This is a genomic window from Streptomyces sp. NPDC051064 (assembly GCF_044455985.1).
In the GTDB taxonomy this organism is placed as follows: Bacteria; Actinomycetota; Actinomycetes; order Streptomycetales; family Streptomycetaceae; genus Streptomyces.
In genome coordinates this window covers 1-217,099 of the sequence record NZ_JBITFK010000012.1, presented here as the reverse complement: position 1 = coordinate 217,099, position 217,099 = coordinate 1, and the positions used below count along the sequence as shown (strand labels likewise).

Genomic DNA, 217,099 nt, shown 5'->3' with positions numbered 1-217,099 from the left:
GCAGGGGGGACCCTGTGGGAGAGTAGGACGCCGCCGAACAATTATTCCGGGAAAGCCCCGTGCCCTTGTGGCACGGGGCTTTTCTGCGTTCACGGTCAGTCACAGAGCGTCACCGCACAGGTCGGCCCGAAGAAGTTTGGCCGGCGATGTCGAGAACCCGTGCCTGGCTTCGTCCCCGTAGTGAAGGCGACCACAATGGGGTCGCACCAGCATCGAGGGAGACGCAATGGCCAAGTACCTGCTGCTCAAGCACTACCGCGGTGGCCCGATTCCGGTCAACGACGTGCCGATGGACCGATGGACGCCGGAGGAGATCTCGGCTCACGTGCAGTACATGAACGACTTCGCGGCCCGGCTGGAGAAGACGGGGGAGTTTGTCGACGGTCAGGCGCTCGCCCCCGAAGGTGCGTGGGTCCGCTACGGCGGTGAGGGGCGGCCGCCGGTCACCGACGGTCCGTTCGCGGAGACCAAGGACCTCATCGCCGGCTGGATGATCATCGACGTGGACAGCTACGACCGCGCCGTCGAGCTGGCCGGGGAGCTGTCTGCCGCGCCAGGGGCGGGTGGCAAGGCGATCCACGAGTGGCTGGAGGTGCGTCCGTTCCTCACCGCGCATCCCACCATCACGGAGTGACGTCGGCGATGGACGAGGTTCTGCTCAGGAGCCTCACGCCGAGCGTGATCGCCGTCCTCGTCCGCCGCGGAGCTGATTTCGCGGCGGCCGAGGACGCCGTGCAGGACGCTCTGGTCGAGGCGCTCCGGGTCTGGGCGGCCGACCGGCCGCGCGACCCCAAGGGCTGGCTGGTCACCGTGGCCTGGCGTAAGTTCCTCGATGCGGCCCGGGCGGACACCGCCCGCCGCCGACGTGAGGACCGCGTCGAGGAGGAGCCGGCGCCCGGGCCGACGCGGGCGGTGGACGACACGCTCCAGCTCTACTTCCTCTGTGCCCACCCGTCGTTGACCCCGGCATCGGCGGTCGCGCTGACGCTGCGCGCCGTCGGTGGGCTGACCACCCGCCAGATCGCCCAGGCCTATCTGGTGCCCGAGGCGACCATGGCGCAGCGCATCAGCCGGGCCAAGCGCACCGTCTCGGGGGTGCAGTTCGACCAGCCCGGCAATGTGGCCACGGTGCTGCGCGTCCTCTATCTGGTCTTCAACGAGGGGTACTCCGGTGATGTCGACCTCGCCGCCGAGGCGATCCGGCTCACCCGGCAGCTCGCGGGCGCGATCGACCACCCCGAGGTCGCGGGGCTGCTCGCCCTCATGCTGCTCCACCATGCCCGGCGCGCGGCCCGGAGCGCTCCCGACGGCAGCCTGGTGCCGCTCGTCGAGCAGGACCGGGAGCTCTGGGACACCGAGTTGATCGCTTCAGGCGTGGAGATCCTTCAGGCGGCGCTCGCCCGTGACCAGCTGGGTGAGTACCAGGCGCAGGCCGCCATCGCGGCGCTTCACGCCGACGCGCCTGCTGCCGAGGAGACCGACTGGGTGCAGATCGTCGAGTGGTACGACGAGCTCGCGCGCCTGACGGACAGCCCGGTGGTCCTGCTGAACCGTGCGGTTGCCGTCGGCGAGGCCGACGGACCGCGCGCCGGTCTGGCGGCGCTCGACGGGCTGAACACGTCTTCCCCGAGCTCTCGGCAACTTCCCCAAGCTCTCGGCTGCGCTCAAGCAAGGGAGACCCCATTGAGCAGGGAAGACCCCATCCCCCGCTACACAGCGGTGTCGGCGTACCTCCACGAGCGGGACGGCGACCTGGCCACGGCGGCACGGCTGTACGCGGAGGCGGCCCGGAAAGCGTCCAACCTCGCCGAGCGGGACCATCTGACACGCCAGGCCGCCCGGCTCAACCGGGCCATGTCGTGAAGGCGGTGAAGGCCGGGAACGGCGGTGAAGGCCGGGTTCACCATGCGGCGGCTCGCGGGGTGTGGTCGGCGCTATGGAGCGGGTGTGGCGGTCGTCCGACCGCGGGCTGGACGTGCCGGGGTACGACGCCGAGGCGTCCCGTCGCCGGACGCCCGGCGTATCTCGTTTGCCGTGGCCGCGGCGGCGGTGCACGATCGGCGGATGGACTACGTAGTACGTGCGGTGCGGGCGGAGGAGTGGGAGCGGGCCAGGGAGATCCGGCTGGCGGCGCTACGGGACCCGGTCGCCTCGATCGCCTTCCTGGAGACGTCCGAGCAGGCCCTGGCCAAGCCAGATGTGTTCTGGCAGGAGCGGACGACGGGCGCTGCCGAGGGGACGCACGTCCGTCAGTTCGTCGCCGAGGCTCCGGACGGGCAGTGGGCGGGGACGGTATCGGTGCTCGTCGAGCGGCGGGCGGGCGAGCCGGGGTTCGGAGAGGCTGCGGAGGTCGATCAGGCCCACCTGGTCGGGGTGTTCGTACGGCCGGAGCACCGGGGGATCGGGGTGGTGGACGCGCTGTTCCGCGAGGCCATCGACTGGGCCTGGTCGTTGGCCGGGCCGCCGCTGGAACGGGTGCGGCTCTACGTCCACGAGGCCAACGCGCGTGCCGCGGCCTCCTACCGCCGGATCGGCTTCGCCCCCACGGGGCGGACGCTGCCGATGCAGGGTGATCCGGCGTCCCTGGAACTGGAGTTCGAGATCCGCCGGCCGAAGTAGGTGCGGCTGTCGTCGCGGTCAGCTCGGGCCGGGTGCCGGCAGGCGTTCCCGCCAGCGGGCACGGGCCTGTTCCTCGGAGCGGAGCAGGACCAGGGCGGGCATCCCCTGGTCCTGGCCGGCGAGAAGCAGTTCCGGCAGCTGGGGGAGCGGAGCCACGGCGGCGACGTCGTCGAGGACGAGCGTCATTGGTGGGTCGAGCCGACCGTCGGTTGACCGTGCGGCCATGCGGCGGCCGTGCTCGACCACGTGCGAGGCGAGTGCGGTGAGCAGGGGCATCGCACCGGGGTGGTGGTGAGGATCCTCGATGGGTTCACCGACCACATAGAGCGTTCCCCCTTCACGTGCAAAAGAATCCAGCACGAGCGCATCGGCTCGGTTGGGTGTGCACGCTTCCCGGATGTGGACCGAGGAGAGCGCCTCGAAGGCCCGTACGGTCAGTTCCTGGGCCATCTCCCGGCGTTCGGGGTAGGCGGTGAGCGCGGACTCCAGGAGCCCGGCGAGCCCGGACGCCGCCTTGGGATGTGTGCGGAGCACGCGGACAGGTTCGTGGCCGCCGGAGCCCGAGGCCCAGCGGTGGACCTGGCGGAAGGGGCGGCCGTCCACGGCGGCGGCGTGCAGCCAGCACCGGAGGAGGGTCCCGGCGGTGTCGGCGACGGCCGCGTCGACCCTGGCCAGGGGGCGGACCGGGGCGAGCAGGGCGGCCGCCCGGGAGCCGGCGGTGGCGGGGTCCTCGCAGCCCGCGACGGGGGACCAGTGGAGGCGGGCCGGGGTGTCGCAGAGGTGGCCCGGGTCGTAGACGAGGACCGGGCCGAGCTTGCTGCGGGCGTCCTTCGTCTCGGCCCAGACGGTGGGATCCGAGGTCACGACGAGCGCGGGGCCGTCGGCGTCCCGGATGGCCTGGACGACGGCGGGGCGGCGGGCGGCGGAGGCGCCGTAGAGGATCTGCGGGGTACGGGGCGTGGGGACCAGGGAGGGCTCTCGCGCGTACGCGGCGAGGGCGGGCTCCACTGCGTACGGGGCAGCTTCCGCAGGGGCCGCCTCCACGGGGGCCGGAGCGGGCGCCGGAGCGGGCGTCCGGGGTGCTGCTTCGGTGGTCGTCGCTTCCCGTGTGGGCTCCTGGACCGCCGGGCCTGTGGGCACGGTCTCCCGGTCGGGTTCGTACGGTGCCGGGGCCGCGCGCCTCTGGTTCCGGACCAGCCGCCAGCGGGCCACCACACCCACCGCGAACACGGTCAGGACGAGCAGCACCATCACCTCGCCGATGAACAGGCCCCAGAACAGCCCGTACCCGGAGAGCTCGCCCGGCGGGGTGTCCGGCCAGGCGCCCGGCAGGTCCGTCGGCTCGACGGCCAGGGCGCGCAGGGCCAGTGGCGTCCGCGTGAACGTGACGCCGTCCGGCCAGCCACCGTGGGCGAACAGTCCGGCGAGGCCCGTGGCCGTCCAGGCCAGGACCGTCAGCCCGAAGAGGAAGGCCAGGAGGCCGATCAGCAGCCCGTCCGGGACGCCGCCCTGGCCGTCGCCGCCGCGCCCCGAACCGGATGGTGCCTGGCGTGCCATGTCATGCCACCGTTGACTCGGACGACTCGTTCAGCCGTTGCTGGTGCTCGATCCGCGCCGCCCGCTGCTCCGCCTCCAGCTCCGCGGCCCGTACGTCCTCGGGGAGCAGGTCCGTCGTGGAACCCTCGGTCATCGCGCGGTCGGTGAAGACCAGGGGGCGTTCCGCCTCGGTGATCAGGTGCTTGACGACCTGCACGTTGCCGTTGACGTCCCATACGGCGATGCCGGGCGTCAGCGTCGGGATGATCTCGACCGCCCACCTGGGCAGGCCGATGACCTTGCCCGTCGCTCTCGCCTCGTCCGCCTTCTGGGCGTAGATCGTGCGGGTGGAGGCCATCTTCAGGATGGCCGCCGCTTCCTTCGCCGCGGCTCCGTCGACGACGTCACTGAGGTGGTGGACGACCGCGACGAAGGACAGCCCGAGGCGTCGGCCGAACTTCAGCAGGCGCTGGAAGAGCTGTGCTACGAAGGGCGAGTTGATGATGTGCCAGGCCTCCTCGACGAGGAAGATGCGCTTCTTCCGGTCGGGCCTGATCCAGGTGTGCTCCAGCCAGACACCGACGATCGCCATGAGGATCGGCATCGCGATGGAGTTCCGGTCGATGTGCGAGAGGTCGAAGACGATCAGCGGCGCGTCGAGGTCGATGCCGATCGTGGTCGGTCCGTCGAACATGCCGCGGAGGTCACCGTCCACGAGCCGGTCCAGGACGAGGGCGACGTCCAGGCCCCAGGCCCGCACGTCGTCTATGTCCACGTTCATCGCCGCGGCGGACTCGGGCTTCGGGTGGCGTAGTTGCTCCACGATGTCCATCAGGACCGGCTGGCGGTCGACGATCGTGTCGTTGACGTACGCGTGTGCGACCTTGAGTGCGAAGCCGGACCGCTCGTCGAGGCCATGGCCCATGGCGACCTCGATGATCGTACGGAGCAGGGCGAGCTGGCCCGTCGTGGTGATCGAGGGGTCGAGCGGGTTGAGCCGGATCCCGTCGTTCAGCGCGGCGGTCGGGTCGAGGCGGATGGGCGTGATGCCCAGCTCCTCGGCGATGAGGTTCCACTCGCCGACGCCGTCCTCGCCCTGGGCGTCCAGGACGACGACTTGGCGGTCGCGGAAGCGGAGCTGGCGGAGCACGTAGGTCTTCTCCAGCGCCGACTTGCCGTTGCCCGACTCGCCGAGCACCAGCCAGTGCGGGGCCGGCAGCTGCTGCCCGTACAGCTGGAACGGGTCGTAGATGTAGCCCTTGCCCGAATACACCTCACGCCCGATGATCACGCCGGAGTCGCCGAGGCCGGGCGCGGCGGTCGGCAGGTAGACGGCCTGGGCCTGGCCCGTCGACGTACGCACCGGCAGCCGGGTCGTCTCCACGTTCCCGAAGAGGAAGGCGGTGAAGGCATCCGACAACGCGGACAGCGGATCTCGCATGGCGTGACTGCCCTCTCGTTAGCGACGGATGCCGGTGGCGAACGGCAAGGTGTTCACAAACGCACGATGGTGTTCCCGGTCGCACCACTCCAGCTTGAGATACGACTTGCCGGCCGAGGCCCGGATGGTCCGCTTGTCGCGGGCGAGCGCCTCGGGGGACCGGGACGACACGGTGATGTACCCCACCAGATTCACCCCGGCCGCGCCGCTCGCCAGATCTTCACCCCGCTGGTCGAGCCTGCCGTGAGCGGCGATGTCGCGCGGGTCGACCGTGCGGTTCATCTTCGCCTGGCGGCTGGCTTCGGCGTCGTCGTTGGTCTTCTCCGTCAGCATGCGCTCGATGGCGACCTCGGTGGGTTCGAGGTCCATGGTGACCGCGACCGTACGGATCACATCGGGCGTGTGGACGAGGAGGGGGGCCAGGAAGTTGACGCCGACGGGGGTCATCGGCCATTCCTTCACCCAGGCCGTCGAGTGGCACCAGGGGGCGCGCGTCGTCGACTCGCGGGTCTTGGCCTGGAGGAAGGTCGGCTCGACCGCGTCGAGTTCGGCCGGCCAGGCGTTGCGCTTCGTCATCGCCTGGATGTGGTCGATGGGGTGGTCCGGGTCGTACATCGAGTGCACGAGGGAGGCCAGCCGGCTCTGGCCGAGCGGCTGGCGGACCCGGATGTCCGCCTCGGCGAGGCGGGCGCAGATGTCGGTCAGCTCGCGCGCCATGACGACGGCGAGCCCCGCGTCGCGGTCGATCCTGCGGCCGCCCTTGGGGCGTACGGCGCGCGCCATGGCGTTGGCCTCGGCCGCCAGATCGCGGCTGTAGTGCATGCAGGCGACGAGGTAGGCGCGGTGCTGCTCGCTGGAGGTCGACACCATCGACTGGAGCTGGTCGTAGGACTCCTGGAGCCAGCCGGGCGCCGACCTGTCGCCACGCTGGGCGACGTCCTTGGCGTGTGCGTCGGGGTCGGCGGGCAGCGTACGGGCCAGCATCTGGAGGCGGGTCACGAAGCCGTCGCCGTTGGCCACGTGCTTGAGGAGGGTGCCGAAGCGGTCGACCAGGGCCTCCTGGTCCTCGCTGTCACGCAGGCCGACGCCGGGGCCCTCGATCTCGATGGCGGCGGTGACCGTACGCCGGTCGGCGTGCAGCAGTACGGCGATCTCGTCGGGGCCGAACGGTGCGGCGAGCCAGCTGATCCGGCCGATGCCCGGCGGCGGCCCGATCTCCACCTCACGCCCGTCGGCGCTGACCCCGGCCTCCATGACGGAGGAACGGTAGGCGGTGCCGCGGCGCAGGGTGCGCTTGAAGCTGCGGTTGATCTCGAACCACTTGTAGAAGGTGCGGCCCTTGTACGGGAAGTACACGACGGCCAGGGCCAGCATGGGGAAGCCCACGAGCGTCACGATCCGGAGGGAGAGGACCGGGACGAGGAGTCCGCTCATCATGCCGAGGAACGCTCCGGCGATGATCAGCGCGATCTCGCCCGTCTCACGGTTCTTGCCGACGATCGCGTTCGGCCGGGCGCGGCCGATGAGATACGTACGGCGGGGCGCGATCGTGTGGGACTGGGTCGTCAACGCCCTCCACCTCCTGTGCTCGTGTTACCTGTGCTGCCTGAACCGCCTCGGGGGGAGCGGCTGCTGTGAGGGGTGCCGGAGGTGGGTCCGGACCCGCTGCGGGGGGAGGGCGCGGAGCCGCCTCCGCCCGGTGTACGGGAGCTGTGGGCGGCGACTCCGCCGCTGACCGGGTTGGCGGGCCTGGCGCCTCCGCCTCCCCCGCCTCCTTCACCGCCGCCGCCGCCACGGCCGCTGTGCGTCTTGATGCCCTGGGAGACGAGAGCGGCGGGCGAGCTGATCATCGCGGCGGCCTGGGAGCCGTCGGTGGCCTGCTTGCGGTTGGTGCGGGCGCCCTGGATCTCGTCGCCGAAGCCGGGGACGAAGCGGTAGATCATGGCGGAGGCGAAGATGGCCAGCAGGATGATGGCGAGGCCTGACACGACGGCCGAGAAGGCGTTGGGCCCGTCGTCGGCGGAGAGCGCCCCGGCGAGCCCCAGCACGATGACGATGACGGGCTTCACCATGATCACGGCGATCATGATGCCCGCCCAGCGGCGCACGTGGCCCCACATGTTCTTGTCCACGAGCCCGGAGTACACGACGACACCCAGCAGTGCGCCCACGTAGAGCAGGGCGGCCCGGATCACGAGCTCCAGCCACAGGATGCCGGCGGCGAGGATCGACACGAGCGATACGACGATCAGCATGATCGGGCCGCCGCCGATGTCGGTGCCCTTCTTGAGCGCCTCGGCGAACGAGCCGAAGAAGACATCGGTCTGCCCGCCCGTCGCGGCGGAGATGACCTCGGTGACGCCGTCGGTGGCCGAGACGACCACGTACAGGATGAGCGGGGTGAAGGCCGAGGCCAGGACCGTCAGCCAGAGGAATCCGATGGCCTCGGAGATCGCGGTGGTGAACGGCACGCCCCTGATGGCGCGCTTGGCCACGGCGAAGAGCCAGAGGACCAGAGTGAGGATGGTGGACGCGGCGAAGACGACGGCGTACTGGGTGCGGAAGGTCGAGTTGGTGAAGTCGACGGTCGCGGTGCTCTCCACGGCCTCGCTCAGCTTGCCCACGAGGTAGGCGGCGGCGTCGGCGCAGCCGCGGGCGAGGGAGGTGAGGGGGTCCAGGGCGTCGTCGGTGATGGGGGGCGTGCTGCGGGGGGCGCTCCCGCCGCCGTCGCAGTAGTCGCGCGCCGGGCCTGCGATCAACTCGCACGGGTCGCTGCTGCCCGACGGGGACGGGGTTGGGCTGGGCGCTGCCACCGCTCGGGGTGCCAGCAGAATCAATGAGGCCTGCACGGCTGCGAACGCGCCGACGATGGAACGCATACGGTTCCGAGGGCTACCGGGCATAGGTGAACCCTCCGAATTGTTCAACTGCATCGGCGATCTCGTCGGAGCCCGAAACGGGGTTGTCGCCCGTCACCGGCGTCGGCCCTTCCTTCTGGCCGGTCTCCAAAACCTTCCAGTCAGTCCCGTCCCACTTCAGGGTCATGGAGACGGTGAACCACCCGTTCGTCACAGGCTTCGTGGATTGGTCACCTGTCAAGCCGAACAACCCGGAGCACCAGACATCAACCTGGGCAGTGCCCGCTGAATAGCTCTTGACCTTCGTGCCTGCCGGGAGAGTGCGGTTGACGAACGTCGCTCCCGGTGGGGCGCTTCCGTCCGCGCTGAGGCCGATCTGTGCCGCGAACTGCTCGGAGTAGTCGGCATCGAACCCCGCCTGGAGATCGTTGACTCTGCTTGTGTCGGCGATCGACTGGACAATGTCGTGTCGCTGCGCCTTGTTGAACATGCCGTCAGACCCCAGCGCCACCGCGTAATTCGCCGCCGCGCTCTGCGCCCCCTGCTCGTCATGCGCGAAGCCCGAGGCGATCGTGCCGTTCTTGCCCTGGACCGGCTTCGTGCCCGTCGCGGCGGTGGGGCCCGCTCCCGCCGCTTCCGGCTTCTTCTCGCTGCCGCCGCCCGAGGCCCCGCCCCCGCCCTGGTTCGCGAACGCGATCGCCGCGACCAGCAGGACCACCACGCCCACCACCATGATCAGCGAGCGGGAGTTCCGGGCGGGCCGGCGGCCGTAGCCGTCGCCCTCGTCGCCGTCGGGCAGGCGCGTGCGTGTCTGGCGTGTCCCGCCGAGGGTGCTGTACGCGTCGTCCGGGTGCCCCCCCGGCTCGTTGCCGCCGTAGCCGCGCTCGTCGCCCTGGCTCATGCCGCGTACGCCCCCTCAGCCGTGAACAGTTCCGCGTAGTACGACCGTAGCGGTGCTGGTTTCCGCGTGGGCGCGGTGTGGTGACTCGACATCAGGGGACGCAACCTCTGCCGGTGGGCACGACGGACGGATGGTGTGGGGTGGACGGGAACGGGTGGCCCTGGGGCAGGACTGCGGCCTGACAGGCGGTCAGACAGCCATGCCGTACACAATGGTGAACAGTGTGCCCAGCGATCCGATGATGAAGACGCCGGTCAGCCCCGCCACGATCAGACCCTTGCCCTGTTCCGCGCTGAAGGTGTCGCGCAGCGCCGTCGCGCCGATGCGCTGTTTCGCCGCACCCCAGATCGCGATGCCGAGACAGAGCAGGATGGCTACCGCCATCACCACCTCGATCATGATGCGCGCCTCGTTGCCCAGGGTCCCGAACGGCCCCCAGTTCGGGGCGATTCCGCCGATGATGGTGGTGATATCGCCCTTTTCAGCTGCCAGGATCATGTAAGTCACCGCCCCTGTTGGGTAGTTCGCAGCCCGTGCCGTGCGACACGGGTCGGCCTCTATCTTCGCTGATGAAACCGGCATCGCACGACGCCTTCCCGGGTCTCTTTACCCGGATCTCGCACGTTTGACCGGAGAAGCCGCCCTGACCTGCGGCTCACGTAGGGTTCTGCCTGCATATGCATGGTTACTCTGTGTATCACGCGGTGTGACGGCTAGCAACGACGGTGGCCATGGTTCCGGATGCGGTCGATGCGTTCACGGGCCGACGGGCATTCGTACGCGCTGTTCGAGAGCCGTGTGTGCGCCGGGGGCTTCCGGCCGACGCGTCATCAGGTGCCGTGCGGGGAAGGACTCACGGGCTTCCCTCTCGGAGCACGGTGCGTACGGGCGCCGGTCCCCGGGCCGGGGTCTTCCAGCGGGACGGTGGCTTGAAGTCGCACCAGGAGCCGTCGAACGGGAACGCCCCCGACGCGGCGAGACGGGCCACGCGCTCCCCCTCGGCACGGATCGCCGCCGCCTCCTCCGTCGACCAGTACGCGGGGTGCCCGGTCTTCTCGGCGAACGACCGCTCGTCCTTCCATCGCCAGCTGCGGTCCGCCGCCACGGTGATGTCCAACTCGTGGTCGGCCACGTCGATGTCCTCGCCGTGATGGGTCCGGTGCTCCAGATTCACGTACCAGCCGGCGAACTTCTGCCTCCGCCCGAAGAACCAGAACACCGCGTGGCCGGCCCCGGCCGGCTGGTGGATGAGCGCGCTGCCCATGGGCCACCGGCCGGCCCTCGCCGGATAGCCCTGGGCCGGCCGGTGCTCGGGCGCGATGTCCCGGAGGTGGGCCCCACGGGGCAGGTCCGTACGCCACATCGGGGTGCCGGTCTCCAGCCACACCAACTGGGCCTCGTCCGTGCGTTCGACCAGGCGTACGGGTACGGAGGAACTCAGATGCCCACCGATGAAGAGGTTCCAGCGCAGGACCTGCCCGGCCTCCGCCCCGCCCCCGGTGTCGCTCATGACGCGAGGAGGCTCAGGTCTTCCGGCGTGAGCCGCAGCGCCCCGGCGGCCACGTTCTCGGCGAGGTGGTCCGGGTTGCCGGTGCCGGGGATGGCGAGCACGTGCGGCCCCTGGTGGAGCGTCCAGGACAGGTGTACCTGCGCGGCTGTCGCCCCGTGGCGGCCGGCGACGGTCAGCACCGCCTCGCTCCGGTCGTCGTTCGAGCCCTCCTCGCGCCCCGCTCCGGCGATGGCGAAGAACGGTACGAAGGCGATGCCCTGCTCGCCGCAGTCGCGGAGGAAGGCGTGGTCCTCGGCGGGGGAGCCGATGCCGTACGCGTTCTGCACGCAGACCACGGGCGCGATGCCCTGGGCCTCGGCGAGCTGGTCCGGTGTGGTGTTGGAGATGCCCAGGTGGCGGATGAGTCCGGCTGTGCGGAGTTCTGCCAGGGCGCCGAAGTGATCGGCGACGGAGGCGGTGGCCTGGCTGCGCGCGAGGCGCAGGTTGACCACGTCCAGGTGGTCACGGCCGAGCTGGCGCAGATTCTCCTCGACCTGGCCGCGCAGCTGCTCCGGAGTGGCCCACACCCATGCGCCGGAGGGGTCCCGGCCGGGGCCGACCTTGGTGGTGATGACCAGGTCGTCGGCGTACGGGGCGAGCGCGCTGTTGATGAGCTCGTTGGCGGACCGCAGCGGCGAGAAGTAGAAGGCGGCGGTGTCGATGTGGTTCACGCCGAGCTCGGCGGCGCGGCGCAGGACCTCCAGTGCCCGGGCCCGGTCGCTGGGAGTTCCGTCGCCGAACGCCGCGCCGTTCTGGGGGAGCCGCATCGAGCCGAAGCCGAGGCGGTTGACCGTCAGGTCGCCGAGCTTCCAGGTGCCGGAGGCCGATGCGTTGATCGTTTCCGATGATGAGGGCATCATCGGATTCTTTCACTCGTCGGGTGCCGGGCGCCCCTTCTCGCCCCGGCTCCCGTCAGGGCCTCTCGGTCAGAGCCGCCGTGAAGCTCCGCCCGTAGGCCTGGTGCGTCGTGATGTCGAGGCGGGTGCCGCCGGGAACGTGGCGGACGCGGACCCCGGTGTCGGCCGAGAGGCGTCGCAGCGGCCGGCCGTGGAGGGTGACCGAGACGGTGCGCCGCTTCGTGGTGGGGTCCGACACCGCGATGGCGTACGTGCCGCCTCCGGTGCGGCGCAGCAGGACCGACGCCGGGCCGTCGATCGACAGGCGCCCCGCGTGGTGCGTCCCCGGGGTGAAGGCGTTGGCGGCGGTGATGCCGAGGTGGGCGTGTACGGCGGCCTGCAGGCGGACCGTGTTGGACAGCACGGAGAGCGGGCCGTGGGCGTACGACGACAACTGCTGCGCCGAGGCGTTCGGGACGAGGGCGTGCGCCGTCGCGATGGGGCGCCCTCCGGCGGCCTGCTCGTAGGACAGTGTGAAGAGCTGCTTGGTCACCGCCGTGTCCGCGTTGGTGAGCCGTACGAGACGGCGGCTGCGCGTGACCGTGCCGAGTGCGACGACCGGGGCGGGACCGGACAGGAAGACGTAGCCGACCGCGGTTCCCTGCGCTTCGTCGGCGTACCGCAGCCAGGCCGGCGGTGCGGTCCCGGCGGCCTCCCAGGGTGATCCGTCGCGCAGGCCACCCGTGACGACGACCGGGGAGGAGGGGTCGGCGATGCGGCTGTCGACCGTCGTGGTCACCGCGCGGCCGGCCAGGCCGGTCACGCCCGCGGAGAGGACGAGGATCTCGTCGTCGAACATGAGCCACGACCTGGTGGCACCCGCCGCCCGGTAGGCGACGAAGTCCCCGGGCAGCGTGCCCGCCTGCTGGGCGGCGTACGCGGCGTCGTCGGACTGTACGAGACCGGCCACCCCGTACGCGCCGAGGCGGGCACCGCCGGAGAACGCCTGGGTGCCACGGGGGAAGTAGACGTACGTGTTCTGGGACTCGGAGGACGAGGTGAAGCCGCGCTCCGGATTGTCGTACCAGAGGGTGCCGTAGAGCTCGGGGACGCTGCGTCGCGTTTCGGCGGGGGCGGTGACGCCCGCGAGGCGGTGGGGCGGGACGGCGGTGAAGTAGTCGATGCCGAACGCCTGCCGCTGGTCCACGCCGGAGAGGTAGAGATAGTGGGCGCCGTCACCCTGGAACCACGGCATCAGGTTCTCGCCGTTCATGTACTCGTACTTGCTGACGCGTTCGGAACTGCGGGCGAGGGCGAAGGCGTAACCGGGCCGGCGGTGGACGGTGCGGTCCATCGCGTTGAACGCGCCGTGCGAGGCGGCGGGGGCGAGGTCCCGGGCGGGCGCGGAAGAGGCCAGGATGTCGGCATAGCGGGCGATGCTGACGGGGGAGACGAAGGACGTGGTGTCGAGGGCCACCTTCGAGGTCTCCCGCACGTAGGTGACGTACCCCGCGAGAGCTTCGGCGTCGCTGCCCGTGGTGTGTGCGGAGAGGTCGACGACCGCCTCCACGACGGCGGTGACGTCCGCGTATCCCGTGCCGGTCCGGGAGACCGCCCGCCCCTTGACGATCTCCATCATCCAGCCCTCGAAGATCAGCGGAGCGAAACCGTCGGCGACCCAGCCCTGTACGACGCCGACGAGGCTCTCGTCGGGGAGGTAGCCGGTGCCGTCCGTGATTTTGACGGTCTGGACGATCCGGGTGAGCAGCCCCTTGCCGTAGGAGCCGGTGTACGCGACGGACGAGTGCTGGACGAACGAGCCGTCGGCGTAGAAACCGTCGGTGACCCCGTGGCGCGGCTGGTACGGGTCGATCGTCGAGTAGACGGTCAGCTGGTCGGCGAGGGCCTTGGTGATGCGGGCCTCGTCTCCGAGCAGGGCGCCTTGCAGGATCCGGTTCGTCGTGATGTCGGCGAGATTGGCGCCGGTGTGGAAGCGGGAGTCGAGATCGACGTCGCCGTCCTTGCCGTTGCGGAGGTACGCGTCCATGGAGGCGATGTACGTCGCTGTGAGCTCCGGCCGGTATGCCGCGAGCTCCTCCCTGAGCAGGACCAGGGTCTTGGTCACATGGGTCGGGATGCCGATCTCCCAGTGGAACCAGTTGCCGTAGTAGCCCTTCGACTGGTCGCCGAACCAGTCGTCGTGGAGATGCGCCAGGCCGTCGACGACCCGGCGCCGGACGGCCGTGTCATCGTCATGCGGGTCGGAGGCGTGGGTGTCGGGGAGACAGGTGGCGAGAGCGATCTCGTAGAGGTACTGGTACGACGTGCTCAGGTTGGGGTCGCTGGTGCCGAGCGGTAGGCCCTCGAAGAGCTCGTCCGTCCCGGCGCCGTCCATCGCGGCGAGCCGGGCCTGCGCCGTCGCCCGCAGGGAAGCGAGTTTGGGGGCGACCTCGGGGCGGGCGTTGGACTCGGCGGTGCCGGCGAAGACCGCGACGGTGTTGGTGAGCAGGGCGTCCGGGACCCTGTCCGAGGAGCCGGGCGACTCCTGGGAGGCGGCGGAAACGCGCCCGGGAGCGGCCTCCGCCCGCAGTGTCCGGGACAGTGCCCAGAGCGTGGCGGCGGGGATCACGGACAGTGCGGAACGACGCGAGAACTCCACCAGTACGCTCCAAAGTCCGGCCCGTAAGCGCTTGTTCCCCCCGCCGCCCAGCCAAGCGTCGGCCTCCGGCCGATGTCAACGGCCCGGACCGTTGACAGTGCCGGGTTTCCGGGCGGCGGGTCGCGAGAACGCGGCGCCAGGGCCGGCGGCCACCGGCCCTGGCGCACAGGCCCCTCAGGCCGGCGGCGCGCGGATGTTAGCTTCCTCCCCGTGGCGGGACACCAGGACAGGACCAGGACGGCCTACGACGGGGTCGTCGAGCTCTACGCGTCGTTGTTCGCCGACCGGCTGGAGACGCAGCCGTTCGCGCGGTCCATGATCGGCACCTTCGCCGAGCTGGTGCGCGGGACGGGGAACCTCCGGACAGCCGACGTCGGCTGCGGGCCGGGGCATCTGACGGCCATGCTCAGCGACCTGGGGCTGGACGCCTTCGGGCTCGACCTCTCCCGGGGCATGATCGACCACGCCCGGCAGGCCCATCCGGCGCTGAGGTTCGACGAGGCGCGCATGGAGGCCCTCCCGGTCGAGGACGGCGCGCTCGGCGGTGTGCTGGCGCACTACTCGATGATTCACACTCCGCCCGGTGAACTGCCCGCGCTGCTCGCCGAGCAGGTCCGTGTCCTGGCCCCTGGCGGCCTGCTCATGGCCTCGTTCTTCGGGACCGAGGGGCCCGAGCCGGTCCGCTTCGACCACAAGGTGGCACCCGCCTACAGCTGGCCGGTGGAACAGTTCGCCGAGCTGCTCACCGGTGCAGGGCTCACACCCTTCGCCCGGCTGCTCTTCGACCCTGCCTCCGAGCGGGGCTACCTCGACACCCACGTGCTGGCCCGCCGCCCGTAGAGCGCGCACCGCTGCCGCTGAGCCCGGGCCCCCTTAGGGGCGAACTCCAGGGTCTTGCCGGATACCGGGCGGGACGAACGCGGACGATGCTCGAGGCCTCGGACGACGTGAGGGGCAGTTGCTGTGATGGGCAGTCATGCATGGGGCGTGCGGTGGGGCGGGCGAGGGCGGTCGCACCTTGCCTGGGGTTCTGTGCTGGCCTTAGTGGTCAGTTTCACGGGCGTGGAGATCGCGAGCGGTGCGCCAGGTCCGGGAGAGGCTGGAGCGGCGAGTGAGGGCCGGGTGCCCGGGCCGGCCGGAGCGAGCGCGCACATCAAGTGGAAGCCGTGTCGGGCCGATGCTTCGGCGGAGTGTGGCGCGCTTTCGGTGCCGGTGGACTGGAGCGATCCGGACGGGGCGCACTTCGACCTCCAGCTCGCCCGGCGCAAGGCCACGGACCCGGACGCGCGGGCCGGCTCCATGGTGTTCGGGCCGGGCGGGCCCGGGGACTCGGGTGTGAACCGGATCGTGAAGGAGGTCAACATGGGCCGGTTCAGCGACAACCTTCGCAGCCGGTTCGACATCGTCAGCTTCGATCCACGCGGAGTGGGGCTCAGCAACCCGATCCTCTGCTCGCAGGAGCTCCTGGACAGGCGTCCGTCGCCGGTCATGAAGAGCCAGGCCGAATTCGACGCCACGGCGAAGTACAACCGTGAACTGCGGGCGGACTGCCGGAGGAACACCGAGAACGGACTCTTCGACCACGTCGACACCCTCAGCATGGTGCGGGACCTCGACGCAGTCCGCGCGGCCCTCGGCGAGAAGTACCTCACGTTCCACGGCAGTTCGTACGGCACACTGCTCGGCGCGCAGTACGCGGAGGAGTACCCGAAGCGGGTCCGTGCCCTGGTCCTGGAGGCCGTGGTGGACCACAGCCTGGGCACCGGGGAGTTCCTCTCCACGCAGGCCGCCACCCTCCAGGACTCCTTCGACGAGTTCGTGGCGTGGTGCGAACGGACCGAGAGCTGTGCCCTGCACGGCTCGGACGTGCGGGCACTCTGGGCGGATCTGCTGGACCGCGCGGAGCGGGGGGAGCTGTCGGACGACGGCAGGGCGCTGACCCCGTTCGACCTCAACGTCGTGGTGATGAAGCGGCTGTACGACCCCGAGTGGAGGAGGCTGGGCACGTTCCTGCGCGGGTTGGGGGAGAGCGAGCCGGCGGCCAGGACGGGCGGGGGCAGTCCCGCACCCGCGCTCGGGGAGAATTCGTTCGAGATCTTCTGTCAGGACTGGAGCCTGCCGGTGCGCGGTTATCAGGGGTACGCACAGGAACTGCGCCGCATCGGCAGGATCGCCCCGGACATGAAGTACCCCCGCTCCCTGATGTCCGTCGCCGCCTGCCTCGGCGCACCCGAGCCGGACAACCCTCAGCACCGGCTGAAGGTGAGGGACAGCAGGCCCGTCCTGCTCACCAACTCGATTCACGACCCGGCGTCCGGCTACAACTGGGCCACCAACGTGGCGAAGCAGCTCGGCAGCAACGCGGTCCTGCACACCTACGAGGGCTGGGGCCACGGCACGTACAGCAGCAGCCCCTGTGCGCAGGAGACGATCGACGCCTACCTGATCTCGCTCAAGGTTCCGCCGCGCGGGGCGAGGTGTCCTGCCGTCGAGCCGGTGGGGTGAGGCCAGAGGGGCCGGCCAACGCGTAGAAGCGTGGCCCAGAGCGTCAGCCAGCCGCGGACGGCGCGGGGGCCAGCAGGCCGGGTCTGCACGTGGAAAGCGCCCTCCGCCTGGACCGACAGAACCCTCCGAAAGGTTCACCGTCCCAGGTCAGGGAGGCCCCCTGCATTTCTGCCCCAATAGCCCCAGCACCCAAACGAAACGGCGAGGCTAGGGCCTCTCGTTTGGATCAGGCCGGGCTCGCGTGCCCTGGCACCGCACCTCGCGGCTTGCCGTCAGTCGGCAACGCTCCGCGTTGACCCCCTCAGGTCCTTCGGGCCCGAACGCGATCTCGATCCGAGTCGGATGCTGACCCGATGCTCGATGTCCGTCCGGGGGAACTCGGCATCAGCGAGAACGCTGATTCAGCTCTTGTACTGGACGTTGCCCTGATTGATGCCCACGGCCCACGGAATCATGACCTGCGGTCGGACGTAGTCCTTGAGGAGCATGTCGACCAGTGCGTCGCCCGACATGTTCTTCATCCGAGCGACCAGCGGTTCGTTGCCGCCCGCCGCCTCCATGCGTGCGATCTCCAGGACACCCCGAGCGGCGAGGCCGGGCAGGATGTGTGGTCCGGCCAGGATGTTGCCGTGCAGGTGCTCCTTGTACCGTTGGACGGCACCCCGCATGGTCGCCTGCGTATTGCTCGTGTTCTCAGTACCGGCGCCGTGCATGTAGCGCATGGTGCCACCCAGCAGGTGAGGGTCCTGATCGAAGCGTCGGACCTGCCTGTTGAACTGTGCGGCCTTTTTGGACTGGGCTGTAATCTGCTCCGCGAGCGCGTCGTATCCGAGCTTGAACGTGTTGTTGTTCTTGAGCTGTTCCGCGAATTCCGCGCTGGCGTCCTTGCGTAGCTGGGCGAGGTCCGTGATCGCCTTGGTCTGTTCGGACCATGCCGCATTGGTCATCATGGACCGGGCAAGTCCATGGGCGAGATCATGCGCCTTCTTGTCGAGGGCAGGGGCGTTCTTCCAGTATTGCCGGATCCCGTCCCGGGCCAACTCCATCTTTGCCTCAGGGGAGTTGTGCTTGCGGTCTGCCGGGGGCACGGAGGGGTCTCTTATGTCCCGCTTGTAGGATATGGAGTTCCCGTCCTTGTCGGCACGGACAGTTGGGTTCTCCTGGTCGATGAAGTCGTTCATCATGATCCAGCCGTCCTGGAGCATGCCGGTCATCGGCAGGACGATGCGTGCGGGCTTCCCTTTCCCCGCGGCGAACCTGGTGTCGCGGAAGGGTGCGTTGTCCTTGGCGATGAAGAAGTACACGAACCCGGTGTTGGCCAGGTGATCCACGTCGATCTGCTGCGTGTTGTGGTCGTTCTTCTTCGACGGGTCCTCAGCAGTGAGCTTGTCCTTCGACTTCATCTCGCCGATCCCATCGCTGCCGAGCATCTGGCCGATCCGGTCGCTGGTGGTGTAGTGGTGGAGAACCCTGGTACTGAGTGCCTCCAGCATCCTCTGGTACATCGGTATCTGCCAGTCCCCGCCGCGTGAAACCGCCTCACCCCACGTGCTCGACACGTTCTTCCGGGACTTCTCGGCGACGAAGGCCCGACCCGTCTGGGCACTCGGCTCTCTCTGCCGTGAGTCCTTCCACAGCTGCCCCTTGTCGACCATGGCGCGATAGGCGCCCGATTGGTTCGCTTCGGTGGACCAGTTCGCGAGTTCCGGGGTCTGAAGCCGGATGAATTCGTTCTCGAAGTGGCTCTTCACCTGTTCCACGATCGCCTGGACCTGTTCCGGGCTCATGGTCGGCGTCGCGGTGTTCTGAGGATTCGGCTGGCCTGTGGGGCCGGACTGCTGAGGCTGCTGGACCGACGGGTTGCGGCTACCGGGCTGCGCGCTCGGCGGCGGTGTGGATCCACTGCCCGCACGCTGCACGGTGGCGCCCGCCTGTGGGGCCTGCGCGCGCTGGTCGGCGTGATCATGACCGGACCGCCCCGCCGCCTGCTGCCCGGGCCGCGTACCGTGTTCGTGCCGCTGCTGCTGCACCATCCGCGACGCCGCCCCGTTGCCCGCCATGGACTGCAACGCCGACATCGAGGCTGCGGATCTACTACCCGCGGCAAGCAGCAACTGCGCCGGCGGAAGCGGCTTCCCCGACTTGGGTGGCGTCTTACGGGGCCGCCCAGTATCTTTCGCCACGTCGTGATCGCGAGCCTGCATGACCGCCACGTCCCCCGTAGTTCGCTTTACCCAGGACCAGTTTGCAGCCCACGCCGACGTTGTTTCTAAGCGGACCGCCCAGGCCTCTGCAAGGGCCGAAGAGGCAGTCTGCGGTGCACCGAGTAGAGCCCGAGGGGCCGGTCCCTGCGGCACCAGGTGGCGCGGTGCCGCCTGAGTCCAGGTGAGGACCAGCCACCGGCGTCCGTCGATGATCTGGCTGCGCGGCGTGCCACGGAGGGGATCAGCCTGCGTCGGTCTCGGCGAAGTGGTCGAATTCGCCGGCCACGACACCCTTGGCGAACGCCTCCCACTTCTCCACGGTGGTGGTCACCACCGTGGAGGGGTCGCCGGTCTCACGGAGATGTACGAGTTCCCCGGGCCCGAAAGCGATCTCGATCCAGGGCCCGGGGCCCTGCGCGTCCTCGGGGGCGGCGCGGGTCCAGGTGAGGTCGGCGGGGGCGTCAGCCATGGTCGTGGGTTTCCTTGACGGTGCGGATGAGGGCGGCCCAGGCGGAGGGGCTGGTCCGGAGTATCGCGCCGGTGGGGTCGCTGCTCTCGGTGAGGGCGACGGATCCGTGGTCGGCGGCGATGTGTATGCACGAGTTGCCCTGAGCACAGTAGGACGACTTCTGCCAAGCGAGTGTGGACATCTTCGATCCCTCACAGATTCCGGGCGATGGTGTGTATGAAGTCGCGTGACTTCGCGGGTGCGAGGGCGATGGCCTCGATCCGGCCCAGCAGTACGCGGTACTTCTGCAACTGCGCCTCTGCGTCCAGGAAAACTGGACCGTGCGACTGGTCCAGGTTGACACTGTCGAGCTGCGGTACAGAGCCGTGGATGTAGTAGATCGACTGTCCTGATCCGGCAAAGGCCCCTGCGGAGAAGGGGATGACCTGAAGTACGACATGAGCGTGGTCGCTCATGTCCGCGAGGTGGTCCAGCTGTTGGCGGGCCACCTTCGGCCCGCCGAACTGCATGCGCAGGGCAGCCTCATGGATGACAACGTGCTGGGGGGTCGGCGGATCGCGGTACAGGACTGCTTGCCGCTTGATGCGGAACGAGATGCGGTGCTCGATGTCGGGCGGCGACAGTTCGGGCGCGTCCTGGCGGAAGATCTCACGGGCATGCTCCGGGGTCTGAAGAAGCCCGGGGATGTGGACGGTGACAGCGGTGCGCATGCGCCCTGCGTGGTGCTCGATCTCGGCGAGATCCAGCAGAGGTGCGGGCAGGATCTGGCGGTACTCCTCCCACCAGCCGCGTGTGCGGTCGGAGGTCATCTCGCAGAGCGCCTCGACGACCTCCCGGTCCGTGCAGCGGTAATGGTCGGCCAGCGTACGGACCCTGTCCGGGCTCACGCCTACGCGGCCGGCCTCCATGTTGCTGATCTGGTTCTGCTTCACGCCCAGAAGTCGGCCGGCCTGTGTCGCGGTGAGGCCGGCGCGCTCACGGAGCTTCCGCAGTTCACCGCCGAGGCGTAGCTGGCGGCCTGTGGGGTTCGTCCTCACCGGTCGGCTCGCCTCCTTGAACGCCTCGTCACCCGCACGGGTGGTAGTTCACTCATTACTCAGCTTTCGGTTAATACATTAGCCATGACTGGCTACCTTGGGGACCAGGCCACCCGCCCGGAAGTACCCCGCTCGACGGAGCGGCCTCGTCACCGGGCCACGCGACACGCACATTCCAACGCTCCTCCGCGAACGGAGACTTCCATGGCTCTGGCCACCGTAACGCCGCCCTGGGCGTACACCCTGCAACTTCCTCAGGATCCCCGTGGGCCCGGGATCGCCCGGGCGACTCTTCGGACTGTGCTGACGGTGCACGGGATGCGGAATCTCATCGACACCGCCGAACTGCTGGCAAGCGAACTGGTCACCAACGCCTACCGGCACTCCTCCGGCTCGTACTCGCTCCGGCTGTGCGGGGCGGGGCGGAACCGGGTGCGGGTCGGGGTGTGGGACTCCAGCCCGGAGATCCCGGATCCGTTCGGCCGGGACGACACCGCGAGCGCGCCTGGGGTTCTCGCCGAGCGCGGGCGGGGCCTCCACCTCGTGCGGGCGTATGCGGACAGCTGGGGGGCGTACCTGATCCGGGGCGGTCTGCCGGGGCAGGGCGGCAAGGTGCTGTGGGTCGAATGCGTGTGGAAACCGGAGGACCGGTGGGGTGGTCCGGCCTGACACGCGGGGTCAGAGGGGCTGGAGCCGGGTGCGCAGGAGGCAGAACTCGTTGCCTTCCGGGTCCGCCAGGACATGCCAGCTCTCGGTGCCGGTCTGGCCCACATCGGCGGGCCTCGCGCCGAGGGCGAGCAGTCGCTCCAGCTCGGCGTCCTGGTCGCGGTCGGTGGCGTTGACGTCGATGTGCAGCGGGAGCCTCCCGGCTCGCGGGTCGCTGCTGGGGCTGAGGACGAGCGTGGGCTGCGGGCCGCCGAAGCCGGCGTCGGGAGGCCCGATCTCGATGCTTCCGTCGTCCTCCCGGCCGAGCTCGACATAGCCGAGAACCTCGCTCCAGAACGCGGCGAGCCGCTCGGGGTCGGCGGCGTCGAGGATCAGCTCACTGATGCGGCATGCCATGCCGGTGAGTGTAGGCAAGCGCGGGGGTGACCGGAGTGTCAGTGGGGTGATCTACCGTGACGTTGAGTGAGGGGGCCGGGATAGCTCGATGACCGACGGGGAGCCTATGCCCAATGCCACTGGCTCGGCCGGGCAGCGCGGCGACTCGCTCTACGGTGCGATAGGTCTAGGTGCCTCGTCCGGTGCGGAAGGGGCGGGTGAAGGTGAGGTGCTGTTGCTCGGGCTAGCTGGTGGGGGAGTGTCGGCGGGGAGTGATGGGTCGCCTTGTGAGAGGAGCCGCGGCAGCACGAGGAGGACGGCTGCCAGTGCTGTGGCCAGAAGGACTACCGCAGCCTTGCGCAGTCCGGGGTGGAAGACCATCCGTGCGCGGGTCCATGGTGGGGAGGCCGGGCGGAGGGCGGTGACTTGGTTGGCCCGGGCGTGCAGTGCGGCGCGAAGGCGGTCCTCGACGGCTGTCATGGCGTCTCCCTCAGTCTTCTGGCCAGAGCCGTGAGTGCCCGGCTCGCTGTGGACTTCACTGCACCCCGAGACAGGCCCAAGGCTGCTGCGATGTCCGCTTCGGACATGTTCGACCAGTACCTGAGGACGAGGACCTCCCGCTGGCGCATGGTGAGCAGTCTCAGTGCTCGCAGCACTTCCTGGTGTTCTTCCTTGAGGAGGATCTCTTCCTCCGGTGGTGGTGCGGGGAGGATGCGCGGGGGGATGTAGGCGCGCACAGTGCGCCTCCTGCGCAGGACATCCCTGGAGGTATTGACCACGCTGCGCCGTACGTAGGCTTCGGGGTCGGCGATGCTGTCGAGCGTATTGCCGTGACGTCGGTAGAGGCTGGCAAAGGCTTCCTGGACGACGTCCTCGGCTGTGGGGATGTCGTCGACCAGGAGGGCCGCCAGGCGCACGAGGTCGAGCCTGCGGTGGCGGTACAGCATGTCGATTTCTTCCGACGCTGTGCCGGACGACCGGCCCTTGAGGTCCGGTCTCCTTCGGCCCTGGGAGAGGCGGGCCAGTAGCCATTGCCGCCAGCTGCGCGGGAAAGCACCTTCACAGGTGAAAACGGCAGCCATCAGCGCCCTTCCCTCGCGGACGGCATGGTGACGCCCTGACGGTGTGCGTGCCGGCCGTCATCCGAGCCGGGGCGCCGGGGGGACGCCGGGAAGGTACCGCAGCCGGTTCCCCGGCGGGTTATTTCTGGCATAGGGGTCAATCTGTCCGAGTGGATAGAGCGGTTCAGGGCTTTCAGGGAGCGCCCACTACTGGGAAGGACGTGTGGGGCGCCGACAGGTTGCAGTTCACCGCGCGGTGTGAGCGTGCAGCTGTGGCCTGGCCTTTCTGCCACCTCCGGAACATGAATCGTAGGTAGCGTCCTGCAACCTCGGGCAGGCCCGCACGTCTGTCAGGTCGTGAAGGGATGTTCCGTCCTGGCACGGGACGTGTGTGCCCTGCTTGTGTACGGCACACCGACGTGCAGGTGAAATCTGAGGAAGACTGTGCTGAGAGTCAGAGTCGTTGCCGCTGCTGCGCTGGGCTGTCTGGGCCTGGTATCGGGCTGTTCGGGCCCGGCTGACAAGCCGGCGCGTGACGCGGAGGCGTCGATGTCCTCCGCGCCGGCGCCGTCCAGAACGGGGAGCCGCGCTCCCGCGCCGCCGCCGGATCATGAGCCGGTCTCGTACAAGCCGAGCTGGCCCGACCGGACCGTGCGCACGGCTCGGGGACATCTCGTCAACACGTGTGTGCCGAAGGATCTGAGGAGCAAGGCCACCACGCTGACGACCAGCGACGGGGTGCATCTGTCCGCGCTGGTCCTGGGGGATGGGCCCGATGGCGTTCTGCTGGATCACGAGCAGGGGTACAACATCTGCTCCTTCGTCGGCATCGGGCGGCAGTTGGCGGAGCGTGGCTATCACGTGGTGATTCCCGAGTACCGCAATCACGGTGCATCTGAGCACTTGGCCGACAACGAGCACATCGACCGCGATGCCCGGGCTGGGCTGGCTGAACTGCGCCGTGTCGGTGCGAAGAGGGTGTTCTTGGCGGGCGCGTCGTGTGGCGGTACGACGGCGGCTGTCGCCGGCGTGGACACACCTTTGCGAGTGGTGGGCCTTCTGATGATGTCCTCGCCTGCCCGGTGCCTCGGGGCCGACGGGGTGGCGGCGGTACGGAAGCTGAAGGTTCCGACGCTGTTGGTGGTGTCGCCCGGTGACATGCAAGGCGCGGTGGAGAAGCAGGTCCGAGAGGTTTACGCGGCCTCCGCTGCCCACGAGAAGGAGCTCGTCATCGACAAGAGCGGCTTCCACGGAACAAGCATGATCAAGCGGGCCGGTGCCTCAGGGGCCGCGTTGCAGGACCGGGTCATCACGTTTGTGGTGGATTCCTACAACGCCTCCCGTTGAAGGAAGCAGTCACTTTGGCCCCTGAGGCGAGGGCGGTGAGCGGCACCGCACGCTCCGACCCAGGCGCCGTACTTACGGATGGAGACATGTTGAAGCGACACAAGCGCACGAGAGCTTCGGTTCGCCTGCTGGGCCTGTCGGTGGGGGCGCTGTCCGTGGCCGCAGCCGCCTTCACGTATATGTCCACGGCGGGCGCCGTGGGAGTGAACGAGGCGACGGGACGGAGCCCGGTGTCTTCCTCAGGGACCACGAAGACGGTCCGCTACGACAGGGGGGACGCGGCCTGGCATCTGCCGCAGACGGGTGAACCGGTCGAGTTGACCGGTGTGGTGCACTACCCCGCCGACCTGGGCACAGGGCGGCATCCGCTGATCGTGATGATGCACGGGTTGCACGAGACCTGCGCCGACCGAAAAGCCGACGCCGCGCGCACGGCTGCCGAGCACAATGGTGACGACGCCGCGTATGAAGCCGCCACTGCGAAGCTGTTCGCCTGGCCGTGCGCACCGGGAACACCCGCCTTGCCCAGTGAGCTCGGGTACGACTACCTGGCCCGGACGTTGGCCGGACAGGGGTTTGTCGTGGTCTCGGTCGGCGCCAACGGCATCAACGCCTCCTCCCTGTCGGGCGATGACAACGCTGCCGCGCGGGCGGATCTCATCAACCGGCATCTGCGCATGTGGCAGGAGCTCAGCTCCAAGGACCAGGGCGAGCTCGCCGGAAAGTTCACCGACCCGGCCACCGGAGCGGCGCGACGCGTCGGCTTCGCCCACCACGTGGACATGGGCAACGTGGGGATCATGGGGCATTCCAGGGCAGGGGCCGGGGTCACCTGGCAGGCGGCTGACAGGCATAGGGGGCAGTGGCCCAAGGGCGTCGACGTCAAGGCGGTGGCGGCGGTGGCGCCCGCCTACAACGTGATGACGGAGGACATGTCCAACTACACGATCACCAAAACCCCCTTCGCCACCTTCCGGGGAACATGCGACGGACAGGTCGGCGGTGAGGCGCTCTGGTTCGCGGCCGACGCGGCGAACGGGAACCGGAGTGGCTTCTACCGGTTCGCGGTACACGGGGCGAACCACAACTACTTCAACACGCAGTGGTCGCCTCAGAGCCGTCAGGTCGCAGCCGCCGACGATGCCAGGCCGGTGGAAGGACACCCCGGGCAGTGCACTGACCGTGAGGGTGCGGCGCCGGCCAGGCAGCTGACCGAGCCGCAGCAGCGCCATGTCGCCGCCACGTACCTAGGTGCCTTCTTCCGCCGCCACCTCCTCGGCGACACCGGGCAGGACCAGGTACTGACGGGGGCGCGGCATCCCGACGCGGCCATTACGGAGGTGGACGTCACCACCGGTGCTCCCTGAACGGCAGCCGTCTGCGCAGAGGAACGCGCGCGGGGTGCAGCGGGGTTCGGACGCTTACGTGGTTGCCGCCCCGTACGGACGGTCGTGGCTGCGGGGGCGCGGGCCCGCTTTCGGGCTGGGCCCGCGCCCTCTCCGGAGGATCAGCCGGCGTAGCGGGCCTCGAAGGCGCGGAAGGACCGCTCCTGGCGCAGTTCCAGGCCGGCCTTCGGGTTCCGGTCGGTGAAGCGGGCGCAGCGCGCCGACTCCAGGACCCGGCACTCCTCGATCGGGCGGAAGCCCTGGCGTACGGGGTCGGGGCGCCACAGGCTGCGGCCCGGCAGGAAGCTGTACTCCAGGGAGGCCCGGGCCAGGTCCTTCAGCTCCGGGTAGCCGAGTGCGTACGTACGGGCCGCACGGCGGTACTCCTGGCCGATGTCACCGCGTGAGACCCCGGGGTCGTCGGTGGACAGCACCACGGGGACCCCGTACTTCCGGTAGACGGGGAACGGGTGCTCGTCGCCCTCGACCTGGAGGATCTGCGCGTTGCTGGTGAGGGGGACTTCGACGGCGATCTGGCGGCGCGCCATGTCGCGGGCCAGGCGCTGCCAGTCGTCCTCCTGTACGAGGTCGACGCCGTGGCCGATGCGTTCGGCCTGGCCGGTGCGTACGGCGTCGTCGATGTGGAAGGTGAGGTCCTCGGGCTTCACCAGTCCGGGGACGAGCTCGCCGGCGTGCAGGGTGATGTGGGCGCGGGGGTAGACGCCGTGCAGGTAGTTCAGCATGCGCATGTGCAGGCGGTAGTCCCGGAGGGAGATCTCACCGTCCTCCGGCTGGACCAGGTTGACGGCGACGAACCGCTGGTCGCGTTCGGCCAGGCGGAGCCCCAGGGCGATCTGGGTGAAGACGCGCTCCGGGGCGCTGTTGCGTGACACCTGGGAGATCCAGCGCACCGTGATCCGGCATGCGGGGCCGGGATTGGCGGTCGCGCACTTCGCGGTCTCGCGGAACTCGGCGTCGGCGGTGTCGGCTTCCTGCTTCGCCGTCGTCACGAGCTGGTCGAGCCGGCCACCGGCGAGCAGCTTGCGGTGCAGGGCTGCCAGGTCGGCGTCCCAGCCGACATCCGTCGCCAGCTGCTTGGCGCCCGCCGAGGCGGGGCTGACCATGGTCTCCAGATACGTCTGGTTCTGCGCGGCGGCGGTGCCCGCCACGTCGGCCAGCATCTTTCCCCGGTGCGACGTCGCGGCGCCGAACTTCCCGAACGTGGCGAAGAAGTGGTCGTGGCCCGACTCGCCCTGCGGGAAGTCCTGCATGGACCAGGCCCGGACGATCTCCTGGCGGAACCGGCTGTCGGTGAGGGCGTCGGCGGCCGGCCGGGTGCCGGCACCGCACGGTGCTGCGACGGCGGTCATCGTGGAATCGATGCAGAGGCCGTCGTCGGCCGCGAGCTGGATGAGGTACTCGGTCCGTACCGCTCCGGACAGATGATTGTGCAGGTCACCGCCCTTGGGCAGGTCCCGGAAGAAGAGGGCGGCCTCCTTCGGGTGGGTGTTCAGCCAGGCGGTGGTGCGGGCCTCGGCGGGGGTGGCGGTCCGGGGCGGAGGTACGGGTGCGGAGGCGGCGGCCCGCGCGGGCGGTCCGGCGGGCAGTGATGCGGCCAGGGCGGCTGCGGCGAGGCCTGCGGCCGTCAACAGCCGTCGGGCGCGGGATGAGTTGCGGTGTACGGAGATCACGCCTTGCATGATCACGAAGAGTGGCTCGCGTCATCCCGGACAGCGAGGGCGGCGGCCCGTAAACCATCCGTCCGGGGGACATGCGGGGGACACCCGGGGGACGCATGAGCCGCCCGGCGCGGCTTACGCGCGGAGCTCCGGCGGGAATCCTGTCCAGCGGAGGGCCTCCGGGAGGTGCCCCATGTCGTTGACCATGACCAGGGCGGCGGGCCTGCCGGGGGCGTACCGGATGACGGTCAGCGCCGCGTTGGCGTGGTTGAGGCCCAGCCAGCGCCAGGCGGGGGCGTCGAGGGCGTCGCGTACCAGCCAGGCGGCCAGAAACGCGTGGGTGACGACCAGTTCGTAACGGGGGCCGTCGCCGTCCGCCGGGCCGGTGAACAGTGCCTTCGCGGAGTCGGCCAGCTCCGGACCCCGGCTGCGTTCGGCGTACGGGAACTGCTCGACGAACCCGAGGAGCCGGTCCGCCGACTCCTCGGGCAGCTCGTCCCGTCGCGGGACGTAGGGCACGTAGTCCCCGGCCGGCTCCGAGGCATGGAGGGGTATGCCCTCCCCGAGCCGCTCGTGGACCAGCCGGGCGGTCTGCGCGGCCCGGGGGAGCGGGCCGTGGTGGACGGCGGAGAACGGTATGCCCCGGAGCCGCTCGCCGAGGAGTGCCGCCTGGCGGCGGCCCCGTTCCGTCAGTTCGGTCTCGTCCGTGGACGCCTCGCCGTGCCGGGCGATGTAGAGGAGACGGGTCGCGTTCGCGGTGGCCATGGGGCCCTTTCGGCTGGTCCGGGTGGCGCAGGGAGGGACGGTGTCTCCCTCCGGCCGGTTCCGGGTCGCGCGTTCGGGTGATGTCGGTGCGGTCGCTTCCTTGCGGGGGCGGGGTTCCGGCTCACGCCGCCGGTACGCCCGGCGTGTCGGGCACGCGGCGTTTGGCACAGTGCCGCTCCGTGATCGAGGAACGGGGTGAGCGTGATGGCCGTGGCGCAGGGACTGGATGAGCCGGTGGGCCCGCCGAGCGGGGGTGACTGCGGCCCGAGGCTGAATCACAGCGACGGGCCGTGGCTGCGGGCGGCAGGGGGCGCAGCGGAGCTGGCGACCCATCTGGCGCCCGTACGGGGAGATTTGGGGCTGGCGCACCAGGGGCTCATGGCGGGGGCGGGCCGGCTGACCGCGCTGGCGGAGCTCGCGGCCGTGCGGGAGTCCTGGGAGCGGAGGTTCCAGGCGGCGCAGGGCGAGTGCGGGAGCCTGGCGGCCAAGCTGCGGGACGTCGCGCGTACGCAGGGCGCCACGAACGAGGCCGTACGGTCGTCGTTCGCCGCGGTGGCCGTTCCGTGCCAGGGCGGTGAGCGGTGATGCCGACGCTGACCTGGACGGAGTTACGGGAGCTGAAGTGCGCCGAGCTGGAAGGCGCGGCCGACGGGTGGGGCAAGTCGAGCAACCGAGCCGACGCGGCACGGGACCGCATCGAGCAGCAGCTGCTCACCGGGCTCCGCGACACGCAGGAGGGCGAGGCGGCACAGGCGGCGGTCGCGCGGCTGCGGCAGCTGGGGCGGAACTTCCAGTACGTGTACACCGAGTGCGGGCTGCTCCGTACGACTTTGAACTCCCTGGCCCACGAGATGAAGGCCCAGCAGCGGGCACTGAACGAGGCGCTGGACGATGCGGCCGCGCTGAGGTTCACGGTGCACGCGGACGGTTCGGTGACGTACCCGGCTGCGGGCGGGCCGCTCACCGACGCCGCGCCGCTGCGTGGCGGCACGGCGTCGTCGAGTGGGCTGCCGGGGCTTGCACCGCCCTCGGGCCTGGTCGCACCGAACCCCAACGCGGCCAAGGCGCAGGACATCGCGGACCGGGTGACCGGGGCGGTGCGGGCGGCGGCCGAGATCGACTGGCGGTACGCGGGAATCCTGCGCCGGCTGAAGGCGGAAGAGGGGCTGAAGGTCCCGGACTCCACATGGAAGGACGCGGCGGGCGACGCGGCAGCGGTGCGGGGGGCGGCGGGGGCGTACCTGAAGGACGCCATCCCGCACGATGCGTCTCCGGCGGAGCGGCGGGACTGGTGGGCGGGGCTGACCCAGGAACAGCGCGAGGAGTACCTCGCGGTGTACCCGGACGAGATCGGAAACCTGGACGGAATCCCGGCCCTGGCCCGGGACGCGGCCAACCGGGACAACCTGCGGTTGCTGATCGGGGAGCTGGAGGGGCGGGACGACGAGAGGTCGGTGACGCAGCTGGCGGGGCTGCGGGAGATCGACCGGCAGTTGGGGGCGGGGGCCAAGCCTGGGGAGCCGCCGATGTACCTGCTGGGTGTCAGTGGAGAGGGGAACGGACGAGCGATCGTCGCGTTCGGCAATCCTGACGCGGCGAAGAATGTGGCGGCGTATGTGCCGGGGCTGAACACATCGCTGGATGAGGACTTCGCGAAGAATGATCTGAAGCGTGCCCGTGATACTGCCATTGCGACTCGAGAAATTGACTCATCGAGTGCGACTGTTGCATGGCTTGGGTATGACGCTCCGCAGCTTCTGGACGGGCTGGACAGTTTGGACGTCATGGGAGATGAAAGGGCAGAGGTCGGAGGCCGTCAATTCGGTGGATTTATGGAAGGGTTGGCTGTCTCGAACGAAAATGACGACCCACACATGGTGGCCATTGGGCACTCCTATGGGTCGCGCACAGTCGGCGCTGCGACGCAAGAGGACGGTGGGATGTCCAACGTCGACGACATTGTCCTGGTGGGCAGTCCAGGCGTTGGCGTCGATCGAGCTGAAGAATTAGGAGTGGGGAGAGAACATGTATTTGTCGGCGCAGCCGAGAACGACATGGTGACAAGGGCGTCATCCAAGTTTCAGGCGAGTCTCGGCGGTGTTGCAGGCCCTCCCGGGTTCGCGGTGGGGGAGGTGCTGGATGGAAACGATCTGTGGTTCGGCAGAGATCCTGCGAGCGAAGGCTTTGGTGCCACGCGTTTCCGGTCCGATGAAGGACCCCCACTGGTCGGACCGGACGGATTCTCGTTTGGCGCCCACTCGCAATATTTCGAAAGAAATGGTGCGGACCCGGTGTCCGCGGACAATATTGCTCTCATCGCGGCAGGTAAGGCTCACAAGATCAAGCTGGAGGAACCACGTTGAGACTTAAGTCCTGGGGCATCGTGCTGGCCCTACTTCTGGGGTCGTTGTCGTCGGCGGTAGGTTGCGAAAGCGGGGAGGGGCACGTAGTGAATATGCAGACAGCCGCCGAACAGTCCGATGGAATTTTGGACGGCGTTTTCCGGGCGGTTCGTCCAGAGGTGAGGTGGACGCATGGCCCAACTACCTCAGGCAGCTGTGAAGTATCCCGTCGACGAACGGTCATGACGGTCATCTCGCCGGATCGGCGAGGCAGCTTCCTCGGGCTCGTCGATCGACATCTGCGAAACAGCGGGTATCGGATCAGCGCCCTGAATAAGGACGTAGAGTTTCCGGCCATTTATGCGCGGACCGAGGAGGGCTACATGGTGAGCCTGAGATTCGGTGGCGAGGGGCAGGCCTTCTTCCGCGTCGACTCCCCTTGCGTCGAGGAGTCAGAGGTCGCCGAGTCCACCACCAAGGCGACCGCGCCTACCTACGAAGGCATGGAGCACATCCCCCGCCCCAACATCCGCTCGCCGTTCTGGTCCGCCGGCGCCCCCTGATCCCCCTCGGCCGCCCCTGACGCCCCCTCATGCCCCCGTCCACCCGTACACACCAGCGAATCTCGTCGTGAACCGCGCCCGAATGGGGGATGGTTGAGGCGTGCGGAAATACTGGGTGTTCGTCGGCGGTGGGATCGGGCTGGGCCTGTGCTTCATCGCCCTGCTCGTCGTCGGTACGTACTCCGCCGCCGCCGGGATCTCCGGGGCGAGCGGAGCCGTAGGGCTGGCCAAGGGGGCCGTGCCCGCGCGGTACCAGCCGCTCGTCGAGAAGTGGGGCAACCTCTGCCCCGCCATCAACCCCGCTCTGCTGGCGGCGCAGTTGTATCAGGAAAGTGGCTGGAATCCGCGCGCCCAGAGCCATGCCGCCGCGCAGGGCATCGCGCAGTTCATCCCCGGGACCTGGGCCTCGCACGGCATCGACGGGGACAAGGACGGGGACCGGGACGTATGGGACCCCGCCGACGCGATCCCGTCCGCCGCGTCCTACGACTGCGAGCTCGCCGGGTACGTCAAGAAGGTGCCGGGCGATGCGACGGACAACATGCTCGCCGCGTACAACGCCGGTGCGTACCGTGTGATCCGGGCGGGCGGGGTGCCCGCGATCAGCGAGACGCAGAACTACGTAAAGATCATCAGGTCGCTGGAGAAGAGTTTCGCCAAGCCGGTCGGCCGGGTGCAGCCTTCGCAGCAGGCCGCCGGGGCCATCTACTTCGCGCAGAAGAAGCTGGGTACCCCCTATCTCTGGGGCGGGAACGGGACGGCCGACCAGGGGGGCCGGTTCGACTGTTCCGGGCTGACTCAGGCCGCGTACCGGACGGTCGACATCGAGCTTCCCCGAGTGGCCAACGATCAGTACAACGCCGGCCCGCACCCCTCCCGGGAGGAGCTCCTCCCCGGGGACCTGGTGTTCTTTTCGGACGATCTGAACAACTCGCGGGCCATCCGGCACGTGGGGCTCTACGTCGGTGGCGGCTACATGATCAACGCGCCGTACACCGGCGCGGTGATCCGGTTCGACAAGATCGACACCCCCGACTACTTCGGTGCGACAAGGGTCACGGAAGACGGGGCCGCGGCGCTTCCCACCGCGCTCCCGGAAAGCTGACAGGCAGTCGGCCATGGCCGGAACTCTCCGTGAAGCCCAGGCCCTGAGCTGCGACGATGAGTCACTCTTCGATAACGTCATGGTGATCATTCGGTGGAGAGCGGAACGCAGAGAGCTGACAGGCCGTTCCCTGGACTGGGACAGCATGCGCAATGACCATGCGCGGCTGTCCAGACCGGTCAGGCGTGACGGCATCATGGCGTGGCGCGGCACTGAATCCGCACCGACCACGGGGGTCAGACCAAGGCGACGCACGCCGTTGTGCGTCGCAGCAGCAGACAAGGCAAGGGGCCGCGGCAGATGGCTGGACTCGCACTCGATGGGTCGAACCCCGATGTCAGCCTGCTCTACGACATCAATGGGCTGGCGAAGGCCGCTCCGACCTGGTTCGACCGGGTCATGGAGTTCGTCGGTGAATTCGGGATCATGTTCGCCATGGTCCTGGCGGTCCTGTGGTGCTGGTGGAGCGTACGCCGACGTGGGACGACCGAGGATTCGGTGACGGCGGTTGCCGGGCTCGTGTGGGCACCGCTCGCCGCCGGGATCGCGTTGCTCGTCAACATCCCGATCAGGGGCTTCGTGGAGCGGCCCCGTCCGTTCTTCGACCACAAGGGGCTCGAAGTCCTGGTGAAGGGCAAGACGGACTTCTCCTTCGTGAGCGACCACGCGACGATGGCGATGGCGATCGCCGTGGGGCTCTTCGTGGCCAACAGGAAGTTCGGCCTGGTGGCGATCGCGCTGGCGCTCCTCGAGGGCTTCTGCCGCGTCTACATGGGCGTGCACTACCCGACCGACGTGATCGGCGGCTTCGCTCTCGGCACCGCTGTGGCGCTGCTGCTCGCCCCGCTCGCGATGATGCTGCTGACTCCTCTGGTGGGGGCCGTGGCCCGCGCCGGAGCGCTCGGCCGGCTCGTCCGCTCGGGCGGGGCGGGCGCCACCGCCGGCGGGCGTGGCGAGGCGCAGGGGATCCCCGAGCCGAGCACGGGCTCCGGCCGTGGCGGTGCGCCCGGCGAGAGGGACCTCGCCGCGTAGGCATGGCGAACTCGCCGCGTAGGCGGAGAGAACCGGCGGTTCATGAGGGGCGTCCCGTAGAGGGGCGCCCCTCACGCATGGGCCGGGCAGCCCGAGGGGCCACTTCGGTGGTTCCGATCCCGTGCCCCCGACGGCGGGGCATCATGGCCGGAGATCCGGGGGTGGTGCATGTGGCCGGTCGGCGACCGACGCGGCAGGAAGTCAATCGGCGGCACGAGCGTTCGGGTTTCGTGGGGCGCCGCGGTGAGCTCGCGGTGTTCCGGGAGACGTTCGCGCGTGATCCGGAGGAGGCCGACTTCCCGTTCCTGTTCCATGTGCGCGGCAACGGGGGTGTGGGCAAGTCCACCCTCGTACGGCAGTGGGAGTCCACCGCCCGCGAGCAGTCCACCGTCGTCACGGCGTTCGTGGGCGACGAGGTGCACGACGCCGTCGAGGCGATGGAAGCCGTCGGCGCCCGGCTGGGCCGGCAGGGGCACCCGCTGAAGAGGTTCGACAAGCAGCTGGCGACCTACCGGCAGCGCCGGCACCAGGCCGAGAGCGCTGTCCCCGCACCGCAGCCCGACCCCGCGGGCGGTCTGGCCGTGCCGCCCGCGTCGCCGTCCAGCACGGTGGCGGCGCAGGTGGGGCTGGTCGGTCTCGGCATGGTGCCCGGGGTCGGGGCCTTCGTCGGAGCGGTGGATCCGCAGCAGGTCGCGCTGGGCGCGGACCGGATCCGGGCGGCCCTGAACATGCGCCTGCGCAGCCATGACGACGTGCGGCTGGTGATGGACCCGGTCGCGGTCCTCGCCCCGGTCTTCCTGGAGGATCTGGCCGAGGTCGCGGAGCGGTGCGCGCGGGTGGTGCTGTTCTTCGACGTGTACGAGCGGACCGGGCCCGTGCTCGACGCCTGGCTGCACGACATCGTCTTCGGCGAGGAGTACGGCGGCCTGCCGGTCAACGTCCAGGTCGTGCTCTCCGGCCAGACGCGCCTGGACACCCGGGTCTGGGGCGACCGGACGGGCCAGGTCACCGAGGTGTGCCTGGAGGTGTTCACCGAGGAGGAGGCCCGCACACTGCTCGCTACCCACGGCGTCACCGACGAGCCCAGCGTCGACCTGGTCCTGCGCCTGTCGGGGCGGCTCCCGCTGCTGGTCGACATGCTGGCCCGGAGCGACGCCGGCAGCGACGACAGCTTCGGGGATCCGTCGGAGACGGCGGTCGAGCGGTTCCTGAAGTGGGTACCGGACGCCCGGCGGCGTGAGGCGGCGCTGGCCTGTGCGCTTCCGCTGCAGATCGACGAGGACGTGTACCGGGCCGCCGTGCCGGAGGCCGCCGTCGGTGACTATCCCTGGCTGCGCGGTCTCGCGTTCGTCTCCACGCAGGCGGGCCGGTGCCGCTACCACGACGTGGTGCGTGCGGCGATGCTGCGCCTCCAGCGCGGTCAGTCGCCGACCCGCTGGCAGCAGGCGCACACCCGTCTTGCCGACGCGTTCGAGCAGTGGCGCCTGGCCGCGGAGTCCGGTCTCGGTACCGCCGCCGGCGTCTCCACGTGCTGGGAGGACGCCGTCTGGCGCGAACACCGGCTCAACGAGACGTACCACCGGCTGTGCGCGAACCACCGGACCGCCTTGCCCGACGCCCTCCACCAGGCCGTCCATGCCATCGACCACGACCTCGCCACGCTGCGCCGCTGGGCCCAGATCCTCGGTCAGGCAGGACATGACACGGAGACGGAGGTCCTCAGTTCCTGGGGGCGGCGCCTGGAAGCCGCCGGTGAGCAGGACGGGGCGAACACCACCGTGCCGGGTGTGCTGCTGGCCGCGCCCGGACTCGGTGCGTCCGGGCGTGCCCTGGCCCACTCCGTCCGGGCCGAGGCGTACCGGACCGCGGGCGACCACGAGAGGGCGCTGGCGGATTACGCGCTGGCCACGGACATCGATCCGGAGGCCTCCCGCCCCCACGCGGGCCGTGGTGAGACGTACCGGCTGATGGGCCGGCACGAGGAGGCGGTGGCCGCCTGTACGCGTGCGCTGGAGCTCGATCCCCTCGACGAGCGGACCGTCGGCAGCCGTGGGGATGCCTACAGGAGCCTGGGCCGCCACGACGAGGCACTCGCGGACTTCGCCCGCGCCATCGATCTCGACCCGGGGTACGCGTGGGCGTTCGGCAGCCGCGCCCGGGTCCACGAGGCGTTGGGCTGCCCCGAGGAGGCGGTGGCCGACTACACCCGGGCCATCGAGATCAACCCTCGGTACGCGTGGGCCTTCGGGAGCCGGGCGTACGTCCATCAGGTCCAGGGCCGCCATGCCGAGGCCCTCGCCGACTACACCCGGGCCGTCGAGGTCAACCCGCGGTACGCGTGGGCCTTCGCCAGCCGGGCCCGGGTCCACCACTTCACGGGCCACTACGAGGATGCCCTCGCCGACTACGCCCGGGCCGTCGAGATCGACCCGGACTATGCGTGGGCCCTCACCGGCCGGGCTGACACCCACGAGAAGCTCGGCCGTCCCGAGGAAGCGCTGGCCGACTACACCCGGGCCGTCGAGGCCGACCCCCGGTACGAGTGGGCCCTTGCGGGCCGAGGGGAGCTGTACCGGCAGCTGGGGCGGTACGAGGAAGCGCTGGCCGACCACTCCCGGGCCGTCGAGATCAACCCCGGGTACAGCCTGGCCATCCTCAGCCGTGGGATGGTCTTCCGCCGGCTGGGCCGGTACGAAGACGCGGCCGGCGACTACTCCCTGGCCATGGAGATCGACCCCGGGTCCGGGGTGTTCATCTCCCACCGCGCGGAGATGTACCGGCGGGCGGGCCGGTACGAGGAGTCGGCCGCCGACTACCGCGTGGTCATGGCGGCCGAGGCTCCCGCCGCGTGGTCGTTCGCCGGCCGCGCGCAGCTGCATCTGCGCCTCGGCCGGTACGAGGATGCCCTCGCCGACTGCGTACGGGCTGTCGAGATCAACTCCGATGACGGTTGGTACGTGGGCCTGTACGCCCTCTCCGCACGTCTGACGGGGAACGAGCAGGAGGCGGGGACGCACTTCCGGCGCGCGATCCGCATGCTCCTCGCTGACGGCTCCGGGGACAGCACCAGGCAGGCGCTGGTGCTGGGGTGCGTCCTGTTCATGCACTGCGCGCTCCAGGAATGGGAGCGTGCCACCGCGCGGTGCGACGACCTTCTGGGCCGGACGCCGGAGGCCCACGTGATCCGGGAGGTGCTGGAAGACCTCTCACTGCTCCGGGACGTCCAGCCGTCCGTGGTGCCCGGCACCGACCCTCTCGTACGCCGGCTGGGGGACGCGCTCGCCTGACCGCTCAGCGGTCCGTGCCGGCGCGGTGTTCGGCCGCGTCCGTGCGGGCCCGGTCGCGCGAGCGCCGGGCCGGTCCCGACCAGCCGCAGCTGCAGCGGGCGATGCAGAACGAGCCTCGTTCGACCGTGGTGATGCTGTGCGGCGGGGCAAGGGCTGTGGTGGGTGCGGAGCCCGGAGCGAGCGACGGGGCCGGGGCGTGGGCTGGGGGGTCCTCATGCACGGATCCACGGTACTGCGGGCCGGCTGGTGCCGTCACCGAGTGGGCCGATCGGCTTCCCGAAGGGGCACGGTGGCGTGACGGGGCGCCCCGGCCGTCGTTAGGCGAGGCGGGCGGGAACTCGGTCAGGTGTGCGTCGTTAAGGGTTGGCAGGCGATGGTGGTGCGGCAGCGCAGGTGCGGAGGCGGGCCACTGGCTGTGTTGGCCCTGGCGGTCGCAGGCGTGGTGACGGTGGGCAGCGGATGCTCCGGTACGGGCGGTGACGGCGGCGACGTGGCCGGTGAGCGCGTCGCCCGGGCCGGCCCGGCCGGCACCCCGGCGGCCGTGGTGCGCGGGGCGGCCGAGGCGCTCGCCGGTGCGGGCAGCGCCGAGGTGCGTACGTCGATGGAGACCGCGGCCGGCGGGACCCGGGTGACGATCAGGGGCCAGGGGGCGTACGACTTCCGCAGACAGCTGGGCCGGATCAAGGTCGTCCTGCCCAAGGACGCCGCCGGGGCCGACGAGCACCGGCCGATCACGGAGCTGCTGGCACCCGGTGCGCTGTACATGAAGAACCGCGGTGCCGGGGTGCCCGACGACAAATGGGTACGGATCGACACGACGACCCTGGAGGACGGGAATCTGGTCACCGGGGGCGTGACCGATCCGACGGCCTCCGCCGAGCTGCTGCGCGGCGCGGGCGATGTGACGTACGTCGGGCGGACGGAGCTGGCCGGGGTGGCGGTCCGGCACTACCGGGGGACGGCGGATCTCGGGCGGGCGGCGCGGGAGGCGTCGCCGTCCTCGCGCGCGGCGCTGGCCGCCGCGGCGAAAGGGTTCCGCACGGACACGGTGCCCTTCGACGTCTATCTGGACGACGCGGGCCTGCTGCGGAAGGTGCGCCACCACTTCACCTTCGCGACCGAGGGCCCGGCGGTCGCGGTGGTCTCGACGATGCTGCTGTACGGCTTCGGGGCGCCGGTCTCCGTGGAGCTCCCGCACGGGGCGGACATCTACACGGGGCGGGTCCAGCAGGGCGGGAGTGGCCCGGAAACGCCGTAGGGAGGGGGCCGAAATGGTCCGTCCGTGCCATGCGCGGTGCGTGCCGCGCTCCCTACGCTAGGGAGTCGGTGCGCCAGGAGTCGGCGACAGCAGAGAGAGGTGACGCAGGTGGTGACGCTCAGCGCTCCGAACGCTCAGGACTGTGTGGCCCTCGCCGAGATCGAACTCTGCGGCGAGCTCATGATCGCCGCGGCGGACGCGCTCGAGGACCGGCTCAGTCCCGACCGTATCGACGAGGTGCTCAACGTCAGGGGCGTTTCCTCCGAGCCGGTGCCGACGATCCCCCGGCAGGGCCGCCACCGGGGATGACCTTTCCCACTCCGGGCCGCGGTCAGGTCCGCAGGAGGCGGGCGATCGCCTTGGTGGCCTCCTCGACCTTCGCGTCGATCTCCTCGCCGCCCTTGAGAGCGGCGTCCGCGACGCAGTGGCGCAAATGCTCCTCCAGCAGCTGGAGCGCGAAGGACTGCAGGGCCTTGGTGGAGGCCGAGACCTGGGTGAGTATGTCGATGCAGTAGACGTCCTCGTCCACCATCCGCTGGAGGCCGCGGATCTGGCCCTCGATGCGGCGCAGCCGCTTGAGGTGCTCATCCTTCTGGTGGTGGTACCCGTGGATGCCGCGGTCGTGGTCGGTGACGACTGCTTCCGTACCGCCTGCTCCGGTGGCCTCGGTGGTGGTCATGGGGTCCTCCCGTTGTCCTCGTGGCCTGCGGTGAGCGTGCCGTTCCGTACCCTCTGTATACCCCTGCTGGGTATATCGTACCGAATCCAGCCGAAACGTGACCGGGGGGCCGTGCTGATCACTGTGCCCGATGCGCGACACTGAAGAACGCCGGTTAGCCGTGGCCGGATGATGCGCCTAGCATCAGCCTGACCGAATCCAAAGCACCCCGAGGACCCCACGTGCGCTTTCGTCTGACCCCCAGGGAGACGAGCTTCTACGACATGTTTTCCGCATCCGCGGACAACATCGTCACAGGCTCGAAGCTCCTGATGGAACTGCTCGGGGCGGATTCTGCCTCCCGAGTCGAGATCGCGGAGCGTATGCGGGCAGCGGAGCACGCGGGGGACGATGCCACCCACGCGATCTTCCACCAGCTGAACTCCTCCTTCATCACGCCGTTCGACCGCGAGGACATCTACAACCTCGCGTCGTCGCTCGACGACATCATGGACTTCATGGAGGAGGCCGTCGACCTGGTCGTGCTCTACCAGATCGACGAGCTCCCGAAGGGTGTCGAGCAGCAGATCGAGGTCCTGGCCAGGGCGGCGGAACTCACCGCCGAGGCCATGCCGAGTCTGCGGACCATGGACAACCTCACCGAGTACTGGATCGAGGTCAACCGTCTGGAGAACCAGGCCGACCAGATCCACCGCAAGCTGCTCGCGCATCTGTTCAACGGCAAGTACGACGCCATGGACGTGCTGAAGCTCAAGCAGATCGTGGATGTGCTGGAAGAGGCGGCTGACGCGTTCGAGCACGTCGCCAACACGGTGGAGACCATCGCGGTCAAGGAGTCCTGAACCTCGTGGACACCTTTGCGCTGATCGTGACCATCGGTGTCGCGCTCGGCTTCACGTATACGAACGGCTTCCACGACTCGGCGAACGCCATCGCCACCTCGGTCTCCACCCGGGCGCTGACCCCGCGTGCGGCTCTGGCGATGGCCGCTGTGATGAACCTCGCAGGCGCCTTCCTGGGCCAGGGGGTCGCCAAGACCGTCAGCGAAGGCATCATCGCCACGCCCGAGGGCCAGAAGGGGATGGGCATCCTCTTCGCGGCGCTGGTCGGCGCGATCATATGGAACCTCGTCACCTGGTACTACGGTCTGCCGTCGTCGTCCTCGCACGCCCTGTTCGGCGGCATGGTCGGCGCGGCGCTGGCCGGCGGGACGATGGTGCACTGGGGCGGCGTGCTCGACAAGATCGTCATCCCGATGTTCCTGTCCCCGGTCATCGGCCTGGTCGCCGGCTATCTGGTGATGGTCGTGATCATGTGGATATTCCGGAAGTCCAACCCGCACAAGGCCAAGCGCGGCTTCCGTATCGCGCAGACCGTCTCGGCGGCGGCCATGGCGCTGGGCCACGGTCTGCAGGACGCCCAGAAGACGATGGGCATCGTGGTGATGGCCCTGGTCATCGCCGATGTCGAGGGTCCGAACGACGAGATCCCGGTCTGGGTGAAGCTCGTCTGCGCGCTGATGCTGTCGCTGGGTACGTACGCGGGCGGCTGGCGCATCATGCGTACGCTCGGCCGCAAGATCATCGAACTGGACCCGCCGCAGGGCTTCGCCGCGGAGACGACCGGCGCGTCGATCATGTTCGGATCGGCGTTCCTCTTCCACGCACCGATCTCCACGACTCATGTGATCACCTCGGCGATCATGGGTGTCGGCGCCACGAAGCGGGTGAACGCCGTGCGGTGGGGGGTGGCCAAGAACATCATCCTGGGGTGGTTCATCACCATGCCGGCCGCCGCGCTGGTGGCCGCGCTCAGCTACGGGATCGTCGTGCTGCTCTTCGGGTGAGCGGTTCCGCCCGGCTTGAACGTGCACGGCCGGGCTCGCCCGGTCACCCGGCTGCTCATGGGTCCGCCCCTGCTCTCCTGTGGAGAGCAGGGGCGGACCCTTCGCCTTGTGGTGGCACCGCCATGCAGCACCCCAAGGCCGTCTGTGGTTATCCGAAGCGGCCCGAGATGTAGTCCTCGGTCGCCTGGACCGACGGGTTGGAGAAGATCCGCTCCGTCTCGTCGATCTCGATCAGCCGGCCGGGCTTGCCCACCGCCGAGAGGTTGAAGAAGGCCGTACGGTCCGAGACGCGTGCCGCCTGCTGCATGTTGTGCGTCACGATGACGATCGTGAAGCGCTCCTTCAGCTCGCCGATCAGGTCCTCGATGGCGAGGGTCGAGATCGGGTCGAGCGCCGAGCACGGCTCGTCCATCAGCAGCACGTCCGGCTCGACCGCGATCGCGCGGGCGATGCACAGGCGCTGCTGCTGTCCGCCGGAGAGGCCCGAGCCCGGCTTGTTCAGGCGGTCCTTGACCTCGTTCCAGAGGTTGGCGCCCTTGAGGGACTTCTCGACGATGTCGGACAGCTCGCTCTTGCGGTACGAGCCGTTCAGCCGCAGGCCCGCCGCGACGTTGTCGAAGATCGACATGGTCGGGAAGGGGTTCGGGCGCTGGAAGACCATGCCGACCGTGCGGCGCACGGTGACGGGGTCGACGCCGGGACCGTACAGGTTCTCGTCGTCCAGCAGCACCTTGCCCTCGACGCGGCCACCGGGGGTGACCTCGTGCATGCGGTTCAGGGTGCGCAGGAAGGTGGACTTACCGCAGCCGGACGGGCCGATGAAGGCGGTCACGGAGCGGGGCTCCACCGTCATCGAGATGTCCTCGATGGCCTTGTGGGAGCCGTAGTAGGCGGTGAGGCCGCCGATGTCGATGCGCTTGGCCATGTGGAATCAACTGCTTTCTGCGTGGCCTCAGCGGCCGGTCTTCGGGGCCTTCCAGCGGGCGATGCCGCGGGCCACCAGATTGAGGATCATGACGAAGGCGATCAGCACCAGGGCTGCGGCCCAGGCGCGGTCGTAGGACGCGGCCTCGCCGACCTTGTACTGCTCGTAGATGTAGAACGGCAGCGAGGACTGGGCGCCTTCGAAGGGGTTGCTGTTGATCAGCTGGCTGCCGAAGACCAGCAGAATGATCGGTGCCGTCTCTCCCGCGATGCGCGCGATGGCGAGCATGACGCCGGTGGTGATGCCGCCGATCGCGGTGGGCAGGACCACCTTCAGGATGGTGCGCCACTTCGGGATGCCGAGCGCGAGGGAGGCCTCGCGGAGCTCGTTGGGGACGAGCTTGAGCATCTCCTCGGTGGAGCGGACCACGACGGGGACCATCAGGATCGTCAGGGCCAGGGCGCCCATCAGGCCGGACGGTTCCAGCTTCGCGATCAGCATGATCGACAGGATGAACAGACCGGCGACGATGGACGGGATGCCCGTCATGACGTCGACGAAGAAGGTGACGGCCTTGGCGAGCGTGCCCTTGCCGTACTCGACCAGGTAGACCGCGGTCAGCAGACCCAGGGGGGCGGAGATCACCGTGGCGATACCGACCTGCTCAAGGGTGCCGATCAGCGCGTGGTAGACGCCGCCGCTGGCCTCGGGACCGAGGACACCGGCCATCGAGTGGGTGAGGAAGTAGCCGTCGAGGCGCTCGACGCCGCGGCTGATCGTGGTCCAGAGCAGCGAGGCGAGAGGGACGACGGCGACGAGGAAGCAGACCCAGACGACGCTGGTGGCGAGGCGGTCCTTGGCCTGGCGCTTGTTCTCGACCGCGGTCGTCGCGACGTACGAGATGACCAGGAAGAGCAGGGCGGAGATCAGGCCCCACTGGACGCGGCTGTGCCAGCCGGCCGCCAGGGAGATCCCCACACCGAGCGCGATGGCCACGACGGCGAAGCCGGCCGGGGACCAGCGGGGAAGGCTGCGGCTGCTGAGGCCGCCCTTACCGGGTTCCGGCGAGGTCCGGGGGCGGTTGTCCTGGATGTCGGTGGTGGTGGCGTGGGTCATGCGTTGGCCCCCGAGTACTCCTTGCGGCGGGCGATGATGAGCCGGGCCGCGCCGTTGACCAGCAGGGTGAGGACGAAGAGGACGAGGCCCGAGGCGATCAGGGCGTCGCGTCCGAATTCGTCGGCCTCACCGAATTTGGCCGCGATGTTCTGGGCGAAGGTTCCGCCGCCGTGATTGAGCACGTGGAGCGAGATGAGGAAGCTCGGCGACAGGACCGTGGCGACGGCCATCGTCTCGCCGAGCGCACGGCCCAGGCCGAGCATCGAGGCCGAGATGATGCCGGAGCGGCCGAAGGGCAGCACCGAGAGGCGGATGACCTCCCAGCGGGTGGCGCCGAGGGCGAGCGCCGCCTCCTCGTTCATCTTCGGGACCTGGAGGAAGACCTCACGGCTGACACTGGTCACGATCGGCAGGATCATGATCGCGAGCAGGATCCCGACGGTGAAGAGCGAGCGGGGGACGCCGATCTCGGTCTTCTCGAAGATGTACGTCCAGCCGAAGAACTGGTCGAGCCAGAGGTTCAGGCCCTCCAGGTACGGGACGAGGACGAGAGCGCCCCAGATGCCGTAGACGATGCTGGGCACCGCGGCGAGCAGGTCGATCACGTAGGCGAGGGGGGCGGCCAGCTTGCGCGGCGCGTAGTGCGAGATGAAGAGGGCGATGCCGACAGCGATCGGAACCGCGATGATCATCGCGATGATCGAGCTGACGACCGTGCCGAAGAGCAGGACCGCGATGCCGAAGACGGGCGGGTCGCCGGCCGGGTTCCAGTCGAGGGTGGTGAGGAAGTTGCCCTCGTCCTTCGATATGGCGATGAAGGCGCGGTAGCTGAGGAACACGGCGATCGACGCCATGATCACGAGAAGCAGGATGCCTGAGCCGCGTGAGAGGCCCAGGAAGATCTTGTCGCCTGCCCGCCCGGTGGACTTGGGACGGGCGCGTGTTTCCGGCGGAGCCGGTGGGATGTCGAGCGGTGTGGTGGAAGCCATGGTCTTTCCGGTCTGTGTGGGGGAGCGGCTGCTCTCCTGGCGGCGGTGCACCGGATGGTCGGGCGGTGGGGGCCGGTCCGGAGGGGTGCGCCGGACCGGCCCGCCTGTGCGTGCGTGTCGTGCTACTTCAGGCCGGCGACCGTCTCGCGGACCTTGGTGTTGATCGCCTCGGGGATCGGGGCGTAGCCGGCGTCGGTGAGGACCTTCTGGCCGTCCGCGGAGGCGGTGTAGGTCAGGAAGGACTTGACGGTGCCGAGGGTGTCGGCCTTGTTACCGGTGTCGCAGACGACCTCGTACGTCACCAGGACCAGCGGGTAGGCGCCTTCGGCCTTGGTGGTGTAGTCGAGGTCGAGCGCCAGGTCCTTGCCGGTGCCCTTGACCTTGGCGGCGGCGATGGCCTTGGAGGCGTTCTCCGAGGTGGCCTCGACCGGGGTCGCGCCTCCCGTGTTGATGTCGACGGTGGTGATGTCCTGCGACTTGGCGTACGACAGCTCGAAGTAGCCGATGGAGCCGTTGACGGCCTTCACCTGGCTGGCGACGCCGGAGGATCCGGACGCTGCCTGGCCACCGGGGGCCGGCCACTTCTTCTCGGCCTCGTACTTCCAGTCGCTCGGGGCCGCGGCGTTCAGGTACTTGCCGAGGTTCTGCGTGGTGCCGGAGTCCTCGGAGCGGTGGAAGGCCTGGATGTCCGTGGCCGGCAGCTTGACGCCGTCGTTGAGCTTGGCGATCGCCGGGTCGTTCCACTTCGTGATCTTGTTGTCGAAGATCTTGGCGAGCGTGGAGGCGTCGAGCGTGAGGCTGTCGACACCCTCCAGGTGGAAGCCGACCGCGATCGGGCCGCCGACCATCGGGAGGTTGATCCCCTGGCCGGTCTTGCAGATCTTCTTCGACTCGGCGACCTCTTCGGGCTTCAGGGCGGAGTCCGAGCCGGCGAAGCCGACGGTGCCCTGGTTGAACGCGACGATGCCCTCGCCGGAGGAGGAGGAGCTGTAGTTGACCTCCACGCCGGAGCAGGCGGCCATGTAGTTCTTGACCCAGAGGTCCATCGCGTTCTTCTGGGCACTGGACCCGGAAGCGCGCAGCTGGCCCTCGGCGCCGTCGCACTTGATGTTCGACGCGGCGGCACTCGTGTTGCCGCCGTCCGCGCCGGCCCCGGTGTTGTCGTCCGAACCGCACGCCGTGAGGACCAGGGCGCCGGAGACGGCGAGGGCACCGAGCGCGGTGGCACGAAGCCGGTTCTTGCGCTGAAGCTTCACTTTCGGGGTGTTCCTTCCAGGAGCCGCCGCGGCTGGTGGGGACGAGGCGGCGTGCGATGCGGAGTGGTGCGGCGGCTTGGCGCCGTGCACCTCGTACGTCCGAAATTAGGCAGAACAGGTGAAGCGGCCTGCGGGGGAGAGTGAACGGCAGGTGAACCGTGTAGGGCGGGCTGGTTCCCTCGCGCGGCGGGCGTGGCCGGCGGGCCCGAAGGGGACGTACTCATGTGCCGGGCGGGCCCGGCGACGGCGCAGGGGTGCCGAGCGGCAAGGCCCTCAGACCTGCGGGCGGCTCTCCAGGAAGGCGTCCAGCTGGACGCGGTCGCCGGGGCGGCTCAGGCGGGCACGGGCCGTGCCGGGCGAGAGCCACGCCAGTCGGTCGACCTCGTCGTTGGGCTCGAAATCGCCGTCCGCCGCCTCCGCCGCCCAGTAGCTGACCTCTTTGGGGCGCCCGTTCGCCATGTAGTGGGCGGTGGGCAGGGCGGCGCCCGGCACGCAGTGGTGGCCCGTCTCCTCCAGGACCTCGCGCAGGGCGGCCTCCAGCGTCGTCTCGCCGCGCTTCAGCTTGCCCTTGGGGAACGACCAGTCGTCGTAGCGGGGCCGGTGGACCAGGCAGATCTCCAGGCCGCCGTCCGGGGCGCGGCGCCACAGCACGCACCCCGCGGCCAGGACCGGTGTGTCGCTCATGGCGCGGTCACGGCCGCCGCGTACGGCCAGGTCTCCCGGAACACGGCGCGCGCCGCCTCCACCTCGTGCCGCTGGTCGGCGTGGAGCACCCCCAGGGCGTACGCCGTCGCGGGGGCGATGCGCGGGGTGCGCGCCGCCGCCGCCGCGGCCGCCGCGGCCTCTGCCGCGTCCCGGTGCAGGTCCAGCGCGTGTCCCGGCCCGGCCAGGGCCGGATCGGGGGCGCCCCGCAGCATCTCGTGCGCGTACCGGTGGAGCCGCAGCAGCAGGCGGGCCTGGTGCCAGAGGGCGTCGTGGGCCTCGTTGTACGGCTCCACCGCCTCGTCGGGCGGGAGCGCGGCCACCGCGTCCAGCATCAGCTGTTCGGCCAGCTCGGCCGGTGCGTGCAGCACCTCCTCCGGCCGTTCCGCCGCCGAGGCCGACAGGGGGACCTCCGAGGCGAGCAGCGCGACGGCGTCCGCGACGGCGTGGAAGCGGGAGGAGCCCATGGCCTGGAGCGCCGCCGAGTGGGCGCGGGTCCGGGCGAGGGTCAGTCGGCGCTCCAGGAGTGCCCCGGCCCGGGCCGCGCCGACACCGAGCGCGGCCCGCTCCTTGTCGCCGGCGTCCGGGCCCTCGCCCGGAGCGGGCCGGGCCGCCGGGAGCGAGGCGCCGGAGAGTTGGTGCAGCGCCTCCAGGAGCCGGCCGAGCCGCGTGGCGTACGCGTGCTCGCGGGCCAGGGTGCCGGAGAGCCAGACCAGTTCGGCGCGGAGCTGGTCGGCCCAGGCCGGGTCGAGCGCAGCCCGGAAGGTGTGCAGCGTGCCGCTGATCCGGCGCGCCGCGTGGCGCAGCGCGCGGGCGGCGTCGTCGGCACTCTGCGTGCCGGCGTCCGCGGGGGCACTGTGCTCGCGGTGCAGCCGCAGGCCCCGTAGGAAGCAGGCGGCCTGTTCGCGCAGGTAGGGCGCGAGGACCGCTTCCGCGGAGAGGGTCCTCGTCTGGTGGTCAGGGCGTCGCACGCCGGCGCCTCCGGGCGTCAATGAGCATCTCTTGTACGTGCCGCAGCGGCTGCCCGTCCGCGTCCGTGGAGTGCCGGGTCCAGTTTCCGTCGGGGCCCAGGTGCCAGGAGGAGGTGGTGTCGGACATCCCTGTTTCCAGGAGCCTGCTGAGAGCGGCGCGATGCGCGGGGTCGGTGACGCGGACCAGTGCTTCGATCCGGCGGTCGAGGTTACGGTGCATCATGTCGGCGCTGCCGAACCACACTTCGGGTTCGCCGCCGTTGCCGAAGGCGAAGAGCCGGGAGTGTTCGAGGAAGCGGCCGAGTATCGAGCGGACCCGGACGTTCTCGGAGAGTCCGTTGACGCCGGGGCGGATCGCGCAGATGCCGCGCACCCAGATGTCGACCGGCACACCGGCCTGACCCGCCCGGTAGCAGGCGTCGATGACCGCTTCGTCGACCATCGAGTTGACCTTGATGCGTACATACGCGGAGCGCCCGGCGCGCTGGTGGGTGATCTCCTTGTTGATGCGGGCGATCAAACCGTCGCGCAGGGACTTCGGGGCGACCAGCAGCCGGCGGTAGGTCTCGCGGCGGGAGTAGCCGGAGAGCCGGTTGAAGAGGTCGGAGAGGTCCGCCCCGACCTGCGGGTCGGCGGTCAGCAGGCCGAGGTCCTCGTAGAGCCGTGCTGTCTTGGGGTGGTAGTTGCCGGTGCCGACGTGGGAGTAGCGGCGCAGTGTGTCGCCCTCCTGGCGGACGACGAGCGACAGCTTGCAGTGGGTTTTGAGGCCGACGAGGCCGTAGACGACGTGGCAGCCGGACTCCTCCAGCTTGCGGGCCCACTTGATGTTGGCCTGCTCGTCGAAGCGCGCCTTGATCTCGACGAGGACGAGGACCTGTTTGCCGGACTCGGCCGCGTCGATCAGGGCGTCGACTATCGGCGAGTCACCGGAGGTCCGGTACAGCGTCTGCTTGATCGCGAGGACGTCCGGGTCGCCCGCGGCCTGATCCAGGAAGGCCTGGACGGAGGTGGAGAAGGAGTCGTACGGGTGGTGCAGCAGCACATCGCGTTCGCGCAGGGCGGCGAAGATGTCGGGCGCGGACGCGGACTCGACCTCGGCCAGGTCGCGGTGGGTGCCGGCGATGAACTTGGGGTACTTCAGCTCGGGCCGGTCCAGCGACGCGATGCCGAACAGCCCGGTGAGGTCGAGGGGGCCCGGAAGCGGGTAGAGCTCGGTCTCGGAGATCTTCAGCTCGCGTACGAGCAGGTCCAGGACGTACGGGTCGATGGACTCCTCGACCTCGAGGCGGACCGGCGGGCCGAAGCGGCGCCGCATGAGCTCCTTCTCCAGGGCCTGGAGCAGATTCTCGGTGTCGTCCTCCTCGACCTCCAGGTCCTCGTTCCTGGTGACCCGGAACATGTGGTGGGCGAGGACCTCCATGCCCGGGAAGAGCTCCTCGAGGTGGGCCGCGATGATGTCCTCTATCGGGACGTAACGCTGCGGGGACGCCTCCAGGAAGCGGGTGAGCAGCGGCGGCACCTTGACGCGGGCGAAGTGCCGGTGGCCGCTGACGGGGTTGCGCACGACGACGGCGAGGTTCAGCGAGAGCCCGGAGATGTACGGGAACGGGTGCGCGGGGTCGACGGCCAGCGGGGTCAGCACGGGGAAGACCCGCTGCCGGAAGAAGGTGAACAGGCGGGCCTGTTCCTTCTCGGTCAGCTCGGGCCAGCGGACCAGCTGGATGCCCTCGTCGGACAGGGCCGGCGCGATGTCCTGCTGGTAGCAGGCGGCGTGGCGGGCCATGAGCTCGCGGGAGCGGGTCCAGATCAGGTCGAGGACCTCGCGGGGCTGCAGTCCGGACGCGGAGCGGGTGGCGACACCGGTCGCGATACGGCGCTTGAGACCGGCGACCCGCACCATGAAGAACTCGTCCAGGTTCGAGGCGAAGATCGCGAGGAAGTTAGCCCGTTCGAGTAGTGGTGTGGCGGGGTCCTCGGCGAGTTCCAGAACGCGTTCGTTGAACGCGAGCCAACTGCGCTCCCGGTCGAGGAACCGTCCCTGCGGCAGCTCGTCGCCGTCGCCCTCGGGCTCGTAGGCGTCCGGGTCGTTGTCCAGATCGGGGTCGAGGTCGGCGGCTGTGGACAGACCCGCGGGCACCGCGCCCGCGACGGCGTGGGGCCGGTGGGCGGCGAGGGAGCCGACCGACGGCTGGGCGGGCTGGACCGGGACCTCGGAGCTGGGCTGCTGGCTCATGGACCTATTCTTCCGCGCGTTCGGCTCCTGAGGCGCGTCGGAGCCCGGAAAGATCGCGGAAGGAGCGGAAGTGGCCCCTGGACCGGGGCCGCTCCCGTTGCGGGGGGCGGGCACAGCTGGCTGCATCCCGTGAGGGTCGCAAGCCCGTCTGAATGGCCGGTAACGGTGACATGACGTACAGGAAGCGGTGTGGCTGCGGGTGCCGACCCCTTCTCACCGTAGGTGAACCTCCCGCCCGGGCTCCCCCGGGGCCCGGGCGGAAGGCGGCTCTCAGACGGTGCGGCGGCGCAGGACGCGGAACGCGACGGCGACGGCCAGGGCGGCGAGGACGAGCACGATGCCCGTCTCGACGAGCTGGAGGGGCCAGAGGTGGGAGGCCGGGTGGTGGTCGACGAACATGCCCGTGACGTCGCGTTCGGCGAGGCACCGGGCCTCCTGCGCCTCGCTCGCGCGTGGCCAGCACACATCCATGGGCAGCCGGTCGCCGCTCGCGGTGACGCGGCCGACTTCGACCACCCAGGAGTCGAGGGGGACGTGCGAGGGTCCGTCGGTCGTGCTGATCGCGGTCCGCAGGGGCCAGAGGGCGCTCCGGAAGGCTCCGAGGGCCACCATCACCGTGCCGGTGACGACGGCGGCCACCGCCATCGCGGCCACGGTGCGGTGCAGGAGCAGACCCGTGAGCGCGCCCACGGCGATGCCGAGCAGCGTGTAGCCGATGATCACGGGGAGCGTCGCGCCGAAGACCTGGGCGTCGAACCAGTCGACCGAGAAGTCCGTGGCCGTCTGTGTCTGTGCCCAGGCGAGGACGGCGGACAGCACGGTCACACCGGCGACGAGGAGCACCGCGGGCACGGCGAGCTTGGCAGCCAGCCAGCGGGCGGGCGTCACGGACTGGGTCCAGGCCACGCGGTAGGTGCCGCTCTCCAGCTCCCGGGCGATCAGGGGGCCGGCGATGAAGGCGCTGATGATCCCCGGCAGGACCGTCACGACCAGGCCCGCGTACATGAGCACGGCGCTGAACAGGGACATCGACCCGTTGAAGTCCACGATCCGCTGGTCGCACGCGGGTCCGGAGACGCCCGAGGCCTTGCAGGAGCCCGCCTCGAACTCGTCGATCAGGTGGGACGCCCACAGCGCGAAGCCGATGACGACGACGAGCCCGGCCAGGGCGAGAAGTCCCGCGGCGCGCAGGGTGCTGCGGTGCTGGCGCACCACGACCCGGGCGGGGCCGCGCAGGGTGGTGAGAGTGCTCATGCGGCTGCCACCGTCCGGGCCGGTTCGTTGGACGCGCTGGGGGTGAGCAGCGGCGGTGCCTCCGGAGACCGGAGATGGGCGAGCAGCAGCTCCTCCAGGGAGGGCTGCGTGACGTCCCAGGCGGCGGGGTCCACCGGACCCTCCCTGCGTACGAGCGCGGTGAGCTGACGCCCCGTCGTGCGCGATTCGACGACGGTGTGCGGGGTGAGATCGCGGGCCTGACCGGTGACCAGGGCGTGCGCGGCGACGATGTCCTCGCTCTCGCCGCCGAGCCGGACCCGGCCGCCGTCGACGAACAGGAGGTAGTCGCAGGAGCCTTCGAGCTCGGTGAGGATGTGCGAGGACATCACGATGGTGGTGGCGTTCTCGGCCGCCTCGGCCATCAGGACGCCCATCAGCTGGTGCCGGGCGAGCGGGTCGAGATCGGCCATCGGCTCGTCCAGCAGCATCAGTTCGGGCCGCTTGCCCAGCGCGAGGGCGAGGGCGAGCCGGGTCCGCTGCCCGCCGGAGAGCGCCCGGACCTTCGCGTCCTGCGGGAGCGGTCCGGCGACCCGGTCGGCCGCCGCGCGGTCCCAGGTGGCGGGGTTGAGCTCCTGGCCCGCCCACAGGGTGTCGGCCACGGTGAGCTGCGGATACAGCGGCTTGTCCTGGGAGACGTACGCGATGCGGGGCCGCGCCTCTCCAGGACCGGTGCCGAGTACGCGCACCGAGCCCTCGGTGGGCCGGAGCAGGCCGGCGGTGAGGGCGAGCAGTGTGGACTTCCCGGCTCCGTTGGGCCCGACGAGGGCGCAGACCCGTCCTGCGGGCAGCCGGAACGAGCAGTCGCGCAGGGCCCGCCCCCGCTTCCGTCCGTACGTCATACCGAGGCCGTTCGCCTCGATCGCGGCGCCTGTCATGAGTCCTGGTCCCCCTTGAATGTGCTGTCCAGTACGTCGGTGAAGAGCGCGCTCACGTCGTCCTTGTCCAGACCCGCGGCGCGGGCCCTGCGGGTCCAGCCGGTGAGTTCGGCGCGCAGGGCCGCGTCGGTGGTGACGGCCGCGCTGCCGAGGGTGCGGCGGACGAAGGTGCCGAGGCCGCGGCGGGCCTCGACGAGGCCTTCGCGTTCCAGCTCGCGGTAGGCCTTGAGCACGGTGTTCGGATTGATCGCCGTGGCCTCGACGACCTCACGGGCCGTCGGCAGCCGGTCGCCCGGCTCCAGCACACCGAGGCGGAGCGCCTGCTTGGTCTGCTGCACGATCTGCAGATAGGTGGCGACGCCGCTGCGCCGGTCGATGCGGAACTCGACCGCTGCGGATCCTGCCATCTGCACCACCCTTTCACTAATTGAGTAGTGAAAGGGTGTCGGAAAGAAGGGGCGGCGTCAAGTGACGCCGCCCCTTTGCCTGCTGGGCGTGTTCAGGACTCCGTGCGGTACATCAGGTCGACCTCGTGTGTGGCGAAGCCCATCCGCTCGTACACCGACAGGGCGGCCGGGTTGTCGGCGTCCACGTAGAGCATCGCCGTCGGCAGCCCCCGGGAGGCCAGGTGCCGCAGTCCGATCGCGGTGAGCGCCTTGCCGAGCCCGCCGCCCTGGGCGTCGGGGAGGATGCCGACCACATAGACCTCGCCGAGCTCGTCCTCCGCGTGCACCTTCGTCCAGTGGAAGCCGATGATCTCGCCGTCGCGCTCGGCCAGGAAGAAGCCCTCCGGGTCGAACCACGGCTCGGCCTTGCGGTCGTCCAGGTCGCGCTGGGTGAGGGAGCCCTGCTCGGGGTGATGGGCGAAGGCGGCCCTGTTGACGGCGAGCCAGGCCGCGTCGTCCTGCCCCGGGACGAAGATGCGGACGGTGACGCCCGGCGGAAGCACCGGCTCGGCGATGTCGAGGTCGGTCAAGGAGCGGCGCAGCTGGCGCAGTTCGCGGAAGAGGGAGAGGCCCAGCACCTGGGCGAGGTGCCGGGCGGCCGACTTGCCGCCGTGCGCCCAGACCCGCAGCCGCTTCCCGGTCGCGGCGAGGAGCGCGGCACCCAGGGCGCGCCCGTGTCCGCGTCCGCGGTGGGAGGGGTGGACGACGAGTTCGGCGGCGGGAGCCTCGACGGGGTCCGTGTCCTCCAGCTGCGCGTATCCGGCCAGGGTGCCGTCGACGTTCAGCAGGAAATGCCGGACGCCCTCACGGTGCCCGCCCCTCAACTGCAGCCGCCCCTGCTCGGAGACGGCCTGTCGGCCGTCGGTCCCGGCCGCCTCACCGAGGAGGGCGAGGACGGCGTCGGCCTGCTCGGGGGTGAGCGCGTCGAGGGTCTCGATCTCGCGCCCGGGGGAGGGGAGGGGTGCGTCAGTCGTCATGGGGACGAGCGTACGGGGAGGGGGAGGGGCGGCGGGGGCGCAGCCGACCGGTGCGCGGTCGGGTTCGGGCACCCGCCCTGTCAGCCCTCGCGGTGCAGGACTTCACGCGCGATGCGTGAGAGGTCCTCCGAGGTGGGCATCAGCTCCCGCACGCCGGAGGGAAGGGCGGCGTACGTGCTGACCGCGAGGGGCTGGTTCTGCGACTGGAGGGCGAATTCGACGGTCGTCTCGTCCTGGCTCTCCGCGATGAGGATGCCGAGTGTCCGGTCGTCCCGCTCCGGGTCCCGGAGGAGGCGGTCCACCGCGGTGACGTAGAAGCTGAGCTGCCCGAGGTGCGAAGGATGAGCCTTGGTGGTCTTCAGCTCCACCACCACGAATCGGTGCAGCCTGAAGTGGTAGAAGAGCAGGTCGATGCGGAACTCCGTATCGCCCACGGTGAGGGGGTACTGGCGGCCGACGAAGGCGAACCCGAAGCCGAGTTCGGTGAGGAACTGGATGATCTTGGAGGTGAGCGCGTCCTCGAGGTCGCGCTCCGCTGCTGTGTCCGACAGCTGGGTGAAGTCCAGGCGGTACGGATCCTTGAAGATCTGCTTCGCGGCCTCGGACTGCTCGGGGATGGTGACGTCGAAATTGTTGGCGGCCGCGCCCTGAGCCAGGTGGAGGCCGCCGCGGATGTGTGTGCTGAGACGGTCGCGGGACCAGCCGTGGTGGACGGCGTGCTGGGCGTAGAAGTCCAGCTCGAAGCGGGTTTTGCACTGACTCATGAGGGTGATGACGTGGCCCCAGGGCAATTGGCCAACAGCTTGTTGGCTAATTGGGTCGGGCCAGGTCCGAGCCGTCTGCTGCATGTACTTGACGTTGCTGTGGCTGAACCCCCGCTGGTTCGGGAACTCGGTCCGCAGCTCTGTGGCGATGCGCTCGACGACCTTCGTCCCCCACTGCTCCTCGCCCTGGCGCTCCAGGATCGTCCGCCCGATCTCCCAGTACATCAGGAGCATCTCGGTGTTCACCTTGAGCTGTGCGCGCACATGCGCGCCGCGCACGATCGACTTGAGGTCGTCGACCATCTCGTAGAAGCCCGGAGGCAGTTCGGACCGTTGCTGAGCCGGTACCACTGCCTTGGCCGTGAGTTCGTTGTCCACGGGGCACATGCTCCCGGCATTTTCGCGTGCGGTGACGTTTCTGCTCGCATATGTACGCCCTAAGGGTGATCAACCGCTTTCTGGGCGTGCGGCAACCAGTTCGTAACCCCGTACATCTGTCGCGCTACGCGCGTTGACTCTAGGCTGCCGCACGCAGGATCCAGAGAATCGAAGGGGACCGATGTCAGCGACTCCGCATCCGCAGAAGAACCGTGCGCCCCGGCGGGTGCTCGCCGCCGCGGCCGGACTGGCCACCGTCGGCGCGCTCGTCGCCGCGATGCCGGCCGACGCCCACGACCGGGGGCACGGCCATGGCCCCGGCCACCCGTCCCGCACCGTCGACGTGCAACTGCTCTCCTTCAACGACCTGCACGGCAACCTGGAGCCGCCGGCCGGCTCCGCCGGGACGGTCAGTGAGACGCAGGCCGACGGCACGGTGAAGTCGGTCCCGGCCGGAGGTGTCGAGTACCTCGCCACCTCGCTGCGCACCGCGCGCAAGGGCAACCCGTACTCCGTCACGGCGGCCGGCGGCGACATGGTGGGAGCGAGCCCGCTGCTCTCGGGGCTCTTCCACGATGAACCCACCATCGAGGCGCTCAACGGGCTCGACCTCGATGTGACGGCCGTGGGCAACCACGAGTTCGACGAGGGGGCCACGGAACTCGCCCGTCTGCAGAACGGTGGCTGCCACCCCGTCGAGGGCTGCTACGAGAAGGGCAAGAAGTTCAAGGGGGCGGACTTCCCGTACCTCGCGGCCAATGTGACGGACGAGAAGACCGGGAAGCCGGTCCTCAAGCCGTACACGGTCTGGGAGAAGAACGGCGTCAAGATCGGCTTCATCGGGGTGACCCTGGAGGGCACGCCGAACATCGTCACGGCCAACGGCGTCAAGGGCCTGAAGTTCCACGACGAGATCGAGACGGTCAACAAGTACGCCAAGGAGCTCGACCGGCAGGGCGTCAAGTCCATCGTCGCGCTGATCCACGAGGGCGGGGCACCGGCCTCCTCCTCGTACAACTACGACTGCGACAGCCCGGGCGCCGGTGACGGCATCTCCGGACCGATCACCGACATCGCCAAGGGCATCACGCCGAGGGTCGACGCCCTGGTCACGGGCCACACCCACCAGGCGTACGTCTGCACGGTCCCGGACCCCTCGGGCAAGCCGCGCATGGTCACCTCGGCGTCGTCGTTCGGCAAGCTCTACACCGACACGACCCTCACCTACGACCGCCGCACCAAGGACATCGTGCGTACGTCGGTGGAGTCGGCCAACCACGTCGTCAGCCGGGACCAGGCCAAGGCCACCGACATGACGGCGCTGATCGCCCGCTGGAACACGCTCGCCGCGCCCGTCGCCGGCCGCCCGCAGGGCTTCATCTCCGCCGATATCAACGGCCGGGGATCCACCTCTCCCGAGAAGCCGCTGGGCAACCTGATCGCGGACGCCCAGCTGGAGGGCCTGGCCCCCGAGGACAAGGGCGGCGCGGTCGTCGCGTTCATGAACCCGGGCGGCATCCGCTCGGACCTGGTGTACGCGGCGTCGGGCAGCGAGGGCGACGGGGTGGTGACGTACGGCGAGGCGTTCACCGTCCAGCCGTTCACCAACATGATGAACGTCGTCGATCTGACCGGTGCGCAACTCGTCGCCGCGCTCCAGCAGCAGGTCAGCGGCTCCAACCAGGCGTCCCCCAAGATCCTCCAGGTCTCGAAGGGCCTCACCTACACGCTGGACATGACGAAGTCGGGCGCCGAGCGGGTGGTCGCGGACACGATCCGTCTGAACGGTGAGGCGATCGACCCGGCGAAGACGTACCGCGTCGCGATGAACGAGTTCCTCGCGGGCGGCGGCGACGGCTTCGCGGCCCTCGGCGCCGGCACGAACAAGCTGGTCGGCCCGTCCGACCTGGATCTGTTCAACACCTACCTGGCGGCGCACTCCACGGCCGCCGCACCGCTGGACCCGCCGGCCACGGACCGGATCACGGTCGTTCAGTAGCTCCGGGCGGCGAGGCGTCATCGGGAGACCAGGTTCCCGATGACGCCTCGGGACGGCCTTCCGGGGGTGATGTGTGCGCGTCATACTGCGGGGGCTGACCCCCCACGGCAGACGGAGGCACTCCCGTATGGCCACATCCCTGACCACCCGCAGAGGCTTTCTGACCGGAGCCCTCGCGCTCTCCGCCACCGCCGTCGTCGGCGGCCCCGCCCTCGCGGCCCCCGCCAGGGCACTCGGCACCCAGGACTGGATGAGCGCCGTTCCCGACGCCACCGCGCTGCGGCGCCTCACGATCCCAGGAACGCACAACGCGGGCGCGCGGTACGGCGGTCCGTGGACGGAGTGCCAGAACACCACGATCGCCGAGCAGCTCGACAGCGGCATCCGCTTCCTCGACGTACGCTGCCGGATCAGCGGTGACGCGTACGCCATCCATCACGGGGCGTCGTACCAGAACCTGAACTTCGACGATGTGCTGGGCGCCTGCCGGGACTTCCTGGCCCGGCGGCCGTCGGAGACGGTGCTGATGCGGGTCAAGCAGGAGTACTCCGAGGAGAGCGACGCCGCGTTCCGGCGGATCTTCGACCTCTACCTCGACGGCAAGGGCTGGCGCCCGCTCCTCCACCTCGATCCCGTGCTGCCGGACCTCGGCGGCGCCCGTGGCAAGGTCGTGCTGCTCGCGGACAACGGCGGCCTGCCCGGGGTCCGTTACGCCGATCCGGCGGTCTTCGACATCCAGGACGACTACATGGCGGAGCCGTTCGGCAAGTACCCCAAGATCGAGGCGCAGTTCCGCAAGGCCGCGCAGCAGCCCGGCAAGCTGTTCATGAACTACGTGAGCACCGCCGCCCTGATGCCGCCGCGCTGGAACTCCGACCGGCTCAACCCGCAGGTGCACTCGTTCCTCGACGGATCGGAGGCGGCGGGCTGGACCGGTCTCGGCATCGTCCCCCTGGACTACCCGGCGACCCGTTCCGGCCTGGTCGAGTCGCTGATCCGGCACAACCCGACGGGCTGAGCCGCACGCCGGTGTCGCCTACGAAGGCCACGTCCCCTGCTGCCGTACACGCCGCCTCATGACCACACCGGGGATGCCGACCGCGAGCAGCACCGGGATCGCGAGGACGATCCCGGCCCAGAGGACGACGGCGAGGTAGCCGTAGGCGGCGTTCCGCGTGTCCGCGTCCGCCCGCACCAGAAGGACGAGGCTCGCGACGAACGCGGCCGCCATGAGGAACGCGATGACGGCGGCGATCCGGACGAGGATGCCGGCCCACCGCCGGTAGGTGTCGCTGACGGCAGGGGCCTGCGGTGGCGCGTACGCCATGTGCGCGCCGGGCGCCCGGTCCGGGTGACGGATCGGCTGCTGGTCTGACATGGGGCCCAGTTGTACTGCGCGCAGCCCGGAAACACCAGGCCTCCCGGCTCTGCGGGGCGTTCACGCCGAGGACATGGGCTTGTCGAATATCGATATGGCCCCTAACCTCGGGCATATCGAAAAACGATGGGACGGGGCGCCATGCACACGCGAATCACCAGGATCCTGGCCACTGTGACCTTGGTGATGGCGGTGCTCTTCGGCCTCGCCTTCGTCGGCACGGCGGTCACGCACCTGCTCGACGACGGCGCGGTCTGCGTGGAGACGGACTTCTGGCACAACGCCTCGCTGGCGGACAAGATGTCGACCGGCGACGGTGTGCAGGAGTCCAGCAGTGTGACGCGGCTCTGCCAGGACGGTCCCTCCGTGGGGCAGCGCGTCGCCGACCTCGGGGGCGAACTCCCCTGGCTGCTGTTCAGCTCCCTCGCGCTGCTGCTCTTCAACCGGTTGCTGGAGGCGGTCCTGCGGCAGGGCCCGTTCACCCACGCGGTGGCGAAGCGGCTCTCCGTGCTGGGCTGGGTCGTTGCCCTGGGTACGCCGGTGGCCGGTCTCGTGGTCGGCACGTCGCAGTCCTGGCTCGTCGACAGCATGTCGCCGAACGTGGGCTTCGGGGTGGAGATCGACGGGCCGATGGTGCTCGTCCTGGCCGGCCTGGCGGCAGTGATCGTAGGATCGTTCATACGCGAGGGCGTGCGCATGCGAGAGGACCTCGAAGGGACCATCTGATGGCCGAAGAGGAACTCCACGGGATCCGGATCCACCTCGACCGGATCCTGGCCGAGCAGGACATGACGCTCACCGAACTGTCCGCACGGGTGGGCATCACCGTCGTCAACCTGTCCGTGCTCAAGAACGGGCGGGCCAAGGCCATCCGCTTCTCGACCCTGTCGAGGATCTGCGACGTCCTCGGATGCCAGCCGGGGGATCTGATCACCCACGACCCCACCGGGACAGCCCCCTAGCCGGTCCTCACACCCCCGGCGGTGGCTGCGGCGCCCCGGGGAGACGGATCGAGGCCACCGTGCCGCCGCCTTCCGCGGGGCTCAGGGTGATCTGGCCACCGGCGTGCTGGACCGTCCGGGCCACGATGGACAGGCCGAGGCCGGAGCCGGGGAGCTGGCGGGCCGAGGGGGAGCGCCAGAAGCGCTCGAAGACGTGCGGGAGATCCTCGGCCGGGATGCCGGGGCCGTGGTCCCGTACGGTCAGATCGCCGCGGTGGAGGACGACGTCGACCGTGCCGCCGGCCGGACTGAACTTCACCGCGTTGTCCAGGACGTTGACGACCGCCCGCTCCAGGGCGGCGGGCTCGGCGCGTACGTACCAGGGGGCGAGCTCGGCGGTGACGGTGAGCTCCGGTCCGCGCAGCCGGGCGCGCTGCAGGGCGTTACGGGTGATCTCGTGCAGCGCGACCACCTGGAGGGGGCCGGGCTGGGCGGCGTCGGGGCGGGAGAGCTCCTGGAGGTCGCCGATGAGCGCGGCCAGCTCCGTCATCTGTGCCTTGACCGAGGACATCAGGGCCTTGCGGTCCTCGGGCGGGATGGCCCGGCCCGTGTCGTCGCTGCGGGCGAGCAGCTCGATGTTCGTACGGAGCGAGGTGAGCGGGGTGCGCAGCTCGTGCCCGGCGTCCGCGATGAGCTGGGACTGGCGGTCGCGGGAGGTGGCCAGGGAGCTGGTCATGGCGTTGAAGGAGCGGGAGAGGCGCGCGATCTCGTCCTCGCCCTCGGCGGGGATCCGGATGGTCAGGTCCTCGGTCTCGGCCACGTGCTCGACCGCGTGGGCGAGTTCGTCGACGGGCCGCAGTCCGGTACGGGCGATCCACAATCCGGCCGCTCCGGCCCCGACGACGCCGATGCCGGCGACGAGGAACAGCACCCAGGCGAGGGTGGAGAGCGGGGCGGTGACCTCGCTCATGGGGCGGGCGGTGGAGACCGCGAGGCTACCGGACTGCGCCCCGGGGCCCCGGACTTCGAGCGGCGTGGTGTAGACCCGCATGTCCGTGCCGTTCTCGGCCGTCTCCGTGTGCAGGGCGTAGGAACGCTGCCGTTTGGCCACCTCCAGGTCTTCGGAGCCCACCGGAAGCTTCGACGTCGCGGCCTCGGAGGCGATGCAGACCGTGCCCTGGGAGTCGATGAGCTGCACCGTCACGCCGGTGAAGGGTCGGGGCTCCTGGGAGGTGCCGCCCTGGCAGTACGCGTACAGCTGCGACAGATAGAGCTGGTCGACCTTGGACCCGCGCAGCGTCTTGTCCAGCTGCTGCTCCAGCTGCTGCTGCGTCACGAACCAGCACGCCGCCGCCACCGCCGCGACCGCCACCGCGACCGCCGTGGCGACCAGCAGGGCGAGCCGTGAACGCAGCGGCAGTGCGCGGAGCCGGCGGGGCAGGCCGGTCACCCGTCACCGCCGCCGGAGCGCAGGGCGTACCCGACGCCCCGGACCGTGTGGACGAGGCGCGATTCGCCGCCCGCCTCCGTCTTGCGGCGGAGGTACATCACGTACACGTCCAGGGAGTTGGAGCTGGGCTCGAAGTCGAAGCCCCAGACCGCCTTGAGGATCTGCTCGCGGGTCAGCACCTGCCGGGGGTGGGCCAGGAACATCTCCAGGAGGGTGAACTCGGTGCGGGTCAGCTCCACCCGGCGCGTCCCCCGGGTGACCTCGCGGGTGTTCAGGTCCATGCGGAGGTCCGCGAAGGACAGCACGTCGTCGTCGGGGAGGGGCCCGCCCGCCGCGACCGCGTAGGAGCTGCGGCGCAGCAGGGCGCGGATGCGGGCGAAGAGCTCGTCCAGTTCGAAGGGCTTGACGAGGTAGTCGTCGGCGCCCGCGTCGAGTCCGGTGACACGGTCGCCGACGGTGTCGCGGGCGGTGAGCATCAGGATGGGCGTGGTCGATCCGGTGGACCGGATGCGCCGGGCGGCGGTCAGGCCGTCCATGCGGGGCATCTGGATGTCCAGGACGATCAGGTCGGGGGCGTACGACTCGGCCTTGGCGAGGGCGTCGTTGCCGTCCACGGCCACCTCGGTGCCGTACCCCTCGAAGGCGAGGCTGCGCTGCAGTGCCTCGCGCACGGCGGGCTCGTCGTCGACGATCAGGACGCGCTGGGGATCGTCTTCGGCGGGGCTCATCGCTTCTTCCTCTTCCTTCGTGCCGGGTGCTGCGTGCTGGGCTCTCAGCCTCGCACGGCCGCCGCACGACGTCGTGCGGCACGGCGCCCACGGCCGGAGCCGCTGCGGATCTCGGCCAAGCGGGGCGCGGGCGCGGTGTGCGCCGAGGCGGCCGGTCCGGCGGCCAGGGCGAGCGGGAGGGACAGGCCGGAGGGGCCGGTGTCCACGGGGGTGTCGGGGTTCATGGGACCTCCTCGTCAGGAGCCGTCGCCGGCGCGCAGGGCGTCCAGGTCGGCCTTGACCGTGTTGACCGGGATGGCGAAGCCGAGGCCCACGCTGCCCGCTGCCGAGCTGCCCGAGGTGCTGGACGAACTGGGCGCGTACATCGCGGAGTTGATGCCGATGATTTCGCCGTTCATGTTGATCAGGGCGCCGCCGGAGTTGCCGGGGTTGAGCGAGGCGTCGGTCTGTATGGCCTTGTACGTCGTCTGGGAGGAGCCGGTGTCGCCGTTGAACTGCTGGCCGCCGAACTCGAACGGCCAGTTCTGGCCGCCCTGTTGCTGCTGCTGGTTCTGCTCGTCCTCCTTGGCGACCGTGACGTCGCGGTCGAGGGCCGAGACGATGCCGCTGGTGACCGTGCCGGTGAGGCCCTCGGGCGAGCCGATCGCCACGACCTCGTCGCCGACCTTCACCGAGGAGGAGTCACCGAGCGAGGCCGTCTTCAGTCCGCTCGCGCCCTGGAGCTTGATGAGGGCCAGGTCCTTGTCGGGGTCCGTGCCGACGACATCGGCGGTGTACGACTTGCCGGTGCTGAGGGTCACCTTGATCTCGGAGGCGCCCGAGACCACGTGGTTGTTGGTGACGATCTCGCCGTCCGCCGTGATGACGACGCCGGAACCGGTGGCCTCGCCCGACGAGGACGTCGCGCCGATCTCGACGATGGCGGGGGACACGGCGGCCGCCACGCCGGAGACCGTGCCGGCGCTGCTCTGCGAGACGGTGGTGCCGCTGACGACGCCGCCGGAGCCCGAGCTGCCGGAGCCGCCGCCCGCGAGCTCTCCGATGAGGGTGGCGGTGCCGCCGCCGATCGCCGCGGCGGCGATCGCGACGGCCGCCAGCAGGGCGAGCGGCCGCTTGACCCGGCGCTCGGACGCGGGGGGCGCGGCCGGGACGGGCGCGGGCGCCGGGGCGGGCCAGGCGTAGGCGGCGGCGGGCACCTCGGCGGTCTGCCGCTCGGGCTCGTAGGCCGGCGGCGGCGGGTAGGCCGCCTCACCACCGCCGTGCGAGGCGCTGCCGTGCGTACCGTTGCCGTACGTACCGCTGCCGTACGAACCGTTGTCGTGCGAGGGGGACATCGGGTACTCGCCGCTCGGGCGGTGGCTGTCGGTCATGTCTACGAGAGTGTCCAGCGAACATGAGAGCAGCCTGAGTACGCCCTGAGAAGCCCGGCAGAACCTCGTATGCCCGATATAAGGAAGCGCCCCGCTACAGCGCGGTGACCGTCGGTTCGCCGCAGCCGCACGACCGGCGCACCACCAGCGCCGACGGGAACTGCTTCAGCCGCTCGCGCCGCGACCCCGAGACCCGCAGGGAGTCGTCGAGGACCAGGTCCACGGCCGCCCGGGCCATCGCCGGACGGTCCGAGAAGACCGTCGTGAGCGGCGGATCGGTCAGTCCCGCTTCCTTCACGTCGTCGAAGCCGGCGACCGCCAGCTCACCCGGCACGTCGATCCGCAGCTCGCGCGCGGCCCGCAGCACCCCGATGGCCTGGTCGTCCGTGGAGCAGAAGATCGCCGGGGGCCGGTCGGGCCCGGAGAGCAGCTTCAGCGCCACCTGGTAGGCGTCGTAGCGGTTGTACGGGGCGTGGAAGAGGCGGCCCCCGGTCGGCCGTCCGGCCTCCTGCATGGCCCGGCGCCAGCCCTCGATGTGGTCGGCGACCGGGTCACCGACCACCGGGGTCGACTCCATGCCGCCGAGGCACGCCACGTAGGCGTTGCCGTGCTCCAGGAGGTGGCGGGTGGCGAGCTGGGCGCCGCCGACGTCGTCGGTGACGACCGCGACGTCGTCGATCGCCTCGGGGCGTTCGTGCAGCAGGACCACGCGGGCGTCCCATGCCTCTATCTCGGCGGCCGCGCGCTCGCTGGGGCCCTGACTGACCAGGATCAGCCCGGAGACGCGCATGCCGAGGAAGGCCCGCAGATAGTGGACCTCGCGCTCGTCGCGGTAGTCCGAGTTTCCGACGAGCACCATTTTTCCGCGCTCGGCCGCCGCCTGTTCGACCGCGTGCGCCATCTCGGCGAAGAACGGCTGCCGGGCGTCCGGCACGATCATCCCTATGAGGTCGGTGCGCCGCGAGGCCATGGCCTGGGCGACCCGGTCGGGCCGGTACCCCAGCTCCTTGATCGCGGCGAGCACCCGCTCGCGCGTGGCCGGGGCGACCGGCCTGGGTCCGTTGTTGATGACGTAGCTGACGACCGCTGTCGAGGTCCCCGCCAGTCTCGCCACATCGTCCCGCGTCACCTTGGCCACGCGCGGCAGTCTACGCGGATCGACCTGTCGCTAGGCAGGCCGGACCGGGGCTTCTTCCGTGATCTCAGCCTCTACGGACTGCTCCGGACGGGTGACCACCTCCGCCGTCGGCTCCGGCGCCGCCTTGGCTCCGGCCTCCCCGGCTCCCCGGTCGCCCTTCTCGGCTCCCCTGTCACCCTTCTCGGGGGTGACGAAGCGGTAGCCGACGTTGCGGACGGTCCCGATCAGCGACTCGTGCTCGGGGCCGAGCTTGGCCCGCAGACGCCGCACGTGTACGTCGACCGTGCGGGTGCCGCCGAAGTAGTCGTAGCCCCATACCTCCTGGAGCAGCTGGGCGCGGGTGAAGACCCGGCCCGGGTGCTGCGCGAGGTACTTGAGCAGTTCGAATTCCTTGAAGGTCAGGTCGAGGACCCGGCCCTTGAGCTTGGCGCTGTACGTCGCCTCGTCGACCGACAGATCGCCGTTGCGGATCTCCATGGGGGAGTCGTCGGCGGTGATCTGCTGGCGGCCGGTGGCCAGCCGCAGCCGGGCCTCGACCTCCGCGGGACCCGCGGTGTCCAGCAGGACGTCGTCGATGCCCCAGTCGGCGGTGACGGCCGCGAGGCCGCCCTCCGTCACGACGAGTATCAGCGGACAGCCGGGCCCGGTGGACCGCAGCAGCTGACAGAGCGAGCGGACCTGCGGGAGGTCGCGCCGGCCGTCGATGAGGATGACGTCGGCACCAGGGGTGTCGACGAGAGCTGGTCCCTCGGCGGGGGCGACCCGCACGCTGTGCAGCAGAAGGCCGAGGGCGGGGAGCACCTCCGTCGACGGTTGAAGGGCATTCGTCAGAAGCAGCAGTGAACTCATCGCCGCCCACCTGCCTGGGTCGTCGGTCGATCGTGCACGTTCAGCTCGCCCATTACGTCGGTCCTCCTCGTTCCCTGCGAGAGGGGCACTCCCGGGTCGGACCCGGGGGAGTATGCGGCACTGCTTCGTACTCCCGTACGACCATTTCTCTCGACGGCCGTCATACGGTTTTTACTGTGCGGTCCCACACCCGGGGAACGCTGAGCTTGTGGAAACGCTGCCGTAACAACGCTCGGAAAGCACAAAAGGACCCGGGGGCTGCTTTGCCCGGATCCTCTTCGCAGCAGAATAGCCCACATGAGTTCTGTGTCCGAGGGTCGATTCCCGACTTCTTCTGTTCCCTCGATCACGCGGGCCCCCCGACGCACCACGTTGCTGACCGGTGACGGGGTCCGTATCGAGGCGGTGTACACCCCGTGTACGGCGGGTTCCGGGGCCGTCGGAGGCGATGGGCCCACAGGGACCGCCGTCGTCCTCGCGCACGGTTTCACCGGCTCCGTCGACCGGCCGGCCGTCCTGCGCGCAGCGGAGGTGTTCGCCCAGCGTGCGGCCGTGATCACGTTCTCCTTCCGGGGTCACGGAAAGTCCGGTGGGCGGTCCACGGTGGGTGACCGCGAGGTGCTGGACCTGGCGGCCGCGGTCGCCTGGGCACGGTCGCTGGGACACCGCCGCATCGTTACGGTCGGCTTCTCGATGGGCGGTTCCGTGGTGCTCCGCCACGCCGCTCTGTATACGGCGCCGGAAGCCGGTGAATCCGTGGACGAGGAATCGGGAACCGTCGGGGCCGAACGGGTGGACCGGCGCACTGGGGCGCACAAGGCGCAAGGGGAGCGCGCAGAGGCGCACACAGGCGCGCATACGGATGTGGTCGTCTCGGTGAGCGCGCCCGCTCGCTGGTACTACCGGGGTACGGCCCCGATGCGCCGCCTGCACTGGGTCGTCACCCGCCCCACGGGCCGGCTCGTCGGCCGCTACGGCTTCCGCACCCGGATCCACCGTGAGGACTGGAACCCCGTGCCGCTCTCGCCGGTGGAGGCCGTCCCGCTGATCACCGCGCCCCTGCTGATCGTGCACGGCGACCGGGACCCGTACTTCCCGGTCGACCACCCGAGGATGCTGGCAGGAGCCGCCGGCGACGGGGCGGAGCTCTGGCTGGAGCACGGGATGGGCCACGCGGAGAACGCCGCGGACGAGAAACTGCTGACCCGTATCGCCGACTGGACCGACTCGGCGTGATCCATGATGGACAGCCGACGTACGACGAAAGGGGTGCCGCCATGGCGGCGGGAACGATCCGCTACTGGGCCGCGGCCAAGGCCGCCGCAGGGACCGCGGAGGAGCCGTACACGGCGGACACGCTCGCCGAGGCGCTCGACGGTGTGCGCGAGCGGCACCCCGGTGAGCTGACGCGCGTGCTGCTGCGATGCTCGTTCCTGATCGACGGGAATCCTGTGGGGACCCGCGGTCATGAGACCGTACGGCTTGCCGAGGGCGGCACGGTCGAGGTGCTCCCGCCGTTCGCAGGAGGGTGAACCGCAGACCATGAGCAACAGCGATCAGCAGTATCCGTACGACCCGGGACACGGGCAGCAGCAGGGACAGCAGCCCTACGACCCGGCGTACGCGCAGCAGCCGTACGACCCGGCCTATGGGCAGCAGGACCAGCAGCCGGCGTACGGGCAGCAGCAGCCCGCCTACGGCCAGGAGCCGGCGCAGCCCGCCTACGGCCAGGAGCCCGTGCCGCCCGGGTTCGGCTCGCAGCAGCCCTACGGGCAGCAGCAGCCCTCCGCGTACCCGGAGCAGGGCGCGCCCCAGGTCCCGGCCGACCAGGGCGCGACCCAGACGTGGCAGGGGCAGACCTGGGACACCCAGTACCAGCCGACGATCCAGCGGCAGCACCAGACCGCGCCCGACCCCGCCCCCGCATCCGTGCAGGGCGCCCCGGGCGGTTACCCGCTGCCCCCCGAGGCCCCGGCGGCCCCGCCCGCCCCGTCGGCTCCGGCAGCCGCGCCCGCCGACGCCGGCTACAGCGCGCCCACCACCCTGGGCAACAGCCGGGTCACCGACGCCCAGCGGGCCCGGGCCGAGGGGCGTTCGCCGATCATCGCGCCGGGGATCCAGCCCGCCGCGATCACCGCGGGCCTCGGTCTGCTCCTCGCTCTCGGCGCCGCGATCGGTCCGTACGCCCTGCTCGTGCCCCTCGTCCTGCTCCAGGCCGTGACCGCGGCGGGGTGGTTCCGGCTCAACGGCATGTGGCCGGCCAGGCAGGGCATCGCGCTCGCGTTCGCCGGCGGTGTGGTGGCCGACGTCGTGCTGCTCGTGGCGGGCCGGAGCAACGCCCCGGCGGCCATCCTCGGCACGCTCGGCGTCTGGGTGCTGCTGACGATCGTCCTCCAGCTGCGCAGCCGGGCCGGGGCGGACGAGCGGATGTACGGCCTGACGGCCACCGTCGCGTCGGCCGCGCTCGCCGTGCTGGCCGCCGGGCACCTGGCGGCTGTCCCGGACGCGGTGACGGTGGGTGCCATCGCGGTCGCGGTGGCGGTGCTCGTCAGGGCCCTGCCACTGCCCGGACCGGTCTCGGTCGTCGTGGCGCTGCTCGCCGCGGCGGGTGCCGGCCTGGTCGCCGGAGCGTTCACGGACTTCGGCGCGCAGGCCGCGCTCCTCGGGTTCGCGGCCGGCGGCTGCGCGCTCATCGGCCTGCGGGTCGCGAGCTACGACTACCCGTCCCGTTTCGTGCACATGACGGCCGGGGTGGCGCTGCCGCTCACGGCCGCGGCTCCCGCCGTCTATCTGATCGGCCGTGCGATCGCCTGACAACCGGACGTTCCTGACGTTCCCTCACTCACACTGCCCGCGCCCGGGGAACCGGCGGGGCCGTCCGCTCGTCGATCACTCCGGGCGCGCCACACGGCGGCAGTAGGCTCACGCCCGCGGGGTCAGGCCGGTCCGAGTGGGGGAACAACAGGCATGCGAGCACTGCGAATACTGCTGATCATCGCCGTGGTGCTGGGTGGCGTCTTCGTCGCCGTGGACCGTGCCGCCGTGCATTTCGCCGAGTCGGAGGCCGAGGGGCGGATCACCTTCGCCGGCGCCGAGGCCGGTTCGACCAGGGTCTCGATCAAGGGCTTCCCCTTCCTGACCCAGGCGGCCAGGTCGGAGTTCGACCGTGTCGACGTCACGGTCAGGGACGTCCAGGCCGGAGCGGCCGGGCGGGAGATACGGATCGGAGAGATCCAGGCCCAGCTGCACCAGCTGAAGGTGGGCGACGGTTACACCAGCGCGACGGCCTCCCGCGCCACCGGGACGGCCTACCTGTCGTACAAGGCCCTCACCGAGGCGGCCGACGACGGCGTCACGGTCGCCTACGGGGGCGACGGCAAGGTCAAGGTCACCGGCTCGGTGCAGATCCCGCTGCTGGGCCGGACGGTCACGCGCAGCGTGCTCTCCACGGTCACCCTGGTCGACGGGGACACCGTCAGGGTGCACGCCGACGAGGTCCCGGGTGAGGGGATCCCCGGCCTGGAGGGCCTGGTCAGGAAGAAGACCGACTTCGAGCGCAGGATCGCCGGGCTGCCCGACGGCCTGAAGATGGAGAAGATCGAGGTGGCGCCGGGCGGCCTGGAGATCTCGATGACCGGCGCCGACATCCGGCTCGCCGGATGACGACACGGCACGGGCGCCACGGGTGACTCCCGGCCGGGCTGGGTAGGGGTCCCCGAAGGCTGCCCGGACGGCCGATCCAGATAGTGAGACATGCTCGTCCGTTCCGCAGATGACCGCCGCCCGACGGCCCGCCCGTTCCCGGCCGCCGAGGGCCTCCACCCCGCTTGCGTCTCGCATCACGGACGATCGTGTCTCATCATCCGACACGACGGTGACATCTCCGGCCGTACCTCCCTACGATCGGACGCATGAAGCGACAGGCGGACCTCACGAAGCGGCGGGCAGTAGACCTGTGCCGCGTCGCCGCCATGCTCTGTCGCACCTTCTGAGCGGGACCCTCTCCCGTTTTCCCCCGGCCCTTCGACCACGTCAGGGCCGAACCCGTGCCTTCCGTACGCGTTCCGCTCCAAGCACCTGCGCGTACACCTCGCACTCCGCACACCGCACCACCCCGCCGCAGACTGCCCCGGAGGAGAAACACATGAGCCGCGCAGACGTTCTGGTCGACGCCGACTGGGTCGAGGCCCACATCGACGACCCGCAGGTCGCCATCGTCGAGGTCGACGAGGACACCTCGGCGTACGAGAAGAACCACATCAAGAACGCGATCCGGATCGACTGGACCAAGGACCTCCAGGACCCGGTCCGCCGTGACTTCGTCGACCAGGCCGGCTTCGAGAAGCTCCTGTCCGAGAAGGGCATCGGCAACGACACGCTGGTCGTGCTCTACGGCGGCAACAACAACTGGTTCGCCTCGTACGCGTACTGGTACTTCAAGCTGTACGGCCACGAGAACGTCAAGCTGCTGGACGGCGGCCGCAAGAAGTGGGAGCTCGACTCCCGCGACCTGACCGACGCCGTCCCGACGCGCCCGGCCACCCAGTACAAGGCCAAGGCCCAGGACGAGTCGATCCGCGCCTACCGCGACGACGTCGTGAAGGCCATCGGCAGCCAGAACCTCGTCGACGTGCGTTCGCCCGACGAGTTCAGCGGCAAGCTGCTCGCCCCGGCGCACCTCCCGCAGGAGCAGTCGCAGCGTCCCGGCCACGTGCCGAGCGCCCGCAACATCCCGTGGTCGAAGAACGCCAACGACGACGGCACGTTCAAGTCGGACGACGAGCTGAAGGCCCTCTACGAGGACGAGCAGGTGGACCTGGCCAAGGACACCATCGCGTACTGCCGCATCGGTGAGCGCTCCGCGCTCACCTGGTTCGTCCTGCACGAGCTGCTCGGCCAGGAGAACGTCAAGAACTACGACGGTTCGTGGACCGAGTACGGCTCCCTCGTGGGCGTGCCGATCGAGCTCGGCGCCAACAAGTAATTCCGCAGGACCCGATCAGCAGGACCCCGACCAGAAGGACAGAACACCATGTGTGGAGCACAGGCCGGCGGCCCCGACGCTTCGACGATCAAGCCGGGCGAGACGACCATCCAGGGCAGCGTGACCCGCGACGGCGAGCCCGTCACCGGCTACGTCCGTCTGCTGGACTCGACCGGTGAGTTCACCGCCGAGGTCCCGACCTCGGCGACCGGACAGTTCCGCTTCTACGCGGCCGAGGGAACCTGGACGCTCCGCGCCCTGGTTCCGGGCGGCACCGCCGACCGCACGGTCGTGGCGCAGACCGGTGGCCTCGCCGAGGTCGCCATCGCCGTGTAGTTCACGCGCGCATACGGCCGGAGGGCCGCACCCCAGGGGGTTGGACGCCACCTGAACAGGGGTGCGGCCCTTCGTGCCGTCCGCGTTCGCATCCGCGCCGAAGAGCTCTACGCTGGAGATATGTACGCCCGGCGCAGGCGCGTCTATTTTCTGATGATGGGCGGATGCCTCTTCCTCTTCGTCTCCGCCTGGGCCTTCGTGCGTCTGTGGTCCGTCCCGGCTGCCGTCGCGATGTGCGTGGTCGCCATGGTCATACCGCCCGTCGCCGCGATCGTCGCCAACCGCAGGGGACCCGAGGACCGTTGGTGGGACGACCCCTCCCGCGCCTCCCGGCCTCCTGACCCCCCTACCCGCGGCGACCCGCCCCGTTCGCCACGGGAGCAGCGCACGGGTGACCGGGTCTCGGACGAGTGGTGGGACGAGCTGGACGGCAGGGACCACCGCCGCTAGGCCGTGTCCGCGGAGTGCCGCCCGGCCCGCCGCCCGGCGATCAGTAGACGAGGGCCTGGGTGCCGTCCGCCATGGCCTCCTGCACGAAGACCTGGGCGCCGGCGATCCGTACGCCCTCCAGGACGTCCTTCTCCGTGATGTCGCGCCGCGCCGCGCACTGCGTGCAGAGCGTGATCCCGCCGCCCGCCAGGATCGAGTCGATCAGATCGGGCAACGGCGCGGAGTGCGGCAGTTCGAATTCGGCGGCGCGCCCCGGCAGGGCGAACCAGGCGGACTCGCCGGTCAGCCACAGCGAGACCTCGACCCCGCTGGCGACGGCCACGGCCGCCACGGTGAAGGCCTGCGAGCAGCGCTCGGCGGCATCGGCTCCGGCGGTCACCTTGATCACGAGCTTCTTCGGCATGTACCGAACTGTAATCCTCGGCCGGGCAACCTCTCCTGTGACCTGTGGGTCAGTTGTGTGCGCAGGTAATGGAACCCGCGCCTCAGGTCTCTTGGGGGGGACCCTTTTGGAACCGAACGACACCATTTCCGGCCCGGCGGCCGCGGAGTCGCAGGCTGTCCCGGCCGAGTCGCCTGCCGTCCTTGCCGAGCAGCCCGCAGCCTCGCGACGGCCGCGTCCACGGGGCCGTACGGCCCTGCTGATCGCCGCGGCCGCCCTGCTCGGCATCTCCGGTGGCACGGCGGTCGGCTACGGAATCCAGGCCGAGCGGCCTCCGACGCCGCTGCCCGCGCTGTCCCAGGCGGAGCTGGCCTACCCGGCGAAGGCGCTTCCGGCGGACAAGGTCCCGGCCCCGCTGCCCGCCTCGCAGGACCGGCAGGTCAAGACGGACGGCGATCTGCGCAAGCTGCTGCTCGACCGCCCTGCGGGGTGGAGCGAGAACAAGGACGCGGACTGGCTGCACGACGAATGGATGGCCGTGGGTGAACTCGCGCGCGACTTCAAGGAGGAGGACTACATGTTCGAGTACTTCCTGGAGTCCGACATCCGCCGCATTGCCGGTGCCTCGTGGGTGAAGGGTGCGGACCGTGAGGCCGAGATCCGGCTCGTCCAGTTCTCCTCCGGGGTGGGCGCGTCCGCCGCTGATTTCGCCGGTGGCCAGCGCTCGTACATGGGGGACCCGGATGAGGGTGCGGGCAACGAGGGTGATCCGGTCAAGGGGAGCGGCGAGGGCCGCTACTACCTCTACGAGGTGGACCGGGAGCCCGGTTACGAGCCGTTCTATCGGGCCAGAGCCGTCATGAACCGCGGCGACATCATGATCGAGATCAATCTGTTCGACAGCCGGCCGATCAGCAAGAAGGACATCCGGACGCTGGCCGAGCAGCAGTTGGAGCGCCTGTGAACGACATGAACCGGCCCGGCCCGTCCGAGGCGGCCCCGCTCCCCGAACCGGCCGGCGCCCCGGAGGCGCCCGGCACGCAGGCTCCTGCCGCAGGACCCGGACGGGCCCGGCGGATCCTGCTCACCGCGCTCCCGTTCGTGCTGGTGCTCGGAGCGGTCGGCGGCGCGGCGGCGTACACGAAGATCACCGTCGACGGCGCCGACCGCAGCGTGGAGACCACCATCTGGAAGGTGTCCGACCGCAAGCCCGGCAAGGATCCCGCGCGTGACACGAGCCGGGGAAGGACGGACACCGCGCTCAGCAAGCTGATGCTGCCCGTGCCCGAGGGCTACCGGCTCGGCCCGGACGACGGGGAGAACGGCAACGACGACGAGGTGGACGGCGAGCAGGCCGTCGCCGCGATGAAGGAGTCGAACCGCGGGCTGGCGGGCAAGGAGCGCCGGGCGTACGACAAGCGGATCGACAAGCTCCGTGTGCAGGGCATCGCCTTCCGTTCGTACATCACCCAGGAGGACGACCTGGAGGTGCACGCCGCGATCGTGCGGATGAAGGACAAGAAGTCCGTACGGGACTTCTACACCTTCCAGACGGGACTGTTCGACGCCCTCGGGATCTTCCGCGAGGGCCCGAAGGTCAAGGGCCACACCCGGAAGGCGGCCTGCTACCTGCAGCCCAAGGACAGCGACAGCGACATCGAGGACATGGTGTGCGCGGCCTACGACGGTGAGCTGAGCATCAGCTACTCGGCATCGGGCATCAAGCCCGTCGACAAGGCGGCCGTCGCCGAGCTTCTGAAGGACCAGCTGGACCACATCGCGTCCCCGGGGGAGTACGTATGACCGAGCAGACGGCCGAACCCACCGAGGCGGCCGCTCCCGCACCGGCCCCCCTTCCCGGGGCGACCCTGCCCCCGGTCCCGCAGGACCCGCCGCGGATCCCCGCGGAGGACCCCGCGCCCGCGGCGCCCCGCCCGCCGCGCCGCGCCCTGCGGGCGGCCCTCCGGTGGACGGCCGCCGTGCTGGTGCTCGGCGGGCTCGGCACGGGCACGGCCGCCGGCATCACGGCGATGGACCGCACCGACGTGCCGGGTCTCGCGACCCGGGACGACGGGCGCTGGGACTACCCGGCGCTGAGCCTGCCGGCCCTGCCTGCCGGTGCGCCCCGACCCTTCACCGACTTCAACGCGGCGGAGGTCCACCACGCGGACCTGCGACGCCTGCTGCTGCCCGCGCCGGCCGGGGCCACCGTGGACAAGAAGCTCGACGGCGGCTGGGTGGACATCGCTCGTTACGTCGCCGAGTACGGCAAGGACGACCGGGCCGAGCTGACCGAGCAGCTCGAGAACTCCGCCCTGCGGCACATAGCGGCCCGTGGCTGGACCATGCCGGACGGCACCTCGTCCCGGGTCTATCTGCTCCAGTTCAACTCGGTGGCCTACTCCACCGAGTTCCAGGACGACCTCTTCGACGACGGCTCCCTGCCGCTTCCCCTCGCAGGGATGGCCGAGCCCGCCTTCGACGAGGGGTGGAGCGCCACCGACGGAGCGGAATTCACCACGGCGCACGTGTACTCCGAGCCCGAGCCCCACGGGGCCGAGCAGGTCCGCCACGCGTATGTGCTGGCCGGGGACACCGTCGCCCTTGTAGTCCACGCGCGGAAGGGAGAGGCCGGCACGGAGGCCGTTCCGTTCCACCAGACCGTCGTCCTGCAGAACCAGCTGCTGGGGTGAGCTGCCGCGCCCGGGAAACCCCGGGCCGCCGCGCCGGGCCCCCACCCATTAGGCTGGGGGCCCGGCCGCCTGCTGCCGTCATGTCGTTCGTTCCGAGGAGCTCCCGTGCTTGAGGCTTTCTTCTCCGCCCTGCTGGTCCTGGTCTGCGTCGGCGTGCTCGCCTTCGCCGCCGTGACCGTGAAGAAGCTGTACCAGGGCCAGCGCTGACCCTCGCCGAACACTTTCCGTACACCCTCACAGATCGTCTGAGCCGCTCATGATCGAGATTCCGTCCGACCTTCACCCGGACCTCGTGCCGCTGGCCTTCCTCCTCGGTAACTGGGCGGGTGCGGGCGTCTCCGACTTCCCCGGTGCCGAGAAGTGCAACTTCGGCCAGGAGGTCACCTTCAGCCACGACGGCCGTGACTTCCTCGAGTACGTCTCGCACTCCTGGGTGCTGGACGCCGAGGGCAAGCAGGTCAAGCCGCTCGAGTCCGAGTCCGGCTACTGGCGCATCGACAAGGACCGCAAGGTCGAGATCGTCATGGTCCGGGACCAGGGCGTCGTCGAGGTCTGGTACGGCGAGCTCGCGAAGCAGAAGCCGCAGATCGACATCGTCACCGACGCGGTGGCCCGCACCGCGGCCTCCGGCCCGTACAGCGGCGGCAAGCGTCTCTACGGCTATGTGAACAGCGACCTGATGTGGGTCGGCGAGAAGTCCACCCCCGATGTGGAGCTGCGGCCGTACATGTCGGCGCACCTGAAGAAGGTCGTCACCCCGGAGGAGGTCGCCGCCATGGCGAAGAGCCTCGGGGACATGCCGGACGACGGCATCGCGTTCTTCAAGTAGGCCCTGTCGGGGCCGTGGAGCGCCGGTCCGGCGGGCCGGCGCTCGCTCCGCCCTACACTGGGCACGTGGTGAGCACCGACTGGAAGACCGATCTTCGGCAGCGTGGCTACCGGCTGACGCCTCAGCGTCAGCTCGTCCTGGAGGCCGTGGACAAGCTGGAGCACGCGACGCCCGACGACATCCTCTGCGAGGTGCGCAGGACGGCGTCGGGCGTGAACATCTCCACCGTCTACCGGACCCTGGAGCTCCTCGAGGAGCTCGGGCTGGTCAGCCATGCCCACCTCGGGCACGGCTCCCCGACGTACCACCTCGCGGACCGCCACCACCACATCCACCTGGTCTGCCGCGACTGCACGGACGTCATCGAGGCCGATGTCGACGTGGTCGCCGACTTCACGGCGAAGCTGCGGGACACGTTCGGCTTCGAGACCGACATGAAGCACTTCGCGATCTTCGGACGCTGTGCCGACTGCGCGGCGAAGGCCGGTGGGCCGGAAGAACCCGGCAGCGCCCGTTAGCCAGGGGCGCGGGGGTCGTACGCTGGTCGCATGAAGAGCCCCTTGCTGTCCCTGCCCGGCGCCGTCCCCGCCGAGGGGCGCGACGAAGGCGTCGCCGCGCACTACGGCGACCTGTTCCGTGAACAACGCGCACTCGCCGACGGCAGCGGCCTCGTCGACCTCTCGCACCGCGGGGTCGTCACGGTCACCGGTGACGACCGGCTGGCCTGGCTGCACCTGCTCCTCACCCAGCACGTCAGCGACCTCGCGCCGAACCAGGCGACGGAGGCGCTGATCCTCTCCGCCAACGGGCACATCGAGCACGCCCTCTATCTGGTCGACGACGGCACGACGGTGTGGATGCACGCCGAGCCGGAGACCCAGGGCGAGCTGATCGCGTACCTGGAGTCGATGAAGTTCTTCTACCGGGTCGAGGTCGCCGACCGGACCGAGGACATCGCCGTCGTGCACCTTCCGGCCGGCTCCATCGCCGAGGTCCCGGACGGTGCCGCCGTACGGGAGACGGCGCACGGCCGCGACATCTTCCTGCCCAGGGCCGACCTGGAGGCGTACGCCGCCGAGCACGGCCCGGTGGCCGGGATCCTGGCGTACGAGGCGCTTCGCGTCGAGGCGCACCGCCCGCGCCTGAACTTCGAGACCGACCACCGCACCATCCCGCACGAGCTGGGCTGGATCGGCAGTGCCGTGCATCTGCAGAAGGGCTGCTACCGGGGCCAGGAGACGGTCGCCCGTGTCCACAACCTGGGGAAGCCGCCGCGCCGCCTCGTCTTCCTGCACCTCGACGGCAGCGAGGTCCATCTGCCGGGCCACGGGACGCCGGTCAGGCTCGCCGCCGACGGCCAGGAGGGCCGCCAGCTCGGCTTCATCACCACCTCGGCCCGCCACCACGAGCTGGGGCCGATCGCCCTGGCGCTGGTGAAGCGGAACGTCGCGGTGGACGCGGAGCTGATCGCGGGTGACACCGCGGCGGCCCAGGAGACGGTCGTCGAGCCGTAGGGCGGGCCGGAGCGCCCGCTACACCTCGACGAGCACGGTGAACGGGCCGTGGTTCGTGAGCGAGACGCGCATGTCCGCCCCGAACCGGCCCGTCTCCACCTGCGCCCCGAGGGCGCGCAGCTGTGCCACCACCTCGTCGACCAGCGGCTCGGCGACCTCGCCCGGCGCGGCGGCGTTCCACGTGGGCCGGCGGCCCTTCCTGGCGTCCCCGTAGAGAGTGAACTGCGAAATGACCAAAAGCGGTGCATTCACGTCCGAGCAGGACTTCTCGCCCTCCAGGATCCGCAGGGTCCACAGCTTGCGGGCGAGCTGCGCCGCCTTCTCCGCGGTGTCGCCGTGAGTGACCCCCACCAGCACACACAGGCCCTCGCCGACGATCTCGCCGACCGTTCCGGTCCCCGACGGATCGTCCGCGGCGCCCGCCACGGTGACGCTCGCGCCGTACACCCTCTGTATCACTGCACGCATACAGACCAACCTATCTTGGGCTGAACGGGTACAGAGCACCTGCGTGAACACCGTGCGTAGTGGCACCATGCACGGTGTCGGTGTGCCGACGCACCGGTCGAGGGGACGGAACATCATGACGACACAGGGAACCGGGCCATCACCCGGTGCCGTACCAGGGACACGTACAGCTGCCGGCCTGCGGCCGCCGGTGCAGCGGACCGGTACCGCGCCGCCCGGCCAGCTGCCCGCCCCACCGCTCGTACAGCTGCCGGGAGCGGTGTCCGTGCCCGGGCAGGCCGGGGGCGGTGCGGTCGAAGGACTGGCCTCCGTACGCCCGCAGCCCGAATTCGGGGGGCTGCGGCTGACGGAGCTGCGCTCCCTGCGCCGTGACGCCCAGCGAGACGAGGCGGACCTCAGCTACGTACGCCGTCTGGTCCAGGGCCGGATCGACATCCTGCGTGCCGAGCTCGCCCGCCGGGTGGACCCCGAGTCGCCCGTCGTGGACCGGCTCTCGGAGATCCTCGCCGACACCCCCTCCGTCCACCGCTCCTCGGCCCGGCACGTCACCCTCACCACGCCGCGCAGCGACGAGTACCGCCAGCTGGCGGCGGACACGCTCGCGGAGGTCGAGCTCTCCGACCTCGACGCCCGGACGGACGAGGAGCTCCTCACCGCCATGGGGCGGCTCGTGCGCTACGAGCAGCAGGTGTCCCGGCGCCGTCACCGGCTCCAGCGGACGGTCGACGATTGCAGCGCGGAGATCGCCCGCAGGTACCGTGACGGGGAAGCACAAGTAGAGGACCTGCTCGCCTGAGGTGACCCTTCGGGGGGCGGGTCACGCCCGTCCCCGGAAGGCCACCAGCCCCATGAGCTCCTCCATAGCCTCGTACGCGTCCTCGTCGCCCGTGCCCCCGGTCCTGGCCGAGGTGGTGCGGTCCGGCTTCACCGAGGGCCACCACAGGGGGTCGCTGGTCGTCCTGGCCGCGGACGGGAGCGTGGAGCTCGCGCTCGGCGACCCGGCGGCCCCGGTCTTCCCGCGCTCGTCCAACAAGCCGATGCAGGCCGCCGCGATCCTCCGGGCCGGTCTCGACCTCTCCGGGGAGCGGCTGGCGCTGGCGGCCGCGAGCCATTCGGGCGAGGCCTTCCACCTCGACCTGGTGCGCACGATGCTCGCCGAGCACGGGCTGAAGCCGGCCGACCTCCGGACGCCGCCCGATCTGCCCCTGGACCCCGTCGAGGCGGAGGAGTACCTCGCCGCCGGGGGTGTGCGTGAGCCGCTCACCATGAACTGCTCCGGCAAGCACGCGGCGATGCTCGCCGTCTGCGTACGCAACGGGTGGGACACCGCGACGTATCTCGACCCGGCCCACCCGCTGCAGCGGCTGGTCGGCGAGGTCGTCGCGGAGGCGGCGGGCGAGCCCGTCGCGTCGATCGGCACGGACGGCTGCGGGGCCCCGCTGATGGCGATCGGGCTGGTGGGCCTGGCCCGCGCGTTCCGGGCGTTCGTGCTGGCGGAGCCGGGCACGGCGGAGCGCCGGGTCGCGGACGCGATGCGGGCGCACCCCGAGTACGTCGCGGGCACGCGTCGGCCGGACACCTGGCTGATGCGGGAGGTGCCGGGCACGCTCTCCAAGATGGGCGCGGAGGCGGTCCAGGCGGTGGCCCTCCCGGACGGCAGGGCCCTGGCCTTCAAGATCGACGACGGCTCCACCCGCGCGCTGGGCCCGGTGCTGGCCCGCGCCCTCGGCCTGCTGGGCGTCGACGCCCCCGTGGTGTCCCGCATCGGGCGGGCACCGCTGCTGGGCGGCGGCGCCGAGGTCGGCGAGATCCGCGCGGCGTTCTGAGCGAGGGTTCCGGGTGGCGGCGGGGGCGGCCGGAAAAGCGGGCGACATCGCGAACGCGTTGTGCCTAGCGTGGGCCGCATGAGCCTTGATCCGCGTACCGTCGCCGAAGCCGAATACCCCCACTGGCTGCGCGCCGTGGGGACCGGGTTCCTCCGGGCGTCGGCCTCGGTGCCGGCGGAGGAGGAGGTCGCGGTGCGCCTGGCCCACACCGATCTCTCCCGTGTCCAGGGGGTGTTCGACGCCGGACGCTGTGTCGCCACCTTCGCCTCGTTCGCGCAGGAGCTGACCGTCGTGGGTGGCGCGAAGGTGCGGGCCGACGCGGTCACGGGCGTGACGGTGACCCCGACGCACCGCCGGCGCGGGCTGCTCAGCCGGATGATGGCCACGGACCTGGCGGCGGCGAAGGAGCGCGGCGACGTGGTCGCCTCGCTGATCGCCGCCGAGTACCCGATCTACGGGCGGTACGGATTCGGGCCGGCCTCCTGGACCGCCGAGTGGGAGATCGACGTCCCCCGCGCGGGTCTGGACCCGCGCGGCCGGGTCCCCTCCGAGGCGGACGGCGGCCGGATCGAGCTGGTGGACGGCGCGGATGTACGCAAGCTGGGCCCCGAACTCCACGGCCGTCTCGCCGGGCGGCAGCACGGCGTGGTCTCCCGGGACGAGCGCTGGTGGCAGCGCAGCACGGGCGTGGACGTCCCGGCGTCCGACAAGTGGACGGAGCCGTTCTACGCGGTGTACCGGTCGGCGGACGGGGAGACGGACGGGCTGATGGCCTACCGCGCCGACGACAGGTGGGGCGACCGGAAGCAGCCGCTCAACACGGCGACGGTGGTCGGCATGATCGCGACGACCCCGGCGGCGGAGCGCGCCCTGTGGCACTTCGTCTGCTCCATCGACTGGATCACCACGGTCCGTTCGGGCTACCGCGCGCCCGACGACCTGCTCCCGCTCCTCCTCCCGGACCCGCGCGCCGCCCGCGTCGTGACCCAGGCGGACTGGCTGTGGCTGCGCGTCCTGGACGTCCCCCGTGCCCTGGAGGCACGTACGTACGCGACCGAGGGCTCCCTGGTCCTGGACATCCGGGACGGAGCGGGCCTGACGGGCGGCCGTTTCCTGCTGGAGGCGTCACCGTACGGCGCCTTGTGCGCCCCTACGGCACGGGACGCCGACCTCACGCTGGACGTGGCGGAGCTGGCCACGCTCTACCTGGGCGACGAGTCGCCGGTGCGGCTGGCGGCGCTGGGCCGGCTCGACGAGCACCGGGCGGGCGCGGCGGCGACGGCGGACGCGGTGTTCCGGACGCCACGGCGGGCGTGGTGTCCGGACGTGTTCTGAGGCTTCACCGGGCGTCTGCGGGCGTCAGCTCCTGAGGAAAGTGACGTCCCGCAGGCCGAGCCGCGTGAGGAGGTCGTCGAGGTCGTCGGCGAAGGTGTCGAAGTCGTAGATCGGCAAGATGTACCTCTCGGGTCTGTGGCAGGCCGGATCCCTTCTCGGGTTGCAGGGCTCTCCGCCGGGAGCAGCACGGCCCGGACCTGTTTCGCGGGCGTGGACCGCCGGCGAAACAGGACTCAGTCGCCCGGCGCGAACAACAGGGCCAGGACGAGTGCTCCGGCACAGGCGAAGTTCGCGTTGCCGACCTTGAGGCCGACGCTCAGCAGCGTGACACCGACGGTGCCCATGACGCCGTACTTCCACTGAATGATCTGCTCGAGGCCCAGGGTGAACAGGGGCATGGCGGTCACTCCTTCCCAGGTGCGGGATCGGCGCGGATGCGCGCCTCTGGGTGGGGGGAGACCGGCGACTTTGCGCGACGCTGCGCATAAACCGAACAACTGCCGTACAAGTCCCCCGTTGACTTGTCGTACTTATTCCCTGGGTAAGACAGGTCGCAAACTTGTCTGGTTATTTGGTTAGTTGTGGGTTCCGTGAAGACGGAGGGCGGCTGTCGTGCGTGGCATCTGACCTTGTCAACCCGGAAGTTGTAGGGTTGCAGCGTGACAAGTCATGGTTCCGCCCCGCGTGATGCCAAGTTCCAATACCTATGGGTCGCCGACGAGTTGCGCAAGGAGATCAACAGCGGGGCCCATGAGCCCGGTGAGCGTCTCGCGACGCAGGAGGAGCTGGCTACGCGCTTCGGCGTGTCCCGGACGACGGTCAATCAGGCGCTGTCCCTGCTGCGCAAGGAAGAGCTGATCATCACCCGGCAGGGGAGCGGGTCCTTCGTGGCGCCCGAGCCCGGGGAGCCGCGGCATGTGCCCGCCCCTTCCAGGAGCCCGGAGGGGGATGTGTGGGCCGTCGTCTCGGAGCGCGTACCACCTGTCCTGCTCAAGCCGTATCTGGTGGAGGCGTTCGAGGCCAACGTGGTCAAGCTGGACGTCTTCTCGATGACGACGGAGTCGCTCGCCGCCCGGGTCGTCGACCAGAAGGACCGCATCGTCGCCGGAGAGGCGGGCCGGCCCCGCAGCATCACCGCGCGACTGCTGCTCCCGAACACCGAGTCGAAGGCGCTGGCGATCCCCAGGCAGGTGTCGGGGGAGGACGACCCCCGGGTGCGCCAGCGGCTCGGCGGGATCCTGCGCAGCCATGTGACGATGCTCCGCTCCGCGCTGTACGAACTCCGCCGGCTCAAGCTGGTGGACGAGGTCTCGGTGCAGGTGCGGATGGTCCCCTTCGCACCCCAGATGAAGCTGTACATCCTGAACAACCGTGTGGTGCTCCAGGGCTTCTACATCCCGGAGGAGGGCACCGCGACCCTGGAGGACGGCGAAGAGGTGGCGACGTACGACGCGTACGGCACCGGGGCCACGCTGTATCCCTTCCGGGCATCCGCCGACTCCACTCCCGAGCAGGCCGGGGTGGTGCGGGCGGCACGGAAGTTCTTCGACGCCACCTGGGACAACCTGGCCACGAAGGTGACGTTCTGACCGTGCACGGCATGACAACCCCTGTGACGGCCACTGCGAGCGGGGCCGACGACGTGAGTTCCGGTCGCGACGCCGATGGCACGGAAGCGGACGCGGCCGCACTCCTCTCGGCGGCGCACTGCGTCCTCTTCGACTTCGACGGCCCCCTGTGCGATCTGTTCGCCGGCCGCCCGGCCGCCGGGGTGGCGGCACGACTGGCCGAGGCCCTGCGCGTGTTCGGCTGCGACCCCGAGGTGCTGGCCGCCGGCACGGACGACCCGCTGGCCTTGTTGCAGAGAATCGCCAAGCACTACGGGGACGGCCCCGCGACGGATCACGCCGAGCGCTGCCTCACGGCGGAGGAGGCCGAGGCGGCCGACAGCGCCACACCGACGAAGCACGCCCTGGAGCTGATCGGCGCCCTGGATACCGGTGGCTGGAGGCAGGCCGTCACGACCAACAACTCGCCCGGTGCGGTGGCCCGTTTCCTCCGCCGGCACGGCTCGGCCGTCCTGGCGGACGAGCACATTCACGGCCGTACGTCCGATCCCGCGCTGCTCAAGCCCGATCCCCACTGCCTGGTCCGCGCCCTGGAATCCACCGGCACCGCCGCTGCGGCGGCCGTGATGCTCGGGGATTCCCCCGCGGACTGCCTGGCCGCGAAGGCGGTCGGTGTACCGTTCATTGGCTATGCGGTGAATGAGCGCAAGCGCCGGGCGCTCGAGGACGTAGGGGCTCGGTGCTCGGTGCGCTCGCTGTGGGGCCTCTTCGAAACGGCCCGGCAGCGCGTGCAGTTGAAGGAGCCGGGAGTGGGGCCGCTGCCGGTCGGTCTCCGCGGGTAGAAGCAGGCTCTGCCCGGACGGATTCACGGTCGGCGGTCACTCGCGGCCCTTCACGGTCGAGGGAGCATGCGGTGACAGTCGACACCACGACGGACGTGCGCGGAGATCTGAGGGACCGCCCCGGCGCGCTGTACGACGGGACGCCGATCGAGGGCCCGTACAGAGGTCACTACCGCGAGACGTACGTCTTCGCGCTGCCGGACAGGCCGCTGCGCTGCAAGGTGCACGAGCCGCGCTCGGAGCTGTTCCGCTTCGACCGCACGTGCTTCCTCTCCGAGGACAGTCTGCTGCTGGAGCTGCGGGGCCGGGTGAGCCGGATACCCGAGATCGTCGTCCTCGACGAGCACGTCCTGCTGCAGGGGTTCATCGAGGGGCGGACCCTCGGCGGCGGCCTGCCGGGTGCGCTGTCCCCGCGCCATGCCGGGCAACTCGCCGGGCTCTTCGGGGAGCTGGTGGCCCTCGACGCCGGTTCCATAGGTGCGCGGCGGCACTGCGACCCGGCCGGCCACCCGGCCGACGGGGACGCCGGGGCCTTCCTGGACAGCCTGATCACCTTCACCGAGCAGCAGGTCCACCGGCGCCACCTCGACCGCTTCGGCTCGCTGTTCCATGAACTCGGCGTGGGCGAGGGGGCGCTGGACGCCATGAGGAGCCGGGCGAGGCGCCTGACGGGCCGGCCGTTCTCACTGCTCCACGGCGACCTGCACCGGCTGAACCTCATCGTGGACGCGGCGGACGACCTCTGGACCATCGACTGGGAACTGTCCATGATCGGTGATCCTCTGTACGACCTCGCCACGCATCTGCACCTGATGCGGTACCCGGCCGGGCAGGCCCGGCGCATCGCCCGCCTCTGGGCCGCGACGGTGGAAGGTGTACGCCCCGAGTGCGCGAAGGGGTGGCGCGGCGATCTGGAGATCCTCCTGGCGTACAAGCGTCTCCAGTCCGTCTACACGGACGTGATCCGTGGTGCCATCGCGCTGGAGCAGCCGGGGCCCGCGCTGGAGCGGCTCCCCGTGACCGCGCACCGGGTCCGTGAGGTGCTGGCGCGGGCCAGGGCGCCCCTCGGTCTCGCCTCCCTGCCGTCCCTGCGCGAGGTCATGGGCGCCTACGACCGCTGGCTCCGGGGCGTCACCGCGTCCGCGCCCTGAAGAGCACCCCCGACAGGGACACGGCCACCAGCAGGATCCCCGCCGCCCACGCGAGCGCGGTCCAGGGGGCGTTGCCGACGGGCTGGTCCAGGAGGAGGCCGCGGAGGGACTCGATGGCCGGGGTGACCGGCTGGTTGTCGGCGAAGCCGTGGAGCCAGCCCGGCATGCTGTCGACCGGGACGAACGCGCTGCTCGGGTACGGGAGGAACGACATGAAGAAGGTGAAGCCGCCGGCTGCCTCCGGTGTGCGGGCGAGCAGGCCGATCGCCGCCGAGATCCAGGACAGCGCCACGATGTAGGCGAGGAGCACGGCGGCGACGGCGAGCCAGCCCGCGGCGGTGGCGGCCGGGCGGAAGCCGATGAGCAGGGCCACGGCGAACACCAGCGTGGTGGAGACCAGATTGCGTACCGTGCTCGCCACGACGTGGCCGGCCAGCACCGGCGTGCCGCCGATGTCCATGGAGCGGAAGCGGTCGATGATGCCGCCCTTCATGTCCTCGCTCACCGCCACGGCGGTGGTGGCCGAGCCGAAGCCGGCGCAGAGGAACAGGACGCCGGGGACGACGTACATGACGTACGAGTCGTAGTCCGCCCCCGTGTCGATCGCCCCGCCGAAGAAGTAGACGAAGATCAGCATCAGCATGATCGGCAGCATCATCGAGGTGATGACGGCGTCGATGTTGCGGCGGCTGATGAGCAGGCTGCGGCCGGTCATGACCGTGGCGTGGGTCAGGGCTCCGGGTGCGTCAGACATGGGCGGGTGCCTCCGTCTTCTCGGCGGTGAGGGCGAGGAACACGTCGTCGAGGGTCGCGCCGTGTACGGAGAAGCGGTCGACGTCGGTGCGGTGCGGGTCGATCTCGTCGAGCAGGGCGCGGGCGTGGGCGGCGGTGCCGTCCGTGGGGATGCCCAGCGTGAGGGTCTCGGGCGAGTGGTGGACGGCGCGGGTCGCGAGCCGCAGGTAGGCCTCACGGCTGCTGAGGACGAGGTCCAGACGGTGTCCTGCGACCCGTGACTTCAGGTCCTCCGGGCTGCCTTCGGCGACGCTGCCGCCCTGGTGGAGCACGGTGATGCGGTCGGCGAGCTGGTCCGCCTCCTCCAGGTACTGGGTGGTGAGCAGCACTGCGGCGCCCCGGCCGGCGAGGTCGCGGACCACCTGCCAGAGCTCGCGGCGGCTGCGCGGGTCGAGGCCGGTGGTGGGCTCGTCGAGGAAGAAGACGCCGGGCTCGGGCGAGCCCACCAGCCCCGCCGCCAGGTCCAGGCGGCGCCGCATCCCCCCGGAGTACGTACGGGCCTGCCGGCGGGCCGCGTCGGTGAGGTCGAAGCGTACGAGGAGTTCCTCGGCGCGGCGCCGGGCCCGGCTGCGGGGCAGACCGGACAGCCGCGCCATCATCCGCAGGTTCTCCTCGCCGGTCAGCGTCTCGTCCACGGCGGCGAACTGCCCGGTCAGGCTGATGGCGCGGCGCACCCGGGCCCGGTCGGTGACGACGTCGTGGCCGGCGACGCGCGCCGTGCCGGAGTCGGCGGTGGTGAGGGTGGCGAGGATCCGCACGGTGGTGGTCTTGCCCGCGCCGTTGGGGCCGAGCAGTGCGTGGATCCCGGCGCGGGCGACCCGGAGGCCGACGCCGTCCAGGACCCGGACCCGGGCTCCCGGTTTTCCGTAGGACTTGGTCAGGCCGTGCGCCTCGATCATGACGTCGTTCATGGCCGTGGACATGATGATCCCCCTTCTGCGTATGGCATACGCGTTACTGCGTAAGCATTACGCAAACTTAGGATGGTGGCAAGCCAGTACTGGGGAAGGCGGCTTTCGTGGTGACGGAGAACAGCAGCGCGTCGGGCGGCACGGGCCTGCCGGCCAGCATCGAGGCCGCGTGGGGGCTGCGCGACCGGCCGGTCAAGGGACCGAAGCCGGGCCTGACGCTGGACCGCATCGTCGCCGCGGCCGTGGAGGTGGCGGCGGCGGAGGGGCTCTCGGCCGTCTCCATGGGCCGGGTCGCCAAGGAACTGGGCGCCTCCACGATGTCGCTCTACCGCTACGTCTCCGCCAAGGAGGAGCTCTACGTCCTCATGCAGGAGGCGGTCATGGGCGTCCCCGAGCCGCTGCCCGCGCTGGAGGAGGGGGCGGGCTGGCGGGAGGCGATCGGCCAGTGGGCGTGGGCCCAGCGCCGGATGTTCGGGCGCAACCTGTGGTCCCTGCGCATCCCGATCTCGGGTCCGCCGGCCAGCCCCCGTTCGGTCGCCTGGTGGGAGCAGGGCCTCCAGGCGCTGGAGGACAGCGGACTGGCCGAGGGCGACAAGATCTCGGTCATCCTCCTCATCTCGGGCTTCGTGCGGAACGAGGCCCTGCTGATGAGCGAGCTCGCCGCCGCCGTCGAGGCGAAGGGTGTCTCGCCACTGGAGGTGATGGGGCAGTGGGAGCGGACGGTGCAGCGGCTCGTCGACCCCGTCCGCCATCCGGCGCTGTCCAGGCTGCTGGCCACCGACGTCCTGAGCGAACCGGACGAACCCGACTACGAGTTCGTGTTCGGTCTCGAACGGATCCTCGACGGTGTCGAGGCGCTCATCGAGAAGGGCGCACCGTCATGAGCGCCGAGAAGATCAGCCTGCGGGAGCGGAAGAAGCGGCTGACCTACGAGGCCGTCTCCGAGGCCGCGATCTCGATGTTCCTCGAACGGGGCTTCGACAAGGTCTCGGTGGCCGAGGTGGCGGCGGCGGCCGACATCTCGAAGCCGACGCTGTTCCGCTACTTCCCCGCCAAGGAGGACCTGGTCCTGCACCGGTTTTCCGACCACGAGGACGAGGCCGCCCGCGTCGTCGACGGCCGGCCGGCCGGCACCTCCCCCCTGGACGCGCTGCGCCACCACTTCCTCGACGGACTGGAACGCCGGGACCCGGTGACCGGGCTCTGCGATCACCCGAACGTGCTGGCCTTCCACCGGCTGCTCTACGGGACCCCGTCGCTCGTCGCCCGCCTGTACGCCTACCAGGGGCGCTCCGAGGCCGCGCTCGCCCGCGCCCTCGACCCCGGCACCCCGGTGGCGGCGCGGCTCGCGGCGGGCCAGATCATCGCCGTACTGCGGATCCTGGCCGAGGAGAACTGGCGGCGGATCGACGCGGGGGAGAGCACCGGCCAGGTGTACGCGGACGCGGTGGAGGCCGCCGGCCTGGCCTTCGCACAGCTGGAGAACGGGCTGCTCATGCCCCGTCCCGGAGAAGCCCTTCGGTGAACACGGCGCGGTGCGCGGCCAGCCACGCCTGGTGGCGGTCCCAGCCCTCCCAGCCGCCGCGTGCCGCCAGGGCGCGCACATATAGGGGGTCACCGTCGCGTACCCGCCGCTCGGTGAAGGCGCGGGCCGCCGCCGCGGCCTGCTCGATCGCCGGGAGGAGAGCGGCGCGGTCCTCGGCCGTCAGGCCGTAGCCGTCGGCGAGGACGCGGAGCCGGTGCGCCGTGCCGGGATCCTCCGCGGACATCGGCACCCAGTAGCGCGCGGCTGTCGCGACGTCCCAGAGCGGACGGCCGGGAGCGGCGAGGTCGAAGTCGATGAGGGCGGCGGCGCGGCCCTCGCGGAAGACCACGTTCTCCGGACAGACGTCGTTGTGGCAGAGGATCAGGACGGTGTCCGGCAACGACGCGGCTTCCGGGTCGGCCAGTCCGGCCGGCCACGGGACGGTGCGGTCCACGGGCAGAGCGGCGGACGCCCGGTGCAGCCGCCGCAGCAGTACGCCGACCGAGCGCAGCGCCTCGTCCGTGAGCGACCAGGGCGGGAAGGGCGGGAGCGGCACATCCCCGGGGACGTAGCCGAGCCGCTCGCGGAGGCCGTCACCGCTCGTCCCCAGGGGTGTGGGGGCGCCGTCGAAGCCGGCGGCGGCCAGCGCCCTCAGGTGCGTGTGGAGTGCGGGGGTGTGCGGCTGGGCCGGTCGTTCGACCGTGTCCCCCCGGCGGACGACGGCGCCCGGATGGGTCATGCCGCCGTGCAGTACTTCGCCCTCGTCCTCGCTCATGCCTCTCCCGGAGTGATGCCGAACGGCCCGTGCAGATCGGCCGGTTCGCGGAAATGTACGCCGGTCATGCCGAGCGCGACGGCCGCGTCGACGTTCTCCCGGCTGTCGTCCCCGCTCCAGTGCGGCCAGGTGCGTCACGTCGTAGAAGCGGACCACGTTGTCGAGGTCGCACAGCACGGCGTCGTACGCCAGGTCGTGCGTCACCGCTCGGCCTTCTCCGTCACGTCCAGGGCCGCTCCGTACAGCCTCGACACCCGGAGCCTGATCACCACGCGGTGCTCGGCCACGGCCTGCTCCAGGAAGGCCCGTTCGTCTGCGGGGTCGTCGAAATCCGGTGCCAGGGAGAGGAGTTCGCGTCCGACGGCGTCTCCGGCGGCCACGGTCGGCTCCGACACCTCCGCCAGCCCCTCGGCCACGGCGAACGACCAGACGTCGCCGCCCTCGACGTGCAGGGAGGCATGAGGGTCCCGCCGCAGGACGCGGGTCTTGAGGCGGCCCTCGGTGGAGGAGACGCGCAGGACGCGCTCGTCGGCGTCCCAGCGGTACAGCACGGTCGACAGGTGCGGATGACCTGTGGAACGGACCGCTGCGAGTACTCCGAACTGCTGCTCCTGGAGGATCCGGGAGAGCGCCCGGTCGGTGAGGGTGCGGGGCGCGGGTCCGCTCTTCGTCTCGTCGGTGGTGTTCACGGTGCGTACCTTTCAGGGTTCGGGGCTCGGAGTCCGGTGCTTCAGGGGCGGGTTGTCGCGGAGCCGGCGGGCCGCAGGACGAGGAACGCCACGGCGAGGGCGGCGACGAGCAGTCCGGTGCCGACGGTGAACGCGAGCTGGTAGCCGCCGGTCAGCGCCTCGGCCCGGCGGTGGCCTTCGCCGAGCAGCCGGTCGGTCCGGGACGCCGCCAGTGTGGTCAGCACCGCGACGCCGATGGCCATGCCGATCTGCTGGGTGGTGTTGAAGACGCCGGAGGCGAGCCCGGCGTCGTCCTTGCCGGCACCGGACATTCCGAGGGACGTCAGTGCGGGCAGCGCCAGGCCGAAGCCGGCCGCGAGGAGCATCACGGGGAGCACGTCGGTGACGTACCGCGCGTCCACGGGGATCCGGGTGAGGAACCCGAGAGCGCCGATCAGCAGGACGATGCCGGTCAGCAGCACGGCGCGCTCGCCGAACCGGGCGTTCAGCCGGGCCGAGACGCCGAGGGAGACGCCGCCGATGACGACGGCGGCGGGGAGCATGGCGAAACCGGTCTCGGCGGCGCCGTAGCCGAGGACGTGTCGCAGGTGCAGCGCGACGATGATCTGGAACGAGGACAGCGCGGCCACCATGAGGACCTGCACCAGATTGGCCCCGGCGACACTGCGGGAACGCAGAATCCTCAGGGGCAGGAGCGGGGTCCGGGCGGTGGCCTGGCGTACGACGAACGCTCCGAGCAGCGCGAGCGCGACCGCCCCGAGTCCGAGGGTGGGCGCGGAGATCCAGCCGTACTCCTCGGCCTTGACCACCGTGTAGATCCCCAGCATCAGGCCCGCCGTCACGAGGGCGGCCCCGATGACGTCGGCGCCGGCGGCGAGCCCGGGGCCACGGTCGGCGGGCAGGACCCGGCGGGCGACCAGGAGGGCCGCCACACCGATCGGCAGGTTGATGAAGAAGATCCAGTGCCAGCTGAGTGCATCGGTGAGAATTCCGCCGAGCACCTGCCCGATGGACGCGCCCGCGGCGCCGGTGAACGAGAACACGGCGATGGCCCTGGCCCGTTCGCGGGGTTCGCCGAACAGGGTGATGAGGATGCCCAGCCCGACGGCGGAGGCCATCGCGCTGCCGACCCCCTGGAGGAAGCGGGCGGCGATGAGCATCGCCGGGGTCGTGGCCGCACCGGCCAGCAGGGAGGCGACGGTGAAGACGGCGGTGCCGGCCAGGAACACGCGGGTGCGGCCGATCAGGTCGCCGATCCGGCCCGCGAGCAGGAGCAGGCTGCCGAAGGCGATCAGGTAGGCGTTGACCACCCAGCTGAGGCCGGCGGAGGTGAACCCCAGGTCGCGCTGGATGGTGGGCATGGCCACGGTGACGATCGAGCCGTCGAGGGTGAGCGTGAGCATCCCCGCGGCGATCACCGCGAGGGCGAGACCGCGGCGGCGGGCGGTCGCCCCGGACGCGGTGGGTTCGGCGGTGGTGGGTCCGGAAGTGGTGGCACTGGGGCGGCCTTGCGAGGCATCAACAGCCATCGGTCTTCTCCTGTCGGACGGGTCGACAAGAGAGACCGTAACAGATGGTTCCGTTGCGGACTATCTTTTACGGTCCCGCCGGGGGTGGTTACCCCTGTCCCTGGCGCGCCCGCCGGACCGGCCGGGGGTTCTCGGAGGGGGTCGCCAGATGACCCGTGGCCAGCTGGTTCAGCGCGCGCAGCAGTGCCTCGCGGTCACCGTCGGGGAGCGCCCCCAGGGCCTCCTGGTGCACCCGGTCGACGATTTCCTGGCTCCGTACGGCGACCCGGGCGCCTTCCTCGGTGACGGCGATGATCCGGGCCCGCCGGTCGCGGCTGGAGGGGCGCCGCTCGGCCAGCCCCGCGCTCTCCAGGGCGTCCACGGTCACCACCATCGTGGTCTTGTCCATGTCGCCGATCTCGGCGAGCTGGATCTGGGTGCGCTCCTCCTCCAGGGCGTGGACGAGGACGCAGTGCATGCGTGCGGTCAGCCCGATCCCGTCCAGCGCGGCCGCCATCCGGGTCCGCAGGACGTGGCTGGTGTGGTCGAGGAGGAAGGACAGGTCGGGTGCCGTGCGGGCGGTGGGGGTGAGGGCGGTCATGCGGACCAGCGTACAATTCGTACTGTGGCAGATGGTCCGCAAGAGGACGTTAGGGCCTTTGGGCGCTCCTACCGCGGCAGCTCGTACCTGAGCAGGGACTTCGCGAACGGCTCCCCGGTTCTCTCCGCGTAGGCCATGCGCTCCTTCACCTCGCGCAGCGTGCGCGGGCGGTAGCCCGGCCCGTCGCTGCAGCCCGCGTGGAAACGGACCCCGGCGTTCAGCAGCACCGAGAGCGTGCGCCACGCCGCGGTGTCCCGCCGCCTCGGTGCCGCGAAGGCGGAGCCGACGTGGACCAGCGCCCCGGCGCACCGGGGGCAGACGCGGTCCGTCCGCTCCCGGTCGTAGGGCTGCTTGTACGAGGCCCGGCACGGGAGGCAGACGTACGAGGTCTTGGACGGAGGCATGCGGCCAGGGTAGGGCGCGCGCCCCCGTCGTTCGACCGTTTTACGCGCCCCCCGCCCAACGTCCGCGCCCGCGCCACAGGCGGCCGGCCCGGCGCCGCAGCGGCCGCCGGCTCCGCGGGCGTTCGCCCGACGACGGACCGCCGCCGCGGCCGGTCTCCCAGGGGCGGTCGGGCGAGAGCAGCGGGGCCTTGCGCTCGGCCTGCGCCCGGATCTCGTGGTGGGCGTCGTGGGCGGTCACCCGGAACGCCTCGTCGTAGGACGCCAGCGCCGCGCTGATCGCCGCCCCGGCGGTCCCGCGCCGCCGGACGCGGGACGCCAGCCACCTGAAGAGGCCCATGACGGCGGCGAGCGCGCCCGCGAGTACGAGCAGCGGCAGGAGGTCGCTCATGAGGCCGACGCTACGGGACCGGCGGCCCCGCCCGGCCTCCGTCCCGCGGTGTCACGCATCCCGGTCGGCTTCACGGGCCGTGCGCTCCAGCCGGTTCCGGTGGTCCGCCCACCACGCGGCGTCGCCCGGCGGGATGCTGTCGTTGCCCTGGCCCATCCCCACGGCGCCGTCGATGAGTTCCCGGACGATGTCGGCGTGCCCGGCGTGCCGGTGCGTATCGCCGATCACGCGGACCACGGCATGGTGCAGCGTCACCTCGGCCCGGTGGCTCGGCCACCACGGGACGGTGCCGACCGCGTCCAGCGGCAGCGCGTCGAGCGTCGCGTCCGCGTGGGCCCAGGCCCGGCGGTAGAGCCCCACGATCTGCTCACGTGACTCGTCCGCGGTCGCCCACATGTCCGCGTTGGGCTCGGCCCCTTCCTCGACCCACGGCAGCGCCTCGCCGGACGGCCGCCCGAACGTGTCGCCGAGGTAGCCCAGTTCCACACTCGCCACGTGCTTGACCAGGCCCAGGATGTTGGTGCCGGTCGGTGTCAGGGGGCGTCGCGCGTCGTACTCGGAGAGCCCTTCGAGCTTCCAGAGCAGCGCGTCGCGGGCCGACTGCAGATAGAAGTGGAGGTCGGCCTTGGCGTCAGGTGCGGTCATGCGGCCCAGCTTGCCCCGCCGAAGCTTCCCCATGGAAGCCCGTTGCGGGGGCGGCCTCCTGTCGTGGGGAGGTTACGGACGAGGGGTGGCCACTTATGCCCGGTTCGGGCGTCCGTAACTTCCCGACGACCTGCGGCTCAGCCGGCCGTGGAGCTTGCGATGCGTTGTGCGGCTTCGGTGGGGGTGAGGTGCGTGGTGTCGATCACCTCGGCCTCGTCGTGCAGCCAGGTGCGCGCCGCCTCGGCGTAGGGCTCGAGGTACTGGAGGCGGAACGTGGAGGGTCCGAGAGCGAGGTCGCCCTCGATGCGGCCGCGCAGGGTGTCCTGGTCGGCGTGGAGGACGAAGTGCCGCACCGGGATCCCGTGCTGGGCGAGGCCCGCGCTGATCTCGCGCCAGTACTGCTCGACCAGGACGGTCATGGGCATCACCAGGGTGCCGCCGGCGTAGTCGAGTACGTGGCGGGCGGTCTCGACCACGAGGGGCCGCCACGGCGGCCAGTCCTGGAAGTTTCCCGTCCAGGGCAGCCCCGGCGTGATGTCCATGAGCGTCTCGCCGACCTTCTCGGCGTCGAAGACCCGCGAGTCCGGGATCAGCTGCTGCACGAGCGCACCGGTCGTCGTCTTGCCGGCGCCGTGGGTGCCGTTGAGCCATACGATCATGGGCCGACGCTAGCGCCGCGGGGGCCCCGGGAGGCGGGCGCGGCGGGGCTTCGGTACGGCGCTGTGACATGACACGGAACACTATTGCAAGCATGCGCTTGCAATAGTTAGCAAGGGTGATGCAGTATCGACCCATGGCATCACTCAACGTCGGCAATCTCGGCGAGTACCTGCGTGAGCAGCGGCGTACCGCGCAGCTCTCCCTGCGGCAGCTCGCCGACGCCGCCGGGGTGTCCAATCCGTATCTCAGCCAGATCGAGCGCGGACTGCGCAAGCCGAGCGCCGAGGTGCTGCAGCAGGTCGCCAAGGCCCTGCGGATCTCGGCCGAGACGCTCTACGTGCGGGCCGGGATCCTCGATGAGCGGGAGCGGGAGGAGCTGGAGACGCGGGCGGTCATATTGGCCGATCCGTCGATCAACGAGCGGCAGAAGAACGTGCTGCTGCAGATCTACGACTCCTTCCGCCGGGAGAACGGTTTCGATGTCGCGCCCGACACCGGCGCCGAGTTCCACGGTGCCGCCGACGCGGAGAGCAGAATCGATGCCGACGCGGAAAGCGGTGCCGACGCGGACGGCGCCGGTCCGGATGCCCGCGGCCCCCGCACGGCCGGCGGCAGTGATGCAGACCCACCAGCGAACTGACTTCTGATGATCCGGGAGGACCACAGTCATGGCCATCACCGATGACCTGCGCAAGACCCTCACCGACCCCACCCCCCTCTACTTCGCCGCCGGCACGGCCGACCTCGCCGTGGAGCAGGCGCGCAAGGTCCCCGCTCTGCTCGACCAGCTCAGGGCCGAGGCGCCCGAGCGGATCGAGGCCGTGCGCAACACCGACCCGAAGGCCGTTCAGGAGCGCGTCGCCACGCAGGCCAAGGAGGCTCAGGCCACCGTGCAGGCGAAGGTGACCGAGGTCTTCGGCGCGCTGGACACCGACCTGAAGAAGTGGGGCGAGACCGCCCAGGACCTGGCGCTGCGGAGCGTGGGTGTGGCCGCCGAGTACGCGGTCCGCGCCCGGGAGACGTACGAGAAGGTCGCCGAGCGCGGCGAGCAGAGCGTGCGGACCTGGCGCGGCGAGACGGCCGAGGAGATCGTCGAGATCGCCGCCGTCGTCGAGGCGGAGCCGAAGTCCGTGCCGAAGCAGAAGTCCGAGGCGGCGACCAAGCCGGTGACCCCTGCCAAGCCGGTGACCCCCGCGAAGCCGGTTGCCGCCAAGCCGGTGGCGCCTGCCGCGAAGAAGCCCGCGCCGAAGGCCGCCGAGTCCAAGGCCGCGCCCGCCGCGACGCCGAAGAAGACGGCGCCCGTGCGCAAGCCCGCGGCGAAGAAGACGACCCCGCCCTCCGCGAAGTAGACGGAAGCGGCGGCTCGGGGTTGCCGGAAGAACGGGCCGGGCACCTTTGGGGGTGCCCGGGTCGTTGTCCCGGTACCTTGGCCGCGAGGCGCTCATCCACTGACTAGGCGGTGCTCACCGTGTTGCTCGAAGCATTCGGCTCGTTCCTCCAGCTGCTGTACCTGGCCATGCTCGTCCTGGCCGTGGTCGCGCTGGTCTTCGCCGTGACGGCGCGGGAGGACGCCTACCGGGCCGCGGACAAGCAGAAGAAGTCCTTCTGGCTGATCATCCTCGGCGTCACGGTCTTCGTGAACCTCGTCATCCCGATCCTGTTCCTGCAGATCGCGGGCGTGATCGCGTCCATCGTCTTCATGGTGGACGTCCGGCCGGCGATCAAGGCCGTATCGGGTGGCGGCGGCCGTCGCGGAGGCTCCAGCAGTGACGGACCGTACGGCCCCTACAACGGCGGGCGCTGAGCGCCCGCCGACGAGGCGGCACCGGGGCGGGAGCGCGACGCGCTCCTGCCCCTCCGTCGTATCCGGGCCTCGTCGCGTTCCAGCAGGAGGACCGCCACGTCGTCGGTCAGCTCCCCGCCGTTCAGCTCCTGCACCTGGGTGACCGCGGCCTCCAGCAGGGCCTCGCCGCCGAGCCCCTGGTCCAGCCGGCCGTTGACCATCGCGACCATGCCGTCCTGGCCCAGCCGCTGGGTGCCCTCCTGCCCGACGCGCCCCTCGATGAGCCCGTCGGTGTACATCATCAGGCTCCAGGAGCCCCCGAGCTCGACCTGCCGGCGCGGCCACCGGGCATGCGGCAGCAGGCCGAGGGCCGGGCCGCCGTCCTCGTACGGGAGCAGGTGCGCCGCCCGCCCCTGGCGGGCGATCAGCGGTGCGGGGTGGCCCGCGATGCACAGTCCCGCGCGGCGGCCGTCGGGTGCGATGTCGAGGGTGCAGAGCGTCGCGAAGATCTCCTCGCTCTGCCGCTCGTGCTCCAGGACCTGCTGCAGCGTGGAGAGCAGGGCGTCGCCGCAGAGCCCGGCCAGCGTGAGCGCCCGCCAGGCGATACGCAGCTCGACGCCGAGCGCCGCCTCGTCCGGGCCGTGTCCGCAGACGTCGCCGATCATCGCGTGGACCGTGCCGTCCGGTGTGCGGACCGTGTCGTAGAAGTCCCCGCCGAGCAGGGCACGGCTGCGGCCCGGCCGGTAGTGGGCGGCGAAGGCGAGATCGGAGCCGTCGAGGAGCGGGGTGGGCAGCAGTCCGCGTTCCAGCCGGGCGTTCTCCTGGGCGCGCAGCCGGGACTCGGTCAGCTGGTGCTGTGCGGTGTCCGCGCGCTTGCGCTCCACGGCGTACCGGATGGCGCGGTTGAGGAGGCGGCCGTCGAGCTCGTCGCGGAAGAGATAGTCCTGGGCCCCGACCCGTACGGCCTCGGCGGCCCGCTCGGCGTCGTCCTCCGCGGTGAGGGCGAGGACGGCGTGGCGCGGCGCGATGCGCAGGACGTGCTTGAGGGTGGCGAGCCCGTCCGGCCGGCCGGCCTCCTCGTCCCGGCCCTCGGCGCGCGCGCCGGCGGGCAGCGCGGCCGCCTCCAGGTCGAGGTCGAGCAGGATGCAGTCGACGTCGTCGGTGAGCAGCCGTCCGGCCTCGGTGAGGTTACGGGCGGTACGGACGCGGACCCGAGCCCCGGTCGTGGACGACAGCTCGGGGACGGCGAAGGTGCCCGCAGGGTCGTCCTCGATCACCAGGAGTGTGAGGTCGGCGCCATGAGTGGTCTCCGCAGCGGGAACGGCACGTTGCTGCGGTACGGGTACGGGCATCGGTTCGGGTTTCCTTCCCTCCCCCCGAGGGCGCGGCGGGTTGACGATCGACGACCCGCCGACGGGGACGATAGCGGTCGGCGGCAGGGGAACGGAATGGCGCCAGCCGATCATCCTCTGTCATATGCGCGGTCATAAGCCGCTTCCCGCCACGGATCCGGCGTGATGGGCGCGCACGAAACGGACATGAGGCCATGACGAACATCACGCGCTCGACACGCACTGCGCACAGTTCGCCGGGCCGCCCCCGGAAGGCCTACTTGTCGGGCCGGACCACGCCCAGGATCTGCATGGAGCCCGCGCCCGTCAGCGTGACATCCCGGCCTGGCCGGGGGGCGTGCACGATCGAGCCGTCGCCGACGTACATCCCGACGTGGCTGGCGTCGCTGTGGTAGATGATCAGGTCGCCGGGGCGCATGTCCTCGATGTCGATGTGGGGCAGCTGCCGCCACTGCTCCTGCGACGTCCGGGGGATCGGCTGCTTCGCCGCCGCCCAGGCCTGTGAGGTCAGCCCCGAGCAGTCGTACGAACCGGGGCCCTCGGCCCCCCATACGTACGGCTTGCCGATCTGGGCGGTCGCGAAGGCCACCGCCTGCTTGCCGGCGGTGCTCGCCTCGCGGTTGATGTCCTTGAGCGCGCCGGAGGAGAGCCAGGCGGCCTGCGCCGTGGAAGCGGCGTCCTTCTCCAGCTGGAGGAGCCTGGCCCGCTCCTCCTTCGCCAGCTGCGATTCGAGCTTCTCCGCCGCCGCGATCTGCGCGTCGATGCTCTTCTTGGCCTTGGCCTGCTTGGCGCGGCCGGCCTCGATCTTCTCCAGGTTGAGGCTGGCGTCCTTGGTGTACGTCTCCAAGTCCTCCTGCGCCTGCTCCAGTTCGGTCAGCATGCCCTTGGTGGCCTGCTGGCCCTGCCTGGCCTGGTTGATGCCGTCCATGAAGAGGTCCGGATTGCCGCTCAGCATCAGCTGCGCACCCGGGGGGAGTCCACCGTTGCGGTACTGCTCGCGGGCCTGGGCGCCTGCCCTGTCCTTGAGTTCGGCGATCTTCGCCTGGCCGTCGGCGATCGACTTGGTCAGCCGGACGATCTCGCCGGACTGCTTCTTCGACTGCTCCTCCGCGAGGTTGTACGCGTCCGTCGCCGCCCCGGCCTTGCGGTAGAGGGTGTCGATCTCCTCGCGGACCTCCTCCAGGCTCTTCTTCGGCGAGGCGGAGGAGGTGGCTGTCGGGCTGGGCTCGGGTACCGGGGCGGCCATGGCCTGGACCGGCGCGGTCAGCAGCGCCAGTGCGCAGACCAGGGTGGTCGCGGCAGCGGCACAGTGGCGTCGGTTCACAAGCTCCCCCTCCGGGCGAAAGGCAACGAAAGCCGTATCGCGTACATCTGACTTACCGTCAGTAACAATACCGTGACGACGCGATCGTGCCATGGTGCCCCGTAAAGCAACAGAGGTCCGCGTCACCCTCCCCGTCACACAGGGAGACGAACGGAGATCCGCCGGTGTTCCCGGATCCGGTGCCGTCCCGTGCCGACGTGTTCCGGTCCGGTGCTGTTCACCCCGCGGCCGGCCGCAGTGCGGACCAGCGCACCGTGATCTCGCCCTGCCGCCACCGCCGTACACCGTCCGTCAGGGGCCAGTCGGCGGAGACCGCGCGGACCGCCGCGATCCAGCGCTGCCGCGCGCCCAGGGACGCGTATGGGGAGGCCGTGGCCCAGGCGCGGTCGAGGTCCCGCAGGAAGGCGTGGACGGGTTCGCCCGGCACATTGCGGTGGATCAGGGCCTTCGGGAGGCGTTCGGCCAGGTCGGAGGGGCGGTCCAGCGAGCCGAGCCGGGTCGCGAAGGTGACCGTGCGCGGGCCTTCCGGGCCGAGCGCGACCCACACGTGCCGGCGGCCGACCTCGTCGCAGGTGCCCTCGACCAGCAGCCCGTCCGGGGCGAGCCGGGCGCACAGCCGCTGCCAGACCGCGGCGACCTCACCCTCGTCGTACTGGCGCAGCACGTTCGCGGCCCGGATGAGGAGCGGCCGGCCTGCGGTGGGGATCTCGAAGCCGCCGTGCACGAAGGTGAGGCCCTCGCGCTCGTACGGCTGCGCCGCCGCGACCCGGGCGGGATCGATCTCGACGCCCACGACGGCCGTGCGCGGCTCGGCGGTGCGCAGCCGCTCCAGCAGTTCGACGGCGGTCCAGGGGGCGGCGCCGTAGCCGAGATCGACCGCGACGGGCGCGTCGCTGCGGCGGAGTGCGGGGCCGTGGGTGGCGGCGATCCAGCGGTCCATGCGGCGCAGCCGGTTGGGGTTGGTGGTCCCGCGGGTCGCGGTGCCGATGGGGCGCTGGTGCATGCAAAGGAGCGTATGCGAAGCCCCGGCAGGCAGACGCGGGAGCAGCGGGGCGCGGAAGCGGCCGTCCGGCGCGCCGGAGAGTTCGCAATGTTTTGGCAAAGCGGAAATGAAAGGCGGGGTTCCGCTGTTCTGGCACTTCGAAGGGGCCGTGTGCCCTGTACGTGTCATGCCCTGAGCGAGGAGGAGCGGACCCGTGAGCCAGTACGTCTCCCGGCTCGGCAGCAGCCGTGCGGCATCGGCACCCCGTATCCGCTTCCCGGGCACGTTCGCCGGACACCGTAAGCCGCGCCGTGTCGCGATGCTCTCCGTGCACACCTCTCCGCTGCATCAGCCCGGTACGGGCGACGCCGGCGGTATGAACGTCTACATCGTGGAGCTGGCCAGGCGCCTCGCCGCGATCGGCATCGAGGTCGAGATCTTCACCCGGGCCACCACCGGCGGGCTGCCCCCGACGGTCGAACTGGCTCCCGGAGTCCTGGTCCGGCACGTCGACGCGGGGCCCTACGAGGGCCTCGCCAAGGAAGAGCTGCCCGCACAGCTCTGTGCCTTCACCCACGGCGTGATGCAGGCGTGGGCAGGTCAGCGCCCTGGTTACTACGACCTGGTCCACTCCCACTACTGGCTCTCCGGCCAGGTCGGCTGGCTCGCCGCACAGCGCTGGGGCGTCCCGCTCGTCCACGCCATGCACACCATGGCGAAGGTCAAGAACGCCGCGCTCGCCGAGGGCGACACCCCCGAGCCTGCCGCACGCGTCATCGGTGAGACCCAGATCGTGCACGCCTCCGACCGGCTCATCGCGAACACCGCGGGTGAGGCCGACGAGCTCGTCCGCTTCTACGACGCGGACCCGGCGTCCGTCGCCGTCGTGCACCCCGGGGTGAACCTGGAGCGCTTTTGCCCCGGCGACGGCCGCGCCGCCGCGCGCGCCCGCCTCGGACTGCCGCAGGACGCGCTGATCCCGCTGTTCGCGGGGCGCATCCAGCCGCTGAAGGCCCCGGACGTGCTGCTGCGCGCCGTCGCGGTGCTCCTGGACCGTGATCCCTCGCTGCGCTCGCGCATCCTCGTACCCGTCGTCGGAGGGCCCAGCGGCAGCGGGCTCGCCAAGCCGGAGGGCCTCCAGAAGCTTGCCGCGCGTCTCGGCATCGCCGACGTCGTACGGTTCCACCCGCCGGTCGGCCAGGACCAGCTCGCCGACTGGTTCCGGGCGGCATCCGTCCTGGTCATGCCCTCGTACAACGAGTCCTTCGGGCTGGTCGCTATAGAGGCCCAGGCGGCCGGCACGCCCGTGGTCGCGGCGGCGGTGGGCGGTCTTCCGGTCGCCGTACGGGACGGAGTCAGCGGCTTCCTGATCCCCGGCCACGACCCGGAGGCGTACGCACAGGCGCTGAGCCGCTTCGCGGACAGCGCGGAGCTGGCCGGCCGGATGGGCGAGGCCGCGGCCGTGCACGCCCAGTCGTTCGGCTGGGACACGGCGGCGTCGGCCACCGCCGACGTGTACACGGCGGCCATGCACGACCACCGGCGCCGCGCCCGCGCACACCACGGCTGAGCGGAGGCGTCCGGCTGAGCGCGCGGACGCGTTGTCGTACGCTCGCACCATGGCTGACGTATCCGACGAGGCAGCAGCGGCGCAGGTCATCGAGGCGACGCTGAACGACGCGGAGCTCGAATGGGAGAGCCCCGGGCCCGGGAACTACGTCGTGAAGCTGCCCGGCACGCGCAAGCTGTCCACGACCTGTTCCCTGATCGTCGGGCAGCACTCCCTCTCCCTCAACGCGTTCGTCATCCGTCACCCCGACGAGAACGACGCGGCCGTGCACCGCTGGCTCCTGGAGCACAATCTCCGCCTCTTCGGGGTGAGTTACGCCATCGACCAGCTCGGCGACGTCTATCTCGTCGGCAAGCTCCCGCTCTCGGTCGTCACGCGCGACGAGCTCGACCGGCTGCTCGGCGCGGTCCTGGAGGCGGCGGACGGCGCGTTCAATCCGCTGCTGGAGCTGGGCTTCGCGAGCGCGATCCGCAAGGAGTACGCCTGGCGGGTGGAGCGCGGCGAATCGACGCGCAACCTGGACGCCTTCACCCATCTGACGCAGCGCCCCTCCTGAGGCCGGTTGAGGCGCTCTACTCCATGAGCTCCTCGAGCGCCGTGACGAGCCTCGGCGCCACCTCGTTCCACGTCCTCTCCACCGCGTCGGGTCCCGGGCTCCGGGGTACCGTCTCGGTGAGCATGATCAGGTAGAGGTAGCTGCGGCAGAGGCCGATCCGGCGGCGTACGGACGGGGTGAACTCGAGCGGTGCGCCCGTCGCGGCCGCGTATCCCGCGAGGAAGTCCAGGTCCGTCTCCGGGTCTCCGAAGAGCGACGTGGAGACGAGATCGGCGACCGGATCGCCCCAGAACATCCGCTCACCGTCGATGATCCCGCCGATGCGCCGGGCGCCGGGCCCCCCGGTCACCAGGAGGTTCCCCTGCCAGAGGTCGAAGTGGACCAGGGCGGGCCGGGTGACTTCGTCCAGCACGTCCGACGCCCCGGCGAGCACCTCGCGGATCCGTCCCACGGGGTACGGCAGCCTTGCCCCGTATCGCTCGGCGTCGGCGAGCACGGCGTCCGTCATCGCCGTGAACGCCTCGCGCCAGGTGGGGGAGAGCGGTCCCAGGGGCTCGGCGGGATACCCGAAACCGCCGGGACCCGTGACGCCGTGCAGCCGGCCGACGATGCTTCCGAACTCGGTACGCAGGGCCCGTGTCTCCTCGGCCGTCAGGTCACCGGCGACGGCGCTCCAGGGCCGCCCGGGGCGTGCGGTCATGACGAGGTACGCCCCGGCCCGCGCCCCGGGGTCGAGCTCGCTGTGCACGACCTGCGGGATCGTGGCACCGGTCCCGGCGGCGGCGCCGTAGAAGGTGACCTCGTTGACGAGCAGGCCCTGTTCGTAGCTCAGCCCGGTGGCGTGCGCCGGAGGGACCTTCACCACCCAGTCCCTGCCGTCGCCGAAGGTCACGCGGGTGACGGTGTTGTACGTGCCCCCGGCGAGCGACTCGACGGACGTCGGCTCGGGGGCTCCCACGGCTTCCAGTACGGCTGCTGTCGCGTCAACGGACACGGGTGGGTCCCCTCTGTGGCTCACCTGCGGAGTCGACCACCCCACAGGCGCTTCACAGAGTGATCACAGCGCAGTCACGATCACATCCCGTGACCGTTCGGGGCGATCATCGGACAGGTGTCCGATCGTAGAGTGTCCTGCACTGCCACAGCCCCCTGTAACGGCCATGAATTACTGCCCGGGGAGGGGCTGTTGCTCCTTCAGACGGAGAGATGAACGAACCATGCGCGCCACCGCCGTACGCCGTACCGCCCTCGTCGCCGCCGCGGCGTCCGTGACCTTGCTCGCGACCGCCTGCAGCGGCTCGGACTCCGACGCCAAGGGTGACGGCGGCACCTCGGGAGGCAAGGACGACGGCTCCTCCAAGCCCGCCGCGGTCAAGGCGCTGACGTCGGCCGAGCTGGAGAAGGTGTCGCTGGAACAGGGTGACGTCACGGGCCACAAGGTCTCGAAGACCGGCCCCGAGGACATCGCACAGCCCGGGGACGTCACCGTCGACAAGAAGGAGTGCGAGCCGATCGGCTTCGCCTTCTACGGGGTGAAGCGGGGGACCCCGGCCGGGAACGCGGGGCGCAAGGTCGTCCAGGAGCCCAAGAAGGACGAGTCCGCCGACCCCGAGGACCTCCTCGCCGGCATGCTCGACATGACGTCGTCGCTGGTCACCCTGGCCTCGTACGAGGGTGACGGCGCGGCGAAGAGCCTCGCCGAGCTCCGCGACTCCGCCGCCAAGTGCACCGGCGGGTTCACCCTCTCCATGAAGGGCTCGAAGCAGAAGGTCACCAAGCTGACCGAGGAGAAGGTGACGGGCGGCGAGGAGGCCCTTGCCTGGCGGGTGCAGATGGGAGAGGGCGAGGAGGCGGCACCCTTCAAGCTCGTGAGCCTGCGTCAGGGCGGCACGGTCGCCACCTTCTTCTCCTTCAACCTCGGCAAGACGGGTGCGGATGCCGACTTCGAGCAGCCGACCGCGGTGATCGACGCGCAGGTCAAGAAGCTCGGCTGAGCCTTCGGCCGCCTCTCCGGGTCACGGCAGCGGTACGAGCCTGACCACGGTGACCGTCAGCACGGACCCGGAGACGTAGTAGAGGACGATGGCGCCGTACACCGTCGCCTCGCGCCGGTCGCGTTCACGCTTCACGGCGGACGAGGCGTGTCCGTACGGATCCAGGGCCAGGGTGCGCGCCATCTCGTCCCGGAACGAGTCGCCGTCGCGCATCTTGGCCAGGGTGTCGTCGGCGGGCGGTGCGTAGGAGATGCGGAAGCTCAAGCGACGTTCCGCCTCTCGGCCTCGTCCTGCGCCAGCCGGTCCAGGATCTGTTCGGCCTCGGGATCGGGTACGGACTCGAGCATCCAGTGCCGCATGACGGCCTGGATCTCGTGCACCCCGGCCTCGTTGATCGCGTGGTCGAACTCCTCGCGTCTCTCCTCGGGCAGCGCGGCACGGATCGCCGGAATGCTGTTGGGCACCTCCACCTCGGTGCCGCCGACGAAGGTCTTCAGAGACTCGCCCATGATCGCTCTCCCCGATCTCCTTGCTCTCCGCGCCCCAGCCTGCCTCTGCCGCCGAGGCGTGCGCCTGGGTAACGGGCAGGGGTAAAGGTCACGTTAGCGGGTGCCACCCCACAGGGGTGCCCGACTGCCCGCTGAGCCGGGCGAGGTGCACGTCGAGCTGCGCGACCCGGCCGGGCAGAGGCGACCTCGGATCCCACCAACGGATGGCTCGAATCTCGCCGTTGGGCTCGAAGCCGCGCCGGTCGCGCGCAGCCCCGGCGAACAGGGCCCCGTACTCGCGACGTTGCCGGGGAGCCAGGACGAGCCCCGCATGGCCGACGAACCTCAGGGGGCCGTCCGGTTCTTGCCCGCTCTCCTCGAACAGCTCCCGGACAGCGGCCTTTCGCGCGCTCTCGCCGGGATCGATCCTGCCGCCGGGGAGCTCCCAGGCATTCCGGTGACGGTCGTGGACCATCAGCACGCTGCCCTGGTGCCAGAGAGCTGTCAGCGCCAGGGGAGCCGGGGCGTCCCCAGAGGGCGAGTCCTCGCACCCCGGTTCGAAGGAGACCAGGAGATTGCCGCGGCTGTCGACGGCGAGCGGCTCGGCGGCGTGCTCAGTCACGCCAGGAGGCCTTCCCCCGCTCACCGCCCTCGGAACAACAACCGTGGGGTGTGCGGTTGCTTACGTGACCGGCTGGCCGATGCCCAGCATGTTTCCCTCGCTGTCCCGGAACCAGGCGCCGCGTTCCCCCCTGGCGCCCTTGCTCGGATAATTGCCCTCGATCTCCGCGATGCCGCCCCGCGTGCCGAAGCCGGGCAGGTCGACCGTCTCGAACTCCACGCCGCGCCGCTGGAGCTCCGACACCACGGCCTCGATGTCGTCGACCTGCCAGCCCATCTGGGTGAAGGTGCCGGGGGAGGCGCCGGTCGACCGGAACAACGCGAACTCCGAATCACCGCACCGGTACAGCAGCCCGCCCGGCCGTTCGTCGACGGGCTCCAGGCCGAGCTTCTCGGAGTAGAAGCGCCGCGCCCGCTCCAGGTCCTGCGCCGGCAGCCTGGTCGCGGCGCTGCGTGCACCGCCCAGAAGGTTCCTGTCGTCTGCGTTCATGCCTTCACTGTGCCGTGGGCGGGACCCGATCCCGGGGAAGAGGCCCGGGCGATTCCCGCGTCCGGACAACGACGAGCCCCCTGCCTGCGGACGCACCGCAGGCAGGGGCTCGCCGGAGGGTTACTTCTTCTTGCCCTGGGTCTTACGGGAGATCCCGGCGACCAGGGTTATCGCAGGTGGGATGACTGATCAACTCCGTGCGAGTGGTCGCTAGTGGTCGTCATTGGGTGCCCTCGAGCAACCTCGGACGGCCCAGAGACGGCCCAGGAACGGCCCGGCCGATGCTCGCGGCGCGGGTCACTGCCGACCGATGGGGACCTCGTAAACGATCTCGCACAGCGCTGCGGGAAGGACGATGTCCGCCGTCTCCACCGGCCGCCCCTGATCGCTGTAGTAGGTCCGCTTGATGTGGGTGACGAGAGCGGATTTCTGGATGCCCAGGAGCGACGCTTCCTCGGCGGTCGCCAACCGCGGCTCCGGCTGCTCCACGGCGTGGCTGACCGTGATGCCGATCTCGGCCATGCGGTTCACGACGCCCGCTCCCGCGTGTGGACCTCCCTCGGGGAGGACGACGAGCGTGCCGGCGGTGAGGTCGTACGGCTCCCAGCTCGTCGACAACTGCACCGGTCTGCCGTCCGCCAGGAACTCGTACGTCGTGCGTACGCATAGCTCGCCCTCGGCGACCCCAAGTCGCGTCGCGATGGCTGCGGGGGCCGGCACCTTGGCATCCGTCCGACTCTCCCAATCGCTTTGCCTGCCCACGGCCTTCATGTCAGCTCGGAAGGGTGACCCGGTCGGCTGCTCGCGTGCCGACGACCGCACCACCCGCACGCGTGGTCGGGGCTCGGCGACGTAGGTACCCGACCCGGCGCGGCCCTCCAGCACACCTTGGGAGATCAGCAGCTCCTGCGCCCGGCGGATCACGTTCTCGCCCACGCCGTACTCCTCGCCGATCTGGGCGCGGGAGGGCAGGCGGTCTCCCGGCTCCCACACGTGCTCCGCGATCCGCTGCCGGAGTTCGTCGGCGATGCGGAGATAAGGCGGCTGCTCAGGCATATGGAAAATCTAGTCCACTAGCTCTAACCTAGTTAACTAGCTTCACTGAATGTGATCGCTGGTGACGGAGGCTGCCCTGTGCCCGCTTCGGGAGTTAGTGCGGCGGCCATCGCCGCCCGACTGTCCGCCCTCGGGCTGCCTACGCGAACGGAGGAACACCCCCGGCATACGTCGGTGGAAGCGGAGGTGCCCGATGCGCTCTCCACTGAGTCGTGGCGGGAGGTCCTGGACGTGGTGGCTGAGGCCGATCGATTCGGGCTCCTCGCCACCAGCTTGAACGGCCGCACCTTATGGGTGGTCGTACGCAAAGTGGTCCCCACGACGGGCGATGTCGGGGGACCGAGCTATCAGCGATAGGAGCTGAACAGCGTGCTCAACCGTATCCGCCGTGCCTTCCCCCTCACCAGGGCGCGGTACTCCTCAAGAGGTAGGCACCGTCGTGCGTTAACGCCCTCCTGCCCTCTGGCGTCCCCTCCCGTCTCCCACGGCTCCGTTGGCGTGCCGACTCTCTTCCTTGGCCGGGCAGTCTCCGGTGCAGCGACCCACCGAAACCCGCTCACGGGGGAGGACGTCGCACTAGTCCGCCCGTACGTGCTGGCGTCAGAAAGACGTGCCCGCGCACGCTCGATGGTCGTTGCTCCTCACCTGCCATCGGTTGCCTGGTCGTTTTTGGCTGGGGGCCACTGATGCCGGCTCGTCGACAACTGCACATCTCGGATACCTCGGCCGCCCCCTACCGCTCGACCGCTTGCAGGATCGGGACACACTCCTCCTGCACGGAATTCTCCCCGGTCCCGATACCAGCTGACCTCCCGGTGATCCGCGAAGCGTGTGACTGCCCGTGCCACTCGTCTGCCGGCCCGGCCGTGCCCATGGAGATGACGAAGTGAGCGCCTGGGTCCCCGGCGGAGCGTTGGCTTCTAGCATCGAGATCACCGCAGCCACCGTCCAATGCGGCGACGTCATCCAACTCGGCGGCCATGCTTGCCGGGTAGGAGACCTCTTCCAGCTTCCTCGGGGAGCGAAGCAATTAGTCTTCGAGTCGGGCGAGTTGCTGACCATGCACGCGCGTACCCGGTTCGTCGCCGTGCGCGTGCTGAGAAGGCGGTGACCGACTCGATGCGCTCACGTCACCACGACATCGCCGACGATCTCCGGCAGCAGATCACCGCAGGCAGTATGCAACCCGGCGAACGCCTTCTGTCCGAAGCTGGCCTTGCCGACCGATACAAGGTCAGCACGGTGACCCTGCGGAGAGCTCTCGCCGTGCTCCAGGGCGAAGGTCTCGTGGAGAAGATCCACGGTAAAGGCAACTTCGTTCGCCGACCTCACCGCTAGATTTTGTACGTCGGTGGCTGGGGCACCCTGGACCCGTGGACCACCGCCGAGCCGGCATTGCGCGTAACCGTCCGCAGCACCACCGTTCAGGCCCAAGCGCACCTCACAGCCCTGCTGAAGGTGCCCGCAGGAACCCCCATTGTGGAGACCACCTGCCTCAGCTATGGGGGCGAGTCGCCGCACGGCCTGGCTCGCACCTACATGCCGCGGGACGTGGTCCCGGCCGGAGTGCTCAAGGACGACTCCACGTGCCGAAATGCCGTTACGAGATTCGCAGTCCTCGGCCCGCCGCCGGCCGCTCTCCGAGAGACGGTGTGCGCTCGACCTCCGACGCCGGACGAAGTATCGGCCCTCCGGATCGGCTACGCGTCGGCCGTTCTCTCCATCACCCGCATCGCCACCGACTCGACTGGCCGAGTCGTCGAAGCCGCGCTCCTGGCGTTCCCGGGAGATCGCGTAGACGCCGCCTTCACCACCCACCACGTTATCGACGAGAGGCAGACCCAAGGATGACAGCACCGAACGAACTGCGGCTTCTCCCATGGTCGGGCCCGGACGGCAAGCCCTGCTACCTGAGCACCGACGACCGGGGTGGCTACGTGTCCCGCCTGGCGGACAATATCGAAGCGGTCCGACTCGGCTCGGGGACCGAGCTGCTGGAGCAGGCTCCGGAAACCCTCGACGACCAGGATGCGGCCCCGGAGGCGATGCGGCAGCTGGCGAAGGACCTGACCGGGGCACTGCGGGACGTCCTCCGCGTTGCAACTAGCCGCGGCCACCTCCTGGCGGCGAACCGCGTGAGCCCGCCCACTGATCTGCGCTCCTGCTGACCTGTACACCGCGAGGAAGTCCACGGCTTCGACCAGATCAGACGCCGTGGGCTTCTGGCGTTGGTTAGTTTGCCTTTCACCTGCGCTGATGGTCCGTATGCGTCCGCGCGCGTACGCCGGCGTGCGTCGGCGTTGTCAGGCAGTTAGGCACGCACCCACCCGGTTGGGGCCGCGTCATTTCTCCCCAGGTGGGATGAGGCAATCGTGAGCAGCGTGCAGGAAGACCAAAGCCGACAGCTCGGTTCGCGGATCAGGGCCTGAACAGCCAGCGTTCGATCTCGTCGATGCCGATGCGGCGCCCGAACCGCCTGCTCTCCTCATTGGCCCAGCGGTCCAGGAGCGCGCAATATCGAACGTAGGTGCTAGTGGGCCATCCGTTCTCACCGAGCGAGTCCCACTTGCAGGTGTCCCTGAGTGTGGCGGCCACCTGAGAGTCGAGGATCACGCACGGGTGATCGAGAGCGCCGCTGCCGGCAAAATACAGGACCTTGGTCGAGAACGACGGACCCATATATGTGATGGCACTGTGGCCTCTTGGGCGCAGAGCTTCGTAGGCCTGCGCCGGATCCTCGCGGGCTGCCTGCAGAGCATGGCGCAGAGCCGTCAAGGCTGAGGACGGGTTATCCGCCACAGCTCGGATGCGCGCACGGTTGAGGCGGAGTCTCATGCCACTGCCCCAGGCGAGGACTCGCCATAGAAATCGCAGCAGCTCCTCTTCGGAGCCCGCGTCAAGGTTGGCCGCATCCATGAACAAGTCGCCGCGACTGAGCTGTGTGACATCTGGCCCGGTAACAGGCGCACCAGGCAGGTGAGCGGCAGCTATCTCGGTGTTCCACCAGTCGGTGGCTATGGGGATGGTGTGACCGTCGATCCGCTCTGATCGCCGCTTGGCAAGAGCCTCACGGCACGCACGCGGCAACTGCAGGCGAGACAGGTTGGTGGGCGCCATGACTCCATCTTGCCCCGCCAGAAGTAGGAGGGATGGCGACTCTGGTGCTCACACTTGCCGATACTGACGAACGAAGACGTCCGGCTCGCACTGCGGCACAAAGCTCGACTGCTTCGGCAACCACGCGGCTCTGTAGGCCCGTTGGGGCTTGGGCATTTATGTAGGCCACGGGTCCCTAGTCGAGCAAAGGGCGGTTCCCTGTCCACGGATCGTCCACCTCAAGAGGACGCTCTCCTTGACCAGTTGTCGCCACCTCGAAGTGTGAAGAACACCCGTTTAAATGTGAAGTTGTTGTAATCTCCCCGCATGGTCAGCGTGGAGATACCGGCGGTGACGGTCAGGTGCTTCCTGGTCGGGATAGGGGTGGCGACGAGGGGCGGCGCGTCGGTACGCAGTGCGTTCACGCTGGCGGGGGAAGACCGGACGCGGTAGACGCGGTGTCCGTCCTGACGCGTGACCACGTTGCGGTGCTGCTGGCTTATGGCGTGGTGAACCGAGCTGCTCAGGTTGAGGTGCTCCCGGGCGCCCCTCACTCGCCCGAACTCACCTCCGCAGTGGTGTGCTGTTGAGCTGTGGTGATCGGATGAGTACCGCGCCAACGGCCCCTAGCATGAGTGAACCGCTGCTGCTTGCCTTTGAGTTGACAACGTTCTCGAGACCCATGCCGAGGAAGCGATGAACAGCAAGGATCACGATTCCCGCCTCCCGGCGGAGGCCCGCGCACGTGTTCTTATCGACCAGCAGCTGACTGCCGCTGGTTGGGCGGTACAGGACCGTAAGGTGATGAACCTGTTCGCGGGCGAGCTCGGCGTGCACGGCATCGCGGTTCGCGAGGTCGTTATGGCACCGGGCCACGGCCGGGTCGACTACCTGCTGTACGTGGAAAAGAAGGTCGTCGGGGTCATCGAGGCCAAGCCTCAGGGCTCGACCCTGTCAGGTGTGGAGTGGCAGTCGTCGATGTACGCCACAGGCCTGCCGCCGGAGCACCGCAAGCGTGCACACACGGTGGGTGATCGCATCCCGTTCGTGTTTGAGGCCTCCGGGTCGGAGACTCATTTCACCAACGGCTACGACCCTGAGCCGCGTGCCCGGAAGGTCTTCAACTTTCCCAAGCCGGCCACACTCGCACGCATAGTCCGGGAGGCCCAGGACGATGCTGACCTCCCGACCTGGCGGGCAAAGGTGCGGCGCATGCCGCCGCTGAACGTGGAACGGCTGCGGCCCGCGCAGACCGAAGCGATCTCCGAGACTGAGGCATCTCTGGCCGCCCAGCGTGCAGACCGGTCGTTGATCCAGATGGCCACTGGTGCGGGCAAGACTCACACCGCCGTGACCTTGTCCTACCGACTGCTCAAGCATGCAGGGTTCAAGCGGGTGCTGTTCCTGGTCGACCGCAACAACTTGGCCAAGCAGACCGCTGCTGAGTTCAGCAACTACGAGACGCCCGACGACGGCCGGAAGTTCACCGAGCTGTACTCGGTCCAGCGCCTGACCGGTCTGGGCATGCTGGAGTCTTCGAACGTGGTGATCTCCACGATCCAGCGCGTCTATTCCGTGCTGCGCGGCAAGGCGGTCCCCGAGGGCGACGACCCGGTGCTGGACAGATTCATACCGGACGCCCCGGTGGAGATCGCCTACACCCCTGACATGCCACCGGAGTCGTTCGACCTGGTGATCGTGGACGAAGCCCACCGCTCCATCTACGGGGTGTGGAAGGGCGTCCTGGAGTACTTCGACGCCCACATCCTGGGGCTGACGGCCACACCGGGCAAGCAGACGTTCGCGTTCTTCCGCCAGAACCTCGTCTCGCAATACACGTACACCCAATCGGTGGCCGACTGTGTGAACGTGGACTTCAATATCTACCGCATCAAGACGGAGGTCTCGGAGAACGGCGCGGAGATCGAGGCCGGCACGTTCGTACCCAAGGTCGACCGTCGCACCCGCATTCAGCGCATCGAGGCCATCGACGAGAACGTCGATTACAAGAAGAGTCAGCTGGACCGGACGGTGCAGAATCCCAACCAGATCCGCACCGTTCTGGAGGCCTTCCGTGACCGACTGTTCACTGAGATCTTCCCCGGCCGCACCACGGTCCCTAAGACACTGATCTTCTGCAAGGACGACGCGCATGCCGAGGAAGTCGTCACGCAGGTGCGGCAGGTCTTCGGCAAGGGCAACGACTTCGCCGCAAAAATCACCTACCAGGCGAAGGACCCTGAAGGCCACCTGCAGGCCTTCCGCTCCTCCGCGAGGCTACGGATCGCGGTCACGGTAGACATGATCGCCACCGGCACCGACGTCAAGCCGCTGGAGTGCGTCTTCTTCATGCGCGACGTCCGCTCGGCACAGTACTTCGAACAGATGAAGGGCCGCGGGGCACGCACGATGCCCAAGCCCGACTTCCAGGCCGTCACCCCCGACTCCCAGACGAGCCCGGTCGCGCAGGAGAAGACGAGGTTCGTCATTGTCGATGCCATCGGCGTCACTGAACACGACTTCGTGGACCCACCGCTGATGCGCAAGAAGGGCATCAGCCTGGAAAAGCTCCTGAGTAAGGCCGCAAGCCTCACGATCACCGAGGACGAGACCGCGACCCTGGCCTCCCGCCTGGCAGCCCTGGAACTCCAGGTCACCCCTGCCGAGCTGGCCGAACTCGACAAGGTCGCCGGCCAACCCCTCAAGAAGATCGTCAAGAAGCTGGTCGAGGCCTGCGATCCCGAGCAGCAGGCCGAAGCCGCCGCTGCTGTCGGCGAAGACGCGGACCCTCAACAAGGGATCGACGAACTGCTCGAGAGGGCCATCACCCCGCTGGCAGCCAACCCCGAGCTGCGTACGCGCATCATGGAGCTACGCCGCCAGCACGACCAGATCATCGACGACACCAACCCCGACACCCTGCTCGAGGCCTACGGCGTCGGAGCCGAGGACAAGGCCCGCGAGATCGTCACGGACTGGCGCGCCTACCTGGACGAGCACCGCAGCGAGATCTCCGCGATCCAGGTCCTGCAGCAGGCCGAGGAATCCGGTACCAAGCCTGCCGGAAGCACGTTTGCCCAGATCAAGGAACTGGCTGACCGGATCGCCCGCCCACCGCATCAGTGGACCCCGCAGCGGCTGTGGGAAGCCTACGAGCAGGTCGAGAAGGGACGGGTGCGACCGAACCCGAAGGCCCAGGTCACAGACCTGGTGTCCCTGCTGAGCTTTACCCTTACGGGTGACGACGAGCTGGTGCCGTACGCGGAAAAGGTCCACGAGAGGTACCAGGGCTGGCTACGGCAGCAGGCGCAGGCCGGCATCGTCTTCACCGAGACACAGAAGTGGTGGCTGGACAACATGGCGGACGTGATCGCGTCCTCGGCCGGAATCGACGTCGACCAACTCGACATTGCCCCGTTCGACGAGCGCGGCGGCATCGATGGCGCCCTGCGTGACCTGGGCGACCAGACCGGCACCCTCCTGGAGACCCTGAACAAGGAGCTGACCGCGTGACGCCTGCCTTTCAGACCGTCGGCGAGGTCGCAGCGGTCGATTCTGGCCCCGCCTTCAAGAGCGCCCACTTCGGTGGACCAGACGAAGGAATCCGGCTGCTGCGAGGTGACAACATCGAACCCGGGGCACTGCGCTGGACGCGGACGAAGACCTGGCCAGAGTCGATGCTTCCAGGTTATGAGCACCTGGCAATCCAGGAGGGGGATCTCATCCTTGGGATGGACCGTCCGCTCATCTCCGCGGGTCTCAAGCTCGCTCGGGCTCGCCCCAGTGACCTTCCCGCACTACTCGTCCAGCGAGTCGCCCGCATTCGGCCCCACTCAATCAACGGTGTATACCTCTACCACTGGCTCAGCAGTTTTGAGTTCCAACAGCACCTCAAGGGGTCAGCCACTGGAACACAGCTGCCACACGTGAACCTAAAGAGCATTAAGGAATTCAAGGTCCCCCGTTTCAGCGAAGCCGCCGAAGCGCGGATCGTCGAGGTGCTGGAGGATCACCTCTCCCGCCTCGACGCGGGCGTCGAATACCTCGACGTATCCAATCGTCGCGCTCGTGTCCTAACTAAGTCCGTGCTGATCAGCCTCATCCCCGACCGTGAGGACTACCCATCGCGCTGGGAGTCGTCAACTGTAGGGAACGCAGGCTCCGTCGGGCTTGGTCGACAACGTCATCCCGATTGGCATTCGGGCCCGAACATGAGGCCCTACCTTCGTGTCGCCAACGTTTTCGAGGACCGCATCGACACCAGCTCCTTGATGGAGATGCACTGGCCCGAAGAGACTTTCGAGCGCTTCCGCCTCCACCCCGGTGACGTCCTGCTTAACGAGGGGCAGAGCCCCGAGTGGCTCGGCCGTCCAGCCATCTACCGTGGTGTCCCAGGGGATGTTGCTTTTACTAATAGTCTCCTACGTTTCAAGGCTCGCGAAGACGTACTGCCTGAGTTTGCACTCTTGGTGTTTCGCCGTCACATGCATGCTGGGCGCTTTGCCCGGGAATCTCGGATTACGACAAACATTGCTCACCTGTCTGCGACCAGGCTGAAGAAGATCGAGTTCCCGGTGCCGCCGTTGGAAGAGCAGTTGCGAATGGTAGAGATTGCCGATATGAAGCTGACCGCGGTCAAACAACTCGAGGCGGAGATCGCGGTAGCTCAGCATAAGGCTTCGTCGTTGCGCCGTTCACTCCTGGACGCTGCTTTTAGTGGCCGTCTGACTGGGGCTGCTGCCTACGGACTTGAGGGTGTCGAAGCGATCGCCGCTGACGTCGTCGAGGCTGAGGCTCCAGAGGGTGTGCTGGTGTGATGGCGGGCAAGCAGGTGCGTTTGTTCCTGGTGGATGGCAAGGCCGGTGGTCTGACGACCGCGGAGATCATGACGTGGACCGGACAGCTCCTCAAGGGAGCCCGTAAGGACCTGGCGCGCATCCGGGAGCGTAGGGAGGCGCAGAAGACCGGCGTCTACATCCTGTTGGGTGAGGACGAGGAGACCGGGAAGACCAAGGCTTACATCGGGCAGTCGGACAACGTCGCCAAGCGGCTGAGCACGCACGACCAGAGCAAGGACTTTTGGTCGGAGGTCGTGGTCATCACCTCGAAGGACTCCAACCTGACCAGTGCGCACGTGCGCTGGCTGGAGTCGAAGCTGATCGGAATGGCCAAGGCGATCGGCCGCGTGCCGCTGGAGAACGGCAACGAGCCCACCGGCGGTGCGGACCTGCCGGAGGCGGACGCTTCGGACATGGAGGAGTTCGTCCGTCAGTTGGAGATCCTGCTGCCGGTCCTAGGCGTTGATGTGCTGCGTGGCAGGGCTACCCGCCCCGCTGCCGGCGCTCCCGCTGCCGCGCAGACTGCGCCTGCTGCGCCTGGCGGCCCACTGCCGGTCGCCGAATCAGAGCCGGATCCTGAGGCAGAGGTCTCCCCGGTGTTCCACCTGGTGCAGATGCCCGATGTTCAGGCGCAGGTTATCGACGGGGAGTTCACGGTTCTCGCCGGTTCGGAGGTGGCTGCGGAGATGCCGGACCGCTCCAACTACAAGGCTTCGTCGGCCAAGCAGTACAAGGTTCGTCAAGGCCAGCACCGAGACCTGGTCGTGGACGGGTCGATTGCCGTTGGTCCGGACGGTACCGCGCGCTTGACCCGTGACGTCGTGTTCGGCTCTCCCTCAGCTGCTGGAGCGGTCATCGCTGGACGGGTGTCCATGAACGGGCGGATCAACTGGATCACCGAGGACAACGTCACCTACGCCTCCTGGGAGTCCGGCAGCGCTCGCTGACCGGCCGAGAAATCTATTTATCTTGCAGGGCGTATGCCTTGAGTAGGGAAGGAAACAACGTGTCGGACACTCGCCGGCTGGTCGACAAGCTGTGGACGTACGCGGGAGTGCTGCGGGACGCCGGGGTCGGCGTACTGGAGTACACCGAGCAGCTGACCTACCTGCTGTTCCTGAAGATGGCGCATGAGCGTGCCCATCGGCCGCTCAAGCCCGAGCAGATTGTCCCCGAGGAGTACTCCTGGCAGCGCCTGCTGGACACCGAGGGTGTGGCCCTGGAGACCCAGTACACGCTGATCCTGCAAGGGCTGGGCCGCCAGCCGGGCATGCTGGGCACGATCTTCCGCAAGGCGCAGAACCGCGTGCAGGACCCAGCGATCCTTAAGCGGCTGATCCACGACCTGATCAACAAGGAGACCTGGTCGGGCGGCGGTGACCTCAACGGCGACGCCTACGAGTCTCTCCTGTCCAAGGGTGCCAGCGACAAGGGGTCGGGCGCGGGCCAGTACTTCACCCCGCGGTCGGTCATCTCCGCGATCGTCGATGTCGTGCGGCCCACCGTGGAGGACACGGTGGTCGACCCGGCCTGCGGCACAGGTGGTTTCCTGCTGTGCGCCCACGAGCACGCCTCCAAGGACGCCGCGCACATGAACCCCGAGCAGCGTCAGCACTTGAAGGCGTCCTTCGTGCACGGCGTGGAAATCGTGGACGGCACCGCACGCCTGGCTGCCATGAATCTGCTGCTGCACGGCATGGGCGATGCCAAGGGCGAGTCGCTGATCGAGGTCAAGGATGCCCTGATCGACGACCCGGGTAAGCGCTGGTCGGTGGTGCTGGCCAATCCGCCCTTCGGCACGAAGTCCTCGATCACGATGGTGGGCGCCGGCGGCAAGGCAGCCCGCGAGGACCGGGAGATCGAGCGCAACGACTTCGTGGTCACCACTAGCAACAAGCAGCTCAACTTCCTGCAGCACATCATGACGATCCTGGACATCAATGGCAGAGCCGCGGTGGTGTTGCCGGACAACGTGCTGTTCGAGGGCGGAGTCGGGGAGGCGCTGCGCCAACGTCTGCTGAACGATTTCGACCTGCACACGATCCTGCGCCTGCCTACCGGTGTGTTCTACGCCCAAGGCGTGAAGGCGAACGTGCTGTTCTTCGACAAGAAGCCGGCCAGCGAGACCCCGTGGACGGCCGCCACGTGGGTGTACGACCTGCGGACCAACAAACACTTCACACCCAAGAACAACCCGCTGACCCGTGGGGCCCTGGACGACTTCGTCCAATCTGCCAAGCCAGGCCAGCCCCGCGAAGAACGTGCTGAGTCCGAGCGATTCAAGTCGTTCACCTACGACCAGCTGCTCGCCCGCGATAAGGTCAATCTGGACATCACCTGGCTTCGGGACGAGTCTCTTGAGGACCTCGACAACCTTCCTGCCCCCGACGTGATCGCCCGCGAGATTATCGAAGACCTTACCGCTGCCCTGGAAGAGTTCGCGGCCGTCGTCGATGCTCTGGAAGCCAAGCAAACGAGCGAAACCTGACCCTGCAGATTGTCGGCTGGTCATCATTGAGCGCCCTTCCAGGCCCCTAGGGCGGCTCTGCAGGGCGCTCGCATATCGGTGCCGTCGATATGGGCCGACACGCGCTTTGGTAGTTCGATCGGACCGTCTCTACGCCAGGCTGATCCGCTGCCCGCGCGGCTGCGTCAGACTGCGGGGTGCCGCCGCTGTCCGTTGCTGTTGATGTCAGCCATGGATGTCACCGCACCCGCGACTGTCTCGCTTGCGACGCCTTCGTGCCTTCGTTTTACGTTCGGCTTCCTTACGCCTGTGGATGGTGTACGAGGACCAGTCGCCGCAATGGAAATTGCACCTCGATGTGTCCATCATGGCCAGTCGCCGGGTCCCTAGTCTGTTGGCGGTCCACACCTGGACTGCGTACGAGCCACTATCCCCACCCCTCGTCTTGGCTGTCGTGCGGACCAGTTCGGGCTTACGAGGCGTAAGCCGCAAACGGAAGGCGCACCGCCCCGCGAACCGTTGCTCGGGGGCGGACGCTTTCTAAACTTGTTGGTGGGGTGCTGGCGGTAGACGGTTCATCTTGTTACCGGGCGTCCGGTCAACGCTTCGCGAGTTTCATTACCTGGACACGCATGTTGTGATCGAAGTTGGCCCCGAAATCTTTGTGAACTGTTTCCTGCATCTTGTAAGCAAGTTTTCCCGTAAGTGTAGTCTTCAGTCTAACGATCGCAATTGAACAGCTGAGTATGCCCTTATCGTAGGCGGCCGCAAGGGCATTGGACGACTCAATGGGGTCAGATCGCAGAATTAGCGTCGCGGTAGAATTCGGCTCGATGGAGACGAAAGATGATCCCTGGATGGCTTCCTCGTTGCGAGTGTCCTGAATGGACTCAATCTTCAGGGGTAGAGCTTCGAGGGATGATATGGCACCACTCGTCAGGAGGGCCGCATAGGGGCTGAGTACTGCCGCTCGACTGCCCTTGTTCACGATCATTAGATCTACCCTGAATGGGCCGGAGTTCATAATTTCACCCAGCCCGCTTGTCAGTATGTCGGCGCGCGAGTGGTCCTGCCTGATGGCACTTATCGTATACTCTAGGCATTTATCGAGCGTCTCTTTATTGAAGGTTTTGATCGCCTGGGCGAGAGGCAGCATGCGCTCCTTCAGGGTGGGAGAGTCGACTGGGATGCGGTACCGGCGGTCCTGGAATTCCATGACTATGCACTCCCGGCCGTCCAGCTCGCGAGTCTCAACGCTGCAGACTTCCTGCACCTCCGGAGTGTCCTCCTTTTTAACGCTCGGCAAAACTGGCTCACTTGGTTCCGAAGTTTCCTTCCCTTTGGCGTTCGGCAAAATGAGCTCGCACTTGCGTATTCCGGCACAGATCTCTCTAAAGATGAATCCGCCGTCGCTTATGAGTTCGGTTATGAAGTCGACTCTTTCCTCGACGGTTCTGCAATGCCAGATTCTTCTTTTCAGTTCTCGCGCAAGTCTGATCTGTTCCGGCGCCCCCTCTTGGACGTCTCTTGCGTCACTGCACACGAGCGCAATATCGCTTTCAGTGGAATCATTCCCAAGGTCAACCCCCGAAAGTGTGAATGATCCCGAAATTTCCACGATCCTGTCACCTATAGGTGCTGCCTCTTTCGGGTTGCGGCCCTTACTGATGGAAATTAGGTTGAGGTCAAGACGTATGCGATCCCGAAAAGTGGATAGCCAAAATGCGGCCGTTCCGCCGATGAGTGCGGCAATGATTGGAATTATATACCGAACCATTTTCTTCACCCGAAAGGTCGCCTGGCCAAATTCGCGTTCGCGCCGATCTCGTCATGAACCCTTCACTCCAGTCGAACCCTGATGATCGGAGTGCGCAAGTTGGCACGAGCGGGCGGCGGAGCGGGTTTGGTCGGTGGCCTGCCCGGTTTGGGGTCGAGCATGATCAGGGGGCCGTACGCTGGCCGGCAACTCGGGCAGGCTGTGATCCTGCCCGGAATTTGAACGAGTGGTCCCCTGGTCTTGCTCGACGCGGGACCCGAACCGGGGAGGTGGCTAAAGCCGTGGAGCCGACCGCCCCAGCCATGGAGGGTGTCTCCCACCTTCACGCCCGCAGCCGCCGAGCGCGCCGCCGGGCGCGGCCAGCCGGGGCGAAGACAGAGGCAGGCCGCGCCGCTGAGGCGGCGCGCGCCCGCGCCGTGCGCGGGGCTTGATGAAGTAGAGAAAGTTCTACCGCACGCGTCTGGTGGACTGCTCTCGATGCATCTGATCGCACGTCGGGGAAGCGGCCAACGGCATCAGGCCCGAGCATGGAGGAGTGCCGCCCCGTGCGACTCGTGTCCGATCCAGTCTTCGGCGAGGTAGATCTCACCGCGTCAGCGGAGGAGCTGGCTGTCTTGGTAAATGCAGTGGCCGAGGGTGACAGGTTCATCGGATCCACCTCATCGCCGGAGGGAGGCGCCCTGGCCGGTATCGAAGCCAGGAAGTCTTCCAGGGCCGGGGTGCGGATCGAACTCGACGCTCAGCGGCAGGTTCTGGTGATCAGTGGCGATCTCGGTGCCAGGGCGATCCTGGCAGGCAACCTGATGGCCGTGGCTACCGCCGACGACGGCGGTCACCTCCACGTTGACTACTTCCCCGAGCACCCTTACCTCCTTGAAGGGTCTGTGCCGATCGTGGTCAACAGCCCCCACGGGGGCATGCCGACCCGGTGAGTGGAGGCACGACAGCAGTCGCGATCCATGGTGGTCCACATTGAGGGGCGGACGACCGGTGCGAAACTCCAGATCTACTCGTCTGCTGCGCTCTGTCGGCTCGATGCTCGACTCGGCTACCGTTCCACTCATGCCTTCTGCACTGGACAGGCCTCAGGGAGCGGCGGAACTCGCCGAGTCTCTGCTTCCTCCGCTCGGGAACCGCTGGTTGCGCACTCAGGCTGCGCTGCTCGCGCTGAAGAGGCTTCCGCGGCTGTGTCAGAGGATGACCGGGGCCTTCTGGTGGCTGCCGCGTGGCTGCACGACATCGGTAGGCGCCCGAGCTGCGGGGCACCGGCTTCCACCGCTTGATGGGGCTCGCCATCTGGTAGCCCCCGGCCGCTGGCCTGGGGCTTTTGCATGGAGCGAGTGACGAGAATCGAACTCGCGCTCTGAGCTTGGGAATCACGGGTGCTTGAGTGGACGGGGCGGCTCTGACCTGTGCGGTTGTCGGCAGTGCGGTGGTTGTCTGTGCCCCTGGGAGCCGTACGTGACCGCTGTTCTCCGCTCCGAAGGGCACGGATGGGGCACGTCGACGGCAGGTCATCAACCTGAGGCTTCTTGCCGGAGCGGGTGACACGAAACGGAAGCCGCCCGTGGTGCAGACGCTGCGGTGGCACAGACGTCAGGCCCAGAAGGCTTCGGTAACGACGATCTGTGGGTCGGCGTGGCGGCGCATGAATGTGTAGATGAGCCAGCCGCGTCCGCCGGCCAGGTCCACGATGTGCGGGCCGCCGGGGCTCGTGGAGGCCAGTGGCCGGACGGTCATCCAGTGCGGGAGCGAGGCATCGGCGTCGATTCCCCGGAAGTACGGGTCTTCGGCGGTGACCAGTTCCGCACGGGCACTCATGACCAGGTCGCTGCCTTCGGCGGGCATGTTCTGGAAGTCGTGCTGCGCCTGCTTCGTCCAGTCCATCTGCCAAGGCGGCCGGAGTGGTTCGTCGATCACTCTCCGGGCTTCCTCTCGGCGGCTTCGTGCCGGAGGCGGCTGTACTCCTCCAGAAGCCGGATGGACTCCTCGGGGTCCTCGGACTTGGCGGCGCGGGCTTCGAGGTCGCGAAGGTGCGAGTCGAGGACGGGATTCCGCGCGATGGCGTACTGCGTCCACCACAGGCGCATGAAGGCCGGCACGGGGGTGATGTTGAAGGCGTCACCGATGACGCGCTTCCAGTGAGCCTCAAAGTCCGGGAGGAGGTGCGGAGTGTGTTCCTGAATGGCCAACCGGAGTGCTTGAGGCGTGCGTTCGGGCATGGGTGGCAACCGCAGGGGTTCCCCCTCGTACCCGTCGAAGTGGAGTGCATGGGCGGGCATGGTTCGGGCTCCTTGGTATGGAGGGTGGGTCAGGCCGCCTCGTGCCGGTCCTCGTGCGACTGGTGCCGACTGGCCATCTGCTCGAACCACTCGGCCGGCACCAAGTAGGCGACCGTCTTCCCCTTACGGGTGATGGCGGCGGCCTCACCGGCGATCCGGGTCCGGTCCAGGATCTCGCCCATCCCCTTGCGCAGGTCGATCGTTGTGTACGTCTTCGTCTCCATGCGCTGAAGCATATAACAACTATCATAGTTGGTATATGTGCTCGTGGAGTGCTGGCGACCGGAAGAAGCCGACGGACGCGTTGGGGGCGGAACGGGGGCAGGCTACTCGATCGGGCTTGAGCAACAACAAAGAAGCCCCCGGCCGCTGGCCTGGGGCTTTTGCGTGGAGCGGGTGACGAGAATCGAACTCGCGCTCTGAGTGAGCTGAACCGGGTTTCGTAGCGGCCCTGAAGCCGGGCATGACTGATCCGGCAGATGGGAAACACAGGTCTGATGCCTGCACCCCGGAAGTATCCCGACGAGCTCCGTGAGCGAGCCGTCCCATCGGAGGCGCGGCATTGGCCGTGTGGGTTGGCGTTGAGCCCCTCGCCGTCCTCCCGTTCGCCTTCCTCGTGGCGGTTCGAGTGAGGATCCACCGCATCCAGCGCGGCGGCCCCCACGCGGCCCAAGCGCACAGAAGAGCCCCCTCCTGGTTACAAAACCGCAGGTAGGGGGCTTCTTCGTGGGTGCTTACTTCTTCTTGCCCTGGTTCTTCACGGCCTCGATCGCGGCCTTCGCCGCGTCCGGGTCGAGGTAGGTGCCGCCCGGCTTCAGGGGGCGGAAGTCGGCGTCCAGCTCGTAGGCGAGCGGGATGCCGGTCGGGATGTTGAGGCCCGAGATGGCGTCGTCGGAGATGCCGTCCAGGTGCTTCACCAGACCGCGGAGGCTGTTGCCGTGGGCGGCGACCAGGACGGTCTTGCCGTCGAGGAGGTCCGGGACGATGCCGTCGTACCAGTACGGCAGCATGCGGGTGACGACGTCCTTGAGGCACTCCGTGCGGGGGCGCAGCTCCGGCGGGATCGTCGCGTAGCGCGGGTCGGCGCTCTGCGAGAACTCGGTGCCGTCCTCGAGAGCGGGCGGCGGGGTGTCGTACGAACGGCGCCAGAGCATGAACTGCTCCTCGCCGAACTCGGCGAGCGTCTGGGCCTTGTCCTTGCCCTGGAGGGCGCCGTAGTGGCGCTCGTTCAGGCGCCAGGAGCGGTGCACGGGGATCCAGTGGCGGTCCGCGGCTTCCAGCCCGAGCTGGGCGGTGCGGATCGCGCGCTTCTGGAGGGAGGTGTGCACGACGTCGGGGAGCAGGCCGGCGTCCTTGAGCAGCTCACCGCCGCGGACCGCCTCCTTCTCGCCCTTGTCGGTGAGGTCTACGTCCACCCAGCCGGTGAACAGGTTCTTCGCGTTCCATTCGCTCTCGCCGTGGCGGAGGAGGATCAGCTTGTACGGTGCGTCGGCCATGGGTCCGAGCGTAATCGAACCCGCGCGCCCTACGCGCGCGCGGCCAAAGGGCGGACCGGAGCGCGGGGCCGGGGCGTGACTGTTGACGGGCGGCGTCAATCGAGTGGCAGCCGGGGGCTCCGCTTTCGTAATGTTCGGATTGCCATCGGGCCGCTTACACAGGCCGGCGGTTCATCCGTACACGCACGTCCCGGGGGAGTGGTCCTGTGTCTGTCGCTGGTCTGAGAAAGGCGGCACACGAGACGGTCGCCGGTCTCCCCAGGGAGTTCTGGTGGCTGTGGACCAGCACGCTGGTCAATCGCCTCGGGGCGTTCGTCGCCACGTTCATGGCGCTCTATCTGACCCTGGACCGGGGTTACTCGGCCTCGTACGCCGGTCTGGTCGCCTCCCTCCACGGGCTCGGCGGGGTCGTGTCGTCCCTGGGTGCCGGGGTGATGACGGACCGGCTGGGGCGCCGCCCGACCATGCTGATCGCGCAGCTCTCGACCGCCGTGTCCGTGGCGGTGCTCGGCTTCATGGTCCATCCGGTGGCGATCGCCGGCGTGGCCTTCGTCGTGGGTATGGCGAGCAACGCGTCCCGGCCGGCCGTGCAGGCGATGATGGCCGACATCGTCCGGCCCGAGGACCGGGTGCGGGCCTTCTCGCTCAACTACTGGGCCATCAACCTGGGGTTCGCCGTCTCGTCGGCCGGGGCGGGGTTCATCGCCGAGTACAGCTATCTGGCCGGATTCCTGGGTGAGTCGGCCCTGACCCTGCTCTGCGCGGTCGTCGTCTTCCTCAAGGTGCCGGAGTCCCGCCCCGAGGCGGCGCCCCGGGCCGCCGGGACCCGGGCACCGGACGACGTGCGGCTGGGTACGGTCCTGCGCGACGGGCGCTACATGGGTGTCGTCGGGCTGTCGTTCCTGGTCGCGCTGATCTTCCAGCAGGGGTACGTGGGCCTGCCGGTGGCCATGGGCACGGACGGGCTGTCCAGCTCCGACTTCGGCACGGCCATCGCCGTCAACGGCGTGCTGATCGTGGCCCTGCAGATCCCCGTCACCCGGTTCATCCAGCATCGCGACCCCCGCCGGCTGCTGATCCTGTCGTCCCTGATCGCGGGCTACGGCTTCGGACTGACCGCCTTCGCGGGATCGGTCGGGGTGTACGCCCTGACGGTGTGCGTCTGGACCCTGGCCGAGATCGTCAACGCGCCGACGCAGACGGGCATCGTCGTGCAGTTGTCACCGGCCCACGGCCGGGGCCGCTACCAGGGCATGTACACGATGTCCTGGTCGGTGGCGGCGCTCGTCGCCCCGCTGATGTCCGGCTTCGTGATCGACCACTACGGCGCCGCCTGGTTGTGGGGGACCTGCGCGGTCCTGGGCACGGTGGCCGCGTTCGGCTACTGGCTGCTGATGCGGAACCTGGACCTGCCGGAGCCCGTGGTCGCCGCCTCGCCGGTGCCCGAGGACCGGGCGGTAGCCGAGCCCGCGGTCTGAGGAGCAGGAGTACGCGGCGCCGGTGCCCCGCGACGGACACGTGTCCGTCGCGGGGCACCGCCGCCGGATTCGGCCGGACTCAGCCGCCGCACTGGCACGGCGCGCCGGACTGGCAGCCGCACCCGCAGCCCGAGCCGCAGCCGCAGGCTCCCAGCAACGGCAGATGCACCACTTCGGTCGGGGTCTCCTGCTGCTGGGGTTCGGTCATGGGGGAATCGGCCATGGTCCCTCCTCAGGGCGTACGACTCGACGGCGTACGGCACATGCACGGGGCACACATGCCGACGGCGGGGGCCGCAGGCATGCCGCGCCGCCCCCGCACCCCTTGTCATGCCCAGCCCGGAGGGCGCATCAACGGCGCACAGGCGCTGGAACGGATGTGCGGCCGCCGTGACGTCCGCGCCCCCTACGCCCCCTCGACCGGCGTCGCCGCCTGGATCTCGTCGGCGTGCTCACCCGTGACCAGGTAGACGACCCGCTTGGCGACCGAGACGGCGTGGTCGGCGAAGCGCTCGTAGTAGCGGCCGAGCAGGGTGACGTCGACAGCGGTCTCGATGCCGTGCTTCCAGCGGTCGTCCATCAGGTGCTGGAACAGCGTGCGGTGCAGCAGGTCCATCTCGTCGTCGTCCTGCTCCAGCTGGAGCGCCAGGTCGACGTCCTTCGTGATGATCACCTCGGCGGCCTTCGCCATCAGCCGCTGGGCGAGCTGCCCCATCTCCAGGATGGTGGCGTGCAGGTCGTGCGGCACCGCCGACGCGGGGAAGCGCAGCCGCGCCAGCTTGGCGACGTGCTGGGCGAGGTCGCCCGAGCGCTCCAGGTCGGCGCTCATCCGCAGTGAGGTGACCACTATCCGCAGATCGGTGGCGACCGGCTGCTGGCGGGCCAGCAGCGCGATGGCACGGGCCTCCAGGTCGTGCTGGAGGTCGTCGACCTTCTGGTCCGCGGCGATCACGCTCTCGGCGAGCTTGAGATCGGCGTCGAGCATGGACGTCGTGGCCCGGCCGATCGCCGAGCCGACGAGCCTGGCCATCTCGACCAGGTCCTCGCCGATCGAATCGAGTTCCTCGTGATAAGCGTCGCGCATGGAAGTCCCTCTCCAGATCCTGAGGCCGGGGTCTTGGGGCCGACCCCCACGTTGCCACGGTGCGGGGCCAACGCGTCGGGATCCGGCCCCCGAAGTGAACCGGCACTATCCCCTCGGTGAACTCTGGGCGACGAGTGTTCGAGATGGCACCCGGACGGCTGGGAGAGTGTCGGCGCGCCCGCATAACCTTGAGGCATGGACGTGAACGCGGCGGTCGCCGCAGCTGCCGCGATCGCCGGGCTCTGTACCGGTGTGATCGCGATGCTGGCGTTCCGCTGGAGCGAGCGCGAGCAGAAGCGGCCCACGCGTACGTCCCTGCGGCCCGACGGCAACGCCGCGCTGCCCCCGGGGGTGGACACGGTCCTCTCCGTGCTCAGCTCGTCGGCCGTGGTGCTCGACGAGAGCGACAGCGTCGTCAAGGCCAGCTCCGCCGCTTATGCGCTGGGCCTGGTCAGGGGCGGACGCCTGGCGGTCGAGCCGATGCTCCACATGGCCAGGGACACCCGGCGCGACGGTGAGATACGGCAGGTCGAGCTGGACCTGCCGCGTCGCGGTACGGGCAGGGGCGAGGCGCTCGCCGTGTCGGCCCGGGTCGCCCCGCTGGGCTCACGCCTGGTCCTCCTGCTGGTCGAGGACCTCACGGAGGCCCGTCGCATAGAAGCGGTGCGGCGTGACTTCGTCGCCAATGTCAGTCACGAGCTCAAGACGCCGGTCGGAGCGCTCTCCCTGCTCTCCGAGGCGGTCATGGACGCCTCCGACGACCCGGAGGCGGTGGAGCGGTTCGCCGGCCGCATGGAGATCGAGGCGACCCGGCTGACCAACCTGGTGCAGGAGCTGATCGACCTCTCCCGGGTGCAGAACGACGACCCGCTGGAGGACGCCGAACCCGTACGGGTGGAGGATCTGGTCGCCGAGGCGATCGACCGGTGCCGCCAGCAGGCCGGTTCGAAGCAGATCACCATGGCCTCGGGCGGCACCGCGGACCTCTTCGTCTGGGGCAACCGGAGCCAGCTCGCGGCCGCCCTCGGCAATCTCGTGGAGAATGCCGTCAACTACAGCCCCGCCCGCACACGCGTCGGCATCGCAGCCCGGAAGCTGGCCGCGCCCGGCGGGGATCTGATCGAGATAGCCGTGACCGACCAGGGCATCGGCATCTCCGAGAAGGACCGTGAACGCGTCTTCGAGCGGTTCTACCGCGTCGACCCGGCCCGCTCACGGGCCACCGGTGGCACCGGTCTCGGCCTCGCCATCGTCAAGCACGTGGCCGCCTCGCACGGCGGGGAGGTCACCGTATGGAGCTCGGAGGGACAGGGCTCCACGTTCACCCTGCGACTGCCCGAGTCGGGCGTCGTACGGGGTCGTACCACCGGCGGATCCCTCGTCGTCAACGGTCCTGTTGACCACGACGGGCCGTACGAGACCGATTCTTTTGAACCATTCCCTGCCCCGGAGGCCCTTCCGTGACCCGAGTGCTAGTCGTCGAGGATGAGGAATCCTTCAGCGACGCCCTGTCCTACATGCTCCGCAAGGAAGGCTTCGAGGTGGCCATCGCGGCCACCGGCCCGGACGGCCTCGACGAGTTCGAGCGCAACGGCGCCGATCTCGTGCTGCTCGACCTGATGCTGCCGGGTCTGCCCGGCACGGAGGTCTGCCGGCAGCTGCGCGTCCGGTCCAACGTCCCGGTGATCATGGTCACCGCCAAGGACAGCGAGATCGACAAGGTCGTGGGCCTCGAAATAGGAGCCGACGACTATGTGACCAAGCCCTTCTCCTCGCGGGAGCTCGTGGCCCGCATCCGCGCGGTCCTGCGCCGCCGTGGAGAGCCGGAGGAGGTCACCCCGGCGGCCCTGGAGGCCGGCCCGGTCCGGATGGACGTGGACCGCCACGTCGTCACGGTCTCGGGCGGCAAGGTCGACCTCCCGTTGAAGGAGTTCGACCTCCTCGAGATGCTCCTGCGCAACGCCGGGCGCGTGCTGACCCGTATGCAGCTGATCGACCGGGTCTGGGGCGCGGACTACGTGGGCGACACCAAGACCCTGGACGTCCACGTCAAGCGGCTGCGCGCCAAGATCGAGCCCGACCCCGGGGCGCCGCGCTACCTGGTGACGGTGCGGGGCCTGGGTTACAAGTTCGAGCCGTAAACCGAGGGCTGCGGGCTACGTGGGGGGTGTCTCCGGCGGAGACACCCCCCACGCGTGCGATCAGTGCTCGGCGGCTGCGCCGTCGGCCGGCGGGGCCGTGTCGGTCGCCTCGCCCGAGGGGCTCCCGGACTGCTCGCCGGGCGTCTCGGGCGCACCAGGCGTCCCGGACGCGGAGTCCGAGGGGGTGGGCTTCGCCGACGGCAGTGCGCTCGGGCCGAAGCCCTCGAAGAAGCTGGTCGCCGGGACGATGGCGGCGCCGAGCGAGACCTCGCCGGTCTCGCTGAACGTGAAGGCGACGTTCTGCACGCTGCCGTTCGCCCCTGCCTGGCGGCCGTTCTCGATCACGGCCGAGGCGTTGTTCTTCCCGCCGATGATGAGCCGTCCGCCGGCCGGGACCACGAGCGGTCCCTTGCCCTTGGCGGGCTTCAGCGCCACCGTCGCGTTGGTGCCCGGCAGGGCGATCGTCTCCACGACCTCACGCTTCGGGCCGTCGTTGAAGAGGGTGCCGGCGATGACGGCGGGGCCCTCGGCGTCCGGCTCGGGCTGGGTGATGATGTTCAGGTTCTGGATCTTGATGGAGTCGACAGCGGTGGCTGCGTTGTCCGGCCTGACCTGAAGCGTCTGCGCGTCGTTGCCGGCACTGCACGCGGACAGCGCGGCGATCGAGAACACGAGGGCAGTGGCGGCGAAGGCGCCGTGTCGAAGGCTGCGGCTCACGGCGGCGGCAACTCCTTGAACGTTCGGACTGCGGACTTCGGACTCTGCGGACAGGAAGGCCCGAGCGGCCGTAAAGCCGCCCTAAGTGTGTGTCAGCGGGCTCAGGTTACCGAGCCGCCGTCCTGGGCCCGCACCCGACCCGCCCCTGGGGACACCCGAGCTGTGGACCGGTGCCGCCGGCCGTTGGTTCCGACATCCCCCGGCCGTCTCCCCGGGCATGACGATTCGCAGGGTGTTCACAAAACGCGGCGAGCGGCGCGTTGATGTGCCGATGATCGATTTCCGGCGGTGGCGCATTTCCCGCGCATAATCCACCCGGTCCCAGGTCGTTGATCAATTTCAATGACCACGGACACTTAGAGCCGTACGGGTGATCGAGGGCCGAACGGAGTACGGAAAGTTCACCTTCCGGAATCCGGCAAAACGGGACGTTCGGCACCTTCTTGAGGGCTTCCGGCATCTGTGACGCGCGTGTTTCGGCTCGGTCGTATGCCCGCTCCGACCTGCGAATATCGCCTTCCGGAAGGCTCCCGCAGCACGTTCGTGTCTCAGTTGTCAAGCCCTGAGATATGCCCTGACCTGCGAAAACACCATTCAGGAGAAGCCGTTCTCGTGTTACTCTGGATAGCCACGGAAGGGGTACCTGTCACATGACGTTCAAGGTTGGCGACACCGTGGTCTATCCCCATCACGGGGCCGCGCTGATCGAGGCTATCGAAACTCGCCAGATCAAAGGCGTGGACAAGACCTACTTGGTGCTCAAGGTCGCCCAGGGCGACTTGACGGTTCGTGTACCGGCGGACAATGCGGAGTTCGTCGGTGTGCGTGACGTAGTCGGGCAGGAGGGGCTGGACCGGGTCTTCGAGGTGCTGCGCGCGCCGTACGCCGAAGAGCCGACGAACTGGTCCCGACGCTACAAGGCAAATCTCGAGAAGCTCGCCTCGGGCGATGTCATCAAGGTCGCCGAAGTGGTGCGTGACCTGTGGCGTCGCGAGCGCGAGCGTGGACTCTCCGCAGGTGAGAAGCGCATGCTTGCCAAGGCCCGCCAGATTCTGGTGAGCGAGCTCGCTCTCGCGGAGAACACGAACGAGGACAAGGCCGAGGCCCTGCTCGACGAGGTCCTCGCGTCCTGAACCGGACGACGCCGGTGACCAAGGTGACCGGACACCGGTAACCGGACTTCGCCGGTGATCGGATGACGCCGACCAGCCGGACCCGGTGTCGAGGAAGTATGCAGCGGTGCCCGCTGACCAGCCGTTTTCACGGCAGTCGTCGGGCGCTGCGGCATGTTCGGCCCCGCGCGGCATGTTCCGAGCGCCATGTTCGGACCCGAGAAGAAGATCCGTCCGGAAAGCTGCCGACGCACCCGCTGCCGGCCCTTCGGCAACCTCCACCGGGCCTGCTGCGGCTCGTCCGACCGGGGGTCACGGAAGGGGTCCCGGTCAGGTCGAGGCGTCGCGCCCGGCTCGTCCCCCGGCCTACGGTCGGGGCACGCCCAGGCCATACCCATGTCGGCCGTGGAAACAAACCTGCCGAAGCTTCGGAGTGCAACCGATGTCACCGATGTCACCGATGCCCGCTGAACCGAGCCCTTCCCGTACCGCGGCCGTGATCCCCGCGGCGGGCCGTGGAGTCCGGCTCGGCCCCGGCGCCCCGAAGGCGCTGCGCGCGCTCGGCGGCACCCCCATGCTGATCCACGCCGTACGGGCCATGGCCGCCTCCCGGGCCGTCAGCCTCGTCGTCGTGGTCGCGCCCCCGGACGGGGCGCCCGACGTCAAGAACCTCATCGACGGGCACGCGCTGCCCGAGCGCACCGACTACGTCGTCGTCCCCGGCGGTGCGACACGCCAGGAGTCGGTGAAGCTCGGCCTCGACGCCCTGCCGGACGACGTCTCCGTCGTCCTCGTCCATGACGCGGCCCGGCCCCTCGTGCCGGTCGACACCGTGGACGCCGTCATCGAGGCCGTGCGGGAAGGGGCTCCGGCCGTCGTTCCCGCGCTTCCCCTCGCCGACACCGTCAAGGAGGTCGAGCCGGGGGAGCCGGGTGTGCCGGAGCCGGTCCTCTCGACCCCCGTACGGGCGCGGCTGCGGGCCGTGCAGACGCCCCAGGGCTTCGACCGGTCCACGCTCGTCGAGGCGCACGCGAGCGTGGCCGTCGACGGTGAGGGCGCGACCGACGACGCGGGCATGGTCGAGCGGCTGGGCTCGCCGGTCGTCGTCGTACCCGGGCACGAGGAAGCGTTCAAGGTGACCCGCCCCCTGGACCTGGTCCTGGCGGAGGCCGTTCTCGCACGCCGGAGGGCGAACGATGGATTCTGAGGCAACGATGCAGCCGGCTCCCCTGATCCCGCGCGTCGGTATCGGGACCGACATCCACGCCTTCGAGGAGGGCCGCGAACTCTGGTGCGCGGGCCTGCTGTGGGAAGGGGAGGGTCCCGGCCTCGCCGGCCACTCCGACGCCGACGTGGTGGCGCACGCCGCCTGCAACGCCCTGTTCTCGGCCGCCGGACTCGGCGACCTGGGGCAGCACTTCGGGACCGGCCGCCCGGAGTGGTCGGGCGCCTCCGGTGTCACCCTGCTCACCGAGGCCGCCCGGATCGTCCGCGCCGAGGGCTTCGCCATCGGCAACGTCGCCGTGCAGGTCGTCGGTCTCCGGCCGAAGATCGGGAAGCGGCGCGACGAGGCACAGAAGGTGCTCTCCGACGCGGTCGGCGCCCCCGTCTCGCTCTCGGCCGCGACCTCCGACGGCCTCGGCTTCACCGGCCGCGGCGAGGGCATCGCGGGCATCGCGACCGCCCTGGTCTACCGCGCGGCCTGACGCGCGGTCCCGCCGACCCGGACCCGCACCCCCGCCCGCCTTGTTGCACATCGCTTGCACGTACGCTGGTGCGGCAAGTGATGTGCCGTACGGCCGAGAGCGAGGGTGAGCGTCAGTGGTGAGCGCGACCGCCGGGGCGACAAGGGTGCCGGAAGCGCCGGCCGGAGCGGACGGATACGTCCTGCGGACCGCCACCGCCCAGGACGTGGGCGGCGCCCGGGCCGTCATGCTGGACACCGTCTACCACGACCTGCGCTCGGGCTACGTGCCCCGCTGGCACGCCGACATCATCGATCTCGAGGGCGCCTACCTGCGCCCCGAACGCTGCACCCTCCTGGTCGTCGTGCGCGGCGACGAGGTCGTGGCGACCGGGGCGGTACGGGACCGGGGGCCGCAGGCGCCGCCCAATCCGCAGTGGGTCGCGGACCGCTTCCCCTCCGGGGCGACGGCGCAGCTGTGCCGGATCTACGTACGCCCCGGCCACCGCAGGCACGGCCTGGCCCGCAGGCTGGTGCGGGAGCTCGGGGCCTTCGCCGCCCGGGCGGGCGGCTACACCTCGCTCTATCTGCACACCGACCCGGCCGTGCCGGGCGCCGAGCCGTTCTGGCGGTCGCTCGCCCATGAGGTCTGTGACGAGCGCGCGCTGCCGGGTGGCGGGCAGGGCATCATCCATTTCGAGCTGCCGATGCCCGCACTCCAGGGGCCCGCGGGGGCGGTCCGGACGGCCACCCCGAATATCAGATGACAATCGTTTTCACATAGGGTCTCCGTCATGCCTACGTCCCGAAGCCGCCGCTTCCCGCTGCCGGTCATCGCCGCCGCCCTGCTGCTCCCGCTCGCCGCCTGTTCCACGTCGAGCGGCTCCGGAGCGTCCGGCGACACACAGCGACTCCGGGTCGTCATGGCGTTCCCGCCCGCCCAGGCGATGTCCCCGTACGGGGACGACGCGGTCACCCTCAGCCGGCTCGCCGTCATCGAGGGCCTCACCACCCTGGACAGGAACGGCGCCGCGAAGCCCGCCCTGGCCACGTCATGGAAGCGGGACAACCCCACCACCTGGACGTTCACCCTCCGCGACGCCGTCTTCCAGGACGGCGCGAAGGTCGACGCCGACGCGGTCGCCCGGTCCCTCACCGCCGCGAGCAAGGCGTCCCCGCTGCCCCGGGTCCTCTCCGACACCACGCTGAAGGCCACCGCCGCGGGCAAGGACACCGTACGGATCGTCACCGGTGAGGCCGACCCGCTGCTTCCGCAGCGACTCGCCAACCCGTCCCTCACGATCCTTTCCGCCGGCGCCTACAAGAACGGCAAGGTGAACCCCGCGGGGCACGCCACCGGCCCGTTCACCCTGACCGACGTGAAGGGTGCGGTCGCCGCCACTCTCGAACGCAACGCCGACTACTGGGGCGACAAGGCCGAGGCCCCGGGCGTCGACGTCACCTTCGCCGCGGACGGCACCGCCCGCGCCAACGCTCTGCGCACGAAGACCGTCGACGTGGCCGAGTACGTACCGCTCGCGCAGGCGTCCCTGCTCGGCGACGCGTACGTCCACGCATTCCCGTCCGCCCGGACCAACGGCCTCTCGCTCAACACCGAGCGCGGTGTCTTCGCCGACCCGGCCATGCGCGCCGCCGCCCGCGAGGCCATCGACTCCAAGGCCCTGGTCGACGGGGTGTACGAGGGCCGCGCCGACACCGCACAGGGGCTCCTCGGCCCCGGCATCCCCTGGGCCGCCGGGAAGCGCACCACGCCCACCGGCCGGACCCAGGCGGCGAGCCGCGCCGAGGTGGCGAAGACGAAGGAGATCGTCCTCGCCACCTACACCAACCGGCCCGAGCTCCCCGAGGTCGCGACGCTCGTCCAGCAGCAGCTGGAGAAGCGCGGGTTCACTGTCAAGCAGGTCGTCCGCGACTACGCGCAGATGGAGGCCGACGCGCTCGCCGGGAAGTACGACGCCTTCATCCAGGCCCGCAACACCCTGCTGGACACCGCCGACCCCGTCTCCTACCTGGCCTCCGACTTCACCTGCGACGGCAGCTTCAACATCTCCCAGCTGTGCGACGAGCGGGTGGACGCCGCCGTCGGCAGGGCCGCCTCGCTGACGGGTACGGACGCCCGGCACACCGCCGAGATGACCGCCGAGGCCGCCGTCCTCGGCGCCGACGCCCTCGTACCGCTCGTCCACGAGCGCTTCGTCCAGGGCTACGACGACGCCCGCGTCGAAGGCGTCGCCCTCGACCCCATGGAACGCACCCTCATCACCGCCGACACCCGCGTCGGGTGACCGCGTGAAGTACCTGGCCGGACGGCTGGGCGCGCTCCTGGCCGTCCTCGCCGTCATCGGTCTGCTGCCCAGGCTGACCCGCACCGATCCGGCGCTGACCATCCTGCACGCCCGCTACGCGGACCGTCCGCCCACACCGGCCGTGCTCGACGCCATCCGCGCCGAGACCGGCCTCGACGGCGGCCCGCTGCACGTACTCGGCGGCTGGGCGTCCGGACTGCTCCGCGGCGACCTGGGGGAGTCCTGGGTCTCCGGACAGCCGGTCGGGCCCGACGTGACCTCCGCGCTCGGCGTCTCCCTCACCCTCATGGGCGCCTCGCTCGCCGTCGCCGTACTCCTGGCGCTCGCCCTCGTCGCCGGAACGCTCCGGCGGGGCGCCCGCCGCCGGCTCGTCACCACCCGGGCGGGCGTCGGCGCGGCCGTGCTCGCCGCCCTGCCGGAGTTCCTCCTCGCCGCGGTCCTGGCCACCCTCCTCGCCGTACAGCTGGGCTGGTTCCCCGCCCTCGGCTGGGGCGGGCCCGAGCAGCTCGTCCTGCCCGCCCTCGCCATGGGCGTCCCCGCCGGCGCGCTCCTCGGGCGGCTGCTCGACGACGCGCTGCCCGCCGCGTTCGCCGAACCCTGGGCGCGCGCCGCCACCGCGCACGGGATGCCCGCCCGCCGGATCGCCGCCCACGCCCTGCGCCGCACCCTGCCCGCACTGCTGCCCCAGCTCGGCCTCGTCGTCGTCGGGCTCACCGGCGGGGCGGTCGCCGTCGAGACGCTCTACGCCGTCCCCGGCCTCGGCGGTACGGCCCTGGCCGCCGCCCTGGCCCAGGACCTGCCCGTCCTCCAGGCCTGCGTGCTCCTCCTGCTCCTCCTGGGCGTCGCGGCCGGGCTCGCGGCCCGGCTCGGCTCCAGGGCCCTGCTCGGCCCCGCACGGGCCGACGGCGCCCTCCCCCCGCTCGTCGCACCGCCCCTCCCCGCGCGCCGCACCGTGGCCTTCGGGGCGGCGGCCCTGGGAGCCCTCCTCGTCGCCGTCGTCCTCACGGGCCTGCTGCGCGACCCCCTGTACGCCGACACCGCCGCCCGCCTCGCGTCCCCCTCCGCCGCCCATCCGCTGGGCACCGACTCCCTGGGCCGCGACGTCCTCGCCCGCCTCGGCCACGGGGCGGCCCGGACCGTGCTCACCGCGATCGCCGTCGGAGCCGTCACGCTCCTGCTGGGACTGCTGGCCGGGGCGGTCCGCGCCGGAGCCCTCACCGAGACGGCCAACGCCCTGCCCGCGGTCCTGGCCGGCCTCGTCGTCGCGGGGATCGCGGGCCCCGGCCCCTGGGGCGCGGCCGCCGCCGTCGCCGCCGTCGCCTGGGCACCGCTCGCCGCCCACACCTCCGCGCTGTACGCCCAGGAACGCGCCGCCCCGCACGTCACCGTGGCACGCGCCCTCGGCGCCGGACCGTGGCACCGGCTGCGCCGCCACATCCTGCCGGGCGTCCTGCCACCCGTCGTACGCCACGCCGTCCTGCGCATCCCCGCCATCGCCCTGGCACTCGCCTCCCTCGGCTTCCTGGGCCTCGGCACCCCGGCCCCCGCGCCGGAGTGGGGCCGCATGCTCTCCGAGAACATGCCCTACGCCGAACGCGCCCCCTGGGCCGTCCTCGCCCCCGCCGCCGCCTTCGCCGCCCTCGGAGCGCTCGCGGTGCTGACCTCGGCGGCCGTACGCGGCAGGCGGCACCGATGACGACCTCCACGGCCCGCACCCGTGCCGTACGCGGCAGGCCCTTCGGATGACGGCCTCCACGACGCGCACCCGGTCCGGCGCCGCCCGGGGGCTCACGCCCTACCTCCGGCTCCTGACCGCCACCCAGTTCGCCTTCAACACCGGCTTCTACGCGGTCCTGCCCTACCTCGCCGCACACCTGGGCGACGGACTCGGCATGGCCGGGTGGCTCGTCGGCCTCGTGCTCGGTCTGCGCACCTTCAGCCAGCAGGGCCTCTTCGTCGTCGGAGGCGCCCTCACCGACCGCTACGGCCCCCGGCCCGTCGTCCTCACCGGCTGCGTCCTGCGCATCGCCGGATTCTGCTGGCTCGCCCAGGCCGGCACCACCGTCACCGTCATCGGCGCCGTCCTCCTCATCGGCTTCGCCGCCGCCCTCTTCTCACCCGCCGTCGAATCCGAGACCGCCAGGGCCGCCGTCGCCCACGAGACCGGGACAGGGACGCCCCGCGCCCAGGTGCTGGCCGTCTTCTCCGCCGCCGGCCAGGCCGGAGCATTCCTCGGGCCCCTGCTCGGCAGCCTGCTGCTGCTCCTGGGAGGAGACTTCCGGGCGGCGTGCCTGGCCGGGGCCGTCGTCTTCGTCGGCGTACTCGCCGGACACGCCCGCCTCATGCCCCGCCGGCCCCGCCGCGTCCGCACCGGCCCGACGGACTCCGTCCCCCTCCGCCAGGTCTTCGCCAACCGGCCCTTCCTCGTGCTCTGCCTCGCCCACAGCACCTATCTCGTCTCCTACAACCAGCTCTACCTCGCCCTGCCGGTGGAGGTGGAGCGGGCCACCGGCTCCCAGAACGCGCTCGGCGGACTCTTCGCGCTCTCCTCCCTGCTCGTCGTCGCCGCCCAGCTGCCCCTGACCCGCTGGTCCGCCCACCGCGTCGCACCCCGGACCGCCCTCGTCGCGGGGCTCGCCGTCGTCGCCGCCGGATTCGCCGCGGTGCCCCTCGCGCCGGACGGGCCCGCCGGACTGCTCCCCGGGGCCGTCCTCGTCGTCCTGCTCACGCTCGGCCAGATGCTGCTGGTCCCCGCCGCCCGGGGCCTCGTACCCGACCTGGTCGACGACCGGCGGCTCGGGCTCGCCACCGGGGCCCTGTCCTCCGTGTCGGGCCTCGCCGTCCTCGTGGGCAGCGCCGCCACCGGAACGCTCCTCGACGCCCCAGGACCGGTCCTCTGGACGGTGCTCGCCGCCGTCCCCCTCGCCGGCGCCGGGCTCTCCCTGACCCTGCCCACCGGGCGGCGCACGCCGGAGCCCGTCACCACCGTCACCGATTAGTTGTGACACGTTTTCCACAGGGGGCGCTGGGCACGGGTGCGGGCCCACTACCCTTGAGGGGTGACTATTCGCCTGCATGACACCAACGCCCGGCAGATTCGTGACTTCGTCCCGCTCACAGCGGGCTGTGTCTCGATCTACCTCTGTGGCGCGACTGTCCAGGCCGCCCCGCACATCGGGCACATCAGGTCCGGGCTGAACTTCGACATCATGCGCCGCTGGTTCGAATACCGCGGGTACGACGTGACGTTCATCCGGAATGTCACCGACATCGACGACAAGATCATCAAGAAGTCCGCCGAGCAGGGCCGCCCCTGGTGGGCCATCGGCTACGAGAACGAGCGCGCGTTCAACGCCGGCTACGACGCCCTGGGCTGCCTCCCGCCCACGTACGAGCCGCGGGCCACCGGCCACGTCACCGAGATGGTCGAGATGATGCGCGGCCTCATCGAGCGCGGCCACGCCTACGAGGCCGACGGCAACGTCTACTTCGACGTCCGCTCGTACGAGGGATATCTCGAGCTCTCCAACCAGGACCTCGACGACCTGCGGCAGCCCTCCGGCGACAACGAGACCGGCAAGCGGGACAAGCGCGACTTCGCCATGTGGAAGGCCGCCAAGCCCGGCGAGCCCAGCTGGGAGACGCCCTGGGGCCGCGGCCGGCCCGGGTGGCACCTGGAGTGCTCCGCCATGGCGCACAAGTACCTCGGCAGCGCCTTCGACATCCACGGCGGCGGCATGGACCTGATCTTCCCGCACCACGAGAACGAGATCGCCCAGGCCAAGGCCTTCGGCGACGAGTTCGCGAAGTACTGGGTGCACAACGGCTGGGTCACCCTGGCCGGCGAGAAGATGTCGAAGTCCCTCGGCAACTCCGTGCTGGTCAGCGAGATGGTCAAGCAGTGGCGGCCCATCGTCCTGCGGTACTACCTCGGAACCCCGCACTACCGCTCCATGATCGAGTACAGCGAGGAGTCGCTGCGCGACGCCGAGTCCGCGTTCGCGCGGATCGAGGGCTTCGTCCAGCGCGTGGTCGAGAAGGCCGGGCCCGTCGAGGCCGCCGCCGAGGTCCCGCCCGCGTTCGCCGAGGCCATGGACGACGACCTCGGTGTCCCGCAGGCACTCGCGATCGTCCACACCACCGTCCGGCAGGGCAATTCCGCCCTCGCCGCCGACGACAAGGAAGCCGCCGTCGCCCGCCTCGCAGAGGTCCGCGCGATGCTCGGCGTCCTCGGACTCGACCCCCTCGACCCCCACTGGGCCGGCGAGAGCGACCGCGGCGAGGACCTCCACGGCGTCGTCGACACGCTCGTACGCCTCGTCCTCGACCAGCGCCAGTCCGCGCGGGCACGCAAGGACTGGCCCGCCGCCGACGCCATCCGCGACCAGCTCAACCAGTCCGGCCTCGTCATCGAGGACGGCCCCAGCGGACCCCGGTGGACACTCGGACCGCGCTGAGCGGACCTTCGCACCATGCGTGAGCAGCGCAAATGTGCCGCCCGGCCGTCCGGGCGGCACACTTTCACTTGACGACGTTTTTCTGAAGCAACGAAACAGGTAGGTCATGGCCGGGAACAGCCAGCGCAGGAACCGCCGCACGTCCAACAAGAAGGGCATGCAGGTCGGCAGCGGCGGTAACCGACGCCGTGGTCTCGAAGGCAAGGGACCGACGCCGCCCGCCTCCGCCCGCAAGGGACACAAGAAGAACAGGGTGGCGAACGCCCAGGCCAAGCAGGCCGCCGCCCGCCGCCCCGCCCCGCGCCGCGGCGGCGCCAAGGGCACGTCGGAGATGGTGGTCGGCCGTAACCCGGTCTTCGAGGCGCTTCGCGACGGAGTGCCCGCGACCACCCTCTACGTCCAGCAGTACATCGACAACGACGAGCGGGTCCGCGAGGCACTCCAGCTCGCCGGTGAGCGCGGCAACATCCACCTCATGGAGGCCCCGCGCCCCGAGCTCGACCGGATGACGAACGGCCTGAACCACCAGGGCCTCGTCCTCCAGGTCCCGCCGTACGAGTACGCACACCCGGAGGACCTCACCTCCGCCGCGTACGACAACAACGAGGACCCGCTGATCGTCGCCCTCGACGGCGTCACCGACCCCCGCAACCTCGGCGCGATCGTCCGCTCCGTCTCCGCCTTCGGCGGCCACGGCGTCGTCGTCCCCGAGCGCCGGGCGGCCGGCATGACGGCCGGAGCCTGGAAGTCCTCGGCGGGTACGGCGGCCCGTACGCCCGTCTCCCGGGTCACCAACCTGACCCGCGCTCTGGAGGGCTACCAGAAGGCCGGCCTCACCGTCGTCGGTCTCGCCGCCGACGGCGAGCACACCGTCGAGGACCTGGAGGCCCTGGCCGGCCCCGTCGTCATCGTCATCGGCAGCGAGGGCAAGGGCCTCGGCCGCCTCGTCGGCGAGACCTGCGACTACCGGGTCCGGATCTCCATGCCGGGCGGCGCCGAATCCCTGAACGCCGGTGTCGCCGCGGGCATCGTGCTCTACGAGGTGGCACGCCGCCGGGCGTGACCCCCGCCGTACGGGACCGGGGCCCCGCGGCCGGCGACGACGTGCGGGGGCGCCCCGGCCGGGTGGGGTACGCCCGCTGGAGGACGTACGTCCCCGCCCCGGGGACGTACGCGAGTACGCGGACTCACGTACCGCGGAGGACTGTTGACGGGTCTCGGACACTTCGGACGCGTCAAGGCAGTGTCCTAATCACACATCACTCGGTTAGATGAGTGTGGACACCAGAACGCCTCGGTTCGACGACCAACCCGCCCTGAGCATGACGAAGGTGGACAGCGACCCCGCGCAGGTCATCGTCAGCCACGCCAGCTTCCGGGTGCAGCTCGCCCCGGGCCAGCGCACCCGTCTGCGCCCCGTGGGCCCCGCCGGACCGGCCAGGATCCCCGCCATGAGCGGCGCGGGCGGCCGCAGGCGGGCCCCCGTCGTCTGGAGCGGCAGGTCCGAACCGGGTGACCCCGGAGCGACCGGACTCCTGCAGGCCGTACGGAACTCCACCGCCGGCCGTCTCGGCTCCCGCACCGGAGGCGACTTCGGCGCGGGCCACGACGACGCGGGCGGCGGCACGCAGGTCATCCCGCGCCTCGACGAGACCCAGCCCAACCCCGTACTCCGGCCCCCTCGCCAGCCCGGGGGCCGCACCGGCCCGCTGCTGCCTCCCATGCGGCAGGCCGTCGGAGCGTACGACGCCGTCGACACCCCGGCCCGCGACGCGTACGACATCACCTACGACGACGACCCCGACACCGAGGGCCAGGGCGGCACCTCGGCCGGGGAACGGCGCCACGCCAACGACACCGTCCGGCACGCCTACTACCCCGGCCGCCGGATGAACCTCGGGGTCGTGCTCCTCCCGCTGCGCGTCATCCTCGGCTTCCTCGCCATCTACGCCGGCATGGGCAAGCTCTGCGACCCGGCCTACTTCGACGGCGGCGACCGCGGTTCCATGGTCAAGTGGCTGACCTCGCTGCACCCCTGGACCGCCGCCGAACCCCTGCGTGACTTCGCGCTCGGCCACCCCGTCGCCGCCGGACTCTCCGTCGCCTTCCTCCAGGTCGTCGTCGGAGTCCTCACCATCCTCGGGCTCTGGCAGCGGGTCGCAGCGGCCTTCGGCGCCCTGCTCTCCGCCGCCATCCTGGTGACGGTCAGCTGGCGCACCGCCGCCGCCTACGACACCCCCGACATCATCCTGCTGGCCGCCTGGAGCCCGCTGGTCATCGCCGGCGCCCCCGTCTACTCCCTCGACGGACGCCTCGCCGGGGAGGCCTGGCGCATCCTCGGGCCGCGCTCCGGCATCTGGGACCTCCGCCGCCGCGTCCTGCGCCGCGGCAGCGCGGTCGCCACCGTCGTCGTCGGCCTGACCCTGCTGGTCGGATCCATGCTCGGCGGCGCCGTCCGCTCCACCGAGGTCGTCACCGTGCCGGGCCCCGACAGCTACCCGACCAACCAGCTGCCCGGCTCCCCGCTCCCCGAGAAGTCCAAGGACAGGAAGGGCAAGCCCTCCAGGACCCCGGACAACCGCACCCCCGAGACATCCCCCTCCAGCGCCCCCGGCACCCCGTCGGCCGAGGAGTCCACCCCGGGCTCCGGCTCCGGGCGTGACTCCGGCCCGACGGCCGGGGCGAGCACCGGTCAGCCCAGCCAGACCCAGGGCACCGGCCAGGCGCCCCCGCAGGAGCCGGCCCCGCAGGAGCCCCCCACCGGCGACGCGGGCCCCAGCTCGTCGGGTTCCGACGGCTCGGGCGGCACCACCGGCGGCTCGGACGACGGCGGTTCCACCGGCGGATCCGACGGCGGCTCGTCCGGCGGCGCCGGACAGAACCCGATCGGCGGGCTGCTCGGCTGACGCGGGCACCACGCACCACGAGGACGGTCACCGGAGCCCGGTGACCGTCCTCGCCTACGTACAGGGGAGGGTCAGCCGCCCGCGTGGGCGCCCAGCTCCTTCGCCGCCTCCGTGAGGTCCTTCGCGGTGTCGATCGCCCGCCAGTACGCCCCGTGCGGCAGGGGGAACCCGGCCAGCCGGCGCTCACGGGCCAGCCGGGGGAAGGTCGTCCGCTCGTGGTCGCCGCGGTCCGGGAGCATCGCGGTGAACGCCGGCGCGAAGACGTACACGCCCGCGTTGATCAGATACGGCGACGGCGGCGACTCGATGAAGTCGGTGATGTGCCCGAACGCGTCGGTCTCCACGGCGCCCCACGGGATCCGGGGACGGGCGAGCGCGAGCGTCGCGGTGGCGTCCCGCTCGGCGTGGAAGGCGGCCATCTCCCGCAGCGAGAAGCGGGTCCAGATGTCGCCGTTCGTCGCGTACCAGGGCTCCGACGGATCGGGCAGCCGCGTCGCGGCATGCTTGAGACCGCCGCCCCGGCCCAAGGGCTCGGTCTCGACGACGGTCGTGACACGCAACGGAAGAACGGCCGAGTCCAGCCACTCCCGCAGCACATCGGCAAGATGGCCGCACGAGATCACGGCGTCCGTGACGCCCTCGGCGGCCAGCCAGGACAGCTGATGGCCGATGATCGGGGTCCCGGTCCCCGGGATCTCGACCATCGGCTTGGGGCGGTCATCGGTGTACGGGCGCAGCCGCGAGCCCTGACCACCCGCCAGGATCACGGCCTGCGTCGGATACGTATGCATGCCAGGCACGATATGCCGTGCCCGGACGCACCCGGCTCAGCTGAACTGCGCGACGCCCGAGGCGAACGAGGTGTCGCAGACCGGACGCGAGAAGCGGTGGGCGCGGGTCGGACCGTACTGGTCCACGGCGGCCTTGCCCAGCGCCTTGGCGATCGACATGCAGTGCTTGGCCAGGGAGGGCCGCCCCTCGACGGTGCGCTGGAGGCTCGTCAGCGCGACACCCGGGTCCTTCTCACGGAGCTCCAGGAGGAGCTTGTCCCGCAGAACGTCCTGAGGTGCCCGGGCCTTCGCCCGCTTGGACACGGTCTCCGAGGCGGCGGTCAGCAGCTGGGTCTCGGTGTCCTGCCCCGACCACTGCACACGGGTGACCGCGAGGGTCCCGGACAGAACCATGACGACGGGCAGTACGAGAGCTAGGGTTCGGCCGATTCGGCGCGCGGTGTGGGTCACGCAGCGAGCGTAGCGGGCAGTGATGACTTGGCGACATTTCGTCACCCTTGCGAGGGATGGTTCGAGAGGTCTTTTCGAATCACGCGTTGACGCTCGGGGCGAATTGACCGGTGTGCCAGGGTATTTGGGGCCGGCCCGGTCCGAAACCCGATCCTGCCCGCGACACGCGAACGGCCCCGCGTCCCTCGGGAGGGAGCGGGGCCGTAGCGGCTGGATCGTGAGGATCAGTCGGTCAGACGCTCACCCGTCGAGGTGGCGAAGACGTGCAGCTCGTCCGGGCGCGGCACGACGTGCAGCTCCGTGCCCTTCTCCGGAACGGCACGGCCGCCGACGCGGACGACCAGGTCCTTGTGCTCGCCGCCGACCTGCGCGGCACCGTAGACGTAACCGTCGGCACCGAGCTCCTCGACGACGTTGACGGAGACGGCCAGACCGGCCGGGGCGTCGGAGGAGGCCTTGGAGAGGCCGGTCGCGGCGGCGCCGCCGTGCTCGACGATGTCGAAGTGCTCGGGGCGGATGCCGACCGTGACGGTCGTGTCACCGCGGTTCGCGGCGGCGGTGAGCGCCTGACGCGAGACCGGGACGACGCTGTTGCCGAACTTCACGCCGCCGTCGGTGATCGGGACCTCGACGAGGTTCATCGCCGGGGAGCCGATGAAGCCGGCCACGAAGAGGTTCGCCGGGCGGTCGTACATGTTGCGCGGCGAGTCGACCTGCTGGAGCAGACCGTCCTTGAGGACCGCGACGCGGTCGCCCATGGTGAGGGCCTCGACCTGGTCGTGGGTGACGTACACGGTGGTGATGCCGAGGCGGCGCTGCAGCGAGGCGATCTGCGTACGCGTCGAGACACGGAGCTTGGCGTCGAGGTTCGACAGCGGCTCGTCCATGAGGAAGACCTGCGGCTCACGCACGATGGCACGGCCCATCGCCACACGCTGACGCTGACCACCGGAGAGCGCCTTCGGCTTGCGGTCCAGGTAGTCGACGAGGTCCAGCATCTTGGCGGCCTCTTCGACCTTCGCCCGTATCTCCGTCTTGTTGATCCCGGCGATCTTCAGTGCGAAGCCCATGTTGTCCGCGACGGACATGTGCGGGTAGAGCGCGTAGTTCTGGAACACCATGGCGATGTCCCGGTCCTTCGGCGGCAGGTGCGTGACGTCGCGGTCACCGATGCGGATCGCACCGCCGTTGACGTCCTCGAGACCCGCGAGCATGCGCAGGGAGGTCGACTTGCCACAACCGGAAGGACCGACGAGGACGAGGAACTCGCCGTCCTCGATGTCGATCTCGAGCTGGTCCACAGCCGGCTTCGTGGAGCCGGGGTAGACGCGGGACGCCTTGTCGAACGTGACACTGGCCATGACGATGCTTCTCCTCAACCGGCAGGAACGTGCCGGACGATCCGAGTAGGGAGTGGTGTGGTCCACTGGAGTGAACCTGAGGTGACGCTACCTGGCGTTTTCGAATCTGTCAGTAGTTCGACGGTCATGAAGAATTCGTCGGCGTCGGCAGAGCAACGCACTTTTGACCGTGTGCAGCGCCCAGGCAGAGCGGCTGACTTTTACCCCTGCCGCCGTCACGCGCACTTCCCGCTTCAGCGCCCGCTGCCGGCCAGGCGCACCCCTGAGGGGCGCACCCGCCCGGTCTTACATGGGCTCCACAGGCATCACGGCCGACGGCCCGTCGGTCCGTACCGCTCTTCAGTTACGCAGCCAGCAGCACGTCTGCCAGCTCCGATGCCTTGATCACGGAGGGCGGCACCCGCCCCGGCGGCAGTGCGGATGCCACCAGCCAGTACAGCCGCATTCCCTCGTCCCGCAGGTTCCGCGCCGCATTCACATCACGGTCATGCACGGCACCGCACTCCGCACACGTCCACTCCCGCACCGACACGTCGAGCGACGGCCCCTTCCCATGGCAGCCGGAGCACCGGCGCGTAGACGGGAAGAAGCGGTCGACGATCACCAGCGTCCGGCCGTACCACGCGCACTTGTAACGAAGCTGCCGCAACAGCTCGCCCCAGGCCGCATCCATGATCGACCGGCTCAGCCCCGCCTTCCGCCGGCGCCCTTTCCCCACGGCCGGCCGCAGCAGATTCATGATGGCCAGATCCTCCACCACGAGCACTTGGTTCTCGCGCACGAGGCGGGTGGTCAACTGGTCCAGCATGTCCCTGCGCACATCGCTGATCAGCGCATACAGCCGGGCGATACGCTCCCGGGCCTTCCCCCGGTTCGCCGACCCCTTCTTCTTCCGGTGCAGCTCCCGCTGCAACCGCGCCAGCTCCTTCTCGTACTTCCGCAACAGCCGCGGATGATCCACCTTCGTCCCGTCGTCCAGCGTCACCAATGCCGCCAGACCCAGGTCGATCCCCACCGCCCTCGGCTCCCGCCCGCCCGGCAGGAACATGGCAGGCAACGGCTCGATCCGCTCTTCGACGAGAACCGAGACGAAATACCGCCCAGCCCGGTCCCGCGTCACGGACAGCTTCACCGGATCCACGCCCGTCGGCAGCGGCCGCGACCACCGCACGTCGAGCGGCTCCGACTGCTTGGCCAGCGTCAACCGCCCCGTACCCGGAAGCTCCGCGTCCTCCGTCCACCGGAAGCCTGTCCGCACGTACGTCGCCGAGTCTCGCGAGCGGTGCTTTCTCTTCCGCTGCGGACACTTCGCCGACTTCTTGAAGAAGCGTGTGAACGCCCCGTCCAGATGCCGCAACGACTGTTGCAGCACCGTAGACGAGACCTCTCGCAGCCAACCCGTCTCCGACGCCTGCCGCCACCCCGTCAACGCACGGCACGACTCGGCGAACCCCACCGACACCCGATGCTGCTCCCAGGCGCCGACCCGCAGAGCCAGCCCTTCGTTGTAGACCCAACGGCAGGCCCCGAAGGTCTTCTCCAACTGCTCGGCCTGTGCCGGAGTGGGATAGAAGCGGTAGCGGTACACGCGCTGCTGCGTGCCGGGCTGCTTGGCCCGGCTCTTCATGGCAGCGGACGCGCGGCCGTGGTGTTTCTTGCGGTCGGCGATGCCCAGGGCGTCGCGCTTGATGCGCTTGGCCTCTCCGCCCCTCACCCGTACCGGCTGGTCCACCGTGTCCGTCATGCCCGCTCCCCCCGACTGTCCGATATACGGAACAGCACGTCAGTCCTCTTAACGCACGGGTGGTCGGATGGTCACGGTGGCGGCGAAACTTCGTGGAGCGGTGGGTGAGCCGCTGTGTAGAGTGAGGGCTTGCGCGCGGTTTGGCGTGCGTTGTGCCGCCTTAGCTCAATTGGCAGAGCAGCACCTTTGTAACGTGCAGGTCGTCGGTTCGATTCCGACAGGCGGCTCAAAAGACCAGGCCAGCGCCATGCTGGCCTGGTTTTTTTGTTGCCCGAGCCGCGATATCGCCCCAGATCCGCCACTCCCGGGACATGGGCGTTTCCCTCCGTGTAAGACATGTGCAGGAAACGTGGAGACGGGTGGGGGCGCGGTAGATGAGTCGTCGGTCCAATGGTCTGGTCGGTGCGTGGGCGGAGTCCCAGCGGCAGCTCCAGCGGCAGCACGAAGCGCAGCATCGGGCCGCTGTACAGGGTGCGCGTGAGCAGGAGCGGTTGCAGCGGGCCCATGAGCGCGACATGGCGCGGTTGCATCGGGAGCAGCAGGCCGAGTACCGGCGTCGGCGTGAGGCGGACGCTGCGCGGCGCACGGAGGAGCTGGAAGCTCGGGTCGGTGTGCTGGAGGGCTTGCTGGCCGCTGGTTCGCGGATGCCTGCGTTCCGGACCGCGTCGCTGGCGCGTGCGGAGAGCGTCGAGCCGTTCGCACCCGGGCCACTGGCGCAGCCCGTTCCTATACCTGACGTGAACCGCTACCAGGCGCAGGGTGGTTGGACTGCGGGGAGGCGGGCGCAGGCGCAGCATGAGGCTCAGGCGCGGTATCAGCTGGACTGGCAGGCCGCGCAGGCGGCGGAGGCGTCGCGGCAGCAGCAGCTCGCGCTGTACCGGCGTCAGTACGACGACTGGGCGCAGGGGCAGCTGGGTGAGATTCGCCGGCACAATGCCGGGGTCGCAGAGATGGCTGTGGCGCTCCGGCGGGGTGATGTGGATGCGGTGGTGGAGTATTTTTCGGCCGCGTTGTACGCGTCGTCGGTGTGGCCGGCGGACTTTCCTCGTCAGGTGACGGCTGCGTTCGATCCGGCGGGTCGGCAGTTGGTGCTGGACTGGGAGTTTCCGGGACTGGCTGTGGTTCCTGAGGCGAAGATCGTCCGGTATCTGGTGGGGTCGGACCGGGAGAAGGAGACGCCTCGGCCTGTGGGGCAGCGGAGGGCTCTGTACCGGGACGTTCTCGCTCAGTGTGTGTTGCTCGTGTTGCGGGATGTGTTCGCGGCGGATGAGTTCGGGGTGGTGGAGTCTGTCGCGTTGAACGGGTTCGTGGATGACGTGGATCCGGCGACCGGGCGGCAGGCGGTGGTCTTCCTGAGCACGGTGATGGTTTCGCGGGCTGATTTCGGTGGGCTGAACCTGGAACAGGTGAGCGCTGTGGACTGTCTGACGGAGGGGCTGCGGGGTCAGTTGTCGGCTCGCCCGGATCAGCGGGTGGCTGTGCGGCCGGGGAGGGTGCCGGCGGATCTGGGTTCCGGCGCCGTGTCGCACGGTGGCGGTGGGGAGCCGGATCTGCTGGAGATGGACCCGATCGAGTTCGAGGGACTGGTTGCCGAGTTGTTCCGGGCGCGGGGGATGCGTGCCGTGACGACGCAGCGTTCGAATGATGGTGGTGTCGACGTCGAGGCTCTGGATCCGGATCCGATCAGCGGCGGGAAGATCATTGTGCAGGTCAAGCGCTACCGGAACACGGTTCCTCCGAGTGCGGTGCGTGATCTGTACGGCACGGTGCAGGGAGCGGGTGCCAACAAGGGGGTGCTGGTGACGACCTCCGGCTTCGGGCCCGGTTCGTACGCGTTCGCCAACGGTAAGCCGTTGACGCTCGTGTCGGGTGCTGAGCTGGTCGACCTTCTGGGGCGTTGTGGTCTACGGGGGAGACTGTCGGGCGGTGCGGGTGATGCCACGGTGCCTGCTCAGCGATCGTCGCAGGACGGCGTGGACGGGCCCGGCGGGGATTACAACGTGCTGGGCATGACGTGGTCGGGTGGCGTGGCACTGGATGTGTGTGTGCTCGTGTGCCGTGGTGGCCAGGTGTTGAGTGATGACCACTTCGTGTTCTTCAACAATCCGCAGACCCCTGAGGGTGCGGTGCGGGCAGTGCCTGGGTTCGCGGGGGACCGGGCTGCAGTGCGGGTGTCGTTCGACGCGCTGCCTGGGGAGGCGGATCGGGTGGTGCTCGTGGCGGCGGTGGACCCGGAGGCTGACCCGGGTGGAGACCTCGCGGGCTTCACGGAGGCCGGTATCCGGTTGAGGGATGCGGGCGGTGTGGAGCTGGACCGGTTGGAGGTGTCCGACGGTCGGGCGGGTGAGGTGGCGCTTGTCCTGGGGTCGTTCCGGCTTCGGGGTTCCGGCGACTGGGAGTTCGTGCCTGGGGGGAAGGGGTACCCGGGCGGGCTGGAGGCTTTGGTGCAGGAGTACGGCATCGAGGTGGCGTAGCCGCGGCTGAGCGGCGGGACCTTCGGTGTCCTTACCGCTCCTGCCTGCCCGGGGCCCCCGCGCGCAGGCCGTCCATGACCAGGTCCAGGAGGCGGGTGGCGCGGGGGCGCCAGTCGCCGTGGGGGTCGAGCTGCCAGATGCCGGCGATGGCGAGGATGAAGTCGTCCGCGGTCACTCCGCGGCGAATGGTGCCGGCCTCCTCGCCGGCGCGGAGGAGCGTCTCGGCCGCTGTCGTCAGCGGGGTGTGGCCGGGCTTCGCCGGGCCGTCCGGGGTGCTGGTGGCCTGGCGGATCGCGTTCGCGAGGCCTGCCTTGGTCATGGCGAACCGGGCGAGGTGGTCCATCCACTCGCGCAGGGCCCGGTCGGGCTCGTGGGTCCTGATCAGTTCGGTCGCGGCGTCGGCGACCTGCTGCATCTCGTGGCGGTAGATCTCGAGGACGAGGGACTCGCGTCTGGGGAAGTTGCGGTAGAAGGTGCCCTGTCCGACGCCTGCCTTCCTGGCGATCACGCTGAGCGGGACGTCCGCGCAGAGCGTCAGTTCCGTCAGGGCCACTTCCAGGATGCGCTCCCGATTCCGCTGCGCGTCCGAGCGCAGAGGCGCGTCCCTCTTCTGCTGCACTCGTCCTCCTCGCGGGTTCGTGGCCGAATCCCGCCCTTGCTAAGTGGACAACTGTCCACTACGTTTTTCGGTGAACGGACAGTTGTCCACTTCACTTAGGCCCACCTTAGCGGTGGGTGGCCTGGGTGGACAGCCGATGACCGGCACAGGTCTTCCCCTCACGCGCGTCTCCGGTCCGCCGTCTCCGCAGGCCGTGCCGCCCCTACTCCGACACCTTCCCCTACGTCCTTACGTCTTCCGTCTCCCCTGCCTGCCGGACCGTCCTCGCGATGTGCTCCGGGAACGCGAAAGAAGGCTGATCATGGCCCCAGCGCCCTCGTCGACGTACAGCGCCGTCACTCTGAACATCAACGGCGAGAAGCACACGCTGACCGTCGACCACCGCACCACCCTGCTCGACGCCCTGCGTGAGCGTCTCGATCTGACCGGCACGAAGAAGGGCTGCGACCAGGGGCAGTGCGGTGCGTGCACCGTCCTGCTCGACAAACGCCGGGCCGTCGCCTGTCTGCAGCTGGCGGTGGCGGCCGAGGGCCGGGAGATCACCACCATCGAGGGCATCGCCGAGGGCGAGGAACTGCACCCCGTGCAGCAGGCGTTCCTCGACCTCGACGGCTTTCAGTGCGGTTACTGCACCCCTGGCCAGATCTGTTCGGCCGTCGCGGTGATCGAGGAACACGCCGCCGGCTGGCCGAGCGCCGTCACCGACGACCTGAGTCCCGAGACGGGGCCGCCGCCGCTGACCGCCGATGAGGTACGGGAGCGGATGAGCGGCAACCTGTGCCGCTGCGGTGCGTACGTGTCGATCGTGCAGGCGGTCGAACGCGCGGCCGGAATCCACGCGGAGGCCGTCCGGGCCGATGAGAGTACGCAGGACGGGAAGCGCGAGGGGGCTGCGGCATGAGGGAGTTCGGATATGAACGCGCGGTCGACGTCTCCGGCGCCCTGGCGCTGCTCGACGCCGACCCCGACGCCCGGTTTCTCGGCGGCGGCACCAATCTCGTCGACCTGATGAAGACCGGTGTCGAGCGGCCCGGCAGGCTCGTCGACGTACGTGAACTCCCGCTGGACCGCATCGAGGTGACCGAGGGCGGCGGGCTGCGCATCGGTGCGACCGTCACCAACAGCGACCTCGCGGCCCACCCCGACGTGCGCCGGAGCTACCCGGCGCTGACCCAGGCGGTGCTGGCCGGTGCCTCCGGGCAGCTGCGCAACATGGCCACCGTCGGCGGGAACCTGCTGCAACGGACCCGCTGCGGCTACTTCGCCGACGTGGCCAAGCCGTGCAACAAGCGCGTCCCCGGCAGTGGCTGCCCCGCGATCGAGGGCGAGCACCACAACCACGCCATCCTGGGCGCCTCCGGCCACTGCGTGGCCACCAGCCCCTCCGACCTCGGTGTGGCGCTGACGGCCTTCGACGCCGTCGTCGAGTACGAGACGGCCGACGGGCCGGGCCGGGTGCCGCTCGCCGAGTTCTACCTGCCGGTGGGGGACACCCCGCACCGGGAGACCGCCCTTCCGGCGGGAGCGCTGATCACCGGCGTGACCCTGCCGCCGGCCCCGGTGGCCGTCAACTCCCGCTACCGCAAGGTGCGCGAGCGTGCCTCGTACGCCTTCGCGATCGGCTCGATCGCCGCCGCGCTCGACGTCCGTGACGGCGTCGTGCACGAGGTGCGGCTGGCCTTCGGGGCCGTCGCCTCCCGGCCGTGGCGGGCCGTCGCGGCCGAACAGGCCCTGACCGGCGGGCCGGCCTCCGCCGCGGCCTTCGCCGCCGCGGCCGATGCCGAACTGGCGGCCGCCCGGCCGCTGCCGGGCAACGCGTACAAGGTGACGCTGATGCGCAACCTCGTCGTCGCCGTGCTCAGCGAACTCACCGAGGAGGCCACCCGATGACCACCACCACGACCGGGACCAGGGCGGCCAAGGCCGTCGGCACCGCGCACACCCGCGTGGAGGGCCGCGACAAGGTCACCGGAGCGGCCCGCTACGCGGGCGAGATCCCCTTCGCCGGGCTCGCGCACGGATGGCTGGTGCTGTCGACCATCACCCGTGGCCGTGTCCGCTCGGTGGAGGCGGACGCGGTCCTGGGGATGCCGGGCGTCCTCATGGTCCTGCACCACGGGAACGCCCCGCGGGTGGCCACGGACTACACCGGCATGCTCGGTATGCCGCCGGACCCGACCGTCGCCGTCTTCCAGCACGACCGGGTGCCGCACGCGGGCTGGCCGGTCGCGCTGGTGGTGGCCGAGACCTCCGAGCAGGCCCGGGAGGCCGCCGAGGCGCTGGAGGTGCGGTACGAGGAGGAGCCGCACGACGTCACCTTCGCCGGCGAGCACCCGGACGCGTACGCGGTGCCCGGTCCCGCGGGATCAGGGGTGGAGGAGAAGGGGGACCTGGAGGCCGAGCTCGCGGCGTCCGCCGTCGTCCTGGACGCCGAGTACTCCACGCCGGAGGAGCACCACAACTCGATGGAGCCGCATGCGGCGACCGCCCTGTGGGACGGCGGCCGGCTCGAGGTCGTGGACTCCAACCAGGGCACCATGTGGGTGGCGAGTGAGCTCGCGAGTCTCTTCTCGCTCGATCCGGCCTCGGTGCGTGTGCGTTCCGAGCACGTCGGCGGTGGCTTCGGGAGCAAGGGAGTCCGTGCGCACCAGGTGGCCGCGGTCATGGCGGCCACCGCTCTGGCGCGCCCGGTCCGGGTGGTGATGACGCGCCGTCAGATGTTCTCGCTCGCGGGCTACCGGAGCCCCACGACCCAGCGGGTCCGGCTCGGCGCCGATGCCGAGGGGCGGCTGCGCGCGCTGGAGCACCGCTGCGTGAGTCTCACCTCGACGGTGTACGAGTTCGTCGAGTCGGGGGCCGGGCCGGCCCGGGTGATGTACGACGCGCCCGCCCACCACACCGCGAACCGGGTCGTCCGGCTCGATGTGCCGAGTCCGACGTTCATGCGCGCTCCTGGTGAGGCGCCCGGGTCGTTCGCGCTGGAGTCGGCGATCGACGAGCTCGCCGAGAAGTGCGGGATCGACCCGATCGAGCTGCGTGCGCGTAACGAGCCCGAGCTGGGTCCGGTCTCCGGGCTGCCCTTCGCGACGCGTAACCTGCCCGCCTGTTTCCGGGAGGGCGCCCGGCGGTTCGGCTGGGCCGACCGGGACCCGCGTCCGGGTCTGCGCCGGGACGGGCGCTGGCTGCTCGGTACGGGGACGGCGGCGGCGTCGTTCTTCGCGGGGGCGGCGCCGTCGACGGCGGCCGTGACCGCGGAGGCCGACGGCACCTTCACCGTGCGGATCAACGCGGCGGACATCGGAACGGGGGCACGGACGGCGCTCACCCTGGTCGCGGCCGACGCCCTGGAGGTGCCGACCGGCCGGGTGCGCGTACGGATCGGCGACAGTGACTTCGGCCCGGCGATGATCGCCGGCGGCTCGATGGGCACCCGGTCGTGGGCGTGGGCGGTCACTGCCGCGGCCGAGGAGCTGCGGGAGCGGCTCGCGCTGAGCGGTGTCGTTCCACCGGAGGGCATCACGGTGCGGTCGGACACGACCGAGGCGATCGGGGCCCTCGCACAGAAGGAGCGGCACTCGTTCGGGGCGCAGTTCGCCGAGGTGGCCGTGGACGTGGCGACGGGGGAGGTGCGTGTGCGCCGCATGCTCGGCATCTTCGCCGCCGGGCGGATCATCAACCCGCTCACGGCCCGTGGGCAGTTCGTCGGCGGGATGACCTGGGGCATCTCCATGGCTCTGCACGAGGAGGCGGTCAGGGACAGGAACACCGGCGCCCTCTACGGTGCCGATCTCGCTGGCTATCACGTCTCCACGAACGCCGATGTGCCGGTCGTCGAGGCGGACTGGGTGGACGACACCGACCCGGACGACCCGGTGGGGATCAAGGGCATCGGCGAGATCGGGGTCGTGGGGGCGGCGGCGGCGATCGCCAATGCCGTCTGGCACGCGACGGGTGTGCGCCACCGCTCCCTTCCGATCAGGCCCGATCGTGTTCTCACGGCAGGCCCTCATGCTTGACATCGCCGGTGAGCTGGCGCGTTGGGCCGAGGAGGGAAGGGAGTTCGCCGTCGCCACCGTCGTGGCCGTCGGCGGCAGCGCGCCGCGTGGTCCGGGTGCGGCTCTCGCCGTCGACAGCGAGGGCACGGCTGTCGGTTCGGTCTCCGGCGGGTGTGTGGAGGGGGCGGTGTACGACCTGTGCGTCCAGGCGCTGGAGGACGGCGGGACCGTCGTCGAACGGTTCGGCTACAGCGACGAGGACGCCTTCGCGGTCGGGCTGACCTGTGGCGGGGTCATCGATGTCATGGTCACCCCGTTCGACGCGCGGTCTCCTGTCCGGGAGGTGGTCCGGTCGGCGCTGTCGGCCGCCGCGTCGGGTGAGCCGACGGCCCTGGCCCGGGTCGTCCGTGGTCCGGCCGAACTCCTGGGCAGGGCGCTGGCGGTGCGCTCCGACGGGTCGTACGAGGGGTCGTACGGCAGTGGCTCCTCGGAGCTGGACCGGACGGCGGCGGCCGAGGCGCGGGCGATGCTGGACGCGGGGCGCACCGGCACCCGGGACCTGGCGGAGGACGGAACGCACTGCCCGGGCGGTCTCACCCTCCTCGTGGAGTCGAATGTGCCGCCGCCTCGCATGATCGTGTTCGGTGCGATCGATTTCGCCGCGGCGCTCGTGCGCGCGGGCAAGTTCCTCGGCTATCACGTCACGGTGTGCGATGCCCGTCCTGTCTTCGCCACCCGGGCCCGCTTCCCCGAGGCGGACGACCTGGTCGTGGACTGGCCGCACCGGTATCTGCGGCGTACCGCGACCGACCGGCGGACGGTTCTGTGCGTGCTCACGCACGATGCCAAGTTCGACGTCCCTCTGCTGAAGCAGGCCTTGCGGATGCCGGTCGCGTTCGTCGGGGCGATGGGTTCGCGCCGGACCCATGCGGACCGTGACCGGAAGCTGCGGGAGGCCGGTCTGAAGGAGAGCGAGCTGGCGCGGCTCAGGTCGCCGATCGGCCTCGACCTCGGTGCCCGTACGCCGGAGGAGACGGCCCTGTCCATCGCGGCGGAGATCGTCGCGGCCCGGCGGGGCGGGACGGGTGCTCCCCTCACGGGTTCGGCGACGCCGATCCACCACGACGGGAGGCGGCCGGCCGGGGCGGAGGCCGCCTGAGGCCCGGAAGCGGACCGTGTCGCGGGTCGGTCAGTGCCGGCCCGCGATGCGGTCCGCCGCCTTGGCGAGGCGGTCGGTGCCGAGGTGCGGTGAGGCGGCTTCGCGGCGGTCGGCGGCGCGGTAGGCGGCGTAGAGGCTGTGGACGCCGAGCCAGCGGAAGGGTTCGGGTTCCCAGCGGCGGACCTTGTGGTTGACCCAGGGCAGCGCCGTGAGGTCGGTGGGGCCGGCCTGGCCGGAGTCCTGCTGGATCAGGTCGCGCAGGGTGCGGGCCGCGAGGTTGGCGGTGGCGACGCCGGAGCCGACGTAGCCGCCGGCCCAGCCGAGGCCGGTGGAGCGGTCCAGGGTGACGGTGGCGCACCAGTCGCGGGGGACGCCGAGCACGCCGGACCAGGCGTGGTCGATGCGGGTGCCCGCGGTGGTGGGGAAGAAGCGGACGAGCAGGTCGCGGAGGGCCTCGACGGTGGCGGGCCGGGTGCGTCCGTCGTGGTCGGTGGCCGAGCCGTAGCGGTAGGGGACGCCCCGGCCGCCGAGGGCGATGCGGTCGTCGGCGGTGCGCTGGGCGTACATGTAGGCGTGGGCCATGTCGCCGAGGGTCTCGCGGCCGTCCCAGCCGATGGTGTCCCAGAGAGCCTCGGGCAGGGGCTCGGTGACGATCATGGAGGAGTTCATGGGGAGCCAGGTGCGCTTCTGGCCCTTGAGGCCCGCGGTGAAGCCTTCGGTGCAGCGCAGGACGTAGGGGGCGCGGACCGTGCCGTAGGGGGTGACGGCGTGCTTGGGCTTGATCTCGGTGACGGGTGTCGACTCGTGGATGGTGACGCCGAGGGCTTCCACGGTGTCGGCGAGGCCCTTGACGAGTTTGGCGGGGTGCAGGCGCGCGCCGTGCGGGGTCCAGCTGGAGCCGACGGCTCCGGAGACGCGGATGCGTTCGGCGGTCTCGCGGGCTCCGCGCAGGACGCGGTCGGTCTCGCCGAAGGCGATCTCGACGGAGTGGAAGTCCTTGAGGCGGGCGAGCTGCGAGGGGGTGTGGGCGACTTCGAGGACGCCGCCGTGGTGGATGTCGGCGTCGATCTTCTCCTCGCCGGCGGTGCGGATGACCTCGCCGACGGTGTCGTTCATGGCCTGCTGGAGGCGGACCGCGGCGTCGTGGCCGTGCAGTCGGGCGTAGCGGTCGCGGCCTGCGATGCCGTTGTAGAGCCAGCCGCCGTTGCGGCCGGAGGCGCCGTATCCGCAGAACTTGGCTTCCAGGACGGTGATGTTGAGGAAGGGGACGGCCTTCTTGAGGTAGTACGCCGTCCAGAGTCCGGTGTAGCCGCCGCCGACGATGCAGACGTCGGCGCCGGTGTCGCCGGGCAGGGGTTCGCGTGGGGCGGGGGTGCCCTCGTTCGCGTACCAGAACGATATGCCGCCGTTGACCGTACTGACGGTGCTCATGTGTCCCCTGCTTGTCCGTGTGCAGACCGGTTGCTGGAGGGTACCCCTAGGCTCGAGGTGTGATCGACGTTCCGGGCGACCTGGCGGTGAAGCTGAGTGAGCACAACGGCGCGGAGGGGCGGGCGTTCGCGGCCGCGTTGCCCGCGCTGGCCGGGAGGTTCCTGGACGGGTGGGGGCTGCGGCTCGACGGGGCGTCGATGTGCGGGATGTGCGCGCTGGTGCTTCCGGTGGTGCGGGAGGCGGACGGCCGCGGGGCGGCGCTGAAGCTTCAGATGGTGGACGCGGAGACGGTGGGGGAGCCGGTCGCGCTACGGGTGTGGGGCGCGGCGGGCGCGGGGGCGGTGGGCCTGCTGGAGTACGACGCGGCGACGGGGACGATGCTGCTGGAACGGCTGGACGAGCGGCGTCCGTTGACCGAGGTACCGGATGCGCGGTTGGCGGTGCGGGTGCTCGCGGAGTCGTTGGCCCGGCTGGTGCGTGTGCCGGCTCCGCCGGGGATGCGGCGCCTGGGGAATCTGGCGGCGCTGATGCTGGCGGAGACGCCCGGGGCGGCCGGGGTGCTGGAGGACGCGGGCGAGCGGCGGCTGCTGCTGGACTGTGCGGCCGCGGTGCGGGAGGTGGCGGGGGAGCCGGGGGACCGCCTGCTGCACTGGGACCTGCATTACGCCAACATCCTGGCCGGGCGCGCGGAGGAGGGCCGGGCGGGGGAGTGGGTGGCCCTGGACCCGAAGCCGCTGGCGGGCGATCCGGCGTTCGACCTCTTTCCGGCCCTGGACCAGAGGTGGGACGCGTCGGAGGTGCTCTGGAGGTTCGATCTGCTGTGCGGGGTGCTGGAGCTGGACCGGGAGCGGGCGAGGGCGTGGACGCTGGGGCGGGTGCTCCAGAACGCGCTGTGGGGGATCCGGCGGGGGAGGCCGGGGCTCTACGCGGACCACGCGGAGATCGCCCGGCAGTTGCTGGGGCGGGACTGAGGCGCGAGGGACCGGCCCGCCTGTCTAGGCTGCCCCCATGATTCGCGTAGCCACTCCTGAAGACGTCCCTGCCATCCACGCCATGGTCCGTGAGCTCGCCGAGTACGAGAAGGCGCTCGACGAGGCGAACGCCACCGAGGAGCAGCTGCACGAGGCCCTGTTCGGTGAGCGGCCCGCCGCGTACGCGCATGTCGCGGTGGCGGACGACGACGGCGCGGTGGTCGGCTTCGCGCTGTGGTTCCTCAACTTCTCGACGTGGCGCGGGGTGCACGGGGTGTATCTGGAGGATCTGTACGTGCGCCCCGAGCGGCGTGGCGGCGGTTACGGGAAGGCGCTGCTGGCGGAGCTTGCGCGGATCTGTGTGGAGCGCGGTTACGGGCGCCTGGAGTGGTCGGTGCTGAACTGGAACGCCCCGTCCATCGCGTTCTACGAGTCGCTGGGTGCGCGTCCCCAGGACGAGTGGACGGTGTACCGGCTTCACGGCGGGGCACTGGCAGAGCTCGGAGCGGCCTGAGGGCCTTTTTACGGTACGAGGACGACCTTGCCCACCGTGCCACGGGTTTCGAGTGCGCGGTGGGCCGCGGCCGCTTCGGCGAGCGGGAAGCGCTGGACGGCGGGGCGGAGGCGGCCCGCGGCGGCTTCGGCGAGGGAACGGGTCTCCAGGGCCCTCATGCCGCCGCCCTTCTCGATCATGACGGGGCCCAGGACGCCGCGGGACGTGATGCCGCGCTCGGCGAGTTCCTTCTCGCCGAGGGCCGGCGTCTGTCCGCCGGAGGCGCCGTAGGAGAGGTGCTCGCCGCCCGGGCCGAGCAGGTCGAGGGCGGCGCGGGCGGTGATCCCGCCGACCGAGTCGAAGAGGACGGTGGCGGGACGGCCGAGGGCTTCGAGGTGGGAGCGGACGCGGCGCGGCCAGTCGGGGAGGGTGTAGTCGACGGCGAGGTCGGCTCCGTTCTCCGTGGCGCGGGCGGTCTTGGCGGGCCCGCCGGCCAGGCCGACGACGGTGGCTCCGGCGTTCTTGGCGTACTGGACGAGGAGCGTGCCGATGCCGCCGGCCGCGGCGGTGACGAGGGCGACGGAGCCGGGGCCGAGGTCGGTGAACTGCACGATGCCCAGGGTGGTGCGGCCGGTGCCGATCATGGCGACGGCCTCGGCCGCGTCGAGACCGGCGGGGAGCGGGTGCAGCTTCTCGGCGTCGACGACGGTCAGTTCGGCGTAGCCCCCGGGGGCCGCGCCGATGTGGGCGACGACGTCGCGGCCGAGCCAGGCGGGGTCGGTCCCTTCTCCGAGGGACTCGACGGTGCCCGCGATCTCGCGTCCGGGGATGGTCGGCAGGCCGGCGGCGGTGATCGGGTAGGGGCCGGGTCTGCCTTCGCGCAGGTGGGTGTCCACGAGGTGCACGCCGGCCGCGGCCACGGCGACGCGGACCTGGCCGGGGGCCGGGACGGGGTCCTCGGTCCGTTCGTGGACGAGGTTCTCCGCGGGGCCGAAGGCGTGGAGGCGGATGGCGTACATGGTGGGCTCCCCGGGTGGCGGTGTGGTGGCCGGTGACTGGTGCTCTCCACCCTCCGACCTCAAGTGCGCTTGAGGTCAAGGAGCTTCTGCCGTGCGGGGCGTCTCCTGTGCCGTCTGGGTCTCCTGTGCCGTCCTGCCGAGGAGTTTCAGAGCCAGGACCGCCGCTTCGATGCCGCTGTTGAACGCGACTTCGCTGAGCAGTCCCGGGGCGGCGACCTGGTCGCCCGCGAGCAGGACCCCGTCGCCGCGGTCGACGGCGGGCCGGTCGCGCCAGGTGGTGCCGGGCTTGTCGACGGCGCCGGTGCGGCCGGCAGCGAGGGCTTCGCGGCGCCAGGTGGTGCGGTCGCGCCACCCGGGGAAGCCGAGGTCGAGCAGGTCCTCGGCGCGGCGGACGGCGTCGGCGCGCGGGGTGCCGGGGGCGAGGGGGATCTGTGCCTGGATGAGCTGTTCGCCGGCCGGGGCGAGGGTCGGGTCCTGGGCGGTGAACCGTTCGACCCAGCCGGGGGCGTCGAGGTCGGAGACGATGAACGGGTCGCCGCGGCGGGTCCGCAGGGCCAGGTCGAGCAGGGCGGTGCGGCCGCTGTCCCAGGTCAGGGAGGAATCCTCCAGCAGGGTGCGGGCGGAGTCCAGGTGGGTGGCGACGATCACCGGTCCGCTGTCGCGGAGGGCGGCCAGGTCGCGGGGGCCGATGCGGTCGGCGGTCTCGATGCGCACGCCGAGCTTCCAGGCCAGGGAGGCCATCCGGTCGACGAGCTGCGCCCAGCCGCCGACGGGGTAGTGGGCCTCGGGCGGCAGCGCGGTCGCGCGGCGCAGGCGTGGCTGGACGAAGGCGGCGGAGAGCGAACCGGGGTCGTGGTGGAAGAGGGCCACGCCCATGTAGTGCGCCGCCGCGCGGGCACCGTCCTCGCCCACCTGGCCGGTCGCCCAGCTGAGGAAGTCGGTGTCGACCGGGGCTGTGCGGGCGCTGCGGCGGGCGAGGCGCAGCATGGCGAGGGGCGGGGTCCTGCGCAGGGCGCCCTCGCGGCGGAAGAGGAAGCGGGTGCCTTCGAGGGGCGGTACGGAGGCCATCGGACCGAGGAGTTTCCGCTGTTCGAGCCAGGTCCAGTGCGGTCCGCGGCGGTACAGGGCGTGCGGGCCCTCGTTGGTGAGATAGGGGCCGTCGGAGGTCCTGGCCCGTCCGCCGAGGGTGTGGTGGGCCTCGTGGAGGGTGACCTGGGCCCGGGACTCGGCGGCCGTGATCGCGGCGGTCAGTCCGGCGAGGCCGCCGCCGACGATGTGGATGCGCTGCATGGCTGGGTCTCCTTGCTGTCGGGCGCTTCTGCATGGAGGACGGTTCGGCCTTCTCGTTCTGTGACACCGGGACCTGAGTATCAGCATCGATGTCAGTCGTGTGCGTCACGATGGGGGGCATGGCACGTACAGGCAACAGGAGCAGCAGGGGCGCGGGCGCGAGGGACGGGGTGGCCGAGGCGCGGCGGCCGGAGGTCCGGCTCCCGCCCCTCGTGGAGTACGACGGGGAGGGCCTGGAGCCCGACGGGGACTACGACGGGGTGCGGTTCGGGGAGACGGACCTGGCCGACGCGTCGGGTCCGGGGGCGCGCTTCATGGACTGCGAGCTGCGCGGCTGCGCCCTGGACCGTACGGAGCTGGTGCGTGCCAGGTTCATCGACTCGGTGCTGTCGGGGGTGCGGGGTGTGGGCACCGATCTCGCGGGGGCGTCGCTGCGGGATGTGGAGGTCCTGGACGCGCGGCTGGGTGGGGCGCAGCTGCACGGCGCGGTGCTGGAGCGGGTGCTGGTGCGGGGCGGGAAGATCGATTACCTGAATCTTCGCAAGGCGCGGCTGAAGGACGTCGTGTTCGAGGGGTGTGTGCTCTCGGAGCCGGATTTCGGGGAGGCGCAGCTGGTCCGGGTGGAGTTCCGGGACTGTGTGCTGAAGCGTGCCGACTTCAGTGCGGTGCGGATGGAGTCCGTCGATCTGCGGACGGTCGCGGAGCTCGACATCGCGCGGGGTGTGGAGCGGCTGGCGGGGGCGGTGATCAGTCCGTCCCAGCTGATGGAGCTGGCTCCGGCGTTCGCGGCGCAGATCGGGGTGCGGGTGGAGGCGTAGGCCTACTGGCGGGCCCGTCAGAGGCGGGGGAAGCGGGCCTGGAGGTCCCAGACGACGGGGTTGTCGGCGAGGCCTTCGTGCATGTCGGCCAGGTCGGCGATGAGGTCGTGCAGGAAGTCGCGGGCCTCGCGGCGCAGCAGGGAGTGGCTGAAGGTGAGCGGCGGTTCGTCGCCGGGCATCCAGTCGGCCTCGACGTCCACCCAGCCGAAGCGGCGCTCGAAGAGCATGCGGTCGGACGATTCGGTGAAGTCGAGTTCGGCGTACTGCTGGCGGTGCGAGCGGTTGCCCCGGGGGTCGCGGTCGATCTGCTCGACGATGTCGCAGAGTGCCCAGGCGAAGTCGAGCACGGGGACCCATCCCCAGGCTGTGGACACCTCGCGGTCGGCCTTGGTGTCGGCGAGGTAGACGTCCCCGGAGAACAGGTCGTGCCGCAGGGCGTGGACGTCCGCGCGGCGGTAGTCGGTCTGCGGGGGGTCCGGGAAGCGCCGGGAGAGGGAGTAGCCGATGTCGAGCACGGTTCGATGGTGTCATGCCGCGCGAGCGCCCCGCGCCGCTCGCCGGCGGGGGCTTACGGGAGCAGCCTCTGTTCCTTGGCGACGGCGACGGCTCCCGCCCGGGTGTCCACGCCGAGCTTCTCGTAGATCCGGCCCAGGTGGGTCTTGACGGTGGCCTCGCTGATGAAGAGTGCCCGCGCGATGTCACGGTTGCCGAGGCCCTGGGAGAGCTGGCCCAGGATGTCGAGTTCGCGTTCGGTGAGGGTGGGCCGGGGGCTGCGCATCCGGGCCATGACCCGGCTGGCGACCGGCGGGGAGAGAGTCGTGCGGCCCTGCGCGGCGGCGCGGATCGCGGCGAAGAGCTCCTCCGGGCGTTCGGCCTTCAGCAGGTAACCGGTGGCCCCGGCCTCGATGGCGCGGGTGATGTCGGCGTCGGTGTCGTACGTGGTGAGGACGAGCACGTTGGCGGTGCCGGCTCCGGTGCCGGCTCCGGCGGCGATGCGGCGGGTGGCTTCGACGCCGTCGATCCCGGGGCCCAGCTGGAGGTCCATGAGGACGACGTCGGGGCCGAGCCGGGTGGCCAGGGCGACGGCCTCCTCACCGCTGCCCGCCTCGCCCACGACCTCGATGTCGGGTTCGCCGCCGAGGAGGGCGAGCAGCCCGGCCCGTACGACGGCGTGGTCGTCGCAGAGCAGGATCCGTACGGGCCTCACGGGCGGGGTCATGCGCGTTCCTCCGGGGGCGGCGGGGTGGTCCGGGACAGAGGCACGGCGGCGGACAGGACCGTGCCCTCGCCGGGCGCCGATTCGATGGTCAGGGTGCCGCCGAGCTGCTGGACCCGGGCCCGCATCGCCGGCAGCCCGTGGCCGCGTACGCCTTCGGGCGGGCGGGGCGCCGTCCGGGCGGGGCTGAAGCCCCGGCCGTTGTCGGCGACGTCGAGGGCGACCCGGTCACCGAGGTGGGTGAGGGTCAGCGCGGCGACGGTGGCCTCGGCGTGCTCGGTGATGTTCGCGAGGGCGCCCTGCGCGATCCGCAGCAGGGCCGACTGCACCCGGTCGGGCAGCGCGGCGGCCGGCACGCCCTCCACATGGCAGCGGACGGTGAGGCGGCCTCCGGCCTGGGCGGTCTCCCGGGCGGCGAGCGCGTGCAGCGCCGCGTCCAGCCCGCCGCCCTCCGCGAGGTCGGCCGGGGCGAGGTCGTGCACGAAGCGGCGTGCCTCGGCGAGGTTGCGCTCGGCGATGCCCGTCGCCGTCAGGACGTGGCGGCGGGCGGCGGCCGGGTCGGTGTCCCAGGAACGGTCGGCGGCCTGGAGCAGCATCTGCTGGCTGGAGAGGCCCTGGGCCAGGGTGTCGTGGATCTCCATGGACAGCCGCTGGCGTTCGGCGAGGGTGCCTTCCCGGCGTTCGGTGGCGGCGAGTTCCCTGCGGGTGCGCAGCAGGTCGTCGATGAGTTCGCGCTGACGTGCGGCCAGGTCCCGCTGGCGGACGGCCTGGCGCCGCATGTGGACGAAGACGGCCGTGGCGACGGCGGCGACCGCGGGCGGGGCCAGGACGAGATTCGGGTCGAAGCCCGTGGCGAGCCGCAGCTGTGCGGCGACGACGAAGACGGTGAGCAGGGCGACGAGTGCGAGGGCGGCGCGCGGCGGCAGGATGCGCAGGCCGGTGTAGAAGAGCGGGACGGCGCACCACGCGAAGCTCGGTGCGAGGACGACCAGGACCATCCACACCACGACGAGGACGCCGAGCCAGGTCAGCCGTCGGGGGGTGGGGCGGGAGCCGAGCACCGGTCCGACGAGGTACAGCACGGCGAGCACGGCCGACAGGGCGATGATCCAGGGGGTACGGGTCTCGCCGGGGTGGCGCATCAGGAAGCGCGCGAGGGAGGCGCCGAGCAGCAGGAAGAACGCGGCGTGCATCAGGAGGGCCATCCCCCGGGCGTCCGGGTCACCCGCCGCGTCCGGCACTGCCGTCCGCTCCGTGTCCGGACCGCTTCCGTTCCGCCGCACCTCGTACCCGCGCTCCCTCGACCGTGACCTGTGCTCCCTCAGCACCGCGCTGCTGACCTGCGCGGACACCCCATGGTCACCCCGCGGGGCCGCCTCCGCATCAACCGATCGGCTGACGGGGCGGTCAGCCGATCCGGGTGCGGCTTCCAGCCGGTACGCCGACCGGGCGGGCCCGGATCCGGCCGGAGGATCGACAGCAGGAAGCCGGACGGTTCGAGACAGAGCCGACGAACACCTTACGGAGACCACCATGAAGAAGATGTCGCTGCGCACCCGAGCCCTGACCGGTGCCGTCGCCGCAGCCGCCCTGGGCGCCGGAACCTTCGGCGCGATGTCCGCGAACGCGTCCACGCCGGCCGCCGCGCCCGCCGCCGCCGTGAAGGCCGACGCCTCCGACCGGAATCTCCAGCAGTCCACGCACCTGACCGTCGCAGCCGCCACCAAGGCCGCGCAGGCCGCTCTGGACGCCGCGAAGAAGGAGAACCAGCGGATCTCGGTGGCCGTCGTCGACCGTAACGGCAACACCCTCGTCACCCTGCGCGGCGACGGTGCGGGCCCGCAGTCCCCCGAGTCGGCCGTGAGGAAGGCGTACACCGCCGTCTCCTGGAACGCGCCCACCTCCGAGCTGGTCAAGCGCCTGGAGCAGGCCCCGAACCTGAAGGACATCCCCGGCACCCTGTTCCTGGCGGGCGGCTCACCCGTGCAGGCCAAGGGCGCTCCGGTGGCGGGCATCGGCGTCGCGGGGGCCCCGAGCGGCGACCTGGACGAGAAGTTCGCCGCGGCGGGCGTCGCCGCCGTCTCGAAGTAGCGGGGCGGCGCCCCCGAGCTCTTAGGATCGGCGGCGTGGAACAGCCGACAGCAGCAGCGGCACGCCGCACCGCGCGCGGCGGCGCCCTGCTGCTGGCTGTGCTCACCCTGGTCCCGGGCTGCACGGCGGGCCTCGGCGGGAGCGGGTGGACACCGGGTGCGGCCGGGGTGGGTGACCCGTACTTCCCCCGGCTCGGCAACGGCGGCTACGACGTCACGCACTACGGACTGTCCCTCGACGTCGATTCCACGGCGGGCCGGCTGAGCGGCACGGCCGTGATCACCGCCCGGGCCACCCAGGACCTCAGCGCGTTCAACCTGGATCTGACCGGGCTGAAGGTCGTCTCGGCGACGGTGGAGGGCCGCCCCGCCGCCGTGAACCGGGCGGGATCGGAGCTGACGCTGCGTCCGGACCGCGCTGTCGCGGACCGCCTCCGTGAGGGATCCACCTTCCGCACCGTCGTGCGCTATGCCGGCTCGCCCCGCACGGTGACCGATCCGGACGGCTCCGAGGAGGGCTGGCTGAGGACCGCGCACGGAGCGGTGGCGCTGGGGGAGCCGACCGGCTCCATGGCCTGGTTCCCCGGGAACCACCACCCGGGTGACAAGGCCTCGTACGACGTGGGAGTCACCGTCCCGGAAGGGCGGACCGCCGTCTCCAACGGCGAGCTGACGTCCCGTCGTACGGCACGGGGGCGCACGACGTTCCACTGGCGCGTCCGCGAACCCATGGCGAGCTACCTCGCGACCGTCGCGGTAGGCCGCTGGACGGTGCGGGAGTCGGCCACCGGGAACGGCCTGCCGGTGGTCACCGCCGTCGACCCGGACGTGGCCGGAGCGAGCGCCCCCGTGCTCGCCCGGATTCCGGAGGTCGTCGCGTGGGGGGAGAAGCTGTTCGGGCCGTACCCCTTCTCCTCGGCCGGGGCGGTCGTGGGCCGCCGTGGGGACGCGGGGTACGCGCTGGAGACCCAGAACCGGCCGTTCTTCCCCGGCCCGCCGGACACCGGGCTGCTCGTCCACGAGCTGGCCCACCAGTGGTTCGGCAATTCGGTCACGCCCGCGAGCTGGCGGGACATGTGGCTCAACGAGGGCTTCGCGACGTACGCGGAGTGGCTCTGGAGCGAGGACCACGACGGCGTTCCCGTGGCGGAGAGTTTCGGCAAGGCGTACGCCGACGAGGCGAACTGGGCCTTCCCGGCCGCCCGCCCGCCGGGCGCCGCCGATCTGTCCCGGCCTCCGGTGTACGGCCGCGGTGCGATGGTCGTCCACAGGATCCGGCAGGAGATGGACGACGACGAGGCCTTCTTCGGCCTGGTCAGAGGCTGGCTGACGGCACACCGGCACGGCAACGCCTCGACGGCCGACTTCACCGCGTACGTCGGGAAGGAGTCGGGCCTGGACCTGACGGAGGTGTGGGACACCTGGCTCAACGGCGGGAGCCGGCCCGCCAGAGGCTGACCGGCTCCCGGTGGCGCTCCGGTTACTTGACGTTGACGCCGCTCCAGGCGGCCTGGACGGCCGTCAGTTCGGCGCTGTCGGCACCGAACAGGTCGGTGGCAGCCTTCTCGGTGGCCTCGCGGGCTCCGGCGTAGTCGGTGCTCGACGTCATGTAGACGGAGAGCGCCTTGTACCAGATCTGGTAGGCCTTCTGGCGGCCGATGCCCGTGACCGTCGAGCCGTCGGCGGTCGGGGAGTCGTAGTCGACACCGTCGATGGTCTTGGCGCCGCTGCCTTCGGCCAGCAGGTAGAAGAAGTGGTTGGCGACACCGGAGGAGTAGTGCACGTCGAGGTCCCCGACGCCGGAGTCCCAGTAGTCCGCCGAGCCGCCGTCCTTGCTCGGCTCGTCCATGTAGCGCAGGGGCGTCCCGTCGCCGTTGATGTCGATCTTCTCGCCGATGAGGTAGTCACCGGGGTCGGTGGCGTTGTCGGCGAAGAACTCCACGGAGGTGCCGAATATGTCGCTGGTCGCCTCGTTGAGGCCACCGGACTCGCCCGCGTAGTCGAGGTTGGCGGTGGCCGAGGTCAGGCCGTGGCTCATCTCGTGGCCCGCGACGTCGATCGCGGTGAGCGCGCTCTTGTCGTCGGCCCCGTCGCCGTAGGTCATGCAGAAGCAGCTGTCGTCCCAGAAGGCGTTGACGTAGCCGGTGCTGAAGTGGACGCGGGAGTACGCGGCGCGGCCGTCCCCGGCTATGCCGTCGCGGCCGAGCTCGGACTTGTAGAAGTCCCAGGTCGTGGCGGCTCCGTAGTGGGCGTCGACCGCCGCGGTCTGGCGGTCGTTCCCGGTGCCGTCACCCCAGGTGTCGTCGGCGTCGGTGACGAGGTCGCCGGTGCCGGTCTGGCCCTGGTTGAGGTCGTACGTCTTGTGCCCGCCCCGGTCGCCGTCGGTCAGCTCGAAGCCCGAACCGCCCTGGGTGGTCGAGAGCGTGACCTTCCCGCTGTACTGGCTGTTCCCGGTGCCGGTCTCGACGGCCTCGTAGCTGTGCAGGCGCTTGCCGGTCGTGGCGTCGGTGATGATGTGGAGCCGGCTGGGGGTGCCGTCCTTCTGGACACCGTTCTTGACGGTCTCGAAGGCGAGGGCGGGCTTGCCGCTGCCCGCCCAGACGACCGTGCGCGCGCCGGCCGCGGCCTTCAGCTTCGGCTGGGTCGAGGGCACGGCGATGCGGGCCTCGGTGGCCTTGTCGACGCCCTTGGAGGTGCCGTCGGCGGCGGTGTGGGTGACGAGGTCACCGCCGAGGACCGGCAGCCCGGCGTAGGTGCGCTCGTAACGGGTGTGGACGGTGCCGTGGGCGTCCTTGATCACGTCACGGACGATCAGTTTCTCCTGGCTGCCGAGCCCGAGGGTTTCGGCGGCCGACGAGGCGTCGGCCTGGGCGGCCCGGAGGGCGGTGGCACGGTGGGCGGCCGTGTTCACGCCGAGGGCGGTGGCGCCGGCGGAAGAGGCGGTGTCATCCGCGGCGCGGGAACCGGCCGATGCCGTACCCGTCTGGACTCCGACGACGACCATCGCGGCAACTGCGGCCAGGGCGGCGGCGCGACGGGTGTTCATGTGGGGGGTCATGCCTTCTCCGTTGCTCGTTCCTGTGGGGGTTACGAGCGGAGAGCGTGCCACCGAACGGACAGCTTTGACGGGACGCCGACAATTACCTCACAAGTTTTTGACCAGTTCTTGTCCGGCTGGAGTGCGTTCGTGTCCGCTATATGAAGCGAACGCACGGGAGCCCCCAGCCGACCTGAGTCGGGCGGGGGTTCCCGTGGGTAAGGCGTCTACGTCAGAGGTTGACGCCGAAGTCCTGGGCGATGCCGCGCAGGCCCGAGGCGTAGCCCTGGCCCACGGCGCGGAACTTCCACTCGGCGCCGTTGCGGTAGAGCTCGCCGAAGACCATGGCGGTCTCGGTGGCGGCGTCCTCGCTCAGGTCGTAGCGGGCGATCTCGGTGCCGCCGGCCTGGTTGATGATGCGGATGAAGGCGTTCCGCACCTGGCCGAAGTTCTGGCTGCGAGCCTCGGCGTCGTAGATGGAGACCGGGAAGACGATCTTGTCGATGTCCGCCGGGAGGCCCGCGAGGTTGACGTTGATCTGCTCGTCGTCGCCCTCGCCCTGACCCGTGACGTTGTCACCGGTGTGGACGATGGTCTGGTCCGGCGTCGCCTTGTTGTTGAAGAAGACGAAGTGGCCGTCGGAGAAGACCTTGCCGGCGGTGTTGACCGCGATCGCCGAGGCGTCGAGGTCGAAGTCGGTGCCGGTGGTGGTGCGGACGTCCCAGCCGAGGCCGACCGTGACGGCGGTCAGGCCCGGGGCCTCCTTGGTGAGCGAGACGTTGCCGCCCTTGGACAGGCTTACAGCCATGGGAAGTCCCTTTCCTCGTCGTGTGCGGGCTTCGTGCCATCACGAAAGCTACCGTCACCCGTCCTAACGCAGACAAGAGACCACGAGGTTCCTGTTCCCTTTACTTTCTTTGCCGAAATTCTGGCCGAACGCTCGCAAAACAAGGTGACGAACCGGTCGTACGCCAGGGAACATGGGTGTCATGTCCGGGCCCTATGTCATCCGCGGTTCGGTCTCCCTGCCGGAGGCCGAACTCATGTGGCGTTTCTCGCGGTCCTCCGGGCCCGGCGGGCAGCACGTCAACACGAGCGACTCCCAGGTGGAGCTCCGCTTCGACCTCGCGGCGACCGAGGCCCTGCCCGAGGTGTGGAAGGCCCGGGCCCTCGAACGTCTGGCGAGCCGGCTGGTCGGCGGTGTCGTGTCCGTACGCTCCTCGGAGCACCGCTCCCAGTGGCGCAACCGTGAGACGGCCGCCGTGCGGCTCGCGGCGCTCCTGGCGGAGGCCACGGCCCCGCCGCCCAAGCCGCGCCTCAAGAAGAAGATTCCGCGCGGCATCAACGAGCGCAGGCTGCGCGAGAAGAAGCAGCGGGGCGACACGAAGCGCGGGCGCTCCGGCCGCGACTGGTGACGGCCTCACGGAGATCCGCGGGCGTGCCGGTCAGCCCAGCTGCCGGTAGCGGCCCTTGAAGTACGTCAGCGGCTCTCCGTCCGCGCTCGGCAGCGAGGCCGTCAGCACCCTGCCGATCACCAGCGTGTGATCCCCGGCCAGGACGCGCTGCTCCGTGCGGCACTCCAGGGTGGCCAGTGCCCCCTCCACCAGGAACGCCTCCGTGACCTCGCCCCGTATGCAGGGGATGTCCGCGAACAGCAGCCGGTCGCTGATCCGCCCCTTCATGGCGAACCGGCCGGCGATGCTCCGCTGGTTCTCCGCGAGCACCGACACCGCCCACTGCGGCTGCTCGGCCAGAAGGTCGTCCATCCGTGAGTCGTTGCGCAGGCTCACCATGACCAGCGGGGGGTCCAGGGACACCGACATGAAGGCCGTCGCGGTCATCCCGACGTCCTCGCCCCGGCCGTCCTCGTCCAGCGGCGGCTCCTGGGCGGTGATCAGCACCACCCCGGCGGCCAGTCTGGACAGGGCGGCGCGGAATTCGTCGTTGCTCACCCCTTCAGCATGGGGGTCGGCTTCGGGGCGCGGGGCGGGGGGAGTCTTCTGCAGCACACGGGGCACGCTAGTGCCGCGGTACGCCCTGTCGCATCGGGCCAGGGGACCAGCCGGGTCCTAGGACCACCGTCCCAGGTGTGCCGATTTGCGTTCGGTAAATAAAAGGAGTCCCAGGAGACGCCTCGGACAGCTTTTATCATCTGTTGTGACTTGAGTCACAGAGAGCAATATTTGTTGACCCTGTGTACCGGCTGCACAGCTCACTGTGATTCAGTGGCCGTGACAGTGCAACAAGTACGTCGATATGAAACCTGGAGTTGCTGTCGAGGTCTCAGGGAGTGCGAGCAATGGAGGCCGAGTCGGAGCCGTACGTCCGCCTTGCGACCATGCGGCAGTTGCACCAGGCCGTCGCTGATCTCAATACGGCGCGGAGCCTGGCGGACACGCTGCAGTCCGTGGCCGACGGCATCGTCACCGGCCTCGGTTACGAGCTGGGCTGCGTGAACCTCGTCCGTCCCGACGGTGATCTCGTGGTCGCCGCCTTCGCCGGCAACAGCGCCGCGGAAGCCCTGATCACCGGCCGTGTCGGCTCCCGTGAGTCCTGGGAGCGCAGGCTGTCGATGGGCGAGGCCTGGGACGAGCTCCGGTTCATACCCCACACCGAGGGCTGGGTGCTCCTCGACGACGACGTACCGCAGTGGCACACCGAGGGGCCCGAGCCCCGCTTCGAGGACGAGTGGCACCCCCTGGACCGCCTCTACGCCCCCATGTACGCCTCCGGCGGAGGTCTGGACCTCCTGGGGGTCATCTCGGTCGACAGGCCGCGCAACGGCCGCCGCCCCGGCGCCTGGGGCCGTGAGGCCCTCCAGATGTACGCCTCCCAGGCGGCGATTGCGATCAGTAACGCTCGTCTCCGAGCAAACATGCAGCGCGCACTGGTCAGGCTCGAGCGCGAACAGCAGGCGCTGCGCGCCAGTGAGGAATCCTTCCGCCAGGCGTTCGAGTACGCCCCCAGCGGCATGGCCATCGCCGAGATGGGCGGCGACCAGCACGGCAGGCTGCTGCGCACCAATGACGCGCTCTGCCGACTCCTGGGGCGCCCCGCGTCCGTCCTGCGCCGCTACTCCTTCGCCGACCTCGTCCACCCCGAGGACATCGGCACCCTGCTCCGCACGTCCGCCGAGGGAGGGCGGGCGGAGCTGCGGCTCGGGCGCAGGGACCGCACCTATCTCTGGGTCTCGCTGCGCAACTCCGTCGTCGCCGACACCACCGACGGGCCGCGTTTCCTGCTCACCCACGTCGAGGACATCGAGGAGCGCAAGCGCAACGAGCTGAACCTCGCGCACCGTGCCTCGCACGACGCGCTCACCGGTCTGCCCAACAGTGCCGAGCTGCGCTCCCGGCTCGGCGCGCGGCTGTGTGAGAGGCCTCACTCGGTCGCCTCCAGCGCGATCGAGGCGCTGGACGCGGCCTACGGCGATGTCGAGAGCGCGGCGCACGGCTACCGGGCGGACGGTTACGAGGGGGAGATCGCCCCGGGCGTCGGCCCCTACGACCACCATGTGCACACCGTGGCGCCCGACCCGGACCGCGACGACGGCACCAAGGGGCTCGCGGTGCTCTTCTGCGACCTGGACGGCTTCAAGTCCATCAACGACCGCTTCGGGCATCACGCGGGTGACGCGGTTCTCATCGAGGTCGCCCGGCGGCTCACGACGTGCGTACGGGACGGTGACACGGTCGCGCGGCTCGGGGGTGACGAATTCGTCGTCCTCGCGGACGGTCTCGGGGCCGCAGATGCCGCGGATCTGGCCGTACGCTTGCGTAACGCCATTATTCCGCCCATCCGGGTGGACGGCCGGGCAGTCAGGGTCGGGGCGAGTTTCGGTATCGGCTGGGCCGAGTGCGGCATGACCGAGGAAGAGGTCCTGCACTCCGCCGACCAGCGGATGTATGTGGAAAAGCGGTCCCGATCGAAGGTTCACCGCAGAGCCGGCTGACGTTCACGCCCTGGCTGTCCCCGTACACCGCCCGGTTTTCCGGGGGACCGAGAGCAATTCGACGCGTGCTCCGTTCGGGGTAGGCTCGGCCGGTCGGCGACGGCTGGCGACATGGTGAGGAGTGACCCAGGGATGACGGCCGGAAACAACGGCGCGAGCAAGCCCGAGGACGACGATCCGTTCGGCTATCTGTACGAGGACGGGCGGGCGGCAGGCGCACAGCCGCCCGGGCAGGGTGGATACGGCTACCCCGGTCCGGCCGCGCAGCCCGGCGTGCCCAGAACGTCGTACAACCAGGTGCGGACGGTCGGTGAGCGCCAGTACGGGCAGGTACCGCCGCAGCAGGCGTACGGCCAGCAGCCCCAGTACGGCCAGCAGCCCCAGTACGGCCAGCCGAACCCGCAGTACGCGGCGCCGGAGACCTACCCCGGCGGTGCGGTGACCGCGCAGCACGGGTCGGTGCCCGGCGGGAACGGCGGTCCCGGCCGTGGGGGCCCCAACACCAAGGCGCTGCTGATCGCGGCCGTCGCGGTGGTCGCGGTCGTGCTCATCGGCATCGGCGCGGCGCTGATGACGGGCGACGACAGCGACGGCAAGAAGGACGAGGCCGGGTCGTCGGCGGGTCCGGCCGACGAGGTCGGGGACTCCCCGAAGCCCGAGAAGTCCAAGAAGCCGTCGCAGGAGTCCGTCGATCTGCCGAAGCAGGACGCGGCGACGCTGACGCTCGGGGGCACGGCGTCCCTGGACAGCACGGTCAAGGGCGCCAAGAGCGCGAACGGCCAGTACATCAGCCTCAACGAGGTCGGCCGGTCGGCCACCTGGACCGTCGATGTGCCGGAGAGCGGCCCGTACACGCTGTATGTGACGTACGGGGTGCCGGGCAAGGACGCCAAGACGTCCCTCACGGTCAACGACGAGGACCCGCGCTCGATCAACATGAAGAACTTCGCGAACGCCGCGGAGGGCGACCTGGAGAAGGGCTGGACGAACACGTACGCGTACGTGCAGCTCGACAAGGGGTCGAACACCCTGATGCTGTCCTGCAACGAGGGCGACTCGTGTGACGCCAACCTCGACCAGCTGTCGCTGAAGTCGGGGCACGTCAAGGACTGATCCGCCGCTCAGGAAACGCTTGGAGATCCAGCACCACCGTCGTCCCGGTCATCGCGCCCAGCGCGAGCCGGGACGCGGTCGTTCCGGGGGGCCGTTCAGGCCGCCGGTGCGTGCTGTTCGACGGCGACGCGGGTCAGCAGGTCCTCGTAGGCGGCGCGGTCGAACTCGCCGGCCGCCGGGGCCAGCACGGTAGCCGTGGACAGGGCCACCGCGCGGGTCAGCCGGTCCTGCCAGCCGAGCCCTTCGGCGAGGGCGGAGAGCAGTCCGGCCACGGCGGAGTCGCCCGCGCCCGTCGGGTTGCCCCGCACGGCGGTCGGAGGTGCGGCCCGCCAGACGCCGTCGGCGGTGACGGCGAGGAGCCCGTCCGCGCCCAGCGACGCGACGACGCTGTGCGCGCCCCGGCGGCGGGCGTCGCGGGTGGCACGCAGGGGTTCGCGGGCGCCGGTGAGCCGGGCGAGCTCGTCGGCGTTCGGCTTGACGAGGTCGGGGCGGGCGGCGATGCCGCGGCGCAGGGGTTCCCCGTCGGTGTCCAGGAGCACGGGGACGCCGGCCGCGCGCGCGAGCCGTACGAGGTCCGCGTACGCGCCGACGTGGACGCCGGGGGGCAGGCTGCCGCAGAGGGCGACGGCCGCGGCCCCGGGGAGGAGTTCTCCGAACGTGCCGAGGAAGGCCGCCCATTCGCCGGTTCCGATGTGCGGGCCCGGTTCGTTGAGCTGGGTGGTGTCACCGCTGGAGCGGTCGACCACGGCGAGGGTGCGGCGGGTGTTCCCCGCGACGGTGACGAGCGCGTCGGTGGGTCGGTGGGGGAGCGCGCCGAGGAGCTCGCGCAGGACCGCACCGGTGGCGCCGCCGGCGAAGCCGGTCACCACGGTCTCGTGGCCGAGCGCGGAGAGCACCCGGGCCACGTTGACGCCCTTGCCGCCGGGGCGCTCGGTCACGTCGTCGACGCGGTGGCTGGTGTGGGGGACGAGTGCGGGGACGGCGTAGGTCAGGTCGAGTGCCGTGTTCAGCGTGACGGTCAGTATCACCTGTACCGGCCCCCGGTTCCTTGATCGTCCGTGCCCACGCGCCGTCTCCCCGCGGCGCCGTCCCTGGTGATCATGCCAAAGAGGCGGCGGCCGTCCCAGGGTTCCGGGACAACCGCCGTCTCTTCGTTACGTGTTCAACCGCCCGCCCGTCGGCGGGCCCGGCCGGTCAGCCGACCGGGGGCTCCACGATCCACTCGCCCCGGCGCATGACGCCCTTGAGCGCGAAGTCCGCGTCCAGGACCACCAGGTCGGCGTCCTTGCCCGGGTCCAGTGAGCCGACCCGGTCGTACACGCCGAGGAGCCGGGCCGGGTTGGCGGAGATGGACCGGACGACGTCGTCGACGGGGATCCGGTCGACGGTCACGGCCCTGTGGAAGGCGGTGTCCAGGGTGAGGGTGGAGCCCGCGATCGAACCGCCCTCCACCAGGCGTGCGACACCGTCCTTGACCTCGACGGCGAGCGGTCCGAGCTCGTAGAAGCCGTCGCCCCCACCGGCCGCGTCCATGGCGTCGGTGATCAGCGCGACCCGGCCGACGCCCGCGTGGTGGTAGGCGAGCTCCAGGGCGGCGGGGTGCAGATGCGTGCCGTCGTTGATCAGCTCGACGGTGACCCGCTCGTCCTCCAGGAGCGCCGCGACCGGGCCGGGCGCGCGGTGGCCGATGGCGGGCATCGCGTTGAAGAGGTGGGTGGCGACGGTGGCGCCCGCGTCGATCGCCTCGACGGTCTGCTCGTACGTCGCGTCCGTGTGGCCGACGGCGGCGATCACCCCGTGCTCGGCGAGCAGCCGTACGGACTCGATGCCGCCCGGGAGTTCGGTGGCGAGGGTGACCATCCTGGCGCTCCCGCGCGCCGCGTCGAGCAGCTTGCGGACCTCTGCGGGGTCGGGGTCGCGGAGGAGGCCCTCGCTGTGGGCACCCTTGCGGCACGGGGAGATGAAGGGGCCCTCGAAGTGGATTCCGGCGAGCTCGCCCTGCTCGACCAGTTCGGAGAGCATGCCGGCCTGTCGGGCCAGGAAGTCCATCTCGCCGGTGACGGTCGAGGCGACGACGGTCGTCGTGCCGTGTGCGCGGTGCGCCCGCACCGCGGTCAGGGCGTCCTCGGCGGTGCCGGTGGCGAAGGACGCGCCACCGCCGCCGTGGTTGTGGATGTCCACGAATCCGGGGACCACCCAGTGGCCCGAGAGGTCGACGGTCCGGGCGTCCTCCCGCGTGCTGCCGACGATCCGGGTGCCCTCGACGATCACCCGGCCGTTCTCGACGGTGCCGGTGGGAAGCACCACCCGGGCACCTGCGAGAACCGTGCTGTCTGCGCGTCCGGCCATCAGGCGGAAACCTCCGTGGCGAGTAGATCCCAGGCGAGCAGCCCTGCGCCCAGGCATCCGGCGGTGTCCCCGAGGGCCGCCGGGACGATGTGAGGCAGCTTCTGGAACGTGACCCGTTCCTCGACAGCCGCACGCAGTGGTGTGAACAAGGTTTCCCCTGCCTCGGCAAGACCGCCACCGATGATGAGCGTGCGGGGGTCCAGCAGGGTGAGCGCGGTGACCAGCCCCGCGGCCAGCGCGTCGACGGCGTCCCGCCACACGCGCAGGGCCGCCGGGTCGCCCGAGGCCACGGCCTTGGCGCAGTCCGCGGCGTCCGCGTCGGGGTCTCCCGACGCGGCGGCCCAGGCCCTGGACACGGCGGCGGCCGAGGCAAGGGTCTCCAGGCAGCCGCGCTGGCCGCAGCCGCAGTCCGGGCCGTCCGGGCGGACCACGATGTGGCCGATCTCGCCCGCGTAACCGTGGGCGCCCGCCTCGATGGTGCCCGCGATGCCGATGGCGCCGGCGATCCCGGTGCCCAGGGGCACGAACAGGAAGCGGTCCGCTCCCTGGCCGGCGCCGATCCGTCCTTCGGCGAGGCCGCCGGCCCGGACGTCGTGGCCGAGCGCGACGGGTACGCCGCCGAGCCGTTCGCCGAGCAGCTTACGCAGGGGCACGTCGCGCCAGCCCAGGTTGGCGGAGTAGACGGCGATCCCGCGTTCCGCGTCGACTATGCCGGGCACGGCGACCCCGGCGGCGACGGCACTCTCGCCGAGGTGCTCCTCGCCGTACGCGCGGAGGTCCTCGGCGAAGCCGAGGATCGTCTCCACGACGGCTTCGGCGCCGCGGTCCCTGCCGGTGGCCCGGCGCGCCTCGTGGAGCAGGGTGCCGTCGGCCCCGACCAGAGCGGCCTTCATTCCTGTGCCGCCCACATCGAGGGCGATGACGTGTCTCACGGAGACAGTTTCGCCCGCCGACCCCTAAAAGGTCTAGTCCACTAGCGTGGTTTGTTGAGCACCCATACAAAACGGTCCTGCTAGATTGCCGAATCGATACGCAGGTGGTGTAGACCTCCATGCGGTCGTGAGGCAGGATCGCGGATCGCCGTCGGGAACGGCGGTGTCCGCGTCGACCAATGTAGGGATGGGCAAGGCTGTGCAGCGGCGCTATGTGGGTCTGACCGCGGTGGTGGCCGCATTCGGGATGACGGCAACGTTGTCGGGGTGCGGTTCGGATACCGGGGGCGGCGACGTCACCCTGCGACTGGTGGCGGCCGACTACGGCACGAGTGCGGAGAACAGCTCCCAGAAGTACTGGGACGACGTCGCCGGGAAGTTCGAGAAGGCCAACCCCGACATCAAGGTCGAGGTCAGCGTCTACTCCTGGAAGGACGTCGACCGCAAGGTCGCCGAGATGGTGAAGGCCGGCGAGGCCCCCGACATCGCGCAGATCGGCGCGTACGCCGACTACGCCAAGGCGGACAAGCTCTACGCCGCCGACGAGATGATCGCCATCCGCACCGGGTCCAACTTCCTGCCCTCGCTCACCGACGCGGGTGAGGTCGACAACACTCTGTACGGCCTCCCGTTCGTGGCCAGCACCCGGCTCCTCTTCTACAACAAGGGCCTCTTCGCCAAGGCGGGCCTCGGGGCACCGCAGACCTGGGACGACATCGAGAGCGACGCCACCGCGCTCAAGCAGCGCGGCGTGACCTACCCCTTCGCGCTGCCGCTCGGTCAGGAGGAGTCCCAGGCCGAGACCCTGATGTGGCTGCTCAGCGGGGGCGGCGGCTACACGGACGAGGTCGGCAACTACAACATCGACTCCCAGGCCAACATAGAGACCTTCAAGTGGCTGAAGAACAACCTCGTGGGCAAGGGCCTCACCGGCCCCGTCGCCCCGGGGAAGCTCGACCGGGCGAAGGCCTTCGAGGCGTTCACCAAGGGTGACGTCGGCATGCTCAACGGCCACCCGACGCTGATGCAGGAGGCCGAGAAGAAGGGCGTCGAGGTCGGCATGGTCCCGCTGCCCGGGATCGAGGGGCCGACCGAGGGCTCGATGGGCGTGGCCGACTGGATGATGGGCTTCAAGCAGAACGGCCACCGGGCGGAGATCGGCAAGTTCCTCGACTTCGCCTACACGGACGAGAACGTGCTCGCCTTCGCCGACCAGTACGACCTGCTGCCCGTGACCGGCACCGCGTCCGCCGCGATGGAGGCGGACAGCAAGCACAAGCAGCTGCGCGAGTTCCTGTCGGCGCTGCCGAACTCGCAGCTGTACCCGTTCGGCAAGACGTCGTGGGCGCAGGCCAGCGAGAGCATCAAGGAGAAGATCGGCTCGGCGGTCGAGCCCGGCGGCAGCCCGGAGAGCGTGCTGGTGGACATCGCGTCCCAGGCCCGGCAGGCGGAGAGTGCAGAGTAGGTAGGTTGGTTCATATGACCGGCCCTCCCGCTGACGAAGCGGACTCCACTGCCCCGCTCTCCGACCAGGAACGCGCGGTGCTGGCCCTGGAGCGGCGCTCCTGGCCGGGCCCCGGTGCGAAGGAGCGGGCCGTCCGGGAAGACCTGGGCATCTCGCCGGTCCGCTACTACCAGCTGCTCAACGCGCTCCTGGACGACCGCCGGGCGCTGGAGGCGGACCCCGTGACGGTGAACCGGCTGCGGCGGGTCCGGGACGCGAGGCGGGGGCGGCGCTGAGTCCCGGGCCTGCCGGGGCTCCGTCCCGGACCCAGCGCCTCGAACGCCGGCGCGGGGCTGGATTTGGCCCTGCTCACAGCTACGCTCGGACCATGGGCAATTCGGCACACCCCATCCCGACCCCGTCCACCCAGGCCGGCCGCGAAGGCCTCGCCGCACTCCTGGCCCGTCCCTCCCGTGCGGTCGTCGCGCTGGACTTCGACGGCACGCTCGCCGACATCGTCCCGGATCCGGAGCGGTCCCGGGCGCACCCCGGTGTCGTCCCGGCCCTCTCCGCGCTCGCTCCCCAGGTCGCCGCCGTCGCCGTGATCACCGGCCGCCCGGCCTACACCGCCGTCCGCCACGGCGGCTTCGCCGGGGTGCGCGGCCTGGACCACCTCGTCGTCCTCGGGCACTACGGGGCCGAACGCTGGGACGCCGCCACCGGGTCCGCCCACGCCCCGGCCCAGGACCCCGGAGTCGAAGCCGTCCGGGGCGAGCTCCCGGCCGTGCTGGCGGAGGCGGGCGCCGACAGCGGCACCTGGATCGAGGAGAAGGGCCGCGCGGTCGCCGTGCACACCCGCCGCGCCGCCGATCCGCAGGCCACCTTCGAGGCCCTGCGCGTTCCCCTGGGCAGCCTGGCCGCGCGTCACGGCCTCATCGTCGAACCGGGCCGCCTCGTCCTGGAATTGCGCCCGCCGGGCATGGACAAGGGCGTGGCGCTCGAGGAGTACGTGAAGGAGACCGGCGCCGAGACGGTGCTCTACGCAGGCGACGACCTCGGCGACCTCGCCGCGTACGCCGCCGTGGAGAAGCTCCGCACCCGGGGCACCGCAGGTCTGCTGGTGTGCAGCGGCACCGAGGTCCCCGAACTGGCCGAGCGGGCCGACCTGTTGCTGTCGGGCCCGGCGGCGGTCGCGGAACTGCTCCGCTCCATCGCCGGGCGCCTCACACAGTCCTAGGCGCGCAGCGCGTCCAGCTGGTCCAGGAACCACTGCTGCGGTGGCAGCGCGGTGGCGGCGGCGGCCAGGCGCTTCGAGCGGGCGCCGCGCTCGTCGGGGTCCATCGTGAGCCCCTCGTGCAGCGCCGTCGCCGTGGCCGACACGTCGTACGGGTTGACCACGATCGCGTCCTCGCCCAGCTCCTCGTACGCCCCCGCCTCGCGGGAGAGCACCAGCGCGCAGCCGTGGTCCGAGACGACCGGGACCTCCTTGGCGACGAGGTTCATGCCGTCGCGGATCGGGTTGACCAGGGCCACGTCAGCCAGCCGGTACGCCGCGAGGGAGCGGGCGAAGTCGTCGTCGACGTGGAGCAGGACCGGGGTCCAGCCCTCGGTGCCGTACTCCGCGTTGATCGCGTCGGCGACCCGCCGCACCTCCGCCGTGTAGTCGCGGTAGACCGTGAGGTCCTGCCGGGAGGGGTAGGCGAAGGCGATGTGCACCACCCGCTCGCGCCATTCGGGGCGCTCCTCCAGCAGCGCACGGTAGGCGTGCAGGCCGCGCACGATGTTCTTGGAGAGCTCCGTGCGGTCCACCCGCACGATCGTGCGGCGGTCCGCGCCGACCTGCTCCCGCAGGATCTCCATGCGGTCGTCCACGTCCGCCTCGTGGGAGCGGCGGCGCAGGAAGTCCCCGTCGGCGCCCAGCCCGTGCACCCCGATCCGGGTGTGGCCGGTGCCGCCGAGGATCTCCGTGCAGCAGCTGATGAAGGCGTCCGCCCAGCGCCGGGTGAGGAACGCGGCGCGGTCGGCGCCCAGGATTCCGTTGAGCAGCTGCTCGCCGATGTCGTCGGGCAGCAGCCGGAAGTAGTCGACGGGCGCCCAGGGGGTGTGCGAGAAGTGCCCGATCCGCAGGTCGGGCCGGAGCTCGCGCAGGAGGCCGGGGACCAGCGAGAGGTGGTAGTCCTGCACCAGGACCGCCGCGCCCTCGCCCGCCTCCTCGGCGAGCGCCTCGGCGAAGGCCTGGTTGTACGCCTCGAAGGAGGCCCACTGCCGGCGGAACTCCGCGTCGAAGACGGGCTCCACCGGCGTCTCGTAGATCATGTGGTGGACGAACCAGAGCACGGAGTTCGCGATGCCGTTGTACGCGTCTTCGTGGACCCCGGCGTCGATGTCGAGCATCCGGACGCCGGGCTCGGAGACACCGCGCCGGACCGCCTCGCGGTCGCCGTCACCGAGGGCGGCGCACACCCACAGCTTGTCGTCGACGGCGCTCAGGCCGGAGACGAGCCCGCCCCCGCCCCGCTTCGAGTCGAGTGTGCCGTCCTCCCGCCGTGTGTACGACACCGGGCCGCGGTTGGACGCGACGAGTACCTGGGCAGCGTGCTCGGAGACCATGTACCCGAACCTAGCCCGTTCGGGAAGCCGCCAAACGTGAAGCGTGTGCGGAGCCGGGCGGGAAGAACCGTTACGCCGCGTTTCGCGAGGCGTACTCCGCGATCTCGCGCATCGGGGGGCGTTCCTCGGTGTCCACCGCATGGGTGCGCGGGACGAATCCGTCGGGCCCCCGCTCGAACTGGGTGATCTCGGGGCGCACGAGGGTCCCCCGGGAGAGCCGCAGCTGCGCCGTCCGGTAGATCGTGGCCGCCATCCGGCCGAGTGCCTGGCCGTCCTGGTGGCGGTGTTTGCGTACGCCGACGTCGACCTGGGCCAGCGCGTCCAGGCCGACCGTGTGCAGCGCGTCGACGAGCAGGCCCAGCTCCACTCCGTAACCGACGGGGAAGGGGAGCTGCTCCAGCAGGGAGCGCCGCACCGCGTACTCGCCGCCCAGCGGCTGGACGAAGCCGGCCAGGCTCGGCCAGTGCAGATTGAGCAGCGGGCGGGCCACCAGTTCGGTCACCCGGCCGCCCTGGCCTGCGGCGTCACCCAGCGGCCGGTCGTACATGGCCTTCACGAAGTGCACCGAGGGGTCGGTCAGCAGCGGGCCGACGATCCCGGAGACGAAGTCGGCGGAGAAGTCCTTGAGGTCGGCGTCGACGAAGCAGACGATCTCCCCGCTGGTCACCAGCAGTGATCTCCACAGGACCTCGCCCTTGCCGGGGAGGGCGGGGATCCGGGGGAGTATCGCGTCCCGGTGCACGACCCGGGCGCCGGCCAGCCGCGCCGCGTCGGCGGTGGCGTCGGTGGATCCGGAGTCGATCACCACCAGTTCGTCGACGAGCTGGACCTTCTCCATCAGCTCGCGCCGGATCTCCGCCACGATCGCTCCGACCGTCGCCTCCTCGTTCAGCGCGGGCAGGACGACGCTCACGCGCGAGCGGTGCGGATCCTTCGCCCGCGCGGCCGTGAGCCGGTCCAGCGGGAGGTCGGCAGCAGACCAGGAACGCCTGGTCAGCCAGCGTTCCACCTCTTCCAGCACGGTCGATACTCCCTGTATGTGATCCATCTCGCGGTTCGGACGACTATCTCAATCGTCCGGTGCTTCGGTTACAGTCTTGAACAACGCGGATGACCCTCGCATGTCGGGGTCGGTCCGCGAATAAACGCCCGGATCCATGGTCCGGTGCCATAGCGCTCATCCAGAGGGACTGAGGGAACGGCCCGTTGAAGTCCCGGCAACCCTCCTGCCGACCGCGAGGTCACGGTGGGGAAGGTGCCAATTCCGTCTTGTGGCGAAATACGTCGCAAGGAAGATGAGGAGAAAGGGCCTCCGCCATCATGGCCGTGCAGACAGTTGCAGCCGACACCAATACCTCCGCAGTGGACCTCGGTCCCGCCGCGGCACTTTCCTGCCGCGAATGCGGCGAGCGTTTCGAGCTCGGCCCCATTTTCGCCTGTGCGTCCTGTTTCGGGCCGCTCGAAGTGGCGTACGACCTGCCGAGCGGCTCCCCCGAAGAGCTGAAGAAGCGCATCGCCGAGGGCCCGAACAACATCTGGCGCTACGCGCCGCTGCTGCCGGTCCCCGCCGATGTCGCGGACAAGCCCAACATCAACCCCGGTTTCACCAAGCTGGTCAAGGCCGACAACCTGGCCCGCGAGCTGGGCGTGACCGGTGGTCTGTACGTCAAGGACGACTCCGGCAACCCGACGCACTCCTTCAAGGACCGTGTCGTCGCCATCGCCGTCGAGGCCGCCCGCGCCTTCGGGTTCACCACCCTCTCCTGCTCCTCCACCGGCAACCTCGCCGGTGCGGTGGGCGCCGCCGCCGCCCGCGCCGGCTTCCGCTCCTGCGTGTTCATCCCGCACGACCTGGAGCAGGGCAAGGTCGTCATGGCCGCGGTGTACGGCGGCGAGCTGGTCGGCATCGAGGGCAATTACGACGACGTCAACCGCTTCTGCTCGGAGCTCATCGGCGACCCGCTCGGCGAGGGCTGGGGCTTCGTCAACGTCAACCTCCGGCCGTACTACGGCGAGGGCTCCAAGACCCTGGCGTACGAGATCTGTGAGCAGCTCGGCTGGCAGCTGCCCGACCAGCTCGTCATCCCGATCGCGTCCGGCTCGCAGCTCACGAAGATCGACAAGGGGCTGCAGGAGCTGATCAAGCTCGGCCTCGTCGAGGACAAGCCGTACAAGATCTTCGGCGCCCAGGCCGAGGGCTGCTCGCCGGTCTCCACCGCCTTCAAGGCCGGCCACGACGTCGTGCGTCCGCAGAAGCCGAACACCATCGCCAAGTCCCTGGCGATCGGCAACCCGGCCGACGGCCCTTACGTCCTGGACATCGCCCGGCGCACCGGCGGCGCCGTGGAGGACGTGAACGACGAGCAGGTGGTCGACGCGATCAAGCTGCTGGCCCGCACCGAGGGCATCTTCGCGGAGACCGCGGGCGGGGTGACGGTCGGTGTGACGAAGAAGCTGATCGACGCCGGCCTGCTCGACCCGGCCCTCACCACCGTCGTCCTGAACACCGGCGACGGACTGAAGACGCTCGACGCGGTCGCCCCCACGACCGGCCTGTCGGCGACGATCCGGCCCAGCCTGGACGCGTTCCGCGACGCGGGCCTCGCCGCCGCCAACTGACACCCGAGACCGAAGGAAGGCACCCACATGAGCGTCAAGGTCCGTATCCCCACCATCCTCCGCACCTACACGGGCGGTCAGGCCGAGGTCCCGGCCGAGGGTGCGACCCTCTCCGAGGTCATCGCGTCCCTGGAGCAGAACCACCCGGGCATCGGCGCCCGTGTCCTGGACGACCAGGGCAAGCTGCGCCGCTTCGTCAACGTGTACGTCAACGACGACGACGTGCGCTTCGAGGGCGGCCTGGACGCGGTCACCCCGGACGGCGCGGGCGTCTCGATCATCCCGGCCGTCGCCGGAGGCTGATCTCCCGACACGGTCACGGGCCCGACCGGCGGCCCGACCGCACGGCGTGAGCGATATGACCCCCTCCGCGAGAAGCGGAGGGGGTCATTCTGCATGGTTGAGCACGGTACAGTTGGGGAAGTCCCCGCAGCTGCCCGTGCCGCCCGCATATGAGAATGCGCCCGGCCGCGACAAGAAGCAGCCAAAGTAAGTGAACTCCTTGTGGCATAAGTGGCCTTTGTCAGGCCCGACTTGCCCTGGAATCTTATGAGTTCCCCCATTGCGTGCGGTCACCCGTGCCCAGAATTCTCGTCCGATTGACCTGTTGCAGAGGGCAGTTGGGCAGATACATTCGGCCGCGGTCGACGCGTTCCGGCGCACGCCACCCTCTCCTGTCGGAGGGTGAGTTCTGACCCGGGCCCGCGAAGTGCGGTGCTCGTGCAAGGGCCAGTAATAGGGGAGTTAGGCATGGCTCAGGGCACCGTCAAGTGGTTCAACGCGGAGAAGGGGTACGGCTTCATCGCGGTCGACGGTGGTGCGGATGTTTTCGTCCACTACAGCGCGATCCAGATGGACGGGTACCGCACCCTCGAAGAGGGTCAGCGAGTTGAATTCGAGATCTCGCAGGGCCAGAAGGGGCCGCAGGCGGACATGGTCAAGCTCGCCGTCGGCTGAGCTCGGCGCGGTCGTCCGACGACACTACTCACGCACGTGAGGCCCGTACCCCGGCCAGGGATACGGGCCTCACGTGCGTCCTCGTCCGCCCGAAGGTTGTCCACATCCCGAGGGTGACGCTTGCACTCGTAGGGGTCGAGTGCTAATCATTGGCGTTAGCACTCTCCAGGTGAGAGTGACAGAAAACTTGGACCGGGCCGGTGAGGCCCGCAGGCTCCGTGGGGCAAGGAACCACTGAGCACGCTGGCCGTCCGTCGCGGGCGCCACTCGGTCCGGAGAAATCCACCCCTGTCCGGGAGGACCACTTCACATGGCCAAGATCATCGCGTTCGACGAGGAGGCACGGCGCGGTCTCGAGCGCGGGATGAACCAGCTCGCCGACGCCGTCAAGGTCACCCTCGGCCCCAAGGGCCGTAACGTCGTCCTCGAGAAGAAGTGGGGCGCGCCCACGATCACCAACGATGGTGTTTCCATCGCCAAGGAGATCGAGCTCGAGGACCCGTACGAGAAGATCGGTGCGGAGCTGGTCAAGGAGGTCGCCAAGAAGACGGACGACGTCGCCGGCGACGGTACGACCACCGCCACCGTTCTCGCCCAGGCGCTCGTCCGCGAGGGCCTGCGCAACGTCGCCGCGGGTGCCAACCCGATGGCTCTGAAGCGTGGCATCGAGAAGGCCGTCGAGGCCGTCTCCGCCGCTCTGCTGGAGCAGGCGAAGGACGTGGAGACCAAGGAGCAGATCGCTTCGACGGCCTCCATCTCCGCCGCCGACACCGAGATCGGCGCCAAGATCGCCGAGGCGATGGACAAGGTCGGCAAGGAAGGCGTCATCACCGTCGAGGAGTCCCAGACCTTCGGTCTGGAGCTCGAGCTCACCGAGGGTATGCGCTTCGACAAGGGCTACATCTCGGCGTACTTCGCCACCGACATGGAGCGTATGGAGTCGTCCTTCGACGACCCGTACATCCTGATCGTCAACTCCAAGATCAGCAACGTGAAGGACCTCCTTCCGCTGCTCGAGAAGGTCATGCAGTCGGGCAAGCCCCTGCTGATCATCGCGGAGGACGTCGAGGGCGAGGCCCTGTCGACCCTGGTCGTCAACAAGATCCGTGGCACCTTCAAGTCCGTCGCCGTCAAGGCTCCGGGCTTCGGTGACCGCCGCAAGGCCATGCTCGGCGACATCGCCATCCTCACCGGTGGCACCGTCATCTCCGAGGAGGTCGGTCTCAAGCTGGAGAACGCCGGTCTCGACCTGCTCGGCACCGCTCGCAAGGTCGTCATCACCAAGGACGAGACGACCATCGTCGACGGTGGCGGCGAAAGCGACCAGGTCCAGGGTCGCGTCAAGCAGATCCGTGCCGAGATCGAGAACTCCGACTCGGACTACGACCGCGAGAAGCTCCAGGAGCGCCTCGCGAAGCTGGCCGGCGGCGTGGCCGTCATCAAGGCCGGCGCCGCCACCGAGGTGGAGCTCAAGGAGCGCAAGCACCGCATCGAGGACGCGGTGCGCAACGCCAAGGCCGCCGTCGAGGAGGGCATCGTCGCCGGTGGTGGCGTGGCTCTGCTCCAGGCCTCGGCCGTCTTCGAGAAGCTCGACCTGACCGGTGACGAGGCCACGGGCGCCAACGCCGTGAAGCTCGCGCTGGAGGCCCCGCTCAAGCAGATCGCCGTCAACGGTGGTCTCGAGGGTGGCGTCATCGTCGAGAAGGTGCGCAACCTGCCGATCGGTCACGGTCTCAACGCCGCGACCGGCGAGTACGTCGACATGATCGCCGAGGGCATCATCGACCCGGCGAAGGTCACGCGCTCCGCTCTGCAGAACGCCGCGTCCATCGCCGCGCTCTTCCTCACCACCGAGGCCGTCATCGCCGACAAGCCGGAGAAGGCCTCTGCGGCCGCTCCGGGCGGCATGCCGGGCGGTGACATGGACTTCTGATCCTCGGATCAGCAGCTCCAGGCGGTACCGCGGTATCCGTACGACGCCGGCCCCCGGGATTCGTTCCCGGGGGCCGGCGTCGTCGTTGTTGCCGCTGTGCGGTGTTCAGGTGCGGCCGGGTCAGGACCCGTCGGTGTTCGACGGGCCGAAGAACTCGATCTCGGCGATGGCCACCTGCTTGTCCGAGGACGCTGCGTGGGCCGACTCGACGGTGAAGCGCACCTTGACGGCCTCGCCGACGCGGAACGCGCGCCGCTGGCCGCCCGTGCCCTGGTCCAGGGTCAGTTGGCGGGTCGCGGTCTTTCCGTCCTTCGTCGTGATCGTCGCCTTGATGCGCTGCGGCAGTGCGGACTTGTTGAGGTCGTCGGCGCGGATGGACACGCCCGGAGTGATGATCACGTCCAGCAGGCGGGTCGGCTGGTCGAAGCGGGCCTCGATCCACTCGCCCTCACCGGACTGTGTGACCCCCGGGCCCCACCACGTGTTGTTCACCTTGTCGAAGGCGAGCTGCGGCTTGTGGCCGGTCCACGAGCGGGACGCCGCGAGTTCGTCGGGGGCGACCATCGCGCGCTTGGCGAAGTGGTCCTTGGTGGCCTGGATGCCGTCGGGGAGGTACACCACGCCGAGAACGGCCAGGGTGACGACGACGGCGGCGGTGATCCATGTGCCGATGCGGTCGAAGGCGCGGCGGATGCGGGGCCTGTCGCCGGCCCACGGGTTCTCGTTCCTGCGGGAGCCCGCGAGGCGGCGCCACCACGGGAGGGGGGCGGGCGCGCGTTCGTCGTTGGCGGCCAGCGGCATCGCGCAGCGGACGCAGTAGTGGCGGTCGGGGCGGTTGGGGGTGGCGCACCAGGAGCAGGGCGGGCCGTTCCCCGTGTCCTGCTGGGGGCCGGGGACGCGTACCTGCGGCCGGTCGGTGTCGGGGCGGCCGGGCAGGACCGGAGCGGCGGCGGGGGGCGGCGAGGAGTGGGACGGCTCGGGCTCGGCGACCGGGACGAGGAGGGAGCGGGCGCGGTCGGCCGCGCTCTCGCCGGAGGCGGGCAGCGGGACGGTGGGGTCGGTCTCGCCCGGGTGCCGGCCGTCGGAGGCGCCGGGCGAGGCGGCGGCCCAGCCGTCGGTCGCCCCGCCCGCCGCGTTCGCCCGGCCGGGCTCCTGGACGTCGCGGTGGTGGCGCGGCAGGCGCGAGGCGTCGGGTGTCGCGGCCGAAGGGCCTGCCTCGCCGGGCGCCGTCGCGGCGGCGCCGGTGTGGACGCCTACGCCGGCAGGGGGCGTCGCGTCCGGGCCGTTGCCGGGCGACGCGGATCCGGCGGGCGGGGTGGAACCGGCGGCCTGTGCCGCGTTACCGGTGCGGGGACCTGGGCTCCAGCTGAGCACGGCGCCACAGGCGTCGCAGAACGACTGACCCGGTTCCGCGCGGGTGCCGCACTCGGCGCAGTTCTGCGTGGTCATCTCTCCGGGGTCCTTTCGGCGGCCGTCACGGTGACGGTGTAGGGCATGTGCGCGGGGCGGGCGGCCGCCACGAGGGCGTCCAGGCGGTGCGTGTCCGCGGGGGTGGGATCGGGGAGGGCGATGGTGACGTGGAGGTGGGGGCGGGGCTTGCCGGGGACGGGGCCGAGGGGGCGGGCGTTCCAGGTGGCGCCGCCGCTCTCGGAGATCTCCGGTTCGGTGCCGAAGGCGAGCTGTACCGCCTCGGAGAGGCCGCGCCGGGTGCCCCGTACGCGGTGCAGCCGTGCGGCGGCGGCCACGGCGGCGCGCAGCCGTGGCTCCGGTTCGGTGCCGTCGGTCTCGGCGCCGACCCAGGTGCTGAGCCACTGGGCGAAGTCCACCGGGGTGAGGGCAGGGTCGAAGTAGGCGTCCACGCAGTCGAGTACGTTCAGGATCGGCGCCAGGACGTCGTCGAGCCCGCCGACGAAGCGCTGGGCGAGATCGTCCTCCGCGAAGACGGCGGGGAGCATCGTGCTGATGGGTGTGGACGAACCGAGGCCGTCGACCGAGCCTCTCATCGGTGGCCTCCTGAGCAGATGACGGCTGTCACGCCCCGTCTCCGATCACGCGTACGCGGTGGTCGAAGGAGAAGACCAGGGACGGCGGTTCGAGGTCGATGCGGTTGGTCGGGTCGCCGCGCTTGCCGGTCAGCGGGTCGGCGGGGTGCAGGATGACCTCGTCGACCAGTTCGACACCGGGGACCCGCTGGAGGACGGCGAAGACCTCGCCCGCCTGGACCGGGCGGCCGAAGGGCCAGCCGCGGCCGTCGGCGCCCCCGGTGAGCGGGTCGAGGTGGTGGTAGAGGGCGTCGTGGACCTGGCGGCGTACGCGGTCGGTGTCCACCCCGCGGAAGGCGTGGACGGTGGCCACCACGGTGACCCCCTGGTAGTAGGGCGGGCCCACGGCGACCCGGGTGCCGATGAGGCGGCGTTCGTCGAGGTGGCGGGTGATGCGGCCGAGCAGCGCGTCGCCCGGGACGAGTTGTTCGAAGCGGAGCCGGCCGCCGGGGTCGGGGACGGCCTGGGGCACGACGAGGACCCGTATCGCGTAGGCGCCGTACTCGCTCTCCTCGCCCTCCAGGCAGGTGATGCGGGCCGTCTCGGGGGCGGCCCGGCGGGCGAGTTCCTCGTAGTCGCGCAGGGTCACGGCGCGTTCCTGGGCCCGGAGGGTGATGGGCGCCCGGAGCTTGGCCTCCTCGACCGTCTCGCCGTCGACGCCGCCGCGGGCGGCTTCGCGGTTGACGACCTCGGCGACGTACGGGATGGAGGTGCGCAGGACCTGGACGGTGCCGCGGGCCACGTTGCCCTCCCGGCCGCCGCCGGTGCGGTAGCGGCGGGCGCGGATGACGGAGCCCTTGGGGGCGACTGCGCCGTACTGGCGGAGGGTGCCGTCGGGTTCGCGGACGGCGGGGCCGAAGGCGATCTCGCCGGTCGCGGCGTCCAGGGTGATGTGCCGGTCGTCGGGCCGGGACGCCGCGAAGTGCGGGACCACCTGCCAGTCCTCCCAGCCGTCGTGCTCGGCGGTCTGGAGCCAGAGGGGCGGGTCGTCGCCGACCACGGGGGCGTGGGTGAGCCGCAGCCGCTGGCCCGGCAGCCCGATGGACTCGCCGAGCGCCTCGTCGTACACGGCCTCGGCGTGCACGACGCCGGTGGTGCCGCCGATGGTGTAGGCCTCGGCGGACCGGATGGTCGGCGACGTGGCGTAGAAGGGCTGGCCGGGCTGGGGTTCGGTGACGCGGCAGCGCAGCCAGCCCGCCTCCTGTCCGCCGTTGCGGGAGAGGACGTGGCCGCCGGGGATGTGCAGGACGATGTCGCCGGGCCGGTTGAGACCGCCGGTGCCGTCGCGGTCGATCTCGCAGGGCCGCCAGCCGTCCTCGGTCCAGGCCTCCCACACGAGCGGGGGCTGCCGGGGGTCGACGCCGACACCGTCGACGCGGCTGTCGAGTTCGAGGGCGAGGGCGCAGTGCGGGACGGCGGCCGTGAGGCCGATCAGCATGCAGTCGCCGGGGGTGGGCGACTCGGCGAAGCAGAACAGGTCCTTGCCCTCGGCGAGGTCGTCGGTCCGGTCGGCGACGGGCTCGCCCTGGTGCTGCACCACGAGGTACCGGAGCGCGCTGGGCACCACGGTCAGTTCGCGTTCGGTGGCGAAGACGACGGCGCTCTCCCGCTCCGTGCGTACGGTCGCCACCTCGGTGCCGACCGGCACGGCTATCGCCTCCTCCTGCGGGGCGGACAGCCAGAACGTGACGTCGGTGCGGGCGGCGGCCGGCGGGAAGAGGGTGATGCCGACGAGGTCGAGGAAGGCCAGATGGTTCTTCTCCGGCACCCGGTTGAGGCGGTAGACGATCTGGTCGGCCATGTGCGCGACCGTCTCGACGAGGGTGACACCCGGGTCGGAGACGTTGTGGTCGGTCCACTCCGGGGCGCGCTGCTGGATGTAGCGCTTGGCGTCGTCGACGAACTGCTGGAAGCGGCGGTCGTCGAGGTTGGGGGAGGGCAGGGACATCAGCGGTCGCTTTCGGCAGGGGCACCGGAGCCGCCGGAGGGGCCCGGCTCCCCGGGTTCGTCGTGGGAGGGGATGACGTAGAACGGGAAGACCAGGCTGCGCGGGTTGTTGGTGCCGCGGATGGCGTAACGCACGTCGATGAACAGGACGTTCTGTTCGGCGCCCGCGGTCACCTCGACCTCGTGGACCTCGATGCGGGGCTCCCAGCGGTCCAGGCTGGCGTGGACCTCGTGCTGGATGCGGCCGGCGGTCTGCTCGTTGACCGGTGCGAAGACGAGGTCGTGGATGGCGCAGCCGAACTCGGGGCGCATCGGCCGCTCGCCCGGGGCGGTGGCCAGGACGAGCCTGATGGCCTCCTCGACCTCCCGCTCCCCGCTGACGAGGGCGATGCCGCCCGTGGGGCCGATGCGCAGCGGGAAGGCCCAGCCGGAACCGACGAACTGTTCGGCCATCAGGGAGCCACCTGCCTTCTTCTCGATACGGACCCGGCATGCCGGTAGGGGCGTCCGGTCATCCGAACGGGTACTTGATGGTGTTGACGAAGAAGCCGCCCATGAGGTCGAGCTTGATGGCCTTGATGTTCACGTTGGCCACCGACTGGACGGACACGATCCCCGTGGCGGAGAGCGACGCGGCGCCGGTCGCCGACAGGTTCAGGGCGCCCATCGCGTTCACGCTGACCACGCCGCCCGTGGACCTGAGGTTGACCATGCCCTGCCCCTGAAGGGTGAGCGGGCCGCCGCTCTTGATCGTCACCGCGCGGCGTGCGCTCAGCGAGAGGTCCGTGCCCGCCTCCACCGACACCGAGCGACTGCCCGTGATGCTGACCGCGCCCTTGCTGTCGACGGTGATCTCGGTCTTGGTGCGGTCGAGGTTGATGGTCAGCCTGTCGTCGCCGCTGGCGATCCGAACGCCCTGCTTCCGCGCTCCGGTCCGCTGGCTGAGCAGGTCGACGCGGTTGCCCTGGCGGTCGGACACGGTGTGCCGGGTGGCCTTCTTTTTCAGGCCGTCGTGCAGGGGCACGTCGTTCCTGGTGGGCACGTCCCGGCCGTTGTAGAGCCCGCCGATCACGAACGGGTGGTCCAGAGCACCCCGGTCGAAGGCGACCAGCACCTCGTCGCCGACGTCCATGGGGAAGACGCCGCCACCGCCCACGCCGCCGGACTGCACGCTGCGCGCCCAGTCGCTGACGTAGGTGTTGTCGAGCCAGGGGAACTGGAGCTTGACCCTGCCCTGCTTGAGCGGGTCCTGCACGTCGGTGACGATGGCGTTGGCGACGCTGGGCAGCCGGCCGCCGTCCGGGGTGCCGCCGCCCGAGGCCAGCCCGTACAGCGAGCGCCACTGGCGTCCGCTGACGGTGACCCAGGACTCGTAGTGCTTCCCGTCGCCGAACACATGGCGTACGGAGGTGACGGTGTACTTCCCCTCGAAGGGCTTGCCGACGTCGGCGAGGGCCACGGGCACACCGGGCCGCAGTTCCGGGTTGCCGCGCACCACGACTTCCAGCTCGGCGAAGGAGGACGTGACGTCGGCGGCGAGCGCCTGCGAGGCGTGCCGCACCTCGTCCTGCTTGTCGTAGGGGTTGCTCGTCTCGACGAGCTTGGCCGCCTTGAACTTCCCGGCGGCCTCACCCGGGGTGAGGCCGATGGAGATGCCCGGGTCGGTCTTGGCGGGCGAGACCTCGGTGATCTTCTTCTTGGTGGTGACGTTCCAGCCGCGCGACTCGACCTCGCCGACCTGGTCGGCGGCGGTGACGGCGGCCCGAAGCCGCAGGATGTCGTGACCGGCCTGGAGGACGAAGGGGCTCTTGTCGCCGTCCGTACCGGGTGAGGGCGCGCCGGACGACGGGTTCGGTTTGACGAACCGGAACTTCCCCTTGGGGTCCAGGGACATCACCATGCCGTTCTCGTCGGCGAGCCGGGCCAGGAAGTCCCAGTCGGTGACGTTGGACTGGCTGATGAACCCGTACGCGCCCTTCGTCGGCTGGATGCGGCCGACGGGCACGCCGTCCATGCCGACGAGCTTGCGGGCGATGTCGGAGGCCGTCTGGTTGCGGTACGCGGCGACCCGGCGCTGGCGCATCAGGCGGTGCCCGAAGTCGTAGCCGCGGATGACGGTGAAGCTGCCGGTGCCGTCGTAGTCGGCCTCCATGCCGGTGACCTCACCGGTCAGCAGCGGTTTGCCGACGCCCTGGCCGTCCGCCACCGGGGTGAGGACCACCCGGGTGCCGAACTTCACGCTCAGCTCGCCGAGCACCAGGTGGTACGGGTCGCGGAAGGTGAGCCGGAAGGCGGCGGGGACACCGGCACCCTGGTCGACCCAGCCCTCGACGAGCATCGGGGCGATGGCGGCGGGCAGCTTCGCACCGCCGATGGTGACCTGCATGATGGTGGAAAACGCGGTCTGCACCATCAGTGAGGCACCTCCTCGGCGGCGGGCAGCAGGAGTTGCGTGCCGGAGGGCAGACGGGACGGGTCGTCGATGCCGTTGGCCTCGGCGATCGCACGCCACGCGGTGGCGTTGCCGTACTCGCGCCATGCCAGCGACTGGAGGGAGTCGCCCGCGACGACCTGGTGCACGCGCTGGGCGGTGAGTGCGCCGGAGGTCGGGTTCTGGCCCTTGGTCTTGCCGGGGATCTCGTGCAGCTGCACCTGGCAGGTGGCGCGGATGGGGATGCCGGTCGTCCCGAAGAGGGTGTACGACGCCTCGATGGAGCTGACGTACGCCGTGAAGCGGGCCGTGGAGAACGACCCCCACTGGAAGACCACCCAGGGCGGTGACGGCTGGTTGGCGGCGATGCTGTTGGCGGTCACCTCGCAGCAGCCCAGCAGCGACTCCACCTTCTTCAGCACGGTGTTGCCGGTCGGCTTGGTGGAGGAGTCCAGGAAGATCTCCAGGGTCATCTCCCGGGGCTCGGCTCCCATGAACTCCGGCTTCGAGCCGTCCCGTACGGCCGCGGTCGGGGTCGCCTTCCACTGGGCGCGCTGGCTGAGGGACAGCTGCGCCGGGTTGAACTCGAAGCTGAACGTCCTCATGAGCGCGCCGGGTGTGGTGCTCGTGCCCACCGGTGGCTCGTGGATGGCGAGGCCGGCTCGTACGAGGCTCTTGCCGGCGCCCTTGCTGCTCTGGGCCATGGTCTTCCTCTCTGCTCTTCGGCGCCGTCAGTCCGTGAAGCCGTGGTGGGCGATCTCCAGGACCTCGTTGGCCACGGCCGGGTTGCCGGGGTCGAGGCTGGGGCCCTGCCAGCTGACGGGCAGTACGTCGATCAGCCCCCAGCGGGCGACCAGCGACCCGTCCGCGCGCAGGGCGGAGATCTGGGCGGTCGGCCGCTTGATCCCCGTCTGGACGGAGGAGATCCACTTGGCGACCTTGGCCGTGTCCGGGGTGAGGGGACGGGTCAGCCGGATGTTGGAGAAGGAGACGCGGGTGGGCAGTTGCCACACGAACCCGTTGTTGCCGCCCTCCTGGCGCTGCTCGATCTCCACCTGGGACGACAGGCCTTCGCACCCGTTGAAGTAACCGAGGCTCTCGCCGTCGATGGTGAGGGTGAACCAGATGGTTGAGCCCGGGTCCTGGCGGGGCATCGCGGGTGGGCCTTTCGTCGGATACGTCTACGTCGGAGGTGGTGGTCGGACGGCGGGGGCGCCCGGTCAGTGACGGGGGTCGCGGAGCCTGCCGATCCGTTCGCGGTCCATCCGCAACTCGGTACGGATGAGGCGGGTGATGCGGCCGATGATCCGGTGCACGAGCTCGTCGAGCTGGAAGTCGGTGAGCTCGCGGGGGTCGAATCCGCCGGCCGGGACGGCCGTGTACTCGGGCGGCGGCTCCTGCTGCGAGGTCGTGGAGCCCGGCGGCGGGGTGGAGCCGCCGGCGGGCGGGGAGTACGGGGGCGGCGAAGCCGCGGGCGGGCTGCCGGAGGGCCGTTCGTAGGCCGGGGGCGGGGTGGTGCGCCCGCTCCGGTGCGGCCGGATACGGCTCAGGGTGGTGGCCACCGTGCCGGCGGCCGCGGAGGCGAGTGCGCCGATGGACGAACCGCCGCCGAGGCGCTGGACGGTGGGGTCCGAGGCACTGCCGCCGTTGGACTGTACGGGGCGGGAGGGCGCCGGCGGTGTCGCCGACGGCGGGGTGAGGGGCGCGACGGGGAGCGGGGACGCGGCGGCGGTCCCGGGCGGTGTGAGGCCGCGCAGCGGTACGGCGGTGAGGGGCATGGCACGGCGCTGGACGCGGGTGGGCGACGAGGGCAGGACGGCGGCCGGAGGCCGGGGGGCCTGAGGAGGTGCCGGCAGCGGGGGCAGCGGGGGCAGCGGGGCCCGGGTGCTCTGTGCGGGGACGGCGGGGGCCGTGGTGGTGGTCGGCGGGCCGGCAGGTGACGCCGGTGCGGTGGCTCGGGGGCCGACGGCCCGCGGGATGGGAGGGGGGATGAGCGGGGCCGCGTCCGTGGGCGCCGAGGACATCGGGGCGCCGAGCGGGGTACGACGCCGGGTCGCGGCGGCGGGGGGCGCGGCCGTGGTGCGCTGGACCTGCTGCCCGACGGGAGCGGGAGCCACCGCGCGTCGGACCTGCTGCACGGGGGGCGCTGCCGCGGGCGCGCGGTGCGGTGCGGCCGGGGACGGCGCGGCGGGCGGCGGATCGTGTGCGGGGGGCGGCGATTGCGGGGCCGTCCGCACGTGTGGCTGTGAGGCGGGTGCGGGGGCCATGGGAGGCGCGGACACCGGTGCGGACGACATCGGGGCGCCGAGACCCGGGCGGGCCGGCTTCGGTGTGCTGCCGCGCGGGCCGGTCGGCCGGTTGCCGCCCGTGCCCGGCGGTGTGGTGCGCGGGAGGGCCGAGACCGGGAGGGCGGCGGGGGCGGTGGCCGTGGGCGGCGTGGGGGACGCCGGGCCACGGGTGTCCGATGCCGCGCCCCGGACGGGCGCCGGGGAGGGCGAAGGGCCGGCGGGGGCGGCACCGGCGGCCGGGTTACGGGTGTCCGATGTCGCGCGCTGGACCGGGGCCGGTGAGCCCGAAGCCGGAGAAGTGGTGCGCCCGGCTCCGCCGTTGCCGGAGCCCGCTGTCGCGGACGGCCGGGCGGCAGGCGTGTCCGAGCCGGTGGCGGAGGGCCTCGGCTCGGCGCTCCGCACCGGGGGCTGCCCGTCCGCGCGTGCGGTGCCGCCGCGCGGGGCGGGGGCAGCCGGACCGCTCGACCCGGCAGGTGCGGCAGGGGCCGCCGGGCGGGCGCGGTCGCCGGTGTACGGCGGTGTGCCGGGGCTGCCGGCATCGGCGGTGCGCCGCTGCACAGCGGCCTTCGCGTCGCGCGGACCGGCGGAGGCTATGGGGGCACCCGGGGCAGCCGGATCGCGAGGCGCGTTCGGGGGCGCCTGCGCGGACGGAGGCCGAGGCGCGTTCGTCGGGCGGCCGAGGCCGCGCGGGGCGCTCTGCTCGGCCGGTGCCGTTCCGCCGGGACCGGCGGGCCGTACGGGTGGGGAGGCTGCCCTGTCGCGGGGGCCACGGGGTGCCGCGCCCTCGGCCACGGCCCGCTGGACCGGGGCAGATGCCGGGGCGGGCCCGCCGGGCCCCGTGCCGGAAGCGCTGCGTGCGCCTTCCGTCCTGGGAGCGCCCGCCTCTGCTCCACCGGACGAACCGGCACCGGACGCACTAGCACCGGACGCACTAGCACCGGACGCACCGGCCCCGCGTGAGCCGTCGCCCGACGATCCCGCACCGGACGAGGCGGCGCGGGGCGTTTCGGCACCGCGCGTCCCCGTGGTCACGCCGTCGCCGGGGCGGCCCGGTGCGGTGTCGCGCGGGGCCACCGCGCGCTGCAAGGGGGCGCCATCGGTCGGCGTACGCCCGGCGGTGCTCTGCGGCGCGGGCGCAGGAGAAGGCGCGGGCGAGGGCGCGGGCGAAGGCGCGGGCGAGGGCGTGGCGCGGGGGGAACCGGTCGCGCCGACTCCCCCTCGGTCACCTTCAGTTGCGGTCGCCGCTCCGGGCGCACTCTGCGTGCCCCCCGGGGCGGAGGGCTCTCGCCGTGTGGCCGGCAGGACCCGCCGCTGCACGGCGGGTGCCTTGGTCAGGGGCCGAGCCCGCGACGGGGCGGGCGGTACCGGCGCCACGCGGACACCGGGCGCCGGCGCGGGGGCGGTCCTGGGCCCCGGGCTCCGGACCGCCCGTACGGGTGCGGGGGACGCCCCGGAAGGCGCCGATGTCTCGGCAGCGGCTGCACGCCGGCCCGGCGCGGGGGCCGCGTCCGCACGGGCCGTGCTCCCGGCTGCGGTCGGTGCGCCGACAGCCGCGCTCCGGTCACTGACAGCGGGAGGCGCCGCCGCCGGAGACACCGGCAGGGAAGCGGGAGTTGACGCGGAAGGACTGCCCAGGGGCCGCGTCTGCACGGCCGGAACGGCAGCCGCCGACGCGGGTGCCGAGGAGGCCGGCGGAGCAGCAGGCCGCGCAGCCGCAGAACGCCCGCCCGCGCGCGCAGGACCCCCGGGCCTCTGTGAGGCGGGCGCCGGTGCAGGCGCCGACGCCGAGGCCGGCCCCGACGCAGGTGTCGACCGGGCCGACTGTGCCGGCCGTGCCGAAGGCAGCGCCCGTAGCGGCACCGCCGGGGCACGCTGCACCACCGGCTCTGCCGCGCCTGTCGCCAGCGGCAGTGCGCCCGAGCGCCCTTCGAGCCCCGCCACCGGGTGGGCCGAGCGGGTCAGCGCGCCCGAGAGGAGGCTGTCCGGCGCCGTGTTCATGACGCCGAGCGACGGCGTCCCGGTGAACGAAGGGTTCTGCCACGTCGGCAGCCGCCCGCCGAACCCGGCGTCCGCGACCACCGACCGCCCGGCGCCCATCGCCCGCTGGATCGGCGGCAGGCCGGACCAGGACGCGACGGCCGTCGGCACCGACCCGGAGGCGGAGCCGGACGCCGGGCCCGGGTCGGCCCCCTGGCCGGACCCGGCCGGGTCGGCAGGCCCGGCGGGTCCGGTGGGTTCGGCAGGCCCGGCCCCGGCGGGTGCGGTGTGTTGTGCGTCTGCGCGGGCCTCACGGCCCCGCATCCGGTCCAGGAACCCCACGTCTCAGCCCTCCGCCCCGGCGCGCGTCACGAAGGACGCGATCTGGTCCGCGTACAGCCGGCGGTCGTGGTGTTCCAGGTCCAGGATCGCCTCGAGGCTCCAGTGGAAGTGATAGGCGACGTACGCGATCTCCTCATGCAGCCGGTCGGTCGCGTACGTCACGATTCCCCCAGGCGGCTCCCGCCGAGTTCCACCTCGAAGGGCTCGGAACAGTGCGGGCACTCCACCGCCGCCCGGGTGTGGCCCTCGGCGTTGATCTGCCGGTAGAAGTCCTGGAGGAACGCGAGGTCGGAGGCGAACATGTTCTCCACCGTCCCGTCGTGCACCATCGACAGTGTGCCGAGCCGGGTGATGACCCGGCCGAGCAGCACCACCGACAGATACGCGGGGTTCTCCTGGACCCGGACGTCCCGCAGGGGGATCAGCTCGTCCCGGGCCGTGGACAGGCGCATCACGCCGTCCTTGTGCACGGTGCCCGCCTCGTCGACGTAACCGCGCGGCAGCTCGAAGGGGAACTCCGTCTGCAGCCGCTGCGGCACGGGAGCGGGGGCGGGGGCCGGGGCCGGAGCAGGCGTCTGCTCCGGCCCCGCCACGGCCTCGGGCGCCGGTACGTCCGCGATCGGGCCCGCGCCGGCCCTGGCCGTAGTACGCCGCATTACTCGATGACCAGTTCTTCGAAGACGATGGTCACGGTCTCCGTCAGCGCCGAGGCCTCACCGGCCTTCAGGGCGCTGGCGTCGATCTTGCTGCACCAGGCGTTGCGCATGTTGTAGCGCTTCGTCGGGTTGTTCTGATAATCCATCACGATGATGGAGGCGTTCTTGCGGGCCGTGGACATCTGACCGGCGATCGAGTCGTTGATCCACGTCGTGAACGACGCCGACGGGGTCATACCCCGGACCACCGTGCACTGCCCGTCCTTCTGCGTGCCTGGCATGAGGCTGACCTCGGGCTTGCCCTGCGCGGAGTTGGAAAGGTGCTTGATGACGTCCTGCTCGATGGTGAGGCCGTTGACCTCCGCGAGGTACTCGACCATCACGCCGTCGATCTGGAGGCCGAAGTTATGTGAGGTGAACGCGTCACCCGGACCGATGCTCATCTTTTTCCCGTCCTACCGGAGTTCTTGTCGATCGCGTACGAGGGCTGGGGGTGCGGGCCGGCGGCCTACTCCTCCAGCTCGCCGTTGCCGCTGGAGAACTGGGCCAGCCGGAAGATCACGAACTCGGCGGGCTTGACCGGGGAGATGCCGATCTCGCAGATCACGCGACCGACGTCGACCGACTCCGGGGGGTTGGTCTCCTCGTCGCACTTGACGTAGAAGGCCTCCTCGGGACGCGAGCCGAAGAGGGCGCCGCTGCGCCACTCGTTGACGAGGAACGCCGATACGTTGCGCCGGATGCGGGCCCACAGGTTCGTGTCGTTCGGCTCGAACACCACCCACTGGGTGCCGATCAGGATCGACTCCTCCAGGTAGTTGAAGTACCGGCGCACGTTCAGGTAGCGCCAGGCCGGGTCCGAGGACATGGTGCGGGCGCCCCAGACGCGGACACCGCGGCCGGGGAAGGCGCGGATGCAGTTGACGCCGATGGGGTTGAGCAGGTCCTGCTCACCGCGGGTGATCTGGATCTCCAGGTCGACCGCGCCGCGTACGACCTCGTTGGCGGGCGCCTTGTGCACGCCGCGCTCGAAGTCGTTGCGGGCCCAGATGCCGGAGACGTGACCGCTCGGCGGGACCAGTCGCGACTGGCCGGACGCCGGGTCGAAGACCTTGATCCAGGGGTAGTACAGGGCCGCGAACTTGGAGTCGTAGCCGGCGGTCTCCTGGCGCCAGACCCTGATCTCGCGGGCGTTCAGGCTCGGCGGCGGGTCGATGACCGCGACGCGGTCGCCCATCAGCTCGCAGTGCGCGATCAGACCGAGCTGGACCGCCTTGACGGCCTCCAGGTCGATCGCTCCGCGCTGGTAGGCGGACATCAGGTCGGGGACGGCGACCATGGAGATCTCGTCCACGGCTTCCAGACCGCCGAAGCCGGTGCGGTCCGCGGAGTCACCGAGGTACTGGGCGGGCCCGGGGTGGGCGGAGGTGTCCGCCGCGGGGACGGCCGGGGCGGCGGCGGCCGGGGCCGCGAGCGCCACGGTCTGGTTCTCGGGCCGTGCGAGCTGCGCGGCGGGCGCGGCCTCCTGCACGGTGATGAGCTTGGAGCGCTCCTTGACCTGCGTGACGACGTAGTTGCGGCCGCTCTTCTTGGCGGTCACGTCGAAGGTCTCGGCGGTCTTCTCGCCGTCCTTGACGACCAGCTTGAAGCGCTCGGCCGGCCCCTCGCCCTCGGGGTCGGCGACCTCGACGGTCAGCGAGCCGCTCTGCCCGGGCGCGAGCGCCGTCACCGTGAAGGTGCCGAGCTGCTGCGGCTCACCCGTCGGCAGCGCGGCCGGGGTCCTGGAGCCGGTCACGGCGGCGGGGGCGGCGTCGGACGCGCCCTCCGCCGAACCGCCGACCCGTACGACGTAGGCGGCGCTGCCGCCGTTGTTGAAGAAGCCGTAGACGGAGTGCGCCAGGTAGTACCCGTCGGTGAAGTCACCGAACGCCGCGACGTACTGCGTCCAGTTGGTCACCAGGGTGGGTTCGTTCAGGGGCCCGGTCGACGCGAGGCCGACAAAGGCCGCAACCGAAGTGCCCACACCCTCGATCGGGCGCGAGCCGCTGGCCACCTCCTCGACGTATACGCCGGGCGACAGGTAGGACGGCATGCTCTGCTCTCCTCGGGGTACGAGACAGGACCGGCTTTCACCTTCACGCGCGAAGCGCGTCTCCCGAAACGTCCTGCGGGGCCCGGTCGGGGGCACCTCTCTTGCCCACAAGGGCACTTCTGTGCGATGCGTCCGCCTGTGCGTGACGACGTTGCCCGCAAGGCTGCCCTCGCGGCCCTGCCGGGGGCCGGGGCGGGCGGGTAGAGCTGGGTGGTCAGCTGTCCGGTTCCGAAGGGAGCGTCGTGCGCGCACACGAAACACCGGCCCCGCAGCCCGGGGACCGGAGCAGACCTCGCCGCGCCGGTGCGCCGAGCACGCAGGCCGGCCGGTTGCTGGCCCTCCAGCGCATGGCGGGGAACGCGGCCGTGTCGCGCGCCATCGAGGAGGAGCGGCACGCGCACGGGCCCGGGTGCGGCCACGGTGAGGCGGCGCCGTCCGGAGAACAGCCGGCCGTCCAGCGGAGGGTCTCGGTGCAGGAGGCGATCTCCTCGCCGGGCAGCCGGCCGGAGCCCCGCATCCTCGACAAGGCCCAGCAGGCGTACGGGATGAGCTTCGACCACGTCCGGCTGCACACCGGGCCGGTCGCGCAGCGTTCGGCGATGGAGTTCAACGCCGTGGCCTACACCACGGGTTCGGACATCGTCAGCCAGAAGCCGCACCTGGACGACGAGACGATCTTCCACGAGCTGGACCACGTCCGTCAGCAGACGATGGGTCCGGTGGCGGGGACGGACAACGGTGCGGGGGCCAAGGTCTCGCACCAGGACGACCCCTTCGAGAAGCAGTCCGCCGCCAACGGCCGGAAGATGGCCCAGGGCGCCGCGCCCGACCTCTCCCTGCCGGGCTCGTCCGCGCCGGTGCAGCGTGCCGTGGAGTCCGCCGGAGCGGACACACCCGAGGTCCAGCGGGTTGCTTCCGAGACCGGGGAAGGCACCGGGGGCGCGTACCGGCAGACGAAGCCGACCCCTCCGGAGGACCGGGACGTGACCCTGCGCATGCTGGACCGGCTGTCCCGGATCGCCCTGGAGACCGTCACCAAGACGAACAGCGACTACACGAACAAGCATGGCCAACCCCAGCGAGGCAAGGGCAAGATCACTCCCCACCTGGCGGTGTCGCTCCTCCCCGGCGGGCAGGCCCTGGCCATCGCGGGGAACACCGGCGACAGGCGGGTCACCGACAACGACAAGAAGGTGGTCGAGGCGGAGCTGCGGAAGTACGTGGACGGGGACCCCGAGATGCAGCACGCCAAGAAGAGGGACCGGACGAAGCTCAAGGCCCTGACGGCGGGTGACTACGCCGAGGGGCACGGCAACGCTCCCGGGCTGCTCGCTGTCAACGACGCCTTGCGCAGGTCCATCCAGTGGTTCGCCGTCGGGGGCACGGAGTCCGACAAGAGTTCACAGCACGGTGAGATGACCGTGCTGGGCCGGCATGTCGCCGACTGGGTGGCGAACCCGAACACCTCGGGGGACATCGAGAAGGTCATGATGGGCGGTGTCAAGAAGGCGTGCGCCAGCTGCCAGTGGGCCTTCGAGGCCGTCAACGATCACATCGGCCGGCCCAACGGTTACGAGGTCCAGGCCTCCGGCACCCACGCCCAGTACTTCCCCGGCTGGCGGATGCCGGAGTGGATGAAGGCATACCCCGATGTGGTGGCGCAGGTGGAGGCGCGGGCCGCTGAGATCGGTGTGGAACTGGAGGACTCGGTGCTCAACGGGACGATGACGGACAGGACCGTGGGACACGACCCGGACTCCTCGGGTTCCGAGTGGGACGACGCGTAGTGCGGCCCTGGCGGTGACGCCTGGTGCGGTGCCGGGATTGTGAGCCCGGCCCGGAGTAAGGACGATGCAGGGGTTCACCATCGGGGTCCTCGAAGGCACCGTCTGCCGGACCACCGGCGTCGGGGGCCAGGGGTGGGGAGGCCGCTTCTGCACCGGGCCCGCGGACCGGGTCTACGGCGGAAGCGACATGAAGCTGAAGCTCCAGCTCGAAGCCGTCAAGTTCACCGTGTGACGCGGACGGCCCCGGCCGGCCGGGGCGGACTCACCAGTTCGCCTCGCCCGGCACCAGCCGTCCCGCCTTGCGGTACTCGCGTCGGGCGCCCTCCAGCAGGTCGCCCGCCCCGACCGGCTCGTCCCGCCCGGCGGCGAGGTAGGCGGCGGTGACCACCGCGCTGCGGATCGACCCGCCGGCCAGCTCGAAGTCCCGGGCCAGGGGCGCGGCGTCGATGTCCTCGGCCGACGGGACGTGCGCCAGGCCGTGATGCCACAGCGCCAGCCGCTGGCCGGCGTCGGGGAACGGGAAGTCGACCACCAGGTCCAGACGCCGGGTGAACGCCTCGTCGATGTTGGACCGCAGGTTGGTGGTGAGCAGGGCGATGCCGTCGAAGGACTCCAGCCGCTGCAGGAGGTAGGAGCTCTCCATGTTGGCGTACCGGTCGTGGGAGTCCTTGACCTCCGAGCGCTTCCCGAAGACGGCGTCGGCCTCGTCGAAGAGGAGCACGGCGTCCGTGCTGTCGGCCTCGGTGAAGATCCGTTCGAGGTTCTTCTCGGTCTCGCCGATGTACTTGTCCACGATCGAGGACAGCTGGACCACGTAGAGGTCGAGGCCCAGGTCGGCCGAGACCACCTCCGCCGCCAGCGTCTTCCCGGTGCCGGACTCGCCCGCGAACATGCCGACGACACCACGGCCGCGCCCACCGCCCGCGCTGAGCCTCCAGTCGCCGAGGACCCGGTCGCGGTGGCGGGCGCGCAGGGCGAGTTCGCGCAGCTGCGTGAGAGGTTCGTCCGGGAGGACGAGGTCCCCCCAGCCCACGGCGGGCCGGATCCGGCGGGCGTGCTGTTCGAGGCCCGACGCCGACTGCTGCCGCGCGGCGAGCCGGATGTGGCCGGCGGTGAGCGGTGTCCCGTCGAAGGCGGCCAGGGCCAGGGCGGCACGGGCCGCACGCCCGATGCGCTCGCCGCCGAGGTGGTACGGCGCCACGGTGGCGGTCAGGTCGAGATGGCCGGCGTCGGGGCCCAGAGCGGCCTGCCAGACGGCGGCGCCGCCGGCCGGGCGCCGGGGCGCCTCCAGCACGAGCGGGTCGTTCGGGGACCAGTGCGGGTCGTACGGACGTGGGTCGGCCAGCAGCACGGTCACGTCCGTGGCCCGGGTCAGCGCTTCGACCAGCGGGGCCGGCCGGCCGGGCAGGCCGGACACCACGATCGCCCGGCCGCTGAGGCGCGCTTCGCGCAGCAGCGCGTGCACGCCGTCGTCGGTGCCGGCGGAGGTGCCGACGAGGGCCCCGCCGGGCGCGACACCGGCGGCCCCCGAGGGGTCGGCGGGGCCGGAAGGGTCAGGGGGGCCGGAGTGGCCCGAGTAGCGCAGCGCGTCGACGCCCGCCGCGCGCAGGGCGGACGCGAGGGCGGCCAGGCCGTCACCCTCCCGGTGTTCCCGCAGGTAGACGGCGAGCGGAGCGTCGTGCAGCCGGGCGGCCAGCTGCCGGCCGAAGGCCTCGTCCTGCTCGGCGGCGGCCAACGGGTCCGGCATGGGCTGGAGCCGGCCGAGCAGCGCGGCGTCCGGGGTGTCGTCACCCAGCAGGTGTGCGGCCACCCGGTCCGGCACGCGCAACGAGCGGGAGAGGAAGGGGCGTTCGGGTTCGTCGACCTCCAGCAGCCCGAGGGCGAGCAGCGGCGCCGTCGGATGGAAGCGCGCGCGGCCGTCCGGCAGGTGGCCGGGCAGCCCGCACAGTTCGAGGGCGAGGCCCACCGTGGCGCGGCGGCGGCTCACGTCGTCGTTGAGGTAGCCGTAGAGCGGCTCGAAGGTGCGGTCGAGGTCCGGGGCGAGCGCGATGAGCAGGACGGCCGCGTCCCAGTCGGTCAGCCGCAGCCGGGCGGCCGTCCGGGCCAGCCGGTCGTCGGCGTCGTCCGGCAGTCCGGCCCGCGTCTCCGGCGGGAGGGAGCCGTCCGGGTCCGTGGCCGGCCAGGTGTTCAGCAGGTGGAGCACGGCCTCGTCGGAGAGGTACAGGCCGCGCAGCGGGTCACCCGCCGTCGGGTCGGTGGCGGAGCGCTGCCCGACCAGCGTGGTCACCGCCTGCCGGAGTCCGGCCAGCCGGGCGAGCAGCGGGTGGGAGGGGTCGCGGGGCCGGATGTCCGGGATCTCGCCGTGCAGCGCCTCGGCGGGCGGGTGCGGGGCGTTCATCGCTTCTCCGCGCGGCGGGCCGCCGCCTCCTCATGGGCGGCGCGGGCCGCCGCCACCTGATGGGGCCGGTGGGAGCGCCCCGGGGGCCGGGAGGCGTCGCCCTCCAGGTCGCGTACGCGGATCGTCGCGCCCTCGGTGACCGGGGGCCCGGCGTCGTATTCGGGGAAGGCCGGGAAGGGCGCGGTGACCACCAGGTCCAGGGAGGGCTTGAGCTCACCGCCCAGCGCGGACCAGATCTCGGCGAAGGAGCGCGACTCGGCCTGGAGGCCGGCCACCGTCAGCGGAATCGTCAGGCCGAGCCGCCCCAGCGAGCCGGGGAGTTCCTCGGGGGACAGCAGCTCCCGGGGCAGCAGCGTCGCCAGCACGGCGGACAGCAGCCGGTGTTCGTCCTGCGGGGTCTTCGTCCACGCCGTCACCAGGTAGGACAGCCGGAACCAGCGCGGCGGCTGGCTGCGGCGCACCACGATGTTCCGTTCGTCGCGCACCGACGTGTGGCCGCGCTGCCGCCGGGTCACGTCCTCCCGGATGTCGTACAAGTAGGTGTTGACCACGGGGGCATTGCGCCGGGCCGCCCAGTCACGGGTGGGCGCCTCGAAGGACACCTCGATGCCGGAACCCGCCAACGCGCCGCCGCTGAGCAGGCGTTTGAGGACCTCGTCCACCTCGTGGATCACTCTTGCCGCTCCTGCCCTGCCGTGGTGCCTGCCGTACGTCCGGCGCCGCTCGGTGCCGTATGCCACCGATCGTGCCCTGTGTCCCGCCGGGGCCCCAGGCACGCCGGGGACGGCCGACGGACAGCGGTCCTGCCCGGCGGCCCGCCCGGGATTGCCCCAACGGTCAGATGTAGCCCTCCCGGAGGGCATGGGCGACGGCGTGTGCGCGGTTACGCAGATGGAGACGGGTCGTGAGCCCGTGCATCACGTTCTTGACGGTGCGTTCGGAATAGGACAACTTTCCGGCGATCTCACCGGTGTCGAGACCCTCGGCGACGAGCCGCAGGACATCCACCTCGCGGGGGGTCAGGCCCAGGGACGGACTGCCCTGCCGTCCGGGGCCGCCCCGGTGCAGGGTCCCCACCTGGTTGATGAGCCGGCCGAGCAGGTCCGCGGGCAGGTCGCCCTCGCCGCGGGCGGCGGTCAGCACCGCCTGCACGAGCCGGTGGGCGGTGGCCTCGCGCCGCCACACGATGGCCCCGACGCCGCACTCGATGACGTCCAGCAGTTCGTTCTCGCGGATCGTGTCCACGACGAGCACGGCACGCGCACCTTCGCTGCGCACGACGCGGCGCAGCCGGGTGAGGGCCGTCTCGTCGAGGGCGTCCTCGATCAGCAGGGCCACCGTGCCGGGGCGGGACTCCTCGCGCAGTTCGACCTCCGGGTGCCGGCGCAGCTGGCTGACGGCACCTTCGCGGCTGATCGGGTCGGGGGCGGTCACGGACACGGGCACCCGGCTTCCCAGGGCGGTGTCCGAGGTGGTCCGGGGTGAGCTGAGCAACCGTTTTCCTCTGTTCACGGATCCGGCGGGCGTGAGCGCCGTCGGCGGAAGGACCTGAGCCACACTTCTGCGAATACCGCGGAACGGGCAATCGTGGACCACCACGACGCGGACCACGAGAGAAGCGCGGCGGTCACCCGTACCTCCCGCCGGGAATCCGCGTCATCGCAGGTCAACGGGGGTGCGTACGCGGCGTGGTGGCCCTGCCGGGGCGATGCACATCAAGGCCGTGAGCCTCGACACACCAGGGGCAGAGAAGAGGGCAGAAAATCTGCCCTGTGGGTCATATCACGCCACCCGGGCTCGCGCCGGTCACTCTCACAGTGCGACGGCGCGCACCATCTTCTCAGGAGGCCTGGATGATCAATGCGCTGCGCGAACGCGACGACGCACACACACTGTTGGCGGCCGGGACCGAGCGCGCCCTCCGCGGCGTGGGCGGCCTCGTCCTGCTGCGCGGTGCGACCGGCACCGGCCGCACCGCCGTGCTGGAGGCCGCCGCCGCACACGCCGCGGAGCGCGGCCTGTGCGTGCTGCGTGTGCGCTGTTCCCCTGAGGGCGACGGCATGCCCCTCTCGACCGTGGGGCGTCTTCTCGGCCACGTTCCGGAGTACGCGGGCATGCCGTCCTCCGACTACCACCGCAGAGCCGCCCGGTTGTGGGAGCTGCTGCGCTCCCTGGCGGCACAGTCCCCCTTGCTGCTGGCCGTGGACGACGTCCATCTGGCCGACCGTTCCTCGCGCCGCTGGCTCGCCGAGGCCGCCGGCGTCCTGGACCGGATGCCGGTCCTGATGGTGGCGACCGAGCGCAGCCAGTACGACATCGACCCCCAGCCCGCCGGTCTCACCCACGCGCTCTCCGCCTCCTTCGTCCGCACGCACACCCTCGCCCCGCTCACCGACGAGGCGTCGGCGGAGATGCTCGAAGCCCTCCTCCCCGGGGCGGACCCGGAGTGGACGGCGGAGTGCGTACGGGCCTCGGCGGGCCATCCGCTGCTGCTGCTCGCCCTGCTGGACGATCTGCGCGGCACCCCGCCGCTCCCGCTGCCGGACTCCTGCGCCGCCCTGTACCCGGGGGCGTATCCGGCGGCCGTCGCCTGGTGGCTGGACAGCGCGGGGACGGCGACCGCCGAGGTGGCCCGCGCCCTCGCCGCGCTGGAGGAGGTGGGGACGCCGGACCCCGCCGACGATCCGCCCGCCCTGCTCGCCGAGGCGACCGGGGCCGATCCCGCCCGGGTCGCCGGCTGGCTCACCGCGATGACCCGGCTCGGACTGCTGCGCCTCGGCCCCGACGGGCAGCCCCGCTACGCCCATCCGCTGCTGCGGGACGCCGTGCTCACCGGCTGGCCGACACCGCAGCGGCAGGAGGTGCACCGGGCGGCCGCGAAAGCGCTGCTGTCCCGGGGCGGACGGGTGGAGGCGGTCGCCCGGCATCTGCTCCGCGCCCCCGTCGTCGGCAAGCCGTGGGCGTTACGCGTCCTGCGGGACGCGGTGACGGTGGCCGTCGACGCCATGCGGGCCGATGACGCCGTCGGCTATCTCCGCCGGGCGCTCGACGAACCGCTGTCCGACGCCCGCAGACAGCGCCTGCTGACCGAACTGGGCTCCCTGGAATACCTCTCGGCGGACGCCGGGGCCGCGATCTCGCGGCTGGCGGAGGCCCTGCATCTGGAGGGCGAGCCCCGCGACCGGGTGCACACGGCGATCGCCCTCGGCACCGCGCTCGCCGGCCAGGGCGAGGTCCGTACGGCGATGGGAATGCTGCGCCGGACCGAGGCCGGACTGGCAGGGCACCCCGGGCTGGCCCGTACCGTGCAGACCGCCACGGCGATCCTGTCCGACCAGGACCAGGTCCAGCGGCAGGAGGCGTACGGATGGCTGGGCGAGACGGCCGCGCGCTCCCCGGAGCTGGTCGGCACCGCAGGACAGGCCCTGCTCGTGCGGTACGCGGCGACGGCCGGGCTGGTCTCGGCACGGGACGCGATGAAACAGGTGCACGCCCTGCTGGCCCAGCCCGCCGACCCGTCCGGGGAGCCGTTCCTGCTGGGCACGGCCGCGGCCGTCGCCCAGTGGGCGGACGAACTCGACGAGGCGGAAAGGCTCGTGGAGCGCGGCCTGGCCCTGCAGAGCTGCTCCCTGCTGCACCCGATGCACCGCGCCCTGGTCAACACCCGGGCCGACATCGCCGCCGCCCGGGGCGACCAGGCCGCGCTGCTCGCCGCCGCCGCGGACCCGCGCCGGACACCGGCCGACGCGGGGCCGGGCAACATCGACGCCCACGTGCTGATGGCGCTCGTGCACGCCGACCGCACCGATGAGGCACAGCGGCTCGCCGCGGGATTCGACCTGCGCCGGGCGCCGGACTCCTGGGAGCTGAACCGTTTCCTGTACGCCAGGGGCGTGCTCCGGGCCGCCGTGGGCGATTCGGCGGGAGCGCTCCACGACTGGCTGGAGTGCGGCAGGCGCCAGCTGGCGCGCGAGGTGGTCAGCCCGGTCGTCACGCCGTGGCGGACCGCGGTCGCCGAGTGCGGCCCGGGGTCGGGAAGGGCGGGGGAGGCCGTGGAGCTGGCGGAGGAGGAGCTGCGGCTGGCCGAGGTGTGGAACACCCCGCGCACGGTCGGCCGCGCCCTGCGCGTGCTGGGCACCGTGACCGGTGGACGGCGCGGCCTGGAACTGGCCGGGGAAGCGGTAGGGATCTTACGGAGCGCACCGGCCGACATCGACATGGAACTGATCCCGGCGCTGCTCGCGCAGGGCCGCCAGCTCATGGGCGCGGGGGAGCGCTCCCATGCCCGCGAGAGCCTGCGCGAGGCCGCGGAACGGGCGGAACGCAAGGGTGCGGTACGGCTCCACGCCCTGGCCGCCCGCGCGCTGCGCGAGGGAGGTGCCCGCCATCACTCCTCGTCCCGCACCGGGTCCGCCGCCCTGACGGCGAGTGAACGGCGCGTCGCCGAACTGGCGGCGGGCGGACGCACCAACGCGGAGATCGCCGGGCTGCTGCACCTGGCCCGGCGCACGGTGGAGACCCACCTCACCCACGCCTACCGCAAGCTGCGGATACGGCGCAGGTCCGAGCTCACGGGCGCGCTGGGGACGCGCGGCGAGGAGGCCTGAGCGGTCTCGCGTTCAGCGACGGCCGCGCGCCCAGGACGTCCTGTCCGAGCGGGGGACGAGACCCGCCCGCACCGAGGCCATCCGCTCCTGCACCCCGCCGGTGGACACGGCGCCGGGAGGACCCGCGGGCACGTATGCCGCCTCGCCCCGGCACGGCGCGCAGAGTCCGCCCGCCAGCGCTTCGGGGCTGCCCGGCGCGCGGCACTCGCCGCATTCCAGGGTGAGCAGCGCGGTCCGCCGCTCCGGCGCCGGCCGGTGCGGGGGCAGCTTGTCGGTGAGCCGCCTGCGGAGCAGCGAGGCCGCGTGATGGACCGGCACGGGAAGCCCGTCGGTCAGGGCGTGCAGCAGCTCCGCCTCCGTGGCACCCCGCTCGAACCACTCGCCGACCTGCGGCTCCAGGCTCGTGCACTCCGCCGCCGACAGGCTCAGCGCGGGAGCCGTACGCCCCAGGGCGGCCAGCAGGACGAACGCCCGTGTGCGGGTGGGCTGTTGCCTCTCCTGCGGTACGTCGCCCCGGATGAACGCCGCCCACCAGTCGTCGTCGCGCGCGGTCCGGGAGAAGAACGTCCGGGTCACCCAGAGCATGACCTCGTCGGTGGCGAGGCACTCCCGGCCCCGGCGCAGATGCCCGGCCGCCTGGAGCCTGTTGAGTGCGGTCCGCAGGGCGCACTGCCCGTACGGGAGCACCTTGGCCAGCGTCTTCACGGAGATGTCGGCGCCGTCCGGCAGCCGGTCGACGTAGGCGGCGACGGCGGCCTCACGGGGCGCCAGATGCGAGAAGTCGCGCTCGTCGCGCGGGCGCTGGTCCGGGGCGGAACGCTTGCCGTAGCCGGGGTTCGCCATCGGGTGCGGGGTCACGTACGGGGTGCGGGGGGCAGCACTAAGCTGGTCGACAGCCATCAGATCGACCTTTCACGATCGGGTGGTCAGACCCCTGTCAGGTGTTGGCGCACCGACGGGGGTCGTCTGGTGTTCGGCACGCTAGAGCGTGGCGACGGTCCGTGGCAAGTCGGTCACATCCGGTCAACTTCGCAGGCGGGGAGGGTGGGTGGGTGGGAAAAGTCCCGCCCACCCATTCCTCGTAAAGAGCGCTCGGAGTCCAGGGCTTGAGCTTCGGGCCCGGCTCACCGCGTCCGGAGGGGATGCGGCGAACCCGTGCTCACGGCACGCAGCTTGTCGGGGTTGGCGACGTTGTGGATGGTCGAGATGCGCCCGGCCTCGTCGAAGTCGAAGGTGACCGTGGCGATCACGCGGCCCGCCCCGCTGAAGACCAGGCCCGGACCGCCGTTGATCTCGACGAGTTCGGCCTTCATGTCGGCGGGCTCGACGCCCTGGTAGGTGACGGTTCCGATGGCTGCGAACCAGGCGGCCACCGTGGACGCGCCCACGACCGGGCGCAGGGCCTGGCGGACCTTGCCGCCGCCGTCCGTCCACAGGGTGACGTCCGGGGACAGCAGCTCCATCAGGGAGTTCATGTCCCCGCCCGTCGCGGCGGTGAAGAATCGTTCCGTCGCGTCGCGCTGCTGCGACCGGTCCGCCGTGAAGCGCGGGCGCCGGGCCCGGACGTGTTCGCGGGCGCGGTGCGCGGCCTGCCGCACCGAGGCCTCGGACCGCTCCACCGCCTCCGCGATCTCGGCATGGCTGAAGTCGAAGACCTCCTTCAGCACGAACACCGCACGCTCCAGTGGGCTCAGCGTCTCCAGCACCACCAGCATCGCCATCGACACCGACTCGGCGTCCATGACGGTGTCGGCGGTGTCCGCGCTGGTCAGGATGGGCTCCGGGAGCCACGGGCCGACATAGACCTCGCGCTTGTGCCGGGTGGAGCGCAGCCGGTCCATCGCCAGGTTCGACACGATCCGCGCCAGGTAGGCCTTGGGATCGGCCACCTGGGAGCGGTCGGCGGCCGACCACTTGATCCAGGCGTCCTGCACCGTGTCCTCGGCGTCGGCCGCGGTGCCGAGGATGCGGTAGGCCACCGAGAACAGCAGGCCGCGGTACCGGTCGAAGGCCTCCTGGCCGGGGCCGGGAGCCGTCCGGGTCACTTGGCGCCCCGGATCCGGGTGAAGCGGCCGCCCCGGGGCCAGAACGCGCCCGACGCGGGCATCTTCTTCATACGGAGGTAGGTCGCCCAGGGGGATGCGGTCACGGTCTCCTTATACCTGGCGGCCGAACGGCCTGTCAGGTACATCCTCCGAGGGCTGTCGTCGGGCCGGGTGAACTGCACCACGGCGTCGTGCCGGCCGAGACTCACCGGTGTGTGGTAGTAGCCGAAGCGGAAGGGCTTGGGCCGCTTTCCCCGCAGGGCGCGGATGACCGACACCGCGGCGTGCACGCCGGTCGGCATCCCGCTCTGGCAGGTGCCGTGCATGACGCCGTACCCCTGGCGGACGGCGGCCGCGTCGCCCACGGCGTACACGTCCGGGTGGGACGTGGACCGCAGGGTGGTGTCCGTGACGATACGGCCGCGCTCGTCGACCTCCAGACCGGCGGCGGCGGCCAGCGGTGACACCCGCGTGCCGCTGGTCCACAGGACGAGGTCGGCCGGGATGCTCTCCCCGCCCGCCAGTTCGACCGAGTCCGGCAGCACCTTCACCACCTCGGCCCCGCTGCGCACCTGGACGGTCAGGCGGTCCAGCGCGGACCGCACGTACGCCCCGGCCTTCGGGTTCATGAGCGCACCGGGTCCGTCGCGGCCCAGCAGCACGACGTCCAGCCCGGGGTGCTGCTCGGCGATCTCCGCGGCCGACTCGACGCCCGTCAGCCCGCTGCCGCCGACGACCACCGTGCCGCTGTCGAGCCGCGCCAGCCGGTGGGCCACCGCCTCGGCGTCCTGCGCACTGTTCAGGGTGTACGCGTACTCCTCGACGCCCGGCACCGCCGTGGTGTCGGCCACGCTGCCCAGCCCGTACACGAGCGTGTCGTAGTGCAGGACCCGGTCGTCGTCGATCCGTACGGTCCTCGCGTCCGCGTCCACCGCCGTGACCCAGCCGCGTACGAACTGCGCGCCCGTGCCGTCGAGCAGCTCCGGGATGCTCAGTTCCCCGACCTGCTGCCCGGTCGCGGTCATGTGCAGCCGCAGCCGCTCGGTGAAGTGGTCCTGCGCGTTCACCAGGGTGACGCGTACGTCCTTCTGCCGCTCGACCCGGGCCGACAGCTGGATGGCCGCTGCCATACCCGCGTACCCGGCGCCCAGGATCAGGACGTGGTGGGGGGCCGGCCGGTCCGTCTCGTTCTGTGCGTTCATCGCTTCCGCCTTCTTCCGCCGTTTGCTGATGACCTGGGGACGGAAGTTGGGGGCCCGCCTGTGACGCGACATGAAGGTGACCTGCGTCATACATGACGTGAAGGGCCTCACCCAGCCTCGGGTGGGGCCCTTCCGGTCGTCTCGCTGTGCCGTCGGCTACTCCTGGGCAGCCTTACGGCGGCGCATCCACCACATCAGGGCGCCACCCGCGACCGCGAGAGCGGCGGCGACGCCTGCGATGAGGCCGACGGGGGTGTCGGAACCGGTGCCGGCGAGGTCGCCGCCCGGGTCCGGCCCGTCGGCCGGCGGTGTCGGCTTGCCGGTGTCACCGGGGCCGGGGGTGGTGGGGTCGGGGGCCGGTGACGACGGGGGGTCGGTCGGCTTGCCGGTGCCCGTCGGGGTCGGCGTCGGGGTGGGCGCGGTGTCGCCCTCGTCGTTGCGTCCCGCACTGTTGCCGCCGAGAAGGAGCAGGTCATCGGTGCGGGTGTCGTTGGTGACGGTCTTGACCGACGTCTTGGTCTGGCGGGGCCGGTACGGGTGTTCGAGGCGGAACTCGACCTGGGAGACGTTCCGCTTCGGCTGCTTGGAGAAGTCGACGCCGCCGACGCCCTGGTTGTAGACCTTGCCGCCGTAACGGAGCTCGAACCACTCCACACCGTCGCGGATGCTCTTCATGTACCGGTCCCAGACGCCCTCGCGGGTCCACTCCTGGTTCGGTGCGCGCAGCGGCCATGCGGAGGCGTCGTCACTGTTGATGATCGTGCGGTAGTCGGTGGGCTGCTGGGCGTCCTGCTGCCGGATGTACTCGGCGGCGACGCGGGCGGTGTAGACGGCGCGCAGGTCGGCGTAGTCCGTGTCCTTGTTGATGCGCTCCTCGACGACGGGCATGACGTTGGTGCTGATGCTCCGCTCGATGGCCGTCTTCTCGGCGTCGGACAGGTCCTTGCACTCGGTGCTGCCGGGCACCGTGTAGTCGACGTCGAGCCACTGGACGTCCACCTTCAGGGGCGCGTCCAGGATGTAGATGCCGCCGTCCTGCTGGCGGACCTTCGCCGTCTCGGGGCTGATCCACATGCGCACGCCGGGGAAGCACGGGATGCCGTCACGGCGCGGTGCGGTGTCCCAGTACCGCTTGGCCCCGGCGTGCTTGTCGGGGTTCACGGCTTCGGCGAAGTCGTGCTTCATCTCCAGGTCGGCCTCCAGCAGGACACGGCCGGCGTCGGTCTTGCCGAACTTGGTGTCCATGACCTTGCCGGGCTGGTCCGGGTTCAGATTGACCCAGAACTTGTCCGGTGTGAGGGCCAGCCAGGTGAAGAACGAATCGGAGATCAACTGGGCGCGGGTCTTGCCGCCCCAGCCCATCTCCTGGCCTTCGGGGGCTTCGTTCGCCGCGAACGAGTAGTCCAGACCCTGGCCCTTGACGGGCTTTCCGACGTACTGGAGGTCCATCGTGGTGAAGTCGACGCCGCCCGGGCCCTTCATGCCACGGTCCATGCTGGGGATCTTCCCGATCCGCTCCAGCCGCTTCTTCATGTCCTCGGGAGTGGGGGCGGACTTGTTGATGAGGTCGTTGCCGCCGCCACGCGAGCCGGTGGAGGTGCCGGGCTTGGCGTTCATGTACGGGTCGACGCGGCGGGTGGGCGCGTTCTGGGTCCCCTTGGGCGCGTTCTCGACGGCGTCGGACCGGTAGTAGACCTTCTTCACCCGGTCCGGGGCGATCTTCCGCATCGCCTCGTCATGGTTCTTGGCGCCGCCCTTCGGCTCCTGACCGTAGGCGTAGGTCAGGCTCTTGCCCTTGTGGGCGGGGTCCTTGAGCAGGGCGATGTCTTTGGGGCGCTGCGTGCGGTCGGGCTTGTTGTTCGACTTGCCCTCGACGACCTCCTGGGTGCGCGTGTTGTACGCGTCCAGGCGCCGCACGTAGGTCTTCTTGGTGTCGGGGTCGTAGACCTCGATCTCCTTCTCGCAGATCCAGTCCGGTCCGACGAGTCCGCGGTCGTGGACGAGCTTGGCCATGTAGGCGCGGCCGCGCGGGTCGTGACCGCCCTGGGGGATGTAGAAGTCGTCCCGGTAGTCGGTGAAGGACGCGCCCTTCCACCGGCTGGTCTCCTTGGCCCGCTTCCAGTAGGCCCAGACGCGGCGCTTGTCGCCCTTCTTGTAGTCGTCGGGGTCGTCGCTGATGCCGTCCAGCTCGGCCTGGGTGGGTTCCTTCAGCCCGTCCCACTGCTTCTGCCCGTTGACATAGTCGAACTCGTCCCAGTCGGACTTGTTGCGCTCGAAGCCGTCGTCGGGCATGGAGCCCTCCACGACGTCGGCGAAGTCGTAGAGATCGCTGAACATCTCGTCGCAGCGCTTGCCGGGCTTGAGGCCCTTCGGTGCCGCCTCCGCCGCCGTGAGCGACGGGAGACCGGTCAAGGTCAAGGCCCCGGCACAGGCCGCGGCTATCGCAGTTCTCGCCCACCAGCTTCGCCGGCGGGAACGGATCGCTTGTGTCACGCGAAACCCCCAGGGGGCCCAGATCAGCACAGTGCTCCGCGCGGCACCACGGGCCCCCGTGGTCGATCGGTGCCGCCCGAGCGACCGCTCACACTAGGGACTCAACTAGCCCTCCGCACGCAGTATTTGGCGTGCCGTGACCGTCAACTCCGCTGTTCCACCGGATCGTCACACCCCGCACACACGGCCGCGCGGCGGTCGCACGGTGAGGGACTAGGCTCGCGCCCCATGGAATGGACAGACCCCCGCGACATGGATGACGAGGAGCACGCCGCCTACCTGCGCGAGGAGAAGCAGGCCGAGGAGGAGGCCGCCCACAACCTGGCCCTGACGGCATGGCTGGACGCCCAGAAGCAGGCGTTCGAGACGTGGAAGCGGCACCGGGAGGAGTGGGGGCCGTGGGACTTCACCGTCGATTCCCTGGCCCGGCTGGAGGCGATGGTCCGCGCCGCGTACGCGAGCCCCGACCGGGCGCGCGAGAAGGCCGGCGAGGCGGAGATCACGGTGGCCGCCTGGTATCTCGGCGAGGTCCACAACCGGGCCTTCGGCACCGGGTGGCGCCTCACCCCCGGCGGCAGCGGTCTGCCGAAGCCCCGCATCACGCCGCCGTGGGACCGCCGGGACGCGTTCTACTTCACCGACCCCGAACACATCGAGGAGGACGCCCGGCCGGTGTACACGCCGACCGACGTCATCTGCTCCCTGCCCGCACGGCCGCCGGAGCGGGGGCTGCTGCACCGGATCGACACCCGGTGGGAGGTCCCCACCGCATGTGACGACCCGGACTGCCGCTACCACCGGAACGGCTGAGACGACGCCCGGCCCACTACCGGCCGGCGCGTGGCGAGTTCGGGATGTCGCCCAGTCCCAGGGACGCCGGCGGCGGCAGGGGTGTCGCCCGGTCGGCCCGGAATGCCTGGAGCAGATAGGCGGCCAGACGCCGGGACGCTGCGGCCGCCTCCTCGCCCGAGCCGACCGCGACCCCGCAGTTGGCGAGCAGCAGCAGGGTGATGTCGCTCGGGTCGAAGTCCTGGCGCAGCCCGCCCGCGTCCTTGGCCCGTCGGACCAGCAGGGCCAGACGTTCCTCGGCGCGGGTGCGTTCGAGCGCGAAGTCCGCCTGGCCGGGGAACTCTGCGAGGAACGCCTGCGTGAACCCCCGGTCCACCGCCTGCATCAGACAGACCTGCTCGATCACCGTGCAGAACCCGCGCCAGGGGTCCGGGTCCGCCAGCCCTTCGTCGAGCACGGACACACAGTGGGTGAGCTCCTCCGCGAACGCCTCCGTCACGAGCGCGTCGCGGGTGGGGAACCGCCGGTACAGCGTGGCGACCCCGACCCCCGCCCGCCGGGCGACCGCCGCCACGGGGACGTCGATGCCCTGCGCGGCGAAGGCCTCGCGCGCCGCCCGGAGGATCCGCTCCCGGTTCTCCCGGGCATCGGCGCGCAGGCCTTCACGGACCGGTTTGTGAGAGGTCTGATCAGGCATGTTTCTCACTTTAGGCCAAGTGGAGGGGGCCATCCACTTACGCGCATAGCCTGGAGGACATGAACGACATGCGCGCGGCGCTCTACGACAGCTATGGCCCTCCCGACGTGCTCTACGTCGGCAAGGTCCCGGTACCGGCACTACAGCGGGGCGAGGTGCTGGTCCGCGTCCACGCGGCGAGCGTCAACGGTGGTGAGCTCTACGGACGGGCCGGACGCGTGCGCCTGGTGACCGGCCGCACCTTCCCGAAGCGCACGGGGATCGACTTCGCCGGCGAGGTCGCCGAGGTGGACCCGGCCGTCACCGGCCTGCGCCCCGGCGCCCGGGTGTGGGGCGTCCTGCCCCGCACCTTCGGCAGCGCGGCCGAATACGTCGCCGTACGCCCCCGGAACCTCGCGTACGCCCCCGAGAACCTCGGCCTCGTCGAGGCCGCCTCCCTTCCCGTCGGCACGACAGCCATCACCGCCCTCCGGACCAAGGCAAGGCTGAAGGCAGGCGAGCGCCTGCTCGTGCGGGGCGCCGCCGGGGGAGTCGGCAGCATCGCCGTCCAGCTCGGCAAGGCTCTCGGCGCCCACGTCACGGGCCTCGCGGGCACGAAGAACCTCGACCTCGTCCGGGAGCTGGGCGCGGACGAGGCCCACAGCTACGCGACCACCGGACCGTCCGGCCTGGGCCGGTTCGACGTCATCATGGATACCGTCGGCACCGAACTCCGCTCCTTCCGGAGGCAGCTGGCACCCGGGGGCCGCATGGTCTCCATCTCCTTCGACATCGACCACATCGCCGCGAGCCTGGGCTACATGCTGGCCTCGACGGCCCACGGCCGGGGGCGTGTCCGCTTCTTCAGCGGCAACCCGACCCACGACCTGCTCGCCGAACTCACCCGGTACGTGGAGAGCGGCGCCATCCGCCCGGTCGTGGACACCGTCCACCCGCTCTCCGGAATCGCCGCAGCCCACCAGGCCCTGGAGGCCGGCGGCGTACGGGGGAAGCATGTGATCCAGGTGGTCTGAGACGCGCCCCGCACTCACACACCGAGGCCGGCGTCCCGCGCCAGCAGCGCGGCCTGCACCCTGTTCTCGCACTCCAGCTTGGCGAGGATGCGGCTCACATACGCCTTCACCGTCGCCTCGCTCATATGGATCCGCTGACCCGCGTCCGCGTTGGAGAGGCCCTCGCCGAGCAGGGCCAGGACGTCACGTTCGCGGCCGGTCAGCTTCTCCAGCCTGCGACGGGCGTCCTCCGCACGCTGTGTGGTGCCTCCGGAAGCAAGCGAGTCCACGACATGCCGGGTGGCGCCGGGCGACAGATACGCCTCCCCGGCCGCCGCCGCCCGCACCGCCCGCATGAGCTCCGCGGGCGCCGAGTCCTTCAGAAGAAAGCCCGCGCTCCCCCCGGTCAGGGCACGCAGCACGTTCTGCCGCTCGCCGAACGTCGTCAGGATCAGCACCCTCACCTGGGGGACCGCCCGGCGCAGCTCGGTCAGGGCCGTCAGCCCGTCCATCACCGGCATCTGGATGTCCAGCAGTGCGACGTCCACCCGCTGGGACCGGGCGAGTTCGACCGCCTCACGGCCGTCCGCCGCCTCGGCGACGACATCGATGTCGTCGGCCGAGGAGAGGATCATCCGGATGCCCGCCCGGATCAGCGGCTCGTCATCCGCCACAAGAACCCTGATCACGACTCTCCTGAGCGGTTCTGATCGGTCAACTCTGCGGGCATCGGGCCATCATTCCCGATCACCCGGCCCGCCGGGGGCCCGTGCTCCCTCAGCCCGCCTCGAAGGACTTCTTCTCGATCAGCTTGCCGTCCTTGAAGCAGAACCGGAAGACCGGGTCCGCGTCCAGGCCGGACCCGATCTCCGTGGAGAGCAGGGTGAGGCACGTCGCGCCGTCCGGCTCCGGCGGTGCGCCGTCGCCCGGACCGGTGTTCATGAACGATTCCCCGCTCGGCAGTCCGTCGCGTACGGACCGCTCCGACTGACCGACCGTCACGGCGTCGTACTGCTCGGGCTCGATCATCGCCTTGTCCGCCTCCCGTACGAGGAGGACTCCCGCCACGACCACCGCGATCACGAGCACGACGGCGACCAGGGCCGCCACTCCGCACCCGATGGCTATTCCGTTGCCCCTCTTGGTCCTGTTCACTGCCTTGGCCAACTCCTTCGGGAGACCGTTCCAGTCGATGACCGGATCACTCTCACCCGGAGGGCCCGCCGGGTTCTGCGCCCGAAAGTCGTCCGGAGGAGCGACGAACGTCTTCCTCGCGTCACCGGGTGACGTGTACGGCAGCACGCCGGCCAGCCGGAACCCGCCGCCGGTCGTGGGACCCGCGTGCACCATGCCGCCGACGAGCCGGGCCCTCTCCTCGAGACCGGTCAGCCCCTGACCCCCGCTCGCGACACCGCCGCGCACCGGTCCCGCCACCGGGCCGTTGGCGACCTCCACGACCAGCGAGTCCGGCTCGTACCGCAGGCCGATGGTGATCGACGCACCCGGAGCGTGCTTATGGGCGTTGGTCAGCCCCTCCTGGACCACGCGGTAGGCCGCGTGGTCGGCGGTCGTCGCGAGCGGGCGCGCCTCGCCCGAGCGCCGGATCTCCACGGCCGCGCCCGCCCTCCGGGACGTCTCGGCCAGCCCGTCGATGCCCCCCACACCACGTGACGGCGCCCCGGGGTCCTCGCCTCGGGGGCCTTCTCCGGCTGGGGCAGCGTCCACGCCGTCCCTCAGCACGCCCACCACGTCACGCAGTTCGTGCATCGCGGCCACCGACGCCTCACGCAGCACCCCGACGGCCTCGCGCTGCTGTCCGGTCAGCTCGCGGTCCACCTCCAGCGCGCCGGTGTGCACCGCGATCAGGGCGAGCTGGTGGCCGAGGCTGTCATGCATGTCCTGCGCGATCCGCTGACGCTCCAGCATCCTGGCCTGCCCGGCGATCATCGCCCGCTCACGGAGGAGTTGGGCGTTGTACTCGTGGAGGGTGTCGGTCAGCGTCCTGCGCTGCGACCAGTAGCGTCCCGCGAGTCCCGGGACGATCATCGCGACCAGGATGAACATCCCGGCGACGGCCAGCAGCGGCCACGACGCGTGCGACTCCCATGCGGCGGTCAGGCCGAGGCAGAGACCGTACGCAAGAGCGAAGAAGACACAAGCCCTGCCGAGGCCGTCGATCCGCCGCCCGGCCGACCAGGCGACGACGAGGAGCAGGGGCGCGAAACCGAAGAACGGCGCGGAACCGGCCGCGGCAGCCAGCAGCACTGCTGCGGGCAGCCCTCGGCGCAGGAGCGACAACAGCCCGGCCAGCACCCCGACCACGAGGGCCTGCACCGTGCTCTCGTCGTCCAGCAGCCCGGCGCCCACCCCCAGCAGCGCGAGCGCCAGGCTCAGGAAGATCTCCCCCACGATGCGCTGGGCAGGCCACATCCCGGGCGCGAGGAGGGCCCGCCCCGGCCCGGCCGACCAGGACGCCAGCCGCGTCCTCACCGCCGATGCAAGGGGGGAGGGGTTTGCGGGGGGCATGGAATCAACACGAGTCACGCGCCCACGGTAGAGACCCCGGGCCCGGCACCGCTGTAGCCATTGGTCGCGACGGCGTACGACGAAAGTCGTTCCAGCGTCGGCGTAATGGCCTCTTCAGGGCTTCGTCCGGGGCCTGTAACAGGACTAGTTGATCTCTGTGGCAGCCGTTGCATGTGTGATCAGATGACACATGCCCGGGGAATCCCCGGCGCGTACCAGTGCTCCGCCCGGTCGGAAACCTCGACCGTGCCGGAGTGCGAGACGTATCAGCTGCGTCGCCCGTCCGGCCCCGTATCGACGCGGGCCGGAGCGGTAGGACGGAAACGCGTGGTGTCCCCGCGTCCGTCCCCACCAGCGGCCGTGCGCCCTTCGGCGCGCGTGCCCTCAGGCGAAAGAGAGCGAACAATGCGCAAGACCCTCATCAAGGCCGCAGTTGTCGGTGCGAGCGTCCTGGCCCTCACCGGTATCACCGCCGGCGCGGCCCAGGCGTCGGTGCAGGGACCGGACATCAAGGGAACCGGCAGTTTCCAGGACTGCATGAACTGGGGCCAGGCGCTCAAGAACAACGGCACGGTCGTGGACTTCGCCTGCATGGTGGGCTCCGAGCCCAACACGTACGAGCTCACGCCGTTCTACGCGAGCTGATCCCCTTACCGGACCGGCCTTGCCGGCTTCCCCGGCGGAGCGCGCCCGCCGGGGAGGCCGGAGGTGGTTATCCGCGCTTCAGATCGGCTACGAAGGCGGACCATGCGGCGGCCCGGAACACGAGTGCCGGGCCGTCGGTGACCTTGGAGTCCCGGACGGGGACGACGTGGGGGAGACCGTCGGCAACCTCCAGGCAGTTGCCACCGCTGCCGTCGCTGTACGTGGACTTGCGCCAGGTGGCGACTTCGAGACAGTTGCCGCCGCTGGCATCGCTGTACGAGGACTTGTGCCAGGTTGCTGTGGAGAGGTCGTAGTCAGAACTGCTGATCTTCATGGGCGTAATCCTCCGCCACCGACTTGATCAAGGCCAGGGACGCATCAGGTGACAATGCGCTGGCCACCAGCAAATCGTAGGTCAGTTCGTACGACCGCACTGATGCCGGATCGTCAAGTAGCTGCCCTGAACCCAGGCCGTCCAGGTAGGCGAGGGACGGTGCGTCAGGGAATGCCATGAGCTTGAGAGGCCCGCCCATGGCTGCGTGCCCACCAGCGCTGTAGGGCAAGACCTGGATGATGACTCGTCGTTGTTGGATGAGCTTCATCAGGTGGCGAAGTGCCTCTGCCATGACGGCGGGGCCGCCTACCCTTCGTCGGAGCACCGCCTCGTCCAGAACCATCCACACCGTGGGGGTTGTTGGATGGCTCAGAAGTCCGGCGCGCTCGATCCTGGCCGCGACAAGCTCGTCGATCGACTCTTCCGGCGTGGTGGGCCTCCCCGCGCGGAACACGGCCCGCGCATACGGCTCAGCCTGTAGGAGCCCAGGGATGAGAAGCGGCGAGTACTCCTTAATGGTCTCCGCAACTGCTTCCGCCTCCGCCGCCTCCGCGAAGTGGTCCGGGTACTTGGACTTCCTCAGGGCCGCGCAGTTCCGTACGAAGAACCCGCCCGCGCCCAGCACCTCGTCCAGCTTCTGGGCCTGGTCCACCTGCATGCGCCGCGTGCCGGCCTCCAGTTGGCCGATGAAGGAGCCGCTGACGAACAGCGGCGCCCCCAGGTCGTCCTGCGAAAGGCCCGCCGCCTCCCTGCGGTGGCGGAGTTCGGCGCCGAGGAGCGCGCGGGGTGAGGACGAGGGGTCGAGCTTCTTGGGTCCGGGCAAGGCGACTCCCTGTGACACATCTGGGGGTGTTGGAACTGCGCCTCTTCCACGGTAGCGACGGATTGGACACGCTGTGTACGCATAGCCACTACTCAGTGTGGAAATGGGGAAGATCATGATGACGGCTACGGAACGGCGCAAAGAAGCAGCGGGCAGAGTGCAGGCTGCCGAGGACGCGGTGGCGCGGCTGCGGGCCGGCCTCGCGGGGGTCGGTGTGAAGCTGCCCTCGCTGCGGATCGACCCGGCCTCGTGTGCGAGGGACGAGCCGGCCCCGCTCGTCGACCTCGGCCGGTGCTCGCTGGAGACGGCCATGCGGCTGAGCGTGCAGTTGGAAGCGGCGGCGGCTCATGACAGTTGAAGGACTGGAGCCGTGTACCCCGGAGCCCGGGACGTTCGTGGTGGACGGCCGGGACGGCCGGGTGGGCCGGGTGATGGGCCGCGTCGGACCGTACGTACAACTGCGCCCCCCGGGCGGCGGCGCGGAGTGGGACTGCCCGCCGGACGCCGTCCGGCCCGCCCCGCCGGGGCTCGTGCTCCGGGCCCGGGTTCGGGAGATCAACCGGGAGGGGCGGCTGCCGTGAGGCCGCCCCGGAGCGTTACGTCCGGGCCGCCGCCCGCCGCTCCCGGGCCTGGACGAGCCGCTGCTGGAGTACCGCGAAAAGCGTGGCGGAGGACGGAAGGGCCAGGGCGCCGGTGAGCAGCAGCGCGACGGCGATCGGGACGAGGAGCCCGACGACGTACGCGGCGTAGGTGTTGTCCGGGCCCCACTCCAGGAAGACGTGGACCGTGCCGGAGCGCAGAGGCCGTGCGGCGAGGTGGAGCAGGACGTACATGCCGACGGTGAGCCCGCCCAGGGGAAGCGCGAAGGCCACGGTCCGGAACCAGGCGGAGGCCCGGCCCCACACGAGCGACCAGGAGCGGCGCATCGCGGCCCGGGGCCCGAGGCCTTCCGTCGCGGCGGTGGCCGGGGCCAGGGTCCAGCCGAGCCGGAGCACCAGCGCGATCGCCATGCCCAGCAGGGGCGGACCGTAGCGCAGCACCTCGAACAGGTTGGGGTACTCCCACTTCGGGACGAGCACGGTGTACTCCCTGAACGTGGTGGTGGTGAAGTACTCCTCCACCAGGATCCCGAGCACCACCGGAGCCCACACGAACACCCCGCGCAGCACGTACACGCCCAGGACCGCGCGGAAGCGGCCGCGTCCCCCGGCGGCCGCACGGGCCGCCGCGGTCTGGATGGCGGCGCACCCGACGTGCAGCAGGAGTATCAGGAACGGCAGGGAGGCCAGGAGGGTGAGCCACATGTCGTTCACCCGGCTGCCGTCGGGGGCGTAGGAGTCCTCGTCGAGGTGGGCCCTGATCGAGGCCAGGCGTATCTCGGTGAACGTGGGCCACATGACGAGGAACGCCACGGCCGTCACCGCCAGGCCCCCCAGCGCGGCCAGCCCGGTCACGCGCGCCGTCACAGCGACCAGCGGGCGGCCGTCGCGGCGCAGGACGCCGAAGGCTGTGCGGACGATGCCATGCCGTGGCCCGTGCCCGTCCTCCTCTGCCCGCAGTTGCCCGCCTGGGGTGGGAGCCGCCGTCATGCCTTCCGCCTTTCGCCGTCCGTATGTGCGCTGCTCGGTGGCCAGCGTCTGCACAATGAGATGCGGGCGAACGGCGGTCCGGTTCTCAGGAACGTCGATCTGCGCCGCGACCCAAGCCGCGGAGAAGGAACGTGCAATGGCCGAAAGCGATCAAGGGTACGAGGGCCCCCCGTGGGAGTACCTGCTGCGGACATGGCAAGACCTGGACGTGCCCGAGGGGTGGCGCGCGGAGATCGTCGAAGGACGGATCGTCCTGGCACCGCCGCCGCATGCGCACCACAGCGGTATCGCCGCGACGGTGCAGCGCACGCTCTACGCGAACCTCCCCGAGGAACTGGGGATCTACCAGAGGCTTGGTGGGCATGTCGCCCTTCTGGATGCGTTGTACGTCCCGGACATCGTCGTGATGCCGACCGGGCTGATTGCAGCCGCTGACCCGGAGTCCAACGTCCCGATGGACGCGGCTGAGGCGCTGCTGATCGTCGAGATCACGTCCAAGGGGAACGCCCGGGAGGACAGGACGAAGAAGTACCGCGCGTATGCGCGGGCAGGGGTCCCGATGTACCTGCTGATCGACCGGTTCGACACGCGGGGGGCGATGGCCACGCTGTTCACCGAGCCGAACGAGGACGGAACGTACAAGCGTTCCGACGCCGTCCCCTTCGGGAAGCCGCTCCCGCTGCCCGAGCCCTTCGGCGTCACCCTGCTCACGGCGGACTTCCCGGGCTGAACAACAGCGGGGCCGGCTCCGTATGAGGAGCCGACCCGGCCTCTGTGCATGGTGCGTCTGGTTCACATGATGCGGTAGCTGTCGTAGTAGCCGCCGACCTGGGCGTGGTAGCCCGGGTCGTCCGCATGGTTGTGCTTGTCGAACACCGGGGAGTCCTTTATCTGGTCCTTGGTCAGATCGACGAATACCGTCTTGTGCTCCGTGTCGATCCCCTTGACCGTGCCCGCCGGAAGCAGGACGGTCCTGCCGAAGATCCAGACCCCGGTGTCGACGACCAGGTAGGCCGAGCCCACCTCGTCGGAGTGCTTGTCGACCTTGCCGATGCTTCCGTCCGTCGCCTCGACCGAGAATCCGGTCAGGTCGGCGCCCGCGGTATGACCGCTCGTGGGCTGATAGCCCCACAGGTTGTCGCTCATTTACGGCTCCTTCCTCGACGGTTTCATTCGGTACGGCGAACCCCATCGTGATGAGGACGAGTGCCGCTCACTATTTCGGCTGCCCGCACTTTTCCGGTCCACACCCCGTGAATTCGGTGAACGCAGCAAAGACGCGGGTGGGGGGGGGGCCGGCGGGGCCCCCCCCCCCCCCCCCCCCCCGCGGCGTCCGCCGATAACCACGCTGGCGTCGGCGGAGCTACGGGCGCCCCCTCCACTGCCGGGCGCCCCCGCGACACACGACACAC

214 protein-coding genes, 1 tRNA gene, 1 pseudogene and 1 riboswitch are annotated in these 217,099 nt (G+C 70.6%); of the genes and pseudogenes, 102 read left to right on the top strand and 114 right to left on the bottom strand.

Going from position 1 to position 217,099, the window contains the following annotated elements; all coding sequences use genetic code 11:
- Window positions 1–226: 226 nt before the first annotated feature.
- The 3 genes from ACIBCU_RS34930 to ACIBCU_RS34920 all read left to right on the top strand — a co-directional run bounded on the left by ACIBCU_RS34930 (window position 227) and on the right by ACIBCU_RS34920 (window position 2,619).
- Window positions 227–634 (top strand): YciI family protein, encoded by a 408-nt coding sequence (locus ACIBCU_RS34930; RefSeq protein ID WP_399236439.1) that lies wholly within the window; start codon window positions 227–229, stop codon window positions 632–634.
- Between the two features lie 8 nt (window positions 635–642).
- Window positions 643–1,863, top strand: coding sequence for an RNA polymerase sigma factor (locus ACIBCU_RS34925; protein ID WP_399236437.1), 1,221 nt, complete (start codon window positions 643–645; stop codon window positions 1,861–1,863).
- Between the two features lie 201 nt (window positions 1,864–2,064).
- A complete protein-coding gene (locus tag ACIBCU_RS34920) occupies window positions 2,065–2,619 on the top strand; it encodes a GNAT family N-acetyltransferase (RefSeq protein ID WP_362932517.1) in 555 nt (184 codons plus the stop codon).
- An 18-nt stretch (window positions 2,620–2,637) separates the two neighbouring features.
- Here the strand turns inward: ACIBCU_RS34920 and ACIBCU_RS34915 are convergent, their stop codons facing one another.
- The 9 genes from ACIBCU_RS34915 to ACIBCU_RS34875 form a co-directional block, all read right to left on the bottom strand.
- Window positions 2,638–4,176 (bottom strand): type VI secretion protein, encoded by a 1,539-nt coding sequence (locus tag ACIBCU_RS34915; RefSeq protein WP_399236434.1) that lies wholly within the window; start codon window positions 4,174–4,176, stop codon window positions 2,638–2,640.
- A 1-nt stretch (window position 4,177) separates the two neighbouring features.
- Window positions 4,178–5,596 carry an ATP-binding protein gene (locus ACIBCU_RS34910; protein ID WP_362932521.1) on the bottom strand — a complete coding sequence of 473 codons (1,419 nt, stop codon included), beginning with the start codon at window positions 5,594–5,596 and terminating at the stop codon, window positions 4,178–4,180.
- An 18-nt stretch (window positions 5,597–5,614) separates the two neighbouring features.
- Entirely contained in the window at window positions 5,615–7,165 is a 1,551-nt protein-coding gene (locus ACIBCU_RS34905; protein ID WP_362932523.1) for an SCO6880 family protein, read from the bottom strand.
- Entirely contained in the window at window positions 7,162–8,499 is a 1,338-nt protein-coding gene (locus ACIBCU_RS34900) for a hypothetical protein (RefSeq protein ID WP_399236432.1), read from the bottom strand. Before ACIBCU_RS34900 ends, ACIBCU_RS34905 begins: the two co-directional genes overlap by 4 nt.
- The gene (locus tag ACIBCU_RS34895; RefSeq protein WP_399236430.1) at window positions 8,489–9,355 is read right to left on the bottom strand and encodes a hypothetical protein; all 867 of its coding nucleotides are present in this window, start codon (window positions 9,353–9,355) and stop codon (window positions 8,489–8,491) included. Before ACIBCU_RS34895 ends, ACIBCU_RS34900 begins: the two co-directional genes overlap by 11 nt.
- 189 nt (window positions 9,356–9,544) lie before the next feature.
- Window positions 9,545–9,853 carry a hypothetical protein gene (locus ACIBCU_RS34890; protein ID WP_014047394.1) on the bottom strand — a complete coding sequence of 103 codons (309 nt, stop codon included), beginning with the start codon at window positions 9,851–9,853 and terminating at the stop codon, window positions 9,545–9,547.
- A 355-nt stretch (window positions 9,854–10,208) separates the two neighbouring features.
- Complete coding sequence (locus ACIBCU_RS34885; RefSeq protein ID WP_362932529.1) at window positions 10,209–10,865, bottom strand: DUF402 domain-containing protein; 657 nt, start codon at window positions 10,863–10,865, stop codon at window positions 10,209–10,211.
- Entirely contained in the window at window positions 10,862–11,764 is a 903-nt protein-coding gene (locus tag ACIBCU_RS34880) for an aldo/keto reductase (protein ID WP_399236427.1), read from the bottom strand. The genes ACIBCU_RS34885 and ACIBCU_RS34880 overlap by 4 nt, the downstream gene beginning before the upstream one ends.
- Window positions 11,765–11,816: 52 nt before the next feature.
- The gene (locus ACIBCU_RS34875; protein ID WP_399236425.1) at window positions 11,817–14,399 is read right to left on the bottom strand and encodes a polysaccharide lyase family 8 super-sandwich domain-containing protein; all 2,583 of its coding nucleotides are present in this window, start codon (window positions 14,397–14,399) and stop codon (window positions 11,817–11,819) included.
- Window positions 14,400–14,609: 210 nt separating this feature from the next.
- Here ACIBCU_RS34875 and ACIBCU_RS34870 point away from each other — a divergent pair, with 210 nt between their 5' ends.
- Window positions 14,610–15,239, top strand: a complete 630-nt coding sequence (locus ACIBCU_RS34870) for a class I SAM-dependent methyltransferase (RefSeq protein WP_399236423.1) — start codon at window positions 14,610–14,612, stop codon at window positions 15,237–15,239.
- Window positions 15,240–15,611: 372 nt separating this feature from the next.
- The gene (locus ACIBCU_RS34865; RefSeq protein WP_399236421.1) at window positions 15,612–16,904 is read left to right on the top strand and encodes an alpha/beta hydrolase; all 1,293 of its coding nucleotides are present in this window, start codon (window positions 15,612–15,614) and stop codon (window positions 16,902–16,904) included.
- A 401-nt stretch (window positions 16,905–17,305) separates the two neighbouring features.
- Here ACIBCU_RS34865 and ACIBCU_RS34860 read toward each other — a convergent pair whose 3' ends face one another.
- The 4 genes from ACIBCU_RS34860 to ACIBCU_RS34845 form a co-directional block, all read right to left on the bottom strand.
- Complete coding sequence (locus tag ACIBCU_RS34860) at window positions 17,306–19,117, bottom strand: hypothetical protein (RefSeq protein ID WP_399236419.1); 1,812 nt, start codon at window positions 19,115–19,117, stop codon at window positions 17,306–17,308.
- 232 nt (window positions 19,118–19,349) lie between these two features.
- Entirely contained in the window at window positions 19,350–19,577 is a 228-nt protein-coding gene (locus tag ACIBCU_RS34855) for a DUF397 domain-containing protein (RefSeq protein WP_399236417.1), read from the bottom strand.
- The gene (locus ACIBCU_RS34850) at window positions 19,570–19,758 is read right to left on the bottom strand and encodes a DUF397 domain-containing protein (RefSeq protein WP_399236415.1); all 189 of its coding nucleotides are present in this window, start codon (window positions 19,756–19,758) and stop codon (window positions 19,570–19,572) included. The genes ACIBCU_RS34855 and ACIBCU_RS34850 overlap by 8 nt, the downstream gene beginning before the upstream one ends.
- 10 nt (window positions 19,759–19,768) lie before the next feature.
- The gene (locus ACIBCU_RS34845) at window positions 19,769–20,614 is read right to left on the bottom strand and encodes a helix-turn-helix domain-containing protein (RefSeq protein ID WP_399236413.1); all 846 of its coding nucleotides are present in this window, start codon (window positions 20,612–20,614) and stop codon (window positions 19,769–19,771) included.
- Window positions 20,615–20,818: 204 nt separating this feature from the next.
- On the opposite strand from ACIBCU_RS34845, the gene ACIBCU_RS34840 reads away from it, so the two are divergent.
- Window positions 20,819–21,283 carry an ATP-binding protein gene (locus tag ACIBCU_RS34840; protein WP_399236411.1) on the top strand — a complete coding sequence of 155 codons (465 nt, stop codon included), beginning with the start codon at window positions 20,819–20,821 and terminating at the stop codon, window positions 21,281–21,283.
- Window positions 21,284–21,292: 9 nt separating this feature from the next.
- On the opposite strand, the gene ACIBCU_RS34835 is transcribed toward ACIBCU_RS34840, so the two are convergent.
- On the bottom strand, window positions 21,293–21,676 hold the full coding sequence (locus ACIBCU_RS34835; RefSeq protein WP_399236409.1) for a VOC family protein: 384 nt from the start codon (window positions 21,674–21,676) through the stop codon (window positions 21,293–21,295).
- Window positions 21,677–22,131: 455 nt separating this feature from the next.
- The gene (locus ACIBCU_RS34830; RefSeq protein ID WP_399236407.1) at window positions 22,132–22,737 is read right to left on the bottom strand and encodes a SigE family RNA polymerase sigma factor; all 606 of its coding nucleotides are present in this window, start codon (window positions 22,735–22,737) and stop codon (window positions 22,132–22,134) included.
- 666 nt (window positions 22,738–23,403) lie between these two features.
- Between ACIBCU_RS34830 and ACIBCU_RS34825 the strand changes: the two genes are divergently transcribed.
- Together ACIBCU_RS34825 and ACIBCU_RS34820 are read left to right on the top strand one after the other, a co-directional pair.
- Window positions 23,404–24,063, top strand: coding sequence for an alpha/beta fold hydrolase (locus ACIBCU_RS34825; protein WP_362932547.1), 660 nt, complete (start codon window positions 23,404–23,406; stop codon window positions 24,061–24,063).
- 230 nt (window positions 24,064–24,293) lie between these two features.
- On the top strand, window positions 24,294–25,430 hold the full coding sequence (locus ACIBCU_RS34820; RefSeq protein WP_399236404.1) for an alpha/beta hydrolase: 1,137 nt from the start codon (window positions 24,294–24,296) through the stop codon (window positions 25,428–25,430).
- A 140-nt stretch (window positions 25,431–25,570) separates the two neighbouring features.
- Here the strand turns inward: ACIBCU_RS34820 and ACIBCU_RS34815 are convergent, their stop codons facing one another.
- Window positions 25,571–27,148, bottom strand: a complete 1,578-nt coding sequence (locus ACIBCU_RS34815) for an adenosine deaminase (protein ID WP_399236454.1) — start codon at window positions 27,146–27,148, stop codon at window positions 25,571–25,573.
- A gap of 114 nt (window positions 27,149–27,262) precedes the next feature.
- Window positions 27,263–27,892 carry a histidine phosphatase family protein gene (locus tag ACIBCU_RS34810; RefSeq protein ID WP_399236402.1) on the bottom strand — a complete coding sequence of 210 codons (630 nt, stop codon included), beginning with the start codon at window positions 27,890–27,892 and terminating at the stop codon, window positions 27,263–27,265.
- Between the two features lie 204 nt (window positions 27,893–28,096).
- Here ACIBCU_RS34810 and ACIBCU_RS34805 point away from each other — a divergent pair, with 204 nt between their 5' ends.
- From ACIBCU_RS34805 to ACIBCU_RS34780, 6 genes are all read left to right on the top strand, one after another.
- The gene (locus tag ACIBCU_RS34805) at window positions 28,097–28,477 is read left to right on the top strand and encodes a hypothetical protein (protein WP_362932720.1); all 381 of its coding nucleotides are present in this window, start codon (window positions 28,097–28,099) and stop codon (window positions 28,475–28,477) included.
- Entirely contained in the window at window positions 28,477–30,255 is a 1,779-nt protein-coding gene (locus tag ACIBCU_RS34800; RefSeq protein ID WP_399236400.1) for an alpha/beta hydrolase, read from the top strand. Before ACIBCU_RS34805 ends, ACIBCU_RS34800 begins: the two co-directional genes overlap by 1 nt.
- Window positions 30,256–30,617: 362 nt before the next feature.
- Window positions 30,618–30,797: a hypothetical protein gene (locus ACIBCU_RS34795; RefSeq protein ID WP_399236398.1), complete on the top strand. Its 180-nt coding sequence runs from the start codon at window positions 30,618–30,620 to the stop codon at window positions 30,795–30,797.
- A 115-nt stretch (window positions 30,798–30,912) separates the two neighbouring features.
- Complete coding sequence (locus ACIBCU_RS34790) at window positions 30,913–31,902, top strand: NlpC/P60 family protein (RefSeq protein ID WP_399236451.1); 990 nt, start codon at window positions 30,913–30,915, stop codon at window positions 31,900–31,902.
- A gap of 300 nt (window positions 31,903–32,202) precedes the next feature.
- Window positions 32,203–32,934, top strand: a complete 732-nt coding sequence (locus ACIBCU_RS34785; protein ID WP_362932558.1) for a phosphatase PAP2 family protein — start codon at window positions 32,203–32,205, stop codon at window positions 32,932–32,934.
- A gap of 230 nt (window positions 32,935–33,164) precedes the next feature.
- Complete coding sequence (locus ACIBCU_RS34780) at window positions 33,165–36,221, top strand: tetratricopeptide repeat protein (RefSeq protein WP_399236395.1); 3,057 nt, start codon at window positions 33,165–33,167, stop codon at window positions 36,219–36,221.
- A gap of 4 nt (window positions 36,222–36,225) precedes the next feature.
- Here the strand turns inward: ACIBCU_RS34780 and ACIBCU_RS34775 are convergent, their stop codons facing one another.
- The gene (locus ACIBCU_RS34775; protein ID WP_362932562.1) at window positions 36,226–36,441 is read right to left on the bottom strand and encodes a hypothetical protein; all 216 of its coding nucleotides are present in this window, start codon (window positions 36,439–36,441) and stop codon (window positions 36,226–36,228) included.
- 153 nt (window positions 36,442–36,594) lie between these two features.
- Between ACIBCU_RS34775 and ACIBCU_RS34770 the strand changes: the two genes are divergently transcribed.
- Together ACIBCU_RS34770 and ACIBCU_RS34765 are read left to right on the top strand one after the other, a co-directional pair.
- The gene (locus tag ACIBCU_RS34770; protein WP_399236393.1) at window positions 36,595–37,479 is read left to right on the top strand and encodes a hypothetical protein; all 885 of its coding nucleotides are present in this window, start codon (window positions 36,595–36,597) and stop codon (window positions 37,477–37,479) included.
- 99 nt (window positions 37,480–37,578) lie between these two features.
- Window positions 37,579–37,788: a hypothetical protein gene (locus ACIBCU_RS34765; RefSeq protein ID WP_362932566.1), complete on the top strand. Its 210-nt coding sequence runs from the start codon at window positions 37,579–37,581 to the stop codon at window positions 37,786–37,788.
- Window positions 37,789–37,810: 22 nt separating this feature from the next.
- Here the strand turns inward: ACIBCU_RS34765 and ACIBCU_RS34760 are convergent, their stop codons facing one another.
- Window positions 37,811–38,158, bottom strand: a complete 348-nt coding sequence (locus ACIBCU_RS34760) for a metal-sensitive transcriptional regulator (protein ID WP_322984270.1) — start codon at window positions 38,156–38,158, stop codon at window positions 37,811–37,813.
- 221 nt (window positions 38,159–38,379) lie between these two features.
- On the opposite strand from ACIBCU_RS34760, the gene ACIBCU_RS34755 reads away from it, so the two are divergent.
- The gene (locus ACIBCU_RS34755) at window positions 38,380–39,000 is read left to right on the top strand and encodes a DUF47 domain-containing protein (protein ID WP_073743490.1); all 621 of its coding nucleotides are present in this window, start codon (window positions 38,380–38,382) and stop codon (window positions 38,998–39,000) included.
- A gap of 5 nt (window positions 39,001–39,005) precedes the next feature.
- The gene (locus tag ACIBCU_RS34750; RefSeq protein ID WP_362932570.1) at window positions 39,006–40,004 is read left to right on the top strand and encodes an inorganic phosphate transporter; all 999 of its coding nucleotides are present in this window, start codon (window positions 39,006–39,008) and stop codon (window positions 40,002–40,004) included.
- 148 nt (window positions 40,005–40,152) lie between these two features.
- Here the strand turns inward: ACIBCU_RS34750 and pstB are convergent, their stop codons facing one another.
- The 12 genes from pstB to ACIBCU_RS34690 form a co-directional block, all read right to left on the bottom strand.
- Entirely contained in the window at window positions 40,153–40,929 is a 777-nt protein-coding gene (gene pstB / locus ACIBCU_RS34745; RefSeq protein ID WP_362932572.1) for a phosphate ABC transporter ATP-binding protein PstB, read from the bottom strand.
- A 27-nt stretch (window positions 40,930–40,956) separates the two neighbouring features.
- The gene (gene pstA / locus ACIBCU_RS34740) at window positions 40,957–42,045 is read right to left on the bottom strand and encodes a phosphate ABC transporter permease PstA (protein ID WP_399236389.1); all 1,089 of its coding nucleotides are present in this window, start codon (window positions 42,043–42,045) and stop codon (window positions 40,957–40,959) included.
- The gene (pstC, locus tag ACIBCU_RS34735) at window positions 42,042–43,034 is read right to left on the bottom strand and encodes a phosphate ABC transporter permease subunit PstC (RefSeq protein ID WP_399236387.1); all 993 of its coding nucleotides are present in this window, start codon (window positions 43,032–43,034) and stop codon (window positions 42,042–42,044) included. The genes pstA and pstC overlap by 4 nt, the downstream gene beginning before the upstream one ends.
- A 122-nt stretch (window positions 43,035–43,156) precedes the next feature.
- Entirely contained in the window at window positions 43,157–44,290 is a 1,134-nt protein-coding gene (pstS, locus tag ACIBCU_RS34730; RefSeq protein WP_362932578.1) for a phosphate ABC transporter substrate-binding protein PstS, read from the bottom strand.
- Between the two features lie 273 nt (window positions 44,291–44,563).
- Window positions 44,564–44,974 carry an NUDIX hydrolase gene (locus ACIBCU_RS34725; protein ID WP_362932580.1) on the bottom strand — a complete coding sequence of 137 codons (411 nt, stop codon included), beginning with the start codon at window positions 44,972–44,974 and terminating at the stop codon, window positions 44,564–44,566.
- The gene (locus ACIBCU_RS34720; protein ID WP_399236384.1) at window positions 44,971–45,963 is read right to left on the bottom strand and encodes a CHAD domain-containing protein; all 993 of its coding nucleotides are present in this window, start codon (window positions 45,961–45,963) and stop codon (window positions 44,971–44,973) included. Before ACIBCU_RS34720 ends, ACIBCU_RS34725 begins: the two co-directional genes overlap by 4 nt.
- Window positions 45,950–48,196 (bottom strand): RNA degradosome polyphosphate kinase, encoded by a 2,247-nt coding sequence (locus ACIBCU_RS34715; protein ID WP_362932584.1) that lies wholly within the window; start codon window positions 48,194–48,196, stop codon window positions 45,950–45,952. The genes ACIBCU_RS34720 and ACIBCU_RS34715 overlap by 14 nt, the downstream gene beginning before the upstream one ends.
- A gap of 270 nt (window positions 48,197–48,466) precedes the next feature.
- Window positions 48,467–49,450 carry a hypothetical protein gene (locus ACIBCU_RS34710; RefSeq protein ID WP_399236382.1) on the bottom strand — a complete coding sequence of 328 codons (984 nt, stop codon included), beginning with the start codon at window positions 49,448–49,450 and terminating at the stop codon, window positions 48,467–48,469.
- Window positions 49,447–50,346, bottom strand: coding sequence for an ABC transporter ATP-binding protein (locus ACIBCU_RS34705; protein WP_362932588.1), 900 nt, complete (start codon window positions 50,344–50,346; stop codon window positions 49,447–49,449). The genes ACIBCU_RS34710 and ACIBCU_RS34705 overlap by 4 nt, the downstream gene beginning before the upstream one ends.
- Window positions 50,343–50,753, bottom strand: coding sequence for a GntR family transcriptional regulator (locus ACIBCU_RS34700; protein ID WP_362932590.1), 411 nt, complete (start codon window positions 50,751–50,753; stop codon window positions 50,343–50,345). The genes ACIBCU_RS34705 and ACIBCU_RS34700 overlap by 4 nt, the downstream gene beginning before the upstream one ends.
- Window positions 50,754–50,845: 92 nt before the next feature.
- Window positions 50,846–51,769, bottom strand: a complete 924-nt coding sequence (gene mshD, locus ACIBCU_RS34695) for a mycothiol synthase (protein ID WP_399236379.1) — start codon at window positions 51,767–51,769, stop codon at window positions 50,846–50,848.
- 80 nt (window positions 51,770–51,849) lie between these two features.
- Window positions 51,850–52,911 (bottom strand): YhcG family protein, encoded by a 1,062-nt coding sequence (locus tag ACIBCU_RS34690; RefSeq protein ID WP_399236377.1) that lies wholly within the window; start codon window positions 52,909–52,911, stop codon window positions 51,850–51,852.
- A gap of 181 nt (window positions 52,912–53,092) precedes the next feature.
- On the opposite strand from ACIBCU_RS34690, the gene ACIBCU_RS34685 reads away from it, so the two are divergent.
- On the top strand, window positions 53,093–54,910 hold the full coding sequence (locus tag ACIBCU_RS34685) for a bifunctional metallophosphatase/5'-nucleotidase (protein ID WP_399236375.1): 1,818 nt from the start codon (window positions 53,093–53,095) through the stop codon (window positions 54,908–54,910).
- Window positions 54,911–55,037: 127 nt separating this feature from the next.
- A complete protein-coding gene (locus ACIBCU_RS34680) occupies window positions 55,038–55,928 on the top strand; it encodes a phosphatidylinositol-specific phospholipase C (protein WP_399236373.1) in 891 nt (296 codons plus the stop codon).
- Window positions 55,929–55,946: 18 nt separating this feature from the next.
- On the opposite strand, the gene ACIBCU_RS34675 is transcribed toward ACIBCU_RS34680, so the two are convergent.
- On the bottom strand, window positions 55,947–56,288 hold the full coding sequence (locus tag ACIBCU_RS34675; RefSeq protein WP_399236371.1) for a hypothetical protein: 342 nt from the start codon (window positions 56,286–56,288) through the stop codon (window positions 55,947–55,949).
- A 141-nt stretch (window positions 56,289–56,429) separates the two neighbouring features.
- Here ACIBCU_RS34675 and ACIBCU_RS34670 point away from each other — a divergent pair, with 141 nt between their 5' ends.
- Both ACIBCU_RS34670 and ACIBCU_RS34665 read left to right on the top strand, forming a co-directional pair.
- Window positions 56,430–57,014, top strand: coding sequence for a DUF2975 domain-containing protein (locus ACIBCU_RS34670; protein WP_399236369.1), 585 nt, complete (start codon window positions 56,430–56,432; stop codon window positions 57,012–57,014).
- Entirely contained in the window at window positions 57,014–57,250 is a 237-nt protein-coding gene (locus tag ACIBCU_RS34665; RefSeq protein ID WP_362932604.1) for a helix-turn-helix transcriptional regulator, read from the top strand. The genes ACIBCU_RS34670 and ACIBCU_RS34665 overlap by 1 nt, the downstream gene beginning before the upstream one ends.
- A gap of 7 nt (window positions 57,251–57,257) precedes the next feature.
- Here the strand turns inward: ACIBCU_RS34665 and ACIBCU_RS34660 are convergent, their stop codons facing one another.
- The 6 genes from ACIBCU_RS34660 to ACIBCU_RS34635 form a co-directional block, all read right to left on the bottom strand.
- Window positions 57,258–58,679: a sensor histidine kinase gene (locus ACIBCU_RS34660; RefSeq protein ID WP_399236367.1), complete on the bottom strand. Its 1,422-nt coding sequence runs from the start codon at window positions 58,677–58,679 to the stop codon at window positions 57,258–57,260.
- Window positions 58,676–59,407 (bottom strand): response regulator transcription factor, encoded by a 732-nt coding sequence (locus ACIBCU_RS34655; RefSeq protein WP_399236365.1) that lies wholly within the window; start codon window positions 59,405–59,407, stop codon window positions 58,676–58,678. The genes ACIBCU_RS34660 and ACIBCU_RS34655 overlap by 4 nt, the downstream gene beginning before the upstream one ends.
- Window positions 59,408–59,451: 44 nt before the next feature.
- The gene (locus ACIBCU_RS34650; protein WP_399236363.1) at window positions 59,452–59,631 is read right to left on the bottom strand and encodes a hypothetical protein; all 180 of its coding nucleotides are present in this window, start codon (window positions 59,629–59,631) and stop codon (window positions 59,452–59,454) included.
- A 12-nt stretch (window positions 59,632–59,643) separates the two neighbouring features.
- Window positions 59,644–60,777, bottom strand: a complete 1,134-nt coding sequence (locus ACIBCU_RS34645) for a S1C family serine protease (protein ID WP_399236361.1) — start codon at window positions 60,775–60,777, stop codon at window positions 59,644–59,646.
- Between the two features lie 94 nt (window positions 60,778–60,871).
- Entirely contained in the window at window positions 60,872–61,915 is a 1,044-nt protein-coding gene (locus ACIBCU_RS34640; RefSeq protein ID WP_362932614.1) for a LacI family DNA-binding transcriptional regulator, read from the bottom strand.
- A 30-nt stretch (window positions 61,916–61,945) separates the two neighbouring features.
- Window positions 61,946–62,764, bottom strand: coding sequence for a response regulator transcription factor (locus ACIBCU_RS34635; protein ID WP_362932616.1), 819 nt, complete (start codon window positions 62,762–62,764; stop codon window positions 61,946–61,948).
- Between the two features lie 297 nt (window positions 62,765–63,061).
- Between ACIBCU_RS34635 and ACIBCU_RS34630 the strand changes: the two genes are divergently transcribed.
- The 8 genes from ACIBCU_RS34630 (at window position 63,062) to ACIBCU_RS34595 (ending at window position 68,534) form a co-directional block, all read left to right on the top strand.
- Window positions 63,062–64,000 carry an alpha/beta hydrolase gene (locus ACIBCU_RS34630; RefSeq protein WP_399236358.1) on the top strand — a complete coding sequence of 313 codons (939 nt, stop codon included), beginning with the start codon at window positions 63,062–63,064 and terminating at the stop codon, window positions 63,998–64,000.
- A gap of 41 nt (window positions 64,001–64,041) precedes the next feature.
- Window positions 64,042–64,296, top strand: a complete 255-nt coding sequence (locus tag ACIBCU_RS34625; RefSeq protein ID WP_104787757.1) for a MoaD/ThiS family protein — start codon at window positions 64,042–64,044, stop codon at window positions 64,294–64,296.
- A gap of 10 nt (window positions 64,297–64,306) precedes the next feature.
- Complete coding sequence (locus ACIBCU_RS34620; RefSeq protein WP_399236356.1) at window positions 64,307–65,578, top strand: hypothetical protein; 1,272 nt, start codon at window positions 64,307–64,309, stop codon at window positions 65,576–65,578.
- Window positions 65,579–65,731: 153 nt separating this feature from the next.
- Window positions 65,732–66,427, top strand: a complete 696-nt coding sequence (locus ACIBCU_RS34615) for a DUF2993 domain-containing protein (protein WP_362932622.1) — start codon at window positions 65,732–65,734, stop codon at window positions 66,425–66,427.
- A gap of 248 nt (window positions 66,428–66,675) precedes the next feature.
- Window positions 66,676–66,756, top strand: a complete 81-nt coding sequence (locus ACIBCU_RS34610) for a putative leader peptide (RefSeq protein WP_350310325.1) — start codon at window positions 66,676–66,678, stop codon at window positions 66,754–66,756.
- Between the two features lie 152 nt (window positions 66,757–66,908).
- Window positions 66,909–67,748, top strand: coding sequence for a sulfurtransferase (locus ACIBCU_RS34605; RefSeq protein WP_099174180.1), 840 nt, complete (start codon window positions 66,909–66,911; stop codon window positions 67,746–67,748).
- 48 nt (window positions 67,749–67,796) lie between these two features.
- Window positions 67,797–68,084, top strand: coding sequence for a DUF1416 domain-containing protein (locus ACIBCU_RS34600; RefSeq protein ID WP_014154938.1), 288 nt, complete (start codon window positions 67,797–67,799; stop codon window positions 68,082–68,084).
- 120 nt (window positions 68,085–68,204) lie between these two features.
- On the top strand, window positions 68,205–68,534 hold the full coding sequence (locus ACIBCU_RS34595) for a DUF3099 domain-containing protein (protein WP_399236353.1): 330 nt from the start codon (window positions 68,205–68,207) through the stop codon (window positions 68,532–68,534).
- A gap of 40 nt (window positions 68,535–68,574) precedes the next feature.
- On the opposite strand, the gene ACIBCU_RS34590 is transcribed toward ACIBCU_RS34595, so the two are convergent.
- Window positions 68,575–68,937: a DsrE family protein gene (locus ACIBCU_RS34590; protein WP_356708026.1), complete on the bottom strand. Its 363-nt coding sequence runs from the start codon at window positions 68,935–68,937 to the stop codon at window positions 68,575–68,577.
- A 106-nt stretch (window positions 68,938–69,043) separates the two neighbouring features.
- Between ACIBCU_RS34590 and ACIBCU_RS34585 the strand changes: the two genes are divergently transcribed.
- The 6 genes from ACIBCU_RS34585 to ACIBCU_RS34560 all read left to right on the top strand — a co-directional run bounded on the left by ACIBCU_RS34585 (window position 69,044) and on the right by ACIBCU_RS34560 (window position 73,952).
- Complete coding sequence (locus tag ACIBCU_RS34585) at window positions 69,044–69,880, top strand: hypothetical protein (RefSeq protein WP_399236351.1); 837 nt, start codon at window positions 69,044–69,046, stop codon at window positions 69,878–69,880.
- Complete coding sequence (locus tag ACIBCU_RS34580) at window positions 69,877–70,719, top strand: hypothetical protein (protein WP_399236349.1); 843 nt, start codon at window positions 69,877–69,879, stop codon at window positions 70,717–70,719. Before ACIBCU_RS34585 ends, ACIBCU_RS34580 begins: the two co-directional genes overlap by 4 nt.
- Window positions 70,716–71,609 carry a hypothetical protein gene (locus ACIBCU_RS34575; RefSeq protein ID WP_362932631.1) on the top strand — a complete coding sequence of 298 codons (894 nt, stop codon included), beginning with the start codon at window positions 70,716–70,718 and terminating at the stop codon, window positions 71,607–71,609. The genes ACIBCU_RS34580 and ACIBCU_RS34575 overlap by 4 nt, the downstream gene beginning before the upstream one ends.
- A gap of 256 nt (window positions 71,610–71,865) precedes the next feature.
- A complete protein-coding gene (locus ACIBCU_RS34570) occupies window positions 71,866–72,438 on the top strand; it encodes an FABP family protein (protein WP_356708022.1) in 573 nt (190 codons plus the stop codon).
- 65 nt (window positions 72,439–72,503) lie between these two features.
- Window positions 72,504–72,956, top strand: a complete 453-nt coding sequence (locus ACIBCU_RS34565) for a Fur family transcriptional regulator (protein ID WP_362932635.1) — start codon at window positions 72,504–72,506, stop codon at window positions 72,954–72,956.
- 30 nt (window positions 72,957–72,986) lie between these two features.
- Window positions 72,987–73,952 (top strand): folate-binding protein, encoded by a 966-nt coding sequence (locus tag ACIBCU_RS34560; protein WP_362932637.1) that lies wholly within the window; start codon window positions 72,987–72,989, stop codon window positions 73,950–73,952.
- Between the two features lie 18 nt (window positions 73,953–73,970).
- Here ACIBCU_RS34560 and dtd read toward each other — a convergent pair whose 3' ends face one another.
- Window positions 73,971–74,420: a D-aminoacyl-tRNA deacylase gene (dtd, locus tag ACIBCU_RS34555; protein WP_399236345.1), complete on the bottom strand. Its 450-nt coding sequence runs from the start codon at window positions 74,418–74,420 to the stop codon at window positions 73,971–73,973.
- A 115-nt stretch (window positions 74,421–74,535) separates the two neighbouring features.
- On the opposite strand from dtd, the gene ACIBCU_RS34550 reads away from it, so the two are divergent.
- The 3 genes from ACIBCU_RS34550 to ACIBCU_RS34540 all read left to right on the top strand — a co-directional run bounded on the left by ACIBCU_RS34550 (window position 74,536) and on the right by ACIBCU_RS34540 (window position 77,581).
- Window positions 74,536–75,216, top strand: a complete 681-nt coding sequence (locus ACIBCU_RS34550; protein WP_362932639.1) for an ABC transporter substrate-binding protein — start codon at window positions 74,536–74,538, stop codon at window positions 75,214–75,216.
- 52 nt (window positions 75,217–75,268) lie between these two features.
- A complete protein-coding gene (locus ACIBCU_RS34545; protein ID WP_362932641.1) occupies window positions 75,269–76,246 on the top strand; it encodes an asparaginase in 978 nt (325 codons plus the stop codon).
- Between the two features lie 78 nt (window positions 76,247–76,324).
- Window positions 76,325–77,581: a GNAT family N-acetyltransferase gene (locus ACIBCU_RS34540; protein ID WP_399236343.1), complete on the top strand. Its 1,257-nt coding sequence runs from the start codon at window positions 76,325–76,327 to the stop codon at window positions 77,579–77,581.
- A gap of 233 nt (window positions 77,582–77,814) precedes the next feature.
- Here the strand turns inward: ACIBCU_RS34540 and ACIBCU_RS34535 are convergent, their stop codons facing one another.
- Window positions 77,815–77,979, bottom strand: coding sequence for a hypothetical protein (locus ACIBCU_RS34535; RefSeq protein ID WP_362932645.1), 165 nt, complete (start codon window positions 77,977–77,979; stop codon window positions 77,815–77,817).
- Window positions 77,980–78,240: 261 nt separating this feature from the next.
- Here ACIBCU_RS34535 and ACIBCU_RS34530 point away from each other — a divergent pair, with 261 nt between their 5' ends.
- From ACIBCU_RS34530 to ACIBCU_RS34520, 3 genes are all read left to right on the top strand, one after another.
- On the top strand, window positions 78,241–79,170 hold the full coding sequence (locus ACIBCU_RS34530; RefSeq protein WP_362932647.1) for a GntR family transcriptional regulator: 930 nt from the start codon (window positions 78,241–78,243) through the stop codon (window positions 79,168–79,170).
- Between the two features lie 11 nt (window positions 79,171–79,181).
- The gene (locus ACIBCU_RS34525; protein ID WP_399236340.1) at window positions 79,182–79,991 is read left to right on the top strand and encodes an HAD family hydrolase; all 810 of its coding nucleotides are present in this window, start codon (window positions 79,182–79,184) and stop codon (window positions 79,989–79,991) included.
- 71 nt (window positions 79,992–80,062) lie between these two features.
- Window positions 80,063–81,142, top strand: coding sequence for a phosphotransferase family protein (locus ACIBCU_RS34520; protein WP_399236337.1), 1,080 nt, complete (start codon window positions 80,063–80,065; stop codon window positions 81,140–81,142).
- Here the strand turns inward: ACIBCU_RS34520 and ACIBCU_RS34515 are convergent.
- Both ACIBCU_RS34515 and ACIBCU_RS34510 read right to left on the bottom strand, forming a co-directional pair.
- The gene (locus tag ACIBCU_RS34515; protein ID WP_399236335.1) at window positions 81,123–81,896 is read right to left on the bottom strand and encodes an ABC transporter permease; all 774 of its coding nucleotides are present in this window, start codon (window positions 81,894–81,896) and stop codon (window positions 81,123–81,125) included. The genes ACIBCU_RS34520 and ACIBCU_RS34515 overlap by 20 nt on opposite strands.
- Window positions 81,889–82,857, bottom strand: coding sequence for an ATP-binding cassette domain-containing protein (locus tag ACIBCU_RS34510; protein ID WP_399236333.1), 969 nt, complete (start codon window positions 82,855–82,857; stop codon window positions 81,889–81,891). Before ACIBCU_RS34510 ends, ACIBCU_RS34515 begins: the two co-directional genes overlap by 8 nt.
- Window positions 82,858–82,955: 98 nt before the next feature.
- Between ACIBCU_RS34510 and ACIBCU_RS34505 the strand changes: the two genes are divergently transcribed.
- On the top strand, window positions 82,956–83,729 hold the full coding sequence (locus ACIBCU_RS34505; protein ID WP_362932657.1) for a TetR/AcrR family transcriptional regulator C-terminal domain-containing protein: 774 nt from the start codon (window positions 82,956–82,958) through the stop codon (window positions 83,727–83,729).
- Window positions 83,726–84,370 (top strand): TetR/AcrR family transcriptional regulator, encoded by a 645-nt coding sequence (locus ACIBCU_RS34500; RefSeq protein WP_399236331.1) that lies wholly within the window; start codon window positions 83,726–83,728, stop codon window positions 84,368–84,370. Before ACIBCU_RS34505 ends, ACIBCU_RS34500 begins: the two co-directional genes overlap by 4 nt.
- On the opposite strand, the gene ACIBCU_RS34495 is transcribed toward ACIBCU_RS34500, so the two are convergent.
- The 8 genes from ACIBCU_RS34495 to ACIBCU_RS34460 all read right to left on the bottom strand — a co-directional run bounded on the left by ACIBCU_RS34495 (window position 84,339) and on the right by ACIBCU_RS34460 (window position 90,039).
- Window positions 84,339–85,145 carry a phosphotransferase enzyme family protein gene (locus ACIBCU_RS34495; protein ID WP_399236329.1) on the bottom strand — a complete coding sequence of 269 codons (807 nt, stop codon included), beginning with the start codon at window positions 85,143–85,145 and terminating at the stop codon, window positions 84,339–84,341. The two genes, ACIBCU_RS34500 and ACIBCU_RS34495, sit on opposite strands and share 32 nt — an antisense overlap.
- Window positions 85,146–85,345: 200 nt before the next feature.
- Window positions 85,346–85,834 carry a TIGR03618 family F420-dependent PPOX class oxidoreductase gene (locus tag ACIBCU_RS34490; protein ID WP_399236326.1) on the bottom strand — a complete coding sequence of 163 codons (489 nt, stop codon included), beginning with the start codon at window positions 85,832–85,834 and terminating at the stop codon, window positions 85,346–85,348.
- A 41-nt stretch (window positions 85,835–85,875) separates the two neighbouring features.
- Window positions 85,876–87,237: an MFS transporter gene (locus ACIBCU_RS34485; protein ID WP_399236449.1), complete on the bottom strand. Its 1,362-nt coding sequence runs from the start codon at window positions 87,235–87,237 to the stop codon at window positions 85,876–85,878.
- A 214-nt stretch (window positions 87,238–87,451) separates the two neighbouring features.
- A complete protein-coding gene (locus tag ACIBCU_RS34480; RefSeq protein ID WP_362932669.1) occupies window positions 87,452–87,943 on the bottom strand; it encodes a MarR family winged helix-turn-helix transcriptional regulator in 492 nt (163 codons plus the stop codon).
- 68 nt (window positions 87,944–88,011) lie between these two features.
- Window positions 88,012–88,347: a deoxyxylulose-5-phosphate synthase gene (locus tag ACIBCU_RS34475; protein WP_362932671.1), complete on the bottom strand. Its 336-nt coding sequence runs from the start codon at window positions 88,345–88,347 to the stop codon at window positions 88,012–88,014.
- Between the two features lie 40 nt (window positions 88,348–88,387).
- Window positions 88,388–88,735 (bottom strand): hypothetical protein, encoded by a 348-nt coding sequence (locus ACIBCU_RS34470; protein WP_362932673.1) that lies wholly within the window; start codon window positions 88,733–88,735, stop codon window positions 88,388–88,390.
- A gap of 51 nt (window positions 88,736–88,786) precedes the next feature.
- Window positions 88,787–89,380 carry a DinB family protein gene (locus tag ACIBCU_RS34465; RefSeq protein WP_399236323.1) on the bottom strand — a complete coding sequence of 198 codons (594 nt, stop codon included), beginning with the start codon at window positions 89,378–89,380 and terminating at the stop codon, window positions 88,787–88,789.
- Window positions 89,381–89,517: 137 nt separating this feature from the next.
- The gene (locus ACIBCU_RS34460; RefSeq protein WP_399236320.1) at window positions 89,518–90,039 is read right to left on the bottom strand and encodes an ATP-binding protein; all 522 of its coding nucleotides are present in this window, start codon (window positions 90,037–90,039) and stop codon (window positions 89,518–89,520) included.
- A gap of 134 nt (window positions 90,040–90,173) precedes the next feature.
- Between ACIBCU_RS34460 and ACIBCU_RS34455 the strand changes: the two genes are divergently transcribed.
- From ACIBCU_RS34455 to ACIBCU_RS34445, 3 genes are all read left to right on the top strand, one after another.
- Window positions 90,174–90,680, top strand: a complete 507-nt coding sequence (locus tag ACIBCU_RS34455; RefSeq protein ID WP_362932679.1) for a helix-turn-helix domain-containing protein — start codon at window positions 90,174–90,176, stop codon at window positions 90,678–90,680.
- A gap of 28 nt (window positions 90,681–90,708) precedes the next feature.
- Window positions 90,709–91,389: a hypothetical protein gene (locus tag ACIBCU_RS34450; protein ID WP_362932681.1), complete on the top strand. Its 681-nt coding sequence runs from the start codon at window positions 90,709–90,711 to the stop codon at window positions 91,387–91,389.
- Window positions 91,390–91,508: 119 nt separating this feature from the next.
- Entirely contained in the window at window positions 91,509–91,844 is a 336-nt protein-coding gene (locus ACIBCU_RS34445) for a DUF2516 family protein (protein WP_033298647.1), read from the top strand.
- Here ACIBCU_RS34445 and ACIBCU_RS34440 read toward each other — a convergent pair.
- The 3 genes from ACIBCU_RS34440 to ACIBCU_RS34430 form a co-directional block, all read right to left on the bottom strand.
- Window positions 91,826–93,175 carry a PP2C family protein-serine/threonine phosphatase gene (locus tag ACIBCU_RS34440; protein WP_399236316.1) on the bottom strand — a complete coding sequence of 450 codons (1,350 nt, stop codon included), beginning with the start codon at window positions 93,173–93,175 and terminating at the stop codon, window positions 91,826–91,828. The two genes, ACIBCU_RS34445 and ACIBCU_RS34440, sit on opposite strands and share 19 nt — an antisense overlap.
- Before the next feature lie 256 nt (window positions 93,176–93,431).
- Entirely contained in the window at window positions 93,432–94,499 is a 1,068-nt protein-coding gene (locus ACIBCU_RS34435) for an NlpC/P60 family protein (protein WP_362932685.1), read from the bottom strand.
- A gap of 217 nt (window positions 94,500–94,716) precedes the next feature.
- Entirely contained in the window at window positions 94,717–95,502 is a 786-nt protein-coding gene (locus tag ACIBCU_RS34430) for a class I SAM-dependent methyltransferase (protein WP_399236314.1), read from the bottom strand.
- Window positions 95,503–95,695: 193 nt separating this feature from the next.
- On the opposite strand from ACIBCU_RS34430, the gene mshA reads away from it, so the two are divergent.
- Complete coding sequence (gene mshA / locus ACIBCU_RS34425) at window positions 95,696–97,051, top strand: D-inositol-3-phosphate glycosyltransferase (RefSeq protein WP_399236311.1); 1,356 nt, start codon at window positions 95,696–95,698, stop codon at window positions 97,049–97,051.
- Window positions 97,052–97,100: 49 nt separating this feature from the next.
- Window positions 97,101–97,607: a YbjN domain-containing protein gene (locus ACIBCU_RS34420; RefSeq protein WP_399236309.1), complete on the top strand. Its 507-nt coding sequence runs from the start codon at window positions 97,101–97,103 to the stop codon at window positions 97,605–97,607.
- 16 nt (window positions 97,608–97,623) lie between these two features.
- On the opposite strand, the gene ACIBCU_RS34415 is transcribed toward ACIBCU_RS34420, so the two are convergent.
- Complete coding sequence (locus tag ACIBCU_RS34415; RefSeq protein ID WP_399236306.1) at window positions 97,624–98,601, bottom strand: phosphotransferase family protein; 978 nt, start codon at window positions 98,599–98,601, stop codon at window positions 97,624–97,626.
- Between the two features lie 223 nt (window positions 98,602–98,824).
- On the opposite strand from ACIBCU_RS34415, the gene ACIBCU_RS34410 reads away from it, so the two are divergent.
- Window positions 98,825–99,601 (top strand): hypothetical protein, encoded by a 777-nt coding sequence (locus ACIBCU_RS34410; RefSeq protein ID WP_362932695.1) that lies wholly within the window; start codon window positions 98,825–98,827, stop codon window positions 99,599–99,601.
- A gap of 21 nt (window positions 99,602–99,622) precedes the next feature.
- Here the strand turns inward: ACIBCU_RS34410 and ACIBCU_RS34405 are convergent, their stop codons facing one another.
- The 5 genes from ACIBCU_RS34405 to ACIBCU_RS34385 all read right to left on the bottom strand — a co-directional run bounded on the left by ACIBCU_RS34405 (window position 99,623) and on the right by ACIBCU_RS34385 (window position 102,256).
- Complete coding sequence (locus tag ACIBCU_RS34405) at window positions 99,623–99,865, bottom strand: hypothetical protein (RefSeq protein ID WP_104787806.1); 243 nt, start codon at window positions 99,863–99,865, stop codon at window positions 99,623–99,625.
- Window positions 99,862–100,110, bottom strand: a complete 249-nt coding sequence (locus ACIBCU_RS34400; protein ID WP_031093484.1) for a hypothetical protein — start codon at window positions 100,108–100,110, stop codon at window positions 99,862–99,864. The genes ACIBCU_RS34405 and ACIBCU_RS34400 overlap by 4 nt, the downstream gene beginning before the upstream one ends.
- 88 nt (window positions 100,111–100,198) lie before the next feature.
- Complete coding sequence (locus ACIBCU_RS34395; RefSeq protein ID WP_399236303.1) at window positions 100,199–100,711, bottom strand: NUDIX hydrolase; 513 nt, start codon at window positions 100,709–100,711, stop codon at window positions 100,199–100,201.
- 60 nt (window positions 100,712–100,771) lie between these two features.
- Window positions 100,772–101,200, bottom strand: coding sequence for a VOC family protein (locus tag ACIBCU_RS34390; protein WP_399236301.1), 429 nt, complete (start codon window positions 101,198–101,200; stop codon window positions 100,772–100,774).
- A 297-nt stretch (window positions 101,201–101,497) separates the two neighbouring features.
- Window positions 101,498–102,256 carry a GntR family transcriptional regulator gene (locus ACIBCU_RS34385; RefSeq protein WP_399236299.1) on the bottom strand — a complete coding sequence of 253 codons (759 nt, stop codon included), beginning with the start codon at window positions 102,254–102,256 and terminating at the stop codon, window positions 101,498–101,500.
- Between the two features lie 78 nt (window positions 102,257–102,334).
- On the opposite strand from ACIBCU_RS34385, the gene ACIBCU_RS34380 reads away from it, so the two are divergent.
- The 4 genes and pseudogenes from ACIBCU_RS34380 to ACIBCU_RS34365 all read left to right on the top strand — a co-directional run bounded on the left by ACIBCU_RS34380 (window position 102,335) and on the right by ACIBCU_RS34365 (window position 104,424).
- Window positions 102,335–102,613, top strand: coding sequence for a hypothetical protein (locus ACIBCU_RS34380; protein ID WP_399236297.1), 279 nt, complete (start codon window positions 102,335–102,337; stop codon window positions 102,611–102,613).
- A 529-nt stretch (window positions 102,614–103,142) separates the two neighbouring features.
- Window positions 103,143–103,367, top strand: a complete 225-nt coding sequence (locus tag ACIBCU_RS34375) for a hypothetical protein (protein ID WP_399236295.1) — start codon at window positions 103,143–103,145, stop codon at window positions 103,365–103,367.
- A gap of 8 nt (window positions 103,368–103,375) precedes the next feature.
- A pseudogene (locus ACIBCU_RS34370) lies at window positions 103,376–104,107 on the top strand (GntR family transcriptional regulator).
- A complete protein-coding gene (locus tag ACIBCU_RS34365) occupies window positions 104,104–104,424 on the top strand; it encodes a hypothetical protein (RefSeq protein WP_399236292.1) in 321 nt (106 codons plus the stop codon). The pseudogene ACIBCU_RS34370 and the gene ACIBCU_RS34365 overlap by 4 nt, the downstream one beginning before the upstream one ends.
- Before the next feature lie 250 nt (window positions 104,425–104,674).
- Here ACIBCU_RS34365 and ACIBCU_RS34360 read toward each other — a convergent pair whose 3' ends face one another.
- A complete protein-coding gene (locus tag ACIBCU_RS34360; RefSeq protein ID WP_399236290.1) occupies window positions 104,675–105,373 on the bottom strand; it encodes a hypothetical protein in 699 nt (232 codons plus the stop codon).
- Between the two features lie 675 nt (window positions 105,374–106,048).
- Between ACIBCU_RS34360 and ACIBCU_RS34355 the strand changes: the two genes are divergently transcribed.
- From ACIBCU_RS34355 to ACIBCU_RS34340, 4 genes are read left to right on the top strand one after another with little or no spacing between them, the layout of a single operon-like run.
- Window positions 106,049–108,865 (top strand): DEAD/DEAH box helicase family protein, encoded by a 2,817-nt coding sequence (locus ACIBCU_RS34355; RefSeq protein WP_399236288.1) that lies wholly within the window; start codon window positions 106,049–106,051, stop codon window positions 108,863–108,865.
- Window positions 108,862–110,169 (top strand): restriction endonuclease subunit S, encoded by a 1,308-nt coding sequence (locus tag ACIBCU_RS34350; protein WP_399236286.1) that lies wholly within the window; start codon window positions 108,862–108,864, stop codon window positions 110,167–110,169. The genes ACIBCU_RS34355 and ACIBCU_RS34350 overlap by 4 nt, the downstream gene beginning before the upstream one ends.
- Window positions 110,169–111,137, top strand: coding sequence for a GIY-YIG nuclease family protein (locus ACIBCU_RS34345; RefSeq protein ID WP_399236284.1), 969 nt, complete (start codon window positions 110,169–110,171; stop codon window positions 111,135–111,137). Before ACIBCU_RS34350 ends, ACIBCU_RS34345 begins: the two co-directional genes overlap by 1 nt.
- Before the next feature lie 59 nt (window positions 111,138–111,196).
- Complete coding sequence (locus ACIBCU_RS34340; RefSeq protein WP_399236282.1) at window positions 111,197–112,678, top strand: N-6 DNA methylase; 1,482 nt, start codon at window positions 111,197–111,199, stop codon at window positions 112,676–112,678.
- A 577-nt stretch (window positions 112,679–113,255) separates the two neighbouring features.
- On the opposite strand, the gene ACIBCU_RS34335 is transcribed toward ACIBCU_RS34340, so the two are convergent.
- Complete coding sequence (locus tag ACIBCU_RS34335; protein ID WP_399236280.1) at window positions 113,256–114,443, bottom strand: hypothetical protein; 1,188 nt, start codon at window positions 114,441–114,443, stop codon at window positions 113,256–113,258.
- Window positions 114,444–114,979: 536 nt separating this feature from the next.
- On the opposite strand from ACIBCU_RS34335, the gene ACIBCU_RS34330 reads away from it, so the two are divergent.
- Window positions 114,980–115,366 carry a hypothetical protein gene (locus tag ACIBCU_RS34330; protein WP_399236277.1) on the top strand — a complete coding sequence of 129 codons (387 nt, stop codon included), beginning with the start codon at window positions 114,980–114,982 and terminating at the stop codon, window positions 115,364–115,366.
- A 664-nt stretch (window positions 115,367–116,030) separates the two neighbouring features.
- Here ACIBCU_RS34330 and ACIBCU_RS34325 read toward each other — a convergent pair.
- The 4 genes from ACIBCU_RS34325 to ACIBCU_RS34310 form a co-directional block, all read right to left on the bottom strand.
- A complete protein-coding gene (locus tag ACIBCU_RS34325; RefSeq protein WP_362932711.1) occupies window positions 116,031–116,354 on the bottom strand; it encodes a hypothetical protein in 324 nt (107 codons plus the stop codon).
- On the bottom strand, window positions 116,351–116,716 hold the full coding sequence (locus ACIBCU_RS34320; protein WP_326737202.1) for a hypothetical protein: 366 nt from the start codon (window positions 116,714–116,716) through the stop codon (window positions 116,351–116,353). Before ACIBCU_RS34320 ends, ACIBCU_RS34325 begins: the two co-directional genes overlap by 4 nt.
- Before the next feature lie 29 nt (window positions 116,717–116,745).
- Window positions 116,746–116,940: a type II toxin-antitoxin system Phd/YefM family antitoxin gene (locus ACIBCU_RS34315; protein ID WP_399236274.1), complete on the bottom strand. Its 195-nt coding sequence runs from the start codon at window positions 116,938–116,940 to the stop codon at window positions 116,746–116,748.
- A 510-nt stretch (window positions 116,941–117,450) separates the two neighbouring features.
- Window positions 117,451–118,212: a phosphoglyceromutase gene (locus ACIBCU_RS34310; RefSeq protein ID WP_351326922.1), complete on the bottom strand. Its 762-nt coding sequence runs from the start codon at window positions 118,210–118,212 to the stop codon at window positions 117,451–117,453.
- A gap of 206 nt (window positions 118,213–118,418) precedes the next feature.
- On the opposite strand from ACIBCU_RS34310, the gene ACIBCU_RS34305 reads away from it, so the two are divergent.
- Window positions 118,419–119,690: an MDR family MFS transporter gene (locus ACIBCU_RS34305; protein ID WP_399236272.1), complete on the top strand. Its 1,272-nt coding sequence runs from the start codon at window positions 118,419–118,421 to the stop codon at window positions 119,688–119,690.
- 79 nt (window positions 119,691–119,769) lie between these two features.
- Here ACIBCU_RS34305 and ACIBCU_RS34300 read toward each other — a convergent pair whose 3' ends face one another.
- Together ACIBCU_RS34300 and phoU are read right to left on the bottom strand one after the other, a co-directional pair.
- A complete protein-coding gene (locus tag ACIBCU_RS34300; RefSeq protein WP_356707990.1) occupies window positions 119,770–119,913 on the bottom strand; it encodes a hypothetical protein in 144 nt (47 codons plus the stop codon).
- A gap of 183 nt (window positions 119,914–120,096) precedes the next feature.
- The gene (gene phoU / locus ACIBCU_RS34295) at window positions 120,097–120,774 is read right to left on the bottom strand and encodes a phosphate signaling complex protein PhoU (protein ID WP_362943481.1); all 678 of its coding nucleotides are present in this window, start codon (window positions 120,772–120,774) and stop codon (window positions 120,097–120,099) included.
- Window positions 120,775–120,969: 195 nt separating this feature from the next.
- Between phoU and ACIBCU_RS34290 the strand changes: the two genes are divergently transcribed.
- Window positions 120,970–122,238 (top strand): ATP-binding protein, encoded by a 1,269-nt coding sequence (locus ACIBCU_RS34290; protein WP_362943484.1) that lies wholly within the window; start codon window positions 120,970–120,972, stop codon window positions 122,236–122,238.
- Entirely contained in the window at window positions 122,235–122,915 is a 681-nt protein-coding gene (locus ACIBCU_RS34285) for a response regulator transcription factor (RefSeq protein ID WP_014047499.1), read from the top strand. The genes ACIBCU_RS34290 and ACIBCU_RS34285 overlap by 4 nt, the downstream gene beginning before the upstream one ends.
- A gap of 60 nt (window positions 122,916–122,975) precedes the next feature.
- On the opposite strand, the gene ACIBCU_RS34280 is transcribed toward ACIBCU_RS34285, so the two are convergent.
- On the bottom strand, window positions 122,976–123,632 hold the full coding sequence (locus tag ACIBCU_RS34280; RefSeq protein WP_362943487.1) for a DUF461 domain-containing protein: 657 nt from the start codon (window positions 123,630–123,632) through the stop codon (window positions 122,976–122,978).
- Window positions 123,633–124,282: 650 nt separating this feature from the next.
- Here ACIBCU_RS34280 and ACIBCU_RS34275 point away from each other — a divergent pair.
- The 10 genes from ACIBCU_RS34275 (at window position 124,283) to ACIBCU_RS34230 (ending at window position 136,118) form a co-directional block, all read left to right on the top strand.
- Entirely contained in the window at window positions 124,283–124,765 is a 483-nt protein-coding gene (locus tag ACIBCU_RS34275; RefSeq protein WP_006380568.1) for a CarD family transcriptional regulator, read from the top strand.
- A 421-nt stretch (window positions 124,766–125,186) separates the two neighbouring features.
- Window positions 125,187–125,951, top strand: a complete 765-nt coding sequence (gene ispD / locus ACIBCU_RS34270) for a 2-C-methyl-D-erythritol 4-phosphate cytidylyltransferase (RefSeq protein WP_399236267.1) — start codon at window positions 125,187–125,189, stop codon at window positions 125,949–125,951.
- Window positions 125,941–126,450, top strand: a complete 510-nt coding sequence (gene ispF / locus ACIBCU_RS34265) for a 2-C-methyl-D-erythritol 2,4-cyclodiphosphate synthase (protein WP_362943493.1) — start codon at window positions 125,941–125,943, stop codon at window positions 126,448–126,450. The genes ispD and ispF overlap by 11 nt, the downstream gene beginning before the upstream one ends.
- A gap of 115 nt (window positions 126,451–126,565) precedes the next feature.
- Window positions 126,566–127,195, top strand: a complete 630-nt coding sequence (locus ACIBCU_RS34260) for a GNAT family N-acetyltransferase (RefSeq protein WP_399236265.1) — start codon at window positions 126,566–126,568, stop codon at window positions 127,193–127,195.
- A gap of 27 nt (window positions 127,196–127,222) precedes the next feature.
- Complete coding sequence (locus ACIBCU_RS34255; RefSeq protein ID WP_399236262.1) at window positions 127,223–128,734, top strand: ABC transporter substrate-binding protein; 1,512 nt, start codon at window positions 127,223–127,225, stop codon at window positions 128,732–128,734.
- Window positions 128,735–128,738: 4 nt separating this feature from the next.
- Complete coding sequence (locus ACIBCU_RS34250; RefSeq protein ID WP_399236260.1) at window positions 128,739–130,451, top strand: ABC transporter permease subunit; 1,713 nt, start codon at window positions 128,739–128,741, stop codon at window positions 130,449–130,451.
- Between the two features lie 46 nt (window positions 130,452–130,497).
- Window positions 130,498–131,754, top strand: a complete 1,257-nt coding sequence (locus ACIBCU_RS34245; protein WP_399236258.1) for an MFS transporter — start codon at window positions 130,498–130,500, stop codon at window positions 131,752–131,754.
- 60 nt (window positions 131,755–131,814) lie between these two features.
- Window positions 131,815–133,212, top strand: a complete 1,398-nt coding sequence (gene cysS, locus ACIBCU_RS34240; protein WP_362941788.1) for a cysteine--tRNA ligase — start codon at window positions 131,815–131,817, stop codon at window positions 133,210–133,212.
- Between the two features lie 106 nt (window positions 133,213–133,318).
- Complete coding sequence (gene rlmB / locus ACIBCU_RS34235; RefSeq protein ID WP_124274019.1) at window positions 133,319–134,275, top strand: 23S rRNA (guanosine(2251)-2'-O)-methyltransferase RlmB; 957 nt, start codon at window positions 133,319–133,321, stop codon at window positions 134,273–134,275.
- A 208-nt stretch (window positions 134,276–134,483) separates the two neighbouring features.
- Entirely contained in the window at window positions 134,484–136,118 is a 1,635-nt protein-coding gene (locus tag ACIBCU_RS34230) for a DoxX family membrane protein (protein WP_362941792.1), read from the top strand.
- Between the two features lie 71 nt (window positions 136,119–136,189).
- Here the strand turns inward: ACIBCU_RS34230 and ACIBCU_RS34225 are convergent, their stop codons facing one another.
- The 4 genes from ACIBCU_RS34225 to ACIBCU_RS34210 all read right to left on the bottom strand — a co-directional run bounded on the left by ACIBCU_RS34225 (window position 136,190) and on the right by ACIBCU_RS34210 (window position 140,464).
- Window positions 136,190–136,909, bottom strand: coding sequence for a nucleotidyltransferase family protein (locus ACIBCU_RS34225; protein ID WP_362941795.1), 720 nt, complete (start codon window positions 136,907–136,909; stop codon window positions 136,190–136,192).
- Window positions 136,910–136,945: 36 nt separating this feature from the next.
- Complete coding sequence (locus tag ACIBCU_RS34220; protein WP_356707977.1) at window positions 136,946–137,359, bottom strand: hypothetical protein; 414 nt, start codon at window positions 137,357–137,359, stop codon at window positions 136,946–136,948.
- Between the two features lie 224 nt (window positions 137,360–137,583).
- Window positions 137,584–138,720 (bottom strand): ABC transporter ATP-binding protein, encoded by a 1,137-nt coding sequence (locus ACIBCU_RS34215; RefSeq protein WP_399236254.1) that lies wholly within the window; start codon window positions 138,718–138,720, stop codon window positions 137,584–137,586.
- A gap of 343 nt (window positions 138,721–139,063) precedes the next feature.
- Entirely contained in the window at window positions 139,064–140,464 is a 1,401-nt protein-coding gene (locus ACIBCU_RS34210) for an RNA-guided endonuclease InsQ/TnpB family protein (RefSeq protein WP_399236252.1), read from the bottom strand.
- Between the two features lie 154 nt (window positions 140,465–140,618).
- Here ACIBCU_RS34210 and ACIBCU_RS34205 point away from each other — a divergent pair.
- Both ACIBCU_RS34205 and ACIBCU_RS34200 read left to right on the top strand, forming a co-directional pair.
- A tRNA-Thr gene (locus ACIBCU_RS34205) sits at window positions 140,619–140,691 on the top strand.
- Between the two features lie 147 nt (window positions 140,692–140,838).
- Window positions 140,839–142,938, top strand: a complete 2,100-nt coding sequence (locus tag ACIBCU_RS34200) for a restriction endonuclease (protein ID WP_399236250.1) — start codon at window positions 140,839–140,841, stop codon at window positions 142,936–142,938.
- Window positions 142,939–142,969: 31 nt separating this feature from the next.
- Here ACIBCU_RS34200 and ACIBCU_RS34195 read toward each other — a convergent pair whose 3' ends face one another.
- Window positions 142,970–143,557 carry a TetR/AcrR family transcriptional regulator gene (locus ACIBCU_RS34195; protein WP_399236248.1) on the bottom strand — a complete coding sequence of 196 codons (588 nt, stop codon included), beginning with the start codon at window positions 143,555–143,557 and terminating at the stop codon, window positions 142,970–142,972.
- Window positions 143,558–143,858: 301 nt separating this feature from the next.
- Between ACIBCU_RS34195 and ACIBCU_RS34190 the strand changes: the two genes are divergently transcribed.
- From ACIBCU_RS34190 to ACIBCU_RS34175, 4 genes are read left to right on the top strand one after another with little or no spacing between them, the layout of a single operon-like run.
- On the top strand, window positions 143,859–144,458 hold the full coding sequence (locus ACIBCU_RS34190; RefSeq protein WP_362941808.1) for a 2Fe-2S iron-sulfur cluster-binding protein: 600 nt from the start codon (window positions 143,859–143,861) through the stop codon (window positions 144,456–144,458).
- Window positions 144,455–145,447, top strand: a complete 993-nt coding sequence (locus tag ACIBCU_RS34185; RefSeq protein WP_362941811.1) for a xanthine dehydrogenase family protein subunit M — start codon at window positions 144,455–144,457, stop codon at window positions 145,445–145,447. The genes ACIBCU_RS34190 and ACIBCU_RS34185 overlap by 4 nt, the downstream gene beginning before the upstream one ends.
- The gene (locus tag ACIBCU_RS34180; RefSeq protein ID WP_399236244.1) at window positions 145,444–147,573 is read left to right on the top strand and encodes a xanthine dehydrogenase family protein molybdopterin-binding subunit; all 2,130 of its coding nucleotides are present in this window, start codon (window positions 145,444–145,446) and stop codon (window positions 147,571–147,573) included. Before ACIBCU_RS34185 ends, ACIBCU_RS34180 begins: the two co-directional genes overlap by 4 nt.
- A complete protein-coding gene (locus ACIBCU_RS34175) occupies window positions 147,566–148,711 on the top strand; it encodes an XdhC family protein (protein WP_399236242.1) in 1,146 nt (381 codons plus the stop codon). Before ACIBCU_RS34180 ends, ACIBCU_RS34175 begins: the two co-directional genes overlap by 8 nt.
- Window positions 148,712–148,741: 30 nt before the next feature.
- Here ACIBCU_RS34175 and ACIBCU_RS34170 read toward each other — a convergent pair whose 3' ends face one another.
- Entirely contained in the window at window positions 148,742–150,142 is a 1,401-nt protein-coding gene (locus ACIBCU_RS34170; protein ID WP_399236240.1) for an NAD(P)/FAD-dependent oxidoreductase, read from the bottom strand.
- Between the two features lie 59 nt (window positions 150,143–150,201).
- Here ACIBCU_RS34170 and ACIBCU_RS34165 point away from each other — a divergent pair, with 59 nt between their 5' ends.
- Both ACIBCU_RS34165 and ACIBCU_RS34160 read left to right on the top strand, forming a co-directional pair.
- A complete protein-coding gene (locus ACIBCU_RS34165) occupies window positions 150,202–151,113 on the top strand; it encodes an aminoglycoside phosphotransferase family protein (RefSeq protein ID WP_399236238.1) in 912 nt (303 codons plus the stop codon).
- 37 nt (window positions 151,114–151,150) lie between these two features.
- Window positions 151,151–151,627: a GNAT family N-acetyltransferase gene (locus ACIBCU_RS34160; RefSeq protein ID WP_362941826.1), complete on the top strand. Its 477-nt coding sequence runs from the start codon at window positions 151,151–151,153 to the stop codon at window positions 151,625–151,627.
- An 8-nt stretch (window positions 151,628–151,635) separates the two neighbouring features.
- On the opposite strand, the gene ACIBCU_RS34155 is transcribed toward ACIBCU_RS34160, so the two are convergent.
- Both ACIBCU_RS34155 and ACIBCU_RS34150 read right to left on the bottom strand, forming a co-directional pair.
- Complete coding sequence (locus ACIBCU_RS34155) at window positions 151,636–152,625, bottom strand: zinc-binding dehydrogenase (protein WP_399236235.1); 990 nt, start codon at window positions 152,623–152,625, stop codon at window positions 151,636–151,638.
- 75 nt (window positions 152,626–152,700) lie between these two features.
- The gene (locus ACIBCU_RS34150) at window positions 152,701–153,915 is read right to left on the bottom strand and encodes an NAD(P)-binding protein (protein WP_399236233.1); all 1,215 of its coding nucleotides are present in this window, start codon (window positions 153,913–153,915) and stop codon (window positions 152,701–152,703) included.
- Window positions 153,916–154,025: 110 nt separating this feature from the next.
- On the opposite strand from ACIBCU_RS34150, the gene ACIBCU_RS34145 reads away from it, so the two are divergent.
- Window positions 154,026–154,733, top strand: coding sequence for a pentapeptide repeat-containing protein (locus ACIBCU_RS34145; RefSeq protein ID WP_399236447.1), 708 nt, complete (start codon window positions 154,026–154,028; stop codon window positions 154,731–154,733).
- 17 nt (window positions 154,734–154,750) lie between these two features.
- On the opposite strand, the gene ACIBCU_RS34140 is transcribed toward ACIBCU_RS34145, so the two are convergent.
- From ACIBCU_RS34140 to ACIBCU_RS34130, 3 genes are read right to left on the bottom strand one after another with little or no spacing between them, the layout of a single operon-like run.
- Window positions 154,751–155,248 (bottom strand): hypothetical protein, encoded by a 498-nt coding sequence (locus ACIBCU_RS34140; RefSeq protein ID WP_033297163.1) that lies wholly within the window; start codon window positions 155,246–155,248, stop codon window positions 154,751–154,753.
- 53 nt (window positions 155,249–155,301) lie between these two features.
- A complete protein-coding gene (locus tag ACIBCU_RS34135) occupies window positions 155,302–155,952 on the bottom strand; it encodes a response regulator (protein ID WP_399236231.1) in 651 nt (216 codons plus the stop codon).
- The gene (locus ACIBCU_RS34130; RefSeq protein ID WP_399236229.1) at window positions 155,949–157,301 is read right to left on the bottom strand and encodes a sensor histidine kinase; all 1,353 of its coding nucleotides are present in this window, start codon (window positions 157,299–157,301) and stop codon (window positions 155,949–155,951) included. Before ACIBCU_RS34130 ends, ACIBCU_RS34135 begins: the two co-directional genes overlap by 4 nt.
- Before the next feature lie 181 nt (window positions 157,302–157,482).
- Between ACIBCU_RS34130 and ACIBCU_RS34125 the strand changes: the two genes are divergently transcribed.
- Entirely contained in the window at window positions 157,483–158,040 is a 558-nt protein-coding gene (locus ACIBCU_RS34125) for a heme-binding protein (RefSeq protein ID WP_362936264.1), read from the top strand.
- Between the two features lie 35 nt (window positions 158,041–158,075).
- The gene (locus tag ACIBCU_RS34120; protein WP_399236227.1) at window positions 158,076–159,497 is read left to right on the top strand and encodes a M1 family metallopeptidase; all 1,422 of its coding nucleotides are present in this window, start codon (window positions 158,076–158,078) and stop codon (window positions 159,495–159,497) included.
- 22 nt (window positions 159,498–159,519) lie between these two features.
- On the opposite strand, the gene ACIBCU_RS34115 is transcribed toward ACIBCU_RS34120, so the two are convergent.
- Entirely contained in the window at window positions 159,520–161,097 is a 1,578-nt protein-coding gene (locus tag ACIBCU_RS34115) for a M4 family metallopeptidase (protein WP_399236225.1), read from the bottom strand.
- A 211-nt stretch (window positions 161,098–161,308) separates the two neighbouring features.
- On the bottom strand, window positions 161,309–161,884 hold the full coding sequence (locus tag ACIBCU_RS34110; protein ID WP_104787851.1) for a TerD family protein: 576 nt from the start codon (window positions 161,882–161,884) through the stop codon (window positions 161,309–161,311).
- Window positions 161,885–162,056: 172 nt separating this feature from the next.
- Here ACIBCU_RS34110 and arfB point away from each other — a divergent pair, with 172 nt between their 5' ends.
- The gene (arfB, locus tag ACIBCU_RS34105) at window positions 162,057–162,491 is read left to right on the top strand and encodes an alternative ribosome rescue aminoacyl-tRNA hydrolase ArfB (RefSeq protein ID WP_187355791.1); all 435 of its coding nucleotides are present in this window, start codon (window positions 162,057–162,059) and stop codon (window positions 162,489–162,491) included.
- A gap of 30 nt (window positions 162,492–162,521) precedes the next feature.
- Here the strand turns inward: arfB and ACIBCU_RS34100 are convergent, their stop codons facing one another.
- Complete coding sequence (locus ACIBCU_RS34100) at window positions 162,522–163,028, bottom strand: flavin reductase family protein (RefSeq protein ID WP_362936275.1); 507 nt, start codon at window positions 163,026–163,028, stop codon at window positions 162,522–162,524.
- 347 nt (window positions 163,029–163,375) lie between these two features.
- On the opposite strand from ACIBCU_RS34100, the gene cdgB reads away from it, so the two are divergent.
- Both cdgB and ACIBCU_RS34090 read left to right on the top strand, forming a co-directional pair.
- Entirely contained in the window at window positions 163,376–165,028 is a 1,653-nt protein-coding gene (cdgB, locus tag ACIBCU_RS34095; protein WP_362936278.1) for a diguanylate cyclase CdgB, read from the top strand.
- Between the two features lie 132 nt (window positions 165,029–165,160).
- Window positions 165,161–166,141: a carbohydrate-binding protein gene (locus ACIBCU_RS34090; protein WP_362936281.1), complete on the top strand. Its 981-nt coding sequence runs from the start codon at window positions 165,161–165,163 to the stop codon at window positions 166,139–166,141.
- A gap of 95 nt (window positions 166,142–166,236) precedes the next feature.
- Here the strand turns inward: ACIBCU_RS34090 and ACIBCU_RS34085 are convergent, their stop codons facing one another.
- The 3 genes from ACIBCU_RS34085 to ACIBCU_RS34075 all read right to left on the bottom strand — a co-directional run bounded on the left by ACIBCU_RS34085 (window position 166,237) and on the right by ACIBCU_RS34075 (window position 169,383).
- Complete coding sequence (locus tag ACIBCU_RS34085) at window positions 166,237–167,169, bottom strand: 1-phosphofructokinase family hexose kinase (protein ID WP_399236221.1); 933 nt, start codon at window positions 167,167–167,169, stop codon at window positions 166,237–166,239.
- A gap of 166 nt (window positions 167,170–167,335) precedes the next feature.
- A complete protein-coding gene (gene nagA, locus ACIBCU_RS34080) occupies window positions 167,336–168,490 on the bottom strand; it encodes an N-acetylglucosamine-6-phosphate deacetylase (protein ID WP_399236219.1) in 1,155 nt (384 codons plus the stop codon).
- Window positions 168,490–169,383 carry an ROK family protein gene (locus ACIBCU_RS34075; RefSeq protein WP_399236445.1) on the bottom strand — a complete coding sequence of 298 codons (894 nt, stop codon included), beginning with the start codon at window positions 169,381–169,383 and terminating at the stop codon, window positions 168,490–168,492. The genes nagA and ACIBCU_RS34075 overlap by 1 nt, the downstream gene beginning before the upstream one ends.
- Before the next feature lie 226 nt (window positions 169,384–169,609).
- Here ACIBCU_RS34075 and ACIBCU_RS34070 point away from each other — a divergent pair, with 226 nt between their 5' ends.
- From ACIBCU_RS34070 to otsB, 3 genes are all read left to right on the top strand, one after another.
- The gene (locus tag ACIBCU_RS34070; RefSeq protein WP_399236217.1) at window positions 169,610–170,887 is read left to right on the top strand and encodes an ABC transporter substrate-binding protein; all 1,278 of its coding nucleotides are present in this window, start codon (window positions 169,610–169,612) and stop codon (window positions 170,885–170,887) included.
- Window positions 170,888–170,901: 14 nt separating this feature from the next.
- A complete protein-coding gene (locus ACIBCU_RS34065) occupies window positions 170,902–171,162 on the top strand; it encodes a DUF3263 domain-containing protein (RefSeq protein ID WP_399236215.1) in 261 nt (86 codons plus the stop codon).
- A 92-nt stretch (window positions 171,163–171,254) separates the two neighbouring features.
- Window positions 171,255–172,103 carry a trehalose-phosphatase gene (gene otsB, locus ACIBCU_RS34060; RefSeq protein ID WP_399236213.1) on the top strand — a complete coding sequence of 283 codons (849 nt, stop codon included), beginning with the start codon at window positions 171,255–171,257 and terminating at the stop codon, window positions 172,101–172,103.
- On the opposite strand, the gene ACIBCU_RS34055 is transcribed toward otsB, so the two are convergent.
- Together ACIBCU_RS34055 and ACIBCU_RS34050 are read right to left on the bottom strand one after the other, a co-directional pair.
- Window positions 172,100–173,476, bottom strand: coding sequence for a trehalose-6-phosphate synthase (locus tag ACIBCU_RS34055; RefSeq protein ID WP_399236211.1), 1,377 nt, complete (start codon window positions 173,474–173,476; stop codon window positions 172,100–172,102). The two genes, otsB and ACIBCU_RS34055, sit on opposite strands and share 4 nt — an antisense overlap.
- A 70-nt stretch (window positions 173,477–173,546) precedes the next feature.
- Entirely contained in the window at window positions 173,547–174,497 is a 951-nt protein-coding gene (locus ACIBCU_RS34050) for a glucosyl-3-phosphoglycerate synthase (protein ID WP_399236443.1), read from the bottom strand.
- Between the two features lie 153 nt (window positions 174,498–174,650).
- Window positions 174,651–174,778: riboswitch (SAM riboswitch) on the top strand.
- A gap of 18 nt (window positions 174,779–174,796) precedes the next feature.
- On the opposite strand from ACIBCU_RS34050, the gene thrC reads away from it, so the two are divergent.
- The 4 genes from thrC to groL all read left to right on the top strand — a co-directional run bounded on the left by thrC (window position 174,797) and on the right by groL (window position 178,985).
- Window positions 174,797–176,095, top strand: coding sequence for a threonine synthase (gene thrC / locus ACIBCU_RS34045; protein WP_362936305.1), 1,299 nt, complete (start codon window positions 174,797–174,799; stop codon window positions 176,093–176,095).
- A 27-nt stretch (window positions 176,096–176,122) separates the two neighbouring features.
- Window positions 176,123–176,398 (top strand): MoaD/ThiS family protein, encoded by a 276-nt coding sequence (locus ACIBCU_RS34040; RefSeq protein ID WP_099174090.1) that lies wholly within the window; start codon window positions 176,123–176,125, stop codon window positions 176,396–176,398.
- Between the two features lie 447 nt (window positions 176,399–176,845).
- Entirely contained in the window at window positions 176,846–177,052 is a 207-nt protein-coding gene (locus ACIBCU_RS34035; protein ID WP_003967346.1) for a cold-shock protein, read from the top strand.
- Window positions 177,053–177,362: 310 nt separating this feature from the next.
- The gene (groL, locus tag ACIBCU_RS34030; RefSeq protein WP_351272810.1) at window positions 177,363–178,985 is read left to right on the top strand and encodes a chaperonin GroEL; all 1,623 of its coding nucleotides are present in this window, start codon (window positions 177,363–177,365) and stop codon (window positions 178,983–178,985) included.
- Between the two features lie 120 nt (window positions 178,986–179,105).
- Here groL and ACIBCU_RS34025 read toward each other — a convergent pair whose 3' ends face one another.
- From ACIBCU_RS34025 to ACIBCU_RS33970, 12 genes are all read right to left on the bottom strand, one after another.
- Entirely contained in the window at window positions 179,106–180,434 is a 1,329-nt protein-coding gene (locus tag ACIBCU_RS34025) for an NADase-type glycan-binding domain-containing protein (RefSeq protein ID WP_399236208.1), read from the bottom strand.
- The gene (locus tag ACIBCU_RS34020; protein ID WP_362936312.1) at window positions 180,431–180,988 is read right to left on the bottom strand and encodes a phage tail protein; all 558 of its coding nucleotides are present in this window, start codon (window positions 180,986–180,988) and stop codon (window positions 180,431–180,433) included. The genes ACIBCU_RS34025 and ACIBCU_RS34020 overlap by 4 nt, the downstream gene beginning before the upstream one ends.
- 28 nt (window positions 180,989–181,016) lie before the next feature.
- Window positions 181,017–182,975, bottom strand: a complete 1,959-nt coding sequence (locus ACIBCU_RS34015) for a putative baseplate assembly protein (RefSeq protein WP_399236205.1) — start codon at window positions 182,973–182,975, stop codon at window positions 181,017–181,019.
- On the bottom strand, window positions 182,975–183,427 hold the full coding sequence (locus ACIBCU_RS34010) for a GPW/gp25 family protein (RefSeq protein ID WP_362936318.1): 453 nt from the start codon (window positions 183,425–183,427) through the stop codon (window positions 182,975–182,977). Before ACIBCU_RS34010 ends, ACIBCU_RS34015 begins: the two co-directional genes overlap by 1 nt.
- 58 nt (window positions 183,428–183,485) lie before the next feature.
- A complete protein-coding gene (locus tag ACIBCU_RS34005) occupies window positions 183,486–185,387 on the bottom strand; it encodes a VgrG-related protein (protein WP_362936321.1) in 1,902 nt (633 codons plus the stop codon).
- Window positions 185,387–186,109, bottom strand: a complete 723-nt coding sequence (locus ACIBCU_RS34000) for a LysM peptidoglycan-binding domain-containing protein (RefSeq protein WP_362936324.1) — start codon at window positions 186,107–186,109, stop codon at window positions 185,387–185,389. Before ACIBCU_RS34000 ends, ACIBCU_RS34005 begins: the two co-directional genes overlap by 1 nt.
- 27 nt (window positions 186,110–186,136) lie before the next feature.
- Window positions 186,137–186,559, bottom strand: coding sequence for a phage tail protein (locus tag ACIBCU_RS33995; protein ID WP_104787882.1), 423 nt, complete (start codon window positions 186,557–186,559; stop codon window positions 186,137–186,139).
- A gap of 66 nt (window positions 186,560–186,625) precedes the next feature.
- On the bottom strand, window positions 186,626–187,522 hold the full coding sequence (locus ACIBCU_RS33990; RefSeq protein WP_399236202.1) for a hypothetical protein: 897 nt from the start codon (window positions 187,520–187,522) through the stop codon (window positions 186,626–186,628).
- Window positions 187,523–190,015: 2,493 nt separating this feature from the next.
- Window positions 190,016–190,174 (bottom strand): DUF6760 family protein, encoded by a 159-nt coding sequence (locus ACIBCU_RS33985; RefSeq protein WP_187355792.1) that lies wholly within the window; start codon window positions 190,172–190,174, stop codon window positions 190,016–190,018.
- Complete coding sequence (locus ACIBCU_RS33980) at window positions 190,171–190,668, bottom strand: hypothetical protein (RefSeq protein ID WP_399236199.1); 498 nt, start codon at window positions 190,666–190,668, stop codon at window positions 190,171–190,173. The genes ACIBCU_RS33985 and ACIBCU_RS33980 overlap by 4 nt, the downstream gene beginning before the upstream one ends.
- Window positions 190,668–191,111, bottom strand: coding sequence for a phage tail protein (locus ACIBCU_RS33975; RefSeq protein ID WP_104787890.1), 444 nt, complete (start codon window positions 191,109–191,111; stop codon window positions 190,668–190,670). Before ACIBCU_RS33975 ends, ACIBCU_RS33980 begins: the two co-directional genes overlap by 1 nt.
- Before the next feature lie 65 nt (window positions 191,112–191,176).
- A complete protein-coding gene (locus ACIBCU_RS33970; RefSeq protein ID WP_399236196.1) occupies window positions 191,177–192,760 on the bottom strand; it encodes a phage tail sheath subtilisin-like domain-containing protein in 1,584 nt (527 codons plus the stop codon).
- A gap of 242 nt (window positions 192,761–193,002) precedes the next feature.
- Between ACIBCU_RS33970 and ACIBCU_RS33965 the strand changes: the two genes are divergently transcribed.
- Window positions 193,003–194,547: a DUF4157 domain-containing protein gene (locus ACIBCU_RS33965; RefSeq protein WP_399236194.1), complete on the top strand. Its 1,545-nt coding sequence runs from the start codon at window positions 193,003–193,005 to the stop codon at window positions 194,545–194,547.
- Between the two features lie 64 nt (window positions 194,548–194,611).
- Window positions 194,612–194,779 carry a hypothetical protein gene (locus ACIBCU_RS33960; protein ID WP_399236192.1) on the top strand — a complete coding sequence of 56 codons (168 nt, stop codon included), beginning with the start codon at window positions 194,612–194,614 and terminating at the stop codon, window positions 194,777–194,779.
- Between the two features lie 30 nt (window positions 194,780–194,809).
- On the opposite strand, the gene ACIBCU_RS33955 is transcribed toward ACIBCU_RS33960, so the two are convergent.
- From ACIBCU_RS33955 to ACIBCU_RS33945, 3 genes are all read right to left on the bottom strand, one after another.
- Complete coding sequence (locus ACIBCU_RS33955; protein WP_399236190.1) at window positions 194,810–196,945, bottom strand: AAA family ATPase; 2,136 nt, start codon at window positions 196,943–196,945, stop codon at window positions 194,810–194,812.
- The gene (locus tag ACIBCU_RS33950; RefSeq protein ID WP_362936342.1) at window positions 196,942–197,619 is read right to left on the bottom strand and encodes a DUF4255 domain-containing protein; all 678 of its coding nucleotides are present in this window, start codon (window positions 197,617–197,619) and stop codon (window positions 196,942–196,944) included. Before ACIBCU_RS33950 ends, ACIBCU_RS33955 begins: the two co-directional genes overlap by 4 nt.
- 163 nt (window positions 197,620–197,782) lie before the next feature.
- Entirely contained in the window at window positions 197,783–198,439 is a 657-nt protein-coding gene (locus ACIBCU_RS33945; protein WP_362936345.1) for a response regulator transcription factor, read from the bottom strand.
- A 359-nt stretch (window positions 198,440–198,798) separates the two neighbouring features.
- On the opposite strand from ACIBCU_RS33945, the gene ACIBCU_RS33940 reads away from it, so the two are divergent.
- On the top strand, window positions 198,799–201,552 hold the full coding sequence (locus tag ACIBCU_RS33940; RefSeq protein ID WP_399236187.1) for a LuxR C-terminal-related transcriptional regulator: 2,754 nt from the start codon (window positions 198,799–198,801) through the stop codon (window positions 201,550–201,552).
- Window positions 201,553–201,564: 12 nt separating this feature from the next.
- Here the strand turns inward: ACIBCU_RS33940 and ACIBCU_RS33935 are convergent, their stop codons facing one another.
- From ACIBCU_RS33935 to ACIBCU_RS33920, 4 genes are all read right to left on the bottom strand, one after another.
- Window positions 201,565–202,452, bottom strand: a complete 888-nt coding sequence (locus ACIBCU_RS33935) for a hypothetical protein (RefSeq protein WP_399236185.1) — start codon at window positions 202,450–202,452, stop codon at window positions 201,565–201,567.
- Between the two features lie 224 nt (window positions 202,453–202,676).
- On the bottom strand, window positions 202,677–203,597 hold the full coding sequence (locus ACIBCU_RS33930) for an RNA polymerase sigma-70 factor (protein WP_399236183.1): 921 nt from the start codon (window positions 203,595–203,597) through the stop codon (window positions 202,677–202,679).
- Window positions 203,594–204,799, bottom strand: a complete 1,206-nt coding sequence (locus ACIBCU_RS33925; protein WP_362936357.1) for an FAD-dependent oxidoreductase — start codon at window positions 204,797–204,799, stop codon at window positions 203,594–203,596. Before ACIBCU_RS33925 ends, ACIBCU_RS33930 begins: the two co-directional genes overlap by 4 nt.
- A gap of 156 nt (window positions 204,800–204,955) precedes the next feature.
- Window positions 204,956–207,211 carry a hypothetical protein gene (locus ACIBCU_RS33920; protein WP_399236181.1) on the bottom strand — a complete coding sequence of 752 codons (2,256 nt, stop codon included), beginning with the start codon at window positions 207,209–207,211 and terminating at the stop codon, window positions 204,956–204,958.
- A 309-nt stretch (window positions 207,212–207,520) separates the two neighbouring features.
- Here ACIBCU_RS33920 and ACIBCU_RS33915 point away from each other — a divergent pair, with 309 nt between their 5' ends.
- Window positions 207,521–208,102: a hypothetical protein gene (locus tag ACIBCU_RS33915; RefSeq protein ID WP_362936363.1), complete on the top strand. Its 582-nt coding sequence runs from the start codon at window positions 207,521–207,523 to the stop codon at window positions 208,100–208,102.
- Between the two features lie 16 nt (window positions 208,103–208,118).
- Here ACIBCU_RS33915 and ACIBCU_RS33910 read toward each other — a convergent pair whose 3' ends face one another.
- Entirely contained in the window at window positions 208,119–208,778 is a 660-nt protein-coding gene (locus ACIBCU_RS33910) for a helix-turn-helix domain-containing protein (RefSeq protein WP_362936366.1), read from the bottom strand.
- Window positions 208,779–208,837: 59 nt separating this feature from the next.
- Between ACIBCU_RS33910 and ACIBCU_RS33905 the strand changes: the two genes are divergently transcribed.
- Window positions 208,838–209,791, top strand: a complete 954-nt coding sequence (locus tag ACIBCU_RS33905) for an NAD(P)-dependent alcohol dehydrogenase (RefSeq protein ID WP_399236177.1) — start codon at window positions 208,838–208,840, stop codon at window positions 209,789–209,791.
- Between the two features lie 14 nt (window positions 209,792–209,805).
- Here the strand turns inward: ACIBCU_RS33905 and ACIBCU_RS33900 are convergent, their stop codons facing one another.
- Window positions 209,806–210,459 (bottom strand): response regulator transcription factor, encoded by a 654-nt coding sequence (locus tag ACIBCU_RS33900; protein ID WP_362936371.1) that lies wholly within the window; start codon window positions 210,457–210,459, stop codon window positions 209,806–209,808.
- Between the two features lie 88 nt (window positions 210,460–210,547).
- Window positions 210,548–212,200, bottom strand: coding sequence for a histidine kinase (locus ACIBCU_RS33895; RefSeq protein ID WP_399236441.1), 1,653 nt, complete (start codon window positions 212,198–212,200; stop codon window positions 210,548–210,550).
- Between the two features lie 501 nt (window positions 212,201–212,701).
- Here ACIBCU_RS33895 and ACIBCU_RS33890 point away from each other — a divergent pair.
- Complete coding sequence (locus ACIBCU_RS33890) at window positions 212,702–212,941, top strand: hypothetical protein (protein ID WP_362936373.1); 240 nt, start codon at window positions 212,702–212,704, stop codon at window positions 212,939–212,941.
- 67 nt (window positions 212,942–213,008) lie between these two features.
- Here the strand turns inward: ACIBCU_RS33890 and ACIBCU_RS33885 are convergent, their stop codons facing one another.
- Both ACIBCU_RS33885 and ACIBCU_RS33880 read right to left on the bottom strand, forming a co-directional pair.
- Window positions 213,009–213,275: a DUF397 domain-containing protein gene (locus ACIBCU_RS33885; RefSeq protein WP_399236173.1), complete on the bottom strand. Its 267-nt coding sequence runs from the start codon at window positions 213,273–213,275 to the stop codon at window positions 213,009–213,011.
- Window positions 213,256–214,098: a helix-turn-helix domain-containing protein gene (locus ACIBCU_RS33880; protein WP_399236171.1), complete on the bottom strand. Its 843-nt coding sequence runs from the start codon at window positions 214,096–214,098 to the stop codon at window positions 213,256–213,258. Before ACIBCU_RS33880 ends, ACIBCU_RS33885 begins: the two co-directional genes overlap by 20 nt.
- A 157-nt stretch (window positions 214,099–214,255) precedes the next feature.
- Here ACIBCU_RS33880 and ACIBCU_RS33875 point away from each other — a divergent pair, with 157 nt between their 5' ends.
- Window positions 214,256–214,456, top strand: a complete 201-nt coding sequence (locus tag ACIBCU_RS33875; RefSeq protein ID WP_362936381.1) for a hypothetical protein — start codon at window positions 214,256–214,258, stop codon at window positions 214,454–214,456.
- The gene (locus ACIBCU_RS33870) at window positions 214,446–214,679 is read left to right on the top strand and encodes a hypothetical protein (RefSeq protein WP_399236169.1); all 234 of its coding nucleotides are present in this window, start codon (window positions 214,446–214,448) and stop codon (window positions 214,677–214,679) included. Before ACIBCU_RS33875 ends, ACIBCU_RS33870 begins: the two co-directional genes overlap by 11 nt.
- 15 nt (window positions 214,680–214,694) lie before the next feature.
- Here ACIBCU_RS33870 and ACIBCU_RS33865 read toward each other — a convergent pair whose 3' ends face one another.
- Entirely contained in the window at window positions 214,695–215,687 is a 993-nt protein-coding gene (locus ACIBCU_RS33865) for a hypothetical protein (RefSeq protein WP_362936386.1), read from the bottom strand.
- A 136-nt stretch (window positions 215,688–215,823) separates the two neighbouring features.
- On the opposite strand from ACIBCU_RS33865, the gene ACIBCU_RS33860 reads away from it, so the two are divergent.
- Window positions 215,824–216,417 carry a Uma2 family endonuclease gene (locus ACIBCU_RS33860; protein WP_399236166.1) on the top strand — a complete coding sequence of 198 codons (594 nt, stop codon included), beginning with the start codon at window positions 215,824–215,826 and terminating at the stop codon, window positions 216,415–216,417.
- Between the two features lie 62 nt (window positions 216,418–216,479).
- On the opposite strand, the gene ACIBCU_RS33855 is transcribed toward ACIBCU_RS33860, so the two are convergent.
- Window positions 216,480–216,833 (bottom strand): PRC-barrel domain-containing protein, encoded by a 354-nt coding sequence (locus ACIBCU_RS33855; protein WP_362936392.1) that lies wholly within the window; start codon window positions 216,831–216,833, stop codon window positions 216,480–216,482.
- Window positions 216,834–217,099: the final 266 nt, after the last annotated feature.

Excerpts from the sequence above, each read along its gene's own strand:
- ACIBCU_RS34930 (WP_399236439.1), top strand. The coding sequence starts at position 227 with ATGGCCAAGTACCTGCTGCTCAAGCACTACCGCGGTGGCCCGATTCCG.
- ACIBCU_RS34925 (WP_399236437.1), top strand. The coding sequence starts at position 643 with ATGGACGAGGTTCTGCTCAGGAGCCTCACGCCGAGCGTGATCGCCGTC.
- ACIBCU_RS34920 (WP_362932517.1), top strand. The coding sequence starts at position 2,065 with ATGGACTACGTAGTACGTGCGGTGCGGGCGGAGGAGTGGGAGCGGGCC.
- ACIBCU_RS34915 (WP_399236434.1), bottom strand. The coding sequence starts at position 4,176 with ATGGCACGCCAGGCACCATCCGGTTCGGGGCGCGGCGGCGACGGCCAG.
- ACIBCU_RS34910 (WP_362932521.1), bottom strand. The coding sequence starts at position 5,596 with ATGCGAGATCCGCTGTCCGCGTTGTCGGATGCCTTCACCGCCTTCCTC.
- ACIBCU_RS34900 (WP_399236432.1), bottom strand. The coding sequence starts at position 8,499 with ATGCCCGGTAGCCCTCGGAACCGTATGCGTTCCATCGTCGGCGCGTTC.
- ACIBCU_RS34895 (WP_399236430.1), bottom strand. The coding sequence starts at position 9,355 with ATGAGCCAGGGCGACGAGCGCGGCTACGGCGGCAACGAGCCGGGGGGG.
- ACIBCU_RS34890 (WP_014047394.1), bottom strand. The coding sequence starts at position 9,853 with ATGATCCTGGCAGCTGAAAAGGGCGATATCACCACCATCATCGGCGGA.
- ACIBCU_RS34885 (WP_362932529.1), bottom strand. The coding sequence starts at position 10,865 with ATGAGCGACACCGGGGGCGGGGCGGAGGCCGGGCAGGTCCTGCGCTGG.
- ACIBCU_RS34880 (WP_399236427.1), bottom strand. The coding sequence starts at position 11,764 with ATGATGCCCTCATCATCGGAAACGATCAACGCATCGGCCTCCGGCACC.
- ACIBCU_RS34855 (WP_399236417.1), bottom strand. The coding sequence starts at position 19,577 with ATGGCTGACGCCCCCGCCGACCTCACCTGGACCCGCGCCGCCCCCGAG.
- ACIBCU_RS34850 (WP_399236415.1), bottom strand. The coding sequence starts at position 19,758 with ATGTCCACACTCGCTTGGCAGAAGTCGTCCTACTGTGCTCAGGGCAAC.
- ACIBCU_RS34840 (WP_399236411.1), top strand. The coding sequence starts at position 20,819 with ATGGCTCTGGCCACCGTAACGCCGCCCTGGGCGTACACCCTGCAACTT.
- ACIBCU_RS34835 (WP_399236409.1), bottom strand. The coding sequence starts at position 21,676 with ATGGCATGCCGCATCAGTGAGCTGATCCTCGACGCCGCCGACCCCGAG.
- ACIBCU_RS34830 (WP_399236407.1), bottom strand. The coding sequence starts at position 22,737 with ATGGCTGCCGTTTTCACCTGTGAAGGTGCTTTCCCGCGCAGCTGGCGG.
- ACIBCU_RS34815 (WP_399236454.1), bottom strand. The coding sequence starts at position 27,148 with ATGCAAGGCGTGATCTCCGTACACCGCAACTCATCCCGCGCCCGACGG.
- ACIBCU_RS34810 (WP_399236402.1), bottom strand. The coding sequence starts at position 27,892 with ATGGCCACCGCGAACGCGACCCGTCTCCTCTACATCGCCCGGCACGGC.
- ACIBCU_RS34805 (WP_362932720.1), top strand. The coding sequence starts at position 28,097 with ATGGCCGTGGCGCAGGGACTGGATGAGCCGGTGGGCCCGCCGAGCGGG.
- ACIBCU_RS34800 (WP_399236400.1), top strand. The coding sequence starts at position 28,477 with ATGCCGACGCTGACCTGGACGGAGTTACGGGAGCTGAAGTGCGCCGAG.
- ACIBCU_RS34795 (WP_399236398.1), top strand. The coding sequence starts at position 30,618 with ATGGTGAGCCTGAGATTCGGTGGCGAGGGGCAGGCCTTCTTCCGCGTC.
- ACIBCU_RS34785 (WP_362932558.1), top strand. The coding sequence starts at position 32,203 with ATGGCTGGACTCGCACTCGATGGGTCGAACCCCGATGTCAGCCTGCTC.
- ACIBCU_RS34770 (WP_399236393.1), top strand. The coding sequence starts at position 36,595 with ATGGTGGTGCGGCAGCGCAGGTGCGGAGGCGGGCCACTGGCTGTGTTG.
- ACIBCU_RS34760 (WP_322984270.1), bottom strand. The coding sequence starts at position 38,158 with ATGACCACCACCGAGGCCACCGGAGCAGGCGGTACGGAAGCAGTCGTC.
- pstB (WP_362932572.1), bottom strand. The coding sequence starts at position 40,929 with ATGGCCAAGCGCATCGACATCGGCGGCCTCACCGCCTACTACGGCTCC.
- pstA (WP_399236389.1), bottom strand. The coding sequence starts at position 42,045 with ATGACCCACGCCACCACCACCGACATCCAGGACAACCGCCCCCGGACC.
- pstC (WP_399236387.1), bottom strand. The coding sequence starts at position 43,034 with ATGGCTTCCACCACACCGCTCGACATCCCACCGGCTCCGCCGGAAACA.
- ACIBCU_RS34725 (WP_362932580.1), bottom strand. The coding sequence starts at position 44,974 with ATGAGCGACACACCGGTCCTGGCCGCGGGGTGCGTGCTGTGGCGCCGC.
- ACIBCU_RS34715 (WP_362932584.1), bottom strand. The coding sequence starts at position 48,196 with ATGAGCCAGCAGCCCAGCTCCGAGGTCCCGGTCCAGCCCGCCCAGCCG.
- ACIBCU_RS34710 (WP_399236382.1), bottom strand. The coding sequence starts at position 49,450 with ATGAGCACTCTCACCACCCTGCGCGGCCCCGCCCGGGTCGTGGTGCGC.
- ACIBCU_RS34705 (WP_362932588.1), bottom strand. The coding sequence starts at position 50,346 with ATGACAGGCGCCGCGATCGAGGCGAACGGCCTCGGTATGACGTACGGA.
- ACIBCU_RS34700 (WP_362932590.1), bottom strand. The coding sequence starts at position 50,753 with ATGGCAGGATCCGCAGCGGTCGAGTTCCGCATCGACCGGCGCAGCGGC.
- mshD (WP_399236379.1), bottom strand. The coding sequence starts at position 51,769 with ATGACGACTGACGCACCCCTCCCCTCCCCCGGGCGCGAGATCGAGACC.
- ACIBCU_RS34685 (WP_399236375.1), top strand. The coding sequence starts at position 53,093 with ATGTCAGCGACTCCGCATCCGCAGAAGAACCGTGCGCCCCGGCGGGTG.
- ACIBCU_RS34680 (WP_399236373.1), top strand. The coding sequence starts at position 55,038 with ATGGCCACATCCCTGACCACCCGCAGAGGCTTTCTGACCGGAGCCCTC.
- ACIBCU_RS34675 (WP_399236371.1), bottom strand. The coding sequence starts at position 56,288 with ATGTCAGACCAGCAGCCGATCCGTCACCCGGACCGGGCGCCCGGCGCG.
- ACIBCU_RS34670 (WP_399236369.1), top strand. The coding sequence starts at position 56,430 with ATGCACACGCGAATCACCAGGATCCTGGCCACTGTGACCTTGGTGATG.
- ACIBCU_RS34665 (WP_362932604.1), top strand. The coding sequence starts at position 57,014 with ATGGCCGAAGAGGAACTCCACGGGATCCGGATCCACCTCGACCGGATC.
- ACIBCU_RS34655 (WP_399236365.1), bottom strand. The coding sequence starts at position 59,407 with ATGAGCCCCGCCGAAGACGATCCCCAGCGCGTCCTGATCGTCGACGAC.
- ACIBCU_RS34650 (WP_399236363.1), bottom strand. The coding sequence starts at position 59,631 with ATGAACCCCGACACCCCCGTGGACACCGGCCCCTCCGGCCTGTCCCTC.
- ACIBCU_RS34645 (WP_399236361.1), bottom strand. The coding sequence starts at position 60,777 with ATGACCGACAGCCACCGCCCGAGCGGCGAGTACCCGATGTCCCCCTCG.
- ACIBCU_RS34635 (WP_362932616.1), bottom strand. The coding sequence starts at position 62,764 with ATGAGTTCACTGCTGCTTCTGACGAATGCCCTTCAACCGTCGACGGAG.
- ACIBCU_RS34630 (WP_399236358.1), top strand. The coding sequence starts at position 63,062 with ATGAGTTCTGTGTCCGAGGGTCGATTCCCGACTTCTTCTGTTCCCTCG.
- ACIBCU_RS34625 (WP_104787757.1), top strand. The coding sequence starts at position 64,042 with ATGGCGGCGGGAACGATCCGCTACTGGGCCGCGGCCAAGGCCGCCGCA.
- ACIBCU_RS34620 (WP_399236356.1), top strand. The coding sequence starts at position 64,307 with ATGAGCAACAGCGATCAGCAGTATCCGTACGACCCGGGACACGGGCAG.
- ACIBCU_RS34615 (WP_362932622.1), top strand. The coding sequence starts at position 65,732 with ATGCGAGCACTGCGAATACTGCTGATCATCGCCGTGGTGCTGGGTGGC.
- ACIBCU_RS34610 (WP_350310325.1), top strand. The coding sequence starts at position 66,676 with ATGAAGCGACAGGCGGACCTCACGAAGCGGCGGGCAGTAGACCTGTGC.
- ACIBCU_RS34605 (WP_099174180.1), top strand. The coding sequence starts at position 66,909 with ATGAGCCGCGCAGACGTTCTGGTCGACGCCGACTGGGTCGAGGCCCAC.
- ACIBCU_RS34600 (WP_014154938.1), top strand. The coding sequence starts at position 67,797 with ATGTGTGGAGCACAGGCCGGCGGCCCCGACGCTTCGACGATCAAGCCG.
- ACIBCU_RS34595 (WP_399236353.1), top strand. The coding sequence starts at position 68,205 with ATGTACGCCCGGCGCAGGCGCGTCTATTTTCTGATGATGGGCGGATGC.
- ACIBCU_RS34590 (WP_356708026.1), bottom strand. The coding sequence starts at position 68,937 with ATGCCGAAGAAGCTCGTGATCAAGGTGACCGCCGGAGCCGATGCCGCC.
- ACIBCU_RS34575 (WP_362932631.1), top strand. The coding sequence starts at position 70,716 with ATGACCGAGCAGACGGCCGAACCCACCGAGGCGGCCGCTCCCGCACCG.
- ACIBCU_RS34570 (WP_356708022.1), top strand. The coding sequence starts at position 71,866 with ATGATCGAGATTCCGTCCGACCTTCACCCGGACCTCGTGCCGCTGGCC.
- ACIBCU_RS34560 (WP_362932637.1), top strand. The coding sequence starts at position 72,987 with ATGAAGAGCCCCTTGCTGTCCCTGCCCGGCGCCGTCCCCGCCGAGGGG.
- dtd (WP_399236345.1), bottom strand. The coding sequence starts at position 74,420 with ATGCGTGCAGTGATACAGAGGGTGTACGGCGCGAGCGTCACCGTGGCG.
- ACIBCU_RS34550 (WP_362932639.1), top strand. The coding sequence starts at position 74,536 with ATGACGACACAGGGAACCGGGCCATCACCCGGTGCCGTACCAGGGACA.
- ACIBCU_RS34545 (WP_362932641.1), top strand. The coding sequence starts at position 75,269 with ATGAGCTCCTCCATAGCCTCGTACGCGTCCTCGTCGCCCGTGCCCCCG.
- ACIBCU_RS34540 (WP_399236343.1), top strand. The coding sequence starts at position 76,325 with ATGAGCCTTGATCCGCGTACCGTCGCCGAAGCCGAATACCCCCACTGG.
- ACIBCU_RS34535 (WP_362932645.1), bottom strand. The coding sequence starts at position 77,979 with ATGCCCCTGTTCACCCTGGGCCTCGAGCAGATCATTCAGTGGAAGTAC.
- ACIBCU_RS34525 (WP_399236340.1), top strand. The coding sequence starts at position 79,182 with ATGACAACCCCTGTGACGGCCACTGCGAGCGGGGCCGACGACGTGAGT.
- ACIBCU_RS34515 (WP_399236335.1), bottom strand. The coding sequence starts at position 81,896 with ATGTCTGACGCACCCGGAGCCCTGACCCACGCCACGGTCATGACCGGC.
- ACIBCU_RS34510 (WP_399236333.1), bottom strand. The coding sequence starts at position 82,857 with ATGTCCACGGCCATGAACGACGTCATGATCGAGGCGCACGGCCTGACC.
- ACIBCU_RS34500 (WP_399236331.1), top strand. The coding sequence starts at position 83,726 with ATGAGCGCCGAGAAGATCAGCCTGCGGGAGCGGAAGAAGCGGCTGACC.
- ACIBCU_RS34495 (WP_399236329.1), bottom strand. The coding sequence starts at position 85,145 with ATGAGCGAGGACGAGGGCGAAGTACTGCACGGCGGCATGACCCATCCG.
- ACIBCU_RS34485 (WP_399236449.1), bottom strand. The coding sequence starts at position 87,237 with ATGCTCACGCTCACCCTCGACGGCTCGATCGTCACCGTGGCCATGCCC.
- ACIBCU_RS34480 (WP_362932669.1), bottom strand. The coding sequence starts at position 87,943 with ATGACCGCCCTCACCCCCACCGCCCGCACGGCACCCGACCTGTCCTTC.
- ACIBCU_RS34475 (WP_362932671.1), bottom strand. The coding sequence starts at position 88,347 with ATGCCTCCGTCCAAGACCTCGTACGTCTGCCTCCCGTGCCGGGCCTCG.
- ACIBCU_RS34470 (WP_362932673.1), bottom strand. The coding sequence starts at position 88,735 with ATGAGCGACCTCCTGCCGCTGCTCGTACTCGCGGGCGCGCTCGCCGCC.
- ACIBCU_RS34465 (WP_399236323.1), bottom strand. The coding sequence starts at position 89,380 with ATGACCGCACCTGACGCCAAGGCCGACCTCCACTTCTATCTGCAGTCG.
- ACIBCU_RS34460 (WP_399236320.1), bottom strand. The coding sequence starts at position 90,039 with ATGATCGTATGGCTCAACGGCACCCACGGCGCCGGCAAGACGACGACC.
- ACIBCU_RS34455 (WP_362932679.1), top strand. The coding sequence starts at position 90,174 with ATGGCATCACTCAACGTCGGCAATCTCGGCGAGTACCTGCGTGAGCAG.
- ACIBCU_RS34450 (WP_362932681.1), top strand. The coding sequence starts at position 90,709 with ATGGCCATCACCGATGACCTGCGCAAGACCCTCACCGACCCCACCCCC.
- ACIBCU_RS34440 (WP_399236316.1), bottom strand. The coding sequence starts at position 93,175 with ATGCCCGTACCCGTACCGCAGCAACGTGCCGTTCCCGCTGCGGAGACC.
- ACIBCU_RS34430 (WP_399236314.1), bottom strand. The coding sequence starts at position 95,502 with ATGCACCAGCGCCCCATCGGCACCGCGACCCGCGGGACCACCAACCCC.
- ACIBCU_RS34420 (WP_399236309.1), top strand. The coding sequence starts at position 97,101 with ATGGCTGACGTATCCGACGAGGCAGCAGCGGCGCAGGTCATCGAGGCG.
- ACIBCU_RS34410 (WP_362932695.1), top strand. The coding sequence starts at position 98,825 with ATGCGCGCCACCGCCGTACGCCGTACCGCCCTCGTCGCCGCCGCGGCG.
- ACIBCU_RS34400 (WP_031093484.1), bottom strand. The coding sequence starts at position 100,110 with ATGGGCGAGTCTCTGAAGACCTTCGTCGGCGGCACCGAGGTGGAGGTG.
- ACIBCU_RS34390 (WP_399236301.1), bottom strand. The coding sequence starts at position 101,200 with ATGAACGCAGACGACAGGAACCTTCTGGGCGGTGCACGCAGCGCCGCG.
- ACIBCU_RS34385 (WP_399236299.1), bottom strand. The coding sequence starts at position 102,256 with ATGCCTGAGCAGCCGCCTTATCTCCGCATCGCCGACGAACTCCGGCAG.
- ACIBCU_RS34365 (WP_399236292.1), top strand. The coding sequence starts at position 104,104 with ATGACAGCACCGAACGAACTGCGGCTTCTCCCATGGTCGGGCCCGGAC.
- ACIBCU_RS34360 (WP_399236290.1), bottom strand. The coding sequence starts at position 105,373 with ATGGCGCCCACCAACCTGTCTCGCCTGCAGTTGCCGCGTGCGTGCCGT.
- ACIBCU_RS34355 (WP_399236288.1), top strand. The coding sequence starts at position 106,049 with ATGAACAGCAAGGATCACGATTCCCGCCTCCCGGCGGAGGCCCGCGCA.
- ACIBCU_RS34345 (WP_399236284.1), top strand. The coding sequence starts at position 110,169 with ATGGCGGGCAAGCAGGTGCGTTTGTTCCTGGTGGATGGCAAGGCCGGT.
- ACIBCU_RS34320 (WP_326737202.1), bottom strand. The coding sequence starts at position 116,716 with ATGCCCGCCCATGCACTCCACTTCGACGGGTACGAGGGGGAACCCCTG.
- ACIBCU_RS34315 (WP_399236274.1), bottom strand. The coding sequence starts at position 116,940 with ATGGAGACGAAGACGTACACAACGATCGACCTGCGCAAGGGGATGGGC.
- ACIBCU_RS34310 (WP_351326922.1), bottom strand. The coding sequence starts at position 118,212 with ATGGCCGACGCACCGTACAAGCTGATCCTCCTCCGCCACGGCGAGAGC.
- ACIBCU_RS34300 (WP_356707990.1), bottom strand. The coding sequence starts at position 119,913 with ATGGCCGATTCCCCCATGACCGAACCCCAGCAGCAGGAGACCCCGACC.
- phoU (WP_362943481.1), bottom strand. The coding sequence starts at position 120,774 with ATGCGCGACGCTTATCACGAGGAACTCGATTCGATCGGCGAGGACCTG.
- ACIBCU_RS34290 (WP_362943484.1), top strand. The coding sequence starts at position 120,970 with ATGGACGTGAACGCGGCGGTCGCCGCAGCTGCCGCGATCGCCGGGCTC.
- ACIBCU_RS34275 (WP_006380568.1), top strand. The coding sequence starts at position 124,283 with ATGACGTTCAAGGTTGGCGACACCGTGGTCTATCCCCATCACGGGGCC.
- ispD (WP_399236267.1), top strand. The coding sequence starts at position 125,187 with ATGTCACCGATGTCACCGATGCCCGCTGAACCGAGCCCTTCCCGTACC.
- ispF (WP_362943493.1), top strand. The coding sequence starts at position 125,941 with ATGGATTCTGAGGCAACGATGCAGCCGGCTCCCCTGATCCCGCGCGTC.
- ACIBCU_RS34255 (WP_399236262.1), top strand. The coding sequence starts at position 127,223 with ATGCCTACGTCCCGAAGCCGCCGCTTCCCGCTGCCGGTCATCGCCGCC.
- ACIBCU_RS34245 (WP_399236258.1), top strand. The coding sequence starts at position 130,498 with ATGACGGCCTCCACGACGCGCACCCGGTCCGGCGCCGCCCGGGGGCTC.
- rlmB (WP_124274019.1), top strand. The coding sequence starts at position 133,319 with ATGGCCGGGAACAGCCAGCGCAGGAACCGCCGCACGTCCAACAAGAAG.
- ACIBCU_RS34230 (WP_362941792.1), top strand. The coding sequence starts at position 134,484 with ATGAGTGTGGACACCAGAACGCCTCGGTTCGACGACCAACCCGCCCTG.
- ACIBCU_RS34225 (WP_362941795.1), bottom strand. The coding sequence starts at position 136,909 with ATGCATACGTATCCGACGCAGGCCGTGATCCTGGCGGGTGGTCAGGGC.
- ACIBCU_RS34215 (WP_399236254.1), bottom strand. The coding sequence starts at position 138,720 with ATGGCCAGTGTCACGTTCGACAAGGCGTCCCGCGTCTACCCCGGCTCC.
- ACIBCU_RS34210 (WP_399236252.1), bottom strand. The coding sequence starts at position 140,464 with ATGACGGACACGGTGGACCAGCCGGTACGGGTGAGGGGCGGAGAGGCC.
- ACIBCU_RS34200 (WP_399236250.1), top strand. The coding sequence starts at position 140,839 with ATGAGTCGTCGGTCCAATGGTCTGGTCGGTGCGTGGGCGGAGTCCCAG.
- ACIBCU_RS34190 (WP_362941808.1), top strand. The coding sequence starts at position 143,859 with ATGGCCCCAGCGCCCTCGTCGACGTACAGCGCCGTCACTCTGAACATC.
- ACIBCU_RS34185 (WP_362941811.1), top strand. The coding sequence starts at position 144,455 with ATGAGGGAGTTCGGATATGAACGCGCGGTCGACGTCTCCGGCGCCCTG.
- ACIBCU_RS34180 (WP_399236244.1), top strand. The coding sequence starts at position 145,444 with ATGACCACCACCACGACCGGGACCAGGGCGGCCAAGGCCGTCGGCACC.
- ACIBCU_RS34175 (WP_399236242.1), top strand. The coding sequence starts at position 147,566 with ATGCTTGACATCGCCGGTGAGCTGGCGCGTTGGGCCGAGGAGGGAAGG.
- ACIBCU_RS34170 (WP_399236240.1), bottom strand. The coding sequence starts at position 150,142 with ATGAGCACCGTCAGTACGGTCAACGGCGGCATATCGTTCTGGTACGCG.
- ACIBCU_RS34160 (WP_362941826.1), top strand. The coding sequence starts at position 151,151 with ATGATTCGCGTAGCCACTCCTGAAGACGTCCCTGCCATCCACGCCATG.
- ACIBCU_RS34155 (WP_399236235.1), bottom strand. The coding sequence starts at position 152,625 with ATGTACGCCATCCGCCTCCACGCCTTCGGCCCCGCGGAGAACCTCGTC.
- ACIBCU_RS34150 (WP_399236233.1), bottom strand. The coding sequence starts at position 153,915 with ATGCAGCGCATCCACATCGTCGGCGGCGGCCTCGCCGGACTGACCGCC.
- ACIBCU_RS34145 (WP_399236447.1), top strand. The coding sequence starts at position 154,026 with ATGGGGGGCATGGCACGTACAGGCAACAGGAGCAGCAGGGGCGCGGGC.
- ACIBCU_RS34135 (WP_399236231.1), bottom strand. The coding sequence starts at position 155,952 with ATGACCCCGCCCGTGAGGCCCGTACGGATCCTGCTCTGCGACGACCAC.
- ACIBCU_RS34125 (WP_362936264.1), top strand. The coding sequence starts at position 157,483 with ATGAAGAAGATGTCGCTGCGCACCCGAGCCCTGACCGGTGCCGTCGCC.
- ACIBCU_RS34115 (WP_399236225.1), bottom strand. The coding sequence starts at position 161,097 with ATGACCCCCCACATGAACACCCGTCGCGCCGCCGCCCTGGCCGCAGTT.
- ACIBCU_RS34110 (WP_104787851.1), bottom strand. The coding sequence starts at position 161,884 with ATGGCTGTAAGCCTGTCCAAGGGCGGCAACGTCTCGCTCACCAAGGAG.
- arfB (WP_187355791.1), top strand. The coding sequence starts at position 162,057 with ATGGGTGTCATGTCCGGGCCCTATGTCATCCGCGGTTCGGTCTCCCTG.
- cdgB (WP_362936278.1), top strand. The coding sequence starts at position 163,376 with ATGGAGGCCGAGTCGGAGCCGTACGTCCGCCTTGCGACCATGCGGCAG.
- ACIBCU_RS34090 (WP_362936281.1), top strand. The coding sequence starts at position 165,161 with ATGACGGCCGGAAACAACGGCGCGAGCAAGCCCGAGGACGACGATCCG.
- nagA (WP_399236219.1), bottom strand. The coding sequence starts at position 168,490 with ATGGCCGGACGCGCAGACAGCACGGTTCTCGCAGGTGCCCGGGTGGTG.
- ACIBCU_RS34075 (WP_399236445.1), bottom strand. The coding sequence starts at position 169,383 with ATGAAGGCCGCTCTGGTCGGGGCCGACGGCACCCTGCTCCACGAGGCG.
- ACIBCU_RS34070 (WP_399236217.1), top strand. The coding sequence starts at position 169,610 with ATGGGCAAGGCTGTGCAGCGGCGCTATGTGGGTCTGACCGCGGTGGTG.
- ACIBCU_RS34065 (WP_399236215.1), top strand. The coding sequence starts at position 170,902 with ATGACCGGCCCTCCCGCTGACGAAGCGGACTCCACTGCCCCGCTCTCC.
- otsB (WP_399236213.1), top strand. The coding sequence starts at position 171,255 with ATGGGCAATTCGGCACACCCCATCCCGACCCCGTCCACCCAGGCCGGC.
- ACIBCU_RS34055 (WP_399236211.1), bottom strand. The coding sequence starts at position 173,476 with ATGGTCTCCGAGCACGCTGCCCAGGTACTCGTCGCGTCCAACCGCGGC.
- thrC (WP_362936305.1), top strand. The coding sequence starts at position 174,797 with ATGGCCGTGCAGACAGTTGCAGCCGACACCAATACCTCCGCAGTGGAC.
- ACIBCU_RS34040 (WP_099174090.1), top strand. The coding sequence starts at position 176,123 with ATGAGCGTCAAGGTCCGTATCCCCACCATCCTCCGCACCTACACGGGC.
- ACIBCU_RS34035 (WP_003967346.1), top strand. The coding sequence starts at position 176,846 with ATGGCTCAGGGCACCGTCAAGTGGTTCAACGCGGAGAAGGGGTACGGC.
- groL (WP_351272810.1), top strand. The coding sequence starts at position 177,363 with ATGGCCAAGATCATCGCGTTCGACGAGGAGGCACGGCGCGGTCTCGAG.
- ACIBCU_RS34025 (WP_399236208.1), bottom strand. The coding sequence starts at position 180,434 with ATGACCACGCAGAACTGCGCCGAGTGCGGCACCCGCGCGGAACCGGGT.
- ACIBCU_RS34020 (WP_362936312.1), bottom strand. The coding sequence starts at position 180,988 with ATGAGAGGCTCGGTCGACGGCCTCGGTTCGTCCACACCCATCAGCACG.
- ACIBCU_RS34015 (WP_399236205.1), bottom strand. The coding sequence starts at position 182,975 with ATGTCCCTGCCCTCCCCCAACCTCGACGACCGCCGCTTCCAGCAGTTC.
- ACIBCU_RS34010 (WP_362936318.1), bottom strand. The coding sequence starts at position 183,427 with ATGGCCGAACAGTTCGTCGGTTCCGGCTGGGCCTTCCCGCTGCGCATC.
- ACIBCU_RS34005 (WP_362936321.1), bottom strand. The coding sequence starts at position 185,387 with ATGGTGCAGACCGCGTTTTCCACCATCATGCAGGTCACCATCGGCGGT.
- ACIBCU_RS34000 (WP_362936324.1), bottom strand. The coding sequence starts at position 186,109 with ATGGCCCAGAGCAGCAAGGGCGCCGGCAAGAGCCTCGTACGAGCCGGC.
- ACIBCU_RS33995 (WP_104787882.1), bottom strand. The coding sequence starts at position 186,559 with ATGCCCCGCCAGGACCCGGGCTCAACCATCTGGTTCACCCTCACCATC.
- ACIBCU_RS33980 (WP_399236199.1), bottom strand. The coding sequence starts at position 190,668 with ATGCGGCGTACTACGGCCAGGGCCGGCGCGGGCCCGATCGCGGACGTA.
- ACIBCU_RS33975 (WP_104787890.1), bottom strand. The coding sequence starts at position 191,111 with ATGAGCATCGGTCCGGGTGACGCGTTCACCTCACATAACTTCGGCCTC.
- ACIBCU_RS33970 (WP_399236196.1), bottom strand. The coding sequence starts at position 192,760 with ATGCCGTCCTACCTGTCGCCCGGCGTATACGTCGAGGAGGTGGCCAGC.
- ACIBCU_RS33960 (WP_399236192.1), top strand. The coding sequence starts at position 194,612 with ATGCAGGGGTTCACCATCGGGGTCCTCGAAGGCACCGTCTGCCGGACC.
- ACIBCU_RS33955 (WP_399236190.1), bottom strand. The coding sequence starts at position 196,945 with ATGAACGCCCCGCACCCGCCCGCCGAGGCGCTGCACGGCGAGATCCCG.
- ACIBCU_RS33940 (WP_399236187.1), top strand. The coding sequence starts at position 198,799 with ATGATCAATGCGCTGCGCGAACGCGACGACGCACACACACTGTTGGCG.
- ACIBCU_RS33935 (WP_399236185.1), bottom strand. The coding sequence starts at position 202,452 with ATGGCTGTCGACCAGCTTAGTGCTGCCCCCCGCACCCCGTACGTGACC.
- ACIBCU_RS33925 (WP_362936357.1), bottom strand. The coding sequence starts at position 204,799 with ATGAACGCACAGAACGAGACGGACCGGCCGGCCCCCCACCACGTCCTG.
- ACIBCU_RS33915 (WP_362936363.1), top strand. The coding sequence starts at position 207,521 with ATGGAATGGACAGACCCCCGCGACATGGATGACGAGGAGCACGCCGCC.
- ACIBCU_RS33910 (WP_362936366.1), bottom strand. The coding sequence starts at position 208,778 with ATGCCTGATCAGACCTCTCACAAACCGGTCCGTGAAGGCCTGCGCGCC.
- ACIBCU_RS33905 (WP_399236177.1), top strand. The coding sequence starts at position 208,838 with ATGAACGACATGCGCGCGGCGCTCTACGACAGCTATGGCCCTCCCGAC.
- ACIBCU_RS33895 (WP_399236441.1), bottom strand. The coding sequence starts at position 212,200 with ATGTGGCCTGCCCAGCGCATCGTGGGGGAGATCTTCCTGAGCCTGGCG.
- ACIBCU_RS33890 (WP_362936373.1), top strand. The coding sequence starts at position 212,702 with ATGCGCAAGACCCTCATCAAGGCCGCAGTTGTCGGTGCGAGCGTCCTG.
- ACIBCU_RS33885 (WP_399236173.1), bottom strand. The coding sequence starts at position 213,275 with ATGAAGATCAGCAGTTCTGACTACGACCTCTCCACAGCAACCTGGCAC.
- ACIBCU_RS33870 (WP_399236169.1), top strand. The coding sequence starts at position 214,446 with ATGACAGTTGAAGGACTGGAGCCGTGTACCCCGGAGCCCGGGACGTTC.
- ACIBCU_RS33865 (WP_362936386.1), bottom strand. The coding sequence starts at position 215,687 with ATGACGGCGGCTCCCACCCCAGGCGGGCAACTGCGGGCAGAGGAGGAC.
- ACIBCU_RS33860 (WP_399236166.1), top strand. The coding sequence starts at position 215,824 with ATGGCCGAAAGCGATCAAGGGTACGAGGGCCCCCCGTGGGAGTACCTG.
- ACIBCU_RS33855 (WP_362936392.1), bottom strand. The coding sequence starts at position 216,833 with ATGAGCGACAACCTGTGGGGCTATCAGCCCACGAGCGGTCATACCGCG.